Annotated in this window: 211 protein-coding genes, 2 tRNA genes, 1 pseudogene and 1 riboswitch (1 of these 215 only partly in view); of the genes and pseudogenes, 133 read left to right on the forward strand and 81 right to left on the reverse strand. The window is 68.8% G+C overall.

The features are described 5' to 3' along the window. Positions 1-286: 286 nt before the first annotated feature. The 3 genes from DW298_RS15945 to DW298_RS15955 are packed head-to-tail and all read right to left on the reverse strand — an operon-like array spanning position 287 to position 1,743. On the reverse strand, positions 287-691 hold the full coding sequence (locus DW298_RS15945) for a DUF202 domain-containing protein (RefSeq protein WP_136043458.1): 405 nt from the start codon (positions 689-691) through the stop codon (positions 287-289). After that, positions 688-1,044, reverse strand: a complete 357-nt coding sequence (locus DW298_RS15950; RefSeq protein ID WP_136043459.1) for a DUF202 domain-containing protein — start codon at positions 1,042-1,044, stop codon at positions 688-690. Before DW298_RS15950 ends, DW298_RS15945 begins: the two co-directional genes overlap by 4 nt. 48 nt (positions 1,045-1,092) lie before the next feature. Then, positions 1,093-1,743: an HAD-IA family hydrolase gene (locus tag DW298_RS15955; protein ID WP_136043460.1), complete on the reverse strand. Its 651-nt coding sequence runs from the start codon at positions 1,741-1,743 to the stop codon at positions 1,093-1,095. Between the two features lie 69 nt (positions 1,744-1,812). Between DW298_RS15955 and DW298_RS15960 the strand changes: the two genes are divergently transcribed. Next, complete coding sequence (locus DW298_RS15960; protein ID WP_136043644.1) at positions 1,813-2,976, forward strand: DUF998 domain-containing protein; 1,164 nt, start codon at positions 1,813-1,815, stop codon at positions 2,974-2,976. Positions 2,977-3,003: 27 nt separating this feature from the next. Here the strand turns inward: DW298_RS15960 and DW298_RS15965 are convergent, their stop codons facing one another. Next, complete coding sequence (locus DW298_RS15965) at positions 3,004-3,861, reverse strand: MurR/RpiR family transcriptional regulator (RefSeq protein WP_136043461.1); 858 nt, start codon at positions 3,859-3,861, stop codon at positions 3,004-3,006. A gap of 129 nt (positions 3,862-3,990) precedes the next feature. On the opposite strand from DW298_RS15965, the gene DW298_RS15970 reads away from it, so the two are divergent. From DW298_RS15970 to DW298_RS15990, 5 genes are all read left to right on the forward strand, one after another. Next, complete coding sequence (locus DW298_RS15970) at positions 3,991-4,887, forward strand: BadF/BadG/BcrA/BcrD ATPase family protein (RefSeq protein ID WP_136043462.1); 897 nt, start codon at positions 3,991-3,993, stop codon at positions 4,885-4,887. After that, complete coding sequence (gene murQ / locus DW298_RS15975) at positions 4,877-5,809, forward strand: N-acetylmuramic acid 6-phosphate etherase (RefSeq protein WP_136043463.1); 933 nt, start codon at positions 4,877-4,879, stop codon at positions 5,807-5,809. The genes DW298_RS15970 and murQ overlap by 11 nt, the downstream gene beginning before the upstream one ends. 87 nt (positions 5,810-5,896) lie before the next feature. Next, on the forward strand, positions 5,897-6,562 hold the full coding sequence (locus DW298_RS15980; RefSeq protein WP_136043464.1) for an SDR family oxidoreductase: 666 nt from the start codon (positions 5,897-5,899) through the stop codon (positions 6,560-6,562). Between the two features lie 150 nt (positions 6,563-6,712). Then, entirely contained in the window at positions 6,713-8,161 is a 1,449-nt protein-coding gene (locus DW298_RS15985) for a glyceraldehyde-3-phosphate dehydrogenase (protein WP_136043465.1), read from the forward strand. Between the two features lie 41 nt (positions 8,162-8,202). Beyond that, a complete protein-coding gene (locus tag DW298_RS15990; protein WP_136043466.1) occupies positions 8,203-9,249 on the forward strand; it encodes a winged helix DNA-binding domain-containing protein in 1,047 nt (348 codons plus the stop codon). Between the two features lie 33 nt (positions 9,250-9,282). Here DW298_RS15990 and DW298_RS15995 read toward each other — a convergent pair whose 3' ends face one another. Then, the gene (locus DW298_RS15995) at positions 9,283-10,725 is read right to left on the reverse strand and encodes an XRE family transcriptional regulator (protein ID WP_136043467.1); all 1,443 of its coding nucleotides are present in this window, start codon (positions 10,723-10,725) and stop codon (positions 9,283-9,285) included. Between the two features lie 112 nt (positions 10,726-10,837). Between DW298_RS15995 and DW298_RS16000 the strand changes: the two genes are divergently transcribed. Continuing rightward, entirely contained in the window at positions 10,838-12,700 is a 1,863-nt protein-coding gene (locus tag DW298_RS16000; protein ID WP_205820406.1) for a phosphoenolpyruvate carboxykinase (GTP), read from the forward strand. A 241-nt stretch (positions 12,701-12,941) separates the two neighbouring features. Here DW298_RS16000 and DW298_RS16005 read toward each other — a convergent pair whose 3' ends face one another. Then, positions 12,942-14,828, reverse strand: a complete 1,887-nt coding sequence (locus DW298_RS16005) for an ABC transporter ATP-binding protein (RefSeq protein ID WP_136043468.1) — start codon at positions 14,826-14,828, stop codon at positions 12,942-12,944. Positions 14,829-14,924: 96 nt separating this feature from the next. Then, a complete protein-coding gene (locus tag DW298_RS16010; protein WP_136043469.1) occupies positions 14,925-15,131 on the reverse strand; it encodes an AsnC family protein in 207 nt (68 codons plus the stop codon). Between the two features lie 74 nt (positions 15,132-15,205). Between DW298_RS16010 and DW298_RS16015 the strand changes: the two are divergent. The 3 genes and pseudogenes from DW298_RS16015 (at position 15,206) to DW298_RS16025 (ending at position 16,943) form a co-directional block, all read left to right on the forward strand. Beyond that, a pseudogene (locus DW298_RS16015) lies at positions 15,206-16,236 on the forward strand (LD-carboxypeptidase). Positions 16,237-16,386: 150 nt separating this feature from the next. Next, positions 16,387-16,569 carry a hypothetical protein gene (locus DW298_RS16020; protein ID WP_205820407.1) on the forward strand — a complete coding sequence of 61 codons (183 nt, stop codon included), beginning with the start codon at positions 16,387-16,389 and terminating at the stop codon, positions 16,567-16,569. Continuing rightward, the gene (locus DW298_RS16025) at positions 16,566-16,943 is read left to right on the forward strand and encodes a type II toxin-antitoxin system VapC family toxin (protein ID WP_136043471.1); all 378 of its coding nucleotides are present in this window, start codon (positions 16,566-16,568) and stop codon (positions 16,941-16,943) included. Before DW298_RS16020 ends, DW298_RS16025 begins: the two co-directional genes overlap by 4 nt. A gap of 83 nt (positions 16,944-17,026) precedes the next feature. Here the strand turns inward: DW298_RS16025 and DW298_RS16030 are convergent, their stop codons facing one another. After that, the gene (locus tag DW298_RS16030) at positions 17,027-18,487 is read right to left on the reverse strand and encodes an MFS transporter (protein WP_136043472.1); all 1,461 of its coding nucleotides are present in this window, start codon (positions 18,485-18,487) and stop codon (positions 17,027-17,029) included. Between the two features lie 144 nt (positions 18,488-18,631). Here DW298_RS16030 and DW298_RS16035 point away from each other — a divergent pair, with 144 nt between their 5' ends. Both DW298_RS16035 and DW298_RS16040 read left to right on the forward strand, forming a co-directional pair. Continuing rightward, positions 18,632-19,126 carry a metallophosphoesterase gene (locus DW298_RS16035; RefSeq protein ID WP_136043473.1) on the forward strand — a complete coding sequence of 165 codons (495 nt, stop codon included), beginning with the start codon at positions 18,632-18,634 and terminating at the stop codon, positions 19,124-19,126. A gap of 26 nt (positions 19,127-19,152) precedes the next feature. Then, on the forward strand, positions 19,153-19,632 hold the full coding sequence (locus tag DW298_RS16040; protein ID WP_136043474.1) for a GAF domain-containing protein: 480 nt from the start codon (positions 19,153-19,155) through the stop codon (positions 19,630-19,632). Here DW298_RS16040 and DW298_RS16045 read toward each other — a convergent pair. The 4 genes from DW298_RS16045 to DW298_RS16060 form a co-directional block, all read right to left on the reverse strand. Then, positions 19,619-21,367, reverse strand: coding sequence for a beta-galactosidase family protein (locus tag DW298_RS16045; RefSeq protein WP_136043475.1), 1,749 nt, complete (start codon positions 21,365-21,367; stop codon positions 19,619-19,621). The two genes, DW298_RS16040 and DW298_RS16045, sit on opposite strands and share 14 nt — an antisense overlap. Before the next feature lie 65 nt (positions 21,368-21,432). After that, a complete protein-coding gene (locus tag DW298_RS16050; protein ID WP_136043476.1) occupies positions 21,433-22,794 on the reverse strand; it encodes a sugar ABC transporter substrate-binding protein in 1,362 nt (453 codons plus the stop codon). Between the two features lie 66 nt (positions 22,795-22,860). Continuing rightward, on the reverse strand, positions 22,861-23,706 hold the full coding sequence (locus DW298_RS16055; RefSeq protein ID WP_136043646.1) for a carbohydrate ABC transporter permease: 846 nt from the start codon (positions 23,704-23,706) through the stop codon (positions 22,861-22,863). 46 nt (positions 23,707-23,752) lie between these two features. After that, positions 23,753-24,670 carry a sugar ABC transporter permease gene (locus DW298_RS16060; RefSeq protein ID WP_136043477.1) on the reverse strand — a complete coding sequence of 306 codons (918 nt, stop codon included), beginning with the start codon at positions 24,668-24,670 and terminating at the stop codon, positions 23,753-23,755. Between the two features lie 159 nt (positions 24,671-24,829). Here DW298_RS16060 and DW298_RS16065 point away from each other — a divergent pair, with 159 nt between their 5' ends. Next, a complete protein-coding gene (locus DW298_RS16065) occupies positions 24,830-25,816 on the forward strand; it encodes a LacI family DNA-binding transcriptional regulator (protein WP_136043647.1) in 987 nt (328 codons plus the stop codon). 59 nt (positions 25,817-25,875) lie between these two features. Here DW298_RS16065 and DW298_RS16070 read toward each other — a convergent pair whose 3' ends face one another. The 7 genes from DW298_RS16070 to DW298_RS16100 form a co-directional block, all read right to left on the reverse strand. Next, positions 25,876-26,229, reverse strand: coding sequence for a Fe-S protein (locus DW298_RS16070; protein ID WP_136043478.1), 354 nt, complete (start codon positions 26,227-26,229; stop codon positions 25,876-25,878). Between the two features lie 172 nt (positions 26,230-26,401). Further along, the gene (gene ribH / locus DW298_RS16075) at positions 26,402-26,875 is read right to left on the reverse strand and encodes a 6,7-dimethyl-8-ribityllumazine synthase (protein ID WP_136043479.1); all 474 of its coding nucleotides are present in this window, start codon (positions 26,873-26,875) and stop codon (positions 26,402-26,404) included. Beyond that, positions 26,872-28,140: a GTP cyclohydrolase II gene (gene ribA, locus DW298_RS16080; protein WP_136043480.1), complete on the reverse strand. Its 1,269-nt coding sequence runs from the start codon at positions 28,138-28,140 to the stop codon at positions 26,872-26,874. Before ribA ends, ribH begins: the two co-directional genes overlap by 4 nt. Beyond that, positions 28,137-28,766, reverse strand: a complete 630-nt coding sequence (locus DW298_RS16085) for a riboflavin synthase (protein ID WP_136043481.1) — start codon at positions 28,764-28,766, stop codon at positions 28,137-28,139. The genes ribA and DW298_RS16085 overlap by 4 nt, the downstream gene beginning before the upstream one ends. After that, positions 28,766-29,809: a bifunctional diaminohydroxyphosphoribosylaminopyrimidine deaminase/5-amino-6-(5-phosphoribosylamino)uracil reductase RibD gene (gene ribD, locus DW298_RS16090; protein WP_136043482.1), complete on the reverse strand. Its 1,044-nt coding sequence runs from the start codon at positions 29,807-29,809 to the stop codon at positions 28,766-28,768. Before ribD ends, DW298_RS16085 begins: the two co-directional genes overlap by 1 nt. 276 nt (positions 29,810-30,085) lie before the next feature. Next, positions 30,086-30,949 carry a DNA-formamidopyrimidine glycosylase family protein gene (locus DW298_RS16095; RefSeq protein WP_136043483.1) on the reverse strand — a complete coding sequence of 288 codons (864 nt, stop codon included), beginning with the start codon at positions 30,947-30,949 and terminating at the stop codon, positions 30,086-30,088. A 70-nt stretch (positions 30,950-31,019) separates the two neighbouring features. Then, on the reverse strand, positions 31,020-31,583 hold the full coding sequence (locus DW298_RS16100) for a GNAT family N-acetyltransferase (RefSeq protein WP_136043484.1): 564 nt from the start codon (positions 31,581-31,583) through the stop codon (positions 31,020-31,022). Positions 31,584-31,659: 76 nt separating this feature from the next. Here DW298_RS16100 and mfd point away from each other — a divergent pair, with 76 nt between their 5' ends. Together mfd and DW298_RS16110 are read left to right on the forward strand one after the other, a co-directional pair. After that, positions 31,660-35,247, forward strand: coding sequence for a transcription-repair coupling factor (mfd, locus tag DW298_RS16105; RefSeq protein ID WP_136043485.1), 3,588 nt, complete (start codon positions 31,660-31,662; stop codon positions 35,245-35,247). 46 nt (positions 35,248-35,293) lie between these two features. Beyond that, positions 35,294-35,896: a gamma carbonic anhydrase family protein gene (locus DW298_RS16110; protein WP_136043486.1), complete on the forward strand. Its 603-nt coding sequence runs from the start codon at positions 35,294-35,296 to the stop codon at positions 35,894-35,896. A 61-nt stretch (positions 35,897-35,957) separates the two neighbouring features. Here DW298_RS16110 and gdhA read toward each other — a convergent pair whose 3' ends face one another. Together gdhA and DW298_RS16120 are read right to left on the reverse strand one after the other, a co-directional pair. Further along, on the reverse strand, positions 35,958-37,328 hold the full coding sequence (gdhA, locus tag DW298_RS16115) for an NADP-specific glutamate dehydrogenase (RefSeq protein ID WP_136043487.1): 1,371 nt from the start codon (positions 37,326-37,328) through the stop codon (positions 35,958-35,960). A gap of 133 nt (positions 37,329-37,461) precedes the next feature. Beyond that, positions 37,462-40,173 carry a phosphoenolpyruvate carboxylase gene (locus DW298_RS16120; protein WP_136043488.1) on the reverse strand — a complete coding sequence of 904 codons (2,712 nt, stop codon included), beginning with the start codon at positions 40,171-40,173 and terminating at the stop codon, positions 37,462-37,464. A 113-nt stretch (positions 40,174-40,286) separates the two neighbouring features. Between DW298_RS16120 and nhaA the strand changes: the two genes are divergently transcribed. From nhaA to DW298_RS16140, 4 genes are all read left to right on the forward strand, one after another. Beyond that, entirely contained in the window at positions 40,287-41,456 is a 1,170-nt protein-coding gene (nhaA, locus tag DW298_RS16125; protein WP_136043489.1) for a Na+/H+ antiporter NhaA, read from the forward strand. Positions 41,457-41,562: 106 nt separating this feature from the next. Next, a complete protein-coding gene (locus DW298_RS16130) occupies positions 41,563-42,168 on the forward strand; it encodes a MazG family protein (protein ID WP_240745174.1) in 606 nt (201 codons plus the stop codon). Between the two features lie 72 nt (positions 42,169-42,240). Beyond that, positions 42,241-43,491 (forward strand): histidine--tRNA ligase, encoded by a 1,251-nt coding sequence (gene hisS / locus DW298_RS16135; protein ID WP_240745175.1) that lies wholly within the window; start codon positions 42,241-42,243, stop codon positions 43,489-43,491. Between the two features lie 211 nt (positions 43,492-43,702). After that, complete coding sequence (locus DW298_RS16140; protein WP_240745176.1) at positions 43,703-44,491, forward strand: SGNH/GDSL hydrolase family protein; 789 nt, start codon at positions 43,703-43,705, stop codon at positions 44,489-44,491. On the opposite strand, the gene DW298_RS16145 is transcribed toward DW298_RS16140, so the two are convergent. Beyond that, complete coding sequence (locus DW298_RS16145; RefSeq protein WP_205820409.1) at positions 44,460-45,002, reverse strand: VOC family protein; 543 nt, start codon at positions 45,000-45,002, stop codon at positions 44,460-44,462. The two genes, DW298_RS16140 and DW298_RS16145, sit on opposite strands and share 32 nt — an antisense overlap. A gap of 87 nt (positions 45,003-45,089) precedes the next feature. On the opposite strand from DW298_RS16145, the gene DW298_RS16150 reads away from it, so the two are divergent. Then, positions 45,090-45,884, forward strand: a complete 795-nt coding sequence (locus DW298_RS16150; protein WP_136043491.1) for a helix-turn-helix domain-containing protein — start codon at positions 45,090-45,092, stop codon at positions 45,882-45,884. Positions 45,885-45,886: 2 nt separating this feature from the next. Here DW298_RS16150 and DW298_RS16155 read toward each other — a convergent pair whose 3' ends face one another. Further along, the gene (locus tag DW298_RS16155) at positions 45,887-47,116 is read right to left on the reverse strand and encodes an APC family permease (RefSeq protein WP_136043492.1); all 1,230 of its coding nucleotides are present in this window, start codon (positions 47,114-47,116) and stop codon (positions 45,887-45,889) included. Positions 47,117-47,256: 140 nt separating this feature from the next. On the opposite strand from DW298_RS16155, the gene DW298_RS16160 reads away from it, so the two are divergent. From DW298_RS16160 to DW298_RS16175, 4 genes are all read left to right on the forward strand, one after another. Further along, on the forward strand, positions 47,257-47,547 hold the full coding sequence (locus DW298_RS16160) for a hypothetical protein (RefSeq protein WP_136043493.1): 291 nt from the start codon (positions 47,257-47,259) through the stop codon (positions 47,545-47,547). Beyond that, on the forward strand, positions 47,544-49,202 hold the full coding sequence (locus tag DW298_RS16165) for a hypothetical protein (RefSeq protein ID WP_136043494.1): 1,659 nt from the start codon (positions 47,544-47,546) through the stop codon (positions 49,200-49,202). The genes DW298_RS16160 and DW298_RS16165 overlap by 4 nt, the downstream gene beginning before the upstream one ends. A gap of 101 nt (positions 49,203-49,303) precedes the next feature. Then, positions 49,304-49,711, forward strand: a complete 408-nt coding sequence (locus DW298_RS16170; RefSeq protein WP_136043495.1) for a hypothetical protein — start codon at positions 49,304-49,306, stop codon at positions 49,709-49,711. 160 nt (positions 49,712-49,871) lie between these two features. Next, positions 49,872-50,378, forward strand: coding sequence for a hypothetical protein (locus tag DW298_RS16175; protein WP_136043496.1), 507 nt, complete (start codon positions 49,872-49,874; stop codon positions 50,376-50,378). 31 nt (positions 50,379-50,409) lie between these two features. On the opposite strand, the gene DW298_RS16180 is transcribed toward DW298_RS16175, so the two are convergent. Continuing rightward, positions 50,410-50,883, reverse strand: coding sequence for a DUF4442 domain-containing protein (locus DW298_RS16180; protein WP_136043497.1), 474 nt, complete (start codon positions 50,881-50,883; stop codon positions 50,410-50,412). Between the two features lie 108 nt (positions 50,884-50,991). On the opposite strand from DW298_RS16180, the gene DW298_RS16185 reads away from it, so the two are divergent. The 11 genes from DW298_RS16185 to DW298_RS16235 all read left to right on the forward strand — a co-directional run bounded on the left by DW298_RS16185 (position 50,992) and on the right by DW298_RS16235 (position 61,461). Next, on the forward strand, positions 50,992-51,390 hold the full coding sequence (locus DW298_RS16185; protein WP_136043498.1) for a GntR family transcriptional regulator: 399 nt from the start codon (positions 50,992-50,994) through the stop codon (positions 51,388-51,390). After that, complete coding sequence (locus tag DW298_RS16190) at positions 51,387-52,445, forward strand: DUF1648 domain-containing protein (RefSeq protein WP_136043499.1); 1,059 nt, start codon at positions 51,387-51,389, stop codon at positions 52,443-52,445. The genes DW298_RS16185 and DW298_RS16190 overlap by 4 nt, the downstream gene beginning before the upstream one ends. After that, positions 52,442-53,392 (forward strand): type II CAAX endopeptidase family protein, encoded by a 951-nt coding sequence (locus DW298_RS16195; RefSeq protein ID WP_136043500.1) that lies wholly within the window; start codon positions 52,442-52,444, stop codon positions 53,390-53,392. Before DW298_RS16190 ends, DW298_RS16195 begins: the two co-directional genes overlap by 4 nt. A 46-nt stretch (positions 53,393-53,438) precedes the next feature. After that, complete coding sequence (locus DW298_RS16200; RefSeq protein ID WP_136043501.1) at positions 53,439-54,098, forward strand: class I SAM-dependent methyltransferase; 660 nt, start codon at positions 53,439-53,441, stop codon at positions 54,096-54,098. A 118-nt stretch (positions 54,099-54,216) separates the two neighbouring features. Beyond that, a complete protein-coding gene (gene eno / locus DW298_RS16205; RefSeq protein WP_136043502.1) occupies positions 54,217-55,497 on the forward strand; it encodes a phosphopyruvate hydratase in 1,281 nt (426 codons plus the stop codon). A gap of 182 nt (positions 55,498-55,679) precedes the next feature. Beyond that, positions 55,680-56,162: a septum formation initiator family protein gene (locus tag DW298_RS16210; RefSeq protein ID WP_240745166.1), complete on the forward strand. Its 483-nt coding sequence runs from the start codon at positions 55,680-55,682 to the stop codon at positions 56,160-56,162. 47 nt (positions 56,163-56,209) lie between these two features. Further along, complete coding sequence (locus DW298_RS16215; RefSeq protein WP_136043504.1) at positions 56,210-56,752, forward strand: DUF501 domain-containing protein; 543 nt, start codon at positions 56,210-56,212, stop codon at positions 56,750-56,752. After that, positions 56,749-58,056, forward strand: a complete 1,308-nt coding sequence (locus tag DW298_RS16220) for a S8 family serine peptidase (RefSeq protein WP_136043505.1) — start codon at positions 56,749-56,751, stop codon at positions 58,054-58,056. The genes DW298_RS16215 and DW298_RS16220 overlap by 4 nt, the downstream gene beginning before the upstream one ends. A gap of 25 nt (positions 58,057-58,081) precedes the next feature. Beyond that, positions 58,082-59,593, forward strand: a complete 1,512-nt coding sequence (locus DW298_RS16225; RefSeq protein ID WP_136043506.1) for an FAD-dependent oxidoreductase — start codon at positions 58,082-58,084, stop codon at positions 59,591-59,593. Between the two features lie 290 nt (positions 59,594-59,883). Beyond that, positions 59,884-60,789, forward strand: a complete 906-nt coding sequence (locus tag DW298_RS16230; protein ID WP_136043507.1) for a cation-transporting ATPase — start codon at positions 59,884-59,886, stop codon at positions 60,787-60,789. Positions 60,790-60,795: 6 nt separating this feature from the next. Beyond that, positions 60,796-61,461 (forward strand): DedA family protein, encoded by a 666-nt coding sequence (locus tag DW298_RS16235; protein WP_136043508.1) that lies wholly within the window; start codon positions 60,796-60,798, stop codon positions 61,459-61,461. Positions 61,462-61,471: 10 nt separating this feature from the next. Here DW298_RS16235 and DW298_RS16240 read toward each other — a convergent pair. Continuing rightward, positions 61,472-61,544, reverse strand: a tRNA-Leu gene (locus DW298_RS16240). Between the two features lie 87 nt (positions 61,545-61,631). On the opposite strand from DW298_RS16240, the gene DW298_RS16245 reads away from it, so the two are divergent. From DW298_RS16245 to DW298_RS16255, 3 genes are all read left to right on the forward strand, one after another. Continuing rightward, complete coding sequence (locus DW298_RS16245) at positions 61,632-62,879, forward strand: alanine racemase (protein ID WP_136043509.1); 1,248 nt, start codon at positions 61,632-61,634, stop codon at positions 62,877-62,879. Beyond that, positions 62,876-64,189, forward strand: coding sequence for a D-arabinono-1,4-lactone oxidase (locus DW298_RS16250; protein ID WP_136043510.1), 1,314 nt, complete (start codon positions 62,876-62,878; stop codon positions 64,187-64,189). Before DW298_RS16245 ends, DW298_RS16250 begins: the two co-directional genes overlap by 4 nt. A 92-nt stretch (positions 64,190-64,281) precedes the next feature. Then, positions 64,282-64,848: a LemA family protein gene (locus DW298_RS16255; RefSeq protein WP_136043511.1), complete on the forward strand. Its 567-nt coding sequence runs from the start codon at positions 64,282-64,284 to the stop codon at positions 64,846-64,848. 12 nt (positions 64,849-64,860) lie between these two features. On the opposite strand, the gene DW298_RS16260 is transcribed toward DW298_RS16255, so the two are convergent. Then, positions 64,861-65,784, reverse strand: a complete 924-nt coding sequence (locus DW298_RS16260; RefSeq protein WP_136043512.1) for a hypothetical protein — start codon at positions 65,782-65,784, stop codon at positions 64,861-64,863. After that, entirely contained in the window at positions 65,781-67,037 is a 1,257-nt protein-coding gene (locus DW298_RS16265; RefSeq protein WP_136043513.1) for a crosslink repair DNA glycosylase YcaQ family protein, read from the reverse strand. Before DW298_RS16265 ends, DW298_RS16260 begins: the two co-directional genes overlap by 4 nt. 88 nt (positions 67,038-67,125) lie before the next feature. Between DW298_RS16265 and DW298_RS16270 the strand changes: the two genes are divergently transcribed. After that, positions 67,126-68,322 carry an AI-2E family transporter gene (locus DW298_RS16270; RefSeq protein WP_205820410.1) on the forward strand — a complete coding sequence of 399 codons (1,197 nt, stop codon included), beginning with the start codon at positions 67,126-67,128 and terminating at the stop codon, positions 68,320-68,322. Then, complete coding sequence (ilvA, locus tag DW298_RS16275; protein WP_136043514.1) at positions 68,319-69,548, forward strand: threonine ammonia-lyase; 1,230 nt, start codon at positions 68,319-68,321, stop codon at positions 69,546-69,548. The genes DW298_RS16270 and ilvA overlap by 4 nt, the downstream gene beginning before the upstream one ends. Before the next feature lie 63 nt (positions 69,549-69,611). Here ilvA and greA read toward each other — a convergent pair whose 3' ends face one another. Next, positions 69,612-70,100: a transcription elongation factor GreA gene (greA, locus tag DW298_RS16280; protein ID WP_136043515.1), complete on the reverse strand. Its 489-nt coding sequence runs from the start codon at positions 70,098-70,100 to the stop codon at positions 69,612-69,614. Between the two features lie 97 nt (positions 70,101-70,197). Further along, a complete protein-coding gene (locus tag DW298_RS16285; RefSeq protein ID WP_136043516.1) occupies positions 70,198-70,584 on the reverse strand; it encodes a DUF4307 domain-containing protein in 387 nt (128 codons plus the stop codon). 68 nt (positions 70,585-70,652) lie between these two features. Between DW298_RS16285 and DW298_RS16290 the strand changes: the two genes are divergently transcribed. Further along, complete coding sequence (locus DW298_RS16290; RefSeq protein ID WP_136043517.1) at positions 70,653-70,952, forward strand: hypothetical protein; 300 nt, start codon at positions 70,653-70,655, stop codon at positions 70,950-70,952. A 55-nt stretch (positions 70,953-71,007) separates the two neighbouring features. Here the strand turns inward: DW298_RS16290 and DW298_RS16295 are convergent, their stop codons facing one another. Continuing rightward, entirely contained in the window at positions 71,008-71,739 is a 732-nt protein-coding gene (locus tag DW298_RS16295; protein ID WP_136043518.1) for a hemolysin III family protein, read from the reverse strand. 98 nt (positions 71,740-71,837) lie between these two features. Here DW298_RS16295 and DW298_RS16300 point away from each other — a divergent pair, with 98 nt between their 5' ends. The 3 genes from DW298_RS16300 (at position 71,838) to DW298_RS16310 (ending at position 75,327) form a co-directional block, all read left to right on the forward strand. Further along, positions 71,838-72,617 (forward strand): isoprenyl transferase, encoded by a 780-nt coding sequence (locus tag DW298_RS16300; protein ID WP_136043652.1) that lies wholly within the window; start codon positions 71,838-71,840, stop codon positions 72,615-72,617. Between the two features lie 39 nt (positions 72,618-72,656). Beyond that, positions 72,657-73,787 (forward strand): aminotransferase class V-fold PLP-dependent enzyme, encoded by a 1,131-nt coding sequence (locus DW298_RS16305; protein WP_136043519.1) that lies wholly within the window; start codon positions 72,657-72,659, stop codon positions 73,785-73,787. Positions 73,788-74,040: 253 nt separating this feature from the next. After that, positions 74,041-75,327, forward strand: coding sequence for a PhoH family protein (locus tag DW298_RS16310; protein WP_240745177.1), 1,287 nt, complete (start codon positions 74,041-74,043; stop codon positions 75,325-75,327). 69 nt (positions 75,328-75,396) lie between these two features. On the opposite strand, the gene DW298_RS16315 is transcribed toward DW298_RS16310, so the two are convergent. Genes DW298_RS16315 through xseA form a run of 5 tightly spaced genes read right to left on the reverse strand, consistent with a single transcriptional unit; the run spans position 75,397 to position 79,692 of the window. After that, complete coding sequence (locus tag DW298_RS16315) at positions 75,397-76,818, reverse strand: class II fumarate hydratase (protein WP_136043521.1); 1,422 nt, start codon at positions 76,816-76,818, stop codon at positions 75,397-75,399. Next, on the reverse strand, positions 76,815-77,501 hold the full coding sequence (locus DW298_RS16320; protein WP_136043522.1) for a carbonic anhydrase: 687 nt from the start codon (positions 77,499-77,501) through the stop codon (positions 76,815-76,817). The genes DW298_RS16315 and DW298_RS16320 overlap by 4 nt, the downstream gene beginning before the upstream one ends. After that, the gene (locus tag DW298_RS16325; protein ID WP_136043523.1) at positions 77,498-78,142 is read right to left on the reverse strand and encodes a DUF4245 family protein; all 645 of its coding nucleotides are present in this window, start codon (positions 78,140-78,142) and stop codon (positions 77,498-77,500) included. Before DW298_RS16325 ends, DW298_RS16320 begins: the two co-directional genes overlap by 4 nt. Further along, positions 78,139-78,378, reverse strand: a complete 240-nt coding sequence (locus DW298_RS16330) for an exodeoxyribonuclease VII small subunit (RefSeq protein WP_205820411.1) — start codon at positions 78,376-78,378, stop codon at positions 78,139-78,141. Before DW298_RS16330 ends, DW298_RS16325 begins: the two co-directional genes overlap by 4 nt. 36 nt (positions 78,379-78,414) lie before the next feature. After that, a complete protein-coding gene (xseA, locus tag DW298_RS16335) occupies positions 78,415-79,692 on the reverse strand; it encodes an exodeoxyribonuclease VII large subunit (protein WP_136043524.1) in 1,278 nt (425 codons plus the stop codon). A gap of 64 nt (positions 79,693-79,756) precedes the next feature. Between xseA and DW298_RS16340 the strand changes: the two genes are divergently transcribed. The 4 genes from DW298_RS16340 (at position 79,757) to DW298_RS16355 (ending at position 83,703) form a co-directional block, all read left to right on the forward strand. After that, the gene (locus DW298_RS16340; RefSeq protein WP_205820412.1) at positions 79,757-80,836 is read left to right on the forward strand and encodes a 4-hydroxy-3-methylbut-2-enyl diphosphate reductase; all 1,080 of its coding nucleotides are present in this window, start codon (positions 79,757-79,759) and stop codon (positions 80,834-80,836) included. A gap of 2 nt (positions 80,837-80,838) precedes the next feature. Then, the gene (locus DW298_RS16345; RefSeq protein ID WP_136043525.1) at positions 80,839-81,630 is read left to right on the forward strand and encodes an IclR family transcriptional regulator; all 792 of its coding nucleotides are present in this window, start codon (positions 80,839-80,841) and stop codon (positions 81,628-81,630) included. Positions 81,631-81,865: 235 nt separating this feature from the next. Next, positions 81,866-82,399 carry a DUF6264 family protein gene (locus DW298_RS16350; protein WP_136043526.1) on the forward strand — a complete coding sequence of 178 codons (534 nt, stop codon included), beginning with the start codon at positions 81,866-81,868 and terminating at the stop codon, positions 82,397-82,399. Between the two features lie 29 nt (positions 82,400-82,428). Further along, positions 82,429-83,703 carry a hypothetical protein gene (locus tag DW298_RS16355; protein WP_136043527.1) on the forward strand — a complete coding sequence of 425 codons (1,275 nt, stop codon included), beginning with the start codon at positions 82,429-82,431 and terminating at the stop codon, positions 83,701-83,703. 85 nt (positions 83,704-83,788) lie between these two features. Here the strand turns inward: DW298_RS16355 and fbaA are convergent, their stop codons facing one another. Beyond that, positions 83,789-84,817, reverse strand: a complete 1,029-nt coding sequence (gene fbaA / locus DW298_RS16360) for a class II fructose-bisphosphate aldolase (protein ID WP_136043528.1) — start codon at positions 84,815-84,817, stop codon at positions 83,789-83,791. A 184-nt stretch (positions 84,818-85,001) separates the two neighbouring features. Here fbaA and glpX point away from each other — a divergent pair, with 184 nt between their 5' ends. Beyond that, entirely contained in the window at positions 85,002-85,988 is a 987-nt protein-coding gene (glpX, locus tag DW298_RS16365; protein ID WP_136043529.1) for a class II fructose-bisphosphatase, read from the forward strand. Positions 85,989-86,185: 197 nt separating this feature from the next. Then, a complete protein-coding gene (locus DW298_RS16370; protein WP_136043530.1) occupies positions 86,186-86,476 on the forward strand; it encodes a hypothetical protein in 291 nt (96 codons plus the stop codon). A gap of 96 nt (positions 86,477-86,572) precedes the next feature. Here the strand turns inward: DW298_RS16370 and DW298_RS16375 are convergent, their stop codons facing one another. Together DW298_RS16375 and DW298_RS16380 are read right to left on the reverse strand one after the other, a co-directional pair. After that, entirely contained in the window at positions 86,573-87,859 is a 1,287-nt protein-coding gene (locus DW298_RS16375; protein WP_136043531.1) for a DNA recombination protein RmuC, read from the reverse strand. Positions 87,860-87,923: 64 nt separating this feature from the next. Continuing rightward, positions 87,924-88,526 (reverse strand): exonuclease domain-containing protein, encoded by a 603-nt coding sequence (locus DW298_RS16380; RefSeq protein ID WP_136043532.1) that lies wholly within the window; start codon positions 88,524-88,526, stop codon positions 87,924-87,926. Between the two features lie 59 nt (positions 88,527-88,585). On the opposite strand from DW298_RS16380, the gene DW298_RS16385 reads away from it, so the two are divergent. Beyond that, positions 88,586-89,326, forward strand: coding sequence for a class I SAM-dependent methyltransferase (locus DW298_RS16385; protein ID WP_136043533.1), 741 nt, complete (start codon positions 88,586-88,588; stop codon positions 89,324-89,326). Positions 89,327-89,476: 150 nt separating this feature from the next. Next, on the forward strand, positions 89,477-90,550 hold the full coding sequence (gene ychF, locus DW298_RS16390; RefSeq protein WP_136043534.1) for a redox-regulated ATPase YchF: 1,074 nt from the start codon (positions 89,477-89,479) through the stop codon (positions 90,548-90,550). On the opposite strand, the gene DW298_RS16395 is transcribed toward ychF, so the two are convergent. Beyond that, positions 90,547-91,482: an NAD-dependent epimerase/dehydratase family protein gene (locus tag DW298_RS16395; protein ID WP_136043535.1), complete on the reverse strand. Its 936-nt coding sequence runs from the start codon at positions 91,480-91,482 to the stop codon at positions 90,547-90,549. The genes ychF and DW298_RS16395 overlap by 4 nt on opposite strands. 110 nt (positions 91,483-91,592) lie before the next feature. On the opposite strand from DW298_RS16395, the gene DW298_RS16400 reads away from it, so the two are divergent. The 6 genes from DW298_RS16400 (at position 91,593) to DW298_RS16420 (ending at position 95,872) form a co-directional block, all read left to right on the forward strand. Then, positions 91,593-92,210, forward strand: coding sequence for a TetR-like C-terminal domain-containing protein (locus DW298_RS16400; RefSeq protein ID WP_205820427.1), 618 nt, complete (start codon positions 91,593-91,595; stop codon positions 92,208-92,210). After that, positions 92,207-92,890, forward strand: coding sequence for a type 1 glutamine amidotransferase domain-containing protein (locus DW298_RS16405; RefSeq protein ID WP_136043537.1), 684 nt, complete (start codon positions 92,207-92,209; stop codon positions 92,888-92,890). Before DW298_RS16400 ends, DW298_RS16405 begins: the two co-directional genes overlap by 4 nt. A 40-nt stretch (positions 92,891-92,930) precedes the next feature. Next, complete coding sequence (locus tag DW298_RS16410) at positions 92,931-94,592, forward strand: ABC-F family ATP-binding cassette domain-containing protein (RefSeq protein ID WP_136043538.1); 1,662 nt, start codon at positions 92,931-92,933, stop codon at positions 94,590-94,592. Then, positions 94,589-94,717, forward strand: a complete 129-nt coding sequence (locus DW298_RS19760; protein ID WP_275087544.1) for a hypothetical protein — start codon at positions 94,589-94,591, stop codon at positions 94,715-94,717. The genes DW298_RS16410 and DW298_RS19760 overlap by 4 nt, the downstream gene beginning before the upstream one ends. 104 nt (positions 94,718-94,821) lie before the next feature. Further along, positions 94,822-95,142, forward strand: coding sequence for a GNAT family N-acetyltransferase (locus tag DW298_RS19675; protein WP_240745167.1), 321 nt, complete (start codon positions 94,822-94,824; stop codon positions 95,140-95,142). A 154-nt stretch (positions 95,143-95,296) separates the two neighbouring features. After that, positions 95,297-95,872, forward strand: a complete 576-nt coding sequence (locus DW298_RS16420; protein WP_136043539.1) for an alpha/beta hydrolase — start codon at positions 95,297-95,299, stop codon at positions 95,870-95,872. Between the two features lie 5 nt (positions 95,873-95,877). On the opposite strand, the gene DW298_RS16425 is transcribed toward DW298_RS16420, so the two are convergent. The 4 genes from DW298_RS16425 to DW298_RS16440 all read right to left on the reverse strand — a co-directional run bounded on the left by DW298_RS16425 (position 95,878) and on the right by DW298_RS16440 (position 97,975). Continuing rightward, entirely contained in the window at positions 95,878-96,222 is a 345-nt protein-coding gene (locus tag DW298_RS16425; RefSeq protein WP_136043540.1) for a LysR family transcriptional regulator, read from the reverse strand. Positions 96,223-96,287: 65 nt separating this feature from the next. Then, positions 96,288-96,953 carry a hypothetical protein gene (locus tag DW298_RS16430; RefSeq protein ID WP_136043541.1) on the reverse strand — a complete coding sequence of 222 codons (666 nt, stop codon included), beginning with the start codon at positions 96,951-96,953 and terminating at the stop codon, positions 96,288-96,290. Between the two features lie 123 nt (positions 96,954-97,076). Further along, a complete protein-coding gene (locus tag DW298_RS16435) occupies positions 97,077-97,376 on the reverse strand; it encodes a Fe-S cluster assembly protein HesB (RefSeq protein ID WP_029262936.1) in 300 nt (99 codons plus the stop codon). A 107-nt stretch (positions 97,377-97,483) separates the two neighbouring features. Then, positions 97,484-97,975 carry a GNAT family N-acetyltransferase gene (locus tag DW298_RS16440; RefSeq protein ID WP_205820415.1) on the reverse strand — a complete coding sequence of 164 codons (492 nt, stop codon included), beginning with the start codon at positions 97,973-97,975 and terminating at the stop codon, positions 97,484-97,486. Positions 97,976-98,104: 129 nt separating this feature from the next. On the opposite strand from DW298_RS16440, the gene DW298_RS16445 reads away from it, so the two are divergent. Beyond that, positions 98,105-98,647 (forward strand): DNA starvation/stationary phase protection protein, encoded by a 543-nt coding sequence (locus DW298_RS16445; RefSeq protein WP_136043542.1) that lies wholly within the window; start codon positions 98,105-98,107, stop codon positions 98,645-98,647. Between the two features lie 26 nt (positions 98,648-98,673). Here the strand turns inward: DW298_RS16445 and DW298_RS16450 are convergent, their stop codons facing one another. Then, positions 98,674-99,201 carry a DUF6328 family protein gene (locus DW298_RS16450; RefSeq protein ID WP_136043543.1) on the reverse strand — a complete coding sequence of 176 codons (528 nt, stop codon included), beginning with the start codon at positions 99,199-99,201 and terminating at the stop codon, positions 98,674-98,676. Between the two features lie 69 nt (positions 99,202-99,270). Between DW298_RS16450 and DW298_RS16455 the strand changes: the two genes are divergently transcribed. Further along, the gene (locus DW298_RS16455; RefSeq protein ID WP_136043544.1) at positions 99,271-99,477 is read left to right on the forward strand and encodes a hypothetical protein; all 207 of its coding nucleotides are present in this window, start codon (positions 99,271-99,273) and stop codon (positions 99,475-99,477) included. A gap of 45 nt (positions 99,478-99,522) precedes the next feature. Here DW298_RS16455 and DW298_RS16460 read toward each other — a convergent pair whose 3' ends face one another. Then, positions 99,523-100,116, reverse strand: coding sequence for a 1-acyl-sn-glycerol-3-phosphate acyltransferase (locus tag DW298_RS16460; RefSeq protein ID WP_136043545.1), 594 nt, complete (start codon positions 100,114-100,116; stop codon positions 99,523-99,525). Between the two features lie 95 nt (positions 100,117-100,211). Between DW298_RS16460 and DW298_RS19435 the strand changes: the two genes are divergently transcribed. Further along, a complete protein-coding gene (locus DW298_RS19435; RefSeq protein WP_168429550.1) occupies positions 100,212-100,361 on the forward strand; it encodes a hypothetical protein in 150 nt (49 codons plus the stop codon). 33 nt (positions 100,362-100,394) lie between these two features. Here DW298_RS19435 and DW298_RS16465 read toward each other — a convergent pair whose 3' ends face one another. Continuing rightward, the gene (locus tag DW298_RS16465; RefSeq protein WP_136043546.1) at positions 100,395-101,873 is read right to left on the reverse strand and encodes an MDR family MFS transporter; all 1,479 of its coding nucleotides are present in this window, start codon (positions 101,871-101,873) and stop codon (positions 100,395-100,397) included. A 167-nt stretch (positions 101,874-102,040) separates the two neighbouring features. Between DW298_RS16465 and DW298_RS16470 the strand changes: the two genes are divergently transcribed. Further along, complete coding sequence (locus tag DW298_RS16470; RefSeq protein ID WP_136043656.1) at positions 102,041-104,089, forward strand: ABC transporter ATP-binding protein; 2,049 nt, start codon at positions 102,041-102,043, stop codon at positions 104,087-104,089. A gap of 13 nt (positions 104,090-104,102) precedes the next feature. On the opposite strand, the gene DW298_RS16475 is transcribed toward DW298_RS16470, so the two are convergent. The 7 genes from DW298_RS16475 to DW298_RS16505 are packed head-to-tail and all read right to left on the reverse strand — an operon-like array spanning position 104,103 to position 111,464. Next, positions 104,103-104,876: an SDR family oxidoreductase gene (locus tag DW298_RS16475; RefSeq protein ID WP_136043547.1), complete on the reverse strand. Its 774-nt coding sequence runs from the start codon at positions 104,874-104,876 to the stop codon at positions 104,103-104,105. 52 nt (positions 104,877-104,928) lie between these two features. Next, complete coding sequence (locus tag DW298_RS16480; RefSeq protein WP_136043548.1) at positions 104,929-105,876, reverse strand: glycosyltransferase family 2 protein; 948 nt, start codon at positions 105,874-105,876, stop codon at positions 104,929-104,931. Between the two features lie 21 nt (positions 105,877-105,897). Beyond that, positions 105,898-107,034, reverse strand: a complete 1,137-nt coding sequence (locus tag DW298_RS16485) for a cysteine desulfurase family protein (RefSeq protein ID WP_136043549.1) — start codon at positions 107,032-107,034, stop codon at positions 105,898-105,900. Between the two features lie 5 nt (positions 107,035-107,039). Next, a complete protein-coding gene (gene nadC / locus DW298_RS16490; RefSeq protein ID WP_136043550.1) occupies positions 107,040-107,891 on the reverse strand; it encodes a carboxylating nicotinate-nucleotide diphosphorylase in 852 nt (283 codons plus the stop codon). After that, positions 107,891-109,417: an L-aspartate oxidase gene (nadB, locus tag DW298_RS16495; RefSeq protein WP_136043551.1), complete on the reverse strand. Its 1,527-nt coding sequence runs from the start codon at positions 109,415-109,417 to the stop codon at positions 107,891-107,893. The genes nadC and nadB overlap by 1 nt, the downstream gene beginning before the upstream one ends. Continuing rightward, entirely contained in the window at positions 109,414-110,751 is a 1,338-nt protein-coding gene (nadA, locus tag DW298_RS16500; RefSeq protein WP_136043552.1) for a quinolinate synthase NadA, read from the reverse strand. The genes nadB and nadA overlap by 4 nt, the downstream gene beginning before the upstream one ends. Beyond that, positions 110,748-111,464: an NUDIX domain-containing protein gene (locus DW298_RS16505; RefSeq protein WP_136043553.1), complete on the reverse strand. Its 717-nt coding sequence runs from the start codon at positions 111,462-111,464 to the stop codon at positions 110,748-110,750. The genes nadA and DW298_RS16505 overlap by 4 nt, the downstream gene beginning before the upstream one ends. A gap of 271 nt (positions 111,465-111,735) precedes the next feature. On the opposite strand from DW298_RS16505, the gene DW298_RS16510 reads away from it, so the two are divergent. From DW298_RS16510 to DW298_RS16570, 13 genes are all read left to right on the forward strand, one after another. Continuing rightward, complete coding sequence (locus tag DW298_RS16510) at positions 111,736-113,424, forward strand: ABC transporter substrate-binding protein (RefSeq protein ID WP_136043554.1); 1,689 nt, start codon at positions 111,736-111,738, stop codon at positions 113,422-113,424. Positions 113,425-113,464: 40 nt separating this feature from the next. Then, positions 113,465-114,460, forward strand: coding sequence for an ABC transporter permease (locus DW298_RS16515; RefSeq protein ID WP_136043555.1), 996 nt, complete (start codon positions 113,465-113,467; stop codon positions 114,458-114,460). Then, positions 114,453-115,439 carry an ABC transporter permease gene (locus DW298_RS16520; RefSeq protein WP_105709582.1) on the forward strand — a complete coding sequence of 329 codons (987 nt, stop codon included), beginning with the start codon at positions 114,453-114,455 and terminating at the stop codon, positions 115,437-115,439. Before DW298_RS16515 ends, DW298_RS16520 begins: the two co-directional genes overlap by 8 nt. Beyond that, the gene (locus DW298_RS16525; protein ID WP_136043556.1) at positions 115,436-116,287 is read left to right on the forward strand and encodes an ABC transporter ATP-binding protein; all 852 of its coding nucleotides are present in this window, start codon (positions 115,436-115,438) and stop codon (positions 116,285-116,287) included. The genes DW298_RS16520 and DW298_RS16525 overlap by 4 nt, the downstream gene beginning before the upstream one ends. Then, complete coding sequence (locus DW298_RS16530; protein WP_136043557.1) at positions 116,284-117,159, forward strand: ATP-binding cassette domain-containing protein; 876 nt, start codon at positions 116,284-116,286, stop codon at positions 117,157-117,159. Before DW298_RS16525 ends, DW298_RS16530 begins: the two co-directional genes overlap by 4 nt. 137 nt (positions 117,160-117,296) lie before the next feature. Further along, positions 117,297-117,391, forward strand: a riboswitch (glycine riboswitch). 154 nt (positions 117,392-117,545) lie between these two features. Further along, on the forward strand, positions 117,546-118,745 hold the full coding sequence (locus DW298_RS16535; RefSeq protein ID WP_136043558.1) for a glycine cleavage system aminomethyltransferase GcvT: 1,200 nt from the start codon (positions 117,546-117,548) through the stop codon (positions 118,743-118,745). After that, positions 118,742-119,119, forward strand: a complete 378-nt coding sequence (gene gcvH / locus DW298_RS16540) for a glycine cleavage system protein GcvH (protein ID WP_136043559.1) — start codon at positions 118,742-118,744, stop codon at positions 119,117-119,119. Before DW298_RS16535 ends, gcvH begins: the two co-directional genes overlap by 4 nt. 7 nt (positions 119,120-119,126) lie before the next feature. Next, positions 119,127-122,036 carry an aminomethyl-transferring glycine dehydrogenase gene (gcvP, locus tag DW298_RS16545; protein ID WP_136043560.1) on the forward strand — a complete coding sequence of 970 codons (2,910 nt, stop codon included), beginning with the start codon at positions 119,127-119,129 and terminating at the stop codon, positions 122,034-122,036. Between the two features lie 219 nt (positions 122,037-122,255). Then, positions 122,256-123,890 carry an ABC transporter substrate-binding protein gene (locus tag DW298_RS16550; RefSeq protein ID WP_136043561.1) on the forward strand — a complete coding sequence of 545 codons (1,635 nt, stop codon included), beginning with the start codon at positions 122,256-122,258 and terminating at the stop codon, positions 123,888-123,890. Between the two features lie 99 nt (positions 123,891-123,989). Then, positions 123,990-124,916, forward strand: coding sequence for an ABC transporter permease (locus DW298_RS16555; protein WP_136043562.1), 927 nt, complete (start codon positions 123,990-123,992; stop codon positions 124,914-124,916). Continuing rightward, complete coding sequence (locus DW298_RS16560) at positions 124,909-125,853, forward strand: ABC transporter permease (RefSeq protein ID WP_136043563.1); 945 nt, start codon at positions 124,909-124,911, stop codon at positions 125,851-125,853. Before DW298_RS16555 ends, DW298_RS16560 begins: the two co-directional genes overlap by 8 nt. Beyond that, the gene (locus tag DW298_RS16565; protein WP_136043564.1) at positions 125,850-127,523 is read left to right on the forward strand and encodes an ABC transporter ATP-binding protein; all 1,674 of its coding nucleotides are present in this window, start codon (positions 125,850-125,852) and stop codon (positions 127,521-127,523) included. Before DW298_RS16560 ends, DW298_RS16565 begins: the two co-directional genes overlap by 4 nt. 2 nt (positions 127,524-127,525) lie before the next feature. Further along, positions 127,526-128,092, forward strand: coding sequence for a PH domain-containing protein (locus DW298_RS16570; protein ID WP_136043565.1), 567 nt, complete (start codon positions 127,526-127,528; stop codon positions 128,090-128,092). 14 nt (positions 128,093-128,106) lie between these two features. Here DW298_RS16570 and DW298_RS16575 read toward each other — a convergent pair whose 3' ends face one another. After that, complete coding sequence (locus tag DW298_RS16575; RefSeq protein WP_136043566.1) at positions 128,107-128,913, reverse strand: type II CAAX endopeptidase family protein; 807 nt, start codon at positions 128,911-128,913, stop codon at positions 128,107-128,109. 102 nt (positions 128,914-129,015) lie between these two features. Here DW298_RS16575 and typA point away from each other — a divergent pair, with 102 nt between their 5' ends. From typA to DW298_RS16595, 4 genes are all read left to right on the forward strand, one after another. Next, positions 129,016-130,929, forward strand: a complete 1,914-nt coding sequence (gene typA, locus DW298_RS16580; RefSeq protein ID WP_136043567.1) for a translational GTPase TypA — start codon at positions 129,016-129,018, stop codon at positions 130,927-130,929. Positions 130,930-131,112: 183 nt separating this feature from the next. Continuing rightward, on the forward strand, positions 131,113-132,018 hold the full coding sequence (locus DW298_RS16585; protein WP_205820417.1) for a phospholipase: 906 nt from the start codon (positions 131,113-131,115) through the stop codon (positions 132,016-132,018). 97 nt (positions 132,019-132,115) lie between these two features. After that, positions 132,116-133,162 (forward strand): glutaminase A, encoded by a 1,047-nt coding sequence (glsA, locus tag DW298_RS16590; RefSeq protein WP_136043568.1) that lies wholly within the window; start codon positions 132,116-132,118, stop codon positions 133,160-133,162. Further along, positions 133,159-134,784: an MFS transporter gene (locus tag DW298_RS16595; protein ID WP_136043569.1), complete on the forward strand. Its 1,626-nt coding sequence runs from the start codon at positions 133,159-133,161 to the stop codon at positions 134,782-134,784. Before glsA ends, DW298_RS16595 begins: the two co-directional genes overlap by 4 nt. A gap of 3 nt (positions 134,785-134,787) precedes the next feature. On the opposite strand, the gene DW298_RS16600 is transcribed toward DW298_RS16595, so the two are convergent. Further along, a complete protein-coding gene (locus DW298_RS16600) occupies positions 134,788-135,336 on the reverse strand; it encodes a helix-turn-helix domain-containing protein (RefSeq protein ID WP_136043570.1) in 549 nt (182 codons plus the stop codon). 104 nt (positions 135,337-135,440) lie between these two features. Between DW298_RS16600 and DW298_RS16605 the strand changes: the two genes are divergently transcribed. The 6 genes from DW298_RS16605 to DW298_RS16630 all read left to right on the forward strand — a co-directional run bounded on the left by DW298_RS16605 (position 135,441) and on the right by DW298_RS16630 (position 139,857). Then, positions 135,441-136,163, forward strand: a complete 723-nt coding sequence (locus tag DW298_RS16605; protein ID WP_136043571.1) for an AzlC family ABC transporter permease — start codon at positions 135,441-135,443, stop codon at positions 136,161-136,163. Next, on the forward strand, positions 136,160-136,474 hold the full coding sequence (locus tag DW298_RS16610; protein WP_029262903.1) for an AzlD domain-containing protein: 315 nt from the start codon (positions 136,160-136,162) through the stop codon (positions 136,472-136,474). Before DW298_RS16605 ends, DW298_RS16610 begins: the two co-directional genes overlap by 4 nt. A 40-nt stretch (positions 136,475-136,514) precedes the next feature. After that, positions 136,515-136,925, forward strand: a complete 411-nt coding sequence (locus DW298_RS16615; RefSeq protein ID WP_136043572.1) for a histidinol dehydrogenase — start codon at positions 136,515-136,517, stop codon at positions 136,923-136,925. Positions 136,926-136,934: 9 nt separating this feature from the next. Next, a complete protein-coding gene (fdxA, locus tag DW298_RS16620; protein WP_136043573.1) occupies positions 136,935-137,255 on the forward strand; it encodes a ferredoxin in 321 nt (106 codons plus the stop codon). Positions 137,256-137,264: 9 nt separating this feature from the next. Then, on the forward strand, positions 137,265-138,377 hold the full coding sequence (gene dapC, locus DW298_RS16625) for a succinyldiaminopimelate transaminase (RefSeq protein ID WP_136043574.1): 1,113 nt from the start codon (positions 137,265-137,267) through the stop codon (positions 138,375-138,377). Positions 138,378-138,567: 190 nt separating this feature from the next. Continuing rightward, positions 138,568-139,857, forward strand: a complete 1,290-nt coding sequence (locus tag DW298_RS16630) for a citrate synthase (RefSeq protein ID WP_081859847.1) — start codon at positions 138,568-138,570, stop codon at positions 139,855-139,857. Positions 139,858-139,927: 70 nt separating this feature from the next. On the opposite strand, the gene DW298_RS16635 is transcribed toward DW298_RS16630, so the two are convergent. Both DW298_RS16635 and dapD read right to left on the reverse strand, forming a co-directional pair. Beyond that, complete coding sequence (locus tag DW298_RS16635) at positions 139,928-141,331, reverse strand: DEAD/DEAH box helicase (RefSeq protein ID WP_136043575.1); 1,404 nt, start codon at positions 141,329-141,331, stop codon at positions 139,928-139,930. Between the two features lie 273 nt (positions 141,332-141,604). Continuing rightward, on the reverse strand, positions 141,605-142,552 hold the full coding sequence (gene dapD / locus DW298_RS16640) for a 2,3,4,5-tetrahydropyridine-2,6-dicarboxylate N-succinyltransferase (protein WP_136043576.1): 948 nt from the start codon (positions 142,550-142,552) through the stop codon (positions 141,605-141,607). Positions 142,553-142,617: 65 nt separating this feature from the next. Between dapD and dapE the strand changes: the two genes are divergently transcribed. The 3 genes from dapE to DW298_RS16655 all read left to right on the forward strand — a co-directional run bounded on the left by dapE (position 142,618) and on the right by DW298_RS16655 (position 145,158). Continuing rightward, positions 142,618-143,691, forward strand: coding sequence for a succinyl-diaminopimelate desuccinylase (gene dapE / locus DW298_RS16645; RefSeq protein WP_136043577.1), 1,074 nt, complete (start codon positions 142,618-142,620; stop codon positions 143,689-143,691). Continuing rightward, positions 143,673-144,890 carry a hypothetical protein gene (locus DW298_RS16650; RefSeq protein ID WP_136043578.1) on the forward strand — a complete coding sequence of 406 codons (1,218 nt, stop codon included), beginning with the start codon at positions 143,673-143,675 and terminating at the stop codon, positions 144,888-144,890. Before dapE ends, DW298_RS16650 begins: the two co-directional genes overlap by 19 nt. 94 nt (positions 144,891-144,984) lie before the next feature. Then, positions 144,985-145,158: a DUF3117 domain-containing protein gene (locus tag DW298_RS16655; protein ID WP_017203323.1), complete on the forward strand. Its 174-nt coding sequence runs from the start codon at positions 144,985-144,987 to the stop codon at positions 145,156-145,158. A gap of 97 nt (positions 145,159-145,255) precedes the next feature. Here the strand turns inward: DW298_RS16655 and DW298_RS16660 are convergent, their stop codons facing one another. Further along, the gene (locus DW298_RS16660; RefSeq protein ID WP_136043579.1) at positions 145,256-145,894 is read right to left on the reverse strand and encodes a class I SAM-dependent methyltransferase; all 639 of its coding nucleotides are present in this window, start codon (positions 145,892-145,894) and stop codon (positions 145,256-145,258) included. A 90-nt stretch (positions 145,895-145,984) separates the two neighbouring features. Here DW298_RS16660 and DW298_RS16665 point away from each other — a divergent pair, with 90 nt between their 5' ends. Both DW298_RS16665 and DW298_RS16670 read left to right on the forward strand, forming a co-directional pair. Further along, the gene (locus tag DW298_RS16665) at positions 145,985-146,359 is read left to right on the forward strand and encodes a twin-arginine translocase TatA/TatE family subunit (protein WP_136043580.1); all 375 of its coding nucleotides are present in this window, start codon (positions 145,985-145,987) and stop codon (positions 146,357-146,359) included. After that, positions 146,356-146,997: a hypothetical protein gene (locus DW298_RS16670; RefSeq protein ID WP_136043581.1), complete on the forward strand. Its 642-nt coding sequence runs from the start codon at positions 146,356-146,358 to the stop codon at positions 146,995-146,997. The genes DW298_RS16665 and DW298_RS16670 overlap by 4 nt, the downstream gene beginning before the upstream one ends. A gap of 13 nt (positions 146,998-147,010) precedes the next feature. On the opposite strand, the gene DW298_RS16675 is transcribed toward DW298_RS16670, so the two are convergent. The 3 genes from DW298_RS16675 to DW298_RS16685 are packed head-to-tail and all read right to left on the reverse strand — an operon-like array spanning position 147,011 to position 149,909. Beyond that, a complete protein-coding gene (locus DW298_RS16675) occupies positions 147,011-148,132 on the reverse strand; it encodes an Mrp/NBP35 family ATP-binding protein (RefSeq protein ID WP_136043582.1) in 1,122 nt (373 codons plus the stop codon). Further along, the gene (locus DW298_RS16680) at positions 148,129-148,641 is read right to left on the reverse strand and encodes a DUF1003 domain-containing protein (RefSeq protein WP_136043583.1); all 513 of its coding nucleotides are present in this window, start codon (positions 148,639-148,641) and stop codon (positions 148,129-148,131) included. The genes DW298_RS16675 and DW298_RS16680 overlap by 4 nt, the downstream gene beginning before the upstream one ends. Continuing rightward, entirely contained in the window at positions 148,641-149,909 is a 1,269-nt protein-coding gene (locus tag DW298_RS16685) for a CBS domain-containing protein (RefSeq protein ID WP_136043584.1), read from the reverse strand. The genes DW298_RS16680 and DW298_RS16685 overlap by 1 nt, the downstream gene beginning before the upstream one ends. Before the next feature lie 85 nt (positions 149,910-149,994). Between DW298_RS16685 and DW298_RS16690 the strand changes: the two genes are divergently transcribed. After that, a complete protein-coding gene (locus tag DW298_RS16690; RefSeq protein ID WP_205820419.1) occupies positions 149,995-150,708 on the forward strand; it encodes a general stress protein in 714 nt (237 codons plus the stop codon). 25 nt (positions 150,709-150,733) lie between these two features. Further along, positions 150,734-151,384: an alpha/beta family hydrolase gene (locus tag DW298_RS16695; protein WP_136043659.1), complete on the forward strand. Its 651-nt coding sequence runs from the start codon at positions 150,734-150,736 to the stop codon at positions 151,382-151,384. Between the two features lie 27 nt (positions 151,385-151,411). Here DW298_RS16695 and DW298_RS16700 read toward each other — a convergent pair whose 3' ends face one another. Both DW298_RS16700 and DW298_RS16705 read right to left on the reverse strand, forming a co-directional pair. Beyond that, complete coding sequence (locus DW298_RS16700; RefSeq protein WP_136043585.1) at positions 151,412-152,833, reverse strand: aminopeptidase P family protein; 1,422 nt, start codon at positions 152,831-152,833, stop codon at positions 151,412-151,414. A 37-nt stretch (positions 152,834-152,870) separates the two neighbouring features. Next, positions 152,871-153,893, reverse strand: coding sequence for an endonuclease/exonuclease/phosphatase family protein (locus tag DW298_RS16705; protein WP_136043586.1), 1,023 nt, complete (start codon positions 153,891-153,893; stop codon positions 152,871-152,873). A gap of 99 nt (positions 153,894-153,992) precedes the next feature. Between DW298_RS16705 and DW298_RS16710 the strand changes: the two genes are divergently transcribed. After that, entirely contained in the window at positions 153,993-154,865 is an 873-nt protein-coding gene (locus DW298_RS16710) for a PHP domain-containing protein (protein WP_136043587.1), read from the forward strand. Positions 154,866-154,928: 63 nt separating this feature from the next. Then, positions 154,929-155,816 (forward strand): DUF817 domain-containing protein, encoded by an 888-nt coding sequence (locus DW298_RS16715; protein WP_136043588.1) that lies wholly within the window; start codon positions 154,929-154,931, stop codon positions 155,814-155,816. Between the two features lie 77 nt (positions 155,817-155,893). Here the strand turns inward: DW298_RS16715 and DW298_RS16720 are convergent, their stop codons facing one another. After that, positions 155,894-157,414: a DEAD/DEAH box helicase gene (locus DW298_RS16720; protein ID WP_136043589.1), complete on the reverse strand. Its 1,521-nt coding sequence runs from the start codon at positions 157,412-157,414 to the stop codon at positions 155,894-155,896. Between the two features lie 196 nt (positions 157,415-157,610). Between DW298_RS16720 and DW298_RS16725 the strand changes: the two genes are divergently transcribed. Further along, positions 157,611-158,324, forward strand: coding sequence for a ferritin-like fold-containing protein (locus DW298_RS16725; protein ID WP_136043590.1), 714 nt, complete (start codon positions 157,611-157,613; stop codon positions 158,322-158,324). 22 nt (positions 158,325-158,346) lie between these two features. On the opposite strand, the gene DW298_RS16730 is transcribed toward DW298_RS16725, so the two are convergent. Together DW298_RS16730 and DW298_RS16735 are read right to left on the reverse strand one after the other, a co-directional pair. After that, positions 158,347-158,634: a hypothetical protein gene (locus DW298_RS16730; protein ID WP_136043591.1), complete on the reverse strand. Its 288-nt coding sequence runs from the start codon at positions 158,632-158,634 to the stop codon at positions 158,347-158,349. Between the two features lie 7 nt (positions 158,635-158,641). Next, positions 158,642-158,866, reverse strand: coding sequence for a DUF3107 domain-containing protein (locus tag DW298_RS16735; protein ID WP_136043592.1), 225 nt, complete (start codon positions 158,864-158,866; stop codon positions 158,642-158,644). A 139-nt stretch (positions 158,867-159,005) separates the two neighbouring features. Between DW298_RS16735 and DW298_RS16740 the strand changes: the two genes are divergently transcribed. Together DW298_RS16740 and DW298_RS16745 are read left to right on the forward strand one after the other, a co-directional pair. After that, positions 159,006-162,227 (forward strand): ATP-dependent DNA helicase, encoded by a 3,222-nt coding sequence (locus DW298_RS16740; RefSeq protein WP_136043593.1) that lies wholly within the window; start codon positions 159,006-159,008, stop codon positions 162,225-162,227. Continuing rightward, a complete protein-coding gene (locus tag DW298_RS16745; RefSeq protein WP_240745168.1) occupies positions 162,191-165,736 on the forward strand; it encodes an ATP-dependent DNA helicase in 3,546 nt (1,181 codons plus the stop codon). The genes DW298_RS16740 and DW298_RS16745 overlap by 37 nt, the downstream gene beginning before the upstream one ends. Here the strand turns inward: DW298_RS16745 and DW298_RS16750 are convergent. Beyond that, entirely contained in the window at positions 165,682-167,055 is a 1,374-nt protein-coding gene (locus DW298_RS16750; RefSeq protein WP_240745169.1) for a hypothetical protein, read from the reverse strand. The two genes, DW298_RS16745 and DW298_RS16750, sit on opposite strands and share 55 nt — an antisense overlap. Positions 167,056-167,119: 64 nt before the next feature. Between DW298_RS16750 and nudC the strand changes: the two genes are divergently transcribed. Together nudC and DW298_RS16760 are read left to right on the forward strand one after the other, a co-directional pair. After that, positions 167,120-168,001, forward strand: a complete 882-nt coding sequence (gene nudC, locus DW298_RS16755) for an NAD(+) diphosphatase (RefSeq protein WP_136043594.1) — start codon at positions 167,120-167,122, stop codon at positions 167,999-168,001. After that, positions 167,998-169,719, forward strand: coding sequence for an ATP-dependent helicase (locus tag DW298_RS16760; protein WP_136043595.1), 1,722 nt, complete (start codon positions 167,998-168,000; stop codon positions 169,717-169,719). The genes nudC and DW298_RS16760 overlap by 4 nt, the downstream gene beginning before the upstream one ends. A gap of 832 nt (positions 169,720-170,551) precedes the next feature. Here DW298_RS16760 and DW298_RS16765 read toward each other — a convergent pair. Continuing rightward, the gene (locus tag DW298_RS16765) at positions 170,552-171,994 is read right to left on the reverse strand and encodes a zinc-dependent metalloprotease (RefSeq protein ID WP_136043596.1); all 1,443 of its coding nucleotides are present in this window, start codon (positions 171,992-171,994) and stop codon (positions 170,552-170,554) included. A 117-nt stretch (positions 171,995-172,111) separates the two neighbouring features. Between DW298_RS16765 and DW298_RS16770 the strand changes: the two genes are divergently transcribed. Both DW298_RS16770 and DW298_RS16775 read left to right on the forward strand, forming a co-directional pair. Continuing rightward, on the forward strand, positions 172,112-173,203 hold the full coding sequence (locus DW298_RS16770; RefSeq protein WP_136043597.1) for a PDZ domain-containing protein: 1,092 nt from the start codon (positions 172,112-172,114) through the stop codon (positions 173,201-173,203). Positions 173,204-173,278: 75 nt separating this feature from the next. Then, positions 173,279-176,188, forward strand: coding sequence for a UPF0182 family protein (locus DW298_RS16775; RefSeq protein WP_136043598.1), 2,910 nt, complete (start codon positions 173,279-173,281; stop codon positions 176,186-176,188). A 164-nt stretch (positions 176,189-176,352) separates the two neighbouring features. On the opposite strand, the gene DW298_RS16780 is transcribed toward DW298_RS16775, so the two are convergent. Continuing rightward, a tRNA-Met gene (locus tag DW298_RS16780) sits at positions 176,353-176,426 on the reverse strand. Positions 176,427-176,520: 94 nt separating this feature from the next. Here DW298_RS16780 and DW298_RS16785 point away from each other — a divergent pair. Continuing rightward, positions 176,521-177,330 (forward strand): carbon-nitrogen hydrolase family protein, encoded by an 810-nt coding sequence (locus DW298_RS16785; RefSeq protein WP_136043599.1) that lies wholly within the window; start codon positions 176,521-176,523, stop codon positions 177,328-177,330. 28 nt (positions 177,331-177,358) lie between these two features. Here DW298_RS16785 and DW298_RS16790 read toward each other — a convergent pair whose 3' ends face one another. Further along, a complete protein-coding gene (locus DW298_RS16790) occupies positions 177,359-178,561 on the reverse strand; it encodes an aminotransferase class I/II-fold pyridoxal phosphate-dependent enzyme (protein WP_136043600.1) in 1,203 nt (400 codons plus the stop codon). A gap of 96 nt (positions 178,562-178,657) precedes the next feature. Here DW298_RS16790 and DW298_RS16795 point away from each other — a divergent pair, with 96 nt between their 5' ends. Genes DW298_RS16795 through DW298_RS16805 form a run of 3 tightly spaced genes read left to right on the forward strand, consistent with a single transcriptional unit; the run spans position 178,658 to position 182,972 of the window. Beyond that, a complete protein-coding gene (locus tag DW298_RS16795) occupies positions 178,658-180,238 on the forward strand; it encodes a trypsin-like peptidase domain-containing protein (protein ID WP_205820421.1) in 1,581 nt (526 codons plus the stop codon). A 47-nt stretch (positions 180,239-180,285) separates the two neighbouring features. After that, positions 180,286-181,539 (forward strand): CDP-glycerol glycerophosphotransferase family protein, encoded by a 1,254-nt coding sequence (locus DW298_RS16800; protein ID WP_136043602.1) that lies wholly within the window; start codon positions 180,286-180,288, stop codon positions 181,537-181,539. Next, entirely contained in the window at positions 181,536-182,972 is a 1,437-nt protein-coding gene (locus DW298_RS16805) for a CDP-glycerol glycerophosphotransferase family protein (protein ID WP_136043603.1), read from the forward strand. The genes DW298_RS16800 and DW298_RS16805 overlap by 4 nt, the downstream gene beginning before the upstream one ends. A gap of 27 nt (positions 182,973-182,999) precedes the next feature. Here DW298_RS16805 and DW298_RS16810 read toward each other — a convergent pair whose 3' ends face one another. Further along, positions 183,000-184,025 (reverse strand): glycosyltransferase family 2 protein, encoded by a 1,026-nt coding sequence (locus tag DW298_RS16810; protein WP_136043662.1) that lies wholly within the window; start codon positions 184,023-184,025, stop codon positions 183,000-183,002. Between the two features lie 169 nt (positions 184,026-184,194). On the opposite strand from DW298_RS16810, the gene DW298_RS16815 reads away from it, so the two are divergent. The 6 genes from DW298_RS16815 to DW298_RS16840 all read left to right on the forward strand — a co-directional run bounded on the left by DW298_RS16815 (position 184,195) and on the right by DW298_RS16840 (position 190,147). Beyond that, a complete protein-coding gene (locus tag DW298_RS16815; RefSeq protein ID WP_136043604.1) occupies positions 184,195-185,478 on the forward strand; it encodes a CDP-glycerol glycerophosphotransferase family protein in 1,284 nt (427 codons plus the stop codon). Then, positions 185,475-186,251, forward strand: coding sequence for a biotin--[acetyl-CoA-carboxylase] ligase (locus DW298_RS16820; RefSeq protein WP_136043605.1), 777 nt, complete (start codon positions 185,475-185,477; stop codon positions 186,249-186,251). The genes DW298_RS16815 and DW298_RS16820 overlap by 4 nt, the downstream gene beginning before the upstream one ends. 86 nt (positions 186,252-186,337) lie before the next feature. Beyond that, positions 186,338-186,856, forward strand: coding sequence for a PH domain-containing protein (locus tag DW298_RS16825; protein WP_136043663.1), 519 nt, complete (start codon positions 186,338-186,340; stop codon positions 186,854-186,856). A gap of 103 nt (positions 186,857-186,959) precedes the next feature. Then, positions 186,960-188,084 carry a 5-(carboxyamino)imidazole ribonucleotide synthase gene (locus tag DW298_RS16830; protein WP_136043606.1) on the forward strand — a complete coding sequence of 375 codons (1,125 nt, stop codon included), beginning with the start codon at positions 186,960-186,962 and terminating at the stop codon, positions 188,082-188,084. A gap of 144 nt (positions 188,085-188,228) precedes the next feature. Continuing rightward, complete coding sequence (gene purE, locus DW298_RS16835; protein WP_136043664.1) at positions 188,229-188,696, forward strand: 5-(carboxyamino)imidazole ribonucleotide mutase; 468 nt, start codon at positions 188,229-188,231, stop codon at positions 188,694-188,696. Continuing rightward, entirely contained in the window at positions 188,693-190,147 is a 1,455-nt protein-coding gene (locus tag DW298_RS16840; RefSeq protein ID WP_136043607.1) for an LCP family protein, read from the forward strand. Before purE ends, DW298_RS16840 begins: the two co-directional genes overlap by 4 nt. A gap of 202 nt (positions 190,148-190,349) precedes the next feature. Here DW298_RS16840 and DW298_RS16845 read toward each other — a convergent pair whose 3' ends face one another. Together DW298_RS16845 and DW298_RS16850 are read right to left on the reverse strand one after the other, a co-directional pair. Continuing rightward, positions 190,350-190,937 carry a hypothetical protein gene (locus DW298_RS16845; protein ID WP_136043608.1) on the reverse strand — a complete coding sequence of 196 codons (588 nt, stop codon included), beginning with the start codon at positions 190,935-190,937 and terminating at the stop codon, positions 190,350-190,352. Positions 190,938-191,080: 143 nt separating this feature from the next. Beyond that, positions 191,081-192,844 (reverse strand): DUF4012 domain-containing protein, encoded by a 1,764-nt coding sequence (locus DW298_RS16850; protein WP_136043609.1) that lies wholly within the window; start codon positions 192,842-192,844, stop codon positions 191,081-191,083. A gap of 121 nt (positions 192,845-192,965) precedes the next feature. Here DW298_RS16850 and DW298_RS16855 point away from each other — a divergent pair, with 121 nt between their 5' ends. From DW298_RS16855 to DW298_RS16875, 5 genes are all read left to right on the forward strand, one after another. Next, positions 192,966-194,039, forward strand: a complete 1,074-nt coding sequence (locus DW298_RS16855; RefSeq protein ID WP_136043610.1) for a glycosyltransferase — start codon at positions 192,966-192,968, stop codon at positions 194,037-194,039. 100 nt (positions 194,040-194,139) lie between these two features. Beyond that, positions 194,140-196,602, forward strand: coding sequence for an FG-GAP-like repeat-containing protein (locus tag DW298_RS16860; RefSeq protein ID WP_136043611.1), 2,463 nt, complete (start codon positions 194,140-194,142; stop codon positions 196,600-196,602). Positions 196,603-196,685: 83 nt separating this feature from the next. Then, positions 196,686-197,624: an ABC transporter permease gene (locus DW298_RS16865; RefSeq protein WP_240745170.1), complete on the forward strand. Its 939-nt coding sequence runs from the start codon at positions 196,686-196,688 to the stop codon at positions 197,622-197,624. Next, positions 197,621-198,358 carry an ABC transporter ATP-binding protein gene (locus tag DW298_RS16870; protein WP_136043613.1) on the forward strand — a complete coding sequence of 246 codons (738 nt, stop codon included), beginning with the start codon at positions 197,621-197,623 and terminating at the stop codon, positions 198,356-198,358. The genes DW298_RS16865 and DW298_RS16870 overlap by 4 nt, the downstream gene beginning before the upstream one ends. Beyond that, positions 198,358-200,244: a DUF6541 family protein gene (locus tag DW298_RS16875; protein WP_136043614.1), complete on the forward strand. Its 1,887-nt coding sequence runs from the start codon at positions 198,358-198,360 to the stop codon at positions 200,242-200,244. Before DW298_RS16870 ends, DW298_RS16875 begins: the two co-directional genes overlap by 1 nt. Here the strand turns inward: DW298_RS16875 and DW298_RS16880 are convergent. Further along, complete coding sequence (locus DW298_RS16880) at positions 200,228-200,581, reverse strand: DUF2304 domain-containing protein (protein ID WP_136043665.1); 354 nt, start codon at positions 200,579-200,581, stop codon at positions 200,228-200,230. The two genes, DW298_RS16875 and DW298_RS16880, sit on opposite strands and share 17 nt — an antisense overlap. A gap of 2 nt (positions 200,582-200,583) precedes the next feature. Continuing rightward, on the reverse strand, positions 200,584-201,279 hold the full coding sequence (locus DW298_RS16885; protein ID WP_136043615.1) for a glycosyltransferase family 2 protein: 696 nt from the start codon (positions 201,277-201,279) through the stop codon (positions 200,584-200,586). A 117-nt stretch (positions 201,280-201,396) separates the two neighbouring features. Here DW298_RS16885 and DW298_RS16890 point away from each other — a divergent pair, with 117 nt between their 5' ends. The 9 genes from DW298_RS16890 to DW298_RS16930 are packed head-to-tail and all read left to right on the forward strand — an operon-like array spanning position 201,397 to position 212,672. Further along, complete coding sequence (locus DW298_RS16890; protein ID WP_240745171.1) at positions 201,397-202,008, forward strand: acetyltransferase; 612 nt, start codon at positions 201,397-201,399, stop codon at positions 202,006-202,008. Further along, positions 202,005-203,102: a DegT/DnrJ/EryC1/StrS family aminotransferase gene (locus DW298_RS16895; protein WP_136043617.1), complete on the forward strand. Its 1,098-nt coding sequence runs from the start codon at positions 202,005-202,007 to the stop codon at positions 203,100-203,102. The genes DW298_RS16890 and DW298_RS16895 overlap by 4 nt, the downstream gene beginning before the upstream one ends. Further along, entirely contained in the window at positions 203,099-204,085 is a 987-nt protein-coding gene (locus DW298_RS16900; protein ID WP_205820429.1) for a Gfo/Idh/MocA family oxidoreductase, read from the forward strand. Before DW298_RS16895 ends, DW298_RS16900 begins: the two co-directional genes overlap by 4 nt. 3 nt (positions 204,086-204,088) lie before the next feature. Continuing rightward, a complete protein-coding gene (locus tag DW298_RS16905; protein WP_136043619.1) occupies positions 204,089-205,255 on the forward strand; it encodes a glycosyltransferase family 4 protein in 1,167 nt (388 codons plus the stop codon). 48 nt (positions 205,256-205,303) lie between these two features. Next, on the forward strand, positions 205,304-207,085 hold the full coding sequence (locus tag DW298_RS16910; protein ID WP_136043620.1) for an ABC transporter ATP-binding protein: 1,782 nt from the start codon (positions 205,304-205,306) through the stop codon (positions 207,083-207,085). Then, positions 207,082-208,167, forward strand: coding sequence for a glycosyltransferase family 2 protein (locus DW298_RS16915; RefSeq protein WP_168429552.1), 1,086 nt, complete (start codon positions 207,082-207,084; stop codon positions 208,165-208,167). The genes DW298_RS16910 and DW298_RS16915 overlap by 4 nt, the downstream gene beginning before the upstream one ends. Then, positions 208,160-209,317, forward strand: a complete 1,158-nt coding sequence (locus DW298_RS16920) for a glycosyltransferase (protein ID WP_136043622.1) — start codon at positions 208,160-208,162, stop codon at positions 209,315-209,317. Before DW298_RS16915 ends, DW298_RS16920 begins: the two co-directional genes overlap by 8 nt. Continuing rightward, positions 209,314-210,438, forward strand: coding sequence for a glycosyltransferase family 4 protein (locus tag DW298_RS16925; RefSeq protein ID WP_136043623.1), 1,125 nt, complete (start codon positions 209,314-209,316; stop codon positions 210,436-210,438). Before DW298_RS16920 ends, DW298_RS16925 begins: the two co-directional genes overlap by 4 nt. A 53-nt stretch (positions 210,439-210,491) precedes the next feature. Next, positions 210,492-212,672 carry a glycosyltransferase gene (locus DW298_RS16930; protein WP_168429553.1) on the forward strand — a complete coding sequence of 727 codons (2,181 nt, stop codon included), beginning with the start codon at positions 210,492-210,494 and terminating at the stop codon, positions 212,670-212,672. A 19-nt stretch (positions 212,673-212,691) separates the two neighbouring features. On the opposite strand, the gene DW298_RS16935 is transcribed toward DW298_RS16930, so the two are convergent. After that, positions 212,692-214,200, reverse strand: coding sequence for a cell wall-binding repeat-containing protein (locus DW298_RS16935; protein ID WP_168429554.1), 1,509 nt, complete (start codon positions 214,198-214,200; stop codon positions 212,692-212,694). Between the two features lie 126 nt (positions 214,201-214,326). On the opposite strand from DW298_RS16935, the gene DW298_RS16940 reads away from it, so the two are divergent. The 6 genes from DW298_RS16940 to DW298_RS16965 all read left to right on the forward strand — a co-directional run bounded on the left by DW298_RS16940 (position 214,327) and on the right by DW298_RS16965 (position 220,872). After that, entirely contained in the window at positions 214,327-215,553 is a 1,227-nt protein-coding gene (locus tag DW298_RS16940) for a glycosyltransferase (RefSeq protein ID WP_136043626.1), read from the forward strand. Further along, positions 215,550-216,653 carry an acyltransferase family protein gene (locus DW298_RS16945; RefSeq protein ID WP_168429555.1) on the forward strand — a complete coding sequence of 368 codons (1,104 nt, stop codon included), beginning with the start codon at positions 215,550-215,552 and terminating at the stop codon, positions 216,651-216,653. Before DW298_RS16940 ends, DW298_RS16945 begins: the two co-directional genes overlap by 4 nt. Before the next feature lie 37 nt (positions 216,654-216,690). Further along, the gene (locus tag DW298_RS16950) at positions 216,691-217,995 is read left to right on the forward strand and encodes a nucleotide sugar dehydrogenase (RefSeq protein ID WP_136043628.1); all 1,305 of its coding nucleotides are present in this window, start codon (positions 216,691-216,693) and stop codon (positions 217,993-217,995) included. A 177-nt stretch (positions 217,996-218,172) separates the two neighbouring features. Further along, the gene (gene glf / locus DW298_RS16955) at positions 218,173-219,309 is read left to right on the forward strand and encodes a UDP-galactopyranose mutase (RefSeq protein ID WP_136043629.1); all 1,137 of its coding nucleotides are present in this window, start codon (positions 218,173-218,175) and stop codon (positions 219,307-219,309) included. A 10-nt stretch (positions 219,310-219,319) separates the two neighbouring features. After that, entirely contained in the window at positions 219,320-220,138 is an 819-nt protein-coding gene (locus tag DW298_RS16960) for an ABC transporter permease (protein ID WP_136043630.1), read from the forward strand. Continuing rightward, on the forward strand, positions 220,138-220,872 hold the full coding sequence (locus DW298_RS16965; RefSeq protein ID WP_136043631.1) for an ABC transporter ATP-binding protein: 735 nt from the start codon (positions 220,138-220,140) through the stop codon (positions 220,870-220,872). Before DW298_RS16960 ends, DW298_RS16965 begins: the two co-directional genes overlap by 1 nt. 33 nt (positions 220,873-220,905) lie before the next feature. Here DW298_RS16965 and DW298_RS19440 read toward each other — a convergent pair whose 3' ends face one another. From DW298_RS19440 to DW298_RS16980, 3 genes are read right to left on the reverse strand one after another with little or no spacing between them, the layout of a single operon-like run. Next, the gene (locus DW298_RS19440) at positions 220,906-221,511 is read right to left on the reverse strand and encodes a hypothetical protein (protein WP_168443202.1); all 606 of its coding nucleotides are present in this window, start codon (positions 221,509-221,511) and stop codon (positions 220,906-220,908) included. Continuing rightward, the gene (locus tag DW298_RS16975) at positions 221,508-222,470 is read right to left on the reverse strand and encodes a glycosyltransferase (RefSeq protein ID WP_136043633.1); all 963 of its coding nucleotides are present in this window, start codon (positions 222,468-222,470) and stop codon (positions 221,508-221,510) included. Before DW298_RS16975 ends, DW298_RS19440 begins: the two co-directional genes overlap by 4 nt. Next, the gene (locus DW298_RS16980; protein WP_136043634.1) at positions 222,467-224,377 is read right to left on the reverse strand and encodes a glycosyltransferase; all 1,911 of its coding nucleotides are present in this window, start codon (positions 224,375-224,377) and stop codon (positions 222,467-222,469) included. The genes DW298_RS16975 and DW298_RS16980 overlap by 4 nt, the downstream gene beginning before the upstream one ends. Before the next feature lie 148 nt (positions 224,378-224,525). Here DW298_RS16980 and galE point away from each other — a divergent pair, with 148 nt between their 5' ends. Further along, positions 224,526-225,515 (forward strand): UDP-glucose 4-epimerase GalE, encoded by a 990-nt coding sequence (gene galE / locus DW298_RS16985; protein WP_136043635.1) that lies wholly within the window; start codon positions 224,526-224,528, stop codon positions 225,513-225,515. Between the two features lie 21 nt (positions 225,516-225,536). Here galE and DW298_RS16990 read toward each other — a convergent pair whose 3' ends face one another. Continuing rightward, positions 225,537-226,835: an O-antigen ligase family protein gene (locus DW298_RS16990; protein WP_136043636.1), complete on the reverse strand. Its 1,299-nt coding sequence runs from the start codon at positions 226,833-226,835 to the stop codon at positions 225,537-225,539. Further along, positions 226,832-228,247, reverse strand: coding sequence for an O-antigen ligase family protein (locus DW298_RS16995; protein WP_136043637.1), 1,416 nt, complete (start codon positions 228,245-228,247; stop codon positions 226,832-226,834). Before DW298_RS16995 ends, DW298_RS16990 begins: the two co-directional genes overlap by 4 nt. 68 nt (positions 228,248-228,315) lie before the next feature. Here DW298_RS16995 and manA point away from each other — a divergent pair, with 68 nt between their 5' ends. Further along, positions 228,316-228,351 carry the start of a mannose-6-phosphate isomerase, class I gene (gene manA, locus DW298_RS17000; RefSeq protein WP_136043638.1) on the forward strand. Its footprint extends 1,095 nt past the window's final position, so the window shows 36 of its 1,131 coding nt (coding positions 1-36); it begins with the start codon at positions 228,316-228,318; its stop codon lies beyond the right edge, outside the window.

The following is a 228,351-nucleotide window of genomic DNA, read 5'->3' on the forward strand; positions in this document are numbered from 1 at the left end:
CCACACGTCCGCGGACCCGCCTGGTGGGACCCCACCCGACAATGGCGCACACCACGACCCCCGACGCGACGACCCACGGCGCGACGACCTGCGACGCGACCGACGACGACCCCACGACTGACGACGACCTCGTCGCGACACGACGGGCGCTCTTTTCCGTTGCGGGTGTGACGCCTCGGTGCCGGTATGAAGGGGGAGGACGAAGCGTCCTCGGATCGCGGCGAACGCCTAACCCACGGGAGGGTTGAAGTGACGGCCGTCGCCCTCCGACCCTTCGCAACGCGATCTAGGGAACGAGAAGTGACACCGCGACGATGGCGAGGGACACGAGACCGAAGCCAGTGGCGAGCATCGTGAAGGCGAGAAGCATCCCGCCTCCGGGCATCGCCGCGCCCGAGGGACCCGGCGGTGTCGAGCGTTCCGGGGGTGTCGAGGACTGCAGCGCGCCGGTCGTCTGCAGCTGTCGGCGTCGGGCGGCCACCCAGAAGGCGCACGCGGCGCCGATACCGATCACACCCGGCGCGAACCCCCACGCTGCGGCGTCGGCGGGCAACAGGAGGGGGAAGATCCGCAGGGACACGACGGAGCCGATCGCGATCGCGAGCGCAGTCCGCCGCCACGCGAGTTCGGTCCGTTCCGGCTGCAGTCCCGGATCGAACGGCCCCTGGGCGGTCTGCCCCTGATCGGTCACCGCCAGAGCACCCCGGCCAGCACAAGCAGACCCACGATCGTCACGACGACCGCCAGCACGATCGCCGACAACGCTCCGGGCAGCGGGCGCGACTCGCGCAATGCCCGCTCGGCACGCATCCACTCCCACCAGGCGAGTGGAGCGACCGCCGTGCCTGCGAGCATGAGCAGAAGCGAGGCGGCGAGGCGGAACCCGGCATGCAGGTCGAGCCCCAGGACTTCGAGAGCGACGCCACCCGCGATCAGCGCGAGCCCGGTGCGTGTCCAGGCCAGGAACGTCCGCTCGTTCGCCAGGGAGAAACGCGGATCGGGTTCTTCGCCGATGCCGTACACCGAGGCGGGGAAACGTCGCATCGCCTCATCGTAGCGGCCGACGTGCGGCGGTCGAGGGAGGGATTCTCGTCAGGAGATCGTGATCTCGAACCCGTTCGCGGTGGGGGCCACGGCCACCTGGGCGAGGTCCGTCACCAGGACCGTCGGGTTGTGCGCCGCGGCGTGCTTCCCGACCCCGACGACCCGCATGCCGGCTGCGAGACCCGCCTGGATCCCCGCGCCCGAGTCCTCGAACACGATGCAGTCGGCAGGGTCGATCCCCAGCAGACCCGCAGCGCGGACGAACCCCTCCGGATCGGGCTTGGAGGCGGACACGTCTTCCGCGGTCACGCGACGCTCGGGGACGGTGAGCCCAGCCGCCTGCATCCGCGCAGTCATGAGAGCCACGTTGGCGGAGGTGACGATCGCGTGCGGGAACGGCTGCAGCGCCTCGAGCAGCGCTCGCGCACCCGGAATCTCGATCACCCCGTCGACGTCGCTGGCCTCGGTGGCGAGCATGATCTCGTTCTCGTGGAGATTGATGGCGTGGTCGCGGTCGGGCAGCATGATCGCCATGCTCTGGTGGCCCTGTCGGCCGTGCACGACACGGAGCACCGTCTCGGGATCGATGCCGTGCGGCTCCGCCCAGGCGAGCCAGAGCCGCTCCACGACGGCAGTCGAATCGACGAGGGTCCCATCCATGTCGAGAAGGACGGCGCGGGCGGCGAGAGTCTGAGGCACCCATCCAGGCTAGTGCCGGCCGGTTGCGACACCGCCGACTTCTATGATGTGGACCGGGAGGCTCGGATGATGAATGCGCTCGCGACGAGAGTCATGAGGGTGCTGCGGCAGGTGCGGGGTCCAGAGACGGCGGATGCCGTCTTCGAGGCGACCGCATTGATCGTCGGCGCGGGCTTCCTCGTGATCGGCTTCGTCATCGCGCTCCCTGTGTTCTGGGGCCACGAGCTGGCGATCAGCGGCAGCGGTTCGATCGGTGTCTTCGCCGCGTTCGGCGGGGCGATCACCGCGGCCGTCTCCTTCGCGCTCGGGCGCATAGCGGTGCGGCCGGAACAGGTCGATCCGGGCGCCGTCCGCGACGGCTTCAGCGTGCCGGGCGACCGACTGCGTTGGTACGACCTCGCCGCCATCGCCTTCGCGCACGCGGCGATCGCCTACCTCGGCTGGCTCGGCGTCGCTGAGCTGCTCGAGCGGAGTTTCACGGATGCGCCGGTGTTCCCCTTTCCCGGCGCGGTGCTGGTGGCGGTCGCCTCCGCCCTCACCGGCTACGTCTCCTTTCTCAGCGCTGTCGCCCTGACCCCGATGGTCCTCTCTCTGGTGCTCGCGGTCTTCCTGGTGGTCGGTGCATTCGCCAGCATGCTCGCCTCCAGCGACGTGCACTGGTGGCGCGACAATCTGTCGGCGCTCGGGATGAGCAGCAACAGCTCGTCGGTCGCCTTCAACGCGACGCTGATCATCGCCGGTGTCATGGTGACGACCATCGCCCGCTACGCGACAGCCGGACTCCCCGCAACCGACCCCGCCGACCGCCGTGGACGGTTCCTCGTGCGCGGAGGTCTGATCCTCTTGGGGATCTTCCTCGCCTGCGTCGGGCTGTTCCCCGTCGACGAGTTCTTCCTCCTGCACAACACCGTCGCCACGGGCATGACCGTCGTCTTCGGAGTGATCGTGGTGGGGCTGCCGTGGTTCCTGCCCAGCATCCCGCGCGTGTTCGTGGCCTTTGGCTGGATCTTCGTGCTGGTGATCATCCTGCTCGCCGCGTTCTTCGCGGTGGGCTACTACAACCTCACGGCGGTCGAACTCATCGCCGCGGTGCTGATCTTCAGCTGGATCATCGTGTTCCTCCGCACGGCGGGCTCGATCGGAACATCGTCGCCCGAGTCGTCCTCGGCATCCGCGTCGACTCCGTCGGCCGGAGCGGTGTCGGCTGCTGCGCCCGCGTCCGCAGCGGACTGACGTACGCTTCGCAATCGCGCTGAGGCGTCAGTCGCGCAGCTCCTGCATCGCCTCGTGCGTGCGTCGCAGGGCATCGACGGTCTCGTGGAACCGCCGTTTGGCGACCCCGACGAAGAGACAGTCGACGAGCGTGAGCTGTGCGATGCGACTCACCATCGCACCCGCGCGGAACGTCGACTCCCGCACCTCGGTGAACAGGGCGTGATCGGCTGCCCGGGCGAGCGGCGAGTCCTTCGCCGAGGTCACGGCGATCGTCGCCGCGCCGTGCCGGCGAGCGGTCTCGAGGAAGCGCACGGTCTCGATCGTCGCGCCGGAGTGCGAGAAGCCGATCGCGACCGTGGGTGCCGTCTGCAGAACCGTGGCGGCGACGGCCTCGTGGGGATCGGCGAGCACGTGGGCATTACGCCCGACGCGCAGGAGCTTGTGAGCGAGGTCTTCCGCGACGAACTGGCTGGCGCCGATCCCGTAGAGGAGGATGCGGTCGGCGCCGTCGATCGCGGTGATGGCGGCCTTGAGCACGCCGAAGTCGAGCCGGGCGACGGTCTCCTCGATCGCGAGCAGTTCGAGTGCGGCAAGCTTCGACACCGCCTCCTGAAGCGTGTCCTCATCGGAGATCTCGGACCCGAAGGCGCCCCGTGCGGAGAACTGGGCGGCCTCCTTGCCGAGTTCGGTCGCCAGGGCCATCCGCAACGCGGCGTAGCCGGCGAAACCGATCGCCCGGCAGAAGCGGACCACGGATGCCACGGACGTCCGGCACTCCTGGGCCAGCTCGTTGATGGTCATGTCGATCACGATCGACGGGTTCTCGCGGATCGCTGCCGCGATGCGGGAGAGCGAAGGCGGCAGCGTCGAGGCAGCGGCTTCGATGGTCGATTGGATGCTCACACGGCCCTCCGGTCGTACGTTTTCCGAGATGTCTCGAGAGTGCGGCGGGGTGGTAAATTCTTTCCGGTGAGTCTACTTCGTATGTAGTCTCTTTCCATAGCTCTGCGACCGCGTCCGTGAGGAGAACCGATGCCCGTCCATCCGATCGCCTCCGTCGATCTCGGCAAATCCCGCTGCCGCATCACGATCACGGGCGACGGCGGACGGATCGAACGATCAGGCGTCGGATCACCCGGCCTCGCGGCGGCCGGCGGCGTCAGCGCAGCGCTCGGCGCGATCGTGCCGCTGCTCGACGGGTTGTCCGGTCTGGAACAGATCGGCGTCGGTGCCGCCGGGGCCTGGCTCGCGCCCGAAGCCGCCCGTGAGCTGGCCGAACGACTCGCCGTCGCGACCGGCGCCCGCATCGTCGTGGCCTCCGATGTGGTCACCGCCCATGTGGGAGCGCTCGACGGCGGGACGGGTGTGCTGCTCATCGCGGGAACCGGCGCCGCCGCGCTCGGCATCGACGACAACGGTGCACGACTCGTCGACGGCTGGGGACCCGAACTGGGCGACCTCGGCAGCGGTTCCTGGCTCGGACGCGAGGCACTGCGTGCGGTGCTGCGCGCCGCTGACGGGCTCGCGGCGCAGACCGTCCTCACCGACGCGATCAACGGTCCGGTCGGAGCTGTGTCGGACATCCAGGAGTGGATCGCCCGGAGTGAGCCGCTGCCGCGGCGGCTCGCGACGCTGGCCCCTCTCGTGCTCGACGCCGCGGAGGCCGGCGATCCCGTCGCCCATCAGATCGTGGCGGAAGCCGTGCGCCTGCTCACCGCCACGGCCGTCGCGGCCTCCGCACGGACGCGCGACGTGGCGCTGCACGGCGGCCTCACTGACCACGCCTGGTTCCGTGACTCCCTCGTCTCCTCCCTGCACGCTGCCGGCCGCCGGGTCGTCCCCGCCACCGGCGATGCTCTCGACGGTGCGCTGCTGCTTGCCCGCCGCACCGACCTCCCTCACGAAAGGTTCGTCCACCGTGCCGAATGACTCGCGCCTCGCCTCCCTCCTCTCCGTGCTCGAGGGCCTCGGCACCGAGGCATCCACGACGGAGCGCGGAGATCTGGACCTGTTGGACACGGCCGAGCTCGTGCGTCGGATGAACGCCGAGGACCGGCGGGTGCCCGAGGCCGTCGCCGAGCGCACGGACGAGATCGCCGCGGTGGTCGACGCCATCACCGAGCGATTCCGACGTGGCGGTCGACTGATCTATATCGGTGCAGGCACAGCAGGCCGCATCGGCGTGCTGGATGCCAGCGAGTGCCCGCCCACCTTCGGCACGGATCCCTCGATGGTGGTCGGGCTGATCGCGGGCGGCGAGACCGCGATCCGCTCGGCCGTGGAGAACGCGGAGGACGATGAGGCCGCCGCAGGGGAGTCGCTGCGTGAGCTCGGACTCTCCGTCGACGACACGGTGGTCGGCATCTCGGCTTCCGGACGCACTCCGTACGTGGTCGGCGGCCTGAACTACGCCCGTAGCGTCGGCGCGTTCACGGCGGCGATCGCCTCGAACGCGCACTCCGAGATCGGGGCGGTGGCCGACGTCGCCATCGAGGTCGTGACCGGGCCCGAGTTCATCTCCGGGTCCACGCGACTCAAGGCCGGCACCGCGCAGAAGCTCGTCGTGAACATGCTCACGACCCTGTCGATGATCAAGCTCGGCAAGACCTACCGCGGGGTGATGGTGGATCTGCTCGCCACGAACGAGAAGCTCCACGCGCGCTCCATCCGCACCGTGTCGCAGCTCGCGGGTGTCGACATCGACGTCGCGGCCGCCGCGCTGCAGGGGGCCGACGGCTCGGTCAAGCGGGCCCTGCTGATGCTGGCGGTCGACGCCACCCCGCAGGAGGCGGCAGCTGCGCTCGACGAGGCCGACGGCGTGCTGCGCGACGCGATCGCCGCTCTCGCCTGACTCGGTGCGATCGCGGCCGTCGTGGTGTGCCTCGGCACGTGAGCGAGCCCCGCTGACGCGCTGCCGGTGGTCCGATAGCGTGACGGGATGCCCCTCGCTCTGATCACCGGCGCCGCCCGCGCGAACAGCATCGCCGCCGGCATCGTCCCCCGCTTGCGCGCAGCCGGCTGGACCGTCGTGACGAGCGACCTCCGCGACGCCGACCATCCCGCCGACCTGTCCACCCCGGAAGGGCCGGAAGCTCTGGTCGCCGAGGTCGTGGCCGCGCACGGCCCGATCTCCGCGCTCATCCTCAGCCATGCGCACGACGTGCAATCCGGCATCCTCGACACCACGGCCGAGAGCTTCGACCTGCACGTCGCCGTGAACGCACGGGCCAGCCTGCTGCTGATCGCGGCCTTCGCGCGGCAGGTGAGCGAGGACGGGGGAGTGATCCTGGCCCTCACCAGCGATCACGTGACGGGAAACCTCCCGTACGGCGCATCGAAGGGCGCTCTCGACCGTCTGGTTATCTCGGCAGCCCGCGAGCTGGGTCCGCGCGGCATCTCGGCGAACGTGCTGAATCCCGGACCCATCGACACCGGGTGGATGGACGACGAGACGCGCACGAGCCTGGGCGGCATGACGCCGCTCGGACGGCTCGGACAGCCCGCCGACGTAGCCGCGGTGGTGGAGTTCCTCGTGTCGGACGAGGGCCGCTGGATCTCGGGACAGCTGCTGAAATCGGACGGGGCGTTCTCGGCGCAGTACTGACCGAGCGCGCTCGGCACGCCTCGCGTCAACGCGCGCGCCGCCGATTCGGCTCGTCATCTCGCGGCTTGTACGCTGGTGGCATCCCCCGATCCACCCGGCACATTCGCGCGCCGGCGATCTCGGCGCGCGCTCACACATGCAAGGATGCAGATGAACGATTCCGCGGCACACCGCGACGACTGGGCTGAGAGCGAAGAGCTGGCGGAGCGGATGATCCCGCTCATCGGGGCGCTTCGACGCGAACACGATGTGGTCACCTCGCTGCACGGGCACCGACTGCTCGGACTCTCGGCGACGGGATTGGTCGAGGTGCACGAGCGCGTCGCGCAGCTCGGACACGAGCGCCTCCCCATCGAAGACACACTCGCCGTGCTGGAGGCGATCCACGCGCTCGCTCCCGGTGCCTCGTCCCTCGATGTCGCGCGCCTCGTCGCCGGGCACGCCGAGAGCGACCAGCCGCTGGATGCCTACCTCGCCGAGGAGCTCGCACCCGCCATGGGAGCCGTCGCCGCCGAGCCCACCGATGTGGTGCTGTACGGCTTCGGACGCATCGGGCGCCTCCTCGCCCGCATCCTCATCGCCCACACCGGTGGCGGCAGTGGACTGCGGCTGCGCGCCATCGTCGTCCGCCGTGGTGCGGAGAACGACCTCGCGAAGCGCGCCTCGCTGCTGCTGCGCGATTCGGTGCACGGCCGCTTCGCCGGCTCCGTCACCGTCGACGAGGAGGCCGAGCAGATCATCGCGAACGGCACCCGCATCCAGGTGATCTACTCCGACGACCCGGCATCCATCGACTACACCGCCCACGGCATCCAGGATGCGATCGTGGTCGACAACACCGGACGCTGGCGCGACGAAGAGGGCCTCTCGCAGCACCTGCGCTCGAGGGGCGTCGCCCGCGTGCTGCTCACCGCGCCGGGGAAGAGCCCGCTCAAGAACATCGTGCACGGCATCAACGACGAGACGATCGCCGACTCCGACCGCATCCTCTCCGCGGCCTCCTGCACGACGAACGCCATCACCCCAGTGCTCGCCGCGATCGACGAGGCGTACGGCGTGGTCAAGGGGCACGTCGAGACGGTGCACTCGTTCACGAACGACCAGAACCTGATCGACAACTTCCACAAGGGCGACCGCCGCGGCCGCTCGGCGGTGCTCAACATGGTCATCACCGAGACCGGAGCCGCGAAGGCCGTCGCGAAGGCGCTGCCGCAGCTGGAGGGCAAGCTCACCGGCAGCTCGATCCGCGTGCCCACCCCCGACGTGTCGCTCGCAGTGCTGCACCTGACCATCGAGCGCCCGGCGACGAAGGACCAGGTCAACGACTACCTGCGCCGGGTCTCGCTGCACTCGAAGCTGCGCCAGCAGATCGACTACGTCGAGAGCCCCGACGTCGTCTCCACCGACTTCGTCGGCTCGCACCGCGCCGGCATCGTCGACGGCCTCGCCACGATCGCCGACGAGGACACCCTGATCCTCTACGTCTGGTACGACAACGAGTTCGGCTACTCGTGCCAGGTGATCCGCGTGCTCGAGGTCATGGCGGGGTCGCACCCGATCGTGCTGCCGGAGCGTCGTGAGGTGACGCTGCAGGGCTGAGGCTCCTGCGCCGCGTCGGTGGCGCCCGGCATGATGGGGGCATGAAGACCGCGCCCCTGCTCGCCGAGCGCCTCCGATCGCATCGTCTGAGCGCACCCACGCGCACGGTGACGGATGCGGCGCACCACATGCTCGCGGTGCAGAGTCAGGACTTCACCGCGGGCCGCTGGGCGCTCGCCGCGCGCACCCGAGGACAGGTGCGACTCCGGGATGTCGATCGCGCCTTCGATCGCGGCGACCTGGTGCGGGGCTGGACGATGCGCGGAACACTGCACACCGTCCCGGCGCGTGACCTCGGCTGGATGCTCGAAGTCACCGCCGCCCGACAGCGGCAGCAGGCGGTCTCCCGTCACCGCCAGCTGGGCATCGATGACGATATGGTCGCGACGGCGGCGCGCGCGCTGACGCCGCAGCTGCGCGACGGCGGCCGCACGCGCGCCGAAGTGTTCGAGATCCTCGAGGGCGTCGGAATCGACCCCACGGGGCAGCGCGGCATCCACCTGCTCTTCACCCTCACGATCGACGGCCTCATCTGTCAGGGGCCCGTCGCGACGCGGTCGGGCATCACGAGGGACCAGCGGTTCGTGCTGGTCGAAGAGCACATCCGCGAGCACACGCGTCCGGCAGACCCGCTCGCCGAGCTGTTCGTGCGGTACATCGACGGACACGGACCGGCGGGTGTCACCGACTTCGCCTGGTGGTCCGGACTCACTCTCGGTCAGTCACGCGAGGCGGTCGAGCGCGCGGCGGGGCGGGTCGATGAGGTGGACGAGGGGCTGTTCGTGTCGCTCCAGCGCCCGCGGCGCGCGACAGGCGCCGCGACGGTCCACGCCCTCCCCGCGTTCGACGAGTACTACATCTCCTACGCCGACCGCACGACCGTGTGCGCACCCGAGCACCTCGCCATCGTCGGACCGGGCAAGAACGGCATGGTGCGGGCCACGATCGTCGAGAAGGGACGCGTCATCGGATGCTGGACGCACGCGAGCGCGACCCGCGACGCGCCACCGGAGCTGTTCGTGCAACCCGCAGATCCGGCAGCCGTGGAAGCTGCGCTGGCGCGATTCGCCCACTTCACCGGCGACTGAGCGCGCCGCCGGCGACTGAGCGCGAGTCCGCGGCTACTCGCTCGCGTGCCGACCGAGGAAGTTGTAGACCTCGTTGTCGTCGACGCCGGGGAACGCACCGCGGGGGAGCGGCGAGAACATGTGCGTGTGCACGCGAGCGCTCGGCCACGCCTTGCCGTTCCAGCGCTCGGTGAGTTCGGCCGAGGGTCGCCGGCAGCACGACTCGTCGGGGCAGGTCGACACGGCGCGATCGCTGGTCTCGCGGCCGCGCCACCAGCGGGCGTCGTCGAACGGCACGCCGACCGTGATGGAGAACTCCCCCTCACTCGACGAGCCGGTCTGCGTCGAGCACCAGAACGTGCCGGAGGGCGTGTCGGTGTACTGGTGGTGCTCCGTGGTGCGGTTCTGCTGTGTGAACGCGGCACGCGCCTGGAATTTGCGGCACACCCGCTGTCCCTCCACCGCGCCGGTCACGTCCATCGGCAGCGGCAGGCCGTCGTTCTCGTACACGCGGGTGATCGCGCCTGTGGCGTCCACGCGGAGAAAGTGCAGAGACATCCCGAGGTGCTGCGTGAGCAAGTTCGTCATGCGCATGCCCGCACCTTCGTGCGTCACGCCGAATGCGTCGCGGAAATCCTCGACCGCGAGGTTGCGATCCTTCTTTGCCTGCTGCAGGAACGCGACGGCGGCCGTCTCCGGCATCAGGCAGCACGCGGCGAAGTAGTTGATCTCGAGTCGCTGCTGGAGGAAATCGGCGTAGTCGGTCGGCGGTGTGTGCCCGAGGTAGCGGTGCGCCATGGCCTGCAGTGCCATCGAGCGCAGGCCGTGCCCGCCGGGGATAGACGCCGGCGGAAGGTAGATCCGCCCGTTCTCGAGGTCGGTGACCGATCGGGTGGAATGCGGCAGGTCGTTCACATAGATCAGCTCGAAGCCGAGCTTCTCGGCCATGATGCTCACCGTGCGGTGGGTGAGCGCACCCTGCACGTGACCGGCGGCCTTCAGGTGCTTCTCGGCGAGCTTCTCGATCTCGGGGAGGTAGTTGTTCTGCGCGCGCATGCGCAGCCGCATCTCGGTGTTCGCTCGCCGCGCCTCCTCCGGGGTGGCGATGGCTTCGCGCTCGCGGCGCTGCAGTTCGCGGTGCAGTCCGAGGACCGACTCGATCGTCTCGTCGCTCATGCCCTTGGTCACGCGCACCGGCGCGACGCCGAGCTGGCGGAAGACCGGGCTCTCCTGTGCGCGCTCGAGCTCGATCTCGAGGGCGGCGCGACGGTTCGGCGGCTCACCCGAGATGAGGTCGGTCACCTCGGTGCTCGTGGCGTGCGCGATCGCCTGCAGCAGCGACAGCTTGGGTTCGCGCTTGCCGTTCTCGATCAGGCTCAGCTGTGATCCGGCGACGCCGACCAGTGCGCCGAGCTCGTCGAGGGTGAACCCCTTCTCCAGCCGGTGGTGTCGGATGCGGTGGCCGAGAGTCGTGAGGTGAATGCCGGAGGACGCCATTCCTTGAGTGTAGCGAAAGAATCGTGGTTCTTATCGCCCGATTCGTCCGAAAGTCCGGCCGGAAGCGGAAGAAGATAGGTGCAACGCCCCACAGTTCAAAGGAGCACACGTCATGGCCTTCGCCGAAGTCTTCACCCCCCGCACGTCTCCCGTCGCACCGACGCGTACGTTCGGCGCGGCTCCGACGTATGACACCCCCGCCATGGCCGAGCTGGCCGCGTGGGTCGAGGAGATCCGCGCGCTCACCCAGCCCGACTCCGTGCACTGGGTCGACGGCTCCCGCGCCGAGAACGACTGGCTGCTGCGCGGCCTGGTCGACGAGGGCAAGCTCATCAAGCTCAATCCCGAGTGGCGTCCCGGTTCCTACCTCGCCCGTTCGCACCCCAGTGATGTGGCCCGCACCGAGGGGCGCACCTTCATCGCCTCCGAGCGCGAAGAGGATGCCGGCCCCACGAACAACTGGGCGGACCCCGCCGAGATGCACACCAAGATGGACGAGATCTTCGAGGGTTCGATGCGCGGGCGCACGATGTACGTCGTGCCGTTCTCGATGGGACGCGTCGGCGGCCCGCTCTCGCACATCGGCGTGCAGATCACCGACAGCGCCTACGCGGTCGCCTCGATCGGCATCATGACCCGCGTCGGCGACGCCGTCACGCGTCAGATCGCCGAGGGCGCGCCCTGGGTCAAGACGGTGCACACGGTCGGCGCCCCTCTCGGCCCGGGCGAGCAGGATGCCGAGTGGCCCTGCAACGACGACAAGTACATCGTGCACTTCCCCGAGACGCTCGAGGTGTACTCCTACGGTTCGGGCTACGGCGGCAACGCGATCCTCGCCAAGAAGTGCTTCGCCTTGCGCATCGCCTCGGTCATCGCCCGTGACGAGGGCTGGCTCGCCGAGCACATGCTGCTCATCCGCGTGATCGACCCGCAGGGCAAGGCCTACCACGTCGCTGCGGCGTTCCCCTCGGCGTGCGGCAAGACGAACCTCGCCATGCTCAGCCCCACCATCCCCGGGTGGAAGGTCGAGACCCTCGGCGACGACATCGCCTGGATCCGTCCGGGCGAAGACGGTCGCCTGTGGGCGATCAACCCCGAGGCCGGCTTCTTCGGTGTCGCCCCCGGCACCGGCGAGTCGACCAACGTCACCGCGGTCGAGACGCTGTGGGGAAACACGATCTTCACCAACGTCGCGCTCCGCCCCGACGGCGACGTGTGGTGGGAGGGTCTGACCGACGAGGCTCCCGCGAACCTGGTCGACTGGGAGGGCAACGACTGGACGCCCGACTCCGGTCGTCCGGCCGCGCACCCCAACTCCCGCTTCACGGTGTCGGCGGCGCAGTGCCCGCAGATCTCCGACGACTGGGAAGAGGCCGTGCCGCTCGATGTCATCCTCTTCGGCGGGCGCCGCGCCAGCAACGTCCCGCTCGTCGTCGAGGCCACTGACTGGACGCACGGCGTCTTCCTCGGTTCGAACATCTCGTCCGAGCGCACCGCTGCTGCCGAGGGCACGGTCGGTGAGCTCCGCCGCGACCCGTTCGCGATGCTCCCGTTCTGCGGCTACAACATGGCCGACTACTTCGGTCACTGGCTGAAGGTCGGTCGTGGTCTGCGCTTCGACCGGGCGCCGCGCATCTTCCAGGTGAACTGGTTCCGCCGCGGTGACGACGGCCGGTTCCTGTGGCCCGGCTTCGGCGACAACTCGCGCGTCGTCGACTGGATCATCCGCCGCATCGCCGGCGACGTGCCCGCGGTCGACAGCCCGATCGGACGCCTGCCGCGCGTGGAAGACCTCAACCTCGACGGGCTCGACATCCCCGCCGCCGACCTCGACGAGCTGTTCGCCGTCGATGCCGAGGCGTGGCAGACCGAGGCCGACCTGACCGAGGAGTTCTACGACACCTTCGGCGACAAGGTTCCGGCGGCGCTGCGCGCCGAGCTGGCATCGCTGCGCTACCGCCTCGCGAAGGCGTAACCCCCAGACCGGTGCCGGTTCGGGGGAGCCGGCACCTTCAGGGCCTCGTGCCCTGCAAACCCGCGAAGGCGGGACATCAGAGACGAACCCATGGCTGAGTGGTCTCCGACGTCCCGCCTTCGTGTTGCGTGTGCTCCGCCCCATCGCCGAGACCCCGCTCTGTCGCCGAGACCCCGTGTTGCTGCGGTGAGTAGGCCGGGGCGTCGGCGACAAAGCGGGGTCTCGGCGGGAACGGCGTGCGTCAGGTGAGCAACTGGTGCCGGGCGAGGTCGCGATAGAGCGGCGTCGTCTCGACGAGCTCGGCGTGCGTGCCCTGACCGACCACGACGCCGTCCTGCAGCACCACGATCAGATCGCTGTCGACGACGGTCGAAAGACGGTGCGCGATGACGATGAGCGTGCGGTCGGTGGAGACGGCATCGATGGCCTCGCGCATCCGCTGCTCGTTCACGCCGTCGAGCGATGACGTCGATTCGTCGAGCAGCAGGATCGGTGCGTCGGTGAGCAGGGCGCGCGCGATCGCGAGGCGCTGACGCTCACCGCCGGAGAGCATGACGCCGTCCTCGCCGACGGGTGCCTCGATGCCGAGCGGGTTGCGCTCGAGCACGTCGCCGAGGTTCACGGCACGCAGCACGCGCTCGCAGTCGGCGTCGGAGGCTTCGGGTGAGGCGAGACGCAGGTTCTCGGCGAGCGTGCCCGCGAGGGTCGGTGCATCCTGCTCGACGTATCCGAAATTGGCGCGGAGGTCGTCACGCGGGTAGGTGCGCGCATCGTGACCGTGCAGGCGGATCGATCCGCCGGTCGGGTCGTAGAAGCGCTCGATGAGCGAGAGGATCGTGCTCTTGCCGGCGCCGCTGGGGCCGACGAGGGCGACGCGGGAACCGTGCGGAACGGCGAACGAGACTCCGCGGAGCACCTCGTGGTCCTGTACGGTCGGCGCCGCGTCCTCGGCGGATTCCAGATGCGCGTCGGCCAGCAGGTTCCGTGCTTCCTTGGCCGCGGCCTGGCGGGCTGCCACGACGTTCGCGGGGTAGTGGAAGCGCACGTCGCGGAACTCGATGGCGGGCGCGCCGGGGGCTGCGTCTTCGTGAGGGAGTGCGGCGGCGATGGCCTCGTCGTCCTGGGACTCCGTCGGCAGGTCGAGCACCTCCTGGATGCGCCCGAGCGCGCCGAGTGCCTGGTTCACCGAGGTGATGGCGCCGAAGGTCGTGGCGAGCGGCATCACGAGCAGGAACAGGAACATGATGAACGAGATCAGCGAGGCGATGGTGATCGCGCCGGCGGCCACCCGGAACCCGCCGACGCCGAGCACCACCAGCAGCGACAGCTGCAGCGCGATGCCGGAGACGGGCACGACCATCGAGGAGATCTTGGCGATGCGCACGCCGATGCCGTACGCGTCGGAGGCGAGCTCCGACACCGCGGCCGTCTCACGCTCGGTGGCCCCCGAGGCGCGGATAGTGCGGATCGAGCCGACCGCGCGCTCCACACCGGAGGCGAGCTCGCCGACCTTCTCCTGCTGGGCGGTCGAGGCGGTGCGGATGCGGCCGCTGAGCAGCACGACGACCGTGACGGAGATGCCGATCACGACGACGATGAGCAGCAGCAGGATCGGGTCGATCACGAGCATCGCGATCAGCGCGCCGAGGAACAGTACGGCGCTGCCGACGGCATCCGCGAGCCCCTGCGTGAGCACGGCGTAGAGGAGGGTCGTGTCGGTGCCGACGCGCGAGACGAGATCGCCGGTGCGGCGGGCGTCGAACTCGGAGGTCGGGAGGTGCAGGATGCGGGCGATCAGTTTGCGGCGACTCGAGAACACGACCGCGGTGCCGGTGCGCTGGAGCAGATAGTGCTGGAAGCCGGAGATGACGGACGACACGATCACGAAGCCGACCAGCAGCCACACGAGGATTCCGATGCCGGTGTCGGACTGCACCGCCTCGATGACCTGGCCCACGAGCAACGGCTGCACCAGCGAGGTGGCGGCACCGACGACGCTGAGCACGGCGACCACGATGAGGGTGCGCTTGTGTTCGAAGAGGAAGGGGAGGAGCTGGCGGAAGGTGGCGCGCGGGCCTTCGGGCTGTGCGCCACGTCCGCGGCGGCGTGCTGTCGCCGAACCGGACATGCGGGACCTCGATCTGGAGATGGTACTTCGACCGTACTTCGTGCGCGGCCGAATCCTATGGGCGGGCTGTAAGGGGGCGCGGTGCCGGTGCGGGCGTCAGGAGCGCCCGAACCGCCGGTGCGCGGCCTGCTTGCTCACGCCGAGCGCGCTCGCGATCGCCTGCCAGGAGTACCCCTGGTTCCTGGCGCGGCGCACGTTCGCCTCTTCGGCGCGGGCGATCTCCTTGCGCGTCTCTGCGAGCCTGTGCAGTGCGGCCAACGGCTCGCTGCCATCGTCCTGTGCGATCGCGGTCGGTAGCTTCATGATGGACCTCCTGCGTCAATACTTGTTGACTGCTGCAGAAATGTCAATGTCTGTTGACGTGTGAGACTTGAGGGATGCTGACCGCTCCGAAGCTCGTTCCCGGCGATCGCGTCGCCATCCTCTCGCCCGCGTTCGCGGCGCCCGCCGTCGCGCCGGAACTCCACGCACAGGCTCTGCGCCGCCTCGAGAAGCACACCGGGCTGATTCCGGTGGAGTACCCAACCACGCGTGAGCTCGACGCGAGCCCGCAGGCACGCGCCGCCGACGTGAATGCGGCGTTCGCCGACCCGGGCATCCGGGCGATCCTCACCCGATCGGCGGCGATGACCAGATCCTCGTCGTCCCGCACCTCGACCCGACGCTCCCGGTGGTCGATCCGAAGCCCTTCGTGGGCTACAGCGACAACACGAACATCCTCAACTGGCTCTGGGGTCTCGGCGTCCAGGGTTACTACGGCGGATCGACAGCCGTGCACCTCGGGCCCGGACCGCAGGTGGACAGCATCCACCTGCGGTCGCTGCGCGCGCTGCTGCTGGACGGCGGCGCGCTGGAGATCACCGAACCGGGGGAGTCGGAGGATGTCGGTCGGAGGTGGGCGGACCCGCGAGCGCTCGTGGAGTTCGGTGACCGCATCCCGACCGAGTCGTGGACCTGGGCCGGGCCCGCCGTGCGCGTCGAGGGCACGACCTGGGGCGGATGTCTCGAGGTGATCGATGGTCTCGCATTCGTCGACCGGCTTCCGGCGGCGGCGCAGCTCGAAGGGGCGATTCTGCTGCTGGAGACGAGCGAGGAGCGTCCGCCGGCCGGTTGGGTCTCACGGTGGCTGCGTGGTCTCGGGGAGCGGGGGATCCTCAGCGCGGTCTCTGCGGTCGTGGTCGCGCGTCCGCCGGTGAGCGACTTCGAATTCCACCCCGGTCCTGCGGAGGCTGCGGCGCTCCGCGCGGCGCAGCGGGACGCGGTCGTCGACGTCGTGACCCGGTACAACTCCGAGGCGGTCATCTGCGTCGGTCCACCGTTCGGGCACACGCGCCCGCAGTGGGTTCTGCCATATGGCGGCACGATGGTCGTCGACGGCGCCACGCGGACGATCGTCGCCGAGTACTGATCGGAGCTAGACGGCGCGACTTATCCACAGATCCCTCTTTCGCGCATGTGCAGCGCATGCGATCTTGGAACGGTGGGTCGGATGCTGCAGGTACGAAATCTCCCGGACGACGTTCACTCACGCCTAAAAGAACGCGCCGCCGCGGAGCGAATGTCGCTGTCCGACTATGTCGCCCGCGAACTCGCGGACCTCGTGCAATACCGGACGAACGCGGAGATCATGGCGGCTGCGCGCGAGCGGTCGGCGAAGCAGGGAAGCGCGCTCACGCGAGACCAGATCCTCGCGGCGCGTGACGCGGCTCGTGCCGACAGGGACGACGAGATCGCTCCGTGAGCACCGCGGTCGTGCTCGATGCCTCCGCGGCGATCGATGCCCTGTTGGGCGCAAGTGACTGGGTGCACGGTGACGACTTCCACGCGCACGCCGGACTCGACATCGAGGTGCTGTCGGTGCTGCGGCGGCAGACGCTCTACGACGGTCTGCCCGCCCACCGTGCACGGGAGGCGCTCGACCTCTTCGGTGAGCTGCAGATCACGCGGCATCCGCTGCGCTGGCTGATACCGCGGATCTGGATGCTGCGAGACGATCTCACCGCCTACGACGCCGGGTATGTCGCGCTTGCCGAGGCCCTCGGCATTCCGCTGCTCACGCTCGACCGGAAGCTCGCGAAGACGGCGGCGCGCTACTGCGAGGTCATCGTCCTCTGACGGGCGTCACGCCCGCGTGCTGATCTGAGTCCTGCGGGAGCGGCAGCCCCGACGCCGACGCCGGCGGCTGCCGCTCTCCGTGATCAGAGCTCGACGGCGGCGGCGACCCCGAGGTCGTCGTCGTAGTCGTGGTCCTTCGTCTCCGGGGAGAGGAGCAGTGCGATGAAGGTCAGCACACCCATCGCGGATAGGTAGAGGCCCACCAGCCACGGCGCGCCGTCGCCGAGCGCCCACAGCCAGAGCGCGATCAGCGGTGCCACGGCCGCGCCGAGGATCGACGACACGTTGTAGGCGATCGCCGACCCCGTGTACCGCACGTTCGTCGGGAACAGTTCGGGGAGCAGGGCGCCCATCGGTCCGAATGTCGCGCCCATCAGCATGAAACCGAACACGAGGAACGCCTGGGCGAGTGCACCGGTGAACTTCGGGTCGACGGCGGGGAGGAGGAAGGTGTTGAACGTGAAGCCGAACACGATGATGGCGCCGGTGACCCAGAGCAGCAGCTTCCGGCGTCCGACCGCGTCGGCGATCGGGCCGGAGAGCAGCGTGAAGATGCCGAAGAACACCACGCCGATGATCTGCATCAGCACGAAGTCGGTGTAGCCGAAGCCGAGGCCGGGATAGAACTGCGCGGCGAACTTGGTCGGGTCGAACGGGGCACCCGTAGCTTCGGCTGCGGCTTTCGCGGCGGCCGACGCGGTCTCGAGCGACGCGGGCTTGGTGCCGTAGGCGAGCGTGAAGTTCGTCATGAGATAGAACAGCACGTACGTCGCCAGCATGATGAACGTGCCGAGGATGAGCTGCTTCCAGTGGTGACGGAACACGGTCGCGAGCGGGAGCTTGCGGATCACGCCCTTCGTCTCCGCCTTCTTGAACGTGTCGGACTCGACGAGCTTCAGTCGCACCCACAGGCCGATGATCACCATGACGGCCGAGAACAGGAACGGGATGCGCCAGCCCCAGGAGAGGAACGCCTCGGACTTGAGCGCCGGGTTCTCGGAGTGCGGCAGCAGCCAGTTGATCGAGAGGAAGAGGAAGTTGGCGATGATGAAGCCGAGCGGTGCGCCTAGCTGCGGGAAGGTGCCGTACCAGGCGCGCTTGCCCTTCGGGGCGTTCTCGGTGGCCACCAGAGCCGCCCCCGACCACTCGCCACCGAGCGCGAAGCCTTGGGCGAGACGCAGGATCAGCAGCAGGAGCGCCGCCCACCAGCCGATGTCCTGGTAGGTGGGGAGCAGACCGATCACGAAGGTCGCGATACCCATCGTCAGCAGCGATGCCACCAGGGTTGCTTTGCGACCGAACTTGTCGCCGAAGTGACCGAACACGACGGCGCCGATGGGACGAGCGACCATCGCGGCGCCGAAGACCGCGAACGACGAGAGGAGCGAGGTGGTGTCGTCCCCGGTCGGGAAGAACAGCACCGGGAAGACGAGCACGGCTGCTGTCGCATACGCGTAGAAGTCGTAGAACTCGATCGTGGTCCCGACCAGGCTCGCCGTGATGACGCGCGAGCGCGGGTTCGCGGGCGCAGTGGCAGTACTCATGAGGCTCCTCCGTTCAGCCCCTTGGTATACCGGGGACTCGGTGAGTTTACGCCTCCCTGAGTGTTGGCTGTGTACGCGTTTCGCGTGTCATCCGGCGAGCGATGCCGTTGCATAGAGTCGGAGGCGGCGAAAGGCGGGGGAACGATGACGACGAAGATGCTGCTTCTGGCCGACACGCACGTGCCGAAACGGGCCCGGCGTCTGCCCGACGCGGTGCTGCAGGCGGTCGACGAGGCCGACGTGGTCGTGCACGCAGGCGACTGGGCCGACGAGGCCACGCTCGATCTGCTCGAGGCGCGGTCGCGGGTGCTGCACGGCGTGTACGGCAACAATGACGGGCCCGAGCTGCGCGCGCGGCTGCCCGAGGTCGCCCGGTTCATGGTCGAGGGTGTCGACATCGCCGTCGTGCACGAGACGGGGGAGTCCCGCAAGCGCGAGGAGCGGATGGACCAGGCATACTCCGGCGTCGATCTCCTGGTCTTCGGGCACTCGCACATCCCGTGGGACACCGTGTCGCCCTCGGGCATGCGGCTGCTCAACCCCGGGTCGCCCACGGACCGCCGTCGGCAGCCGGCGTGCACCATGATGTGGGTCACGATCGACGGCACCTCCGGGGCCGCGATGCGGGTGGCCTTGTGAATCATCCGCCTGTCTACCGCGCTCCGATGCGCTCGCGGGACGACCGGGTCCCCGACGGGCCCGCCGTGGAGCGCGCGCTCGCGGTCGGCGTCTGCGGCGTGGGCGGTGTGCTGGACGCACCGCCCGCCTCCTTCGCGGACGCACTCGTCTCGGTCGATTCCGCCTACGGCGAGCGGATGGCTCGACGCCTCGAGCGATTCGCGGCGGCACCGGATGGGGCGTTCGTCTGGACACGTGACGACGAGGGGCTCGTGTGGCTGGGCATGCTCGACGGGCCGTGGCGCTACGACACCGCCCCGGCAGCGCGAGACGTCGACCTCGTGCACGTCAGGTCGTGCCGATGGCTCGATGCACCGACGCCACCCGCCGACGTCCCCTCCGCCGTGCGTGCGACCTTTGCCAGGGGAGGGCGCAACTGGCAGCGGATCAACGATGCCGATGTCGGGAGAGAATCGATCGGGCTCTGGTCGCGCACCGGAGGTCGCTCCCGGGTCACTCCTCCGTGACGCCGAGTGCCGGTGCGTCGACGAAATAGGCGGTGGGCGTCAGGATCTGCTCGAGCTCCAGCACCACGAGCCGGTTGCCGCCGGGGCGCGTCGCAGGAGCGGGCACGTAGAGCGTGCGCTGCGGCCCGTTGCGCCAGTAGCGGCCGAGGAAGAAGCCGTTGACGAATGCGTATCCCTTGCTCCATGACGCGGTGTCGAGGAAGAGGTCGCTCGCGGTGTCCAGGTCGAACTCGGCGCTCCAGGCGGTGGGGCCACCGGGCAGCTCGCCGCGCGCGGAATCCGAGGTGAGCAGGTCGGCGATGGCGTCGGCGATGGCGGTGACGTCGAGCGGTGTCGAGCGCCACCCGGTCACGGCAACGCCGTCGAGAGTGATCTCGCCGATCAGTCCCTTCTCCTCGCCGAGCCGGTGGTCGTAATTCACCCGGCCCTGGTCCTCGACCAGGAAGCTGAGGGTGCGGCCGGCAGGAATCCGGAGCGCACGGTCGTTTCGTGTACGGGAGAGCGTGCCGACGGCCACACCGTCGACGCTGACCCAGGCGAGGTCGCGCACCTCGTCGATGAGGAGGAGACCGCCGTTCCTGTCCGGAAGGTCTACGTCGTACCGCACCAGGGCGCTCAGATGTCCGAGGGCGTCGAAGGTCTGCGGCTGGGCCGCGACCGCACCGGATCCGGCGGCATCCGTCCACGCCCCGGCGGGGGAGAGCGGGACGTCGAAGGCGGGTGCGGTGCTCGCGGGTGCCGGCAGGTCGTCCGGCACTGGGGCGTACTTCGCGATCACCTCTCGGAAGGCGAAGAACTTCTCCGTGGGGTTGCCGGCCTCGTCGAGCGGCGCGTCGTAGTCGTAGGACGTCACGAGCGGCAGGTAGCGGCCCTTGTCGTTCGCGCCGTTGCTGAGACCGAAGTTCGTTCCGCCGTGGAACATGTAGATGTTGACCGAGGCTCCGGCCGCGAGGAGGGCATCGAGATCGGCTGCCGCAGCGGCGACATCGGTCGTGTGGTGTACTCCACCCCACCAGTCGAACCAGCCGTCCCAGAACTCCGAGCACATCAGGGGCCCGGTCGGCTGATGGCGGCGCAGGGTGGCGAGTCGTTCCGCGCTGCGGGATCCGAAGGAGCCGGTCTTGTGGAGTTCGGGAAGGCTGCCGTCGCTCAGCATCTGATCGACGGGTTGATCCACGGTCGTCAGAGGCACCGTGATGCCGGCGTCCCGTGTGACGGCGACCAGAGCTTCGAGGTAGGCCCTGTCCGAGCCGTACGCGCCGTACTCGTTCTCGATCTGCACGAGCACGACGGGCCCGCCCCGGTCGATCTGGCGCGGCGCGACGATGTCGTACACGCGGCGCAGGTAGGCGCTCACCTCGACGAGGAAGTCGGGCGCGGACGACCGCAGATCATCCATGCTCCCGGTCAGCCACACCGGCAGCCCGCCGTTGTGCCACTCGGCGCAGATGTAAGGACCGGGGCGCACGATCGCATCCAGGCCTTCGGCATGAACGAGGTCGAGGAAGCGTCCGAGGTCGTTCCATCCGGTCGCGTCCCACTCGCCGCGCCGGGGCTCATGCGCGTTCCAGGCGACATACGTCTCGATCGTGTTCAGGCCCATCAGCCGTGCCTTGCGGATGCGGTCCTGCCACAGGTCCGGGTGCACACGGAAGTAGTGGATGGCGCCGGAGATCACCTGGTGCGGCTGACCGTCGCGGAGGAAGTCGGTGTCGCCGAGAGAGAACGTGGTCACGTGTCGGAGTGCTTTCGATCGAGGGGCTGAGCCGGCCCCGCCCGGAGCCGGCTCAGCCGCGGGTGTTACTTGTTGACGGTGAAGCCCTGCGCGTTGCCGTACTCGACCAGCGCGTCCTGCCAGGCTGTGAGGCCCTCGTTCAGGTCGGTGCCGTTCTGGTACGACTGGCCCACGGTGTCGCCGAAGATGCTGTTCGCGTACACCTGGTAGGGCAGGTAGCTCCAGTCCTCGACCACCTCGTCGGCTGCGGCCGCGAGGACCTCATTGATCTTCTGTCCGCCGAAGTACTCGGGTGCATCGGCGAGGAACTCCTCGCTGGAGAGCTCGGCGGTCGTCGACGGGAAGCCGCCGGACTCGAGGAAGATCGAGATGCTCTCCTCCGAGTTGTTCAGCCACCACAGGAAGCCGGCTGCGAGTTCCGGGTTCTTGCTCTGCGACGTGACGGCCTGACCGCCACCGCCGTTCTCGGCGCTGGCCGGGGTGCCGTCGTAGGTCGGCATCGGCGCGACTCGCCAGTCACCGGCCCCGTCGGGGGCGCCGGTGATGAGGTTGCCGGGCATCCAGGCGCCGATCACGAGGGTCGCGAGGCTGCCGTCACCGAGGCCGCGGAACCACTCGTCGCTCCAGCTGCCGTAGGGCGCGACCAGATCCTCCTCGACGAGGCGGTTCCAGTTCTCCGTCCACTTCTTCGATCCCTCGTCCTGCAGGTCGATCGTGACGTCGGTGCCCGAGGTCTCGAACGGCTTGCCTCCGGCCTGCCAGATCATGGAGGTCGCGAAGCCGGCGTCGCCGGTGTCGTTGGTGATGTAGGCGTCCGGGTTCGCGGCGTGGATCTTCTTCGCCGCCTCGTAGTACTCGTCCCAGGTGGTCGGCACCTCGACGCCCGCGGCGTCGAACACGGTCTTGTTGTAGAACAGCGCCATGGGGCCGGAGTCCTGCGGCAGGCCGTAGATGGCGTCGCCGCTGGTGACCGAGTTCCAGGTGGACGCGGTGTAGTCGTCCTCGAAGTCGGCGAAGCCGTACTTCGACAGGTCGGCGAACGCATCGGTCAGCGCGAACTGCGGGAAGGCGTAGTACTCCACCTGCACGACGTCGGGGGCGCCGGAGCCCGCCTTGATCGCGTTCTGCAGCTTGGTGTACTCCTCGTTGTTGGTCCCGGCGTTCACCAGGTTGACCTTGACGTTCGGGTACTCCTTCTGGAACGCCTCGACCTGGGCCTCGGCAGAGGGGGTCCACGACCAGTACGTGATCTCGCCGCCCTTCTCGAGTGCGGCCTCGACGGAGTCGAAGGAGCCGGAACCGCCGTCGGAGCCGGAGCCGCTGCCGGCGTCGCTGCCGGTGCTGCAGCCGGTCAGCGTCAGTGCTGCCACGGTTCCTGCGGCGAGCACCGCGAGGGCGCGCCGTGTCGGTGAGGGAAGGTGCTTCATTGCTGTGTCCTTTCGGGAGGTGCGATCCAGCATCGGATCGCGAGGGGGTGAGGAAGGAGTGCGGGGCTACTGCTTGACGCTTCCCGCGGTGAGACCTGACTGCCAGAAGCGCTGCAGCAGCAGGAAGGCGATGACGATCGGGATGATCGTGAGGAGCGAGCCCATGATCACGAGGTTGTAGATCGGCTGCGAGCCCGCGCCGATGGCCTGCGCGCTCCACTGGTTCAGGCCGACCGTGAGCGGGTACCACGCCGGATCCGAGAGCATGATCAGGGGCAGGAAGTAGTTGTTCCAGGTCGCCACGACCGTGAACAGCGCGACCGTCACGATGCCTGGTGCGAGCAGACGCATCGAGATCGTGAAGAAGGTGCGGAACTCTCCTGCGCCATCGATGCGCGCGGCCTCCAACAGCTCGGTCGGCACGGACTCGGTGGCGAACACCCAGATCAGGTACAGCCCGAAGGGGCTGATGAGTGAGGGGATGATCACGGCCCAGGGGGTGTTGGTCAGGCCCAGCTCACTGAACAGCAGGAACGTCGGGACGGCGAGTGCCGTGCCGGGCACGGCCACCGCGCCGAGAACGACGGCGAAGACCGCGCGCCTGCCGAGGAAGCGGAACTTCGCGAGACCGTATCCGGCCATGGTGGCGAGCAGCGTCGCACCGCCCGCGCCGACCACGACGTACAGGAGTGTGTTGCCGAGCCAGCGGAGGAAGATGCCGTCGCGGTACGAGAACGTGGCGACGAGATTGTCGAAGAACGCGAAGTCGTCGGCGAACCAGAGGCCGAAGGAGCTGAAGAGCCCGGCCTGGGTCTTGGTGGAGCTGAACAGCAGCCAGACCAGCGGGACGAGCGTGTACAGCGCGTAGACGATCATGACGATCAGCAGCGTGTTGGACTTGCGCGGATTCATCGGATCGTGGCGTCGGCGGGAGGGTCGGGCGAGGGGGAGAGCCATGTCAGCGCACCTCCGACTTCGAGCCGCGCAGCTGCACGACGTAGGCGATGACCGCGGTGATGATGCCCATGATGATGGCGATCGTGGCGGCGTAGTTGAACTGCTGTCCGGCGAACGACAGGTTGTAGGCGTACATGTTCGGCGTGAAGAACGTGGTGATCACGTTCGGAGCCAGGGGACGCAGGATGTTCGGCTCGTTGAAGAGCTGGAAGCTGCCGATGATCGAGAAGATCGTCGCGATCACGAGCGCGCCGCGCACGGAGGGGATCTTGATGGAGAAGATCGTGCGCCATGCCCCCGCGCCGTCGAGGGAGGCGGCCTCGTACATGTCGGTCGGGATGGTCTTGAGTGACGAGTAGAAGATCAGCATGTTGTAGCCGACGAACTCCCACGTGACGATGTTGCCGATCGAGAGCAGCATCCATTCCTTCGCGAACGGCGTGATGGCGTCGACGCCGAGGAAGTCGTTGATGTTGCTCGTGAGGCCGAACTGATCGCCGTAGATGTAGCCCCACATCAGCACCGCCACGACGGCGGGCACGGCGTAGGGCAGGAAGATCAGGATGCGGAAGAACGATGCACCGCGCAGACGGGCGCTGTCGAGGGCGAGTGCGGCGCCGAGCGCGAGGAGCAGCATGATCGGCACCTGCACCACGAGGAAGATCAGCACGCGGCCGAACGCCTCCCAGAACTGCGGGTCGGTGAGCGCACGGACGTAGTTGTCCAGCCCGACGAACGCGTTGCCGCCGATGAGCTTCTCCTGGAAGAAGCTCAGGTACAGCGCGTAGGCGAGCGGTGTCAGGAACACCAGGGCGAAGACGACCATGAACGGGCCGACGAAGGCCCAGCCCTTCCAGTCGCGCTTGTCGCGGCGCCGGACGCCGGGGGCGCCCAGGGCTACGGGGGTTTCAGTCGTCATCGACGATTCCTTCTTACGTTCCGGGCGCAGCGTGCGCCGTGTGTCAACGTCAACATATTCGATGCGCTGCTAGTGTGTCAACGTCAACATATGAGGGGATGGGTGATCGTGATCCCAGCGCAACCGACGGAGACGTCGACACGTCGTCGTGAGCCCTCGATGGAAGACGTCGCCCGTGAGGCAGGTGTCTCCGGCCAGACGGTCTCGCGCGTCGTGAACGCCAGGGGCTACGTCGGTGCCGCCACCCGCGAGCGCGTCGAAGCCGCGATGCACAGCCTCGGCTATCGGCCCAACAGCGCCGCTCGCGCGCTGAGATCAGGGCGGTTCCGCACCATCGGCGTCGTGATGTTCTCGTTCAGCTCCTACGGCAACCAGCGCACGCTCGACGCCATCGCCGTGCGCGCCGCGCAACTCGGCTATGCCCTGACCCTCATCCCCGTGGAGTCGAGTGCCGGCGAGACCGTGGCCGGAGCATTCCGGCGACTGGAGGAGCACGCGGTCGACGGCATCATCATCGTGATCGAGGCGCACCAGCTCGACGAGGCCGACATCGAGATTCCTGAGGCGCTGCCCGTGGTGTTCGTCGACTCGAACCGCGGTGAGACGCATCCGTTCGTCGACACCGACCAGGCTCAGGGGGCGCGACTGGCCACCGAGCATCTGCTCGAACTCGGCCACGACACGGTGTGGCATGTCACCGGCCCCTCGCGGTCGTACTCGGCGGAGCGACGTCGTGAGGCCTGGCAGGAGACCCTCGAGCAGCACGGACGACCCGTGCCCGAGCCGCTGCAGGGCGACTGGTCGGCGGCCTCGGGCTATGCGGCGGGGCTCGCACTCCGGGAGATCGACGGCGTCACTGCGGTGTTCGCGGCGAACGACCAGATGGCGATCGGCGTGCTCCGCGCATTCCGTGAGGCCGGACGCGACGTGCCGGGCGATGTCAGCCTCGTCGGATTCGACGGATTGCCGGACGCGGCGCAGCTGTGGCCGCCCCTCACGACCGTGCAGCAGCACCCGGAACGGGTCGGCGCACTCGCGGTGGACGCGCTGCTCGCCGAGCTCGACGGCACCGGGCGACAGCAGACGCCGCTGGTGAGCACCGAACTCGTCGTCCGGGAGAGCACGGCGGCGCCGCGGAAGCGCTGAGACTCAGCGGACTCGGGAGGCCTCGGCAGAGGCGCGGACGTTCAGCGGAAGCGGGAGGCTCAGCGCCAGATGACGGCGAGGCCCGCGTTCAGGAGCGCCAGGATGCCGATCAGCCAGAACACGGCGGGCGGCACGGTCGCGCCGCGCTTCTGACGTGCGGAGCCGATGCCCAGCAGGGCGCCGATGATGAGCAGCACGACGAGCTTCACGCCGATCTTGACGTAGTTGAGGTCGTACTCGATGCCCCACGGAGCAGCCAGCGCGAGGCCCGCGGCACCGGCGATGGCCAGGCCGTAGTCCATGATCTTGGTGATCTGGCGCTTGCCGCCGAACGCCTGAGCCGCCCACGCTCCGAAGAGCACGGCGAAGCCGATGAGATGGACGAACAGCACGATGTGGCGCAGAGTCTCCATGCCCTCACCGTAGGAGGTGTCGGTCGGTCTGCGCTAGCAAGGTCAGGCTGACCTGCGCCGGTGTGCGGCGGGCTCGCCTGGGTCCACCTGTCGGGAGATTGCACGGATGTCGGACGGAAACGCCGATTTCGCCCCTACGCCCGGTCATTCTCCCGACAGGTGTACGGCCGACTCAGCCGCGCAGCTCCCGGACCACGAGCGCGGTGCGCAGTGCGGCGTCGGCCGCCTCGGCACCCTTGTCTTCCTTGGAACCCTCGAGCCCGGCCCGGTCGAGACCCTGCTGCTCGTCGTCGAGGGTCAGCACGCCGAAACCGACCGGCTTGCCGGCGTCGAGCGCGACACGGGTGAGGCCGTCGGTGGTCGCGGCCGACACGTACTCGAAGTGCGGTGTGCCGCCGCGGATGATGACGCCGAGCGCGACGACCGCATCGGCGCCGCCGGCGAACGCGGCTTGCGCGGCGAGAGCGAGCTCGAAGGACCCGGGCACCCGCACGAGGCGGTGCGTGGCCTGAGCGTCGTTCAGCACGCGCTCCGCACCCGCGATCAGGCCGTTCGAGATCGTCTCATGCCAGGTGCCGGCGACGATCACGACGTTCAGACCGCGTCCATCGATGTTGCCGGTCTCGGGTGCTCCTGCGCCGCTCATTTCTGGTCCTTCCCGTGGGCGAGCGCCTCTGCGAGTTCCGCTTCGCCGATGATGTGACCCATCCGGTCACGCTTGGTCTCCAGGTACTGGTGGTTGTTCGGTCCGACGCCCACGATCAGGGGCACCTGCTCGATGACGTCGAGCCCGAGCTCGCGCAGCTGCTCCACCTTGTCGGTGTTGTTGGTCAGCAGCCGCACCTTCGACACGCCCAGGTCGGCGAGAATGCCCGCCGCCGCGGCGTAGTCGCGCGCATCGGCCGGCAGCCCGAGGGCGAGGTTCGCGTCGACCGTGTCGAGCCCCTCCTCCTGCAGGCTGTACGCCCGCAGCTTGTTGATGAGGCCGATGCCGCGCCCCTCGTGACCGCGCATGTATATGACGACGCCGCCCTGCTTCTCGATCGCATCCAGCGCCGAATCCAGCTGCGGTCCGCACTCGCACTTCAGCGAGCCGAACGCCTCGCCGGTCAGGCACTCCGAGTGCACCCGCACGAGAGCCGTCTCGCCCAGCTCACCCGAGACGACGGCGATGTGGTCGGTGCCCGTGACCCGGTCCTTGTAGGCGAGGAAACGGAAGCTCCCGTGGGTGGTGGGGACCGTGGCGTCGGCGCGCAGACTCACACGGCGCCCGCGGTGCGCCGAGGGGGTGGCGCCTTCGGGGTCGATCTCGTTGAGGTGCGCGATGAGCTGCTCGATCGTGATGACCGGCACCCCGTCGCGAGCGCCCAAGTCGATCAGGCCGGGCAGGCGCATCATGCTGCCGTCTTCGGCGACCACCTCGGCGATCGCGCCGACCGGCCGCAGGCCCGCGAGCTTCATCAGCTCGACGGCGGCCTCGGTGTGCCCGCTGCGCTCCCGCACGCCGCCGTCGACCGCGCGCAGCGGCAGCACATGGCCCGGACGGATGATGCTGGTCGCCGTCGAGCCCGGGTTCGCCAGCACGTTCAGCGTGTGCGCGCGGTCGTGGGCGCTGATGCCGGTCGTGACGCCCTCGGCGGCGTCCACGCTCACGGTGTAGGCGGTGGAGCGGGCGTCTTCGCTGGCGGCCACCATCGGCGGCAGGTTCAGGTGATCGGCGAGATCGGTCGGCATCGGGGCGCAGATGAAGCCGGACGACCAGCGCACCGTCCACGCCACCCACTCGGGCGTGGCGAGTTCGGCCGACAGGATCACGTCGCCCTCGTTCTCGCGGTTCTCGTCGTCGGCGACGAGCACGGGGCGCCCGGCGCGCAGCGCCTCCAGGGCCTCGGCGATGGTGGAAAGGCTCATCGCGAGCCTCCTTCCGGTGCGGCACGGAACGCGAGCAGGCGCTCGACGTGGCGGGCGAGGATGTCGGTCTCGAGGTTGACGCGGTCGCGGACCGCGCGACTGCCCAGAGTGGTCGCGGCGAGGGTTTCCGGGATGAGCGAGACCTCGAACCAGGGGGAGGGGTCGGCGGGCTCGCTGACGGCACTCACGGTCAGCGATGTCCCATCGACCGAGATGGAGCCCTTGTCGACCACGAGCGGGGCGAGGTCGGACGGCAGGCTGATGCGCAGGACGCTCCACTGGGCGCCGGGTCGCACCTCGAGCACCTCGCCGACTCCGTCGACGTGCCCCTGCACGATGTGTCCGCCCAGTCGCGCGCCGACCGGCATGGCCTTCTCGATGTTGACGCGCGTGCCGATCGTCGCCGACCCGATCGCGGCGACGTCGAGCGTCTGCTTCATCACGTCGGTGTCGAAGGTGTCTGCGGTGGAGCCGACGACCGTGAGGCACACGCCCGAGACGGCGATCGACTCACCGTGCACGGCGTCCGCTGCCGCGCGGGGGGCGCGCACGGTCAGGCGCCAGCCGTCGCCGGCGGGCGCGATCGCGGTGATCTCGCCGATCTCCTCGATGATTCCGGTGAACATCAGGCGGCTCCTTCGTTCTGAGGGTCTGTCGGTGCTGCGGGGTGTGCGATCGCGAGCAGATCGGACCCGAGGGGTACCCACTCGTCGATCGTGAGGCGGCGCGCCTGGTCGATCGACGCGACGCCGATGTCGCGAAGGGCGAGCATGTCACCGCCGAGCAGCACCGGCGCGATGTAGGCGAGCACCCGGTCGGCCAGACCCGCCTCGATGAACGCGCTGGCCAGGGTCGGCCCGCCCTCGACGAAGACGCTCTGGATGCCGCGCGCGTGCAGATCGGCGGTCACCGTCTGCAGATCACGGGTCTCGTAGAAGAGGGGGGAGTGCGGATGCCGGTGCACGGCGGCGTCCGTCGGCGTCGGGCGCGCACCGATGACCACCGGGATGGGCTGGTGCGGCAGCAGCTCGTCGCCGTCGCGGGCGGTGAGCGCGGGGTCGTCGGAGAGCACGGTGCCGGTGCCGACGACGATCGCGTCGGCCTCCGCGCGGCGGCGGTGCACGTCGGCGCGGGCGGCCGGCCCGGTGATCCACTGGCTCGAACCGTCGGCAGCAGCAGCGCGGCCGTCGAGGCTCTGCGCCCACTTGACCGTGATGTGCGGGCGTCCCAGCCGCTGCGTCGTGAGCCAGCCGTCGATGAGCGCGTGCGCGGCATCCGCCTGCTCACCCGATTCGACGTCGACGCCGGCGGCGCGCAGGCGTTCCGCCCCGCCTCCCGATTCGGCGCCGGGATCGTCGAGGGCGTACACGACCCTGGTGACCCCCGCCTCGATCAGGGCGACGGCACAGGGACCGGTGCGGCCGGTGTGGTTGCAGGGCTCGAGCGTCACGACGGCCGTGGCGCCGCGGGCATCGCCGGGCGCGAGCTTGGACAGCGCGTCGACCTCGGCGTGCGGGGTGCCGGCTCCGTGATGCCAGCCCTCGGCGAGGACGGTGCCGTCGGGGGAGAGGATGACCGCTCCGACCTGCGGGTTCGCCCCGCGGGGTCCGCGCGTGGCGAGCTGGAGCGCGCGATCCATCGCGCTGCGCTCTGCCGCGTTGACTGCCATCCCTCGTCCTCCTCTGAGGCTTCGGGGTCAGACAGGGATGGCGGAACGGACGCACGGATGCGTCTCGTGCTGCCTCCCTTCCGGACTAGCGAGGTCTCCCTCGCATCACCGTCGGTCCCGGAATTCCACCGGATCGGCATCCCGATCTCTCGAGACGCTCGCGGACTGTCACCGCCGGTTCGGATTCCCACCGACCCCGGAGCACGTTGTTGCTCTGAGTGTACTCAACGCATCTGCGCACATTTCATTCCAAGACATGGACCGGCAGGGGCGCGATCACTTCAGCAGTCGAGAGAGTCGCCGATCGGCGAGCACCTTGCCGCCGGTCTGGCAGGTGGGGCAGTACTCCAGCGAGCGGTCGGCGAAGAACACGCTGCGGACCGTGTCACCGCACACGGGGCAGGGCTCGCCGCGGCGCGCGTGCACCTGCATCCCGCGGCGCTTGGCGTCTTTGAGGTCGGCCGGAGGTTTGCCCGATGCTTCGGCGACCGCCTCGGTGAGCGTCTCGCGCATCGCCCCGTACAGGCGGTCGATCTCCGTATCGTCGAGCTTTCCGGCGATCGCGTACGGCGACATCCGGGCGGCATGCAGGATCTCGTCGGAGTAGGCGTTGCCGATCCCCGCGAGCACCGCCTGGTCACGCAGCAGCCCCTTGATCTGCATCCGCCGATCCTCCAGCAGCGCGGCGAACGCGTCACGGGTGAACGAGTCGTCGAGCGGATCGGGGCCGAGCCGTGCGATGCCGGGAACCTCGTGCGGATCACGGACGACGTACACGGCCAACGACTTCTTCGTTCCGGCCTCGGTCAGATCGAACCCGCTGCCGTCGTCGAGCGCGATCCGCAGGGCGATCGGCGACTTGCCGGGTTTGATGAGCGTTGTCGGGAGTACCTCGTACCAGCGCAGCCACCCGGCCTTCGCGAGGTGGAACACGAGGTGCAGCTCGTCGCCGCAGGACAGCACGACGAACTTGCCGAGCCGAGCGGATGCCGTGATGGTGGCGCCCTGCAACGCGGTGATCGGGGGATCGTACGTCTTCAACGCGGCGATCGCCGACACGGTCGCGCGGGTGATGGTGCGCCCCACGGCACGGTCGGCGAGGAACGTGGTCAGGCCCTGGACTTCCGGCATCTCCGGCATGCGTTCATCCTGTCATCGGCCGCCGACACTGTCACCTGGCGCCGACGCTCCGGGTCGCGGCGATCGCGCCTCAGAGGATCGGCCAGTCCACCGGTGCGCGGTCGTCATCGTGCAGCAGGCCGGCGATCCAGCCGTCGTCGCGACCGCGCGGGCTCGTGAGTGCTTGCCGTTGCAGGCCCTCGTAGCGGAAGCCGAGCGCGCGGGCGGCACGCGCCGAGGGGACGTTCCCGGCGACGGCCCGCCAGCGGATGCGGACCAGCCCGAGGTCGGCGAAGCCCCAGTCGATCACGGCGCCGGCCGCTTCGGAGAGATGACCCTTGCCCCGGGCAGCCGGGGTCACCCAGTACCCGAGCTCGGCGGATGCGCCCGTGAAGTGGGCGGCGATGCCGTGCAGACCGATCATGCCCACGAGCTCGTCGTCAGCGTACATGCCCCAGACGGCCTCTGAGCCGTCGGCCCACGATCCCGCGACGAGACGCACGAAGTGCTCGGCATCCTCGCGGTTGTAGGGGCTCGGAACCGTCGTCCAGCGCGCGATCTCCGGGTCCTGGCACGCCTCCGTGATCGCATCGATGTCCGCCTCCGTCGGTGCATGCAGGACGAGGCGTTCGGTGGTCAGGGTGACGGATTCCATCCCGACAGCCTATTGAGATCGGCGCCTCGGAACGGGGCGCAGCCGGAGTGTCCGTGGGCGCGACTAGTCTTATCCGGTGACTGTTCCGGGGATTCTGCGCGCCTTGGAAGAGGCGTCTCTGTACCGTGACGCCCTGCAGTGGGCGCACACCGATGCCGACCTCGGGCTGGTCGACGGGCTCGATGCACCGGCGCTCGCGGGCCTGCTCGGCAAGCGCGCGGCGGCCGGGCACCCCCCGGCGCTCCTCGCCGTCGTCCCCACGGGGCGCCGTGCCGAGAGCCTGGCGCTGGCGATGCACGCCTACCTGCCCGATGCCGACATCCTGACGTTCCCGGCCTGGGAGACGCTGCCGCACGAGCGCCTGAGCCCCAGCGTCGACACGGTCGGCCAGCGCCTGCAGACGCTGCGCCGCGTCGCCGAGTGGTCGGGCGACCACCCGCTCGTGATCGTCGCCTCGGTGCGCGCGGCGCTGCAGCCGATCGCGGGCAACCTCGGGGAGGTCGCGCCGCTCGAGCTCTCCGTCGGCAGCAGGGGCAACGAGCTCGACCGCGTGGTCGAGCAGCTCGTGGAGCGCGCCTATTCCCGCGTCGACATGGTGTCCCGCCGTGGTGAGTTCGCCGTGCGCGGCGGCATCCTCGACGTCTTCCCTCCCGTCTCGGAGCACCCGTTCCGCGTCGAGTTCTTCGGCGACGAGATCGACCAGATTCGCGCCTTCTCCGTCGCCGACCAGCGCTCGCTCCCGGGCGACGTGCCCGGCGTCGACCTTCCGCCCAGCCGCGAACTGCTGCTGACCGCCGACGTCCGCGACCGAGCACGCGGTCTGATCGAGGGTTTCCCGGCGATCAGGGGCATGCTCGAGAAGATGGCCGAGGGCATCCCGGTCGAGGGCATGGAATCGCTCCTGCCCGCGGTCGCAGGCCCGCTGAAGTCCCTCGCCGAGTACCTGCCGGCAGGTGCGGCGACGGCCGTCGTCGACCCCGACCGTTCCACCGCGCGCGCGATCACTCTGGGTGACACGAACCGCGAGTTCCTCGATGCCGCCTGGAGCGCGGCCACCTCCGGTGCCTCGGCGCCCATCGACCTCGGTGCCGGCGACTTCCTCACGATCGCCGAACTGCGCGAGGTCGTGCGCGACCGGGGTGGTGTCTGGTGGCAGCTGAGCCCCTTCGGCATCAGCGTCGGCGACGGCGATGCGGCCTCCGATGCGGATGCCGCCACCCTCGGCGCCGCCATCATCCCGTCGTTCCACGGCAACGTCGACGGGGCGATCTCGTTCGTCGAGGCCAAGGTCACCGACGGCTGGCGCGTGGTGGTGATCGCCGCCGGCAGCGGCCTTGTCGACCGTGCGCGCGACGTGCTGTCCGACCGCGGCCTCGCGGCCCGCGTCGTCGAGAGCCTCACGGAGGCGCCGGAGGCGGGTGTCGCGACCCTGGTCACGGGGTCCGTCGAGGCCGGATTCCAGGTGCCGGAGGCGAAGCTCGCCGTCCTCACCGACAACGAGTTCTACGGGCGGACGATCGGTGGCGACCAGCGTGTCGTCAAGAAGCTCGCCTCACGGCGGAAGAACGTCGTCGACCCGCTGCAGCTGAAGCAGGGCGACTTCGTGGTGCATGCCACCCACGGCATCGGGCGGTTCGTCGAGATGACGCAGCGCGAGGTGTCCACCGGCGGCCGCAACGCCACCAAGTCCGTGCGCGACTACCTCATCCTCGAATACGCGCCGTCCAAGCGCGGTTACCCGGGCGACAAGCTGTACGTCCCCACGGATCAGCTCGACTCCCTCTCGAAGTACGTCGGCGGTGAGGCCCCGACCCTCTCGAAGATGGGCGGCAGCGACTGGTCACAGGCCAAGGGCAAGGCCCGCAAGGCCGTGCGCGACATCGCCGTCGAGCTCGTCAAGCTGTACTCGGCGCGCATGAGCGCCAAGGGTCACGCATTCGGCCCGGACACGCCCTGGCAGCGCGAGCTCGAAGAGGCGTTCCCGTTCGCCGAGACGCAGGACCAGCTGCAGACGATCGACGAGATCAAGGCCGACATGGAGCGGCCGATCCCGATGGACCGACTGCTCTCCGGCGACGTCGGCTTCGGCAAGACCGAGGTCGCCGTGCGCGCGGCGTTCAAGGCGATCCAGGACGGCAAGCAGGTCGCGATGCTCGTGCCGACCACGCTCCTGGTCAAGCAGCACATGGAGACCTTCACCGAGCGCTTCGCCGGCTTCCCGGTGAAGGTGCGTGCGCTGTCGCGGTTCCAGACCGACAAAGAGGTCCGCCTCACCCTCCAGGGGCTGCTGGAAGGCTCTGTCGACATGATCATCGGCACCCACCGCATCCTGACGGAGGGGGTCATCTTCAAGGACCTCGGGCTGATGATCATCGACGAGGAGCAGCGGTTCGGCGTCGAGCACAAGGACGCGCTGAAGAAGCTGAAGACCAACGTCGACATCCTCGCCATGAGCGCCACCCCGATCCCGCGCACGCTGGAGATGGCGGTCACGGGTATCCGCGAGATGTCCACGCTCGCGACGCCGCCCGAGGACCGGCATCCGATCCTCTCGTTCGTCGGACCCCGCAGCGACAAGCAGATCGCCGCGGCCATCCGGCGGGAGATCCTGCGCGAGGGTCAGGTCTTCTTCGTGCACAACCGCGTGCAGTCGATCCAGCGCGTCGCGGCGCAGCTGGCGGAACTCGTGCCGGAGGCGCGCATCGCCGTCGCGCACGGGCAGCTGGGCGAGCATCAGCTCGAGCAGGTCGTCGACGACTTCTGGGAGCGCAAGTTCGACGTGCTCGTCTCGACCACCATCATCGAGACCGGCCTCGACATCTCGAACGCGAACACCATCATCATCGACCGTGCCGACAAGTACGGGCTCAGCCAGTTGCACCAGCTCCGCGGTCGGGTCGGGCGAGGGCGTGAGCGGGCGTACGCGTACTTCCTGTACGACGAGATGAAGCCGCTCTCCGAGACCGCGGCCGACCGTCTGCAGACCATCGCGGTCAACAACGAGCTCGGTTCGGGCATGCAGGTCGCGCTGAAGGACCTCGAGCTCCGCGGCGCGGGCAACATGCTCGGCGCCGAGCAGGCCGGGCACATCGCCGGCGTCGGCTTCGACCTCTACCTGCGCATGATCGGCGAGGCCGTGGCGACGTTCCGCGGCGACGAGGTCGAGACGGGGCAGGAGCTGCGCCTCGAGCTGCCGCTGGACGCGCGCATCCCCGAGTACTACATCGACAGCGAGCGGCTGCGTCTCGAGGCCTACCAGAAACTGTCGGCGGCCTCGGCGGCCACGGCGAAGGACGGCGCCATCGACCTCGTGATCGAAGAGCTCGTCGACCGCTACGGCACGCCGCCGGAAGAGGTCGAGGGACTGCTGGCGATCTCGCGGTTGCGTCGTCGGGCCGCGCGGGCCGGACTGACGGACGTGGTGGTCATGGGCTCGAACCTGCGCATCGCGCCGGCGCGGCTCGAGGACTCGATCAAGGTGCGACTGCAGCGGCTGTATCCGAAGGCGAAGCTCGTGGCCGGGGGAGAGGCGCTGGTCGTGCCGATGCCGACCGTGCCCGCCGCTGTCGGGGTCGGGCTCGAGCCGCTGCCCGACACGCAGCTCCTCGAATGGGTCGAGCAGCTTTTCACCGCGATCTTCCCGGAGCCGGTCAAAGCCGAGTAGCGTGCGGCGGCTGCTTTCGCGGCTGTGGCGGGACTAGTCTGGCCGCATGTTGTACGAGCACCTCGGGGCTCGCCCCCGCATCCATGACACCGCCGTCATCGCCCCCACCGCCGTCATCTCCGGCGATGTGGAGGTGGGGCCGGGCTGCCAGGTGTTGCACGGCGCCGTGATCACGGCCGAGGGCGGACCGATCACCCTCGGCGAGAACGTGATCGTGATGGAGAACGCGCTGATCCGCGCCACCGCGGCCAATGCGGTCCATATCGGCGCGCACACGCTGATCGGCACGCTGGCGAGCATCGCCGGGGCGACGGTGGGCGAGGAGGTCTTCTTCGCGTCCGGCGCCCGTGTCTTCAACGGCGCCCTCGTGGGGGCCCGCTGCGAGGTGCGGGTCAACGCGATCGTGCATCGTCGCGCCGTGCTCCCCGAGGGAACAGTGGTCCCGATCGGGTGGGTGGCAGTCGGCGACCCCGTGCAGCTGCTCTCGCCCGACCGGGATCAGGAGATCGCGGCGGCGCAGCCCGAGCTCGACTTCCCCGGTCACGTGTTCGGCGTCGACCGCGACACCCCCGACCTGATGGTGCAGCTCACCGAGCGCTACGGGAGTTCCCTCGCCCGGCATGCCCACGACCGCGAGGTCACCGGCTGAGCCACTCCGGATACGACGAGGCCGGGCACCCCTGCGGATGCCCGGCCTCGTGTCGTGCGGATCAGATGACGCCCTGAGCGAGCATCGCGGCGGCGACGCGCTCGAAGCCCGCGATGTTGGCTCCGGCGACGTAGTCGCCGCCGACGTCGTGACGCTCTGCGGCGTCGAAGGCGGCATCGTGGATGTCGGCCATGATCTCGCGCAGCTTGTTCTCGCTGTCGGCGAAGGACCAGCGCTGCCGCGAGGCGTTCTGGCTCATCTCGAGAGCCGAGGTCGCGACACCGCCGGCGTTCGCGGCCTTGCCGGGCGCGAACAGCACCCCCGCCTTCTGGAAGGCCTCGACGGCGTCGGGAACACAGGGCATGTTCGCCCCCTCGGACACGGCACGGACGCCGTTGGCGATCAGCGCCTCGGCATCCGCGAGACTCACCTCGTTCTGCGTGGCGGAGGGGACGGCGATGTCGACCGGGACCTCCCAGACGCTGCCACCCTCGACGAAGCGCGCGCTCGGACGACGGTTGGCGTACTCGACGATGCGGGCGCGCTCGACCTCCTTGAGCTGACGGAGCAGGTCGACGTCGATACCGGCATCGTCGATGACGTAGCCGGACGAGTCGGAGGCCGTGACGGCGGTCGCTCCGAGCTGGGTGGCCTTCTGGATCGCGTAGATGGCGACGTTCCCCGAGCCCGAGATGCCGACGCGCTTGCCGGTGAGGGAGTCGTTGTGCACGGCGAGCATCTCCTGCGCGAAGAACACCGCCCCGTAGCCGGTCGCTTCGGTGCGCACCTCGGCGCCGCCCCAGCCGGTGCCCTTGCCGGTGAACATGCCCGACTCGTGGCGGTTGGTGACCTTGCGGTACTGGCCGAAGAGGTAGCCGATCTCGCGGCCACCGACGCCGATGTCGCCCGCGGGGACGTCGGTGTGCTCGCCGAGGTGGCGGTACAGCTCGTTCATGAACGACTGGCAGAAGCGCATGACCTCGGCGTCGGAGCGGCCGTGCGGATCGAAGTCGGACCCGCCCTTGCCGCCGCCGATGCCCTGACCGGTGAGCGCGTTCTTGAAGATCTGCTCGAAGCCGAGGAACTTGATGATCGAGAGGTTCACCGAGGGGTGGAAGCGCAGTCCGCCCTTATACGGGCCGAGTACCGACGAGAACTGGATGCGGTAGCCGCGGTTGACCTGCAGCTTGCCGGCGTCGTCGATCCACGGCACGCGGAAGAGAATCTGCCGCTCGGGTTCGACGAGGCGCTCGAGGATGCCGCCGTCGACGTATTCCGGGCGTCGCTCCAGAACGGGTGCGATCGAGTGCAGCACCTCGTGGACGGCCTGGTGGAACTCCGGCTCGTACGGGCTGCGGGACAGCACCGTGTCGAACACGGGCTGCACGGAGGCGGCGAGCGGATGGAAGTCGGCGGGAGTCGTAGCGGTCACGCGGAAGGGACTTTCTGATGGGGGATTGTGGTGCAGGCGATCGTGTCGCGTGAGGCGTCGCCGGAGTCGGCGGAGGTTTCACTCTAGCGGCCGGCCGAATGCGGATCGCGCACCCGGCCAGACGGCATATCGGTCACCCGGTGTTCTGCAGGCCGGCGGCGACACCGCTGACCGAGAGCAGAAGCAGGCGCTGCTGTTCGGCATCGGCGCCGGACCCGGTGGGCTCCTCGGCCGAGCGCAGCGCGCGCAGGGCACGCAGCTGCAGCAGCGAGAGAGCGTCGACGTACGGGCTACGCAGCTGCACGGCACGCTGGAGAACCGGCTTGTTCTCCAGCAGGCGCTCGCCGCCGGTGAGACGGATCACCCAGCGTCGCGTGATGGCGAGCTCGTCGAGGACGAGCTGTGCCAGGTCATCGCGGTCGCCCAGTGCCAGGTACTGGCGGGCGATGCGCTCGTCGGTCTTGGCGAGGCTCATCGCGACGTTGTCGATCATGGTGCGAAGCAGCGGCCACTCGCGGTACGCCTCGATGAGCAGCTCCTCATCGCCGACGGCGTCCAGGGCGGTGCCGAGACCGAACCAGCCGGCGAGGTTGATGCGCGCCTGCGTCCACGCGAACACCCACGGGATCGCCCGCAGATCCTCGAGGGACTCGACCGACAGTCCGCGACGAGCGGGACGCGAGCCGAGCGCGAGCAGGCCGATCTCCTCCATCGGGGTGACCGTGGCGAACCAGGGCGCGAACCCCTCGGCCTTCACGAGCGAGAAGAAGCGCTCGCGGGAGGCGGCATCCATGGTCGAGGCGACCTCGGCGTAGCGCTCGGCCGCGCGGCTGGTGCGCTGCTCCTCAGTGGGCGACGACGCGAGCAGAGTCGCGGCGGCGACCTGGTCGATGTGCCGCATCGCGATGGCCGGCTCGCCGTAACGCGCGAAGATAACCTCACCCTGCTCGGTGAGCTTGAACCGGCCGTCGACCGAATGCGGCGGCTGGGCGAGGATCGCGGAGTTGGCGGGGCCGCCGCCGCGTCCGAGGGCGCCGCCGCGACCGTGGAAGAGCGTCAGCTCGATCTCGGACTCCTGCGCCCAACGTGCGATCTTCTCCTGCGCCTCGTACAGCGCGAGGTTCGCGGCGACGGGACCGACATCCTTCGACGAGTCCGAGTACCCGAGCATGACCTCGAGGCGGTTGCCGGTGGCGGCCATGCGCTCGCGGAACTCCGGGAACGTCACGGCCTCAGCCAGGATCCCGGGCGCCGCCTGGAGGTCGGCGAACGTCTCGAACAGCGGCACCACGTCGAGCACCGGCGCATCATCGCCGAGCGCGTACCGGGCGAGACGGTGGACGTTCGCCAGATCCGAGGCGGCCTGGGTGAACGAGACGACGTAGCGTCCGGCCGCCCGCAGGCCGCGGTCGCGCTGGATGTCCGCGATCGCGCGGAAGACCTCCAGCACCTCTTCGGTCTGGGCGCTGATGGCCTCACCCGCGTCGAGCTCGGCCAGGGCCTTCGCGTGCACCTGCGAGTGCTGACGCACCTCGAGCTCGGTGAGGTGGAAGCCGTACGTCTCGACCTGCCAGATCAGATGCTGCACGCCGCCGAACGCATGACGCTTCGCGCCGGCGGCAGCGAGCGAGGACTGCACGGTCCGCAGGTCTTCGAGCAGCTCCTCGGGGCGGGCGTAGCCCTGCGTGGAATCTCCGTGGCGGGTCGCGGCGACGCGGCGGGAGAGGACGAGCAGCACGCGGCGGTGGGGCTCGTCCGGGGAGCGGGTCGCGAGTTCGGCAGCGAGCTCCGGCTCGGCCGACGCGAATCGCTCCCAGAGTGCAGTGACCTCGGCGCTCGGCGGGGTGTCGTCCGCGGAGAGAGTGAGGGTCCGGCCGATGCGGTCGAGCGCACGCTCGAGCCCGCGGAGGACGTGGTCGGCCGCGATCTGCGAGGCCTCGCGTGTGACGGATGCCGTGACGAACGGGTTACCGTCGCGGTCGCCGCCGACCCAGGAGCCGATGCGCACGAAGGCGGGCACCACCGGGGCGCTGGCTCCGGAATCCTCGCCGCGGAGGGCGTCGTCGATGCGGCGGTACACGTGGGGCACCGTCGTGAACAGAGTCTCGTCGAACACGCCCATCACGGTGCGGACCTCGTCCGTCGGGGAGGGCTTCTGCGACCGCAGTGGTGCGGTGCGCCAGAGCGTGTCGATCTCCTCCAGCATCCGGCGGCGGGCGCGGTGCTCCTCGGACCCTCCGGCGCTCGCCGCGTCGTGCTGGGTCAGCAGCTCGGACAGGCGGCGGATGCTCGAGGACACGGCACGGCGGCGGGCCTCGGTCGGGTGCGCGGTGAACACCGGGTGGAAGCGGAGGCCGTCCAGGCGGCGGCGGGCTTCGTCATCACCGACCTCGCTGCGCAGCCGAGCGTAGGCGGTAGCGACGGTGTCGGCCGTCTGACCCTGGGTCCCTGAGCCCGTCGAAGGGACCGGCTGACCGGCGCGCTCGCGCAGCACTCGCACGCGCTGATGCTCCTCGGCCAGGTTCACCAGGTGGAAGTAGCAGGTGAAGGCGCGGGCGACCTCGTCGGCCCTGGCGATCGTGAACGATTCGGCGATCGCCGCGGCGCGCTCGAACGCGTCGGGCGTCTCCTCGTCGTACGCCTGGATCGTCGCGAGTCGCAGACGCTCGACGTCCTCGAAGAGTCCGTCGCCACCGGCTTCGCGCAGGACCTGCCCGAGCAGCTGCCCGAGCATCCTGACGTCGGTGCGCATCGCGTCCGGCGTGCCGCGACCGGCTTCGAATCGGCCGATCACGCGGATCGCCTCGGTGTTCGTGGGCTCGGAGAAAGAGTGTGCGGGGGTCACCCTTCGAGAGTATCCCGGGCGATGGGGGTGTCCTGCACGCATGACGCCCGGCGCGGGCGGGACGCCGCGAGACCGCAAGCGCGGCGATATCGCGGCGACCTACGATGGAGGGGATGCGCATCTCAGCGAACCCCCTCCGCGGTCAGCAGTTCCCCGCCGTCCTCCTTCTCATCGCCGCCGGCCTCGGCCTGCTGCTCGCGAACCTGCCGACGCACGACGCGTTGGCGGCGTTCCTCGACTTCCACATCGCGGTGCCGGGCACCGACCTCGACCTGTCGATCTCGCACTGGGTGTCCGACGGTCTTCTCGCGGTCTTCTTCCTCGTGGTGGCCATCGAGCTGCGTCATGAACTCACGCATGGTGAGCTCGATTCGCCGCGCAAGGCCGTGCAGCCCGCGATCGCCGCGGCCGGCGGAGTGCTCGTGCCGATCGCGGTGTACCTGCTGATCGCGGGTGGCGACAGCTCCACCGCATCCGGGTGGCCGATCCCGACCGCGACCGACATCGCCTTCGCGCTCGGCGTGCTGGCGATGTTCGGCAAGGGGCTGCCCTCTCGGGTGCGCGTCTTCCTCCTGGCCCTGGCGATCCTCGACGACATCATCGGCATCATCTTCATCGCGGTGCTTTTCGCCGACGACGTGCAGTGGCTGCAGCTGGGTCTCGCGGTCGTCGGTGTCGCCGTGTTCTGGGCGCTCAGCCGCCTCCTGCACGCGAAGGGGCACCCGCTGATCGCGGTGGCCATGGTCGTGGTCGGCCTCGTCACTTGGGGCCTCGTGGCGTCCTCCGGCATCCATGCCACGATCGCCGGCGTCCTGCTCGGGCTCGTCATGTCGCCGGTCCCCGCGGGCCGCACCCGCCACGCGCTGGAGCCGACCGTGAACGGCGTGATCCTCCCGGTGTTCGCGTTCGTCGCTGCGTTCGTCGTGATCCCCGCCCTCTCTCTCACGCAGCTGTCGCCGGCGTTCTGGGCGATCGTGGTCGCACTGCCGGTCGGCAAGATCGTCGGCATCTCGCTGTTCGGCTGGATCGCGATGCGCATCCGTCCGAAGGGGGCGGAGCCCGCGCTGCCGTTCGCCGACATCCTCGCGGCCGGAGCGCTCGGCGGCATCGGCTTCACGGTCTCGCTGCTGCTGGCCAACCTCGCCTTCGCGAGCGACGGCGGCATCCGTGATCAGGCGATCCTCGGCGTGCTCGTCGGCTCGCTGATCGCCCTCGTGCTCTCCGCGTTCATCGTGTCGCTGCGGGCACGCTGGTACCGTCGGGTCGCATCCGCCTCGTCGTGAACGCGGCGCGGAGCCCGGACCGATCGAAGGAGGACGCGTGAACGCGCAGCCCGAGCCTGAGTCCCGTGCACAGGGGGCTGACCCGCTCCGCGCGGCCGCCGACACCATGCACGCGGTCCGAGACCGCTGCGTGTGGTCGCAGCAGATCACGCACCGCGACCTCGTGCCGTATCTGATCGAGGAGTCGCACGAGGTGATCGATGCGGTCGAGTCGGGCACCCGCGACGACCTCCGTGAAGAGCTCGGCGACCTGCTCTGGCAGGTGCTGTTCCACGCGGCGATCGCGGCGCAGGACCCGGAAGACCCGTTCGACATCGACGACGTGGCCCGCACCCTGACCGAGAAGATGGTGCGCCGGCATCCGCACGTCTTCGCGGGAGAGGTGGCCGAGACGCCCGAGCAGGTGCTGGTGCACTGGAACGCCGCGAAGGCCGCCGAGAAGCGCACGCGTCGCAGCGTGCTCGACGGGGTGCCGCGGGGGATGCCGGCACTCGCACTCGCGCAGAAGCTCTCCGGGCGCGCGGCCGGTGTCGGTGCGACGGTCGCGCCGGTTCCGACCGCCGTGCCCCCGGCATCCGAAGCCGAGCTCGGCAATGCGCTGCTCGCGCTCGTGGCGACAGCCCGCGCCGAGGGGTGGGACGCGGAACGCGCCCTGCGCGAACGGCTCCGCGTGCTCGAAGACGAGGTGCGGGCGGCCGAAGCCGGCTCCTGAGGCGCGGGCGCACGGACGAGCTGGGCGACCTGGGAAGATGGAGTCGTGGCTACTGTGAACCCGCCGCGCGGCATGCGCGACATCCTCCCCGCCGACAAGGCCCGCCGTGAGCGTGTGCTCTCCGTCATCCGCGACCGCTACCTCGCGCACGGATTCGACGAGATCGAGACGCCCGTCGTCGAGGACTACGACCGCCTGCATGCCGGGATCGGCGGCGACAACGAGAAGCTCTCGTACAACATCCTGCGCCGCGGCCTCGACGCCGACGCGATCCGCGCGGCCGCCGACGACCCGGCTGCACTCTCGGACCTCGGCCTCCGCTACGACCTCACCGTGCCGCTCGCGCGTTTCTACGCGAGCAACCGCGGACAGCTGCCCACCGTCTTCCGCTCGATCCAGATCGGTCCGGTCTGGCGTGCGGAGCGTCCGCAGAAGGGCCGCTACCGGCAGTTCGTCCAGTGCGACATCGACATCATGGGCGACGACTCCGCGCGGGCCGAGGCCGAGCTGATGGTCGCGTCGCTCGACGCGGTGGACGCGCTGGGCCTCGAGGGCGCGACGGTGCGCATCAACGATCGCCGCGTGCTGGACTGGATGCTGGACAGCTTCGGTTTCACGGCAGAGGAGCGCCCGGGGGTGCTCATCACGATCGACAAGCTCGACAAGATCGGCCCCGAGGGCGTGGCGACCGAGCTGCGTGAGCGCAGTGCGTCGACTGCGGCCGCCGACGCGTTCGACGCATTCCTGCGTCGCCCGCAGACGATGGAGTACAACCCGTTCGGCGAGCGCCAGATCCGCAAGGCGCTGCCCGATGGTGCGCCGGCCGAACTCGTCGAGCACCTGGTCGGCATCGGCGAGGCGGTGGCTGCGGGGCGTGGTCAGTCCGACATCCCGCTCGTCTTCGACCCGTTCCTCGTGCGCGGCATGGGCTACTACACGGGCACGATCTTCGAGCTCGCGCACCCCTCCGTCGGGTACTCGCTCGGCGGGGGCGGGCGCTATGACGGCATGATCGGGCGTTTCCTCGGGCAGCAGGTTCCGGCGGTGGGCTTCTCGCTCGGCTTCGAGCGTCTGGTCGACCTGATCGCCGATGTGGACGACGCCGCCGCGCAGGCGGTCGTGCTGATCCACGACGCCGACGTGCCGGTGCACGAGCTCGTCCGCCACAAGGCAGCGCTCATCGCGGGCGGTGCCCGGGTTCGGCTCGAGCGACGCACGAAGAACGTCAAGGCGCTGCTCGAGCGCTCGGCGGCCGACGGGTACACGGCGTTCGCGACCGTGTCCGCGGGCGCCGGCGAGCTGGAGCTCAAGCCGCTCTCCTGACGCGAGCCTGTCGCGCCCGCTCCGGTGCAACCCGGTCCACCCGGTCCACCTGTCGGGAGAATGCACGGTTGTCGGGAGAATCGCCGAGGTTTCGTCCGACATCCGTGCGATCTCCCGACGAATGAACACGGACGGACGGAAAGCCCCCGGACGCGTTCACGGCGCGTTCACTCCGGCGGGGTGGAATCGGGGCGTGAGCCGCATCCGCATCATCGCCCTCGTGACGCTCGTCCTCGCGGCCGTGCTCGGCGGAACTCGTTTCGCCCTGATGCAGCAGGCCGCCATCGCGCGGAAGCGGATCGGGAAGCCGCTGGGGGAGGAGTCGCTCGATGCCGACCGCGTCTGGCGGCGCGCACTCGACGGTGAGCCCCTCGATCTGCTCATGCTCGGCGACTCCATCGCGGCCGGCCTCGGCGCGGAGCACCGCAAAGAGACGCTCGGCGGTCGTCTGGCGAAGGCGACGGGACGTCGGATGCACCGTCCCGTCCGGCTGCGCACCGCCGCGGTCGTGGGGTCGGAGTCGCCCGACCTTCCCGCGCAGCTCGATGCGCTCCCCGCCGACTATCGCCCGCACGTGGCCGTGATCGTCGTGGGTGGGAACGATGTCACGCACCGGCTGCCCGTGGCGCTGTCGGCACAGCATCTGCACGAGGCGATCCGGCGACTGCGGGAGACCGGTACCGAGGTCGTCGTCGGCACCTGCCCCGACCTCGGTGCTCTCCGCGCCGTTCCGCAGCCGCTCCGCCGGATCGCGTCGAGCCTGTCACGCCGTCTCGCCGAGATTCAGGACGAGACGGCGCGACGGGCGGGCGCCGAGCCGGTCGATCTGCGCCGCGCGGTGGGGCCGATGTTCTTCGACGAGCCGGAGGCGATGTTCAGCCTCGACCGCTTCCACCCGAGTGCTCTCGGCTACCGGCGCACCGCCGATGCCCTGCTTCCCGCCGTGTGCCGTGCGGCGGAGGCGTCGCTCAGCTCGCGCCGTCGGCGGGCGGCGCGCTGAACGAGGCGGCCCATTCGGCCACCCGTCGGCTGCTCTCCTCTTCGGAGATGTCCTCGACACGGGTCATCACCGACCAGCGCACGCCGAAGGGGTCGCGGATGCTCGCGAACCGGTCGCCAGAGACGAACGGCGCCGGTGCCTCGCGCACGGTGGCTCCGGCGGCGACGGCCTTCGCCACGACCGCATCGACGTCGGGCACGTACAGGCCCATCGAGTAGCAGTCGTCATCGCCTTCGGGGGAGCGGACGAGGTGGTACTCGGGGTTCGGTTCGCCGAGCTGGAGGATGCCGAGCCCGAAGTCGAGGTCTGCGTGTGCGACCACGCCGCCGAACTCGGTCAGGTCGATGACCCTGGCGCCGAACACGTCGCGGTAGAACTCGATCGCCTGTTTCGCATCGGGGATCGCCAGGAACGGCGTGAGCGAGGTCGCGCTGTTCGGGCGCCCGTCGGTCGTGTACGTCCCGGTCGCGCCGGTCATGGGGGTATCTGTCAGGGGGGTGTCGTTGCTCATGTCGCCACGTTAGGCCGGGGGGAGCACCCGCGACTTGAACATCCGCGACAACCTCTCGACGTCGGTGCCGGAGCCTACGCTGGGCGCATGGTGAACCCGACCCGTGGCGTGCTCTACCCCGCCCGCCTGCCCGAGTTCCACCGCCTTCCGGCACCGGCCGCAGTGGCGGATCTGGTGGCCTGGTTCTGGATCCCGGAGTGGGACATCGAGCCCGGCCGATCGTCGCGCCAAGAGGTCGTCGCCTATCCGGCGCTCAATCTCGTCGTCGACGCCGAGGCCGTGACATTGTCGGGGGCGACGACCCGCCTGTCGCACCGCGACCTGCGCGGAGAAGGTTGGGCCGTGGGGGCCCTGTTGCGCCCCGCCGCTGTCGCTGCCCTGATCGATGACCCCACCGCGCTGGTCGACGGCGGGCGAGCCCTGGAGCCCCGGGCCGGCGATGTCGCCGAACTGCAGGCCGCCGTGGTGGTCGCGATGGGTTCCGGAGACGGGTATCGCGAACGGGCGGTCGAGATCTTCGCCCGGTGGCTCGCGGCGCGGGTCGGTCCGGTCGGGGAGCCGGCCGGCCAGGCCAACGCGCTCATGGAGGTCCTGATGGGGGACGGGGCCGCGCTCACACCGGAGGAGGCGGCCGCGCGCCTCGCGGTGTCGGTTCGCACTCTTCAGCGGATGACCCACCGCCACGTCGGCCTCTCCCCGGGCGCGATGATCCGACGACGGCGACTGCAGGAGGCGGCCGTGCGCGTGCGGGAGCAGCCGGACGTCGACCTCGCGTCGATCGCCGCTGATCTCGGGTACGCGGATCACGCCCATCTCACGCGCGACTTCCAGGCGGTCCTCGGGCTCGCTCCTCGCACGTACCGTTCGGAGTCGAGCCGCTGACCTCAGACGCGCGCGCGTCGCAGCCGCAGCATCCGGTATCCCACGCCGAGCACGACCACCCCTGCTCCGATCGCGGAGGCCAGCACGGGGAGGGTTGCGACCAGCACGAGGCACCCGAGCGCGCCGACGACCTGCAGCGCGCGGGGGTAGCGGCGTGCCGATCCCCGCTGCCGGAAGGCCGACGCGTTGGCGATGAGGTAGTACAGCAGCACTCCGAACGACGAGAAGCCGATCGCGCCGCGAAGGTCGGCGAGCAGCACGATGACGATCACGATGACGGCGATCGCGATCTCGGCGCGCTGCGGCACGTGATGGCGCTCATCGATCTTCGCAAGGAACCTCGGGAGGTCGCCCTCCCTGGCCATCGCCAGCGTCGTGCGCCCGATGCCGGTCAGAAGTGCCAGCAGCGCACCCAGTGAGGCGGCGGCCGCCGCCACGCGGATGACCGGGGCCCACGCCGAGGCGTCGACCGCATCGAGCAGGTCGACCAGCGGCGCCGTCGATCCGATCGCATCGGCGCCGAGGACCAGGACGACCGCGACGCAGACCAGGGTGTAGACGACGACGGCTCCGCCGAGGGCGAGGATGATTGCGCGCGGGATGGTCTTCGCCGGGTCGACCACCTCCTCGCCCATGGTCGCGATGCGCGCATATCCGGCGAATGCGAAGAACAGCAGCCCGGCCCCCTGCAGCACGCCGTAGACGGTGGCGTCGGGCAGCGGGCCGGGAGTGGCTGAGGGTGCGGCGCCGAGCCCGAATCCGACCGCGACGGCGATCCCGAGCAGCGAGCAGACGACCAGGATGCGCGTGAGCAGCGCGGTCCGGGTCACGCCGAAGCAGTTCACGACCGCCAGTGCCGCGACGGCGATGACGGCAACGGGCACCTGCCATCCTTCGGGTGCGGCGTAGGCGGCGAAGGTCATCGCCATGGCGGCGCAGCTCGCGATCTTGCCGATCACGAAGCTCCAGCCGGCGACGAATCCCCACCACGGGCCGATCTCGGCGCGGGCGTACGCATACGTGCCACCCGCGACGGGATGCACCGCGGCGAGCTGCGCCGATGCGGTCGCGTTGCAGTAGGCGACGACGGCGGCGATCGCGAGTGCGATGAGGATGCCGCTGCCGGCGGCCCCGATCGCCGGAGCCCACACGGCGAACACACCGGCGCCGATCATGGATCCGAGGCCGATGGCGACGGCGTCTCCGAGCGTCAGTCGGCGAGCGAGGGGCATCCGTCCATGGTGACAGTCCGCGGTGAACGGCGGGTGACGGACGCACCGCGGCCGGTCGCTTATGCTGGCTTCCACGTCCTCCCTCGGGCGGGGAAGCCATGGGGGAAGGTGATTTTGGATGGATACCGGGGGGTGTCTTCATGTCGGAAGTACAGGTGTTCTATGACGAATTGCGGGCGACGGCTTTCGATCTCGCCGACGCTGTGTTCGTCTTGCAGGCGGACGCTTCGAACCTGGCGGGTGATACCGGCGTCGACGCACCGCTCGGCCGCTATTCGCTGAAGTCTGCGTTCGACAGGCAAGTAGACGCACTCCGTGAGGCGACGCTTGCACATCAAGACGCGAGTGAGGCCCTGAGGACGACTCTTATGAACATCACCGACCGGTACTCCGACCTCGACGTCGAGCTCACCGGTCAGGAACAGCCATGAGTCTTGGTTCGCCGAACCGTGGATACCCGCTCGAGAAGATCGCGGGCGATGTGGGCACGATGTCTCGGTGGGTCGATCAGTTCGAGGTCGTCGCCGAGCACCTCAGCGCCCTTCGCGGGGCGGCGGCGCGGACGACGGGGTGTGCCGGCGTGGGAAAGGCCGTCTCCGGCGCCCGCGAGGACGCTGCGGCGATCCTGTCGGTGATCGGCCCGGACGTCGCGCTCGCTCAGACGCTCGCCGAGGCCCTGACGGCGTATGCGAAGGCGCACGACGCGCACGCCCCGAAGGCGAACGCGCTGATCGAGGAGATCGAGAATGCGCACGCCCAGCATGAAACGCTGGGAAGGGCCGCTGACAGTGCCGGGCGCGGTGCGGTGGCCGCGTCGAGGCTCGACGACCCCGCGGCCCTGGAAAAGGCGGAAGATGAGGCGACGGAGCAGATCGGAGCACGCGATCGAGCCGAGGAGGAGTTGAACGAGCTCTGGGTCGAGTACGAACGACACTTCGGGGCCTGGGAAGAGGCGTACGACGCTGCCGTGCGGGCACTGGTCCCGTCAGAGAGCGTGCCGGTCACCCTCGAGGCGAGGGACTTCCTCGACGCGCTCCTCTCCGCCGACACGCCGGAGGAGGTGCTGCGCCTGTGGCTGTCCCGGCCGGAACTGCAGGACGAGGTGATCAACGCGCATTCGGAGATCGTGGGCGCGATGGACGGGATTCCCGCGCTCGTCCGCGTGGCCGCCAACCGCCTCAACGCGCCCGGCTGGATCGCGGAGGCCGAGGCGGATCTCGCCGTCGAAGGGATCTCGGACGAGCGCGCGGCTTTCCTGCGCAGCGAGATCGCCTATCTGAAACAGGTGATGAGCGATGATGCTCCCGTACAGCTCTACCTCTACGATCGCGATTCCTCGCGGATCGTCGAGATGATCGGAACACCCTCGCCCGAGACGGAGAAGGTGATCACGTACGTGCCGGGAACCTTCACGAGTCTTAGGGATTTCTACCGGGGTGGCGCGCAGCAGATCGCTGGATACCTCGCTGGCCAGGTGCCGGGCACCGTCGCGTTCGTCTATAAGGATGGACCATTCCCGGGGGAGAACACCGACGCCGGCGGCATCGACATGTTCCGCATCAGCGAGGCGAACGATGCGGACCGCGCGCTCGCGGCAGGGCGGCAGCTTGCGCGGTTCGAGGCGGGGATGCGTGCGGATCCGCTCCTGGTGGCGGCGGAGCAGGATGCTCTCGGACACAGCTGGGGGCTGTCGAACGTCACGAGCTCCGAGGTCGCTGGGGCAGACTACGACAAGGTGATCTCGCTCTCCGGGGCCGGGATGCCCGAAGCGTGGAAACCTGGGCAGGACACGACGTACACCGACCTCTCCTACAACGACATCCTGCAATCCGGGCAGGGACTTGGGATCGTGTGGGACGGGAACAATCCACGTGAACACCCGGCTTTCGAGCACGGCGAATACTACGAAGGGCCGCATGATGACGAACTGGCAGAGTCGGCAGCTGTGCCATCCAGCGGATATCCATCGGTGTATGTGCCGCTCGATGACATCGGGGTGCTGATGGACAATCACAACCTGATCGCGACGAACAGTGACGCCAATGATGAGGCCTTGAAGTATCTGAAGAAGCTGGTGGCCAGATGAGAGGCAGCGGGTGGCGGGCTGTTGCCGTCGCGTTGCTTTGCGCGACGGTGCTCTCAGGTTGTGCGCCCGCCGCTCAAACGCCTGCTGACGATGGGAGTCCCGTGACGTTGGAAGAAGCGAAATCTGAGGCGCAGGCGATGGAGCTTGAGATTGCGGCGTTGATTCCTGCGGATGTTGTGGCAAATTTCGTCCAGAAGCCAGAAGGAACGCTGTTCGCTTGCGACGATGCGCAACACCGGTGGAAAGGTCTCACAACGGTTGCTCTGGTGCCAGGCACGGACGTCAAAATGGTCGTCAAGGGCGTTGAGGCTCAAATGGCAGACGACGACCGCTTCGAGATGAGGAGCTGGGTCGACCCTGCCGGCGAGTACACCGTGCAGCTGACGTCCCCCGAGACCGCTGCGAACTTCATCTTCGGTGAAGGTATTGAAGAGGGGACTATCGACATCGATTCAGGTTCCAAGTGCTTCACGCTGCCGGAAGGCGTGTATCCCGGAGGGACGTTCTGATGTCCGTCTCACATCCATGACCTGAGATCGCTCCGAGTCGGCGGCCTTCTCGCGCTGTCCGGGTCGGGGATGCCGAGGCGATGTACGTGCCGCTCGATGACATCGGGATGCTGATGGATAACGACAAAGCCCTGAAGTACATGGAAGAGCTGGTGCGCGGATGAGAGCGTCGTGGTGGCAGGCCATTGGCGTCGTTGCGGTGTGCTCGGCGATCTTGGGTGGATGCGCTTTCCTGGCGGAGCGACCCGGACAGGAGAGCAAAGAGACGGCAGATAAGGCAAAGGCCGACGCGCAGGCGATGGAGTTGGAGATCGCGTCGTTGATTCCTGATGACGTCGTCGCCAGCGTCGATCAGAAGCCGGACGGAACGCTGTTCTCCTGTGACGAAGCGCGGCACCATTGGGCAGGATCTACGACCGTGGTGCTCGTCTCCGAGGCTGATGCGACTGAGGTGGTGAAGCAGTTGGAATCAGATGTGCGAGATGAAGGTCGGTTCTCCGTCGAGTCTTGGGTCGATGTCACTGACACGTACAGCGTGCAACTGACGCTGCCTGGTTCGGTGGAGAACTACATCTTCAGCGAGGGAGAGCCGCACACGATCCGCATCGCTTCGGGTTCGGAGTACTTCACGCTGCCGGAGGGCGTCTACCAGGGCGGCACGTTCTGACGGCCGACCCGCCGGCGCCTCCACGCCCCGGTCAGCCCCGGGACGACGCGGTGACCCGCTTCTTCTCCCGGATGTACACCTCGCGGCGGACCTTCGCGACCACGTCGCCCTCGCGGTCCGTGATCACCGTCTCGAACCACTCGAGCACCTTCGCGCCGCCGCGCGCGCGCTCACGGATCTCCTCGGCCTTCTCCTTCGACACCTCGAACTCGGCCGTGAGCACCCCGCGTCCGGGCTTGATGAACTCGATCTCGCCGCGGGTGTCCCACACCACATGGTCGCGCCCGAGCTGATGCATGACGAGCATGAAGAAGTACGGGTCGGTCATGGCCGACATCGAACCGCCGAACGCGGTCTTGACGTAGTTGCGGGTGAAGACGTTCACATGCAGCTCGACGGTGGCGTGGGTCCAGTCCTCGCTGAAGCGGCGGATGCGGATACCGCTGAAGAGGTTCGGGATCCAGAGGCTCATACCGAGGGCGAGGCGGCGGGGCGTGATGCGCATCCCGCCAGTGTGGGGGAGACAGGGCCGGGGGACGAAGACGTCTGGAGGGTAGCTACAGTTGTTCTAGTTCGTATAGAATAACTAGCGATACCGGAGAAGGAGAGTCGGATGCTGATCCGCGTCGATCCCGACAGCCCCCGCGCGCTGTACGACCAGGTGGCGGCGTCCGTGCGCTCGGACATCCTCGCCGGAGTGCTCGCGCCCGGAGACCGCCTTCCCGCGGCGCGAGATGTCGCCGAGGCGCTGGAGATCAACCAGCACACCGTTCTGCACGCCTATCAAAGGCTGCGCGACGAAGGTCTCGTCGATCTGCGTCGAGGCAGGGGGGCCGTCATCGCGACCTCGGCTGCGCCGCTCGCCGAGCTCGCGCACGACATCGATGAGCTGGTGCGTCGGGCCGCAGCTCTCGGGGTGTCTGCCGACACGCTCGCCGGCATCGTCCAGGCGCATCGCCAAGCCCGCACCGTCATGAACCCGATCGAGAACCCCGAGGAGGATTCGCCATGACCGCCCACGACCTCACCCGCACGCCGCCTCCGCTGCTGCGACGTGCACGGCTGACCTTCTTCGTCGTCGCGGTGATCGCGCCGATCACGATCACTGCGATCGCCGTCGTGGTCATGCTCACGTGGCTGCCCACGATGCCGGAGCAGGTCGCGACTCACTGGGGCGTCGGCGGTGCCGACGGCTTCGGGGCTCCGTCCACCTATCTCTGGCTCCTCGTCGGGATCGGACTCGGGCTGCCGTTGCTGATGGCGATCACCACCCTCGCCTCGGTCGGCGCGCACTGGGGCGGCGCGGGACGCCTGATGGGTGCTCTGGCGGCGGGCATGTCACTCTTCGCCGCGATCATGAGCCTCGGCTCGCTCGCGATCCAGCGTGATCTCACCGATATCGCGGACGCGCCGGGCATCGGCGGGATCATGGCGCTGGCGTTCGGGGGGCTCATCGCGGCTGGGGGCATCGCCTGGGCCGTGCAACCCCGCGTGAGAGCGGAGCAGGGACGCACGCTGGAGCCCCGGCACGCCGTCCGTATCGCGAACGGTGAACGCGTCGTGTGGGTCGCCACGACGACCATGCCCCGCGGAGCGCTGGCCTTCCTCTTCATCGTGCTTCTCGGCCTCGTCGCGCTCGCCGCGTACATGCTGGGCACCGGCGTCGCGGGCGGCTGGATCGTGGCCGTGGTCGTGCTCGTCGTGGGCCTCGCACTGGCAGCGACCGCATCCTTCCGCGTCAAGGTCACTCCGGAGGGCTTCGCCGCGCGGGCTCTGTTGGGCTGGCCGCGCATCCGCATTCCGCTCGACGAGATCGAGTCCGCTCGTGCGGTGGAGATCTCGCCGTTCGGTGAGTTCGGCGGTTGGGGCTGGCGTATCTCGGTCGACGGGCGGACCGGCATCGTCATGCGGCAGGGATCCGCGATCGAGGTCAGCCGTCGGGGTCGGCGGCCCTTCATCGTCACCATCGACGGAGCCGAAGAGGCTGCAGCACTGCTCCAGGCCTATGTGGACCGTACTCGAACGCCGGGCGTGACGCCCGCAGAACCCGGAAAGGCCGACTCATGACCGAATCGACTCCACACCCCCGCGCCGTGCACTGGCCCGCCGTCATCGTCTTCGTGGTCGTCGCCTGCGCGCTGGCGTGGCTGGTGGCGCTGCCCCTCTGGCTGGGGGCCGGTCTCGCCGAGCCGATGTCCGTGTTCCTCCTGCCGATCATGATGTTCACTCCTGCCATCGCGGTGCTGGTCGTGACCTTCGCGATGGGGGTGCCCGCCCGGGGCCAGCGTGCACGCTTCCTCGGACTCTGGCCGCTGCGGCCCGCGAAGCGCGTGGTCTGGCTCATGGTCGCGGCCTGGCTCGTCCCACCGGTGCTGGTCGGGCTCACGATCGTCGTGTCCGCGGCGCTCGGGTTCGTGCAGCTTGATCTGACCTTCGCCGGTTTCGCGGCGGAGCTCGCGAAGGCACTGCCCGCCGGTGCCCCCGTGCCCCCGGCCGAGGTCGTGGTGTTCGCCCAGATCGCGATGGTTCCGCTCGGGGCGCTGTTCAACAGCATCTTCGCTTTCGGGGAGGAGATCGGATGGCGAGGCTGGCTGCTTCCGGCGCTGCGACCGCTCGGCACCTGGCCCGCCCTGATCCTCAGCGGCGCGATCTGGGGCCTGTGGCACAGCCCGATCATCCTGCTCGGCTACAACTTCGGGCGCACCGACATCACGGGCGTCCTGTTCATGGTGGGCGGCTGCGTCGCCTGGGGTGTCCTGCTCGGCTGGCTCCGACTGCGCTCCGCATCCGTCTGGCCGGCGGTGATCGCGCACGGATCGCTGAACGCCGCGGCCGGGCTCATCGTCCTGTTCGCGGCCTCGCAGCCCGATCTCGCTCTCGCCGGGCCGCTCGGCGTAGCGGCGTGGATCGTGGTCGCGGCGGTGGTCCTGGTGCTCGTGCTGACCGGCCAGTTCCGGAAGCAGCCCGAGCTCGCCGACGCCCCCGGTCGTCTGCTCTCGCCGCCGCGGGGCTGATGCCGCGGGGGTTGACGGCGATCCGAGGCGGCGGTTGGCTGAGGTCATGGACTCCACCCCCGCCGCCTGGTCGCAGGCCGATTCGTATCTCGCCGACACGCTCGTCGGGCCCGACGCCGACCTGGAGTCGGCTCTCGTCGCACAGCGCGAGGCGGGGCTGCCCGAGATCGAGGTCGCGCCCGTCGCGGGCAAGCTGCTGAACCTGCTCGTCCGCATCAGCGGCGCGAGGCGGGTGCTCGAGATCGGCACCCTCGGCGGGTATTCGACGATCTGGCTCGCCCGGGCCGTCGGACCGGAGGGCCGCGTCGTGACGATCGAGGCGGAGGCCGAGAACGCCGCCGTCGCCCGGGCCAGCATCGACGCCGCCGGAGTCGGCGACCGCGTCGACATCCGCATCGGCAGGGGTGCCGACGTGCTGCCGACGCTGGTCGGCGGGTTCGATCTGGTGTTCATCGACGCCGACAAGGAGTCCAACACCGTCTATCTCGACTGGGCCGCGAGGCTCGGTCACGCGGGCACGGTCGTCGTGCTGGACAACATCGGGCGCGAAGGCGAGATCGTCCGTGACGACAGCAGCGACCCGAAGGTGATCGGCACCCGCGATGGCCTCCGGATGCTGGGGGAGGATCCGCGCTTCGACGCCACGGCTCTGCAGACGGTCGGGGCGAAGGGTTGGGACGGCTTCGCGATCGCCGTCGTGGTCTGAGCCCGCTCCATGCGGAATGCCCGGACGCGTCCCTGGTCCGGTCGCACGGCCGGGCTAGACTGGGCGCGGATCGACGACGCTCCACACCACGTTTTCCCCCTGAGCAAGGAGCACATCAGTGGCACTGATCGAGGCTGTAGGCGCACGCGAGATTCTCGACTCGCGCGGAAACCCGACCGTCGAGGTGGAGGTCCTCCTCGACGACGGCATCGTGCAGCGGGCGGCCGTTCCGTCCGGTGCATCCACCGGCGCGTTCGAGGCGTACGAGCTCCGCGACGGCGACAAGAGCCGCTACGGCGGCAAGGGCGTGCTCAAGGCCGTCGAGGCCATCATCGACGAGCTCGGCCCGGCCATCGAGGGTGTCGAGGCGAGCGAGCAGCGCATCGTCGACGAGATCCTCATCGAGGTCGACGGCACCGAGAACAAGAAGCGCGTCGGCGCCAACGCCATCCTCGGCGTGAGCCTCGCCGTCGCCAAGGCGGCCGCGGATTCGGCCGACCTCCCGCTGTTCCGCTACCTGGGTGGCCCCAACGCCCACGTGCTGCCCGTTCCGCTGTTCAACGTCATCAACGGCGGCGAGCACGCCGACAACGGCATCGACATGCAGGAATTCTTCCTCGCTCCGATCGGCGCCGAGACCTACTCCGAGGCACTGCGCTGGGGCGTCGAGACCTACCACGTGCTGCGTGCCGAGCTGAAGGCCGCGGGCTACGCGACCGGCCTCGGCGACGAGGGCGGCTTCGCCCCCGACCTGCCCAGCAACCGCGAGGGCCTGGACTTCCTGGTCAAGGCGATCGAGAAGGCCGGCTTCACGCCCGGCACCGACATCGCCCTCGGCCTCGACGTCGCAGCGACCGAGTTCTTCAAGGACGGCGTCTACCGCCTCGACAACAAGGACTGGGACGCCGCCGCGCTCACCGAGTACTACGTGGGCCTCGTCAACGACTTCCCGATCGTCACGATCGAGGACGCGCTGGCCGAGGACGACTGGGACAACTGGAAGCACCTCACCGACGCCCTGGGCTCCAAGGTGCAGCTGGTCGGCGACGACCTGTTCGTCACCAACCCGCAGCGCCTCGCCGACGGCATCAAGCGCGGCGTCGCCAACTCGCTGCTCGTCAAGGTCAACCAGATCGGCACGCTCACCGAGACGTTCGATGCGGTCAGCCTGGCGCAGCGCTCCGGCTACACGGCCATGCTGTCGCACCGCTCCGGCGAGACCGAGGACACGACCATCGCCGACCTCGTCGTCGCGACGAACTCCGGCCAGATCAAGGCGGGCGCACCCGCTCGCAGCGAGCGCGTCGCCAAGTACAACCAGCTGCTGCGCATCGAGGAGGAGCTCGGCGACGCCGCGGTCTTCGCCGGTCGCTCGGCTTTCCCGCGCTCGCAGGCTTGAGCGCGGCTGACACACGAAGAAGCCGCGGAAGCGGCGGCTGAGACGGCCGTCATCCGCGGAGCAGGACGCCGCTGAAGCGGCACGACGAAGGAGGGGCCGTGGCACGACGACCGGCTCCTCCTTCGTCGGTTCCGGCCGCGAAGGCGGCCGGAAAGGGCGCCGGCAGATCGAGGGCGTCATCCGTGACCGCCCCCGCGCCCCGAGCCTCGCGCAGGAACCGCGGTGATGCACCGCGCGTCGATGTCCGCGAGTGGGCCTCCGGCATCCGTCTCTCGGCGTTCTCGGTGATCATGTTGTCGCTGGTGGTGTTGGGTGCCTGGGTCCTCGTGCCCACGCTCGGCACGTTCATCGACCAGCGTCAGAAGATCGCGGCGCTGGAGGCATCGGTCCAGGTGAGCGAAGACGAGATCGACGCGCTGATCGCCGAGCGCGAGCGGTGGAACGACCCCGCATACATCACGACTCAGGCGCGCGAGCGCCTCTACTACGTCAAGCCCGGCGAGGTCGTGTATCTGATCGACAACGACCTCGATCCATCGGCGCTCCCGCGCGAGCAGGCACCGGTGAGCGACACGCTCGAGGAGAAGCCGTCGGACTGGATGCCGCAACTCCTGCGCACCCTGGTCGCGACAGGACTCAGCGACACGGCAGTGACCGCTCCCTGAGCGCTCCCTCCGAGCATCCTCTCGGGCGGCTCCCCTACGCTGGAGGGGTGACCACGCCGCCGTTCCCTGCCCCCACGTCCGCCGAGCTCGCCGTCGTCTCGGCCCAGCTCGGCCGTCCCGCCCGTGGTGTGGTGGGTATCGCGGCTCGCTGCGCGTGCGGCAACCCCACGGTCGTCGCCACGACGCCGCGCCTTCCGGACGGCACGCCGTTCCCCACGTTCTACTACCTGACGCACCCGGCGGCCACGGCGGCGATGTCGACCCTCGAGGCCACGCAGGTGATGCCCGAACTCGCGGCGCTCCTGGCCGATGATGAGGAGACCGCTGCCGCCTACCTCGCCGCGCACGAGGCGTACCTCGCCGACCGGACGCAGTTCGGGGAGGTCCCCGAGATCGACGGGATCTCCGCCGGAGGCATGCCCACGCGCGTGAAGTGCCTGCACGCGCTCGCGGGACACGCCCTCGCTGCCGGTCCCGGCGTGAACCCGATCGGCGATGCCGCGCTGGCGCGGTCGTCCTGGTCGCCCGAGGTGTGCCGGTGCGAAGACCCCGGCGCCGCACTGCGAGAAGCGGCGGCGTCACCCGAATGACAGCCCGCCGGACGCTGCGCAGCGCTGCCGCCATGCTGGTGGTCGCGGCGTCTGTGCTGCTCCTCGGCGCCACGGCGACGCCGCCGCCGATCCCTGACGATCCATCCGATCCGACCCGCGCGTCGGAGTATTGGCTCGACGGCGCGAGGATCCGCGAGGCGTGGCAGACGACCCGCGGCAAGGGCGTGACGATCGCCGTGATCGACACGGGCATCGGCAAGGTGCCCGAGGTGTTCGGCGACGCGGTGGTCGGCGGCACGGATGTGTCCGGTGCCGGCACCCCGGATGGACGGACGCCGCTGGGCGCGATCGACGGGAATCACGGCTCGTGGGTGGCGTCGCTCGCGGCCGGACGCGGTGCCCCCGACGGGACCGGCATGATCGGGGTCGCGCCGGAGGCCAACCTCCTCTCCATCTCGGTCGGCTTCGGCGCAGCCGCCGCCGTGCCGTTCACAGAGCAGGTCGCGAAGGGCATGCGCTGGGCGGTCGACAACGGCGCCGACATCATCAACCTCTCCTTCACCACGAACACGCTCGACTGGGATGAGAGCTGGGACGACGCGTTCCTCTATGCGTTCGAGCACGACGTGGTGGTCGTCGTCGCCGCGGGCAACCGGGGGAGCGGCACGAACATCATCGGTGCTCCTGCGACGATCCCCGGCGTGCTCACCGTGGGTGGCGTGGACCAGACGGGAACCGCGAGCGTCGAGGCTTCCACCCAGGGCATCACGATCGGGATCTCGGCACCCAGCGAGGGACTGATCGGTGTCTCCGCCGACGGCAAGGTCGAGCACTGGCGTGGGACGAGCGGCGCGGCGCCCATCGTCGCGGGAGTCGCCGCACTGATCCGCTCCGCGCATCCCGACATCAAGGCGATCGACGTCATCAACCGCATCATCAAGACGGCGATACCGGTCCCGGACGCCACCAAGCCGCAGGATCCGCTCTACGGCTACGGGCTGGTGGACGCCGCCGCGGCGATCTCCGCAGACATCGCGCCGGTGAGCGCGAACCCCATGGGCGACTTGGCGGAATGGGTGCGCTACTTCCGTCGCGCGGAGTCGGAACCGCAGCCCGTTCCCTCGATGACACCGGTCGCCGTGCCGCCGCTGCCCGCGGCCGATGCGCCGAGCGAGGCCGCTTCACCGTTGCTTCCCAGCGCCGATTCACTGCGCTACGGTACCCTGCCGCTCATTGCGCTCACCGTGCCTGGTATCCTGGTAGCGCTTGGCGTCACCGCAGCTGCCCGGCGCATCCGATCGGCGCGCGTTTCCGTACGCCAAATCCCCGACTCCGAGGAGTAGTTCTTCTGTGCCTCAGAACAGCACTGTGCCCAAGATTCTGATCGTCGGCGGAGGGTACGCAGGTTTCTACACCGCGTGGAAGCTCGAGAAGCACCTCCGCAAGGGTGAGGCCGACGTGACCATGGTCGACCCGCTGCCGTACATGACGTACCAGCCGTTCCTGCCCGAGGTGGCCGCCGGCTCCATCGAGGCGCGCCACTCGGTCGTCGCGCACCGTCGTCACCTCAAGCGCACCCACGTCCTCACCGCCAAGGTGACGAACATCAACCACGCGCAGAAGGTCGCGACGATCACGCCGCCCGTCGGCGAGCCGTACGAGTTCGCGTACGACCAGATCGTCGTCACCGCGGGAGCCGTCTCCCGCACCTTCCCGATCCCCGGCATCGCCGACAACGCGATCGGGCTGAAGACGATCGAGGAAGCCGTCGCTATCCGCGACAAGGTCATGTCCAACTTCGACAAGGCCGCGGCTCTTCCCGCCGGTCCCGAGCGCGACCGTCTGCTGTCGGTCGTCGTCGTCGGTGGCGGTTTCGCGGGTATCGAGGTCTTCGCCGAGCTGCGCTCGCTCGCCTCGTCGCTCGTCGGCAAGTACCCGCAGCTCAGCTTCGAGGACACGCATTTCCACCTCATCGAGGCCATGGGGCGCATCATGCCCGAGGTCTCGCTGAAGACCAGCGAGTGGGTGCTGAAGGATCTCGCTAAGCGCGGTGCCAACGTTCACCTCGACACCCAGGTCACCGGCGCCATCGACGGTAACGTCGAGCTCTCCACGGGCGAGGTCATCCCGACCGATGTCATCGTCTGGACCGCGGGTGTCATGGCGAACCCGACCGTGGTTCGTGGCGGAGACCTCCCGGTCGAGGAGCGCGGTCGCATCCAGACCCGTGCCGACCTGCGCGTCGGCACGCCTGAGGCCTTCGTCGAGGGCGCCTGGGCTGCGGGTGACGTGTCCGCCGTTCCCGACCTTTCGGGCGGCGGCGTCGGCGGCTTCTGCGTGCCGAACGCCCAGCACGCTGTCCGTCAGGCCAAGCTCCTCGCGAAGAACCTGGTCGCCGTGCTCCGTGGGGAGAACCCGAAGGAGTACTTCCACAAGAACCTCGGTGCCGTCGCGGGTCTCGGCCTGTACAACGGCGTCTTCCAGTCCGGCAAGATCGCACTCAAGGGCTTCGTGGCCTGGGTCGCGCACCGCGGCTACCACGGCCTCGCGATGCCCACGTGGGAGCGCAAGTTCCGTGTGATCTGGGGCTGGTGGAACAACCTGTGGCTCGGCCGCGACCTGGTGAACCTCGAGACGGTGCAGAACCCGCGTTACGTCTTCGAGGAGTTCGCCGCCCGTCCGCGTCCGGCAGCTCCCGCGGCGCCTGTCGCGGACGCCGCTCCTGCCGCGAAGGCTGCTCCGGCGGCATCGGCTGAGGCACCGGAGGCGACTGCCGCCGCGAAGAAGCCCGCGGCCAAGAAGCCGGCCGCGAAGAAGCCTGCGGCGAAGAAGCCTGCCGCCGAGAAGGCTCCTGAGCCGGCCGAGGCTGCAGCCAAGTAGCTGACTCTCGAACCGATGGATCGGCCCCGCGCGCTCTGCGCCGGGGCCGATCTTCGTTTCTTCGGGCCGGCTCCGAGGCGAAGCACAGGTGCAGCCGCTAGCGTGGAGGCAGCAAGGGGAGTACTCCCGTCTGCAGCGTCGTCGTCATTACGAGCATGAGATCGTGCTCCGGCCCGCTGGCCCGCGAGGGTGGAGGAGACCTTGGCACCCGCATCGCGGGGTGCCGAGAAACCCCTGCCGTCGCTTCGACCTGGGAATCCCCGGTGGCCCGCACCACGAAAGGGACACCCATGGGAAAGCTCTCCCGCCTGATCGGACTCGCCACGGACGCGCTCGACAAGAGTGCCGGGTCCGGACGCAACGACCATTCGGCGGGCGGATCCCGCTCGACGGACTGGGGCGGCATGCTCCGCGGAGCCGTGGACGCGGTCCGAGGCCCGGCCGACGGCGGCCCGCGAGTCGAGCAGAGCGCACCGCCCGCGGCTGCAGACCCGTATGCACCGCCGGCGTCCGGCGCTCGGAGCGGTGCGGCCGGTTCCCCTCGTCCGAGGGATGCATACGCACCCCCGGCTGCGCCGGCGTCCCGTTCCTCGAACGTGGCGTCCGACGCCGACCGGGCAGCGATCGCCCGGTATGACTATCTGCTGCAGACGGCCGACCCGCAGCGTGTCGAGCAGATCCACCGGGAGGCATTCGCCCGTCTGACGCCCGAGCAGCGCACGCTCGTCGAGGCACGGATGCGGCAGGAGCTCGAGCCGGGGGAGCGTCCGAGGTCTTCGTCGCCGGACGACCTCGCCCGCGCTGCCGGACGCGCCGAGGCCATGAAGCCGGGGCGGATGCGCGGACTCCTGTCGCGGGTGCGTGGTGCCGGCGCCGGTGGTGCTGCGGTCGCCGCAGGCGGCGCGGCGGTGGGACTCCTCGGCGTGGTCGCCGGGGGTGCGGTGCTCAGCACGGTGGCCGGTCCGCTTCTCGAGCAGGCCGCGAACATCGGCGTCGACTTCGGTGCTCTGGCGGAGGGCATCGACGTCGAGTCGCTCGCCGCCGGAATCGACGTCGAGTCGATCGCCGGCGGGGCAGGCGACCTGATGGGTTCCGCGGGGGAGGCGGCGTCCGGACTCGGCGAGGCGGCCACCGGGTGGGGAGAACGACTCGGAGACCTGGGCATCCCGGGCATCGGCGATCTCTTCGGACGCTGAGCGCGGATGTTCTTCGCAACCGACGCTCAGCACGGCTTCAGCGGCCTCACCGGGTTCGCGGCCGATGTGCTCACCTCCCTCGGCGACGTCGGGGTCGGTGTGCTCGTCTTCCTCGAGGTGCTGATCCCGCCGATCCCGAGCGAGGTGATCCTGCCGTTCGCGGGCTACCTCAGCCAGAGCGGAGAGCTGAATCTGGGCTGGCTCATCTTCTGGAGCACCCTTGCCTCCTGGTTGGGAGCACTGTTGCTCTACGGGCTCGGCGCGGCGATCGGCATGCAGCGCGCAGTGCGACTGCTGGCGTCGACCCGACTGGTGAGCCGCTCGGATCTGGAGCGCGGAGCGGACTGGTTCACGCGCAGCGGGGGCTGGACTGTGCTCGTGGGGCGGATGGTCCCGGGCGTGCGCAGCCTCATCTCGATCCCGGCCGGGGCATCGCGCATGAATCTCGTCACCTTCAGCGTCTACACGGTCGTCGGCAGCGGCGCCTGGAACACTCTGCTCCTCGGCGTCGGTGCGGCGCTCGGCACGCAGCACGAGCAGCTGGAGCAGTACCTCGGATACCTCGACTACGCCGTCTACACGGCGATCGCGGTCGCCCTCGTGGTGCTGGTCGCTCGCCGGGTGCGAGAAGCGGCGGGAGAGCGGAGAGCTGTTGCGGACGGCGAGGAGTGAGAAGCCGAAGTGCCCCCGCTGGGACTCGAACCCAGACTGAAGCGATTTTAAGTCGCCTGCCTCTGCCATTGGGCTACGGGGGCCGCGTCGTCAGCCTATCGCCGCGCGGCGGCTGCGACCGGGTGCCGCGGGGGATGATCCGGAGTATGGGGAGGCCTTAGGGTGGGGGAGTGCTCGACCTCATCGACGAACTGAGCCCCGTTCAGGGTGCGCCCGCGATCGCCCCGGAGTGGGAGGATCCGGCCCGTTACTGGCCACGCCTCTCCGCCGCGACCGGACACCTGCCGGCGCCAGTCGGGGTGATCGACCGAGACGCGCTCCGCTACAACGCGATGGACCTGCTGGTGCGCGCAGGCGGACTCCCCATCCGTGTCGCCTCCAAGTCGGTGCGCGTGCGGGCCGTGCTCGACGCAGTGCTGAAACTCCCCGGATTCCGTGGCATCCTCGCGTTCACGCTCGAGGAGGCGCTGTGGCTGGCCGAGACGCACGACGACATCATGCTCGGCTATCCGACGGTGGATCGCGCGGGTCTGGAGCGGCTCTTCGCCGACGAGCAGGCGGCGCAGCGCATCACGCTGATGGTCGACGATCTCGTCCACCTCGACCTGATCGACAGTGTCGCCGGTCCCGCAGCCCGCCCCGAGATCCGGGTCGCGATCGACGTCGACGCGTCCTGGCGATCCTCGATCCTCGGCCACATCGGAGTCCGACGATCGGCGCTCTTCACCGCCGGCGAGGTCGCCGGCTTCGCCCGCAAGGTCGTCGCTCGGCCCGGGTTCCGGCTCGTCGGACTGCAGATGTACGACGCGCAGATCGCGGGTCAGGGCGACGATGCCGGGCCCGACGCGCCACTGATCCGCATGGTGCAGGCGCGCTCGAGGAACGAATTGCGGGAGCGTCGGGCGGCCATCGTCGCCGCCGTGGGGGCGATCGCTCCGCTGGAGATCCTCAACGGCGGCGGCACCGGCTCGCTCGAGTTCACGGGCAGCGACGAATCACTCACCGAGGCGAGCGCGGGGAGCGGGCTGCTCGGCGGCCATCTGTTCGACGGATACCGGTCGTTCCGCCCCGCCCCGGCCTCGGCCTTCGCGTTCGATGTGGTGCGCCGGCCGGCCGACGACATCGCCACGGTGCTGGGCGGAGGGTGGATCGCCTCCGGCCCTGCTCTCGCCTCCCGTCAGCCGCGCCCGGTGTGGCCCGAGGGACTCCGCACGCTCGGGCGTGAGGCCGCCGGCGAGGTGCAGACGCCGCTGCAGGGGCCTGCCGCGACGTCGCTGGGAGTGGGGGATCGCGTCTGGTTCCGGCATGCGAAGAGCGGAGAGCCCGCGGAGCGCATCGAGCGCTATCACCTGGTGTCGGGGGAGCAGGTCATCGACGAGCTTCCCACCTACCGCGGCGAGGGAAAGGCGTTCCTGTGACGAGAATCGGCGGCTCCTGGCAGAACTGGGGCCGGTCGGCCTCGGTGCGTCCCGTGCGCGTGGAGCGTCCGCGCAGTCCCGAGGGTGTGCAGCGCGCGGTGATCGCGGCGGTGAAGCACGGTCTCAGCGTGAAGGCCGTGGGCGCGGGGCACAGCTTCACCGGCATCGCCGTCGCGCCCGGCGTCCTGTTGGAACTCGACGACCTGCAGGGTCTCGTCTCGGCGGATGCGGCCAGCGGACGGGTCACCCTTCTCGCGGGTACGAGGCTGCATCGCATCCCCGGCCTGCTCGCCCCCTACGGGCTGGCCATGGAGAACCTCGGTGACATCGACCGTCAGTCCATCTCCGGGGCGATCTCCACCGGAACCCATGGCACCGGCGCGCAGTTCGGCGGCCTGGCGACACAGGTCGTCGGCATCACCATGGTCACGGCCGAAGGAGAACTCCTCCGCATCGACGACGAGCACGAGAGCGAACTGCTGCCGGCCGTCGCGCTCGGGCTCGGTGCGCTCGGCATCATCGTCGAGGTCACGCTGCAGTGCGTCCCGGCTTTCGTCATGCACGCCATCGATGAGCCCGCCCCTCTCGACGACGTGCTCGCCACGCTCGATGAGCGCGTGGCCGCCTCGGATCACTTCGAGTTCTACTGGTTCCCGCACACCGACGTCGCGCTGACGAAGCGTCAGACACGGCTGCCGGAGTCGACGGTGCGCAAACCGCTCCCCGTGGTCGGCAGATGGATCGACGAGACGCTCCTCTCCAACGGCGTCTACCGGGTTGTGTGCGCCGCGGGGCAGGTCGTTCCGGCGATGACGCCGCCGTTCAGCAGACTGGCCGTGAAGCTCACCGGAGACCGTGAGTACACCGAGCTGTCGCATCGGGTGCTCATCCAGAGCCGGACCGTGCGGTTCCGTGAGATGGAGTATGCGCTGCCGGCCGAGAATGTCGTGCCGGCGTTCCAGGCGGTCCGCGCCCTGATCGCTCAGCGCGGGTGGCGCATCGAGTTCCCGATCGAAGTGCGCTTCGCGGCGGAGGACGACCGGTGGCTGTCGACGGCGCATGGGCGCTCGAGCGCCTACATCGCGGTGCACCGGTATTGGCGCGCCGACCCGTCGGAATACTTCAACGCGGTGGAGGAGATCATGCTCGAGTTCGGTGGCCGCCCGCACTGGGGGAAGCTGCACACTCTGACGGACGAGACGCTCCGCGAGCGCTATCCGCGATTCGACGACTTCGTCGGGCTCCGCGACCGCCTGGATCCGGAGCGGCGCTTCACGAATCGCTATCTCGATCGCGTGCTCGGAGCCTGACACGGTCCGAGACCGCGGCCCCGGCATGCGCCCAGTCCACGTGCAGGGTGCGCGTCTAGGATGAGAGAAACACGAGGAAGGGTGGGCCTCTGATGGAATGGCTCGTGCCGGTACTGATCGTTGTCGGAGTGATCCTGCTCGCCGGCATCTATCTGTGGGCCACGTACAACTCGCTGGTGCAGCTGAAGGTCCGCGTCGACGAGGCGTGGAGCGGCATCACGGTGCAGCTGAAGCGACGAGCCGACCTCATCCCCAACCTCATCGAGACGGTCAAGGGGTACGCCTCCCACGAGAAGGCCGTCTTCGAGAACGTCACCCGTGCGCGCGCCGAGACGCTGTCCGCCGGCGGGCCCGGTGAGGCCGGAATCGCCGAGGGACACCTCCAACAGGCACTTCGCAGTCTTTTCGCGGTCGCCGAGGCGTATCCGCAGCTGCAGGCGAGCACGAACTTCCTCCAGGTACAGCAGGCGTTGGTCGATACGGAAGACAAGATCCAGGCCGCGCGTCGCTTCTACAACGGCGGCGTTCGCGAGCTCAACACCAAGATCAAGGTCTTCCCGAACAACCTGTTCGCCAAGGGACTCGGCTTCACCGAGCGCGAGTTCTTCGAGGTCGCCGACAACAGCGCGATCTCCGAGCCGCCCCGCGTGCAGTTCTGATCCGACGCGCGCTCACCAGGCGGTCAGCACCACGTCGTCCGCGGTGAACGACACGTCGCCGCGCACGGCCCACGTGTCGGTCCGATAGGTGGTCTCGCGCTTCGCGCCGTCTTGACCGGTTCCGGCGACGGTCGCGACGAGCACCCCATCTTCTGCGCTGAACCCGGTAGCCGACAACGTCATGGTCGGCAGCTCCTCCACGCGGTATCGGATGTCGGTGACCGCGCGGAACTCCGTGCCCCAGGGGATGCGGATGCCGCAACCGTCGGGCGGGGCCGCGGCGCCCGGTTCCGTACAGGTCGCGAGGTGCTCGTCGAGCTGCTTCTGAGCCGCGCCCGTCGCCTCGGCGCGGACGGACACGTCGACATCGACGGCTGTCTCGTGGCCGGGGAGCACGGTCACCGACTTCTCGCCGTTGAGCAACGCCACCGGCGCGGCGGTGACGGTGTAGGTCGCCGGCAGCAGCGCCGTCGCCTCGCCGGCGGGCAGGATCTGCTCCCCGACGGCGACGAATGTGCCGACCGATGGAGTGGCGCTCACGCTGCCCCGCCCGGAATCGTCCACGACCCATCGTCCGTCGATGGGGGAGAGCGTCACCTCTGCCGTGTGCTCTTCATCGGCCAGGCGGAAGGAGATCTCGGCCACCGCCGTCGCTCCCCCGATCGGGGCGCTGTCATCGCCCGTGACGGAGGTCACCTCCGCATCCTCGACGAGTGCCGTCGCGCCGGAGAACGCCTCCAGGGTCTCCGGTGAGACCACGGCGCCGGTCTTCTCCACCGCTGCCGGGTCACCGGATTCGAGCGCGCGCAGGTACGCGACAGCGGCCTCCTGCGCAGTGGCAGGACGACTCGTCGCCTGCAAGATCCACACACCGGTGACGACGGCCGCAACGACTCCCGCAACGCTGCCGATCAGCCACCAACGGCGCCGACTCATGGGGCGCTCTCTCTGGCGTGCACGTGGCGATGCACACTGCCACCCGCCCCGGTCAGCGCGCCGTGCAGCGCCGAGGTGGCATCGCCCCAACCCGAGATCGAGACCCGTTCCAGGCCCTGCCAGGCGGCTGCCAGGGCCAGTTCCGCGGCGACGGGCTCGGCATCGCCGGGCCGAGCCTGCGGCTCCCACCACGCGGACTGCACCTGCAGAGTGGAGCTGGCGCGGTCGGCCTTGAGATCGACGCGCGCCACGATGCGGTCGCCGACGAGCACGGGTAGCGAGTAGTAGCCGAACCGACGCTTCTCGGCCGGCACGTAGATCTCGATGCGGTAGTCGAGATCGAAGATGCGGAGCGCCCTGTCGCGGAACCACACCACCGGATCGAACGGCGTCAGAACGGCCGCGGTGTCGACCTTGCGCGGCAACACGGCGTCGCGATGCCGCCACGCGGGCAGCGGACGGCCGCCGCGCTCCCACCCGCGCACCTGGACAGGGAGCAGTTCGCCGGCGTCGACGAGCTCGCTGATCGAGCGTGCGACTGTGGCGCGGTCGCGGATCCGGTAGTAGTCGGCGAGGTCGGACTGCGTCGCGACACCGCTCGAGCGGGCCGCACGTCGCGTCAATTCCAGGATCGCCTCGTCGCGGGAGATCTCCCGCGATCGGATCCCGTCGGGGATCACCTGCTCGGCCAGCGCGTATGTGCGCTCGAAGCCCCTGCGGCCGCTGACGGCGACATCCCCTGTGCGCCAGAGGTGTTCGAGTGCGAGCTTGGCCTCGTCCCAGTCCCACCAGGTGCCGCGCTCTCGAGGCGCGTCGTCACGCAGGTCGGCGGGACGCAGCGGCCCCCTGGCGCGCAGCTCGTCCTGCACCCACTGCACCGTGCGCGCGTTGTTGCTCATCCACGAATCTTCACCCGCCCACTTCCGCCGGAAGTCGTCCATGCGGAATCGCCACAGCGGCCAGTCCGCGACCGGGATGAACGTCGCCTCGTGGGCGAGGTACTCGACGTAGTGGGTGGTGCGGGAGAGGAAGACCCTGTCGAGGAGCGCCGGGTCGTACGAGCCCAGACGTGAGAACAGGGGCAGGTAGTGCGAGCGTGCGAACACGTTCACCGAGTCGATCTGAAGCACGCCCAGGCGGTCCATCACCCGGTGCACGTGGCGCGCGGCGACGGAGGCGGGCCTCGCGCGGGTGAACCCCTGCGCTGCGAGGGCGATTCGCCGGGCCTGCGTCGAACTGAGGGTCTCGGTCACGTCGCCAGCGTATCGCCGGACGCCGACATCGCTCCCGCTCGGCGATGGATGCGTCGAACGGCATACCGCTTGACCGTAGACTTGGGCGATGAGCGAGGACCAGCGCCCCCGGCTGCGAGATCTCTTCCGTCCGCGCCCGGTCTCCACAGACCGCACCGTGACGACCGATGCCGATGAGGCGGTGCCCTTGCCGCTGAGGATCACAGCGAGCTATTCGTGGCGGCTGCTGATCATCGCGGCCGCGATCGGCGTCTTCATCTGGCTGGTGATGCTGCTGAAGCTCCTGGTCATCCCGCTGATGGTCGGCATCCTCATCACGGCGCTCCTGTGGCCGGCCTTCTCGTTCATGCTGCGACACGGACTCCCCCGCTGGCTGGCGATCGCCATCTCGCTCATCGGAACGGCCGCCATCGTGACCGGGCTGATGTGGCTGGTCGTCTGGCAGGTTCGTGCCCAGCTGCCCGACGTGCAGGCTCGCTCGACCGAGGCGTTCGACCAGTTCCAGGTCTGGCTGCATGAAGGCCCCCTGAACCTCTCCGACACCCAGATCGCCGACTACCTGCAGCAGGGCCTCGACTTCCTCAATGAGCAGACGCAGGCCCTCTGGACGGGTGCGCTGGCCATCGGAACGACGGTGGGACACGTCGCCACCGGCGCGCTGCTGTCGCTGTTCATCCTCATCTGCCTGCTCGCCGACGGCGCAGGCATCTGGCGGTGGACCGTCAAGATCTTCCCGCGCAAGGCCCGCCCGGCGGTCGACGGGGCCGCGCGAAACGGCTGGGCGACGATCGTGAATTACGCCCGCACGCAGTTGTTCGTGGCCACCATCGACGCGATCGGCATCGGCCTCGGGGCCTTCCTGCTGCAGGTGCCGCTCGCGCTTCCGGTCGCCGTCCTGGTGTTCCTCGGCTCCTTCATCCCGATCGTGGGTGCGGTCGCGACCGGCGCTGTCGCCGTGTTCCTCGCCCTCGTCTACAACGGACCGTGGATCGCGCTGTGGATGCTCGTGGTCGTGCTGGCGGTGCAGCAGATCGAGGGGCACATCCTGCAGCCGATCATGATGGGCTCTGCGGTGAAGGTCCACCCGCTCGCCGTCGTCCTCGTCGTGGCGGGCGGCGCGATGATCGCCGGCATCCCCGGGGCGCTCTTCGCCGTTCCGTTGGCCGCTTTCGTCAACGTCGCGGCCGTGACCATCAGCTCCGGCTCCTGGCGCACCGGCGTCGGGCCCAGCGGAGACCTTATCTGGAGCACAGTACCGCGCGAGCGGAGACGGAGGAATCGATGAGCGAAGTCCCCAGCCTGACCGAGTTCGAGCTAGCGGCTCAGAGTCTGGCTGAGGTGATCTCGCACACGCCGACGCTGCCGTCGCGAGCCCTCTCCGACATCCACGGAGGCACCGTCCTGCTGAAGATGGAGAATCTTCAGCGCACCGGCTCGTTCAAGATCCGCGGTGCCGCGTATCGCCTGTCGCGGCTGAGCGCCGAGGAGCGCTCGCGGGGCGTCGTCGCCGCATCCGCGGGCAACCACGCCCAGGGCGTCGCACTCGCGGCTCAGGCGCTCGGCATCCCCGCGACGATCTTCATGCCGCTGGGGGTTCCGGTTCCCAAGCTCCTCGCCACCCGCGGGTACGGCGCAGAGGTCGTGCTGGAGGGCGAGACCGTGGCCACCTCGCTGCGGCTCGCAGCGGAGTTCTCCGAGCGCACCGGTGCCGTGCTGATCCACCCGTTCGACCACCGGGACATCGTGATCGGGCAGGGGACCCTCGGGCTCGAACTGCTCGATGATGCGCCGGACGTCGACACCGTGGTCCTCGGCATCGGCGGTGGAGGGCTGATCGCCGGAGTCGCCGCCGCGGTGAAGGCGCGTGCCGCCGAGCTCGGGCGCACCGTGCGCGTCATCGGCGTCCAGGCCGAGAACGCCGCCGCTGTGCCCCCGTCTCTCGCTGCGGGGGAGCCCGTCGACATCGTCACGCGACCGACCATCGCCGACGGCATCCTGGTCGCCCGTCCCGGCGCCATCCCGTTCGACATCATCAAGGACCTCGTCGATGAGGTCGTCACCGTGTCCGACGACGATCTCGCGCGGGCGATCCTGATCCTGCTGGAGCAGGCGAAGGTCGTGGTGGAGCCTGCCGGCGCGGCGGGCGTCGCGGCGATCCTGGCGGGCAAGGTCTCCGGCACCGGCACGACCATGGCGGTGCTCTCGGGCGGCAACATCGATCCGCTGCTGCTGCAGCGCGTGGTCTCGCACGGGCTCGCGGCCTCCGGGCGATACCTCACCATCCGCGTCCCGTTGCCCGACCGCCCCGGCCAGCTGGCCCGGGTGTCCGAGCTCATCGCCGAGGCAGGGGCCAACGTCATCGAGGCGATGCACACCCGTCACGGTCACGGTCTTCAGATCAGCGAGGTCATCCTCGAGCTCAGCGTCGAGACGCGAGGGCCCGAGCACTCGGAGCACACGCTCGACACGTTGCGCCGCGCAGGCTTCGAGCCCATCCTCGTCGCGGACTGACCGTCGAAACCACGCAGAAGCGCCCCGCCTCCGAGAGGATGCGGGGCGCTTCTCCGTGAGGTGTCAGCCCGAGTAGGTCTCGACATTCACGATCTCGACGCTGATGGAACGCCCGTTCGGCGCTTCGTATGCCGACTTCTCGCCGACCTTGAGTCCGAGGATCGCCTGACCGAGCGGGCTGGCCTCGCTGTAGACGTCGAGGTCGCTGCCGACGGCGATCTCGCGGCTGCCGAGGAGGAAGACCTCTTCGCCCCCGGCGACGAGCGCAGTGACGACGGTGCCCGGCTCGACGATCCCGCGGCTGGCGGGAGCCTCTCCGACCTTGGCGGTCTTCAGCAGAGCTTCGAGAGTGCGGATGCGGGCCTCCTGCTTGCCCTGTTCATCCTTCGCGGCGTGATAGCCGCCGTTCTCCTTGAGGTCGCCCTCTTCGCGGGCCGCCTCGATGCGCTTGGCGATCTCATCGCGACCGACGGTGGACAGGTGCTCCAGCTCGGCGACGAGCCGGTCATATGCTTCCTGCGTGAGGAAGGGAACCTGAGCATCGGTGGACATGACGAAGCTCCTTCTTTCGGGATCCCTCCGGCGTGCTGCGGGGGATATGCCAAGACGCCCCGGCACGGTGCCGGGGCGTCGTCTGTCTGGCACGAGTCTAGGCGACCCAGCAGGTGTTCACCAAACCTGTGGTCGCCTCCGCCACGGTGGGAATGGTGACCGATCGGGTCTGCGAGTGGCTGTCTCCGGCGGGGATCTCGACGATCTTCCAGCCGACCACGCCGAACTCCTCATCGAGTGCTTCGAGCGCGCACACGACCTCTCGACCCTGTACGCCGGTCACCTGGAAGCTCACTTCCACCGAGTGCTCGTCGACCAGCGTGAAGCCCAGATCGTCGGCGTCCACGGAGGCCATCGACTGCGCGACCGTCATCCAGCTGAAGGTGCCGACGACGAGCAGCGCGAGGCCGCCGCCGACGATCCACGGCCATCGACGTCGTCGCGTTCGGCCGTAGCGTTCGTCGAGCTGTTGTGCGGTCGTCACAGGTGGGTCTTCCCGGTCGTTAGGCTGGTGATACCAGGTTATGCGACCTGCGTACGAAAGGCCGATTCATGCTCGCTCTGACCGAGACCCCGATGCCGACACCGTCGATGACGGTGGATCCGGAGGCTGTCTCTCCCGGGTTCGTCGGCTTCGCCGTGATCGTGGTGATCGTGCTCGCCGTGATCCTGCTGATCTGGGACATGAATCGGCGCATCCGCCGCGTCCGATACCGCGATGAGGTGCGCGAGGAACTCGACGCCGAGGAAGCCGCCCGTGCCGCCGCCGACGGCGCGTCGGGGTCGCCGGTGTCGCCGGAGGCCGAGGGCTCGAGTCGTCCGGACGCCGGCGACGAACCGCCCACTCGCTGAGCGCATCGCGGCCTCTCTCGTGGGCACTCGCCGGTGAGGTCGCGGTAGGCCCCGACTACGGCGCGCCGAGCGACGGCGACAGCGGCGCGAGGGCGATGAGCAGGCACGCGGTCCAGTGGCACAGGAACGCGAGCACGGTGCACACATGGAAGATCTCGTGGAAGCCGAAATGGCCCGGCCACGGGTTCGGCTTCTTCAGTGCGTAGACCACCGCGCCTCCGGTGTACAGAAGCCCGCCGACGATCACGAGCACCATCATCGCGACGTTGGCAGCGAGAAGATCGCCCATGTACATGACGGCCGCCCAACCGAGCAGCAGATACAGGGCGACGTAGAGCCAGCGCGGTGCGTTGATCCAGAAGACGCGGAAGAGGATTCCGATCACGGTTCCGCCCCAGACGAGGCAGAGCAGCAGCAAGCCCTTCGCCGGCGGCAGCGCGAGAACCGCCAGCGGCGTGTAGGTGCCGGCGATCAGCAGCAGGATGTTCGCGTGATCGATCCGCTTCAGGAGCACCTTCACCTTCGGCTTCCAGTCGAACCGGTGGTAGAGCGCGGAGTTGCCGAACAGCAGCATCGAGGTGAGCATGAACACGGCGGATGCCCATTTCGCTGCGGCGCCGTCGGCCAGGAGGATCAGGACCGTTCCGGCGACCACCGCCACCGGGAAGGTGCCCGCGTGGATCCACCCTCGCCAGCTGGGCCGGATCTCCACCGCGGCATCGACCTCGCCGGCGGCATGCAGCGGGAGCTCGGGGACGTCGGGACCGGAGTGTTCGGGAGTGCTCACGTGCTCACTCTAAGCCGCCGCGCATACCTCGACGAGCACATGATCCTCAGCATCCGCACACGGTGGCGAAAGTCTCGACACGGTAGCGTAGGGAGGTGATATCACGCGAGAATCCGGTGAGAGGGCCGCTGTATCGGCTCTACACCAGTCGACTGCGTCGCCACCTCGATCCCGCCTCCGTCCCGCATCACGTGGCGATGATGATCGACGGCAACAGGCGATGGGCGCGCCAGCTCGGGTTCGACAGCGCAGCCGAGGGCCACCGGGCCGGCGCTGCGAAGATGCACGAGTTCCTCGGTTGGTGCGACGAGCTGGGCGTGCGGGTGGTGTCGCTTTATCTGCTCTCCAGCGACAATCTGCGAAAGCGGGACTCCGCAGAGCTCGCCGACCTCATCGAGATCATCGCCGAACTGGCGGAGGCGTTGTCGCAGGAGGGCAACTGGCGGGTCAAGCACGTCGGGCGCTCCGACATCCTCCCGCCCGAGCTCGCCAGAGTGCTCGCCGATGCCGAGGAGCGCACCAAGGACCACAGCGGCCTGCATGTGAATCTCGCCGTCGGGTACGGCGGCCGCAACGAGATCGTCGACGCCGTTCGCAGCATCATCACCAAGCACGAGGCCTCGGGCGGAACCCTGGAGGACCTCGCCGCCCACCTCACGCCCGAGATGATCGGCGAGCACCTGTACACCGGGGGACAGCCGGATCCGGATCTCGTCATCCGCACGAGTGGCGAGCAGCGACTCAGCGACTTCCTGCTCTGGCAGAGCGCACACAGCGAGTTCTACTTCGTCGAGGCGCTCGGACCCGACCTGCGACAGGTCGACTTCCTCCGCGCGATCCGCGACTACACGGATCGCGAACGTCGGTTCGGCCGCTGACCAGGGGCGGCGCGCGGGGCACCGTGCCACAATGACGCAGTGAGCACTTTCCAGGACTACGTCGACACCTTCGGCAATGAGTCCGGCTACCTGAACTGGGCGGCTTTCGGCCCGTTGTCTCCGTCGGTACGCGAAGAGATCTTCGCCGATGCCGACCTCCTGGGGAGCGGACGCCCGTCCTCCCTGTCCCTGGTCGCCGAGCGCGTCAGACAGGCCCAGGAGCTCGTCGCGGAGCTGCTCGGGGGCGACGCGGACGACGTCACGCTGCAGCCCTCGTCGACGCACGGACTCATGCACGCTCTGTACGGCATCTCCGGGTCGGTGATCGCGAGCACGGCGGAGTTCCCCAGCGTCAGCTTGACGCTCGACCGGGCTGCGACGGCATCGGACCGCGCGGTCACGCCGCGGTGGATCACCCCCGACGACGGGCGGGTGACCCCGGACGCGGTCGCCGAGGCGCTCGACGACGAGGTCGTCGCACTGGCGGTGAGTCACGTCGACTTCCGCACCGGGTACCGTGCCGACCTCGCCGCACTGCGTGAGGTCATCGGCCCCGACCGCCTGCTCGTCGTCGACGCGGTGCAGTCGTTCGGCGTGATCGACACCGACTACACGGCTGCCGACGTCGTGGTCGGGCACGGCTACAAATGGCTGCGCGCGGGACGAGGCAGCGCGTTCGCCTGGTTCGCACCGCGTGCACGAGAGCGGATCGTCCCCGTGCTCTCCGGGATCACCGGAACCACGGCGACCGACCTGGTCGTCGATGAGCTGCCCCCACCGGCCGCATCCGCCAGGGCCTTCACGGTCAGCCAGCCGGACACCCTCGCTGCGGGACGGCTCGCGATCGGCGTGCGCGATGTCCGCGACGCCGGCGTCGCACACATCGAGGAGCAACTCGCCGAGCGCGTCGACACCGTGATCGAGATCGCTGATCGCCACGGCATCGACGTGACCTCGCCACGCGAGCGCTCCCAGCGTGCCGGCATCGTCGCGCTGGCGCCGGAAGAACCCGCACGCCTCGCGGCGGCGCTGGCGAACGCGGGAATCGTCGTGACGGCACGCGGATCCTCGGTGCGCATCGCCCCGCACGCGGGCACGGACGCGGCGACCCTCGAACGACTGGATGAGACGCTGCACGCATTCGGCAACGAGACGTTCATCAGCGTGTAACGAATCCTGGCGTGTCGAATTCGGGTTAATCCACTCAGCGGTCGTACGTTCTAGGCATCGGGCAAGGCGCCCGCTCGAGTCGGCCTCAGGTTCGCGGCTCGTGACCCCCTGGTCGACTCGTTCGAATAGCCGGGATTCCCCGGGTCGGGAGTGGGTCGTGACCACACGTACAGCGCAGCAGGCCAGCAGCACCGCGCAGCAGTCCACCCGTAAGACGTCGAGCCGGGCATCGTCCGCCGATCCGGATCAGGATCTGCGCACGTATGTGCTCGACACCTCCGTTCTGCTGAGCGATCCGCAGGCGTTCTTCCGGTTCGCCGAGCACTCGGTCGTCGTCCCGGTCGTCGTGATCACGGAGCTGGAGGGAAAGCGCCACGACCCCGAGATCGGCTACTTCGCACGACAGGCGCTGCGGCACCTCGACGATCTGCGCATCGAGCACGGACGCCTGGACTTCCCGGTCGAGGTCGGGGAAGGTGGCACGCTCCGTGTCGAACTCGCGAACACCGACTCCTCGGTGCTCCCGGCGGGAATCCGGCTCAGCGACAACGACACCCGCATCCTGTCGGTCGCGATGCACCTCGCACAGGACGGCCAGGACGTCACGATCGTCTCGAAGGACCTGCCGATGCGCGTGAAGGCCGCATCGCTGGGACTCCGCGCCGAGGAGTACCTCGCTGAACAGGCGGTGGACTCCGGATGGACCGGCATCTCGACCCTCGACCTCTCCGGCGACGACATCAGCGACCTCTACGAGAGCGAAGTCGGCATCAGCGAGCAGGCCCGAGGGCTCCCGGTCAATACGGGGCTGATCATCCACTCCGAGCGCGGTTCCGCTCTCGGGAGGGTCACGGGTGACGGCGAGTACCGCCTGGTTCGCGGCGACCGCGACATCTTCGGGATGCACGGACGCTCGGCCGAGCAGCGGATCGCGATCGACCTGCTGCTCGACCCGGAGGTCGGTATCGTCTCGCTCGGCGGTCGCGCGGGAACCGGCAAGTCGGCGCTCGCCCTGTGCGCGGGGCTCGAGGCCGTACTGGAGCGCCAGCAGCAGAAGAAGATCATCGTGTTCCGGCCGCTGTTCGCGGTCGGCGGCCAGGAGCTCGGCTACCTCCCCGGCGACCAGGGCGAGAAGATGGGCCCCTGGGGTCAAGCGGTGTTCGACACGCTCGGCTCGGTCGTCTCCGGCAACGTCATCGAAGAGGTCGTCGAGCGCGGCCTGCTCGAAGTCCTTCCGCTCACGCACATCCGCGGACGCTCTCTGCACGATGCCTTCGTGATCGTCGACGAGGCGCAATCGCTCGAGCGGAACGTGCTGCTCACGGTGCTGAGCCGCATGGGGCAGAACTCGCGCGTCATCCTCACGCACGACGTCGGTCAGCGGGACAACCTCCGCGTCGGCCGGCACGACGGGATCGCCAGTGTGATCGAGACCCTGAAGGGGCACGACCTGTTCGGTCACGTCACCCTGACGCGCTCCGAGCGCTCGGCCATCGCGGCCCTCGTCACCGAGCTCCTGGAGGGCGGAGAGCTCAGCTGACGGCGGAAACACCGGATGCCGCGAGGAACGAGTCCCCGCGGCATCCGGTCGTCGGTCGGCCCGTGTGGGTCAGCCCGGGTGGGTCATCGACAGCAGATCGAGCTTCTCGTCCAGCTGCTCCAGCGTGAGGTCACCGCGCTCGACGTAGCCGAGGTCGATGACGGCGTCGCGTACGGTGATGCCCTTGGCGACCGAGTGCTTGGCGATCTTCGCCGCCGCCTCGTAGCCGATGAGCTTGTTCAGCGGCGTCACGATCGAGGGGCTCATGCCCGCGAAGGCCGCCGCCCGGTCGACGTTGGCCTGGAGGCCATCGATCGTCTTGTCGGCGAGCACGCGCGAGGCGTTCGACAGCAGTCGGATCGACTCGAGCACGGCAGTGCCCATCACCGGGATGGCGACGTTCAGTTCGAAGGAACCGGATGCCCCGGCCCAGGCGACCGTCGCGTCGTTGCCGATCACGCGCGCGCACACCATCAGCACGGCCTCGGGGACGACCGGGTTGACCTTGCCGGGCATGATCGAGGAGCCGGGCTGGAGGTCGGGGATGTGCAGCTCGCCGAGGCCCGTGTTGGGGCCGGAGCCCATCCACCGCAGATCGTTGTTGATCTTGGTGAGCGAGACCGCGATCGTGCGCAGTGCGCCGGACGCCTCGACCAGGCCGTCGCGGTTGGCCTGTGCCTCGAAGTGATCCTTCGCCTCGGTGATGGGCAGCTCGGTCTCGGCCGCGAGGAGCGCGATGACCTTCTGCGGGAAGCCGAGGGGCGTGTTGATTCCGGTGCCGACGGCGGTGCCGCCCAGCGGAACCTCGGCGACGCGGGGGAGGGCCGACTGCACGCGCTCGATGCCCAGGCGCACCTGACGGGCGTAGCCGCCGAACTCCTGGCCGAGGGTCACGGGCGTGGCATCCATGAGGTGCGTGCGGCCGGACTTGACCGCGTCCTTCCACAGCTCGGCCTTCGCCTCGAGGGCGACGGCGAGGTGGTCGAGCGCCGGGATGAGGGTGTCGATGAGGGCCTGCGTCACGGCGATGTGCACCGACGTCGGGAACACGTCGTTCGACGACTGCGACGCGTTCACGTGGTCGTTGGGGTGAACGGTCGAGCCGAGGATGCCGGTCGCGAGCGTCGCGAGCACCTCGTTCATGTTCATGTTCGACGAGGTGCCGGAGCCGGTCTGGTAGGTGTCGACCGGGAACTCGCCGTCGTGCGCACCCGAGGCAACCTGGTCGGCGGCCTGGGCGATCGCGTCGGCGATGGCGCCGTCGAGGGTGCCGAGCTCCTTGTTGGCGAGTGCTGCCGCCTTCTTGATCCGCGCGAGGGCGGCGATCTGCGTCGACTCCAGCCCCTTGCCCGAGATCGGGAAGTTCTCCACGGCGCGCTGCGTCTGCGCTCCGTAGAGCGCGTTCACGGGCACCCGCACCTCACCCATGGTGTCGTGCTCGATCCGGTAGCCCTGCGCATTTTCGCCGCTGCGCTGGTCGGTGTCGGTCATTCAGAACCCTCCTTGGTTTCGGGGTCGATCCCCTTGGTGACGTCCTCGGTGTCGATTCCGACCGTGATGACGGGCACCGCCACGCCCTCGGCCAGACGGTAGTTGGCGCCGACGATGCCGAGACGGCCCTCGGCGACGGCGTTGCTGATGATCTCGGACGACTGCAGCAGGTCGCGCACCGTGTTGCGCAGGTGCTCGATGCCGACCAGCTCGGAGTCGATGTCGGCGACCGTGCCGCCGCCGTTCTCTGCCAGCACCTTCCGGGCGGCGGGGACGATCGGGGCGATCAGCTTCCAGATGTGCGGCGGCAGAGGAGCGGCGTCGATCGCTGTGCCGTCGATCGCCGCGCGGACCGCGCCGCAGGAGTCGTGGGCGAGGACCACGATCAGAGGAACCTCGAGCACCGCCACCGCATACTCGAGGCTCGCGACGATCGACTCGCCCATCACCTGACCGGCGTTGCGGACGACGAACAGGTCACCGAGCCCGAGGTCGAAGATGATCTCCGCGGCGAGGCGCGAGTCCGAGCAGCCGAACAGCGTCGCGACGGGATGCTGCGCCGCGGCCAGGTCCTTGCGTCGGGCCACGTCCTGGTTCGGATGCAGTGGCTCGTCGGCGACGAAACGGCGGTTCCCCTCCTGCATCTGCTGCCAGGCTGCGGAGGGGGACAGGGGGTGCGTCATGAGGCCTCCGAGATGTCGCGGATCTGCGGGATGAGGGATTCGGCGAGCTCCGCGGTGGAGTCCGCCGAGCGTGCGCCGTAGAGCAGGATGTAGTCGTCGCCCGCCTGAGTGCCGATGGCGTAGGTGACGTTCGCGTTCGACTCGGCGCTGGCGGGCTTGTAGACGTCCCACTCGAGTCCGCCGATGCGCACCGTGTCCGTGGGAGCGATGCCGTTCAGGCGCTGCGGAGCCCAGGACGCGTCGGCGTCGAAGGCCTGCGCGACCTTGACGAACCCGCGTTCGGTGTCGGATTTCGGGGCGAGTGTCACTTCCCAGACCACCGTGGCGCCGCCCTGCATCTCTGCGTCGTTCGCGCGCCAGAAGGTGCCGAGCTCGGGGATCAGGACGGGGCGTTCCATCGAGGACTCCACGCCTTCGGCCACGGCCGCGACGTCGAGCGGCTTGCGCTCCACCGGCTCGCCCCGCGGCACGGCGAAGATGATGACGGCGACGACGGCCACCGTGACCAGCAGGGCTGCGATGAGATTGCGGAAGGTCTGACTGGATCGATAGGCCTTGCTGGAGGCCGCCTTGCGGGCGGCGGTCTCTTCGGGCGTCTCCGGGCGACCGAGCTCGGCGATGATCGGAGGCTGCTTGCTCATGCGTCTCCGCCAGGCGTCTCGTCGGATGCGGCGGCACGTGCGGCGTCCAGTCGGCGCTTCGCACCGAGCAGCCACTCCTCGCAGCGGGCGGCCAGCGCCTCGCCACGCTCCCAGAGGGCGAGCGAGTGCTCGAGCGTCGGAGAGCCCTGCTCGAGCTCGGCGACGACCTTCACCAGCTCGTCACGGGCTGCCTCGAACGACAGCGTTTCCACGGGGATGTCGTTCAGCGCGCTCACTCCTCCATCCTACGTCGTGCGTCGCGCCGGCCCGGCTCAGTCGCTCTCAGGGATCTCGCCCTCCGAGCGGGCAGCCACCGAACCGCGATCGACCGTGATCGTGAGGCTGCTGCCGGCCGGGGCATCCGCCGCATCGCGAAGGATCACTCCGCCGTCGAGGTGCGCGATCGCGTAACCGCGAGCCAGGGTCGCCGCGGGGGATAGCGCTCGCAGGGAGGCACGCAGCTCGCTGGTGCGACGGCCTGCGGTGTCGAGCTGTCGAGTGAGGCTGTCGCGGCCACGCGACAGCAGGAGCCACAGCTCCTGGGCGCGCGCGTCGATGATCGGGGCGGGGGAGCGCAGGACCGGGCGGGAGCGGAGCTGGTCGAGCTGGGCGATGTCGTGCGAGAGCCGTTGGGTGAGGCGTGTCGTCGCGCGTGAGCGCAACTGAGCGATGAGCGCCCGCTGCTCCCCGACATCCGGCACGACGCGCTTCGCTGCATCGGTAGGGGTGGAGGCCCGGAGGTCGGCGACGTCGTCGAGCAGGGGATGATCGTTCTCGTGTCCGATCGCGCTGACGACGGGGGTGGACGCCGCGGCCACCGCGCGCACCAGACGCTCGTCGCTGAAGCCGAGGAGCGTCTGCGGGTCGCCGCCGCCGCGGGCGATGATGATGACGTCGACTTCGGGGTCGGCATCCAGCCTCGCGAGAGCGGCCAGGGTGTCCGGCACGCAGCGATCTCCCTGCACGGCGGCGTACTCGGTGCGGAAGCGGACCTGCGGCCAGCGCAGCTCGGCGTTGCGGTGCACGTCCTTCTCGGCGTCGGAGCGCTCGCCGGTGATCAGACCGATCACGTGCGGGAGGAACGGCAGGCGCTTCTTGCGGGCCGGATCGAACAGCCCCTCCTGCCGTAGCTGCACCCGGAGCTTCTCGAGGCGTTCGAGCTGATCGCCCAGCCCCACGTGCTTCATCGCGGAGACGGCGAAGCTGAAATCGCCGGCCTTGACGAAGTAGTCGGCCTTGACCGCGACGACCACGTGATCGCCGATGCCGATGTCGGAGGGGATGCGGCCGCGCACGCTCGACCACACGCGGATCGAGATCTGCGCGTCCGAGCGGGTGTCCTTCAGGCGCGCGAAGACGTTGCCGGCACGCACGTTCCACGAGGTGATCTCGCCCTCGACCCACACGGTGTTCCAGCGGGCGATGAAGTCGCGGATCGTCGCGTTGAGCCGCGTGACCGAGGTCGGGGCATCGGCTGTGGAATCGCGAGGGGCGACCGAATCGGCGGGCGGCGTTTCGCCCTGGCCCGTCGTCGCTTCGAAGACTGTCATCCGCTCCCGTTCCTGCCCCTGCGCTCTCCGGCCTCGCACAGCCGCGCGGCGGTAGAATCCAAGGGTGACTTCGACTGCCGTGCATCTCCCCGTCCCCCGTCTCCCGCGTGTGCGTGCGGCGGCCGGACGGCTTCAGGATAACCCGGTGGCCGGACACAAGCGGGTGCTGCTCGCCGCGCCGCGCGGATACTGCGCCGGCGTCGACCGTGCCGTCGTCGCCGTCGAGAAGGCGCTCGAACGCTACGGCGCCCCGGTCTATGTGCGCAAGCAGATCGTGCACAACATCCATGTCGTGACCGAGCTCGAGGAGAAGGGCGCGATCTTCGTCGAAGAGGTCGACGAGGTTCCCGAGGGCGCACACGTCGTCTTCAGCGCGCACGGCGTCTCGCCCGCGGTCGTGAACGCCGCATCCGATCGCGGACTGCATGCGATCGACGCGACCTGCCCGCTCGTCACCAAGGTGCACCGCGAGGCCGTGCGATTCGCCCGAGACGACTTCGAGATCCTGCTCATCGGTCACGAAGGCCATGAAGAGGTCGAAGGCACTGCGGGCGAGGCCCCGGAGCACGTCACGGTCGTGAACTCGCCGGAAGAGGCCGACACCGTCGTCGTCAAAGACCCGAACAAGGTGGTCTGGCTCTCGCAGACGACGCTCTCGGTCGACGAGACGATGGAGACGGTGAACCGCTTGCGCACGCGCTTCCCCGAACTGCACAATCCGCCGTCCGACGACATCTGCTACGCCACGCAGAACCGTCAGGTCGCGATCAAGAAGGTCGCGGCCGGGGCCGACCTCGTGATCGTCGTGGGCTCCTCCAACTCCTCGAACAGCGTGCGTCTGGTCGAGGTCGCACTCGAGTACGGGGCGAAGGCGGCGTACCGCGTCGACTATGCCGAGGAGATCCAGCAGGAGTGGCTTGACGGCGTCGAGACCGTCGGCGTGACCAGTGGGGCCTCCGTGCCGGAGGTGCTGGTGCGCGAGGTGCTCGAGGCGATCGGCGATGCCGGGTATCGCGATGTCGAAGAGGTCAAGACTGCGGAGGAAGACCTGATGTTCTCCCTGCCCAAGGAGCTTCGACACGATGCCTCCGGTCAGCGCGACGATCGGGCGCTCGGCGGTCGTGCCACTGGAGGAGGCGCGTAGCCTTGAGCGCCGCGGACGCGGAGCCGACCCTCATCGGGTCGGTGCAGCGTGCTCTGCGGCTGGTCGACATCGTCGCCAATTCTCCTCGTCCGCTTCCGGCGAAGATGCTGGCGGCGATCACCGGATTGACTCCGGGCACGACCTATAACCTCGTCCGCACCCTCGTCCATGAGGGGTATCTGAGTTCCGAACCCGACGGGCTGGTGCTCGGCTCGCGATTTCCCTCCTTCCAGCAGCAGATCGACTCGCGCGGGGTCTTCCTCGCCCGGGTTCGGGCCTCGCTCCGGGATGTGACGGAGGACCTGGGTGCGACCGCATACCTCTCCCGCTTCGCAGACGGAGAGATGCATCTGGTCGATATCGTCGACGCGGTCCGCAACCCCCGTGTCGAACTCTGGGTGGGGTTGCAGTCGAGCGCCCACGCGACCGCACTGGGGAAGCAGATCCTCGCGGATCTGCCCGATGACGACCGGCTGGACTACCTCTCCCGGCATCGCCTGGAGGAGCTCACGCCGCGCACGATCAGCGATCGTCGCACACTCCTGACGCAGCTGGAGCAGTCGCCGGGATGGGCCGTGGACCACGAGGAGTACGTGATCGGCGCGACCTGCGTCGCGGTACCCGTCATCGCCCCCGGCGTCACCGCGTCGCTGGCGATCTCGCTGCCGGCTGACCGGGCCGTCGTGGACAACGAGCTCGTCGCGACGCTGCAGCGAGCGGCGAGGCGGCTCTCGCTGCAACTCGGCGCCGACACCCTCGACAGTGGCTCGGAAGGCGCGGAGTTCACTATCTGAAGTCTGACCCCTGGTGCTCGGGCACACGTTTTCCTATGATCGGGGGAGTAGCGGCATGCAACAGCGCTACAGATCACCACAGGCGTCCCCAGCGCCGGTGATCAAAACTGGATGAGAAGCGTCCCCAGCGCTTCACATCCGCGGCCCCGCGAAGTCCCCACTTCTCCGGGGTCGCTATCGTTTTCGCGGTCTCTCGCTGTGAGGCGCGCAGAGCCGGGGCGGTTAGCATGGCGGGATGACCGATCAGCGCCCGCAGTACGGCGAACTCGCCACCCCCGAGGAGCAACGGCGAGCCGCCGGCCTGCCGCCCCTCGACGAGGTCGTCGTCGCGTCGCCGATGCCGGCAACCCCGGGGCCGGCGGCGCCCGGTCCGAGCGCGAGCGCTCCCGCCGCCCGTCCGCACCCGGTCGACCGCTTCGTGACCATCGGGTTGCTGGCCTACGGCCTGGTGAACATCATCATCACCGGTCTCTCGTATCTCGACCTGCCGACCGTGGTGAACGAGACGATGAAGATCCTGGGCATCGAGGGGGAGTTCACCAACTTCGCCCAGGGGCGCACCTGGGGAGTGATCGCCGCCATCACCCTCGCCGTCGGATGGTCGATCACGGCCGCGCTGTCGATCCGGCGGCTGCGGCGTCGACGGATCACCTGGTGGGTGCCGATCGTGGGTGCGCTGGCGACCATGATCGTCGTGACCATCTACATCTCGGTGCCTATGATGAACGACCCGGCATTCGTGGCCTATATGTCGACCGTCGGGCAGTAGCAGCCGAATCGCACGGCTACTGTCGGAGGATGTCCCAGAACAGCTTCGGCGTCCATCTCTCCTACGCTTCGGTCGATCGCGCTGACGGGACCGACCCGCGGCCCTCGGCCCGCGAAATCCTCTCTCTGCTGCGCGTTCCCGCCGGCGTGCGCGATGCGACAACCGAGTGGGATGGCCGTGAGGAGGCCGTGCTCGCCATCCCGGTGACGGACGATGGCCACGTGCTGACGCTCAGCGAAGAGGACACGATCGAATCGACCCTGTCGGCGAGCGAGCTCAAAGCGGCCTTCGAGGAGAAGGGCCTCACGCTCTGGCTCGACGTGGACGTGGATGCGGACGAGGAGGGGGACGACGCGTTCGGCTTCGGTTCGGTGGAGGAATTGGTCGACGAGCTCATCGACGATTCCGTCGAGGCGGGCGCCGACGATTCGGAGGATGCCGTGAGCGATTCCGCGCTGTTCGCGGCTCCGGCGGTGCAGGTCTCGGCGTTCTCCCACCGCGGACCCGCGATAGCCCGCATCCTGGCCGCCGTCCACGCGACCGCGGTCGACCACCGCGAGTCCGGTGACTGGTCGCTCCAGCGGTTCGAGGCCTCAGAGCCGAGCGGTGCCTGGGTGAGCTCGAAGGGCGAGTTGCCCGTGATCGAGCTGAACCGCGCCGACGCCGCCGTGTGGTTCGAGGTGGCCGTGGGCAGCGGAGGCCCGATCCCCTTCTGGACCGAGGCGGAACGCGACACCCGGCCGGTCCTCGATATCGATGCCATCCGCGTTCCGGAGACGGCGGAGATCTACCGGCGGCTCCTCACCGAGGGCGACGGAAGCCGCGATGAGCTCCTCGAGATCGCCGCAGCCGTGGACCTCGACGTCGATGCGGCACACCGCGCGCTGATCCCCGAGGCGCTGGGGGGTGTGGTCGGAGCGGAGGATCGCCAGCGCGTCTTCCTCGCTGCCTTCGGAATCTCGTCCGACCTGATCGACGCCGCATTCGGAAGCGCGACCGCGGGGACGGATCGACGGTTCCTCCCCGTGGGATGGTGGCCCACGCTCAGGGAGACGGCGATCGCCGGACTCGGGGAACTCGCGCCGCTCACCCGCCGGGAACGGCCGCTCGCGCGGCTCGGTGATGCTCTCCGCCGCCGCCCCGCCGCGGGTCTCCTGCTCTCGCTCGGGGAACTCGGGGCCGGCCTGTGGGCCGCATCTCGATCGCGGGGAGCGGGCAGGGCACTCGGAGTGCTTCTCGTCGTCGATGCCGTGGTCGACGGGGCGATCTGGGTCACCCGCATTCGCCGCAGTCGCGGCGAATGACGGCGCCGCGCCCGGGCGCCGCGGCCGAAAATGAGGGATGCCCCAGCCGATCGGCTGGGGCATCCCTCGACGAAGTTCCGACGGATCAGCTCTTCGACTGGCCGTAGGAGCCGAGCTGACGGGTCGACTCGACCACGCGGGCGGCCATCGCCGACTCGGCGATCTTGCCCCAGGCGCGCGGGTCGTACTGCTTCTTGTTGCCGACCTCGCCGTCGACCTTCAGCACGCCGTCGTAGTTCTTGAACATGTAGTCGGCGATCGCACGCGTGTAGGCGTACTGCGTGTCGGTGTCGATGTTCATCTTGATGACACCGTTCGCGACCGCGAGGGCGATCTCCTCGTCGGTCGAGCCGGAGCCGCCGTGGAAGACCAGGTCGAGCGGCTTGGCGCCCGTGTTGTACTTCGCGGCGACCTCGGCCTGGATCTCGCCGAGGAGCTCCGGGCGCAGCTTGACGCCACCGGGCTTGTAGACGCCGTGCACGTTGCCGAACGTGAGGGCGGCGATGTAGCGACCCTGCTCTCCGAGACCCAGCGCCTGCACGGCCTGGTCGACGTCGGCGAAGGTCGTGTAGAGAGCCTCGTTCGAGCCTTCGTGCTGCACGCCGTCCTCTTCGCCGCCGACGACGCCGATCTCGACCTCGAGGATGGCGTTGATGTTCTTCATGCGGGGGAGCAGGTCCTTCGCGATCTCGATGTTCTCCGCGAGGGGAACGGCCGAGCCGTCCCACATGTGGGACTGGAAGATCGGGTTGCGACCGGCCTTGACCTCTTCCTCGGAAGCGGCGATCAGCGGCTCGACGAAGCCGGCGAGGGCGTCCTTCGGGCAGTGGTCCGTGTGCAGCGCGACGGTGATGGGGTAGTTCTTGGCGACTTCGGTGGCGAAGCGTGCGAAGGCGAGTGCGCCCGTGGCGCGTGCCTTCACCGTGTGGCCGGCGAAGTAGTCGGCTCCACCCGTGGTGACCTGGATGATGCCGTCGGAGCCGGCCTCGGTCAGTCCCTGGAGGACGGAGTTGATCGTCTGCGAGCTCGAGACGTTGAATGCGGGGTACGCGAAGCCGCCGGCCTTCGCGCGGTCGAGCATTTCGGCGTACTGATCCGGGGTGGCGACGGGCATGAGAACTCCTGCGATAGGTGAAGCCGGGACAGGTGCCACTCTATCGGGGCGGTCGGAGTGGTACTGCAGGTGGGGGTTCCGCCTGCATCGCGTCTTGTGCACAGGCGTTAAGAATCGCGATTCCTTCGTCGGATGGAGAGCGAAAATCGTGCTGTTCGCTCACGTCGATAGCTAGGCTGACCGCATGGTGAGTCTGACAGCGGATCTGAGCCCTCTTCGTCCCGACCGTAACCTTGCGATGGAGCTGGTGCGAGCGACGGAGGCTGCGGCCATCCGTGCGGTCCCCTTCATCGGGCGCGGCGCGAAGGAGGCGGCGGACGGGGCCGCCGTCGACGCGATGCGCGCATTCCTCGGGACGGTCGATTTCCAGGGCCGCGTCGTGATCGGTGAGGGCGAGAAGGACAACGCGCCGATGCTGTTCAACGGCGAGGTCGTCGGCACCGGGCGCGGACCGCTGTGCGACATCGCGGTCGACCCCATCGACGGAACGTCCCTCACCGCAGCGGGTCGGCAGAACGCGCTGTCCGTGATCGCCGTGTCCGACCGTGGTACGATGCTGGACGCGTCCACCGTCTTCTACATGGACAAGCTCGTCACGGGGCCGGCGGGCGTCGGCGTCGTCGACATCCGGCTCCCCATCGGCGAGAACATCCGCAAGCTCGCTGGAGCGCTCGACAAGCCTGTCGACGAGATCGTCGTGTCCGTGCTGAATCGGCCGCGCCACGAGCAGCTCATCCAGGAGATCCGCGACGCCGGCGCCGGCACCCGGCTGATGAGCGACGGCGACGTCGCGGGCGGGATCAACGCCGCTCGGCACGATGCCCGCACGGACATGTGCGTCGGCGTCGGCGGCAGCCCCGAGGGCATCGTCACGGCATGCGCCATCAAGGCGCTCGGCGGGCACATCCAGGGACGTCTGTGGCCGCGTGACGACGATGAGCGCCAGCGCGGCATCGACGCCGGGCTCGAGATGGACAGGGTCTACGAGGCCGACGACCTCGTGCAGGGCAACAACACGATCTTCGTGGCGACCGGCGTCACCGATGGCCAGCTCGTTGCGGGCGTGCGCCGCGAGCGGGGCTACGTGTACACGGAGAGCGTGGTGCTCCGAGGTGCCTCCGGGACCCTCCGTCGCATCGCCTCGGAGCACCTCGTCTCGAAGTGGCTCTGATCTCGGGGGCTTCTGACGGCTAGTTCCTGCGTCTCTGACCGTTTGTTCCTGCGTCGACGATGACGGCATCGTTATCGAGCCGGTATGGGCTCAGGGCGGGGTGCGCCACGCTTTCCGGAGCGCCGTGTCACAATTGTCACTGGGTTTGTCGCCGTGGACGGAGCCGTCAGGCATCGCAGGCACAGGAGGGCGAACGGATGACAACGCAGCACACGAGTGGCTCGAAGGCCGCCGCGACGAAGATCATCACGACGAACACCGGACGGATTCTCCGGGTGAGCGCCGACGCCGAGTCGGGCGTCGCAGCCACCCCGTCCGTGCCCACTCCGCCAGCGGCCATCGCCGATCCTGCTCGCCGCGCTGACGTGCTGTTCCGCGTCCGCCGCGACGAGGGCCATGAGGTCAGCGCCTGGTGGATGATCGGAGCGTTCCTCGCCACCAGCGGCCTGGTCATCCTGCTGCTCAGCGGCGTACCCGGCATCGCCTGAGGCGCTGCACGCCGCTTCGGCTCATCGCCACGCGGCTCGGCACGATGGTCGGCCGCCCGGCAGTGCGCGACGGTGGTGGCGCGACCGTGGCGGTGCCTAGATCTCGTCGAGGCGCGTCCGCACCTCGCCCACATCCGCACGCACCGATGCGGAGTCGATGCCGTCTGTGGCATCGTCGGCCTCGAACGGCGACTCACTCGCAGCGCCGTCGAGGGTGATCAGCTCAGGAGCGGTGAAACGTCGCCCCGTGGTCGCGGTCGCCGACGGAACGGACGCGAGAGCCGCGGCATCGACGCCGGGGAACTGCCGGGCCGTGACGAGTACGCGCGTTTCGAGCGATCCGGCGAAGCGGTTGTAGCTGTCGACCGTGCGCTCCAGGGCGCGGCGCAGATCGTCGGCATGCCCGGCGAGAGTACCGAGCCGGTCATAGAGCTGCGTGCCGAGGGCCAGCAGTGTGCGTGCCTCGGTCGACACCTCCTGCTGGGTCCATGTGAACGCCACGGTCTTCAGGACGGCCCAGAGGTTCACAGGAGACGCGAGCGCCACTCGACGGCTGAACGCGTAGTCGAGCAACGTGGGGTCTTCGTCGATCGCCGCGGCGAGGAGGGACTCACTCGGCAGGAAGCAGATCACGAACTCCGGACTCGCGTCGAGTCCTGCCCAGTACGCCTTCTTGGCCAGGGCATCGATGTGCGCGCGGACGGCTTTGACGTGCTTCTGCATGAGCGAGCGCCGCTGCGGTTCCTGGGCGTTTCCCGTCGACAGCGCCGAAGCCTCGAGATACGCGTCGAGGGGCACCTTGGCGTCGACCGCGATGGAGCTGCCGCCGGCGAGGCGGATGACCATGTCGGGCCGGCCCTGGCCGCGGTCGGACGAGATCGTCGCCTGCAGGTCGAAGTCGATATGACGCGTGAGCCCCGCCGCTTCCACCACGCGTCGCAGCTGCGTCTCGCCCCACACCCCGCGCGTGGCCGTCGAGCGCAGGGCGCCGGCCAGCGACTCCGTGGTCGCGCGGAGCGCTTCGTCGGATTCCTGAGCGCGTCGCAGCTGCTCCTCCAGCGTGCCGAACTGGGCGTGGCGCTCGCGTTCGATCGCCGTCACCTTCGTCTGCATCTGCTGCAGGCTCTCTCGGACGGGTGCGAGCGCCGTCAGTACCGCGTTCTGCTGCTGCACTCGCTGCGCCTCGGCCCGCTGCTCGTTCCGCGAGTGCTCGACGGCATCCCGGTAGAGGTCGTACTGGCGGTCGCGGTCGTCGCGCGCGGCGGCCAGCTCGGACTGAGCGCGCGCGAGGTCAGCAGCACCGCGCCCTGCGCGCAGGAACCAGCCGACAGCGACGCCCGCCGCGAGGGCGAGGAAGAGGAGAACCACAGCCAGAGCATCCATGTGTTCATGATGCGGCCGGCATCGGACATTCCGAGGTCGCCGCGCACGGGCGCGCTGTGTCGGCTCAGGCGACCGCACGCTCCAGAGCAGGCGCGACGGGTGCGACCGGGGCGGTGACGCGCAGGCTCAGCGCATCGGCGAGGGCGAACACGTCGGCGGCACCCGCCCTGGCGGCCGCATCGATCACGATCTGCGCGCAGGCGCGGGCGTCGGCGAGGGCGTCGTGGTGCGCGAACTCCTCGAATCCGGCGGCGGCCGCAGCGACGGGCAGGCGATAGGAGTCGAGAACGTAGGTCTTCCGTGCGACCTGCAGGCTGCAGAGGGAGCGGTACGGCGGGCAGAGCTGGCCCGTCGCCTCCGAGGCGCGGCGCAGCACGTTGAGATCGAATCCGGCGTTGTGGGCGACGAGCACGTCGGCTCCGGCGAAGGCGCACAGGCGGTCGAACTGGTCGACCCACGTGGCCGCGGACAGCACGTCCTCCGGCTGGATCCCGTGGATGCGCACGTTCCACTCCTGGAACTCGTCGTGGCCGGGCGGCGGCTGGATCAACCATCCGGTGGTCGCGAGGACCTCGCCGCCGCGCACACGGACCAGTCCGACGGAACAGGCGGAGGCGGGGCTGGAGTTCGCGGTCTCGAAGTCGATCGCAGTGAAGTCCAGTGGCACGTCTCCACTCTCACCCCGAGGTCGGCGACCATGCGGGAGACTCGCCGTAGGCTGGCCGCATGGCTGAGGACATGGCGACGTCGTTCGGTGCGCAGGCCGCGGACTACGAGGTCGGACGACCCGAATACCCCTTCGACGCGGTGGCGTGGATGGTGGAGAAGATGCCGCACGGCACCCGCCGTATCGCCGATGTCGGCGCCGGAACGGGCAAGCTCACGCGAGTTTTGGCGGAAGCGCCGGATGCCGAGGTCGTCGCGATCGATCCTGATCCCGAGATGCTCGTGACTCTCCGTGGGGCGGTGCCGGGCGTGCCGACCTTCGTCGGGTCGGCGGAGCGGCTGCCCCTCCCAGACGTGAGCGTCGACGCGGTCGTCCTGGGGCAGGCATGGCACTGGGTGGATCCCGCTGCCGGATCCGCCGAGATCGGTCGGGTCGTGCGCAGCGGGGGAGTCCTCGGTCTCATCTGGAACATCCGCGACGATCGCGTCGACTGGGTGCGCCGGTTGACCGAGATCATGCACGGCAGCCACGCCGAGAACATGCTCGCCGAGGGAGATCCGGTCGTCGCTGCGCCGTTCGGCCCGCTCGAGCAGGAGCGCTGGGAATGGGTCCGCCCCATCACACGAGACCGGCTGCACCGCATGGCCGCGTCCCGCAGCTACATCATCACCGCGTCCGACGATGAGAAAACTCGGATCCGGCGCGACCTCGACGAGTTGTTCGACGAGCTCGATCTGCACGGTGAGACCACCATCGACCTTCCGTACGTGACACGGGCCTACCGCGCCGTCCGCGACTGATCCCCGAATCAGGCGATCAGCCTGTATCAGGCAGAACTCCGCTGCATCCGCCTGATCTCACGCGTTCGCCTGATCTCGCGCTCTGAGTGCGCGACGGAGGAGCAGCCTTCCGCAGGGTGGTGGGGGTGGGGCCAGGTAGACTCGTGCCCCGTGGCTCTCACTATCGGCATCGTCGGCCTGCCCAACGTCGGCAAGTCCACCCTCTTCAACGCACTCACCAAGAACGACGTGCTCGCAGCGAACTACCCGTTCGCGACGATCGAGCCCAACGTCGGCGTGGTGAACCTGCCCGACCCGCGCCTCGACAAGCTCGCGGAGATCTTCGGCAGCGAGCGGATCCTCCCCGCGGCCGTGTCGTTCGTCGACATCGCCGGCATCGTGCGCGGTGCGAGCGAGGGTGAGGGGCTCGGCAACAAGTTCCTCGCGAACATCCGCGAGGCCGACGCCATCGCGCAGGTCGTCCGCGGCTTCGCCGACGATGACGTCGTGCACGTCGACGGCACCGTCAACCCGGCATCCGACATGGAGACGATCAACGCCGAGCTCATGCTCGCCGACCTCGAGACCGTCGACAAGGCGATCGCCCGGTACGAGAAGGAAGTCCGCGGCAAGAAGATCGAGCCCGTCGTTCTCGAGACAGCGAACGCGGCGAAGGATGCCCTGGAGCGCGGCGTCCTGCTGTCGGTCGCCGGCATCGACCTGGCGCCGATCCGCGAACTGGGTCTGCTCACCGCGAAGCCCGTCATCTTCGTCTTCAACGTCGATGAGGCCGTGCTGACGGACGACGCCCGCAAGGCGGAGCTCGCCGCCCTCGTCGCGCCCGCCAAGGCCATCTTCCTCGACGCGAAGATCGAGTCCGAGCTCATCGACCTCGACCCGGAGGACGCCGCCGAGCTTCTCGCGTCGACCGGCCAGGACGAGTCGGGCCTCGATCAGCTCGCCCGCATCGGCTTCGACACCCTCGGCCTGCAGACCTACCTCACGGCCGGTCCGAAGGAGGCTCGCGCCTGGACGATCCCCAAGGGCTCGAAGGCGCCTCAGGCAGCCGGTGTCATCCACACCGACTTCGAGAAGGGCTTCATCAAGGCAGAGATCGTCTCGTTCGAGGATCTGGTCGAGACCGGCTCCGTCGTCGAGGCCCGCGCCAAGGGCAAGGCACGCCTGGAGGGCAAGGACTACGTCATGCAGGACGGCGACGTGGTGGAGTTCCGCTTCAACAACTAGGCCCGTCGGTCGGCTTCCGCGCGGATGACGTCGAGGCCCTCCCGGTACCGTGTCACGGCGAAGTCGGGGAAGCGCTCGTTGAACTTCGTGGAGTCGAAGCGATTGTCGTGCGCGTAACGGGGGAGCAGCTCTCGAAGCTCTCGCACCTGCGGTGAGAAGATGCCGACGGTTTCGAGTATCCATCGGGGGACGACGGAGTACCCGGAGTGGCGGTCGAGTACGTCCTCCGCCATCGCGACGAACTCGCGATAGGTCGGTCGATCATCGTCGACGGGAAGGTGCCACGTCGTGCCGAAGGCATCGGGAGCGTTGCCGAGTGCGGCAAGGGCGCGGCTCGCATCCGGTGTCCAGATGAGGGTGCGCAGTCTGTCGTCTCGGACGGGAACACGCGCTTTCTTCCCGGCCATGAGGTTGTCGATGACCAGGGTGTTGGTGAAGCTCTGTGTCCGGCCGGGGCCGTAGAACTCGGGTGCGCGGCCGATCAGCACGGGGATGTCGCCGCGACGCATCTCCTCCAGCACCATCGTGGCCATCTCCGCACGGAGGGCCCCCTTGCGTCCGACCGGTGCGAACGGCGTCTCCTCGGTCTGCAGTCGGTCGTCCTGCGGATACATGTAGGTGTTGTCGAAGTAGGCGAACTTCGCCCCCGCTGCTCGTGCGGCATCCAGCGCGTTTCTCAGCATCGAGGGGAACTGCTTTTCCCAGAGCGTGGTGTCCGCGGGCAGGCCAGCGGTGAAGTAGACGACCTCGCTGCCCTCGACAGCCCGCTTCGTCTGGAGTGCGTCAAGAAGGTCTGCAGCCACCGTCACGTCGGTGTCGTTGACGGGGCGAGGGTTGCGACTCACGAGTCTGAGATCCGTCGTATGCGCGCGATTCAACTCACGCGCGAGTTCGACGGCGATCTGACCGTTGGCGCCGAGGATCGTCTGCATGTGTGTGCTTTCTCTCTGTGTCGCGCTGTCGAGCCTCCGGCAGCGTTGGTTGAACTGCAATCATCCGTAAGCTATGTTAGCAGTGTTCACATAGGAGACGGAGAGTGCAGATGTCGACGGAGCGCGGCTACCATCACGGCGACCTGCGTGCGGCGCTCATCGCGGCAGCCATCGCAGGGCTCGAAGCCGGGGAGCCGTTCTCGCTACGAGGCGTCGCTCGGCGCGCCGGAGTATCGACGGCTGCGCCGTACCGTCATTTTCCGGACAGGACGGCGCTGGAGTCTGCGATAGCGGTCGAAGGGTTCAGATCGCTCAGCCAGGAGCTGGCGGAAGCTTTGGCGAGAGTGACGGACTCGGACTCGGCGGCGGACACGATCGCGAGCCTGGGCGTCGCCTATGTCGCCTTCGCTCTGCGGAATCGCGCGGTGTTCCGGCTGATGTTCGGCAACGAGTGCGACGACGAGGACAGTGAGCGGGTGCAGGCATCGTCCGAAGTTCGCGTTGCGCTCACGCAGACGATCGCGAGGCTGTTCCCGGATGCCGACGCCGGTGCCCTGGCGATGGCGATGTGGAGCATGGCACACGGTCTGGCAGTCCTGCATCTCGACGGCAAGTTCCGTCCCGAGCCCACCGAGGCGGTCGCTGAGCGCGTCCGGACCTCGGTGGCCGCCGTCTTCGCCATGAACTCCACCGCGCTCCGCGCTGTAGAAAGGACGGAATTCGCATGACCCGCCGCATCCTCCACGTCGTCACCAACGTCGGCCACTATCAGGACCCGTCTCATCGCACCGGACTCTGGTTGTCCGAGCTCGCACATGCCTGGGAGGTGTTCGAAGCGCAGGGGTATCAGCAGGAGATCGTCAGCCCCGCTGGCGGGTCCACTCCGCTGGAGCCCCGATCGCTGAAGTTCCCGAACTACGACAGGACCGCCAAAGCATGGCGGAGCGATCCTCAGCGTATGGCGCTGCTGGAGAACACTGCACGCCCGGATCAGATCGATCCGACCGATCTCGACGCCATCTACTTCACCGGCGGGCACGCCGTCATGTACGACTTCCCCGACAGCGCGGGGCTGCAGGGGATCACGCGGCAGATCTGGGAGCAGGGCGGGATTGTGTCTTCGGTATGCCACGGTTACTGCGGCCTGCTGAACACCCGGCTCTCCGATGGCTCGCTCCTGGTCGCCGGTCGGCGCGTCACTGGCTTCGCCTGGCAGGAGGAAGTGTTCGCACGAGTCGACACGCTCGTCCCGTACAACGCCGAGGAGGAGATGAAGAAGCGGGGTGCTCTTTACGAGAAGGCGAAGCTGCCTTTCGTCTCCTACGCGATCTCCGACGGGAGACTCGTCACCGGGCAGAACCCGGGCTCGGCCAAGGAGACGGCCCAGAAGGTCGTCGCCCTGCTCTGACACGTCCGCACACCGCCCGCACGGGTGACAGGATTGACGGATGACCGCAACACTCGTGGCCCAAGGGCTGGCCGGCGGGTACGGCCACCGCACCCTGTTCGACTCGCTCGACCTCACTGTCACGGCGGGCGATGTGGTGGGCCTGGTCGGAGCCAACGGGGCGGGGAAGTCCACCCTCCTGAAGCTGCTGGCCGGCGTCGATGAACCCCATGCAGGCACGATCAGGCTCGCCCCGGCGGATGCGTTCGTGGGCTGGCTTCCGCAGGAGCACGAGCGCGTCGCGGGGGAGAGCGTGATCGACTACATCGGTCGGCGCACCGGGTGCGCGGCTGCGACCAGGGACATGGATGCCGCGGCGGCAGCTCTCGGAGATCCCTCCCTCGCGGCCCCGGGTACAGGCCCCGCCGACACGTACTCGACGGCGCTGGATCGCTGGCTGGCCAGCGGCGCCGCTGACCTCGACGAGCGACTTCCGGCCGTGCTCGCCGACCTCGGCCTCGACCTGGGCGACGAGCCCGCCGACACCATGATGACCTCGCTGTCGGGAGGTCAGGCCGCCCGCGTCGGGCTCGCTGCGCTGCTGCTTTCGCGCTTCGACATCGCCCTGCTCGATGAGCCGACCAACGATCTCGACCTCGACGGCATCGAGCGGCTCGAGGCCTTTGTGCGCGGCCTCCGCGGCGGTGTCGTGGTGGTCAGCCATGACCGCGAGTTCCTCGCCCGCTGCGTGACCAGAGTCCTGGAGCTCGATCTCGCTCAGAACAGCAACCGGGTGTTCGGCGGCGGTTACGACTCGTACCTGGAGGAGCGGGCGACGGTTCGTCGGCACCAGCGCGAGAAGTACGACGAGTTCGCCGACAAGAAGGCCGACCTCGTCGCCCGCGCCCGCACGCAGCGCGAGTGGTCCAGCCAGGGTGTGCGCAACGCGATGAAGAAGTCGCCCGACAACGACAAGATCAAGCGCAAGGCCTCGGCCGAGTCCAGCGAGAAGCAAGCGCAGAAGGTACGCCAGATGGAGAGCAGGATCGCCCGGCTCGAAGAGGTCGAAGAGCCGCGCAAGGAGTGGCAGCTCGAGTTCACGATCGGCTCGGCCCCGCGTTCCAGCTCGGTCGTCTCGACGCTCAGCTCCGCGGTGTTCCGGCAGGGTACGTTCCAGCTCGGGCCCGTGTCACTGCAGGTGAACGCGGGGGAGCGCATCGGCATCACCGGGCCCAACGGCGCGGGGAAGTCGACCCTGCTGCGCGGACTGCTGGGGCGGCAGCTTCCCGACGAGGGAACGGCGAGCCTGGGTGCGAGCGTGCAGATCGGCGAGATCGACCAGGCCCGCGCACTGCTGGTCGGTACGCAGCCGCTCGCGGTCGCCTTCGAGGAACTCGTGCCCGAGATGGCATCGGGTGAGGTGCGCACGCTCCTGGCGAAGTTCGGGCTCAAGGCCGATCACGTGACGCGCGCCGTCGACGAGCTCTCGCCGGGCGAGCGCACACGTGCCGGTCTGGCGCTGCTGCAGGCGCGCGGCATCAATCTGCTCGTGCTCGACGAGCCGACCAACCACCTCGACCTGCCCGCGATCGAGCAGCTGGAGCAGGCGCTCGAGTCCTACGAAGGGACGCTGCTGCTCGTCACCCACGATCGACGGATGCTCGCGACCGTGCAGACCGACCGACACTGGCGGGTGGAAGCCGGGCAGGTCGTCGAGGTATGACGAGCCTCGTCATCGACAGCGTCCCGCACGACAGCCTGACCTCGAACGACGTGGCGAGCCTGCGAGAGCTGTTCGACGCCGAGTACTTCGCCGAGTTCGGAGCGTGGGATCCCGATCAGCCGTAGGGCTACGCGCCCCATGACGTCCATCTCATCACCCGCGCCGGCGACGCGGTGGTGGCCACGTCGGCTGGGCGCGGCGGACCATCGGCGTCGGTACGGCGGAGGTCGTGGTCGCGGGAGTCGGCGGGGTGCTGGTCTCTCCGCGCGCACGAGGGGAGCGGGCGGGTGTCCGGCTCCTGGCACACGCGGCCGCAGCCATGAGGGACGCCGGTGGGATCGAGTTCGGCTACCTCGGGTGCCGCGAAGCTGTCGTCGCGTTCTACGAGTCCTGCGGATGGCGCCGCATCTCGGCGGTCGAGCGCTCGATCGCCCGCACCGGTCAGCCCGCCATGCAGCCTCCTGGGCCGCCCATCTTGACACTCGCGCTCGACTCTCCACCGCGCCGGTGGCCCGCCGGGGCGATCGATCTTCGGGGGCGGGCCTGGTAGCCGTGTGGTGCTGATCCGGGCGTCTCCGTCTCGCCGACGGCCTGCTCGGGATACGCTGGGACACGGCGGCTCGCGCCGCGGCCCGGTCGCTGGCGTCCGCTGTGGACGTTCCGCCTGAGTTCCTGACACCGACGGCACGAGGAGATTGACGCCGATGACCGACACCCAGATCTTCGAGCCAGACGGCCGCGCGATCCCCTTCGTCGACGAGGGCGACGGCCCCGTCAAGCTCGTCTTGATCCAGGAACGCGACCTTCCGGCCGACATCCTCGGAGTCGTTGCGCACTACCTCGCCGAAGAGGCGGGCTTCCACGTGGTCCGGATCGGCCACCGCGCCGACGTCGAGGGCGAAGCGGTGTCGCTGGACGAGCGCGTCGAGGATGCGCTGGCGGTGATCGACCACGTCGGCCTCGGCGACACCTGGATCGGCGGGCATGGGTTCGGTGGCACCGTCGCGCGAGCTTTCGCCATCGCGCACGCCGACCGCGTGAACGGCCTGGCGCTGCTCGGGGTCGAAGAGCACGACATCCCGCTCGCGCCCGTGATGCCCGTCCTGATCATCCAGGGCACCGAAGACACCACCACCCCGTTCGCGAACGGTGAGCAGCTGCAGTCGACCGCTCCGGAGCGTGCGAGCGTGAAGAGCATCGACGGGGGAGACCACCACTTCCCGATGACGCACCCGATCGAGACAGCGGTCGTGATCGAGGAGTACCTCGACTGGGACTGAACCCCCTAGCGACCCTGCCGCTTCTTGTAGGGCTTGGGCTGACCCTTCACTGCAGGGGTTCGGCCCTTGCCCTTCGAGGCCTTCGCCTTGCCGCCGGCGGGTGCGGGCGGGTTCTTCACCGGCGCAGGAGCTGCGGCGACCGCTTCTTTCGCCTCGACCAGCAAGAGCTCTCCGACGTGCGTCAGTCGTGTCTGCCCTTCGCGGTGGACGATGGGATGGCCGACCTCGGCTTCGAGCTTGTCGATCGACGTGTACAGCGAGGCCAGCGGGATGCCGAGCTTCTCGGCCGCGCGCGGGAAATGAAGCTCCTCCGCGAGGACGACGAAACGGCGGAGCAGAGAGATCTTCACGGTGGCCCTTCGACTGTTCGCACGGGATTGCGAGCCACTCCAGGTTACGCGGTGGAAGCCGCCGGTCAGATGTCGCTGAAGTCGTTCGCAGGAACGTTGATCTGCGTCACTGTGTCACCGTCGAGCCGGAACAGGGTGTAGAGGATGCCAACGGATCCCGGATGGGTCAGCGACTCGGTTCCAGGTACCTCACGCTCGCCCAGCCCGACGTATTCGGCAGTCGCGGGGTCTTCGGTGTCGACGATCCCCCATGCGCCCGCGTCGAGAAGTTCTGCGCGTGTGGACCCGACGGCGAGGCCTTCCTCGGTCTGGATCGGAACTCCGGAAAGCGAAGGGCCTGTGATCGCGACCGATGCCGGGCCCTCGAGAGCGCTGTCGGTGAACACTCGGAGCCCGTCCCACGTGTAGTTCACGAACGCGGAGTCATAGCCGGGGAAGTTCTCGACCTTCTCCGGTTCCGGCAGCTCGCCGGTCGTGTCCTCCAGCAAGTCCAGCAACCCGGTGGGATCCTCGAAGGCGGCGCTCCGAGTGCCGGATTCGTCGGTGATGACGATGCCGTCGAGGGAGACGACGACCTGGGGATCGATCTCGACCGTCGGACTGGGCGTCGGCGATGACGGGGCAGGCGTGGCGCTCGTGCGGGGCTCCGCCGAGGTGGGCGAAGCGCACCCGATGAGAACGAGAGCAGACACGGCGAGAGCGGCCAGTGCGGGGGCGAGGGAACGGCGCATGATCACAGGCTATTGAAGTCCCGGAGCCTGTCTTACGCACGGTAGCTCGAAAGATCCGAAACGTGATGTTCGATACAGACGGATGCCGCGACCGAAGCGGCCGCGGCATCCGGAATCCTTCGGTCAGGCGACCTGAGGGAGCACCGCGAACGACACGGAGCCCTCGTCGTCCACGCCCGCGTCGAGGATCTTGTCATCGAGTGCAGCGACGGCGGACTCATCGAGGAAGAGCCGGGTGCCGGAGACTTCGACCACCTGATCCTGCGGCTCCGGATCCGCGGCGACGAGCACGGCGAGACGCGCGCCGCCCTCCGCATTCTGAGGTTCGGACGAGTGGATGCGCAGTCCGGCATCCGGGGCGTCGGTCTGACGACTCACCAGAGTCGTCACGATGGCGGAGGCGTTGTCGGTGAGGGTGAGCACGAGACTCTCCTTCCGTTCGGGGCATGCCACGGTCGCGACATGTCCGGGCTACGATGCCGAACCCGCACGACGACCTCAACCCCCTTGTGCCGATTCGGAGGAGGCTCTTATCCTCCTCGCAGGTTCTTACGAAGGAAGACCTGTTCCGTGCCGTCGCCGTCCGGTACCCGCTCGTGCTCCACGTATCCGCACCGCTCGTACAGGCGGATGTTCGCCTCGCTGAGGCTGCCGGTGAAGAGCTCGGCGACCTGCGCCGTGGATGCGCTCTCCGCGTGCTCGAGCAGCATCCGCCCGACTCCCTCACCCTGCATGTCGGGGGCGATCGCGATGCGTCCGATCAGAAGCATCCCGTCCTTCTCCACGAATCGGATCGCGCCCACGAGGCGTCCGTCGATACGTGCCGTCAAGCCGGACTCCGAGCGAAGCTCCGCTTCGAGCTCGGCGAGCGTCTGCGTCAGGGGAGGCATGTCGACGCTGCCGTAGATCGCCGCCTCCGACACGAAGGCTGCGCGCTGCACGGTCAGCACCTCGCCGGCGTCCGCCTCGGTGATGGGGGAGATGACGATCTCCCGATCCTTCTCGCCGTTCTGTTCTGTCACGATGCGGGGTCTCTCCTTGAGTCGGGTGTTCAGGTCCGGTCGCCACACTCGGGCTCCGGGCTTCCGGTGTCAACCCCCTCGGACCCGGGCGCAGACCTTCGTTATCCTCGCCGGCAGGAGGTCAACGAAATGGCTGAAAGCAAGACGAAGAAGACCGGCACCTCGACGAAGGGGGCCGTGAAGACCACTCGCCAGCAGAACGCGGAGAAGGGCTTCACCGCCTCGCCCACGCTCGCAGGCAATCTGCAGCGCGTGCTCGTCGACCTGCTCGAACTCGCCATCCAGGGAAAGCAGGCGCACTGGAACGTCGTGGGGCGCAACTTCCGCGACACGCACCGACAGCTCGATGAGATCATCGACGATGCACGGGCGTTCAGCGACACGATCGCGGAGCGGATGCGCGCACTGCATGCCGTGCCCGACGGGCGCAGCGCGACCATCGCCAAGGCGACGTCGTTGCCCGAGTTCCCCGCGGGCGAGGTGTCGACGACCGAGACCATCGATCTGGTGACGGAACGTCTGGAAGCAGCGGTCGGCACAGTGCGAGACGTCCACGACGCCGTCGACGAGGAGGATCCGACCTCGGCGGACCTTCTGCACGCGATCATCGAACGCCTCGAGCAGTTCGCCTGGATGGTCAGCGCCGAGAACCGCAGCCCGGCCGGTCGCTGACGTTCGCCCCTCCTCCGTGAGCCCGGTCAGTTCGGCCCGGCTCCGGGGGTGCGGGGTCGGCCGCGCATGATGCGCGGCAACGCGATCCACAGCGCCACGACCAGCAGGAGCGCCGACACCAGCGCGACGAGGCCGGCCGTGCGATTCACCGTGAAGTCGACGATCAGCATCGTGACCCCGATCGTCAGCGCCCCGATCACGATCAGGTCGAGCCGGACGATACGGGCGGCCATCCGCACGAGGTCGGGCTTGCGACGGTGGCCGAACAGAGCTCGGTGCATCCCCACGGGAGCCAGCGCGAGGATCGTCGCGACCGCGGCCAGAGCGACGAGCACGACGTAGAGATCGCGCTGGAACTCGTCCATGTCCGTGAATCGCGGCTGGAAGGCCACCGCGAGCAGGAAGCCGGTGAGGATCTGGGTCCCGGTCTGCATCACGCGGAGTTCCTGCAGGAGCTCTTCCCAGTTGCGATCCGCGCGTTCGTTCGCCGTCTCGTCTCGTCCGTCCCTGCGGTCATCGAGTTCGTGGTCGCCGCGCGGAGGATCCGATGTCATGATCTCAGTGTCGTGCCGACTCTCGCACGAAGTCCAGACTCTTCTCCCGATGGATCGAAAGAAGGCATCATGACGCTCCCTCCGATCAGCGACTGGTGGTCCGGACTCTCGGAGGAATCACGTCGCTCCGTGCTCGATGGCGACTCGCCCCACCTGGACGAGGACGTCCGGGAGGAGATCCGGGTGATCACCGGAGCGGTCGTGGGGATGGTGGAGAGCCTGACCGATGAAGATCTCGATTACGCCCGCGCGCACGCCGAGAAGACGGCGGACTGACGACACTCCCCGGAGCCTGTGCCGCGGAGCCTATGCCGCGGAGGCTCACTCGGAGGCGTCGGGATTCCGAGGGGCCTGTTCCTCGCGAAGCCGCGGCTCGGTGCGACGCTCGGGTCGCGCCCCCGCCTTGTCGGCATAGAACGCGCGGATCCGGTCCATGTCGGCGGCGATGTCCCCGGTCAGGTCGATGGTGGGACCGAGACCCGTCGTCATCGTCGTGCGATCGACGAAGCCGAGCGTGACCGGCATCCCCGTCTCCCGGGCGATGCGGTAGAAACCCGACTTCCAGTACTCGTTGCCGCCACGAGTCCCGTCCGGGGTGACCACCAGACCGAAAACGGTTCCGGCGTGCACCTGGCCGACGACGTCCTTGACCACGCGGGCCGGATCCGCCCGGTCCACAGGGATCCCGCCGAGTCCGCGCATGAGCGGACCACGCCACCCGCGGAAGAGGCTCTTCTTCCCGAGCCAGTGCACGTCGATGCCGAGGCGCCAGGCGATCGCGAGCATCAGGACGAAGTCCCAGTTGCTGGTGTGCGGGGCGCCGACGAGCACGGTCGGGCGCGTGGGCGCTGCCTCGCTCACGAGCGTCCATCTGCTGAACGCCCAGAACATGCGGGCGAGGAGTCGTTTGAGCATGGATCAACCGTAGGGGAGAAAGGCTGTCGTCCCGCTGTCGGCATCCTGCGCGCGGGTCCGGCGCCACTACCTCGGAGCAGGCGTACGATCGAGGGATGAAGAAATCGCCGGAGGACACCGTGCAGCAGGAGGAGGCCCCCATCGGGCTGCAGCCGCTTCCCGGTGCCCTGGACCTGCTCGAAGGCGACGCCGCCGGCTACTGCAGCAACGGCGTCTGCCACTTCCCCGCCCCGAAGGCCGAGTAAGCAGCAGACGCCGTCGCGCGCGAACGCTGAGGTTCAGTGGCCGCCGTGGAATCCCTCGCCGGCATCGTCGGCGGGCTTGCGGACGAACGGGCTGAGCGCCACCGCTGCGAGCGAGATGATCGCGGCGATCAGGAAGGCCATGCGCGCACCCGGGGCGCCGGCCACTGCCCGTGACAGGCCCTCATCCTCGCCTGCATGCAGGATCGCCGAGTAGGTGACCGTGAGCAGAGCGACACCCGCCGCGCCGCCGACCTGCTGGAGCGTGTTCAGCACAGCGGAACCGTGCGAGTACAGCGACCGCTGCAGCGAGCCGAGCGAGGCGGAGAACAGCGGCGTGAACGACATCGCGAGCCCGACGGACATGGCCGCCTGCACGATGATGAGCACCCACCACACGGTGTGCTCTCCGACCGTCGAGTAGAAGAACAGCGCCGCCGACACGAGGATCGTGCCCGGGATCAGCAGCGGCCGCGTGCCGCGTGCGTCGTACACGCGACCCATGACCGGACCCAGCAGACCCATCAGCACCGAGCCGGGGAGCAGGATCAGACCGGACTCGAGGGCGTTCAGGCCCGCGACGTTCTGCAGGTACTGCGGCAGCAGCGTCAGCGTTCCGAACATCGACAGCGCCAGGATCGTCATGATGATCACGGAGAACGTGAAGTTGCTCGAGCGGAAGACGCGCAGGTCGAGCAGTGCGTCGTCGACACGCTGCAGGATGAGCTGACGCCACACGAACAGCGCCAGCGACACGGCGCCGACGACCAGGGCGATGATGCCGGTCGTCTCGCCCGAGCCGCCTTCGCCGCCGAACTGGCTGAGGCCGAACACGATGCCGCCGAAGCCGAGCGCCGCGAGCGGGATGGAGAGCACATCGAGCGGGACGATGCGGGTCTCACCGAGGTTGGTCATCCACTTCACGCCCATGAAGAGTGCGATGAGCGCGATCGGAAGGATGATCGCGAACAGCGCCCGCCAGTTCAGCGTCTCGAGGACGGCGCCGGCGATGGTGGGGCCGATCGCCGGGGCGAGGGAGATGACCAGGCCGACGCGGCCCATCATGCGACCGCGGGACTGCGGCGGGACGACGTTCATGATCGTCGTCATCAGCAGCGGCATCATGATGCCGGTACCGGCGGCCTGGATGACGCGCCCGACAAGCAGCACCGAGAAGCCGGGGGCGACCAGCGCGACGAGCGTGCCGAGCGAGAAGGCGATCATCGCGGCGATGAAGACCTGACGCGTGGTGAACCGCTGCAGGATGAACCCGGTGGTCGGGATGACCACGGCCATGGTCAGCATGAAGGCACTGGTGAGCCACTGGCCGAGTTCGGGCGGGATGCCGAGATCGGCGTTCAGATGCGGGATCGCGATCCCCATCGTGGTCTCGTTGAGGATGGCGACGAACGCGGCGACGAGCAGCAGCCAGATCACGCGCATGTCCTTGCGCGAGATCTCACCCGCTGCCGGTGCGGGGGTCGTCGAGATGGAGCCGGTATCGACGGCAGACATGGGCGGCCTCCTGGGCGAAGAAGAAACGGAGATATCGCGAGAGTTCGCAAGAGTCCTTCAGCGTAACGGCGGGCGCGGACATTTCATTCCGAACTCACAGAAATCCGCTGTGGGCGGATGCGCCGGCCCTCGACGTCGCCGGGCCTGAGTACGCTGGCGCCATGAGCATGGGCGGTGGACGAGGGGGAGGCGCGAGCTTCCGCGGGGTGGATGAAGACGCTCAGCGGCGCATGAACGCCGAAGCGCCGCGGATCAGCGGCCTCGGAGCGCGGGTGGTCTCCCTGTTCCGCGCCTACCGCGCGCGCATCTTCCTCACCGGGATCCTCGTGATCGTCGGTGCGGCCATCGCCGTCATCCCGCCGCTGATCGTGCAGCGCATCTTCGACGACGCCCTGTTCCCGGTCGCCGGCGGCGGACCGCACCTCGAGCTGCTGGCCTGGCTCGTCGCCGCGATGGTGGGGCTCTTCCTGCTCTCCGCCGTCCTCGGGGTCGCGCAGACGTGGCTCACCTCTACCGTCGGCAACAGTGTCACCGGCGACCTGCGCGTCAAGCTCTTCGAGCACCTCCAGGCCATGGAACTCGGATTCTTCACGCGCACGAAGACGGGAGTGATCCAGTCACGACTGCAGAACGACGTGGGTGGCGTCTCCGGTGTGCTGACCAACACCGTCACCAGCATTTTGGGCAACGTCGTGACGGTGATCGCCTCGCTCGTCGCGATGATCCTCATCGATTGGCGTCTCACCCTCATCGCCGTGATCATGATGCCGTTCCTCATCTTCGTCCAGCGCAAGGTGGGCCAGGTGCGAGCGCGGATCGCGGGGGAGACGCAGGAATCGCTGTCGGAGTTGACCTCGATCACGCAGGAGACGCTGAGCGTCTCGGGCATGCTGCTCTCCAAGGCGTTCAACCGCCAGCGCACGGAGTCGGAGCGCTATCAGGCCGAGAACCGCAATCAGGTCGTCCTGCAGGTGCGCCGAGCTATGAGCGGCCAGGGCTTCTTCGCGGTCGTGCAGGTGCTCATGGCCAGCGTGCCGGCGGTCATCTACCTCGTCTCGGGCTATCTGATCGCCGGCGGCACCGGGGCGATCACGGCGGGGACGGTCGTCGCGTTCACCACGGTGCAGGCACGGCTCCTCATGCCGCTGATGGGCCTCATGCGGGTGTCGCTCGATCTGCAGACGTCGTCGGCGCTGTTCGCGCGCATCTTCGAGTACCTCGACCTCGTGCCCGAGATCGAGGATGCTCCGGATGCGATCGCCGTCGACGAGGCGCCGGGGCCCAAGGGGAGGCTCGAGTTCACCGATGTGGTCTTCCGCTACCCGGACGCCTCCGCTGATGCCCGACCGACGCTGGACGGTGTCTCGTTCGTCGCCGAGCCCGGGCAGCACGTGGCGTTCGTCGGTCCCTCCGGTGCGGGCAAGACGACGATCCTGTACCTCGCACCGCGGCTGTACGAGGCGAAGGGCGGCGCAGTGCTCTTCGCGGGCGCCGACGTGCGCACGCTCACGCAGGAGTCGATCATCGACCACGTGGGCATCGTTTCGCAGGAGACCTACCTGTTCCACGCGACGATCCGCGAGAACCTCCGCTATGCCAAGCCGGATGCGACGGAGCAGGAGCTGATCGCCGCGTGCACCGCGGCCAACATCCACCACATCATCGCCGGGTTCGAGCAGGGGTACGACACCGTCGTCGGCGAGCGCGGGTACCGGCTCTCGGGAGGGGAGAAGCAGCGCATCGCGATCGCGCGCGTGCTGCTGAAGGATCCGCCGGTGCTGCTCCTCGACGAGGCGACCTCTGCGCTCGACACCGTGTCGGAGCGAGTCGTGCAGGAGGCGCTCGACGAGGCGGCGAAGGGGCGCACCACACTGTCGATCGCGCACCGCCTGTCCACGGTGATGGGTGCGGACATGATTCACGTGCTCGAGGCCGGACGCATCGTCGAATCGGGAACCCACTCCGAGCTGCTCGCGCGGGGAGGTCTGTATGCGGAGCTCGCCGCTCAGCAGGTCGCCGCATCGCGCGTGCTCGACACCGAGGCTGCGGTCGAGGAGGCGGTGACCGGGGGAGTAGGTGCTGCGCTCACAGAACGCCGTGCGGACCGGGCACCCGCGGACTCCGCCGGTGCCGATGCCGTCGCGGCGATCACCGCTGCCGTTCCTCTGCTCGCCGAGCCGCGCCCCGATGAACGGGTCTACCCGCCCGAACCCTGAACCGCTCAGGGAGTCAGTGCACGGACAGCCCGCCGTCGACGAACAGGGAATGGCCGGTGACATACCCCGACCCGGCTCCGGCGAGGAAGACGGCCGCGCCCGCGAAGTCGCTCGGGAGTCCGTTGCGGCCGATCATCGTGCGGGCGGCCAGCTCGGCGATCTTCGCCGGGTCCTGCTGCAGACGGGCGTTCAACGGTGTCAGTACGAACCCCGGGACCAGCGTGTTGCTGGTCACGCCCGTTCCTCCCCACGCTTCGGCTTCCGAGCGCATCAGCGACTCCACCGCGCCCTTCGAGGCGCCGTAGACGCCACTGCCGACGAAGGCACGGTGAGCCTGCTGGGAGCTGATGTGGATCAACCTGCCGTAGCCGCGTTCCGCCATGCCCCGCGCATACCGTTGACCGAGGAGGAACGGCGCGAGGGCGTTGACCGTCATCGTCGCGTCCCAGTCGTCCTCGGTGATCTCCGCGAACGGCGGACGGATGTTGATGCCCGCGGAGTTGACGAGGATGTCGGGCTCACCGAACGGCTCGACGGCGGTCTCCGCGAGGGCACGGATGCCCGACCGAGTGCTGAGGTCGCCGACCACTCCGGCGACGCGGCACCCGTGCGCGCGGAGCTCCTTGACGGTCTCCTCGATGCGAGCCTCGCCGCGCGCGACCACGACGGTCGCGGCACCGGCCCGGGCGAGTGCCGTGGCGATGCCGCGGCCGATTCCGGAGCTGCCGCCGGTGACGACCGCGGTGCGGCCTTCGAGCGAGAAGAGGGAGGAGAGGTAGTCGTTCATGCGGTCATCCGTGTCGTTCGTTCAGCGGGGCGGTTGGTCCAGATGTGTGGTGTCACCACGCGAGTGCGGCGGCGAGGGTGGGATCGGGGGTGGCGTCGGCGAACTCGGGCAGTGCCCGCAGCTCTGCGATGAAGGTGTCGACCTCTGCGGCGTACGCGGTGTCGGGGTGATTGCTCGCGATCTCGAGCAGGGACGGCATGTCCATGGCGAGTATGAGTTCGAGTCGGGCGATGACCGAGTCTCGGGCGCCCGCCTCGTGCAGCACCCGGATGCCGCCGCGCAGCGCCGCGAGGTAGTCCCTCAGCACGGGCAGCTGCGCCTTGCCCTGCGTGATCGAGGTGCCGTCGGCGCGGAGCCGCCACTGCACGACGACATCGGGGATCACGTCGAAGGCCCGTGCCCGGGTGTACATGATCTGGGCGACCACCTGGTCCTCGTACGCGACCCCTTCGGGGAAGCGGAGGTCCTGCCAGAACTCGGTGCGACTCACCTTGGACCAGGCGACGATGTTCGACACCGCCCGAGGGTGCGCCGCAAGGGTGGTGCCGAGGCGCTCCGGCGAGGTCGCCGCCGCCACCCAGGGCTGCACGCGCCCGGCGACGTATGCCGCTCCCTGCGCACGGGAGCGCACGTAGGCACCGGCGACGAAGTCGCTTCCGGTCTCCGCGAGAGTGCCCGTCATCCGGGCGAGCGCGTGGGGGAGAAGCTCGTCGTCACCGTCGAGGAAACCCAGGTAAGGGGTGTCGACGAGGTCGAGGCCGATGTTGCGCGCCGCCCCGAGCCCGCGGGATGCCGGGTGACGGATGGTCGTGAACCGGTCGTCGTCGGCGGCCGCCGCGGTGAAGATCGCGCCGGTGTCGTCGGTCGAACCGTCGTCGACGAGGATGGCGCGCCATCGCGACTCGGTCTGTGCGCGCAGCGAGTCGAGTGCGGCGGGAGCGAAGGCAGCGATGTCGCGTCCGGGGACGATCACGGTCACGATCGGGGCGGCGGCGGTCACCTGCCGAGTCTATGGCGGGCATCAGCTCCGCGCCGCGCGCACGGACTCCGCGACGACGGGAGCCAGGCGCTCGGGTGCGTCCTCAGGCAGCTCCCCCCGACCGAAGGTGAACCGGACGGATGTCTGGGCCACCTCGGCAGGAACGCCGCACGCGAGGAGCACATGCGAGGGCTCGTCGCTGCCGGCGGCGCACGCCGAGCCGCTCGACGAGATGACACCTCGACGCTCCAGCTCCAGCAGCACCGCCTCTCCGCTGGTGCCGGCGAACGTGAAGCTCGCCGTCCCCGGCAGACGGCGCTCGGGGTCGCCGGTGAGCGCGGCCTCCGGGACGCTGTTCAGCACGCGGGAGATGAACCGTGCAGTGGCAGAACCGACCCGCGCCGCCACGGTCGCCCGCTCCCGTTCCGCGAGTTCCAGTGCGGTCGCGAGGCCCACGGCCCCGGCGACGTTCTCGGTGCCCGAGCGTCGACCGCGTTCCTGGCCGCCGCCGTGCAGGAGCGGCTCGATGGGAACGCGTCCCCGCACGGCCAGTGCGCCGATCCCCTTGGGTGCGCCGAGTTTGTGCCCGGCGATCGACACGGCGTCGGCGCCGAGCTCGTGCAGGGGAAGCCACCCGGCCGACTGCACGGCGTCGAGGTGCAGAGGCACGCGGGCGGCGCGGGTGACCGCCGACAGCGCCGCCGCATCCTGCACGGTCCCGATCTCATTGTTCGCGTGCCCCACCGAGACCAGCGCGGTGTCGGGGCGGATCGCCGCGGCGACGGCATTCGGCGCGATCCGCCCACCGGCATCCACCGGCAGCAGGGTCACGTCGACGGAGTGGAAGCGCCGGAGGTACTCGGCGGACTCCAGGATCGACTCGTGCTCGATGGGGGAGACCACCAGGTGTCGTCGCCCGGCCTCGAGAGCCGCGAGCACGATGCCCTTGACTGCGAGGTTGTTCGCCTCGGTGCCGCCCGCGGTGAACACGACGTCACCGGCACGCATCCCCAGGAAGCGGGCGACCCGGGCGCGGGCGTCGTCGAGAGCGCTCGCCGCAGCCTCTCCCGCGGTGTGGTGGCTGGACGGGTTGCCGAACACGCCCGTCAGGTACGGGTGCATGGCCTCGAGCACCTCCGGTCGTACCGGGGATGTCGCGGCATGGTCGAGGTAGAGCACGCTGCTCAGTCGATCCGCAGGTCCAGGCCGAGATCGAGCGCGCGTGCCGAGTGGGTCAGCGCGCCGACCGAGATCACGTCCACACCTGTGCGCGCGATGTCGCTGACGGTGTCCAGGTTCACGCCTCCCGAGGCTTCGACCGTGGCCCGGTCGCCGATGAGGGCGACGCCTTCGCGCAGGTCGTCGAGCGAGAAGTTGTCGAGCAGCACGGTGTGCGCGCCACCGTCGAGGACGGCGGCGATCTGGTCGAGACGGTCTACCTCGACGACGACGTGAGTGGTGTGGGGCAGGCGGGACAGCGCCTCTCGCAGCGCCGACGCGAGGTCGAGGCCGGATCGGGTGAGCACGGCGAGATGGTTGTCCTTGGCCATCACGGCATCGGACAGCGAGTATCGGTGGTTGCTGCCCCCGCCGGAGAGGACGGCGTGCCGCTCGAACGCACGCAGGCCCGGCGTCGTCTTGCGGGTGTCGGCGATGCGTGCGCGTGTGCCGTCGACAGCCGCGACATAGGCTGCCGTGAGCGTCGCGATGCCGCTCATCCGCTGGGTGAAGTTGAGCGCGACGCGCTCCGCCGTGAGGATGCTGCGCGCCGACCCGGAGACCGAGGCGAGCACGTCGCCCGCGGTGAACTCATCGCCGTCGCCGACGTGCAGGTCGACGGTCAGAGTCGGATCGGTGAGCGCGAACGCGGCGGTGAAGACTTCGCCGCCGCTGAAGACTCCCGCCTCGCGGGCGACGAGGTCGGCGGTGGCCGTCGCTTCGGCGGGGAGCAGCGTCGTGCTGGTGAGGTCCCCCCACGGGGCGTCCTCCTCGAGGGCTGCTCCGACGACGCGGGTGAGGGTGGAACGGGTGAGCATCAGACGGTCTCCAGAATCGACGAGCGGGTTCGGACCGGGGCGGCATCTGCCGAAGCTCCGGCATCGACCCTGTGGTGGGCGCCGACCGAGACGGTGCGGTCAAGGGCTGCTGCGGCAGTGGCCTCGGCCAGGAGAAGCAGGTTCGCGTCTTCGTGCTCGGCGGTCGTGGTCGGCTTCGATGCGGACGCGGCCCATTTGCGCACGGTGGCCAGTGCGTGTGCGAGGCCGCCGTCGGTACGGAGCAGCCCCACCTGGTCCCACATCAGCTGCTGCAGTGCCGCGCGGCTGAAAGCGGGTGCATCGGATCCACGGTCCTCCGCCCGACGCCGCTCGGTGGCAGCGCGCATGGGGGCGGGCACGAGGTGCCAGGGCATCGTCAGGGCTGCTGCGGCTCTCGCGCCGAAGACGGCTCCTTCGAGCAGCGAGTTGGAAGCCAGTCGGTTCGCCCCGTGCACGCCGGTGCGGGCCACCTCGCCGACCGCGAAGAGACCCGGAATCGTGGTGCGTCCGTCGAGGTCGGTGACGATGCCGCCCATGAGGTAGTGCGCCGCGGGTGTCACCGGGATCGGCTCGCGCGACCAGTCGAATCCACGCTCCCGCGTCACCCGATCGATGGTCGGGAAGCGCTCGGCGAGGGTGTCGGCGCCGAGCATCCTGGCGTCCAATCGCACCGGCCGTCCCTGCGCGGACGCCTGCCGGGCGATGGCCCGGGAGACGACATCCCGAGGGGCGAGTTCGCCGTCGGGATGGCTGTCGAACGTGAAGCGTCGACCGGCGTCATCGACCAGCGTCGCACCCTCACCGCGCACGGCTTCCGAGATAAGGAAGGCCGGACCCGACGCCAGGATCGTCGGATGGAACTGCACGAATTCCAAGTCGGCGACGGCCGCTCCCGCGCGCAGCGCCACGGCGATGCCGTCGCCGGTGGCGCCGGCCGGATTGGTCGTGTGCGCGTAGAGGTGGCCCGCGCCGCCCGTCGCGAGGATCACCGCGTCGGCGTGGAGCTCGTCGTTCTCCGCGCCTCGCAGCAGGCGGATGCCGCGCACCGCGCCCTCGGCCACGACCAGTTCGGTGAGCAGAGCATGCTCGACCACGGTGATCGACGTGCGCCGCACCGCAGCGATCAACGCCGTCGAGATCGCGGCACCGGTGGCGTCCCCGCCCGCGTGCACGATGCGTGCGTGGCGGTGAGCCGCCTCGCGTCCGAGCTGCAGCGCCCCCTCGGTCGTCCGATCGAACCCGACGCCGCGGGCGATCAGCTCCGCGATCCGCTCCGCCCCCTCGGCCACCAGCACGTCCACCGCCGCGGGATCCGAGAGCCCGGCACCGGCGTCCATCGTGTCGGCGGCGTGCTGCTGGGCCGAGTCATCCGGTCCGTAGACACCCGCGACGCCGCCTTGGGCGAGCCCGGTGGACCCGTCGCCGAGCACTCCCTTGGTGACGAGCGTCACCGCGTGCCCGGCCTCGTCCGCATGGAGCGCCGCCGTGAGACCGGCGATGCCCGAACCGACGACCAGGATGTTCATCGTGTGGCCGCACTCACCGGGGGCTTCGCGGCGAGCATCCGCTCCAGTGCCACGCGGGCGGGATCGGCGACATCGCCGGCGACCGTGATCCGGTTCGGCGTACGGCCGGCGACGAGCTCCTCCAGCACCCAGGCCAGGTAGCCCGGGTGGATGCGGTACATCGTGGAGCAGGGGCAGACGACCGGGTCCAGGCAGAAGATCTCGTGCTGCGGGTACTGGGCCGCCAGTCGGCGCACGAGGTTGATCTCGGTGCCGATGGCGAACGTCGTGGGTTCGGTCGCGGAGTCGATCGCGCGACGGATGTATTCGGTCGAGCCGGCTTCGTCCGCCGCGTCGACGACCTCCATAGGGCACTCCGGGTGCACGATGACCCGCACGCCGGGGTGGTCGGCACGGGCCTGGTCGATCTGCCCCACGGTGAAGCGGCGGTGCACGGAGCAGAAGCCGTGCCACAGGATCACCCGGGAATCGACCAGCTCGGCCGCCGAGGAGCCGCCGAGCGCTCGCCGCGGGTTCCACATCGGCATCTGCTCGAGCGGCACGCCCATCGCCTTGGCGGTGTTGCGCCCCAGGTGCTGATCGGGGAAGAACAGCACCCGCCGCCCCCGCTCGAACGCCCACTCGAGCACGGTCTGGGCGTTGGACGAGGTGCACACGATCCCGCCGTGCCGTCCGACGAAGCCCTTGATCGCCGCCGAGGAGTTCATGTACGTGACGGGGATCACGGGCACGCGGCCGTCCGCGTCGGGGGTGTCGAGGTCGCCGAGGACGTCTGCGAGCTGCTCCCAGCACTCCTCGACCTGGTCGATGTCGGCCATGTCCGCCATCGAGCACCCGGCAGCGAGGTTGGGAAGTATCACCGCTTGGTCAGGATGTGAGAGCAGATCGGCGGTCTCGGCCATGAAGTGCACGCCGCAGAACACGATCGCCTCGGCGTCGGCTCGCCCCTTGGCCGCTGTGGCGAGCTGGAAGGAGTCGCCGACGTAGTCCGCATGCCGGACGACCTCTTCGCGCTGATAGAAGTGGCCCAGGATCACGACCCGGTCGCCGAGTGTGGTCTTCGCCGCGCGGATGCGGGCATCGAGCTCGTCCTCCGAAGCCTCCCGATACTTGACAGGGAGCTCGCCCTGTCGAGGGGATCCCGTGGGGATCACATCACCCATCGATGAGCCTGGGCCGTATCCGGGGCGGGAGTCGAAGTCCCACGGTCCCGCGGCCAGGTCGGTCGCGCAGGTGGCGTCGGTGGATGCGCCGCCGACGATGGCTTGGATCGCGTGGTCCACCGAGGCGTCCAGCGGCGGGACGGCGGGAGCGGGGACGAAGGTGATGCTCATCGGGTGCTCGTTTCTTCGGGTCCGAGGGGGCCGCGGTCGGCCAGCTCGACATCGGTGTTGTCGCGGTACAGACGTGCAGGACGGTGGTTCCCCGTGCGGAAGCGGTCGGTGGGGAGCAGATTTCCGGCGGATTCCACCTGGCGGCGGAAGTTGGCGGGGTCGAGGCTCTTGCCGAGGATCGACTCATACGCCTCACGCAGTTCGGCCAGGGTGAACTCGGCGGGCAGGAAGCCTCGCGCGACACGGCTGTAGCCGACCTTGTTGCGCAGGCGCCACAGGGCGTACTCGACGATCTTGGCGTGGTCGAAGGCCAGCTGCGGCAGCTGATCGATGTCGAACCAGCGCACGTTCTCGGGGGCGCGGCCGGATGCGCGATGGGCGGCTATCTGTGCGGTCACGTCATCCTGACGCAGCAGCGCCCAGTAGACGATCGAGACGACCCGGGTGGGGGAGCGGTCGACCGCTCCGAACGCGTAGAGCTGTTCCAGGTAGCTGGGGGCGAGTCCGGTCGTCTCCGCGAGGGTGCGCGCAGCGGCGTCGACGGGGGATTCGGTCGCCGTGAGCCAGCCCCCGGGAAGCGCCCATTGGTCGGCGAAGGGCTCACGGGTGCGCAGGACGAGGGGCAGCGCGAGGACCGCGCGTGCGTCGTCGGTGCGACGCAGCGTGAGGATGACCGTCGAGACGGCCACCCGGATCTCCTCGCTTCGAGTCATAGACACCTTAACCTCCGTGATCGATCTTAGTGTCATGGAGACCCTTAGTGTGCGCATATGACGGATTCCGACGTCGAGGCCGAAACGTTATCTCGCGCGCTCCGGGAGGGTTGTCTACCCGCATGCGGGTTTGTTAGGTTACTGTCCTAACAAACCCCCTCCGGGGAGAGGCCGATCGGTCTCCTCCTGGGCCCACGAACCCCACAGTCGGGGTTCCGCTCCACCTGGAGCGATCCCTCCTGCAGTGCAGCACCGAGAGGAAACAAGAGAAATGATCCGAAACGGAAAGCGCAGAATCGCGCTCACCGCGATCGCCGGAGCATCCGTCCTCGCCATGGGCCTCACCGCCTGCGGCTCCGGCGGCGGCGACGACGGCAACGCCGACAGCGACCGTGCCCTTCGCGTCTGGGCCGGCAGCCAGACCCCGATCACCGCGAACTACAACCCGTTCGCGCCGACCGTGCTCCACGGTGCGCTCGGCCCCATCTACGAGCCGCTGTTCTTCTACAACAAGACGGCCGACACCGAGCCCGTCGGCCTGATCGGCGACACCTTCGAATACAACGAGGACGGCACGGTGATCACGATCGCCATCAAGCCCGACCTCAAGTGGAGTGACGGGGAGCCGCTCACCGCGAAGGACGTCGCGTTCTCGTTCAAGTACGAGGCGAACAACCCTGAGGGCAACGGTCTCGTCTCGGCTGAGGCCACCGACGACACCACCGTCGTGCTGACGTACTCGTCCGCGCAGTACACGACCGAGTTCCAGCGTCTCGGCTCGACCTACATCCTCCCCGAGCACATCTGGGCCGACGTCACAGACTTCGCGAACTTCGCCAACGAGGAACCCGTCGGCTCGGGCGCATACGTCGTCGAGAAGACGACCAGCGAGTCGTACACCATCGTCGCGAACGAGAACTTCCGCGACGCCGACAAGCTCGGGGTCAAGAAGGTCCAGTACATCGCTGTCGACAACAACCAGACCGCGCAGGACCTGCTCGCCGCCGGCGAGCTCGACTGGACCGGCATGTTCATCCCGAACCCCGACGATGTGACGGGCAACGGGAAGATCGACTGGATCAACACGCCGCAGGACCCGACCGTGCTGTACACCTGCTCGAACGCGGAGCTCGGCTGCACCGGTCCGCAGACCGACGTCGCCGTGCGTCAGGCGCTCAACCTGGCGATCGACCGCGCCACCATCAAGGACAAGGCGTTCGTCGGGCTCACCGGTGACATCTCGCCGACGTACGCTCTGCTGCCGCGCGACGAGAAGTGGGTCGCGGACCCCGCCAACGAGGTCAGCCCGCAGGAGGCGAACGTCGCCGAAGCCGACGCGATCCTCGAGGCCGCGGGTTACACGAAGGACGGCGACTTCTACGCGAAGGGCGGCGTGCCGCTCGAGCTCACGCTGACCTCGGTCGACGGCTGGACGGACTACAACGACGCCGCGAAGCTGATCGCCGAGCAGGCGGCCGCAGCCGGCATCAAGATCAACGTCTCGACCGTGCAGTGGCAGGAGTTCTCCGACTCCCGCCAGGGTGGCGACTTCCAGCTCATCGTCGGCGGCATGATCGGCACGTCGGTGGCAGACCCCTTCCAGATCTACCGTGACTGGTTCGGCGGCACCGAGGTGCAGTCGACGAGCCCCGTGGGCACCGAGGTCCCGGCCGGACGCTGGAACTTCAGCCGCTACAACAACCCGACGGTCGATGCTGCCGTGCAGGCCGCGATCAGCACCGATGACGAGGCGGAGAAGAAGGAGCTCTACGGCACGATCCAGACCGAGATCGTCCGTGACCTGCCCTACATCCCGCTCGTGATCAACGCGACCCAGACCTTCTACAACACGAAGGACTTCACGGGTTGGCCGACGGAGGAGGACCTCTACGCCTTCCCGCCGTCCTGGGGTGCGATCGCGGCAGGCTACGTCCTGACGCAGCTGCAGCCAGCCAAGTAGTCGAGAGGAGACGGGAAGCAGGAAGTCAGGAAAGAGTGACATGAAGTTCTATGCACGAAGAATCGGGTTCTACGCGTTCACGCTGTGGGCCGCGATCTCTCTCAACTTCCTGCTTCCCCGTCTCATGCCGGGGAACCCCGCCGACATCATGATCGCCAAGATGCAGCGGGCGGGCGGCGAGATCTCCGAGACGACGATCCGCAACATCAAGCTCCTGCTGGGTGGCGACGACTCCTCGCTCTGGGATCAGTACCTCGCGTACTGGGGCCGCATGTTCCGCGGTGACCTCGGGATCTCGGTCACGAAGTACCCGACGCCGGTGACCGAGCTCATCGCCGGAGCGCTGCCCTGGACACTCGTCCTGGTCGGCACGGCGACGGTCATCTCGTTCGTCCTCGGCGTCGCCCTCGGTGCCTGGGCCGGATGGAAACGGGGCACCTGGGTCGACCACGTCATCCCCGCGACCACCGTGCTGCAGTCCATCCCGTACTTCTGGTTGGCGCTGATCCTGGTCTCGGTCTTCGCGGTCGGCCTCGGCTGGTTCCCGATCTTCGGGGGCTACGACGTGTTCGACTTCCCCGACGGGCCGGAGCCCACGTGGGCCTTCTTCTCCGACGCGCTGGCGCACTCGCTCCTCCCGGCGATCACGATCGTGATCAGCTCCGTGGGCGGCTGGCTGTTCGGCATGCGCAACATGATGGTGGCCACACTCGCCGAGGACTACGTCCTCACCGCCGAGGCCAAGGGCCTTCGCCACCGTCGCATCATGACGACCTACGCCGCACGGAACGCGGCCATCCCGTCGATCGCGGGATTCTCGATCACGCTCGGCTTCGTCGTCTCGGGCTCCATCGTCATGGAGCAGGTGTTCACGTATCCCGGCATCGGCAAGCTGATGTTCCAGGCCGTCACGAACAACGACTACGCACTCATGCAGGGCCTGTTCCTGGTGATCACCATCACGGTGCTCGCCGCCAACTTCTTCATGGACCTCGTCTATGGCTTCATCGACCCGAGGGCGCGCCAGAATGTCTGATCCGCAGAACACCGCCGGTCTCCTGACCGTGGAAGACGCGCCCATGACGGCGCCGGCCAGCACCGTCTCACTCGCCACTCAGAGCCGAGGCCGCAAACGGCGCATCCTGCCGAGCACATCGCCGAAGTTCATCGTCGGCTCGCTCCTCGTGCTCGCGATCGTGCTGTTCGCGATCATCGCGCCGTTCTTCACGCAGAACCCGCGCAGCACGGCCAACCCCGCACTCCAGCCGCCGTCGGCGGAGCACTGGTTGGGCACCACCAAGCTCGGCAACGACATGTTCGCCCAGCTCGCGATCGGTGCTCAGGGGTCGCTCATGGTCGGGTTGATCGCCAGCGTGATCGCGATCGTGCTGTCGCTCGTCTTCGGTGTCCTCGCCGGATACCTCGGCGGCTGGCGCGAAGACGGACTCGCCCTCATCACCAACGTGATGATCGTCATCCCCGCCCTGCCGCTGGTCATGGTGATCGCCTCCTTCGTGCCGCAGCGCACCTGGCAGCTGGTCGCGATCTTCCTCGGCATCACCTCCTGGGCCGGCGCCGCCTACGTCCTGCGCCTGCAGACCCGTTCCCTCCGCACCCGCGACTACGTCTACGCCTCGAAGGTGGCAGGCGAGCGATCGCTGCGTGTGATCCTCGTCGAGATCATGCCCAACCTCCTGCCGCTGCTCACGGCGCAGTTCCTCTTCGCCCTGATCTTCGCGATCCTCGGCGAGGCCGGGCTGTCGTACCTCGGACTCGGGCCGACGGACTCGATCACCTGGGGGACCATCCTCAACGATGCGCAGTCCGGCCAGGCTCTCGGACGCGGAGCGTGGTGGTGGTTCGTCCCGCCGGGAATCATGATCGCCATCCTCGGCGCCGGTCTCGCACTCATCAACTTCGCGATCGACGAGGTCATCAACCCGAAGCTGCGCAACGCGCCCGATGCCGCGCGCCGGGTGCGCAAGGCCGCGAAGACCAAGGGGGTCACCGCATGAGCGAGCCGGTGCTGACGGCGCGGAACGTGTCGATCGAGTACGAGGTCGACCCGCCGGTGAAGGCCGTGCGCGACGTGTCGCTGACGCTGAACCGGGGCGAGATCCTGGGGTTGGCGGGGGAGTCCGGCTGCGGCAAGACGACTCTTGCGTACGGGATGAACCGTCTCCTGAAGGCGCCTGCGCTGATGACGGCGGGGGAGATCGTGTTCCATGACCGCGATGGTCATGACATCGACATCGTCGGTCTCGACGGCGAGGGCCTTCGGGCATTCCGGTGGGACAAGATCTCGATGGTGTTCCAGGGCGCGATGAACTCGCTGAACCCGGTGATCAGTGTCAAGGCGCAGATCTTCGACATCTTCGACACGCACCGTCCCGGCATGAGCAAGAAGGCGAAGACCGCGCGGGCGGAGGAGCTGCTCACCCTGGTCGGTGTCGACCCCAACCGTCTGACGAGCTTCCCGCATGAGCTGTCGGGTGGGATGCGGCAGCGGATGATGATCGCGATGGCACTCGCCGTGGATCCGCAGGTGATGATCATGGACGAGCCCACGACCGCGCTCGACGTGGTCGTGCAGCGAGGGATCATCCGCGAGATCATGCGGCTGCGCGAGAAGCTCGGGTTCGCGGTGATCTTCATCACCCACGACCTGCCCATGCTGATCGAGATCAGTGATCGGATCGCGATCATGCTGCAGGGGCAGATCGTCGAAGAGGGCACGGCGGAGGAGATCTACCGGGCGCCGCAGCACGAATACACGAAGCGACTGCTGTCGAGCTTCCCCTCGCTGAAGGGCGAACGGGGCGACTTCGTCCGTACCGGTGTCAGCCAGGAGGGCGTCCGATGAGCACGAACACCACCACCACCGGGACGGGCGTGTCGGAGCCGGCGCGGTTGGAGGCACGGAACCTGGTGAAGGACTTCCACCTGCGCTCCGGATTCAAATCGAACATCCTGCACGCGGTGAAAGACGTGTCCTTCACGATCGAGGCCGGAAAGACGGTCGCCCTGGTCGGCGAATCGGGGTCGGGGAAGTCGACTATCGCGCGGATGCTTATGAAGCTGGAGACCCCGACATCCGGGGAGATCCTGCTGGACGGGAAGCCGTCCGGAACCCGAGGGCGGGCGCTGGAGCGCTACCGGGCGGATGTGCAGATGGTGTTCCAGGACCCGTTCGCGTCGCTGAACCCCTTCCACACGATCGTGCATCACCTGGAGCGGCCGATCCGCCTGCACCACCCGGAACTGTCTCGGGGCGAGGTGCGAGAGCGCGCAGTGGAGCTGCTGGAGCGCGTTCGCCTCCTCCCGGGGGAGAGTTACGCCGATCGTCGCCCGCACGAGTTGTCGGGTGGGCAGCGTCAGCGGGTCGCGATCGCGCGAGCACTGGCCCCCGGAGCCCGGTTCATCGTCGCCGACGAGCCGGTGTCGATGCTCGACGTGTCGATCCGTCTCGGGGTGCTGAACCTGCTCGCGGATCTGCAGCGCGAAGAGAACCTCGGTGTGCTCTACATCACGCACGACCTGGCCACGGCGAGGCACTTCTCCGATGAGATCATGGTGCTCTACAAGGGCGACGTCGTGGAACGCGGCCCCGCGGACGAGGTCATCCTCAACCCGCAACACGAGTACACCAAGACGCTTCTGGGCGCCGCACCCGAGCCCGACAACCTCGGCCGCCTCCGCGACGAGGTGCGGGCCGAGCTCGGCATCGCGCACTGACGGACCGATCCACCTCACTCTCGTCGCACTTGCTGTCGCTCTGTTCTCCGTAGAGCGACAGCAAGTGCGACGGGAGCGTCGTCTCGGTGCGCACGAGGGGACCGGCTAGACTTGCAGCACAACTGAAGACAGGCCGAATGGACCACGCGGGAGAGCCCCGGCGAACGCAGCCGGGCACCGAAGGAGCAAGCCTCCCCGCCAATCTCTCAGGTACGCGTACCGCGCGGTTCCGGCCACTCTGAAAAGCGATCCAGCGCGACTGCGGATCCGCCGACGGTGAAAACCCCGCCTCCGTGCACGGGTGAAGCTCTCAGGCCTATGACAGAGGGGGAGTTCCGAGGAGCGGCGATGCCGCCGTTCCGCCCGTCACAGCCCGGGAGAACTCCATGTCCGACCCCCGCTACACTCCGCTGCGTGAGCGCCATGAGGCGCTCGGCGCGTCGTTCACCGACTTCGGTGGCTGGCAGATGCCGGTGCGCTACACCTCCGACCTCGCCGAGCACCACGCCGTGCGGCAGGCCGCCGGCCTCTTCGACATCTCGCACATGGCGGAATTCCTCGTCACGGGCGAGAAGGCGCCCGAGTTCCTCGATTTCGCACTCGCCGGCCGCATCTCCGCGATGCCGGTGGGTAAAGCGAAGTACTCGCTGATGCTGGCCGCGAACGGCGGCATCGTCGACGACGTGATCGCGTACCGGCTGGCGGAGGACCGCTACCTCGTGATCGCGAACGCCGGCAACCGGGGCTTCGTGGATTCCGCATTCGCGAAGCGGGTCCGCGACTTCCCCTCGCTCGTCGAGCGCGAGATGCCCCCGCAGGAGCCCGGCGCCGACCGCACCTTCGCCGGTTTCCTCGGTGATCGCGGCGTCGATGTGGAAGATGTATCGGACTCGTACGCGCTGCTCGCCGTGCAGGGTCCCGCTGCGGAGACGATCCTCGAAGCGACCTCCGGCATCACCGAGCTGAGCACGCCCTGGCCCGATCAGAAGTATTACGCCTGGGCCGACGGACGCTTCCTCGGTGAGCCCCTCCTCATCGCCCGCACGGGATACACGGGCGAAGACGGCTTCGAACTGCTCGTCGCGGCGGCTGACGCGCCCGCACTGTGGGATGCGCTGATCGCGGCCGGCGAACCGCACGGCCTAGTGCCCGCCGGCCTCGCGGCGCGCGACACCCTCCGTCTCGAGGCGGGCATGCCGCTGTACGGGCACGAGCTGAGCCTCGACACGCTGCCGGCACAGGCCGGACTCGGACGCGTGGTCGTCACCGCGAAGGACGAGTTCGTCGGCAAGGACGCGCTCGTCGCCGGCGAGCAGGCCGGAGCCTCTGCTGCCCCCGTGCTGGTCGGCCTCGTCGCCGAGGGCAAGCGCGCCGGGCGCGCCGGCTACGCCGTCGTCGACGGCGAGGGGGAGAAGCTCGGCGAGATCACCAGCGGAGCCCTCAGCCCGACTCTCGGCCATCCGATCGCGATGGCCTACGTGCATCCTTCTTCCGCTGAAGAGGGAACCGCAGTATTCCTTGATGTGCGGGGGACGAAGATCCCCGCGACCGTGACCGCCCTGCCTTTCTATCGGAGGACCAAATGACCGACCTCGCCGCCCTCAGCTACACCGAAGAGCACGAGTGGATCGCCGCCGACGGCGACACCGTGACCATCGGCATCACCGACTACGCCGCCGAGAAGCTGGGTGACGTCGTGTTCGTCGAGCTCCCCGCCGTCGGCACCGAGGTCACCGCCGGCTCGGTGGTGGGAGAGATCGAGTCCACGAAGTCGGTGGGCGAGCTCTACGCGCCGGTCACCGGCACGGTCGTCGAGATCAACGACGCGGCCGTCGACGACCCGTCGCTCGTCAACGCGGCACCGTTCGAGGGCGGCTGGCTGCTGAAGGTCTCCGTCGCAGCCGGTGCGCTCGACGGACTGCTGGACCGCGACGCCTATGTCGCGCTGACGGAGGGCTGATTCACCAGTGGTCACTTTCGCCGATCGTCACATCGGACCCACGGATGCCGCGCAGCGCACGATGCTCGACGCCCTCGGTCTCGACACCGCCGGAGCGAAGGACGCGCTGAGCCCGGTCGAGGCGCTGATGCGTCAGGCCGTGCCGGCGTCGATCTACACCGGCCCGTCTCCCGAGGCCGATGAAGGGACGCCGTCGCGCATCCCCGCGGCGGCGAGCGAGACCGAAGCGCTCGCGGAGCTGCGGACCCTCGCGTCGCGCAATGCCGTGAACCGCCCGATGATCGGCCTCGGCTACTACGGGACCATCACGCCGCAGGTGATCCAGCGCAACGTGCTGGAGAACCCGTCCTGGTACACGGCGTACACGCCCTACCAGCCGGAGATCTCGCAGGGCCGCCTCGAGGCGCTCATCAACTTCCAGACCATGGTCGCCGAGCTCACCGGACTCACCACGGCCAATGCGTCGATGCTCGACGAGTCCACCGCGGTCGTCGAGGGCATGCTGCTCGCACGCCGCGCCTCGAAGTCGTCCTCGAACGTGTTCGCCGTCGACGCCGACGCCCTGCCGCAGACGAGGGCGATGCTCGCGACCCGCGCGGAAGCCCTCGGGATCGAGCTCGTGTCCGTCGACTTCGCCGCGGGAGAGGAGCTGCCCGGGGATCTCTTCGGTGTCTTCGTCCAGTACCCGGGCGCATCGGGTCGGGTCTGGGACCCGTCGGCCGTCTTCGACGCCGCGCACCTCGCCGGGGGACTGGCCGTCGCGGCGGCCGACCTGCTCGCGCTCACACTCATCTCCTCGCCCGGCTCGCTCGGCGCCGACGTGGCCGTCGGCACGACGCAGCGTTTCGGGGTGCCGATGGGCTTCGGAGGACCGCACGCCGGCTACATGGCCGTCCGCTCGGGCCTCGAGCGGCAGCTGCCCGGTCGTCTCGTCGGGGTGTCGGTGGATGCCGACGGCAAGCCCGCGTACCGCCTCTCGCTGCAGACGCGCGAACAGCACATCCGCCGTGAGAAGGCGACGTCGAACATCTGCACCGCCCAGGTGCTGCTGGCGGTGATGGCATCGATGTACGCGGTCTATCACGGCCCCGACGGGCTCCGCGAGATCGCGACCCAGACGACCGCGAAGGCCGCGCTGCTGCGCGACTGGCTGACCGAGGCCGGCGTCGAGATCGTGCACGCGAACTTCTTCGACACCCTGCAGGTGCGCGTGCCCGGCCGTGCCGTCGAGTACGCCGCGCAGGCGCACGACGGCTACGGCATCCTGCTGCACGTCGCGGACGCCGACACGGTCGGCATCGCGGTGGACGAGACCACCACGCTCGGCGAGCTGCACCAGGTCGCCATGGTCTTCGGTGGCAAGAACGAGCGGGCGTTCGGCCTCTTCGGCAACGAGAAGCTGCGGGCGCTCCCCGAAGACCTGCGGCGTCAGGACGAGTACCTCACCCACCCCGTGTTCCACGCGCACCGCAGCGAGACCGCCATGATGCGGTACCTGAAGAGCCTCGCCGACCGCGACTACGCGCTCGACCGCGGCATGATCCCGCTGGGTTCCTGCACGATGAAACTCAACGCGGCCACCGAGATGGCGGCGATCACGTGGCCCGAGTTCGCAGGCATCCACCCGTTCGCTCCGGCGGCCGATGTGCAGGGTTACCTCGAGCTCATCGATCAGCTCGAGGGCTGGCTCGCCGAGGTCACCGGGTACGACGCGGTGTCGCTGCAGCCGAACGCCGGCTCACAGGGTGAGCTCGCGGGTCTGCTCGCGATCCGCGGCTACCACCACGCGAACGGCGATCAGCACCGCACGGTCTGCCTGATCCCGTCGTCGGCCCACGGCACGAACGCCGCATCGGCCGTCCTCGCCGGCATGAAGGTCGTGGTCGTCGCGACCGATGAACTCGGCAACGTCGACCTCGACGATCTGCGCGCGAAGATCGCCCAGCATGCCGACGACCTGTCCGCTTTGATGATCACGTACCCCTCCACGCACGGCGTGTACGAGGAGCAGGTGGTCGAGATCACCGCGGCCGTGCACGAGGCGGGCGGGCAGGTCTATGTCGACGGCGCGAACCTCAACGCTCTGCTCGGCTACGCGCGCTTCGGTGACCTGGGCGGCGACGTCTCGCACCTCAACCTGCACAAGACGTTCGCGATCCCGCACGGCGGCGGCGGCCCCGGCATCGGTCCGGTGGCGGCGAAGTCGCACCTCGCCCCGTTCCTGCCCTCGCACCCGCTCGCCCAGAGCACCGAGCACTTCGGCGGGTACACGTTCGAGGGCGGTGTGATCTCCGCTGCTCCCTACGGCTCTGCCGGGATCCTGCCGATCTCATGGGCGTACGTGCGGATGATGGGCGCCGACGGACTCCGCCGGGCCACCGCGGCAGCCGTCCTCTCCGCGAACTACATGGCAGAGCGGCTCGGCTCCCACTTCCCGGTGCTCTACACGGGCGAGAACGGGCGGGTGGCGCACGAGTGCATCCTCGACCTGCGTCCGCTCAAGGAGGCGACCGGCGTCACGGTCGACGACGTGGCCAAGCGCCTCATCGATTACGGCTTCCATGCCCCGACCATGTCGTTCCCGGTCGCGGGCACGCTCATGGTCGAGCCGACCGAGTCGGAGGACCTCGACGAGATCGAGCGCTTCATCGAAGCCATGGTGATGATCAAGGCCGAGGCGGAAGCCGTCGCCGCCGGTCGCTGGCCGGCCGACGACAACCCGCTCGTGCACGCGCCCCACACGGCGGTCTCGCTGATCGCGGGGGAGTGGAACCACGCGTACTCGCGAGAAGAGGCCGCGTACCCGGTGCGCGCCCTCGTCGCGGGCAAGTACTGGCCGCCGGTGCGTCGCATCGACCAGGCGTACGGAGACCGCAACCTGGTCTGCGCGTGCCCTCCGGTGGAGGCATTCGCCTGAGCCTCGTGCTCATGTGAGCAGACGGTGCTGCGCCCCTGTTGAGGGGCGCAGCACCGTCTCGTATTTCCCGGTGTTTCGCCCTTGTTACATATGGTCACCACTCAGTAACAGTTCGTTAGCTGAGGGCGGGCGCGACGCGGGTGCGGGTTACTCTCGACTATCCCTACGCGTTCAACGATGAGCGCGCAGTCTGAGTAATAGTCCACAGGAGGACACAAAGTGAAGCGCAACAAGATCGCCCTTGCGGGCTCCGCGTTGTTCGTGATCGGCGCCCTGACGCTCGCGGGCTGCGCGAGTGGTGGCGGCAACGAGGGCACGGAGGAAACCCCTTCCGGTGACCCGACGGCAGTGATCTCGGTCAACAACACCGAGCCCCAGAACCCGCTGATCCCGACGAACACCAACGAGGTCGGTGGCGGCCTCGTCCTCCAGAGCATCTTCGCCGGTCTCGTGTACTACGACGCCGAGGGCGCCGTGCACAACGACCTCGCCGAGTCGATCGAGACCGACGACGCGCAGACCTACACGATCAAGATCAAGGCCGACCAGAAGTTCGCGAACGGCGACCCGGTCGACGCCGAGTCGTTCGTCAAGGCCTGGAACTACGGTTCGGCGCTCGACAACAAGCAGCTCTCGAGCTACTTCTTCGAGTCCATCGAGGGTTTCTCCTATGACGAGAACGTCCCGGAGCTCTCCGGCCTCGAGGTCGTCGACGACCTGACCTTCACGGTCAAGCTCAAGCAGCCGGAGTCCGACTTCCCGCTGCGTCTCGGCTACACCGCGTTCTTCCCGCTGCCGGCTTCGGCCTGGGAAGATCTCGCAGCCTTCGGTGAGAACCCGGTCGGCAACGGACCGTACGTCTTCGCGGAAGAGGGCGCGTGGAAGCACAACGAGAGCATCGAGCTCGTCAAGAACGAGGACTACACCGGTCCTCGTGAGGCGCAGAACGGTGGCGTCGACATGAAGCTCTACGCCAGCACCGAGGCGGCGTACGCCGACCTCCAGGGTGGCGACCTCGACATCATCCAGGAGATCCCGGACACGGCGCTCCAGACCTTCGAGACCGACTTCCCGGACCGCACGGTGAACCAGCCGGCCGCCGCGAACGCCACGATCACCATCCCGGAGCGCCTCGAGCACTTCAGCGGTGAAGAGGGCCAGCTGCGCCGTGCGGCGATCTCGCACGCGATCAACCGCGAAGAGATCACGGATGTGGTCTTCAGCGGCACGCGCACGCCGATGAAGGACTTCACCTCTCCGGTGATCGACGGCTACTCCGAGGACATCCCCGGATCCGATGTTCTCGACTTCGACGCCGACAAGGCGAAGGAGCTGTGGGCCGAGGCCGACGCCATCGCCCCGTGGACCGGTTCGTTCCAGATCCAGTACAACGCCGACGGCCCCAACCAGGGCTGGGTGGACGCCATCGCCAACCAGCTGAAGAACAACCTCGGCATCGAGGCATCGGGCAACCCGATCCCGACCTTCGCCGAGCACCGGACGCTGATCACCGAGGACCAGACGCAGACCGCCTTCCGCACCGGATGGCAGTTCGACTACCCGTCGATGTTCAACGGTCTCGGCCCGATCTTCGGCACCGGCGCGGGCTCGAACGACGGCGACTACTCAAACCCCGAGTTCGACGCACTCCTCGATGAGGGCGCGGCAGCGGCGGATGTGGAAGAGGGCATCACGAAGTTCCAGGAGGCGCAGGAGATCCTCTTCCAGGACCTGCCCGCCATCCCGCTCTGGTACACCAACGCCATGGGCGCCTGGGGCGAGTCGGTTGAGAACGTCCAGTTCGGATGGGACACCTGGCCGATCCTCTACCAGGTCACGAAGGACGGCGAGTAAGCCTGACGGCACTCACCTGTGAGGCGGTGACGATTCTTCGTCACCGCCTCGCAGGCTGTGTTCGTCACGCTCTACCGCCCTCTCGTTACAGGACTACCGATGTTCGGCTATATCGTCAGACGTCTCCTGCAGGTCATCCCGGTCTTCTTCGGGGCCACCCTGCTCATCTACTTCCTCGTCTTCGCCATGCCAGGCGACCCGATCCTCGCCCTGTTCGGCGACCGCACCCCGAATCCTGCGGTCGTGGAGCAGCTCCGTGAGCAATACCACCTGAACGACCCGTTCCTGGTGCAGTACTGGTACTACATCACGGGCGTGTTCCAGGGCGACCTCGGAAACACTTTCTCCGGCCGCCCGGTCTCGGAGGTGCTCGCAGAGACCCTTCCCGTCACGGGCCGTCTCGCGGTCATGGCGATCGCCATCGAGTTCGTGCTCGCGATCATCATCGGCACGATCTCGGCGCTGCGCAAGGGCAAGATCTTCGACCACACGATGCTCATGGTCGCGCTCATCGCGATCGCGATCCCGATCTTCGTCGTGGCATTCCTCGCGCAGTACTTCCTCGCGATCAAGCTCGGCTGGTTCAAGCCGACCGTGGGTGCCGACAACGACTGGGGCGGATTGTGGCTGCCCGCCCTGGTTCTCGGCTTCAGTCTCTACGCCGTGAGCATGCGACTCATGCGCAGCTCCGTGATCGACACGCTCAATCAGGACTGGGTGCGCACCGCGTACAGCAAGGGCCTCTCGCGCGGCCGGGTGATCCCGGTGCACGTGCTGCGCAACTCGCTGATCCCGGTCATCACGAACTCGGCCACCAACTTCGGTGTGCTGCTCGTGGGCGCGACCGTGACCGAGGGTATCTTCAACGTCCCCGGCGTCGGCAACACCCTCTATCAGGCCGCGATCCGCAACGAGGGCCCCACCGTGGTCTCCTTCGTCACCGTGTTCGTGATCCTGTACGTCCTGGTCAACCTCGTCATCGACCTGCTCTACGGTCTTCTCGACCCAAGGATCCGTTATGCCTGACCCCACTACGCACAATCACTTCGTCGCGCCGGTCGAGACGGAGACCATCGCCGTCGACGCCGTGCGCATCGCCGAGAAGCCGCGCAACCTCTGGCGCGACGCGTGGGCCGACCTGCGGCGTCGTCCGCTGTTCTGGTTCTCCGTCGTGCTCGCACTGGTCTTCATCCTGATGGCCGTGTGGCCCTCGCTGTTCACCTCGACTCCTCCGGACAGCAACTGCCAGCTGTCGAACAGCAACGGTGGTCCCACGGAGGGACACCCGCTGGGGTTCACGTTCCAGGGCTGCGACATCTACTCGCGGATCGTGTGGGGCGCCCAGACCTCGCTCTCCGTCGGTCTGCTGGCCACGGCGATCGGCTCGATCCTGGGGCTCATCATGGGGGCGCTCGCCGGGTTCTACGGCGGCTGGCTCGACTCGCTGCTGTCGCGCATCGGTGACATCTTCTTCGCCATTCCCTACATCCTCGCGGCCGTGGTCGTGATGACGGTCTTCTCGCAGTACCGGTCCGTCCCGGTGCTCGCACTGGCGATCGGAGGGTTCGCGTGGGCATCGACAGCGCGCGTCGTGCGTGCGGAGGTGTTGAGAGTCAGGCAATCCGACTTCGTCGTCGCCTCCAGGGCGCTCGGACGGTCCAAGTTCGGCACGCTCGTCGGACACGTGATCCCCAACGCTCTCGCGCCGCTGCTCGTGGTGTCGACGTTGGCCCTCGCCGCCTCGATCGTCGCCGAGGCGACTCTGTCGTTCCTCGGCGTCGGGCTGGGTGGCACGGTGATGTCCTGGGGCAACGACATCAGTGCGGCGCAGTCGTCGCTCCGGGTGGCGCCCATGGCGCTCATCTATCCGTCGATCGCGCTCACGCTCGCCGTGCTCGCGTTCGTGACCCTCGGCGAGCTCATCCGAGACGCCATCGATCCGAGAGCGAGGGCACGGCGATGAACGAACGTGAAACCGCACGAGTTCCACTCCTGAGCGTGCGCGACCTGAAGGTCGCGTTCCGTACGCAGGAGGGGGACCGCGAAGTCCTCCACGGGGCGAACTTCGATATCTTCCCCGGGGAGACCGTCGCGATCGTGGGCGAGTCGGGGTCCGGTAAGTCCACGACGGCGAGCGCCATCGTGAACCTGCTGCCGGGCACGGGAACCATCACGGGCGGATCGATCACGCTCGACGGACGCGAGCTGACGACGCTCGGACGTCGGGAGATCGAGGCCATCCGTGGCCGCGAGATCGGCTTCGTCCCCCAGGACCCGATGTCGAACCTCAACCCGGTGTGGAGCATCGGCTTCCAGGTGAAGGAGGCGATCCGCGCCAACGGGATCGCGCGCGGCCGGGATGCCGTCAAGAAGCGGACCGTCGAGGTGCTGCAGCAGGCGGGTCTTGCCGACGCCGAGCGGCGCCTGCATCAGTTCCCGCATCAGTTCTCGGGCGGAATGCGTCAGCGCGCGCTGATCGGGATCGGCCTCGCGGCCGACCCGAAGCTCCTCATCGCGGACGAGCCGACCTCGGCACTCGATGTCACGGTGCAGCGCGTCATCCTCGACCACATGGCCACTCTCACGCGGGACAAGGGCACCTCGGTGCTCCTGATCACGCACGACCTCGGTCTCGCGGCCGAACGTGCGGAGAAGATCATCGTGATGAGCAACGGCAACATCGTCGAAGCCGGCCCGAGCAGGCAGATCCTCGAGAACCCGCAGCATCCGTACACCAAGCGCCTGGTGGGAGTGGCTCCCAGTGTGGCGTCGCAGCGCATTCAGGCCGTGGTCGAGGATCGCGGCATCGAGACGCTCGAGGACCTGGCCGACATCCCGCCCACCGTGCGGGTCGCGGGTCTGACGAAGGACTACAAGATCCGCCAGGGGAACTTCCGCAGTGAAGCGTTCCGTGCGGTGGACGATGTGACCTTCGACATCCCTCGCGGCAAGACCCTCGCCCTGGTCGGGGAGTCGGGATCGGGCAAGTCCACCGTCGCGAAGATGCTGCTGAAGCTCGAAGAGCCCACCAGCGGCACGATCGAGATCGACGGTCAGGATGTGTCGAAGCTGTCCAACGCCCAGGCGTTCGGACTGCGTCGCCGCATGCAGCCCGTGTTCCAGGATCCGTATGGGTCGCTCGATCCGCTCCGCAACATCGGGAACACCATCTCGCAGCCCCTGCAGATCCACAGTGTGGGCGATCGCGCCTCGCAGCGCGCCCGCGTCGAGGAGCTGCTCGATCAGGTGGCTCTGCCGAGGGCGCTCGCCACCCGGTACCCGAACGAGCTCTCGGGTGGTCAGCGGCAGCGAGTCGCGATCGCGCGTGCGCTCGCGCTCAAGCCGGACATCGTCGTCCTCGACGAGGCCGTGTCGGCGCTCGACGTGCTGGTGCAGGACCAGATCCTGCAGCTGCTCGCCGACCTGCAGTCGGAGCTGAACCTCACGTATCTGTTCATCACCCACGACCTCGCGGTCGTTCGGGTGTCGAGCGACCTCGTGTGCGTCATGGAGCGCGGAAGGGTCGTCGAGCAGGGCACTGTCGACGAGATCTTCGCCAATCCGCAGCAGGAGTACACCGATCGCCTCCTCAAGGCGATCCCGGGAGCATCGATCCCGCTCGGCGGACGCTGACGGTGTCGAACGACTCAGGGCCGGGAGCCGCACGGACGTTCCGTGCGGCTTCCGGTCCCGTGTTCCTGATCGGCTGCGGGCTGCTGGCGCTGTTCCTGCTCGGCGATGCCGTGCTGCGCGCCGGCTGGGGGCAGACGCTGTTGCTCGCCCCCTGGATCCTTCTCGCGCTCTGGGTCGTCTACGAGGTCGCCTTCGTCTCCTTCGTCCGCATCGACGACGCGGGTGGCACCGTGCAGAACATGCTGCGGCGCACGACCTTCGGGTGGAGCCGCGTGCGGGATGTCGACCTGAAGTGGCAGCTCGTGTTCTCGCTCGATGACGGCTCCGACATCACCTGCTACGGAGGTCCCGCTCGCGCGCGACAACCGCGTGCCCGCGCAGGCAGGGATGAGGAGCCGAAGGCCCCGACGGGTCTGCGGGACATGACCGCGATCCGCGACCGGTGGGAGAGTGCCTCCGCCACGGCGGACGCCCCGATCCGCCGCAGTTGGGACCTTCCTGCCCTCATCGCGCTCGGTGCGATCGTCGTGTGGGCCGTGCTGGCCGTGCTCGTGGCCAACGCGGGCTGACCGCGAACCTCCGCTCAGCCCGGCAGCCCGAACAGGTCGGGCCACATCGCCGCCGCCCACGGGTAGCCCACGAACGCGGCGGCATCGATCAGGAAGTGCGCCACCAGGAACGGCATCAGGCGTCCTGATCGCTGATACAGCCAGCCGAACAGCAGCCCCATGGCGAGATTCCCGAAGAACGCGGGATGGCCCTGGTAGAGGTGGTAGCTGGCGCGCAGAACAGATGTGCCGACGATGATCGACCACGGTCCCCAGCCGAGCTGCTTCAGCCGGGTGAAGAGATAGCCGAGCAGGACGAACTCCTCCTGCAGGGAGGCGCGCGCCGCGGCGAGCAGCAGCACGGGCACCGTCCACCAGTACGCATCGATGCCGGCGGGGTCGATCGCGACGGTCATCCCGAGCGCGCGGCCGGCGAGGTAGAGACCGATTCCGGGCACACCGATCGCCAGGACCAGCAGGATGCCGCGGCCGACATCGCGCCCCGTCCGGGTGCCGTCGAGCCCCAGACGTCCTAGATGTGGACGATGTGACTGCCAGAGCAGGAAGCACACCAGCAGCACGGGGACGAGGGAGAACCCGATCGCGAGCACCTGGTAGATGAGGTCGAAGACCTCCCGGTCGCTGCGGGAGGGATTCAGCTTCGCGACCTGATCGGCGATCGGGATCTCGTCCGTGAGGCGGTAGGCGAGCTGCACGATCGCGTACACGGCGGACTGGCCGAGCCCGAGCGCCAGGACGATCGCGATCTCCCACCACAGCCGTGCGCGGGAGGGCGCGGGGGAGAGGTCGGGAAGTTCTCCGGAGGCCTGCGGTCGGGTCACGATCTCGATGCTACGACCTGTTTTCAGGAACACGCCCTGAGCTTGCGTTATCCTGGAACGTCGGCTTCCCGGCGAAACCCCACACTCTTTTAGGACACCTGCATGGCGCACGCCCTTCGCTCTGACCTCCGCAACGTCGCAATCGTCGCCCACGTCGACCACGGCAAGACGACTCTCGTCGACGCCATGCTGCGTCAGACGGGCTCCTTCGGCGAGCACGCCCACGTCGATGAGCGCGCCATGGACTCCAACGACCTGGAGCGTGAGAAGGGCATCACGATCCTCGCCAAGAACACGGCGATCACGTACAAGGGCAAGCACGCCGGCGGCAAGGAGATCACGATCAACGTGATCGACACCCCCGGCCACGCCGACTTCGGTGGCGAGGTCGAGCGCGGCCTGTCCATGGTCGACGGCGTCGTGCTGCTGGTCGACGCCAGTGAGGGCCCGCTGCCGCAGACCCGCTTCGTGCTGCGCAAGGCGCTCGAGTCGAAGCTGCCGGTCATCCTGCTGGTCAACAAGACCGACCGTCCCGACGCGCGCATCGCCGAGGTCGAGGAGGAGGCGCACGACCTGCTGCTGGGTCTCGCCTCCGACCTGGTCGACGACGTGCCCGACCTCGACGTCGACGCACTTCTCGACGTGCCGGTGGTCTACGCCTCCGGTCGTGCCGGCGCCGCATCGCAGAACCGTCCTGCGGACGGCTCGCTGCCCGACAACGACGACCTCGAGCCGCTGTTCGAGGCGATCCTCGAGCACGTGCCCGCTCCGGCCTACGACGACGAGCACCCGCTGCAGGCCTGGGTCACGAACCTCGACTCCAGCCCGTTCCTCGGCCGTCTCGCACTGCTGCGCGTCTTCAACGGCACGCTCAAGAAGGGTCAGACCGTGGCCTGGGTCCGCGCCGACGGCACGCACCAGAACGCGCGCATCACCGAGCTCCTGAAGACCCGTGCCCTGGAGCGCTACCCGGCCGACTCCGCCGGCCCCGGTGACATCGTCGCCATCGCCGGCTTCGAGAACATCACGATCGGCGAGACCATCGCCGACCCCGAGGACGTGCGTCCGCTGCCGGCCATCACGGTCGACGACCCCGCCATCTCGATGACGATCGGCACCAACACCTCGCCGCTGATGGGCAAGGTCAAGGGCCACAAGCTCACCGCTCGCATGGTGAAGGACCGTCTCGACAAGGAGCTCATCGGCAACGTCTCGCTCAAGGTCGTCGACATCGGACGCCCGGACGCGTGGGAGGTGCAGGGCCGCGGAGAGCTCGCCCTCGCCATCCTCGTCGAGAACATGCGCCGCGAGGGCTTCGAGCTCACCGTCGGCAAGCCGCAGGTGGTCACGAAGAAGATCGACGGCAAGACCTACGAGCCGTTCGAGCACCTCACGATCGACACGCCGGAGGAGCACCTCGGCGCGATCACCCAGCTGCTGGCGAACCGCAAGGGCCGCATGGAGAACATGACGAACCACGGCACCGGCTGGGTGCGCATGGAGTTCATCGTGCCGTCGCGCGGTCTGATCGGCTTCCGCAGCGAGTTCCTCACCACCACCCGCGGCACCGGCATCGCGAACGCCATCTCGCACGGCTACGAGCCGTGGGCCGGCTCCATCACCACGCGACAGAACGGATCGATCGTCGCCGACCGCCAGGGTGTCGTCACCCCGTTCGCGATGATCGCCCTGCAGGAGCGCATGTCGTTCTTCGTGCAGCCGACGCAGGAGGTCTACGAGGGCATGGTCATCGGCGAGAACTCCCGCGCCGACGACATGGACGTGAACATCACCAAGGAGAAGAAGCTCACCAACATGCGTGCGGCGAGCTCCGACACCTTCGAGTCGATGACGCCTCCGCGCCAGCTGACGCTCGAGGAGAGCCTCGAGTTCGCGCGTGACGACGAATGCGTCGAGGTCACGCCCGAGGTCGTCCGCATCCGCAAGGTCAACCTCGACGCGAACACCCGCGCCCGCGAGACCGCGCGGCTGAAGCGCCAGGACGCCAGCGCCTGAGTCTGCTCCGAGAAGAGGGCCTCGTGCCGCCGAAAGGCGTGCACGAGGCCCTCTTCTCATGTAAATCCCAGGTCAGGGATGGTTTTCACTCAGGTTGATGGTGCAGACTCGTTGGCTTGCGCCCGGGACGAGCTCCCGATGAGTCTCCTGCAAGGGCGTACGACAACCCGAAAGTCGAACCCGATGCTTCAGAAAACCCGTGCGCTTCGGCGCGCCTCGGACGCGGCGTCCGCCCGCGCCGCCGTCACCGCCCGCCGCCCGATGACCATCCTCGGAGTGACCGCCGCCACCCTGGTCGGTATCACGCTCAGCGTGGGCCTGGCGTCCACCTCTGCTGCGGCCGCCATGAGTCCGGCCATCGCCGTCGCCGCGCCCGCACTGTCCGGTGCCGAGCCCCTGGCACAGATCACCAGAGATGCCTCGTCCACGCGCGTGGAGGCTCGGAGCGCTGTCGCGGCAGCCGAGGCGGTGACTGCCGACGTCGCGGCATCCGGTCTCGACGTCGGCGCCTCGACGTCGGTGGACACGTCCGAGCTGGAGCGCGGCATCGACAAGCTCGCCGACAGCGAGGTGACGCCATTGCTCCTCGTGGGCGTCGTCACCGACGACGTGGAGACGGAGCTGGCGGAGGTCGTCTCGGACACGGAGGATCTCCGCGCCGCGCTGACCGCCGCACAGGAGAAGCGAGCAGCGGAGGAAGCAGCCGCAGCGGCAGCCAAAGCTGCGGCAGAGCATGCGGCCGCCGAGCGCGCAGCCGCCGCGGCGCTCGCGTCCGCGAACACCGTCGAGGGCGCGAAGGCCTCCGCACAGCAGCAGATGTCGAGCAGGTACGGCTGGGGCGGGGATCAGTTCTCGTGCCTGGACTCGCTGTGGACCAAGGAATCCGGCTGGAACTACCAGGCGTACAACGCCGACGGCGGGGCCACCGGCATTCCGCAGGCTCTTCCCGGCAGCAAGATGGCATCGGCTGGCGCCGACTGGCAGACCAGCGCCGCCACGCAGATCGCCTGGGGACTCGAGTACATCTCGGCGGCCTATGGAACCCCGTGCAGCGCCTGGTCGCACTCGCAGGCGATGAACTGGTACTGACGACGGTCGAGCATCCGAGGATCCTCTAGGCAGCGGTGATGTCGAGCGCTACGGTGACTCTGACGGCTGGGGGCGTCACCGATCCGTGGAGGAAGATGTGCTCGACCCGACCGCATGGCGAGATGTCCCGCAGATCGCCTCGACCGGCACCCTTCCGGCGTGGGATCGCGTGGAGGAGATCGTGCGGGATGCGCACTCCCGTTATGTGCAGGAGCGTGGGGGTCGAGTCGCCGACTACATCCCCGTGCTCGCGGAGGTCGACCCCGAGCTCTTCGGCCTGGCGGTGATCGAAGTCGGCGGCGGGTTGCACGATGCTGGCGACGCCCTGCACCCCTTCTCCATCCAGTCGATCTCGAAGATGTTCGTCTACGCTCTCGCGATCCAGGAACACGGACACGAGCGTGTGCGCGAGATCGTCGGCGTGAACAACACCGGGCTCCCCTTCAACTCCGTGATGGCGTTGGAGCTCAACGACGGCCACCCGATGAACCCGATGGTCAATGCGGGAGCCATCGCCACCACCGCGCTCGTGCCGGGGAGCACTTCGGTCGAGCAGTGGGAACGTGTCCGGGAGGGACTGTCGGCGTTCGCAGGTCGTCCGCTGAGGCTCGACGGCGTCGTGTACGCGTCGGAAGCGGAGACGAACGACCGCAATCGTGCGCTCGGTCGTCTGCTGCGCAGCTACGGGCGGCTGACGGGCGACCCGGACGAGGTGGTCGATGTCTACACCCGCCAATGCGCCCTCAGCGTGACCGCCCATGACCTGGCGGTGATGGGAGCGACGCTCGCCGACGGGGGAGTGAACCCGGTCACCGGGGAGCGCGTGGTCTCGGCGGAGGTGTGCCGCGACACGCTCGCGGTCGTCGCATCGACAGGCCTGTACGAACGCTCCGGCGACTGGCTGTTCGAGATCGGGCTGCCCGCGAAGTCCGGCGTCTCCGGAGGCATCGTCGCCGTCGCCCCGGGCAAGGGCGCTGCGGCTGGATTCTCCCCGCGTCTCGACGAGGCCGGCAACTCCATCCGATCCCAGATGGCCATCGGCTACCTGTCGCGTGTGCTCGGGCTCAACCTGTTCGCCTCCGCACCGGCTCAGAGCAACCCCGCCACGATCGCACCCTCATCCGCAACCCGGGAGCAGCCATGACCCAGACGCAGCAGAGCCCGACCAAGACCTCGTGGTTGCCGATGGTCAGCCTGTTCCTCGCGCAGGTGCTGATGTCGTTCAACGTCGCGGCGCTGCCGATCTCGCTCGGCGGCATGGTGAGCGAGTTCGGCGTGCCGCCGACCGTGGCGAGCACCACCATCGTCATGTACGGTCTCGCCGTCGCCGCGCTCGTGATGACCGGCGCGAAACTCGGACAGCGAATCGGCTGGGTCGTCATCTTCCGGATCGTGATCGCGCTGTTCGCGGCCTCGTCCGTCATGATGATCCTCGCACCCACGGTGTGGTGGGCCATCGCCGGGCAGGCGGTCGCGGGAGCCGCGGCGGCGATCATCGTCCCGTCGATCGTCGCGCTCATCGCCGAGAACTACCGCGGCGCGCAGCAGGCGACGGCCATCGGGGCGATCGGCTCGGCGCGCGCGATCTCCGGTGTCAGCGCCTTCCTGATCGGCGGCACTCTGGGAACGTTGGTGGGCTGGCGGCCGATGTTCTTCATCGTGTTCGGGATCGCCGTCGTCGTGTTCGCACTGAGCTTCACCCTGCGCGGAGACCGTGGCGACGCGTCGATCCGGATCGATCTGGTGGCGTCGCTGCTCATCGGCGCCGGCATCGTCCTGCTGACCCTCGGATTCAACAACCTGAATTCCTGGGGTGCGGTCGCGGCGACCGCCGACGCCCCGTTCTCCGTGCTGGGGCTCTCTCCGGCGCCGATCTTCATCGTGGTGGGACTGGTCCTCGGACAGGCGTTCTTCCTCTGGACCAGGAAGCGGATGGCAGAGGGGAAGGTGCCGCTCATCGACCTGAGCGTCCTCGGCTCCTCGCGGGAACGGGCAGCCGTGTACGCGATGTTCATCGTGGTCGCGCTGGAAGCGTGCGTGAACTTCACGATCCCGCTCTACATCCAGATCGTGCAGGGACGCACTCCGTTCGACACCTCCATCGCGATGATGCCGTTCAATCTCACGGTCTTCGTCACGGCCACGCTCGTGGTGCGGCTGTACAAGCGCTTCCCGCCCCGCACGATCGGCGTCGCCGGCTTCATCCTCACCACGATGGCACTCGTGTGGCTGTCGTTCGTCGTGACCAACAACTGGGAGACGGTCCCCACGATCGCAGGCCTCATCGTCTTCGGCATCGGACAGGGCGCACTCGTCACGCTGGTCTTCAACGTGCTCGTGACCGCAGCGCCCGCCGAACTCGCCGGTGACGTCGGATCGCTGCGCGGCACCACACAGAACCTCGCGTCGGCAGTCGGCACGGCCCTCGCCGGCGCGCTTCTGGTCTCGCTCCTCGGGCTCAGCATCGGCCGGGCCGTGGTGGAGCACCCCGAGCTGCCGCCGTCGCTCGTCGCCCAGGTCGACATGGACAACCTCAACTTCGTCAGCAACGACGACCTCCGCGCCGCCCTCGAGGACACCGATGCGACACCGGCTCAGGTCGACGCGGCCGTCGCCATCAACGAGGAGTCTCGGCTGGGGACGCTCAAGCTCGGCCTGCTCCTCCTCGCCGGGATCAGTGCGCTGGCGATCCTCCCGGCCTCGCGGCTGCCGCAATACCGACCGCACGAGATCCCCGACCCGTCGCCTGCGGCCGGCGGGGAGTGAGACTCAGCGGAGTTCGGAGATGAGCACGGCGCTCGTGCCGGGGGCGGCCGCCTCGAAGATGTGCGGTGCGTCGCCGGCGTACGTCAGGTAGTCGCCGGGGTTGAGGAGTACCGGCTCGTCGACCGGTCCGATCCGGGCCTGGCCGGAGATCAGGATGACGTGCTCGATCGTCCCGGCGTGGTGCGGGTCGGAGCGTCTTGCGTCGCCCGGTTCGGCCCGGATGAGGTAGACGTCGCGGCGGGCGCCGGGAGGGCTGGCCGACAGCAGCGTGGCGCTGTACGCGGCTGCGGAGGAGGGGACGCCGGCGAGGTCGTCGGCGCGGATCAGAGTGGGAGCGTTCGTCTGCTGGTCGACGAGCACCGCGAACGGTACTCCGAGCGCGACGCCGAGCGCCCACAGAGTCTCGACGCTCGGATTGCCTGCGCCGCTCTCGAGCTGCGACACCGTCGCCTTGGATACGTCGGCGCGGCGCGCGAGCTCGGAGATAGACAGGCCGACGGCCTCTCGTTCTCGGCGCAGAGTGCGGGCGATGCGCGTGCGGAGGTCTTCCATGCGTTCATCATGTCAAACGTTCGTTCGCTTGACTATCCGTACCTCGGTGTTCAGAATTATCATCATGTGTTCAGCGAAGCGAACAAGGGCGCGCCGGGTGAGCGATGACCGCCGAGCGTGAGGTCTGGCGCGAGGCGCTCGGCGTGGTGCTCGCGACCAGCGCTTATGGCGTCTCGTTCGGCGCGTTGGCCGTGGCGTCCGGGCTCGATGTCTGGCAGACCTGCGTCCTCAGCCTCTTGATGTTCACCGGGGGATCCCAGTTCGCCTTCGTCGGCGTCTTCACCGCCGGCGGTCTGGCCGCGCTGCCGTCCGCCGTCGCATCCGCCGCCCTGCTCGGGGTGCGCAACGTCGCCTACGGAATGCGCATGTCGCCGATCGTGGGCGGGGGACCGGTGCGCAAGGCCGCCGCTGCGCACTTCACGATCGACGAGTCGACAGCTGTGGCGATCTCGCAAGGGGACCCCCGACTGCGGCAGGTGGGCTTCTGGGTGACCGGCATCGGCATCTTCGTGGGCTGGAACATCACGACGCTCGTCGGCGCGCTCGTCGGTGACGTGCTCGGCGATCCCCGGACCTGGGGATTGGATGCCGCGGCCGCAGCCGCCTTCCTCGCGCTGCTGTGGCCGCGGCTCCGGCAGCGGCAGGCCATCGCGGTGGGGGTGGCGGCCGCCGTGGTCGCCGCGGCGTTCACTCCGTTCCTCATGCCCGGCCTCCCGGTGTTGGTCGCGGCCGTCGTCGCTATCGCCGTCGGCTGGTTCAACTGGCTGGGCGGGCGCGGGACGCCGCCGGATGATCACGCCCGGGTCGGAACGGAGGGGGCACCATGAGCCTGTGGAGTGCGATCCTCCTCGCGGCCCTCATCTGCGTCGCGCTCAAGGCCGCCGGGTACCTGGTGCCGCCCAAGGTCCTCGAAGCACCTCGTACTGCTCGCATCTCCGACCTGCTCACGGTGGCGCTGCTGGCAGCGCTCGTCGCGGTGCAGACTCTCGGCGACGGTCAGGCGATCACGGTGGACGCGCGCGTGCCCGCCCTGCTGGTCGCGGGAGGGCTCCTGTGGCTTCGGCAATCGTTCCTCGTGGTCGTGGCAGCGGCCGCACTGGTCGCGGCGCTTCTGCGGCTCTTCGGCCTCGCCTCGTGACGGACTGCTCCGTCACAGGGGGCGCCGGTAAGATCGACGGGTGCGCGTGAGCTGGGTGTCGAGAGTGTTGTCGTGGGTCGCTGCGGCCCTGGTGGGCGGCGTCTACGGCATCGCCGGCACGATCGCGCACAGCGTGATGTGGGGGCCGATCCCGATCGGTCTCATCGTGGCCGCCATCGCCTGCGCGGCGATCCTCGTCGCGGTGCGCGCTCTCACCCACGACCGGGGAGCCGCGGTGGCAGCCGGCCTCGGCATGATCGGCATGCTGGTGCTGATCTCGGGTGTGGGGCCCGGCGGATCCGTCGTCGTCCCGGACTCGCTCAGCGGACAGATCTGGACCTACCTGGTCGCGGGAATCGTCCTGCTCGTGATCGCCTGGCCCTCCTTCTCGAGGGTTCCCGTACGCACCGTCGCGCCTGCCGCGCAGGAACCCGAGCCGCGCGAGTCGTAGACTGGAGGGGTGACGTATGTGATCGCCCTCCCGTGCGTCGATGTCAAGGATCGCGCCTGCATCGACGAGTGCCCCGTTGACTGCATCTACGAGGGTGAACGCTCGTTGTACATCCACCCCGATGAGTGTGTGGACTGCGGTGCTTGCGAGCCGGTGTGCCCGGTCGAGGCCATCTACTACGAAGACGACCTGCCCGACGAGTGGCAGGACTACTACAAGGCGAACGTCGAGTTCTTCGACGAGATCGGCTCGCCCGGCGGCGCCGCCAAGGTCGGCGTCTACGACTTCGATCACCCGATCATCGCCGCGCTCCCGCCCCAGGGCGAGTAGGCGTCTTCTGTGAGCGTCCGCGACCTCGCCGACTACCCGTGGGATGCCGTCGTCCCGTTCCGTGAGCGTGCCGCGCAGCATCCGGAGGGTCTCGTGGATCTCTCCGTGGGGTCGCCGGTGGATCCGACGCCGGAACTCATCCGCCGGGCTCTGGCCGAGGCCACCGATGCACACGCCTATCCGCAGACGGTCGGCACGCCGACGCTGCGGGAGGCCATCGTCGACTGGTACGCGCGGCGCAGGGGAGTGCCCGATCTCCGGGTCGACAACGTCCTGCCGACGATCGGCTCCAAGGAGCTCGTCGCTCTGCTCCCCACGCTCCTCGGCCTCGGCGAGGGCGACATCGTCGTGCACCCGCGAGTGGCCTACCCGACCTACGAGGTCGGCGCGCGAGTGGTCGGCGCGACGCCCCTGCCGGCCGACGACCCCGCGGAGTGGCCGGAGGGCACCAAGCTCATCTGGATCAACACCCCGGGCAATCCGGACGGCCGCACCTGGACGGTCGATGAGCTCGCTGCAGCCGTGCGCCGAGCGCGTGAGCTGGGAGCCGTGCTCGCGAGCGACGAGTGCTACGCCGAGCTGGGATGGGACGGAATCTGGGCGACCGAGCCGATTCCCTCGATCCTCGACCCTCGGGTGACCGACGGCAGCAGGGCGAACCTGCTCAGCGTGTACTCGCTGAGCAAGCAGTCGAATCTCGCCGGCTATCGCGCCGCGTTCGTCGCGGGCTGCGCGCACGTCGTCGGAGAGCTGCTCACCGCGCGCAAGCACCTCGGGCTCATGCCGCCCGCCCCCGTGCAGCACGCCATGGCGATCGCGCTCGGCGACGACGATCACGTCGCCGCCCAGAAGGATCTGTACCGCACCAGGCGCGAAGCACTGCGCCCGGCGCTCGAGGCCGCCGGCTTCCGCATCGACGGTTCGGAGGCCGGGCTGTATCTCTGGGCGACGGAAGGGCGCGATGCCTGGGAGTCGATGGGCCGCCTCGCCGATCTCGGCATCCTCGCCGGCCCCGGTCCGTTCTACGGTGCGGACTCCTCGCAGCACGTGCGCCTCGCGCTGACCGCTCCCACCGAGCGAGTGCGAGAAGGCGCGCGCCGGCTCACCGCCGCGGCTCTGTAGGTATTCTCCGTGAAGAGGGCATCTGTTTGGCGGATGTCACAGTAGGCCTGTGTGCCTACTAGGCTGTAAAGGCGATTCGGTCGTGTCTCGACCTGGTGCCACAGCGCCGTGAGATCGCCAGTTCCGACTTGATCAAGATCTTGTCCGATACACCGCGACCAGCGGGGTCGGACGCCAGGAGGAGGACCGCGTGAGTGCAGCGGCAGAGCAGACGGCGAAGCTGACGATCGGCGATACGACCGCCGAATTCCCGGTACTGCGCGGCACGGCAGGGCACGACAGCATCGACTTCTCGACGCTGACCCGGCAGACCGGCTACACGGGCCTCGACTACGGCTTCGTCAACACCGCGTCCACGAAGTCAGACATCACCTTCATCGACGGTGACAAGGGGATCCTCCGCTACCGCGGATATCCGATCGAGCAGCTGGCAGGGTCCACGAGCTACCTCGAGGTCGCGTGGCTCCTGATCTACGGCGAACTGCCCTCGGCCTCCGAGCTCGCGGAGTTCGACGAGAAGATCCGTCGTCACACGCTGCTGCACGAAGACCTCAAGCGCTTCTTCTCGGCGCTGCCGCACACCGCGCACCCCATGTCGGTGCTCTCGTCGGCCGTCGCCGCCCTCTCGACGTACTACGAGGGGCAGACCGACCCGCACAACCCCGAGCACGTCGAGCTCAACATGGTGCGCATGCTCGCCAAGCTGCCTGTGATCGCGGCGTACGCGCACAAGAAGAGCGTCGGTCAGGCCTTCCTGTACCCCGACAACTCGCTGAGCTTCGTCGACAACTTCCTCAAGCTCAACTTCGGCGTGCACAGCGAGGAGTACGAGGTCAACCCGGTCATGTCGAAGGCCCTCGAGCTGCTCCTCATCCTCCACGAGGACCACGAGCAGAACGCCTCCACCTCGACCGTCCGCCTCGTGGGCTCCACCGGTGCGAACCAGTTCGCCTCGGTGTCCGCCGGTATCCAGGCGCTCTCGGGTCCGCTGCACGGCGGTGCGAACGAGGCCGTCCTCACGATGCTGGGACAGATCCGCGACTCCGGCCAGAGCGTCTCGCGTTTCGTGGAGCGGGTGAAGAACAAGGAAGAGGGCGTGAAGCTCATGGGCTTCGGGCACCGCGTCTACAAGAACTACGACCCGCGCGCCAAGCTGGTCAAGGACGCAGCCGATGAGGTGCTCTCGTCGCTGGGCGTCACCGACCCGCTGCTCGACCTCGCGAAGGAGCTCGAGGAGCTCGCCCTCGCCGACGACTACTTCCGTGAGCGTCGCCTGTACCCCAACGTCGACTTCTACACGGGCGTCATCTACAAGGCGATGGGGTTCCCGACCCGGATGTTCACGGTGCTGTTCGCCATCGGTCGTCTGCCCGGCTGGCTGGCGCAGTGGCGCGAGCTGCAGCTCGACCCGCAGACCAAGATCGGGCGTCCGCAGCAGCTCTACACGGGCTCTCCCGAGCGGTCGTTCCCGACTCGCTGAGCGCTGAACGAGAAAACGCCCCTTCCGCCGAAGCGGAAGGGGCGCTTTTCTGTCTAGTGGAGTCCGCGGGTCAGCGACCCTGCGAGCTCCGGCCGCCACCCTGTCGGGACTGACCGCTCTGCGTGGAGTAGCCACCGCCCTGGTAGCCGCCGCCCTGGCCGCCGGAGCCACCGGCGCGGGGACGGCGACGACGACGTGCGGGCGGGTTCGCCGCACCGCTCTTCTCGCCGCCGGCGGGACGCTGCTTGGACGACTGGCGCTGCTGCTGCTGCTGCGGAGCCTGCACCGGGGCCGGGCGCACGTGCGGTGCGCGCTCGGGAACCAGTGCGGTGATCGCCGCCGTGGTGACGTCTTCGAGGGGAGCGGTGATCGCGGCCTTGCGGAGCAGGTCCTTCACATCGCGGCGCTGCTCGGGCAGCACGACGGTCACGACGGTGCCGGCCGCACCGGCACGGGCCGTACGTCCGGAACGGTGCAGGTACGCCTTGTGCTCGACGGGCGGGTCGACATGGACGACCAGGTCGACGTTGTCGACGTGCACGCCGCGGGCTGCGACGTCGGTCGCGACGAGGACGCGCACGCCACCGTCTTCCGGGGCGGCCGAGAAGGCGCCGAGGTTGCGCTCACGCGCGTTCTGCGAGAGGTTGCCGTGCAGGTCGACGGCCGGGATCCCGGCTGCCGTGAGCTGCTTCGCGAGCTTCTTCGCCTGGTGCTTGGTGCGGGTGAAGAGGATGCGGCGACCGGTGCCGGAGGCGAGCTCCTTCACGAGAGCGGTCTTGTTGTCGGTGGAGTCGACGACCAGCACGCGGTGGGTCATCTCGCCGACGGGCACGCTCTCCTCGTCGACCTCGTGGCTGACCGCGTTCGAGAGGAAGCGGCGGGCGAGGGTGTCGATGCCGCGGTCCAGCGTCGCGCTGAACAGGAGGCGCTGGCCACCGGCCGGCGTCGCGGTGAGGATGCGGGTGACACCGGGGAGGAAGCCGAGGTCGGCCATGTGGTCGGCCTCGTCGAGCACCGTGACCTCGATCGCGCTGAGGCGCACGACCTGCTGCTTCATGAGGTCTTCGAGTCGACCGGGGCAGGCCACGACGATGTCGACGCCGCCGCGCAGCGCCTGCTCCTGCGGACGCTGGCTGACGCCGCCGAAGACGGTCGTGACGCGCAGGCCGGCGGCCTCGGCGAGCGGGGCGATGGTCGCGGCGATCTGCGTCGCGAGCTCGCGGGTCGGGGCGAGGACGAGTCCGCGCGGGAGACCGGCGCGGCGCTGTCCGCCGGAAGCGGCGAGGCGCGCCACGAGCGGCAGGGCGAAGGCGATGGTCTTGCCGCTGCCCGTGCGTCCGCGACCGAGGAGGTCGCGTCCTGCGAGGGAGTCGGGAAGGGTGTCGCGCTGGATCGCGAAGGCCTCGGTCTTGCCGGAATCGGCGAGAACGGCGGCGAGCTCGGCGGGAACGCCGAGTTCAAGGAAAGTAGACATGCAGAAACTCCGTCAGCGCACGAGTGATCGGCGCGAGATAAGGGGTGAGGTGGGCGACGGCGCAGGAATTGCGCATCGGTTCGCCGTTCGAAATGCCAGCTCATGCTGGTGGTGGGAGCAGCTTCTGCTCGCTTTGGTCCTCGGAGACCCCATGACGACGACGATGTTGCAGCACCGGCGGTGCGGACAACGCTGTCAGTCTACCAGTGCGCGTATGTGATCAGCTGCATGTCGACTGCGGACGCGGGTCGAGCCTGCCGGCTGAGGCGTCTCTCAGGCGTGGAGAGCCTCGTTGAGCGTCACGCCCACGCCGGCGCGGCGCACGGCCTCGACGGCGCCGCTGAGGGAGTTCCGGCGGAAGAGCAACCCGTCCTGGCCGGAGAGATCTCCGCCCTTCACGGTCTTCCGCCCGCCGTCCGGAGTCACCGGGCCGTCGACCAGCACGATCTTCGTCCCGGCGGTCACGTAGAGGCCGGCTTCCACGACGCAGTCGTCGCCGAGCGAGATGCCGATGCCCGCGTTGGCGCCGAGCAGGGTGCGTGCGCCGATCGACACCCGATGGGTGCCTCCGCCCGACAGCGTGCCCATGATCGAGGAACCGCCGCCGATGTCGCTGCCGTCGCCGACGACGACCCCCTGCGAGATGCGGCCCTCGACCATGGAGGAGCCGAGCGTCCCGGCGTTGAAGTTGACGAAGCCCTCGTGCATGACGGTGGTGCCGGGGGAGAGGTGTGCGCCGAGCCGCACTCGCGAGGCGTCGGCGATCCGGACGCCCGCGGGCTGGACGTAGTCGGTCAGGCGGGGGAACTTGTCCAGGCCCTGCACCTGGATGCCTGCGCGCTGGAGGTGCGGTCGCAGACGGGCGGCGTCGGCGGGAAGCACCGGGCCGGCGTTCGTCCAGGCGACGTTCGGCAGGTGGCCGAAGATGCCGTCCAGGTTCAGCTCGTTGGGGCGCACGACGAGGTGCGAGAGAGCGTGCAGGCGCAAGTACGCGTCGGCCGTTGAAGCGGGAGCGTCGTCGAGGTCGATCTGGAGCTGGATGATCTCGACGGTCACGTTCCGTCGCTCATCGGCACCGACGAGGGGCTCGAGGGCGGAGACGGCGGCATCGTCTGCCGTGAGGATTCCCGCGCGCACGTCCGGGAACCACGCATCGAGAACCGTGCCATCGCCGGCGGTCGTGGTCAGGCCGATACCCCATACAGTGCGTGCGTCGCTCATGCCTCCACGCTATCGCGCCGTGGGGTGGGGGACTTCACGCATGACGGGGTAAGTAGGCTTGACCCATGGTGCTCGATCTGACCGTGTCCTCCGTCGACCTCACTCGTGCGATCTGCGACATCCCGAGCGTGTCCGGCGACGAGAAGACGCTCGCCGACGCGATCGAGGCGGCGATCACCCCGCTGTCCCACCTCGAGGTGTTCCGCCACGGGAACACGGTCGTCGCCCGCACCGATCTCGGGCGCGCGCAACGCGTCGCCATCGCCGGACACATCGACACCGTGCCGATCAATGCGAACCTGCCGACCAGGGATATGGAGATCGACGGCGTGCCCTACCTCTGGGGGCGCGGAACCGTCGACATGAAGGCGGGCACGGCCGTGCAGCTCAAGCTCGCGGCAGAGCTCACCGATCCCGCGATCGACATCACCTGGATGTGGTACGACAACGAAGAGATCGAGGCGTCCAAGAACGGTCTCGGCCTGCTCGCCGCCGTACGACCCGACCTGTTCCAGGCGGACTTCGCGATCCTCGGCGAACCGTCCAACGGCGAGGTCGAGGGCGGGTGCAACGGCACGCTGCGCGCGATCGTGCGCACCACCGGCGTTCGCGCGCACAGCGCACGCGCCTGGATCGGCGAGAACGCGATCCACCGTGCAGCGCCGATCCTGACCCGGCTCGCGGAGTACCGCGCCAAAGAGGTGCCGGTCGAGGGGTTGCTGTACCGGGAGAGCCTGAGCGCCGTGCGCATCGCCGGTGGTGTCGCGGGCAATGTCATCCCCGACGCGTGCGAGGTCGAGGTCAACTACCGCTTCGCTCCCAGCAAGTCCGCCGCAGATGCTGAAGCGCACCTCCGCGGGGTTCTCGCCGGCTTCGATGTCGAGATCACCGATGCCGCCGAGGGCGCGCGCCCCGGACTCGACGCCGAGATCGCGAAGCAGTTCGTGGCGGCTGTGGGCGCGGAGCCGCGCCCGAAGTACGGCTGGACCGACGTCGCCCGGTTCTCGGCGCTCGGCATCCCGGCAGTGAACTACGGCCCGGGCGACCCGCACCTCGCGCACCACGATGAGGAGCGGGTGCCGCTCGCGCAGATCGACGCCGTGGAGCGGGGCCTGCGCGCATGGCTCACCTCGCGCTGAGCGCGGTTCGCCGGTGGGCGCAGACGCCTGTCGCGCTGAGGATCGCGGTCATCTACCTCGCCGCGCGGGCGACGACCACGATCTTCCTGCTCATCGCCGCGTCGCTGTCGACGTCGTTCTCGCGCTTCGGCGCCGACGCCGGACTCGCCGACTTCGTCCTCGGGTGGGACGCCCAGTGGTACTGGCTGGTCGCCGAAGCCGGCTATCCCGCCGATCTTCCCCGGACGGAGTCGGGCGAGGTCGCCGAGAATGCCTGGGCTTTCATGCCGGTGTTCGCATATGCGGCGAAGGCGGTGGGCTTCGTCTTCGGATCGTGGGGAGTCGGCGCTCTCCTGATCTCGCTGGCGGCCGGATACTTGGCCTGTCTCGCGCTTCATCGTCTGCTCCGTGACCGTATCGGCGCGTCCGCCGCTCTCTGGGCGGTCGTGTTCTTCGCTGCCGGGCCCATCGCTGCGATGTTCCAGGTCGGCTATGCCGAGACCCTCTTCCTGCTTCTGCTGTTCCTCGCGCTCGACGCGACGATCAGACACGAGTACGGCCGGCTCTACCTCCTGATCCCGGTGATGGCCTTCACGCGCCCGGGGATCCTCGCGTTCGCCCTCTACCTCGGGCTGCACGGCGTCGTGCGCTGGTTCCGTCGCAGAGCGGAACCGCTCTCCGGGCGGGAGGTCGGGCACATCATCGCGCTGGGGGCGCTCGCGACCGCGGCGGGCTTCGCCTGGCAGGTGATCGCCGGCGTCGTCACGGGCGATCCCGGTGCCTACCTCGCGACCGAACTCGCGTGGCGCCGGCACTGGGTCACCGGAGGGGTCGACGGGTTCGTCCCGTTCGAGGGGTGGCTTCAGGCCTCGGAGTTCTGGTTCGCCCTCTGGGGCATGCCGCAGTGGTGGGGGCCGGTGGCGCTCGTGCTGCTGGTCGCGGCCGCCGCAGCTGCACTCCTCCTGTCACCCCAGGTGCGTGCGCTCGGCAGGGACGTGCGTCTGTGGAGCGCGAGTTACCTGCTGTACCTCCTTGCGGTGTTCTTCCCGCAGTCGAGCACCTTCCGCCTGCTGCTACCGCTCAGTCCGCTCTGGGGGGCCGTCGCGGTTCCGCGGTCGCGGTGGTGGCGCGGGGCAGTGGTGGCCCTCTGTCTCCTGGGCCAATGGTTCTGGATCTACCACGTGTATGCGCTCGGGAGCACGTTCTGGCAGGTGCCCTGACGTCGCCGGGCGACCTAATTGTTGCCCGGTGACCTCCAGGTCCCGGTGACACCCGATAAACTCATTCCATACCACCGGAGGAAAGGGAGCCACGATGGCAGCGATGAAGCCGAGGACCGGAGACGGACCTATGGAGGCCGTGAAAGAAGGACGACTCATCATCGTGCGCGTTCCGCTCGAAGGCGGCGGCCGTCTGGTCGTCTCCGTGAACGACGCCGAGGCCAAGGAGCTTCACGACGTGCTTGCCGCCGTCGTGGCACCGGCCTGATCGATCTGGGGTCCGCATCCGCGGATCCGGAAGGGCGGCGGATCTTCGGATCCGCCGCCCTTCGTCGACTCCGGGGCGCACCCGGAGCGAGTTCTCGTCAGTCGCTGTCGGCGAGTCTGATCAGCTGAAGCAGCCCTTCACCCGCGGGTGACACGGTCGCCAGGACGGCCGAGGACTCCTGGGTCTCCTGCACCAGCGAGCGGTAGGCCGACGTGACCTCATCGCGCTGCACGGGGTCGGCGACGCGGCCGCCGCCGAGGATCCGCGGGACCAGGACCATGCCGCCCGTGCGGGCGAGGCGGAGTCCGTGCTCGACGTACTCGATGATGTGGTCGGGGTCCGCGTCGACGAGCACGATGTCGTACGAGGACTCATTCATGCGGGGGAGCACGTCGATCGCGCGACCGGTGATGAACCGCACCTTGGTGGATGGCACCTTCGCGTCGGCGAAAGCCTGTCGTGCTGCCGCGAGGTGCTCGGGCTCGTTGTCGATCGAGGTGAGCACGGCCTGCGGTGCTCCGCGCAGCAGCCAGAGTCCGGAGACTCCCGCACCGGTGCCGATCTCGACGATCGAGCGTGCACCCGTTGCTGCGGCGAGAACGGCGATCTGGGAACCGACGACGGTGCTGATCGGCATCGCGCCGAGTTCGACCGCGTGTGCGCGCGCCCGTGCGATGGAGTCGGGTTCCACGATGGACTCGCGAAGGAATCGCGCGTTCGCGTCGTGCTCGCTCATGGCCTGTCTCTCCCTGCCTGCCCGGTGATTCCCTCCAGAGTATTCGCTCGGTGTACCTGCGGACGGCAGGCGCGACGGTAGCCTGTAGAGATGACGTTCGGGCTCACCTTCGAGAAGCTGTTGCTGATCGGTCTCATCGCGGTCCTCATCATCGGCCCTGAGCGTCTTCCGCGAGCAGCCGAGGGCTTCTCCCGCATGGTCCGCAAGGCCGGCGAGTACCTGCGCTCGACCAAGTCCCGCATGCGCGAGGAGATGGGCCCGGAGCTCGACGATGTGGACTGGCGCAAGCTCGACCCGCGTCAGTACGATCCCCGACGGATCATCCGCGACGCGCTCTTCGAGGAGCCGCAGCCGGCGACTCCCGCCCAGGCGAAGGAGACGATCGCCGAGCCGATCGCTCCCCGTGCGCTCCCGCAGGAGTTCAGCGCGAGCAACCGGCCTCCGTTCGATCCCGAAGCCACGTGACGCGAGGGCGGCTCGCCGATCGCGACGCCGTGGCATTCGGGTTCTCCGCTCTGTGCGCGTGCATCGGCGTCCTGATCTGGACGCTGTGGGTGATGCCTGTCGCAGCATCCGTGGGAGAGGCGGACCCGCTTCCGCTCGGACGAGGGCAGACGGTCGAGCTGAATGCGGGCGAACGCGTCGGCATCTGGGGCAGCGGTGTCTCCGCGATGCTCGGGACGCTGGAGTGCTCGGTGTCGGGTTCGGACGGAGACCTGCTCGCTCAGCGCGGAGGCCCCTCGCTGTCCTGGGATGACACGCTCTGGTGGATGACCCCGAAGCGCGGGTTCGAACAGCACACCCAGTTCACGAGCGTGGATGCGGGTGTTCACACCGTCACCTGCAGTGACTCGCTCGACACGTATGACGGCGAGTTCCTCATCGCCGGTGACACCTTCGGAAGCGGCTCCATCGGGCTCGGCCGCACCGGTGGGAGCGACTTCGCCACGGGGACGCTCCTGGCGTTCGGCGCGGTGTTCTGTCTCCCCGTCGCCGTGCTGCTGCCCGTCGTCATCCTGATCCGACGACTGGTCACCAGACGCAGGAGCGCACGGAATTCGCAGCGCGCCGGCGCATCCTGGACAGCGCCGCCGGGGTCTTAGACCACCTGCACCCTCAGCCGATCGTCATCGGCAGTGAGCGGCCGGAAAGGCCCCGGCCCTGTCGAGCGAGCGAGCGTGCGAGGTCGCGGATCGTCGTGGCTGCGGAATCCGTCGTCTCACCGGCGACGATCGGGAGGCCGGCGTCGCCACCCTCGCGGAGCGCGGGACTCAGCGGGATCGAGGCCAGCAGCGGGACCGTCGCCCCCGGCTCGGAGAGAGCCTCGGCGACCGCCGCCCCTCCGCCCGAGCCGAACAGATCGATGACCGTGCCGTCGGGGAGCGTGTACGCCGCCATGTTCTCGATGACGCCGATCACCCGCTGCCCCGTCTGCCGTGCGACGAGTCCGCTGCGGATGGCCACCTCTGCGGCAGCGGTCTGCGGGGTCGTCACGACCAGCACCTCCGCATGCGGGAGGAGCTGGCCGATCGAGATGGCGATGTCGCCGGTGCCGGGCGGCATGTCGATGAGCAGCACATCGAGGTCGCCGAAGAACACATCGGTGAGGAACTGCTGCACCGTGCGGTGCAGCATCGGTCCCCGCCACGCCACCACGGACTCCCCGTCGCGGAGGAACATGCCGATCGAGATGGTCTTCACGCCGTGCGCGACCTGGGGCAGCATGAGGTCGTCGATACGCGTCGGCTGCGTGCCCGCCGGGATGCCGAGGAGCCCCGGGATCGAGAATCCGTGCACGTCGGCATCGACCAGGCCGACCGACAGCCCCTGGTCGGCGAGAGCCACGGCGAGATTCGCGGTCACGGTCGACTTGCCGACGCCGCCCTTGCCACTGGAGACGAGGATCACGCGGGTGAGCGAGTCCGGGCCGAACGGCATGTGACGGGCCGGCCTGCCGTCGCGGAGCTTCTCGGTGAGGGCCTTGCGCTCTGCCGGAGTCATCACGCCCACCTCGACGTCGACCGACGTGATGCCGGGCACGGAGGCGGCAGCCTCGCGCACGTCGGACTCGATGCGCGTCGCGGCCGGGCAGCCCACGATGGTCAGCACGATGCCGACCTGAGCCCGGTCGCCGTCCACAGCGATCTCGCGGACCATGTCGAGCTCGCCGATCGGGCGGCGCAGCTCCGGATCCGTCACCGCGGAGACGGCGGCGCGGACGAGGTCGGCCTCGGTCACGAGGCGGCGCCTGCGGTCGGTTTGTCCCCGTCGTCCTCGAGCTCGGCGAGGAGGGCCTTCAGCTCCTGCCGCAGCACGTCGCGCGTCACGGCCTGCGCGTTGCGTTCCTCGAGCGCCATGCGCAGCGCCACGATCTCACGGGCGAGGTACTCGGTGTCGGCGAGGTTGCGCTCCGCGCGCTGCCGGTCCTGCTCGATCTGCACCCGGTCGCGGTCGTCCTGGCGGTTCTGCGCGAGGAGGATGAGCGGTGCGGCGTACGAGGCCTGCAGCGAGAGCATGAGCGTCAGCGCGGTGAAGCCGAGGGCCGCATCGTCGAAGCGCAGGTTCTCGGGCATCAGCGTGTTCCAGACGATCCAGACCACGCAGAACAGGCTGAGGATGACCAGGAACGCGGGGGTGCCCATCGCGCGGGCGACCCACTCGGTGAAGCGGCCGAACCGGTCGCGCGAGGTCGCCCGGGGCCGTGTCGTGGTGCGGCCCGGCGCGTCGAGGCGCGGGGAGCGGGGCATCAGCGCGCCTCCTTCGCGGGAGAGGGTGTGTCGTCGCTGTCGTGCGATCGCCAGTCGTCGGGGAGCAGGTAGTCGAGCACGTCGTCGATGCTGATCGCGCCCACCAGGCGGTGGGCTGCGTCGATCACCGGCAGTGAGACGAGGTCGTAGCTCGCCAGCAGCCGCGCCACCTCGGCGGCGGATGCGGTGACGGGAACGGGTTCGAGGCTGTCGTCGAGGATCGCGCCGAGTCGCTCGTGCGGCGGGTAGCGCAGCATCCGCTGGAAGTGCACGAGGCCGAGCAGGCGTCCGGTCGGCGTCTCGAACGGCGGCAGGGTCACGAAGACCGCAGCGGCCAGCGCGGGGTGCAGTTCGTGGCGGCGGATCAGGGCCAGCGCCTCCGCGACGGTCGCGTCGGCGGAGAGGATGATCGGCTCCGGGGTCATCAGACCGCCCGCCGTGTCGGGACCGTAACGCAGCAGCATCCGCACGTCTTCGGCCTCTTCCGGTTCCATCAGCTCGAGCAGCTGCTCGAGCCGGTCCGGTGCCAGTTGGGCGAGCAGATCGGCGGCGTCGTCGGGTTCCATCTGGTCGAGGATGTCGGCTGCGCGCTCGTCACCCAGACGATCGAGGATGTGCACCTGCTCGTCCTCGGGCATCTCCTCGAGGGCGTCGGCGAGACGGTCGTCCGACAACTCTTCGGCCACCTCGATCATGCGCTGCTGCGGAAGATCGAGCAGGGTGTTGGCGAGGTCGGCGGCGTGCAGTTCGGAGTATGAGGCGACGAGCTGCTCGGCGGACTGCGATTCACCCGGTGCGCGCTGCTCGGCCACCTCGCTCCAGGCGGCGAACGTGGTCGGGCCCTTCGCGAACGGCGAGGCACTGGTCTTCGGGCGGCGGAGGAACAGCTGGCTGATCGCCCATTCGCCGAGGCGGTTGGGCTCGATCGCGACGTCTTCGATGACGGCCGTGCCGCTGCCGTCCACGAAGCTCACGCGTCGTCCGAGCATCTCGGCGAGAACACGCACCTCGCCGGCGCGGGGAGAGAAGCGGCGCACGTTGATCAGGCCGGTGGTGATGACCTGTCCGGACCGGATCGAGGTGACCCGGCCGATCGAGAGGAACACATGGCGTCGCCCCGGGATCTCCACGACCAGACCGATCACGCGCGGCGCCGCGGTACTTCGGTACACGACGACGACATCACGGACTTTGCCGAGCCGGTCGCCGAGGGGGTCGAAGACGGCGCACCCGGCGAGGCGCGCGGCGAAAACCCGTTGTGTGCTCACTTCTCCAGAGTAGTCGGCGGGTCCGGTCGGCGGCGGGATGGTCGCGTCTCGGGCTCCCGAGCGGTGCGCATGGAAGAATAGCCGGATGAGCATGCTGAACCGCCCCGCGAGCGGCACCGAGACCGGCGAGATGGTCGCTTCGACGCGCGACTACGAGAGCGCGCAGAAGACGGTGTCGAAGCTGATCGCGGGGGAGGTGCCGGCACGGGACATCGCGATCGTCGGGCAGAGCGTTCGCACGGTCGAGCGCGTGACCGGGAAGCTGGGGTATGCGGCTGCCGCGCGTTCGGGTGCCATCAACGGCGTCCTGATCGGACTGTTCCTCTCGGCCATCCTCGTGATCGGCAACCCCGAGGTGCCGATCCAGCTCTTCGTCGGGTTCGTCTTCATCGGCGTCGCACTCGGCATGCTCCTGAGTCTCGTCACCTATGCGATCGTGCGTCGTCGGCGCGACTTCGCGAGCGTCACGCAGTTCGCTGCCGACCACTACGAGGTCACCGTGCAGGCGGCATCGCTCGCCAAGGCCCGGCAGGTGCTCGGATCGACGAAGGTCGCGCCGGTGCGGCCGCCGGTGAACCTCGACGAGCCGCCGCGCTACGGCGAGCGGATCACCCCCGGAGCGACGGCACCCGCTCCCGCGCCTGAGGAGCCGGTCATCCCGCCGCGTCCCGCCGACCCTCAGCCAGGGGCCGACGCCATGCCGGAGCCCGACGCCACGCCGGGAGAGCCCGTGTCGCCCCCGGCAGCCGAGCCGGAGAGTGCCCCCGGCACGGAAGGCCTCGAGGGCGGACGAGCGTGACGCTCCGGTCGCCGCTCGCCGCCTGATGGTCCAGATCTCGGTCGATCTGCCCACGGGGACCACGACGGTCTCGGCGGATTGGACAGCCGGCGTGAACGGCACGGTCATCGCCATCGCGCACGGTGCGGGCACCGGCAAGGACCATCCGTTCCTCACCGGCTTCGCGGCAGCGCTCGGCGAACTCGGTTTCTCGACGCTGCGCTTCAACTTTCCCTACGTCGAGCAGGGCAGGAAGATGCCGGGCCCCGCGGCACACGCGATCGCGACGTGGAACGCCGTCGTGGAGTTCGCACGGGCGAGTGAGCCGTCCGCGGGCGTCTGGGCGACCGGCAAGTCCTACGGCGGACGGATGGCATCCATGGCCGTCGCAGATGGTCTCGTCGTCGACGGCCTGGCGTACCTCGGCTATCCGCTGCATCCACCGGGGCGGCCGGAGAAGCCACGGGTGGAGCATCTGCCGGCCATCGCGGTTCCGCAGCTGTTCGTCGAGGGGACGCACGACCCCTTCATCCAGCCGATCTCGCAGTTCGAGGAGGCGGTCGCGACCTGCCAGGACGCCCGAGTCGTGTGGGTCGAGGGTGGAGGCCACACGTTCGAGGTGAAGGGACAGAAGCGTCCCGCTTCCGAGATCGGCTCATCCCTCGCGCCGCTCGTCGCCGAGTTCACCCGCCGCTAGTGCGGGCGAACTCGCCGCCGTGCCGTGTCAGCCCTGCAGTCGGGCGATCCAGGCCTCGACCTCGTCGGCCGTGCGCGGGATGTCCGCCGACAGGTTGACCGGGCCGTCCTCCGTCATCAGGATGTCGTCCTCGATGCGCACGCCGATCCCGCGGAGCTCTGCCGGAACCGTCAGATCGTCGATCTGGAAGTACAGACCCGGCTCGATGGTGAACACCATGCCGGGGGCGAGGATGCCGTCGTAGTACATCTCGCGGCGCGCCTGCGCACAGTCGTGCACGTCGATGCCGAGGTGATGCGACGTGCCGTGCACCATGTACCGGCGGTGCTGGCCGCCCTTGTCGGCGTCGAGGGCCTCCTCGGCCGTGACGGGCAGCAGGCCCCACTCCGCCGTGCGTTCGGCGATGACCTTCATGGCGGCACCGTGCACGTCGCGGAACCGCACGCCGATCCGCGCCGCAGCGAAGGCCGCGTCCGCCGCTTCGCGCACCGTCTCGTAGACGCGGCGCTGCACCTCGGTGAACGTGCCCGACACGGGAAGCGTGCGGGTGATGTCGGCCGTGTACAGGCTGTCGGCTTCGACACCGGCATCGACCAGGATCAGGTCGCCGGGAACGACCGTGCCGTCGTTGCGCGTCCAGTGCAGGTAGCAGGCGTGCGGGCCGGAGGCCGCGATCGTGTCGTAGCCCTCGCCGTTGCCGTCTTCGCGTGCCCGGCGGTGGAAGACCCCCTCCACGACGCGCTCGCCGCGGGCGTGGGCGACGGCGGCGGGAAGCTCGCGGATGATGTCGTCGAACCCGTCGGCCGTGATCTCGACCGCACGGCGCATCTCGGCGATCTCGAACTCGTCCTTGATGAGGCGCAGCTCGGAGACGAAGCGGGTCAGCGCGTCGTCGTCGTCGAGCACCAGTTCGCCTTCCACGGCCTCGAGCTCGTCGAGGTGAGCGGTCGCGATGTCGAGGTCGGCAGCGACACCGGCCAGCGACGGACGGGGGCCGATCCAGAACTCCCCGACCGTGGCGTCGGCGTAGAACTCGGTCGTCGTCCGGTCGGCGCGCTCGCGGAAGAAGAGCGTGATGTCATGTCCCGCGTCGGTCGGTGCGAAGACCAGTACCGAATCGGGCTCCGCATCCGACGCCCATCCGGTGAGGTGCGCGAAGGCGGAGTGCGCGCGGAACACGTAGTCGGTGTCGTTGCTGCGCTGCTTGAGGGACCCGGCGGGGATCACCAGGCGCTTGCCGGGGAATGCAGCCGAGACGGCAGCTCGTCGGGCGGCGGCGTAGGCGGCCTGCTCGCGCGGACTCGGCAGAGTCTCCGGACGCTCGGCCCAGCCGGTGGAGATGGTGTCGAGGAAGCCCTGGGGGAACGGCTGCTTGCGGTTCGTGGTGCTGTTCTCGGCCGATGCTTCGACGGTGGGTTCTGCGATCGTGTCGCGCTCTCCGGTGCTCATCCCTCCAGTCTGTCATCTGGAGAGGATGCACGGGAGCTCAGCCGGCCGGCTCGAGCTGCACGACCAGCGCGCGGTGGTCGCTGCCGCCGGCATCGTCGAGCACGACGGAGCCGGTCGGCGTCCAGTTCTGCGATGCCATGACGTGGTCGATCGGTGCGCCCGCGAGCGTCGGGAGCGAGCTCGGCCAGGTGCCGGTGACACCGTTGCCGGTGCGCGCCGCCACGTCACGGCAGTAGCCGATGTCGCCGCCCTCCACGCCGAGACCGGCCATGTGGTCGATCGTCGCGTTGAAATCACCGGCCAGGATGAAGTCGCCCTGCGGGCACTGGTCGGCGATCCACTGCAGGTCGCTCTGCCACTGCTGCATCTCTTCCATACGCGGTGCGACCGCGTGCACGGCCACGATCGTGGGGCCTTCGCCGTCGATCGGCATCAGGACGACGCTGGGCACGGAACCCGTGTTGCTGGTGCCGTCCTTCGCCGACTCGATCACCGAGTACTCGCCGAGGTCGGGGGCGACCAGGACAGTGGTCTGCCAGGACTGGGGCCCGTCCTGCACATCGGGACGGAATTGCACATGGTGCACCCACATCGGGTGGCCCTGCTCCCGCAGCATGATCGCGATGCGCTCGCCGACCTCCTCGGTCGTCTCGGGAAGTGCGACCACGTCGGCGCCCTGGTCGAGGATGCGCTGCGCGATCACGTCGGCCGACACAGCCTCGCCCGCGGTGTTCCAGGTGAGCACCCGCACGCTGCTCTCGGTCTTCTCCGGAAGGGCGGTAGCCCCGAAGCCCCTGCTCGCTCCGATCAGTGCGGTGGCGCCGGCGCCCAGCAGAGCGACGATCAGCACGGAGGCGGCGAAACCCCGCAGCGGCCGCGCGAACAGCAGCAGGAGGGCGAGCACGACGACGATGAGGAACCCGCCGAGGACCAGGCCTCGCACCGAGACGAGCTGCGCGAAGGGATAGGTCTGCTCGAGGTGGAAGAACTGCGGCCACACCACGATCGCCGTCGCGATCGCGAGCAGGACGGTGAAGAGGATCCCCAGTAGTCGAAACATCCCCTCCAGCCTAGAAGCGGCGCCTGTGAAGTCCCTGCCCCGACATCCCGTCCGTGCGCCTCCGCGCCCGGTACGGGTGACGCTCGGTACGCTCGGAGGATGGCCACTCCGTCCGCCGGGTTCGCCGGTCCCGCCGACCTGCACCTGCACTCGAACCAATCCGACGGTACGGAGTCCCCGGCCGAGGTGATGCGGCAGGCCCACGCGCACGGAATTCGCACGGCCGCCCTCACCGACCACGACCGCTCCACCGGGTGGGCCGAGGCGGGCGATGCGGCGGTCGCCCTGGGGATGACCTTCATTCCCGGCATGGAGCTCTCTGCCAAGCACGAATGGCGCAGCGTGCACGTGCTGGGGTACCTCTTCGACCCCGAGAACGAGGCTCTGCGCGCCGAGACGGATCGTATCCGCGGCGACAGGATCGGCCGTGCCGAACGGATCGTTCGGAACATCGGCCGGGACTACGACCTGGAGTGGGAGGACGTCGTCGCGCAGACGACCCTGGATGCCACGGTGGGTCGGCCGCACATCGCCGACGCACTCATCGCCCGCGGCATCGTGCGCGACCGGACAGAGGCGTTCGACGGCATCCTGCACCCGCGCGAGGGGTACTACGAGCCGCATTACGCGCCGGACCCCCTCACTGCCGTGCGATTGATCACCGAGGCCGGGGGAGTGGCCGTCATCGCGCACCCCGTGACATCGGGCCGCGACCGGATGATGCCTCTGCCGTTCATCGAGCGGCTGATCGCCGCCGGCCTCGGCGGCTTCGAGATCGACCATCGCGAGAACACCGAGCCGGGCAAGCGGAGGCTGCGCGAGATCGCCGCCGAGCACGACCTCATCATCACGGGCTCCAGCGACTACCACGGCAGCGGCAAGCCGAACCGTCCGGGCGAGAACACCACGTCCGACGAGATGGTCGCGCGGCTCCTAGCACGCGCCACCGGCAGTTCTCCGCGGTATCCCTGATCCTCGGCATTCTGTCGGTCATCTCCCGGCGGGCTGTCGACGGCGACCGATACCTTCCGAGGCATGCAGCGAGCGACTTCTCTGGAGCAGCGGGTCGATGCGGTCGCGCACCGCGTGCTGTTCGGTGCCCCGGCGAACGGCGTCCGCGCGGGCCTGATCGAGTTCGCGGTGTTCGTGCTCAAACAGGCATGGGCGTGCATCTTCGGAGCGGCGCTGCTCGTCGTGATCGTCGCAGCGCATCTCTGGTATCCCGATGATGCGGCGCTCGCCCGCAACGATGCCCTCACGATCGCCGCGGTGCTCATCCAGCTCGCGATGCTGGCCTTCCGACTGGAGAGCGGTCGTGAGCTCTGGGTCATCGTGCTGTTCCACATCACCGGCACCGTGATGGAGCTGTTCAAGACCGATGTCGGATCGTGGGCCTATGCCGCGGACGGATTCCTGCGCATCGGTGGGGTGCCGCTGTTCAGCGGGTTCATGTACGCGGCCGTCGGGTCATACATGGTGCGCGTCTACCGGCTGTTCGATCTCGGCTTCGAGAGGTATCCGCGACGTTGGTTGACGGCGATCCTCGCGGTGGCGATCTATGCCAACTTCTTCACACACCACTGGTGGTGGGACGCGCGATGGGTGCTGCTGGCCGGCGTCGTGATGCTGTGGCTGCCCACGGTCATGCATGCCCGCATCTGGAGGCGCACGATCAGACTTCCTCTTCTGGCGGTGTTCGTCGGCGTCGCCGTGTTCATCTATCTCGCCGAGAACATCGGCACCTGGGCGGGCGCCTGGGCTTATCCCGACCAGGCCGAGGGCTGGCAGCCGGTGTCGCCGAGCAAGCTGACCTCGTGGTTCCTCTTGATGATCATCTCGGTCGTGCTCGTGGCGTGGGTGTATCCGCCGAAGGTCCCGGCAGCGTTGCTGCAACGGGTGCAAGCCGCTCAGGCGCCGCTCTGACCACGCGTGCGCGACGAAGGGCGCGAGATGCAGACGATCGTCCGCTTCTCGCGCCCTTCGTGAGGTGCTGAGGTCTGTCAGGCCCCGGCGACCGGGGCCGCTCCCGCGCCGGAACCGCCGCGGCGACGCCGGCGACGACGTGCCGGGGCCGGCTTGCCGTCGTGGTGCTCCTTGCCCGCACCGTCGTGCGTGCCGGCGCCCTCGGCGTTGCGGTCGGCTGCCGGAGCAGACTGGCCGTCCGCGGAAGCCGTCTCGGCAGCGCCCTCGGCGAAGGTCGATCCGACCGGGGTCGTGCTGTTGCGGCGACGGCGGCGACGGCGCGTGCCGCCCTCGTCGGTGCCTTCAGCCGCGGCATCCGCCGCACGCTCGGGACGACGGGTGCGCTCGGTCTTGACCGACTCCGTCTTCGGCGCCGACACCAGACGGCCCTTGGTGCCCTGGGGGATGTCGAGGTCCTCGAACAGGTGCGGGCTCGACGAGTAGGTCTCGATCGGCTCCGGCTGACCGAACTCGAGGGCGCGGTTGATGAGGGCCCACTTGTGCAGGTCCTCCCAGTCGACGAAGGTGACCGCGATACCGGTCTTGCCCGCACGGCCGGTGCGGCCCGCGCGGTGCAGGTACGTCTTGTCCTCGTCCGGGATCGTGTGGTTGATCACGTGCGTGACATCGTCGACGTCGATGCCGCGGGCGGCGACGTCGGTCGCGACCAGGACGTCGCGCTTTCCGGCCTTGAACGCCGCCATCGAGCGTTCGCGCTGATCCTGTCCCATGTCGCCGTGCACGCCGCCGACGTTGAAGCCGCGGTCGCTCAGCTCGTCGACGAGGCGCTGGGCTGCACGCTTCGTGCGGGTAAAGATCACGGTCTTGCCGCGGCCCTCGGCCTGCAGGATGCGGGCGATGATCTCGTCCTTGTCCATCGAGTGCGCGCGGTAGACGAGGTGCTTGATGTTCGCCTGCGTGAGGCCCTCATCGGGGTCGTTCGCCCGGATGTGGATCGGGTTGGACATGAAACGACGGGCGAGTGCCACGATCGGGCCGGGCATGGTCGCCGAGAACAGCTGCGTGTGGCGGACGGCCGGGACCTTCTGGAAGATCTTCTCGATGTCGGCGAGGAAGCCGAGGTCGAGCATCTTGTCGGCCTCGTCGAGCACGACCTCGGTCGCGTTCGAGAGGTCGAGCAGCCGCTGGCCCGCGAGGTCGATCAGACGCCCAGGGGTTCCGACGACGATCTGCGCGCCGGCCTTGAGCTGGTCGATCTGCCCCTCGTACGCCTTGCCGCCGTAGATGGCGACGACGCTGGTAGAACGGTTGCTGGTGAGCAGGTCGATGTCTTCGTAGACCTGCACCGCGAGCTCGCGGGTCGGCACCACGATGAGGGCCTTGACGCCGTGCTCCGGGTCTTTGCCGAGGCGCTGGACGACGGGGATGCCGAAGCCGAAGGTCTTGCCGGTTCCCGTCTTGGCCTGACCGATGATGTCCTGGCCGGGAAGGCCGAGGGGAATGGTCTGCTCTTGGATGGGGAACGCGTCGACGATGCCTTTGGCGGCGAGTGCGTCGACGATGTCCTGGTCGATGCCGAGATCGGCGAAAGTTGTCACTTTATTCAGATTGCCTGTCCGGCGAGCCTGGGGGATCGCCACGTTAACGGATCCACGCCGTCTCTTGTGCCACAGGCGCGGGGCCCCGCTCCGACGGCGGGGACACGCCCAGCCTACCCGAGGGGCCGTCGAGACCCGGAAGGAGGTCCGGGCGCGGGTATTGTGAACGACGTGGCGGACTCGGGAGGAAGACCTCGTGGTTAAGTGGTTCTGGCAGCGCGAAGACGCGCCGCGGCGTACCCTCGCCCTGCGCAGTCGAGGGGAACAGGGCGATGCCACGCGCATCGACTTCGCCGAACTCGCCCCCGAACTCGATCGCTTCCTCGGCCAGGCGGCCTACCTGCAGCTGGGGTATTTCGAGACGCTCACCCGACTCATCCGAGCGACGCCGGAGCTGTCCGAGAAGGAGTCGCTGTCGCGCGCGGCGGGTGCTGCACTGACCAAGCACCGCGGCATCGTCGAGGTCATCGCCGAGCGCGGCGGGGATCCGACGCAGGTGATGCTGCCGTTCCGCGAGCACCTTGACGCGTTCCGGCGCAAGACCATCGGCGCGCGTCCGCGAGAGACCCTGCTGGCGGTCTACATCACGGCCGGCATGCTCGACGACTTCTACCTCGCTCTCGCCTCGAGCTACGGGGAGACCGGCCGTCGGGTCGCGCAGATACTGCGGGAGGATGACGCCGGCCATGAGATCGTCGCGATCATCCAGGAGACGATCGAGAGCGACGAGGAGTGGCGTTCGCTGCTGTCGATGTGGGCTCGCCGACTGGTCGGAGACACGATCCTCGTCTGCCGTTCCGCCCTGCGGCCCGAGCTGCTCGACGTCGATGACGCGCGCATCGAGCCGGTGTACACCGAGCTGATGGGCGCGCACGCGCGACGCATGGATGCGATGGGCCTCGCGTCGTAGACGCCGACGCGCATCCTCGCGATCAGATGCCCAGTGCCGCCTTGGCGGCGGTGTCGGAGCGCTTGCGCATCCCCGTGATCGCGAACGTCGCGAGAGCGGCGATCGCGGCGGCGCCGAGGACGCTCGCGAGCCACAGCCAGATGCTGTCCTCGCCGACGCCCAGCCACTGCAGGCCCGTGTAGAGGATCGCCGACACGGCGGTCGCGATGGCAGGTGCGAGGGCGACCCCGCGCAGCTCGCGGTCGGCGATCAGGAAGTGCACCGCGATTCCCAGCGCGCACGCCCCGACGAGTGCGAGGAGGATGTACATCGTCGGATTAGGCGACGAAGCCGACGCGGCGCGATTCCTCGGAGCCCAGCTCGATGTAGGCGAGGTTCGCGGTCGGGACGATGTAGGAGTTGCCCTTCACATCGGCGAAGCTCACGTGCGTCGCGTTCTGCTCCAGCGCCGTGGCGACCTGGGTGCGGACCTCGTCCGCGCTCGCGCCGGTGTCGAAGCTCAGTTCACGGCCGGTGTTGATGATGCCGATGCGGATTTCCACGCGTGCTCCTTGAAGTTCGGGGACTGGCCCAACTCTACCCCGCGCGCCTCGCACCGGATCGGCCGACGGCTGCCGTTTCGCCCTGAGCGCACAGCGGGGACGCACGCCGATGTCCGCGCGTCCGGATAGCGTGGATGACATGACATCGGATGCTGCGCAGCGAGCTGTGATCGCCGCGGAGCCGTCGGCATCCGGCGTCATCATCGGAGCACCGGGAACGGGGAAGACCCGTACCCTCGTCGACCGCGTCGTGCATCTGCTGGACGCGCAGGGGCTGCGACCGGAAGAGGTGCTCGCGCTCACTCCGAGTCGCCAGGCGGCTACGGCGCTGCGAGATCGGATCGGCGTGCGCATCGGTCAGGCCACACCCGGGCCCCTGGCGCGATCCCTCGGGTCCTTCGCCTTCCAGCTCGTGCGCGGCGCGATGGTGCGACAGGGGGCGGAGCCGCCCGCGCTGCTCACCGGTGCGGATCAGGACCGCATCATCGCGGAACTGCTCGCCGGCGACGCGGAAGACGGGCGTATTCCGTGGCCGGACGCTCTCAGCGCTTCCGTTCGCGCCTCGAAGGGATTCCGTTCCGAGCTCCGAGCCTTCCTGGCGGAGTGCACCGAGATCGGCGTCCACCCCGACGAGCTCCGCGCGTCGGGCAACGATGTGTGGGCCGCGACGGCGGAGTTCCTCGTCGAGTATCGAACGGTGCTCGATGCACTGCGATCCGCACACCGGGACGCCGCTGATCTCCTGAGTGAGGCGAGCACGATCCTGCAGGGGGCGGACGCGGCGACGCTCGGCCCGCTGGCGCCCCTGCGGGTGGTGCTGATCGACGATGCGCAAGAGCTCACACGCGGCGGTATCGCGATGGTCCAGGGCCTGCGTGAGCGAGGCATCGCCGTCCTGGCCTTCGGGGACCCCGACATCTCGTCCGGCTCCTTCCGCGGGGCGAGCCCGGAACTGTTCGCCCAGCTCGCAGGCGCGCTCGGGGAGGTGCATGTGCTCGACGGTGCACATCGCCAGCAGCCGGCGCTCACCGCTCTCACCAGGACGGTCACGCAGGCGATCGGCGTCTCCGGGCGGGTGGAGCACCGGCGTGCTCCCGTGCCGGTGGCGTCGGAGGAGATCGAGGCCCGGGTCTCGACATTCGTCGCTCCCTCGCCGTACGAGGAGCTCGATCGCATCGCGGGCGTGATGCGGGAATGGCATCTCTCGGAGGGGATCCGCTGGGATCGGATGGCTGTCGTCGCACACGACACACGACAGGTGACCACGCTGGAGACCGAGCTCGCGGCCCGCGAGATCCCCACGCGGGCCGCCGGAGTGCAGCGCCCGCTCGGCAGCGAGGGCATCGTGCGCGACATCGTCGGCATCGTGCGCCTGGCACTGACCCCGACGGAGGAACGCACATCCGACGCGCTCGAAGAGGCCATGCGCACCCCGTTCGGAGGGATGGACGCGATCGGACTGCGCCGCCTCCGTGCCCGGCTCCGGCACATCGAGCTCGAGCAGGGCGGCGCGACGCCCGCACGAGAGCTGCTGCGACAGGCCATGGCCAACCCTGCGCACCTGACCCTCATCGACGCTCCGGAGTCGCGTACGGCCGAGCGCTTCGCCGAGACGATCGAAGCCACAGCCAGAGCGGCCGCCGAAGGTGAGACGATCCACGATCTGCTGTGGCGGGTGTGGGATCAGGCCCGCGCCGTGGACGGACGCCGGCTGCAGGTCGCCTGGCGCGAGATCTCGCAGCTGCCGACCGGTGCCGAGACGGCCCGCGCACTCGATGCTCTCGTCGCCCTCTTCGACGCCGCGAAGAGGTTCGTCGAGCGCACCCCCAACGAGAAACCGCATACTTTCGTGCGCGACATCCTCGACAGCGAGGTCCCCGAGGACTCGCTTTCGACTCCTGATCGCCCGGGCAAGGTCACGCTCCTGACTCCAGCCACCGCGCTCGGCACGGAGTTCGACGCGGTCGTGGTCGCGGGGGTGCAGGACGGCATCTGGCCGAACGTTCGTCTGCGCGGCGGACTGCTGCAGACCTGGCGGCTGGCAGATGCGATCCACGCGTCACGCACCAGCATCAGCACCGAGCCTCCGGGCGTGCTGGATCGGCGGCGCGCGGCGCTGCACGACGAGCTCCGGCTGTTCGTCCGGGCGGTTTCGCGTGCGCGTGATCGCCTGCTGATCACGGCGGTCGACGACGACGATCTCACGCCGAGTCCCTTCTTCGGGTTCCTGCCCGCCCCGGAACCGCCCGAACGGCACGCGTCCGCCGAGCATCCCCTCACCCTGCGCGGGCTGGTCGCCCGGCATCGTCGCGCCCTCACCGCCGCGCATGCGGAGCCGATCAGACGTGAGGCCGCCGGGCAGCTCGCCGTGCTGGCCGGGGAGGGTGTTCCCGGCGCGGATCCAGCCGAGTGGTACGGCGTGACCCCGACCTCGACCGATGCGCCGCTGCGAGATCTCGCGGTCACCGGCGCACGGGTCTCGCCATCGAAGATGGAGTCCTATGAGGAGTGCGGTCTGAACTGGGTCGTCTCCGCGCTCGGCGGCGACACGGTGATGCCGCCGACCGCCGGCATCGGCACGATCGTGCACGAGGCGATGGAGCGTGTTCCCGACGGCGACCTGGAGCGCATGCGCGCGATCGTCGCCGAGCACTGGCCGGAACTGGACTTCGAGACCGAGTGGATCGGCCGCAAGGAGCGGCGGCGGGCCGACGTGCTGGTGGATCGCCTGCACACCTATCTCGGCGACGTGCGCCGCGAGGGCGGTCGGGTGATCGGCAGCGAGATGGAGTTCCGCTTCGCCGTCGACGTGGCCCCCGACGCGGGAGTCGCGACCGTGCCGACGGTACATCCGGTCGGGGAAGACCGGGCGAACAAGGCGGTCATCCACGGGTACATCGACCGGGTCGAGGCGTATCCGCCCGAGGCCGGCGAGCACTCCCATGCTCGGGGACGCGGTTGGGAGCGGATGGCGGGCGGAACGGAAGGGCCCGTGGTCGTCGTCGACCTGAAGACCGGAAAGAACGATCCGGAATCCGACTCCGGCGTCGCCGAGCACGCGCAGCTGGCCGCCTATCAGGTCGCCGTCCAGGAGGGCCTCGTCGAGGGTGCCCCGCCGACGTCGCTGGCGGGGGCGCGGCTGGTGATCGTCTCGAAGACGCTCGCGAAGAGCGACTATCGCATCGCGCATCAGCACACGCTGAGCGACGAGTCGCGCTCCGCCTTCCTCCGGCGGGTGTCGGATGCGGCGCGCGGCATGTCGGCATCGAGCTTCACCGCGCAGGTGGAGTCGCACTGCGCGGACACGCAGCGCCGCGTGCATCCGTGTCGCATCCACACGGTGCCGGCGGTGAGCTCGTGACGGGGTGGAGCGGCGGCGAGGGTATCTCCGCCACCGACATCGCCGCCGCCCTCGGCCAGCCGTCGCCCACAGCCGCCCAGCAGCGGGTGATCGAGGCCCCACCGGAGCCGGCCCTGGTCGTGGCCGGCGCCGGCAGCGGCAAGACCGAGACGATGTCGGGGCGTGTGGTGTGGCTGGTCGCGAACGGACACGTGCGCAGAGATGAGATCCTCGGCCTGACGTTCACGCGGAAGGCGGCGGGCGAGCTCGCAGAGCGGATCGGTCATCGGCTCGCGGTCATCGACGAGTACGGTCGCCGTGGTCTCCTGCCGCATCTGCCCGAGATCGTGCGGACCGGCGCGCTGCGCCGTGTCGACGAGGCGGCGCAGGGCCGCCAGCGCGAGCTCGTGCGCACCCACGTCCTCGACGAGCTGGCCGCGCGCGTCGGCACCGGGTGGGATCCGGCGACGCCGCGATCGGCGGAAGACCTCATGGTCCGGCCGCGCGTCTCGACGTACAACGCGTTCGCCGACGGCATCGTCCGCGAACACGCGGCGCGGATCGGGCGGGATCCCGACGTCGCGATGCTCAGTCAGGCAGCCTCCTGGATGCTCGCGCGGGAAGTCGTGCTCCGCAGCGATCTGCCGGAGCTCGAGAACATCGACTACGCGCTCGGAACGATCATCGACGCTGTGCAGCGGCTTGCGGGGGACGCCCTCGACCATCGTGTCGACCTCGATTCGGCCGAACGGATCGCGCGGGAGCAGGCGCTCGCCTTCGAGCCGTATCGCAGCAACGCCGATGTGGAGAAGGCGGCGGTCAACCTGCTCAGTCTGCCGACGCTCGCGCGCCTGGTGCGCGACTACATCGACGCGAAGGAACGCCGTGGCGTGCTGGACTTCGCCGATCAGGTCAGCGGGGCCTACGACATCGTCGAGTCCGCGCCCGATGTCCGCGCGGAGCTCCGTGAGCAGCACCGAGTCGTGCTCCTCGACGAGTATCAGGACACCTCGGTGATCCAGACGCGGTTCCTCGCCGAGCTCTTCCGTGATTCCGCAGTGATGGCGGTCGGCGACCCTCATCAGTCCATCTACGGCTGGCGGGGCGCGAGCGCCGACAACCTGTACGCCTTCGCGGAGACGTTCTCGGGCACGGGAACAGCGACGACCTACAGCCTCATGACGAGCTGGCGGAACGATCGGGGCATCCTCGGCATCGCGAACCGTGTGCTCGAACCGTTGCAGCGGCCCGGGCTCGACGTGCCGCCTCTCGAACCTCGCCCCGGAGCGGGCGAAGGCACGGTCGCCGTGCGATTCCCGTTCACGGTCGACGAGGAGGCCGCAGCCGTCGCGGACTGGTTCGCCGACCGGCGGGCGGAGCACGATGCCGGTGCGGCCGGTGCGGCCGGTGCGGCCGGTGCGGGACAGGCGCAGACGCCCCACACCGGAGCGATCCTCTTCCGCTCCAAGCGGCATATGCAGACGTTCGCGGCTGCGCTCGCCGGACGAGGCATCCCGCACCGCATCCTCGGCCTCGGCGGACTCCTGGCGACACCGGAAGTGGTAGACGTCGTCTCGACCCTTCGCGTCGTGCACGACCCCACGGCCGGGTCCGCGCTGATCCGCCTGCTCACCGGTCCCCGGTTCGGCGTCGGTGTCGCCGACATGGCTGCCCTCTACGATCTCGGCCGCACCCTGTCGGAGCGCGACACCGCGATGGCGCCGCTGCCGGAGGAGGTGCGTGCACGGCTGCGCTCTTCCCGCGGCGCGGACGAGGCGGTGTCGATCATCGACGCGGTCGACGTGGTGCGAGCAGTGCGCGACGACTACCGGCTGCTCGAATCGATCACCCCTGACGGCCGTGCGCGGGTCAGAGCAGCGGGGGAGATGCTGGAACGGCTCCGACGCGCCTCGTCCCAGCCGATCCCCGAGCTGATCCGGCTCATCGAGCTCGAACTCCGCCTGGACATCGAGCTCGCCGCGAACGAGACGAGAGGTCCCGCGCGCATCGCGGCCACGCAGCTGCGCGCCTTCGCCGACGAAGTTCGTGCGTTCCTCGCCGCCGACGAGCGGGGGAGCATCGGCAGCCTGCTCGCCTGGCTCGACAAGGCCGAGAGCACGGATGAGCTGATGCCGCGCCCGGAGCCGCCCGAGGCCGGTGTCGTCCAGCTGCTGACCATCCATGGATCGAAGGGTTTGGAGTGGGATGCGGTCGCGGTGGTCCGACTGGTGGCCGATGAGCTCCCGAGCAGGGTCTCCGACACGTCCGGGTGGTTCGGGTTCGGCGTCGTGCCGTTCGCGCTGCGCGGGGATCGGGACGCGTTGCCGCGCTTCGAGTGGGACCCCGTCGAGGCCATGGGGGGCGAGGCCGATCCCGTGAAGCGGCAGAAGCTCGCGCAGGCGTCGCTCTCGGGCGGGGCGACGAAGGCGAATCCACACGGGGGCGCACTCAAGCGGTTCAAAGACGCCTACCGCGCCTACCAGCAGCAGGAGGAGCGACGCCTGGCCTACGTCGCGGTCACCCGTGCGCGGACGGATCTGCTCCTCAGCGGTGCGCACTGGGCCGGGCAGAAGGCTCCGCGCACACCGAGCCCCTTCCTCGTCGAGGCGATCGAGGTGCGCGGCCTCGAGCCGATCGAACCAGTCGACCCGGACGACAACCCGTACGACGGCCCCGGTTCCACCCTTCGATGGCCCCTCGATCCGCTGGGAGCCCGGAGGCACGTCGTCACCGCGGCAGCCGCCGCCGTCGAGGATGCGATCCGTGCCGGGACGTCCCAGCCGACCATCGAGCTCGAACGACTCCTGGCCGAGCGCGCCGCCCGCCAGCGCGGGACGGATGTCGAGGCCCCGACCCGTGTGCCCGCTTCGCGGTTCAAGGACTACGTCACCGATTTCTCGGGAACGCTGTCGTCGATCGTGCGCCCCATGCCGGAGCGACCCTATCGGCAGACGCGCCTCGGCACCCTGTTCCACGCCTGGGTGGAGCAGCGGTCCGAACTCGTCGGAGTCGGTAGCCGGGTCGACGAGGCACTCTGGGAGATCGACGAGGACGAGATCGCGTCAGATCTCGTGCGAGAAGGATCGGGTGCTGCCGCTGACGCCGCCGACCTCGACGCCCTGCAGAAGACGTTCGAGCGCAGCGAATGGGGCGGGTTGAAGCCGATCGCCGTGGAGATCGAGATCGACTTCGCGCTCGGGGCCGGCCTGCCCGGGGCGGACGAGCGCGGAGGGGCTCACATTGTGATCTGCAAGCTCGACGCGGTGTACCGGCGCGCCGACCGCGGCGACCGCATCGAGATCGTGGACTGGAAGACCGGCCGGGCGCCGCGCACAGCGCAGGAGCGCGACGAGCGGATGCTGCAGCTCGCGCTCTACCGCCTGGCCTATCACCGGCGCTTCGAAGTGCCGCTCGACGAGATCGACGTGGCGTTGTACTACGTGGCCGACGATCTGATCATCCGCGGCGACCGCGTCTATTCGGAGGAAGAACTCTTCCATCGCTGGAGTGCTGCTCGCGCGGCGCGCTGAGCCTCGTCGGAATCGTCCCCGTCGTCGTCGTCGGCGTGCGCGCGCGGGGCGAGCGGATGCGAATCCTCGCGCGCTCCGGCGGCTCCGCTGGTGCCGGCGAACAGGCTCGCGACACCGGAGAGGTCTTCGGTCTCGATGTTCAGCATCTGGGCCCGGTGCGCGCTCTCGTTGGTCCGACGGTCGGTTCCGGCTCCCGTTCCGGGCAGGGGGTCGTGGGGCGCGGTCTCGCTCTGCGCGGGGTCCGACTCATCCGGGGTGGTCGCCCACAGCTCTTCCGGGTTGTACGCGTCGGTGTGCATCGACGTGTCGATCTCGGCGGCGGCGTCCTGGGGAACCCGGTCGAGCGCGTCGAGGGCGGAGTCGACAGCGTCCCCGCGGGCATCGACGATGTTCAGGTCGTCGTCGCGGATGCCTTCGGCGAGTGCATCGAGCAGGGCGGCCGCATCGTCGACGATGTCCGGTCGGTGCATCGAATCGCCGTGGACCAGCCACCGGGAGAACTCGAGCTCGGCCAGCAGGCGTGCTCGTACTTCCAGGCCGCCGTCCGGGGCGCGGTCGACCGCGCGTGCGTACGACGCGTGCACATCGCCGGCGGCATCCGGGGCTGCCGAAAGCCACGAGAGGTCGAGAGCCGGATCGCCGACCGAGAGTCCGTGCCATCCGACGAGTCCGACCACTTCGGGGCCGCGCTCGGGGTCGTCCTCGAACAGGAACGAGGTCGCCTGGACGCCGCCCAGGATGACGGTGGATTCGAAACGCCACAGCTCGTCGTCGGCGACGGCATCGCGCCAGCGGACCGTGAGCCGGGCCGGCACGCGACCGGTGGCGGCAGCGGTGTCGATCAGGCGTTCCAACTCCGCACGGCTCTCCTCGGCGCTGCGAGTGGCGAGCCCGGCGCCGCGGACGACCGAGGTCGGAAGGCCGTGCACGGCGGCGATCGACGCCCCCATCGATTCCGCGGCGCCACGCCCGGCCGGCACCAGGGCGGCCTCGATCTGGAATCCGGGAAGGAGCTCGGTGACAAGGGCGCGTGCGTCGCCGAGACGCGTCTCCCCGATGTAGGCGGGTGCGCGGAACGGAAGCATCGCCCGTGCGCCGTCGGTCAGTGCGCGCAGTGCGAGCGCCTCGGCAGCGAGCTCACGCGCGGTCTCGTCGTCGTCTGCGACGCGGATCGCGAGCTCGCGACCGTCGGCGAGCGAGGCCACCGCCGAGTCGAACCGCGCGTCGCCATCCGCGCTCAAGCTGCGGGCGCCCGTGACCTCCGCCCCGGGCAGAGCAGCGGTCACTGCCGCGGCTAGAGTGAAAGGAGAGCGTCCCATGCCCCCAGGGTAGGTCGGCTCAGGGGCGGTCCCGCCTCCGCCACGCCCGTGAAAGAGGGAGTCGATGACCATTCAGCGCCCGTCCCTCGACCGTGCAGCCGAACTCCGCGATGAGTCGGACGTCATCGGCCGCCTCCGTGACGACCCGGCCACCCGGGCGATCGTCGTCCGCGAAGGGCGTGTCAGAGTCGTCGATTCGGCGCTCCTCCGGGTGCCCCCGCAGACTGTGGTCGAGGCGACCTGGGCTCTCCTCGGACGCGACGCCGACGGCACCGTGCTGCTCCTCGCCGCCGCCCCGCCCGAGACCGATGCGCTCGACACCGCGCCCGACGAGGTCTGGCTCGGGCTGCGCGATCTCGGCGGCCGTATCGACGGGCAGGAATCGGAGTTGCTCACCGGTGCCATCGCGCTGGCCGGGTGGCTCCGCGATGCACCGTTCTGCCCCACGTGCGGCGGGGGGACCGAACTGCGCAACGCCGGGTGGTCGCGGCGCTGCCTGGTGTGCGGACGAGAGCACTTCCCGCGCACCGACCCGGCCGTCATCGTCGCTGTCGAGAGCCGTGACGGGGAACGTCTGCTGCTCGGCGCCAACGCGAACTGGGGCGGCCGCATGTACTCGTGCTTCGCCGGCTTCACCGAGGCGGGAGAGTCGCTGGAGTCGACGGTCCACCGCGAGATCGAGGAGGAGTCCGGCGTACGCCTGTCGTCGCTGCGCTACATCTCGTCGCAGGCCTGGCCGTTCCCGAGGTCGCTCATGGTGGGTTTCCGCGCGGTCGTGGACGACGAGACCGCAGCGCTCGCCGACGGCGAGGAGATCGTCGATGTGCGCTGGTTCACCCGCGCGGAGATCGGATCCGCGCTCGCCGGGGACGGTCCGGTCGGGCTTCCGGGGCACGCGTCGATCGCCCGCGCACTGATCGTCGACTGGTACGAGGAGCACGCGTGAGCGCACTCGATGCCCTCGACGAGCGGCAGCGGGCTGCAGCATCCGTCCTTCGTGGTCCCGTCGTCGTGCTGGCCGGAGCCGGTACCGGGAAGACACGTGTCATCACGCATCGCATCGCGCACGGCGTCGACACCGGTGCCTACTCGCCCTCGCGCGTCATGGCGGTCACCTTCACCGCCAAGGCGGCGGGGGAGCTGCGGGGGCGACTGCGGGCGCTCGGGGTCGATGGGGTCGCTGCTCGAACCTTCCACGCGACCGCGCTCGCGCAGCTCAACTTCTTCTGGCCGACGCTCGCCGGCTCGCCGGCACCGTCGATCATCGACAACAAGGTGCGGATGCTCGGTCAGGCCGCTGATGCGATCCGGCTCCGCCCGAGCACGGCCACCCTTCGCGACATCGCATCCGAGATCGAGTGGCGCAAGGTCTCGATGCTGTCGATCGACCAGTACGCCGCGCTCGGGCGACCGATCAGCGGTGTCGACGCCGGTCAACTGGTCGAGCTCATGCGCGGCTACGAAGCACTGAAGGACGACCGTCGGCAGCTCGACTTCGAAGACGTGCTGCTCGCATGCGCGGGCATGCTGGAGGCGGAGCCGCGGGTCGCGGCATCCGTCCACGAGCAGTACCGTCATTTCACGGTCGACGAGTTCCAAGACGTCTCGCCGCTGCAGAACAGGCTCCTGGAGCTGTGGCTCGGCGACCGGCACGACATCTGCGTCGTCGGCGACGCCAGCCAGACCATCTACTCCTTCGCCGGCGCGGAGCAGCGGTTCCTGCTCGAGTTCGAACGCCGTCACCCCGATGCCACCGTCGTACGGCTCGAGACCAACTACCGATCCCAGCCGCCGATCCTCACGGTCGCCAATGCGCTCATGCAGGGCCGTCCCGGAGCGCTGGAGCTCGTGCCGGCGCGCGAGCAGTTCACCGCCGACGCGCCCACCGTCACCGCATACGACACCGAGGGCGAAGAGGCCGCGGGCATCGCTGCCGCCATCTCCGCGCAGATCGCGGGGGGAGCATCGCCCTCGGAGATCGCAGTGCTCTACCGAGCGCACGCGCAGTCGGCGATGCTGCAGCAGGCGCTCGCCGCGGAGGGCATCGCGACGACGGTACTGGGAGGGACTCGCTTCTTCGCGATGCCGGAGGTGCGACAGGCGATCCTGGCCCTGCGTGCGGCGGCGGTCGCACCCACGGAGCAGGGCTTCCTTCCCGGTGTGCAGCGAGTGCTGCGCGAGCTCGGACTCACCGACGAGCCGCCCGCGGCCGGCGGGGCGCAACGCGGCGGGTGGGAGGCCCGACGCGCCATCCTGCGGCTGGCCGAGGAGGCAGGGCCTGACGCGAACCTCCGCAGCTTCAGCGACGCGCTGATGGCGCGAGCGAAGGACCAGCATGAGCCCACGATGCGCACGGTGACTCTCTCGACCCTTCACGCGGCGAAGGGCCTCGAATGGCCCCATGTGCATCTCGCCGGCTGGGCCGAGGGCTCCCTCCCGATCTCCTACGCGACGAGCTTCGAGTCGATCGATGAAGAGCGGCGTCTGGCCTACGTGGGGGTCACGCGGGCCGCGCGAACGCTCTCGCTGTCCTGGTCGCGATCGGCGGGACGGGGCGAGCGTGCTCCGTCGCGATTCCTCGCTGAGATGGGGACCACGGGCCGCGGCACCGGCATTCTTCGTGAAACGTCACCGAACGCCACACGCGGGAACCGTCCGCGCTGACACGCACGACGCGACCCGCAGCGCCGCCGTCGTCGGCGAGGAGCCCGGCGGCGAGCCGGCCGGCCTCGGCGACCTGCGCGGCGCGGATCGGGCCGGGGTCGCGCCCGATCATCTGCGTGTGCAGCAGCGGCCACGCCGGGTCGAGGGCGGTTGCATGCGCATCTCGGCACGCGAGGCAGGCGGTTTCGCCGGGGATCACCAGCGGCCCGACGGTCACTCTGCCCGGCTCGAAGGAGACGGGCAGATGCGGGGTGTCTTCGCGGAGGTGGCGTGCGAACTGCAGTGCCGCCGCCGCACCTCGCACGAGCACGACGCTCACGCCCGGTCGCCGGCCCGGATCGACGAGGGAGACGCCCTCATCGGTGAGCGCCTCGCGGATGCGGTATTCGCTGCGCCCGTCGTCGATGCCGATGCTCTCGACCCACGCCGGGCGGGGCGTGGTGGGCTCGTCGACGAGGACCGGCTCCAGGCGCGCGAGCAGATCTCTGGCCGCCTCGCGCGGTGCTCCGGCCGCGTGTGCGATCACGTCGAACGATCCCCGGCGGAAACCCGTGCGTAGGCGGCTGAGCAGGAGCTCCACCCACGCGGCATCCGCCTCGATGCGCAGTCCGTCGACGTCGCCGAGCTGCAGTGTGCGCTCGTCCCGCCACAGCAGGGGCGTACTCGGATCGAGGCGCGTGAGGATCGGCGGTGTGAGGGGCATCTCTCCGATTCTGGAGGGACGCCGGAGTCTGCGGGGTGCTCTCGAAGCATCCGTGGACAACTGCCGGCCGTGCCCCCGACGGGGGAGGAGAGGTGTGGACCTCCTCCCGCTCCGGCTGACGGCGGATCCTCAGACGGGGCGGTCGCCTTCCGGGGCGCCACCGTCGTCCGCGGTCCCACCGTCGGCTTCGGTCCCATCGTCGGCCCCGCTCCCACCGTCGGCTCCCTCGGCCGGCGTCTCTTCCGAGAAGTCGTCGCCGTCGAGCAACCGGGCGAGCGCCTCGTCGAACTCGTCCGCGACGGGCTGTTCGCCGCGCTCCACGGCCTGCAGGCGGGCGACGAGTGCGCTCGGATCGTCGATGTCCTCGGCCGTCGGCATCAGGTCGGGGTAGTCCCAGAGCGAGTCGCGGGCGCTGATGCCCACGGCATCGGTCACCGCCTGCCACATCGCAGATGCTTCGCGCATTCGCCGCGGCCGCAGCTTGAGCCCGACCAGCGCACCGAGCGCGTCCTCGGCGGGACCGCCGACCGCCCGGCGTCGACGGGCGGCCTCTGCGATCCGCGCGCCGTCGGGGAGGCGCGAGGTCGCCTGTGCGGTCACCACGTCGACCCAGCCGTCGATCGTCGCGATGAGGTTCTCGAGTCGGGTCAGGGCCTCGCGCTGCGCTTCGCTCTGCACGGGTAGGAGCGCGCCCCCCTCGATGGCCGCACGCAGCTCCTCAGGGTTCGAGGGGTCCAGCCGGCTCGCGACGTCTTCGAGCGCGTCCACGTCGACGGTCACACCGCGGGCGAAGTCCGTGATCTGCGCCATCACGTGCAGGTGCAGCCACTTCGCGTGCCGGTAGAGCCGGGCGTAGGCGAGCTCTCGGGTGGCGAGATAGAGCGCGATCTGGTCTTCCGGGATCTCGAGGCCCTCGCCGAACGCCGTGAGGTTCTGCGGGATGACGGCGGCTGTGCCTGCGGGCAGCACGGGGATCCCGACGTCGCCGCCGGAGACCACCTCGAGCGACAGGTTGCCGAGCACCTGGCCGAATTGAGCGGCGAACACCGAGCCGCCGAGGCCGCGCATGAGCTTGCCCGCGCCTTGGACGACATCGCGCATCTCCTCGGGGACCTGCGTATCGAGCGCGGAGGTGAGCGCGTCGGCGATGCTGGTCGACACCGGATCGGCGATCTCCTTCCACACCGGCAGCGTCTTCTCGACCCATTCCCCGCGGGTCATCGCGGTGGGCGTCTCGGCGAGCTCGGAGATCGTGGTGGCCTCGCCGAGCCACAGGTTCGCGAGGGCGAAGGAATCAGCGAGCGAGGTGCGGGAGCCGTCGGTGATGCCCTGGCCGTCGCGGTTGGCGATGAACAGCGCCTGCCGCAGGGCGTTCTCCCACGGGTCGCCGCCGAAGGCGCCCTGGAGCTGCGACATGATCGTCTGCATCATCGCGGGGTCGAGGGTGAAGCCGTCCATGCCTTCGAAGGCGCCTCGAAGCGCCTCGGGGTCGATGTCACCGCCGCCCTGATTCGCGAGCATCCTTCGCAGGAACTCCTGGAAGTCCTCGGGGGTGGGGTCGTTGTCTGCCATGTCGCTCGCCTCTCAGCAGGTCTGAAGCCGTGGCCTCTACGCTAGTCACAGGTTTCTGCGCGCGAACCCGATGCGGGCAGATCGGTGTACGCCGCCCGCGAACGACGGAGGAATGCAGTGGATCGAACGCGGTCTGGAAAGCTCGGACTCGGAGTCTGGGCGCTGATCGTCGCACTCGTCGCCCTGGTCGTGCTGACCTTCCTGCCTTCGCCGTATGTGATCCAGCGGCCGGGTCCGGTCTACGACACCCTCGGCACCGCGACGGACAAGGACGGCGATGAGGTTCCCCTGATCAAGGTCGAAGGCGCTGAGACCTTCGAGACCGCGGGCACGCTCGACCTCACCACCGTGCAGGTCGTCGGCAACCGCGAGCGCACCCCGAGCTGGTTCGAGCTGGCACTGGCCTGGATGGACTCGTCGCGCGCGGTCGTGCCGCTGGACTCGGTGTTCCCTGAGGGCGTCACGACCGAGCAGCGCGATGAGCGCAACGCCACGCTGATGGTCGACTCGCAGCACGAGGCGACGGCGGCCGCCCTGAACGAACTCGGCTACGACACGGGCGCAGAAGTCGTGGTCGTGGAGGCGGTCGCGGACTCACCGGCCGACGGCGCATTGGAAGCCGATGACGTGATCACGGCGATCGACGGCACGGCGGTCGAGTCGGCGACCGAGCTTCGCGCCGCTATCCAGGAGGCCGCGGGCGACCCGGTGACCCTGACGGTGCGCCGCGACGGCGAGGAGCAGACCGTCGAAGTGACGCCCGAAGAGCACACCGAGGGCGGGGTGACGACCTGGCTCATCGGCGTCACGCTCCGCACCGACTACGACTTCGAGATCGATGTGACGATCCAGCTCGACAACGTCGGCGGCCCGAGCGCCGGGATGATGTTCGCGCTCGGCATCATCGACACCCTCACCGAGGGCGAGCTCAACGGAGGGGAGAACGTGGCCGGCACCGGCACGATCGACGCCGCCGGCACGGTCGGGCCGATCGGCGGGATACGACAGAAGCTGTACGGCGCGCGTGACGCCGGAGCCGAGTACTTCCTCGCCCCGGAGGCCAACTGCGACGAGGTCGTCGGGCATGTCCCCGACGGGCTGCAGGTGATCCGCACGGGAACGCTCGACGAGTCGCTCGACGCGCTCGAAGTCATCGCCGACGACGGCGACGTCGCCTCGCTGCCCACCTGCGAATCCGCCGCCCGCTGATCCGCGGAGCGGCCGTGACCTCGCCGTGATCGGGATGACAGCCTGCGCACAGTGAGCGATGCCTAGGATGGAAGGGTGACCTCACCCTCAGCTCCGAATCCGGCCACGCCTCGAACGTCCCGACGTATTCTCGGCATCTCCCTGGTGATCATCGCCGCCCTGATCGCGGTGTTCTTCGTGTTCGCCTCCCTGTACACCGAATTCCTCTGGTTCGACCAGGTGGGCTTCACCGGCGTTCTCACGACGCAGTGGATCGCCACGGCGGTGATGTTCGTCGTCGGTTTCCTCGGGATGGCCGTCCCGCTGTTCGTCGCCATCCAGCTCGCGTACCGGCTGCGCCCGGTATACGTGCGGCTCAGCTCGCAGCTGGATCGGTACCAGGAGGTCATCGAGCCCCTGCGCCGCCTCGCGATGTGGGGAATGCCGATCTTCTTCGGCCTGTTCGCCGGATTCGCCGCCGCGGGGCAGTGGAAGACCGTGTGGCTCTGGGCCAACGGCGTCGCCACCTCGAGTGTCGACCCGCAGTTCGGCATCGACACCGGCTTCTACATGTTCGCGATGCCGTTCTACTCGATCCTGCTCGCGTTCGTGTCGGCCGTCCTCCTGCTGGCGCTGCTGGTCACGGCCCTCGTGTCGTACCTCTACGGCTCGGTGCGCATCGGCCAGGGTGAGCTCCGCATCTCCAAGCCCGCGCGCATCCAGCTCGCGGTCATCGCGGGTCTGTACCTGCTCGTGCAGGCGGCCAGCCTGTGGCTCGACCAGTACAAGACCCTCGTCGAGCCCGACGACCGCATCACCGGTGCCGCGTACACGGGTGTGAACGCGACGATCCCGGGTCTCGCGATCCTCGCGATCATCGCCGCCGTCGTGGCGATCCTCTTCTTCGTCACCGCGGTCATCGGTCGCTGGCGCTTCCCGCTCGCAGCCACGGCGCTGCTGATCGTCGCCGCACTGGTCGTGGGCGTCGGCTACCCCTGGGTGGTCACCACCTTCCAGGTGAAGCCGAACCAGAACGCCTACCAGGCCGAGTACTACCAGCGGAACATCGACGGCACGAAGGAGGCGTACGGGGTCGCGAACCTCGAGACGACGCCGTTCGCCGCGAAGACCGATGCCGAGGCCGGCCAGCTGCGCGCCGACGCGGAGACCACGGCGTCCACTCGCATCATGGACCCGAAGGTCATCCCGCCGACGGTCCGCCAGCTCGAGCAGTACCGCGGGTACTACCAGTTCCAGAAGACGATGGACGTCGACCGGTACGAGATCGACGGGAAGATGCAGGACACCGTGGTGTCCGTGCGCGACCTCGACATGTCGGGCCTCGGCGACGGAGACAACTGGAACAACCGCGTCGCGGTCTACACCCACGGCTACGGCCTCGTGGCGGCCGCGGGCAACCAGCGCACCACCGACGGCGAGCCCGTGTTCCTCGAGCGCGGCATCCCCACCTCCGGGTTCCTCTCCGACCGCGAGAACTTCGAGCCGCGGGTCTACTTCGGTGAGAACTCGCCCGAGTACTCGATCGTGGGTGCTCCCGAGGGCGCCGAGCCGGCGGAGATCGACTACCCGCGTGGCAAGGACGGCTCGAGCGAGACGAAGACCACGTTCGAGGGCAGCGGCGGTCCGAAGATCGGCGACACGTTCACGAAGCTGCTCTACGCGCTGAAGTTCCAGTCGGAGCAGATCCTGTTCTCCAACCTGGTGAACGAGGACTCGCAGATCCTGTACGACCGCGATCCCAAGACGCGCGTGCAGAAGGTCGCTCCGTACCTCGAGCTCGACAGCGACCCGTACCCGAGCGTGGTGGACGGCCGGATCGTGTGGATCGTCGACGGTTACACGACCAGCTCGACCTACCCGTACTCGACAAGCGTCAGCCTGTCCGACGCGATCGCGGACTCCAACGTCCCGTCGCCGACAATCGCCATCGACGACATCAACTACATCCGCAACTCGGTCAAGGCCACGGTCGACGCCTACGACGGCTCCGTGACGCTGTACGCGTGGGACGACGAAGACCCGGTGCTCAAGACCTGGCAGAAGATCTACCCGTCGACCCTGAAGCCGATCAGCGACATGTCGGGCGAGCTCATGAGCCACGTGCGCTACCCGACCGACCTGTTCAAGGTGCAGCGCGATGTGCTCGGCGTCTACCACGTCGACAAGGCAGGCTCCTTCGCTCAGCAGGACAACCGCTGGCAGACGCCGAACGACCCGCGCAGTGAGTCGATGCTGCAGCCGCCGTACTACCTGACCATGCAGATGCCCGGCCAGGATTCGCCACGGTTCTCGATGTTCTCGACGTTCATCCCGAACTCGCAGGGTGCAGGCGGAAGCCGTGACGTGCTGATGGGCTACCTCGCGGTGGATTCGGATGCCGGCTCAGAGAAGGGCAAGAAGGCAGAGGGCTACGGCCAGCTGCGCATGCTCGAGATCGACACCGATACGACGGTGCCCGGACCCGGCCAGGTGCAGAACACCTACAACTCGGATACGGCTGTCGTGCCGCAGCTCAACCTGCTGCAGCAGGGTGAGTCCGAGGTGATCTACGGCAACCTGCTGACGCTACCCGTCGGTGGCGGTCTGCTGTACGTGCAGCCCGTGTACGTGCAGTCGTCCGAGGGCACGCAGCTGCCGCGTCTGCAGAAGGTGCTCGTCGCCTTCGGTGACCGTGTCGCGTTCGAGAACACTCTCACCGAGGCGTTGGACACCCTCTTCGGAGGCGACTCCGGTGCGACCGGTGGTGACGACGAGGTCGAACCCACCGAACCCGGAACTGAGGATCCGGAGACCGGAGAGACGCCGACAGAGCCCACGCAGCCGACGAACGCCGAGGCCGAGGCCCTGGCCTCCGCGCAGGAGGCCCTGATCGACCGTGAAGCGGCACTGAAGGCCGGTGACCTCGCCAAGTTCGCCGAGGCCGACGAACGACTCACCGCGGCGGTCGAGAGGCTACTGCAGTTGGAGTCCGCAGCGGGGGAGTGACCACCCCTTCGCTACGGTGAACAGAATGGGCGCCCCCTCGGGGGCGCCCATTCTCGTCTCCGGCCGACGTGGATCGACGAACTCATCGGGGAAGTCGACCTCGTCAGGGAAAAGCGAAAGGCCCTCTGACCTGGATTTCTCCGAGTCAGAGGGCCTTTCATTTGTTGCGGGGACAGGATTTGAACCTGCGACCTCCGGGTTATGAGCCCGGCGAGCTACCGAACTGCTCCACCCCGCGGCACAAGAAGTAACTTATCACGGATCCCAGGGTCGAGCCAATCGGGGCCGCCCTGCGCGACGCCCCGGGCGTGTCGATGCGCGAGGATGGGGATATGCCTGAAACCCCTGCCATCGCCGTCGCCGTGTGCCAGTTCGCGCCGACGGCGTCCCGTGCCGACAACCTCGCGCAGATCGCGGAGCTGACCGCCGATGCCGCCGCGCGGGGCGCGAAGCTGATCGTCTTCCCCGAGTACTCGAGCTACTTCGTCGACCCGATGGACGACACCCTGGCCGCGAACGCAGAAGACCTCGACGGCGACTTCGTCGAAGCTCTGACCGCGCTGGCCGCCGACCGTGCGTTGGTGATCGTCGCCGGCCTCGTCGAGCGCGCCTCCGACGGGCATCGCGTGCGGAACACGGTGGTGGCGGTGCGGGGCGACGGCATCCTCGCCGTCTATCGCAAACAGCATCTCTACGACGCATTCGGGCAGACCGAGTCCGACTGGATCGAGCCCGGAGAAGTGGGGGAGACGTCGACGTTCGAGCTCGGGGGTCTCCGGTTCGGGCTCATGACCTGCTACGACCTGAGGTTCCCCGAGGTCGCCCGCTCGCTCGTCGATGCGCACGCCGACGCCCTCGTCGTCCCCGCCGAATGGGTGAGGGGTCCGCTCAAGGAGCACCACTGGACGACGCTGCTCGCCGCGCGTGCGATCGAGAACACCGTTTACGTGGTCGCGGCCGATCACCCCACGCCGATCGGCGTCGGCCACTCGCAGATCGTCGATCCGCAGGGTGTGGTCCTGGCAGGGGTCGGGACAGCCCCCGGCATGGCGGTCGCGGTCGTGGAGGCCGCGGCGATCGAGCGGGTGCGACGGAGCAACCCCTCGCTGCGTGCGCGCAGATACGCGGTCGTACCGCGCTGAGGACGGGATCCGGTGCGGGCCGAGCCGGTCAGGCGGGGAACCGCGCCAGGCGCGATGCCGCCTCTTCGAGCACATCGACGCGCTTGCACGCGGCGAAGCGCACCAGGCCCGAGTACTCGTTCCGACGGGCCTCGGAGACGAACGCGCTCAGGGGGATCGCCACGACGCCGGCGCGTTCCGGGAGGGTGCGACAGAATGCCGCGGCATCCGTGCCCCCGAGCGCCGTCGCATCCGCGACCGTGAAGTAGCCACCCTGCGGGGCGAACACCGTGAACCCGGCCGTGCGCAGTCCGTCGCCGAGGATCTCGTGCTTGTGCGCGAGCGTCGCCGCGGCATCGGTGAAGTACGAATCGGGCAGCCGCAGGCCGACGGCGACAGCGGGTTGGAAGGCGGAACCGTTCACGTAGGTGAGGTACTGCTTCACGGTGAGGACAGCCGTGATGAGGGCGGCTGGTCCGTGCACCCAGCCGATCTTCCATCCCGTCGCGGAGAAGGTCTTGCCCGCCGAGGAGATCGTGAGCGTGCGCTCGGCTGCTCCGGGGAGCGTGGCGATCGGCGTATGGGGAGCATGGAAGGCGAGGTGCTCGTACACCTCGTCGGTGACGATGACGGCATCGTGTCGTGCGGCCAGCCGGACGACCTCCTCGAGCACGTCGCGTCCGAAGACCGCGCCGGTCGGATTGTGCGGATCGTTGACCAGGATGATGCGGGTGCGGTCGGTCACGCTCGCGGCGAGCTGATCGAGGTCGGGCTGGAAGTCGGGAGCGCGAAGAGGAACCGTGCGCAGTCGGGCGCCCGCCAGTGCCACCGCCGCGGCGTACGAGTCGTAGTACGGCTCGAAGACGACCACTTCGTCGTCGGGGCCGTCGATCAGCGCGAGCAGTGTCGCCGTCAGAGCCTCGGTGGCGCCCGCCGTCACGATCACTTCGCTGGCCGGGTCCACCTCGAGGCCGTAGAAGCGCCGCTGGTGCTCGCTGATGGCGTCGAGCAGGTCCGGGATGCCGCGCCCCGGCGGATACTGATTGGCGCCGTGCGCGATCGCGCTGCGGGCGGCCTCGAGCACCTCCGACGGTCCGTCCTCGTCGGGGAAGCCCTGTCCGAGATTGATCGCCCCGGTGCGGGCTGCTGCTGCGGACATCTCTGCGAAGATGGTGGGCGCGACGGTTCCGTCTGCGGCGAGCAGGCCTGCACCGGCCGCCGTGCGCCGCCATGCGCCGGGAATGACACTCATGAAGAACAGGCTAAGGCCATAGCGGAAACTCATCTTCGACATAAGGAACACACAGACACAGGCGTCATTCTGAAGTGGTCGTTGAAGGAGCACACCATGAACGAGAACGAACCCCAGGACCACTCGGCATCCGCGTCGAACGACGCCGTGCCGTCCACCGAGGCCGCAGAGGTCGCCGCTCAGCCGGCGACGGCTGCCGCCGCTGACAAGACCGAGTCGGCATCCGCCGGGCCCGTCGCGCCCGCCGCGCCGACGTCCGGTGCGCCGGTGCAGGGCCATGAGGTGCCGTCGACGTTCACGTCGCACGTGCCGCCCGCACCCCAGGTCGCGCCGGTGCCGCATGCATTCGCCGCGCCGGCCGTCGGCACCGCTTCGGGCGCCGCTTTCGGCATCCCGTCGGCGGCGCCGCACGCACAGCCGACCCAGCCGCTCGGCTCTGAGCCGCTCGCGGGTGCCGGCGTCAAGGCCAAGGAGCAGAAGACACGAGGCGGCACGAAGTTCGCGGCCCTCATCGTCGCGGCCGCGCTCGTCGGCGGCGTCGCCGGATTCGGCGGCGGTGCGCTGCTGAACGGACTCCAGGACACCCCGTCATCCGGTACGGCGACCGGACCGCAGACCGTGACGGTCAACAACCCCGGCTCGGTCAACGAGACCACCGCGGTCGCGACCTCCGCCCTGCCGTCCGTCGTCACGATCGAGGTCGCCGGCTCGCAGGAGGCCGGCAGCGGCTCCGGCGTGATCATCAGCGACGACGGCTACGTGCTCACCAACACGCACGTGGTGACCCTCGGCGGCGCCGCGGCCGATCCCACCATCCGCGTGACGGCGTCCGACGGAAAGATCTACGAGGCCACGATCGTCGGCACCGATCCGATCTACGATCTCGCCGTGATCAAGCTGAAGGACGCGGAAGGGCTCACGCCCATCGACTTCGCCGACTCGTCGAAGCTCAACGTCGGGGACACGACCGTTGCGCTCGGCGCCCCGCTGGGCCTGGCGAACTCGGTGACCACCGGCATCGTGAGCGCGCTCAACCGGAGCATCCAGATCGCCTCCTCCGCGCTGCCGGATTCCTCCAGCGAAGACGCTCCGCAGGAGCAGTCTCCCGAGGAGGGTCAGGGCCAGGGGCCGTTCCAGTTCGACATCCCCGGCAGCGGCCAGCAGCAGACCTCGGAATCGATCTCCATCGCCGTCATCCAGACGGATGCCGCGATCAACCACGGCAACTCGGGCGGCGCCCTCGTGAACAGCAAGGGCGAGCTGATCGGCATCAACGTGGCGATCGCGAGCTCGGGCAACTCCGAGGACTCCGGTTCGATCGGAATCGGTTTCGCCATTCCCTCGAACATCGCCAAGCGCGTCTCCGAGGAGATCATCGCCGACGGCGCCGCCACGCACGGTCTGCTGAACGCCTCCGTCCAGGATGCATCGAGCATCGAGGGCGCGACCGTCGCCGGCGCCTACATCGCCAAGGCCAACGAGGGCGGGGCTGCTGCCGCCGCAGGTATCGAGAAGGGCGACATCGTCACCTCCTTCAACGGAGTGCCGATCACCAGCGCCACCGACCTCACCGCGCAGGTGCGCGCGGCGGCGGCCGGTAGCGAGGCCAAGGTCACATACGTCCGCAACGGCAAGGACTACGACGTCGAGGTGACGCTCGGCGAACTGGCCGGCTGACCCCGCGGGTCACAGAGAAGGACGCCACCCCGCGATAGGCTCGCGGGGTGGCGTCCTTCTCTTTCGGCACCGGCAACGCGGCCAAACTGCTCCGGATCCCGCTGTATGCCGTCGGACGCATCGGTACGCTCCTCGTCCCGCGAGGGCGACGCTGGGTGTTCGGCTGCGGTGCGGGGATCGGCGACGGGGCGCTCGCGTTGCGACAGCATGCCGCGGCTGCAGGACACGACACGCTCTGGCTCACGTCCTCCGCACGGGAGGACCGAGAGGCCGCCGCCCGCGGCATCCGATTCGTGCGCAAGAGCGGTCTGCGCGGCTGGTGGGCGACCGCCAGAGCCGGCGCCCTGGTGGTCACTCACGGCCTGGGCGACGTCAACCGCTACGCGAACGGCGGCGCATTCGTCGTCCAGCTCTGGCACGGCATCCCGCTCAAGCGGATCGGACTGGACTCGCCGGCGACGACCGAGGTGCCGAACGTCCCCGGTGCACCGCTGCTGCGTCGTGCGATCGCGGTGCTCTACCGCTCCGCCGCGCAGCGGATCCGGGTGCTGCCCGCCGCCTCCCATCGCGCGCGGGGAAGGCTGGAGTCTGCGTTCGGTCTCGGCGACGAGCGGGTCGTGGTGACCGGCGAGCCGCGCGTCGATGTCCTCTCCGCAGGTTCGCAGGGAGAGCGTCGCAGTGCTGCGTCGGAGCTTCTCCGGGAGGCCATGGGTGACCTCCCGGAGTCAGCACGCACGATCCTTTACGCCCCGACCTGGCGGGACGGGGCTCCCGACCCCGCGGTTCCGACTGCGACGGAGTGGATCCAGATCATCCGCCTCCTCGAAGCACAGGATGCGGTCCTCCTGGTGCGCTCGCACCCGCTGGGGGAAGGCGGCTACGCGCCTCCGCTGCCGAGCAGGCGGGTCCGCGCGCTGGGCTCGTCCGTCATCGCCGACGTCACCCCGGTGCTCGCGGCGGTGGACGTGCTCATCACCGACTACTCCTCCCTTGCATACGATGTCGGGCTCCTGTCGATGCCGGTGCTCTTCCTGGCACCGGATGCGCAGCAGTACGCGCGCACTCGCGGCTTCTACGGCCGGTACGACGAGGTCGCGGGCCCCGATGCGGCCGCTGATTGGGCAGGGCTGCTCGTGCAGCTGGAGCATCTGCTCTCCGACCGCCGCGTGTACGACGCGGCGTCCGAGCGGTCCGCTACGCTCAGCGCGGGGATGCACGCGTATCGGGACGGACGCAACACCGAACGCGTCTATGACGTGATCCGCGCACGGGGGATTCCCGCGCCGAAGGGAGCAGCATGACAACGGCCCGAATCGACGACGCGGCAGAGGCGCTGGTCGTCGCAGGGACCGGAGCGCGACCGGCGGATGCTGCGCTGGTCGGACCGCGCGCACGGGTCGAGGGCCGCATCAGCGGCGGTGGCAAGACGTGGAAGGCCACCTTCCCGCTGCAGGCGTCGCGCTGGGGTGGTCCGTCGCTTCCGCTGCCGACCGGAACGTACGAGCTGCGGATCGCGGATGTCGACCTGCAGGAGGTGAGGATCGATCCTGTCGTCCTCACCGGTGTGCGCATCGCCGTCGACGGCGCCACCGTCCGCATCGCCGCGCCGATCGAGCCGGTGTACGAGACGGCGGAGGGGAGGTCGACGCTCGAGGAGCGCTACGTCGCTCAGAGCGGTGGCACCGAGAACGCGGTCTTCTTCGAGAGCTTCTACGGCCGCACGGTCGGCTGCAATCCTCGTGCGATCGACCGTGAGCTGGCGGCGCGTGCTCCGCAGGTGCGTCGCTATTGGAGCGTCGTCGACCTCTCTGTCGAGGTTCCCGAAGGCGCGATCGCCGTCGTCGAGGGGAGTCCCCAGTGGTGGCACGCACGAGGAGCATCGCGTCTGCTCGTCGTGAACGACTGGCTACGGCGTCGGTTCGCCCGCAAGCCGGGGCAGAAAGTGCTGCAGACGTGGCACGGCACCCCGTTGAAGAGGCTCGCGCTGCACCGTCCCGGTTTCGATCCGCGTCGCATGGCCGCCGTGGTGAAGGAATCCCGCCGTTGGGACGTGCTCCTGGCGCAGAACACCTACTCCGAGCGCATCCTGCGGAAGGCCTACGCCTTCTTCGGGCGGCCGATCTGGGTGGAGGGCTACCCCCGAAATGACACGCTGATCACCGGAGACGCGGCCGCGATCCGTCGCTCTCTGGGCATCGGGGAAGAGGAGCGGGTGCTCCTGTACGCCCCGACGTGGCGCGACGACCGCGCGGAGATGGTCGACTTCGTCGACCCCGAGCTGTTGGCGCGTCAGGCCAACGCCGTGGTGCTCGTGCGCGGTCACTCCCGCACGCTGGAGCAGGGTCGCGACCGCGACGGCGCGCGTGTCATCGATGTGACGGGGTATCCGGAGACCGCGCGGCTGCTGCTCGCCGCCGACGCGCTGATCACGGACTACTCCTCCGTCATGTTCGATTTCAGCGTCACGGGCAAGCCGATGTACTTCCTGGTGCCCGACCTCGACCACTACCGCGGCCAGTTGCGCGGCTTCTATTTCGATCTCGCCGAACGCGCCCCGGGGCCCCTGGTGCGCACGCAGGAGGAGCTCGCCGCCGCCCTCGACGACCGGGGCCACGAGGCTGCCTACGCCGAGCGCTATGAGGCATGGCGCCGGCAGTTCAACTCCCGAGAAGACGGCCATGCTGCTCAGCGCGTGGTCGACCGCATCCTCGATCTCGGCTTCGTCACGCTCTGACGTCGCTGCCCGCGCCGCCGGATCGGTTCAGGGGAGCGGGGTGTTGCGGGTGCCGAGGCGAGACGCGTCGACGGTGTCGCGAGCCCCTCGGAGCACACCGCCGATGAAGCCGATGCCCCAGGAGAGGTGCATCGTCGGCAGGACGAGCATGGTCCACAGCCGCTGGCGCACACCGCCGCCTCCCGGTGCCAGAGCGACTCCCAGCACCAGGAGCACATACAGCGCGAGGGGTCCGTACACGATGATCGAGACGATCAGCGAGACTGCACCGCTGAGCACCCCGGTGAGTTGGAGGATCCCCGCCACGAGGGCGAGCAGGACCAGGACCACGAGCGCAGGCGGCGCGAAGTAGCGGATGCCGTTGCGGCGGCCGAACCGCCGGACGAGCTCACCGCGCCAGGCGCCGGTCGCGCGGAACTGACGCGCCAGCCGAATCCAGCTCTCGCGGGGCCAGTAGGTCACAGCGAGTTCGGGGTCGAACCAGACGCGGTGCCCCGCCTGGCGGATGCGCAGGTTGAGCTCCCAGTCCTCACCTCGCCGGATCGACTCGTCGAAATGTCCGACCTCGTCCAGCACTGCGCGGCGCATCACGCCCAGATAGGCGGACTCGGCCTCACCCTCCTGGGAGCTTCCGTGGTAGGCGCCACCGCCGAGGCCGACCGGGGAGTTGTACAGGCGGGCGACGGCCTTCTGGAACGGCGTGCGCCCCTCGGCATGCATGACGCCGCCGACGTTGGCCGAATCGGTGCGCTCGAGCGTTCGGAGCGCCCGGGCGGCATAACCGGGGGAGAGCTCCGAGTGCGCGTCGACGCGCACGATCGTCGAGTAGCGGCTCGCGCGGATCGCCGCATTGAGCCCGACGGGGATGTGCGCCGCAGGGTTGTCGACCAGTCGGATGCGCTCGTCGTTCTCCGCCAGCCGCCGAGCGAGCTCTGTCGTGCCGTCGTTGGACGGCCCGAGTGCGAGGACGAGCTCGGTGGGGACATCGACGTCCTGGGCGAGGACGGATTCGACCGCGTGCTCGAGGTACGCCCGCTCGTTGAGCACCGGCATCACGAAGGACACCCCGGACAGGGGAGCGGCGGTTTCGTCGGCTGGCACATGACGATCATGTCACGGTGGCTCTCGGTGATCCTGAGCAGGACGCGGACTATCGGCCTTCCGGCGCCGGATCCGGCCGCAGGCGCCGGATGATGCCGCCGCGACGAACTATTCTGGAGGGATGGGTGCACTGTCTGATGCGAAGAAGGCGTACCGACTGCTGAAGCGGGCGCTCGCATCCCGCACGGCCGTGCAGCGCGTGCGGCGACGGCTCTCCGAACGCGAACCGCTCCCGACCGAGCACTTCCAGGTGGCGGTGTATTTCGCCGACGGTGCCGTGAACATGTACCAGATGCGCCAGTGGTACCGCCCGCTCGCCGAGCTCTCGAAGCGGTGGCCCGTCGTCGTGCTCTCGCGACAGGCGACCGGTACAGAGAGGCTGCTGGACGAGGATTCCCCTCCGGTCGCATTCGTGCCGAAGGTCCGCGACCTGGAACGGTTCATCGCGACGCAGGACATCCGCGTGGTGCTGTACGTGAATCAGAACACCCGCAACTTCCAGATGTTCCGCTACGGCCGGCGGTGGCACGTGTTCATCAACCACGGCGAGTCCGACAAGATGTACATGACCACGAATCAGTACAAGGCGTACGACTACGCCTTCGTGGCCGGTCAGGCTGCCCGCGACCGGCTGTCGCGCACGCTGTGGGACTACGACGTTGATCGCCGCACCATCGAGATCGGCCGGCCGCAGGCGGATCACTACTCGGGAACGCTGCCCTTCGTGCCGGATGATCGGACCGTCGTGCTCTACGCGCCCACGTGGGAGGGGGATCGGCCGAGTGCCCACTACGGTTCGATCGCGACCCACGGCGAGGCGCTCGTGACACGGCTGCTGGCGACCGGTGCACATCGGGTGATCTACCGACCGCATCCGCGCAGTGGGGTCGTCGACGAGGCGTACGGCGCCGCCCACCGGCGCATCATCGCGGCGATCAACACCGCGAACGCCGCCGACCCGACCGCCCAGCACGTGTACGACCATGCGCCGGAGCTCGGCTGGCAGCTGACGGCGGCCGACGTCGCCGTCGTCGACATCTCCGCGATGGTCTACGACCGGCTGGCGGCGGGGAAGCCGCTGATGATCACCCGACCGACGGATGAGCGTGCCTCCATCGACACGCAGGGGTACCTCGCTGATTGTGAATGGCTGACGGCCGAGGCCGCGGACGACATCGTCGCAGAGGTCGAACGGGTGCGAGCCGATGAGGCAGCCATCGCTCGTCTGCGGATGTGGGTGCAGCACTACTTCGGCGACACGACGCCGGGCGTGGCCACCGAGAAGTTCCACGCTGCGGTCGACGGACTCATGCAGGAGTGGGAGCGCTGGCAGGCCCACGAGGTGGGGGCGATCCGCGAGGACGAGGACGACGACGACGAGGAAGTCGACGACGAGGAGGCATGACCGTGGAATTCCCGCTGGCGCAGACCACGGTCCCTCGCCTGGAGGCGTTGGCACGGACCGGGTCGACGAACGCTGATCTTCGTGCGCACGCGGGGGACGCTGTCGGCTGGCCGCATCTGTCGACGATCGTGACCCGAGACCAGACCGCAGGTCGCGGCCGTCTCGACCGCAGCTGGGTCGCCCCGGCGGGTAGCGCCTTGGCCGTTTCCGTGCTTCTGCGCACGCTGCCGGTCGATCCGGCAGTCCGAGGCTGGGTTCCGCTCGCCGCAGGTGCGGCGATGACCGAAGCAGTCGCGTCGCAATTGCCCGAGCACGACGTCAGGATGAAATGGCCGAACGACGTGCAGGTCGACGGGCGCAAGATCTGCGGCATCCTCGCTGAGGCGACTGCGGACACCGTGGTCGTCGGCGCCGGCGTGAACACGGCGATGACGACCGAGCAGCTTCCGGTTCCGACGGCCACCTCGTTCGCGGTGCTCGACGCCGACGTCGACGAGGACCGCCTCCTGGCCGACTATCTCTCCGCGCTGGATCGTCTGCTCTCGAGGCTCGTCTCGACGAGTGACGCGGGCAGCAGCGGGCTGCACGCGGCGGTGACCGACCGATGCGCGACGATCGGACAGTCGGTCCGCGTGTCTCTGCCGGCTGGTCGGATGCTGGAGGGCGTGGCCACAGCGCTCGATCCGGAGGGGCGCCTGCTGGTGGCCGTCGACGGTGAACAGCAGACGATCTCGGCGGGCGACGTCGTGCACGTCCGCCCCGCGGGATACTGACACGCCGTCGCCCAGACGACGATGTCGCAGATCACAGGCACAATGGTGGGGTGACCCAGCCTGTGACGCTCGGCGGGCGGCCCCTGATGCCGCCGCCCGGTACACCCTCGGAGGAGTTGCTGATCGCGCGCTTCCGGGGTCACGCGCGTCGGCTGTTCTGGTCGGCTCTCGTCCTCATCGCGACTTTCGGTGCGACCGCGTACTTCTATGGCAACCTGTCCGCCGGTCTCGAGGATTGGATGCTGCTCGCAGCGGCAGCCCTCGTGGTGCTCCTCGCGGTCGTCATCCCGTTCGTGGTCTGGTATTCACGGAGCACCACGGTCACCACCAGGCGCGTCATCGCCCACCACGGCATCGGCGCTCGCGGGCGTCGCGAGATGTCGCACGCGCGCGGCTACACGATCGCGGTTCGCCGTGGTCCGCTGCAGCGGCTGTGGGGTTCGGGGAACATCACTCTCTCGAACGGCGTCGATGCACCGCTCCGACTCGCGAACGTCCCGAACGTGACGCTCGTGCACGAGACGCTCGCCGACCAGATCGAGGTCGGGCAGATCCTGGCGCATCGCGACGCACAGGCCGGCGGAGACGAACAGTCCGCGTCGTGATTTCGTCGCACACTGCGTGCGGGAGCAGCGTCCGCTGACCCGGAGAGTGTCGAATCCGGCTGTCCCGGTGCGCGAGAATGGGACAGACGAATGGAGACGGCACATGGCGTTGCGTGTTGGTGTGATCGGCGGAGGACAGCTGGCCCGGATGATGATCGCGCCCGCGGTGGAGCTCGGTCTCGACCTGCGAGTGCTCGCAGAAGACGAAGGCATGTCCGCCGCGCTCGCGGCGACCGCGATCGGTGACTACCGCGATCTCGACACGGTGCGCGCTTTCGCCGCGGATGTCGATGTCGTCACCTTCGACCACGAGCACGTGCCACAGGAGGTCCTGCGGGCACTCGTCGCCGACGGCGTCGTCGTCCACCCGGGGCCTGACGCCCTGCAGTTCGCCCAGGACAAGCTCGTCATGCGCGCACGTCTCGCCGAACTCGGCGTGCCGCAGCCGGACTGGGCTCCCGTGCGGAGCACCGCCGAGCTGCAGGACTTCCTCGATGCGCATGCCGGCGCGGGCGTCGTGAAGACACCGCGCGGGGGATACGACGGGAAGGGCGTGCGGGTCGTGCGTGCAGCCTCCGAGGCGCAGGACTGGCTCGATGCGCTGGCCGGAGATGACGCGCTCCTCGTCGAAGAGCTCGTTCCCTTCGTGCGCGAACTCGCGCAGCAGGTGGCCCGTCGCCCGAGCGGGCAGATCGTCGCGTACCCCGTGGTGGAGACGGTGCAGCGCGATGGAGTGTGCGCCGAAGTCATCGCCCCTGCCCCCGCCGCCGCCGACCGCCTCGTGGAGGTCGCCGAGGAGATCGGCCGCACGATCGCGGAGGGACTCGGCGTCACGGGCATGCTCGCCGTGGAGCTGTTCGAGACCGACGACGAGCGAATCCTCGTCAACGAACTCGCGATGCGACCGCACAACAGCGGGCACTGGAGCCAGGACGGCGCCGTTACCGGACAGTTCGAGCAGCATCTGCGGGCGGTCGCCGATCTTCCGCTGGGAAGCACCGCGCCCCGCTCTGCCTGGTCCGTCATGGTGAACATCCTCGGCGGTCCCGTGGAGGGCACGCTCGATGAGCGCTTCGCCGCGGCCATGGCCGAGCACCCGCAGGCGAAGATCCACACCTACGGCAAGGCTCCGCGACCCGGCCGGAAGGTCGGTCATGTGAACGTCGTCGACGATGACCTCGACGATGCCGTGTACGTGGCGCGGGCGGCTGCCGCGCACTTCGATTGAGCAGTGCCCGCTGTCGGCGCCATCACACCGGAGACATGCGCACGAAGAGGCGCGGCGTTCGGGGTTTCTCCCAGCGGCAGACCGTAGCCTGATCTGGTGACCGAGCCACTGCACTCCTCCGCCGCTCCTCTCGTCGGCGTCGTCATGGGATCCGACTCCGACTGGCGCGTGATGAGCGATGCGTCCGCCGCTCTGACGGACTTCGGGATCCCGCACGAGGTCGAGGTCGTCTCGGCGCATCGCACTCCCGACAAGCTCATGTCGTACGCTCGTGACGCGCGGTCTCGGGGAGTCCGCGTCATCATCGCGGGCGCCGGGGGAGCTGCGCATCTTCCGGGTATGCTCGCCTCGATGACCCCGCTTCCCGTCGTGGGCGTCCCCGTGCCGCTCGCCTACCTCGACGGCATGGACTCGCTGCTCTCGATCGTGCAGATGCCTGCCGGGATCCCGGTCGCTACGGTGTCCATCGGCGGCGCACGCAACGCGGGTCTCCTCGCCGCGCGGATCCTCGGAACGGCCGACCCCGACCTCGCCGACCGCGTCGAGGCGTACGCGCGCGAACTCGAGGCCCAGGTCGAGCAGAAGAACGAACGGCTGAAGGGATCGCTGTGACCCTTGCGCCTCCGCGCGCATCAGGGCGCCCGCTGATCGAGACCCGGCCGCTGCGGCACCCGGATGTCTCCGATCAGGGCACCATGGCGAAGCGCGGCTGGTGGCTCGTCGCGATGAATGTCCTGCTGCCGGGCTCGGCTCAGGTGCTCGCCGGCAATCGTCGGCTCGGTCGCTTCGGTCTCGGCGCGACCCTCCTCGCCTGGTTCTTGGCCATCATCGCCGCCGGCCTCGCACTGTTCGCACGCCCTGTCCTGCTGTGGCTCACGATCGGCGGCGGGTTCTTCTCGGCCGCGATCCTGACGCTCGTGCAGGTGCTGCTCGTCGGATACGTCGTGCTCTGGATCGTGTTGACGTTCGATGCGCTCCGCCTCGTGCGCCTCGTGAAGGTTCCCGGGTTGTCGCGCTTGGCCATTCCCGTCGTCGCGCTCGTCCTGCTCGGTCTCGTCGGGGGTGGAGCTGCCTATGCGGCGACCGCGGTGGGCTCGGTGCGAAGCACGATCGGCTCGATCTTCGGGCAGAGCGGCCCGAGCGTGGAGCCGAGCGACGGCTATTACAACATCCTCCTGCTCGGCGCCGACAGCGGTGACGGACGCGACTCGATGCGGTTCGACAGCATCTCGGTCGTGTCGGTCAACGCCGACACCGGCGCCGTCACCATCACCGGCATCCCGCGCGAGCTCCCGAACGCGCCGTTCAGCGAGGGCAGCCCGATGCAGGAGCTGTATCCGAACGGCTTCGAAGGGCACAGCTCATCGTCGTGTGGCTGGAACGGCTGGATGAATCACGTGCGCAACGCGGCCGAGGTCTGCCGCGAAGACGGGGGAGCCGGGCTCTATCCCGACGCCGTCGCCCACGGCTCGGAGCCGGGTATCGAGGCGACCAAGGACGCGGCGGAAGGTGTTCTCGGCATCGAGATCCCGTACTACGTGTTCGTGGACATGCACGGTTTCGCCGAGCTCGTCGACGCCTTGGGTGGTGTCGAGATCGACGTGACCGAGCGCCTGCCGAAGGGCGGACCGCCCGAGGGCTGGTCGGGCACCGATGTGAACGAGTGGGCCATCGGCTGGATCGAGCCCGGGAAGCAGCGGATGGACGGGGACACCGCCCAGTGGTACGCCCGGTCCCGCTACACGACCAGCGACTGGGACCGCATGAAGCGTCAGCGCGAGCTCCAGGAGGCGATCCTCGCCCAGTTCACTCCGCAGACCGTGCTCACCCGATTCAACGAGGTGGCAGCGGCGGGCACGGCACTGATCAGTACCGATCTGCCCTCGGACAAGCTGCCGGAGTTCTTCGATCTGATGCTGAAGGCGAAGGAGCAGCCGGTGACGTCGATCGAGCTCACGCCCGACTTCGGTGTGGACGAGCACCAACCGGACTACGGCTTCATCCACGACCTGATCACACAGTCACTGCATCCGCCGACCCAGACCCCGGCACCCACTCCCTGAGCGCGAGTCCGCGTCGACCGGAAGGTCACGGGCGGTGCGACGTTCGTCCTCGCGGGCGCGTCAATGCCCACGGCCGTCCCCTCCCAGAAGGGGGCGTGCCGTGGGCTTCCGGTGGGTGCCACCGGATGCACCAGACGACGGTGATCGGAGGGGGAGGGATCACCGTCGTCCAGTCGACCACCGCGCGAGGCGGCAGCCGGACCTAGGCGCGCTTGCGGCGAGAAGCACCGACCGCGACGAGAGCACCGCCGGCGACGAGCGCCGCAGCGCCGCCTCCGAGGACCCACGGCGAGACGCTTCCGCCGGTGAGGGCGAGTTCGAATCCGTCGCCCGTGAGCGGCATCTCGGCACCCGCCGGTGCGACCGCAGGATCGTGGTCGCACGTCGAAGCCGCATCGTGACCGTGCGCGACGGTGACCGTCGCGGTGTACGACCGCGAGCCGCCGAAGGAGACGGCGTAGGAGCCCTCTCCGTCAGACGGTGGGCGGAAGGTGAGCGTCAGGCCGCCGTCGGTCGCGGCGGTGTTGCCCGAGACGGCAGCGTTCCCCGCGTTGAGGCCGGAGACGGAGACGTTCACGTTCTCGGACGGCAGGAAGTAGCCCGGCCCGAACACGATGGTCGAGACTTCGCAGGTGTCGATGACCGGGTCGCCGACCTTGACGCCGGGAGGCGTCGTGTACGAGTCGGAGGACGCGGTCGGAACAGACGAAGGCGCAGCGGTTGCGACGGCGGGCGCCATGAGTACGAGCGCGCCGGCGGTGAGGCTGATGGCAGCCAGTTTTTTCAGCATGATTTCTCCCCAGAATTTCACGCGGAATCGCCTTCGGACACACCCCTGCGTCCGACTGCGTGGAGTCATCTTGCCCCCACGGCAAGATTGCAGACTCCAGATATTCCCCAGTGAGTCGACACTACCCTATCGAGCCCGGAATGTCACGATGCGCAGTTGAGCGGTTCGCGCGTGATCTCCGGAGCCTCGATGAGCGGCGTGTGTCGCACCTCGGTGAAACGTGCGCCGGCACCGATGCCCTCGAACTCGACCGTGATCGTCGTCGATTCCCCGGGCGCGAGGGACACCTCGTGCTGCACCACGGAACGGTCGCCGAGCATGGCAGTCTGCACGCCCTCTTTCTTGCCGTCCCTGTCGACGTGAGCGGGTGTCGCGCCTTCCGGTCCGTAGACCGCGATCAGCGTGCGCACCGTGCCGGCGGGGACGCCGTAGAAACCGTCGGCCGTGACATAGGCGGGCAGCGACGTGGCCGCGTCCGCCGGGGCCGTGCTCGTCCACGTGATGCGCACCTGCGTGGTCGGGGCACCCTGGCACGTGCCGATCGAGGTCACGATGGATGCGCGGGTGTAGTAGTCCATCTTCCCGCCGGTGGTGTCATTCATCAGCACGCCGACATAGGTCGCGTCGTCGCTGTCCGTGGGGATCGTTCCGCCCAGTTCGGTGGCGGCGAGCACGGCCTCCTCCTCCGGATGTGCGCTCCAGATGCGGATACGACTCTCGTCCGCCGATGTCGCCAGCGCCCCGATGAGAGCCCGGGGATCGCCGCCGGACAGGGCGGCGCTGAACAGGCCGCCCGCCGCCTGGGCGAAGATCGCGTCCTGTGCGGCGGGGTCGGGGACGGCGGCGTAGATCTGCGACAGCAGGATGTCGGTCACGGTGTCCGCTGTGGCCGTGTAGGGGCCGAAGGAGAGATCTCCCGTGGCCTTCATGAGGTGCTCCGCGACGACCGCGTCCACGGCGATGACGCCGTCGACGGTGCCGCCGAACCGACCCGTCCACCGCGCCGCGATGATCTCGCCCGCTTCGGCGAAGTCCGGGATGGCGGTGATGTTCTGGAGGTAGCGCCCTGGGCGGTCCTCGAACAGGGCGATCGTGGACTCGCTGAGCGGCAGCGCGGTGTCCAGCGGCGGGAAGTCCCGCGTCGACGCCTGCCGCTGCAACGTGATCGTGCCGTTCTCGGCGTGGAGGAGAGCGATGGACCCGATGATCCCGCCAGAGGATCGCAACTCGGCGTTGTTCTGCATGGCCAGCACGTAATTGCGCGGGCCTTCGCCGCCGAGCATCGTCGGCAGCAGCACGGAGGCGCCGTGCAGGGCACCGACCGCCGTCGCCGCTCCGGTGACCGCGGATCGCAACTCGCCGACGGCATCGGCGAGGGGCGGGAGCGTCGCGTCCGCGTCGATCCGCTTGGCCTGCAGTTCGGCAGCCGTGAGCGCAGTGCTCGCCGTCTCGAGCGGTTCCTGGATCTCGGCGAAGGGGGCGAGATCGATCGTGCCGCCTGAGACGCCCAGGCCCGCCAGATCGAGTCCGTCGGCCACGTCGAGCAGGGGGGTGAGCGCGTCTGTCGAGACGTCGTGCGCTATCTCCGCCATCTCACTCACCGCGCGGAAGTTGGGTCCCAGCCACGGCGCAGCGCCGAAGGCCTGCCAGACGAAGTCGGAGGTGAGGTCGTCCGCCGATGCCGCGTTGCGCTCGATGCTCCCCGAGATCCGCTCCGCCTCGTCCAGATCCCCCTCGGCGATCGAAGCCTTCAGCTGCGTGGCGCCCGTGGCCACCTGCTGAAGATCGTTGACCGCGCCGATCCCGCGGACCGCCACCCAGCCGATCGCTATGAGCAGGATCGCCAGCAGAACGCCGACGGTCCACCCGATCCATCGGCGCCGGACGGGAAGACGACCATCGCTCACCCGAGCATTCAAGCATGAACCGCTGGGGCGGCGGTGGGGAAAACTGTGGGAACGCTGACATTCGCGCGGCGCGGTCGGTGCGCTCCACGGGGGAGCGGTGCGGCGAGGATAGCCTGATCACATGGGTGCTCGGCTGCGTGTAGTTCTGGATCAGCTCGTGCATGTCGTCGACCCCGACCAGGCCTCCGCGTCCGTCGATCTCGCCCGCGGCCTGATCGCCACGGCGCCCTCGGGGTGCGCGGTGGACGCCATCGTGCCTGCCGGGGCCGAGGTGCCGATCGCCGGCGTCGGCGAGGTGCGGACCCTCGCGCTCGGGCGTCGCGAACTGGCCGCCTCCTGGCAGCTGGGGATCGCCCCGGGCGTCGGCGGGGGACTGATCCACTCGCCGACGCTGATGGCCCCGCTCGTGCGTCATGATCGCGTGCACGACAACGACCAGACCACCGTCACACTGTGGGACCTGCGCGCGTGGGATGCGCCGGAGGAACTGCCCAAGACCGTCGTCGGCTGGCAGCGTGGGATGCTGCGACGTGCGGTGAAGCACGCCGACGCCGTGATCGTTCCCTCGCATGCGGTTGCCGAGAGACTGTCGGAACTCGCGCGCCTCGGCGACCGCGTCCGCGTGGTCGCGGGCGCTCCGCCGCACGGGTTCGCAGCGCCGGCGGATGCCGCCGAGCGCCGCGCGGCATTGTCGTTGCCCGCGCAGTACGTGGTGTTGGCGGGGTGCGTTGCTGATCTGCAGGAGGGTTTCCGTGGCGCCGTCGCAGCGGGGATCGATGCGGTCGTCGTCGGGGTTGCCGAGGGTGGGGAGCCCCGTTACGCCGAGCTCGCCTCGGCCGCAGGGCTCCCCGAGCGGCGCGCACACATCCGGGGTGCGCTGGACGCCGCAGACCGCGCAGCGGTGCTGGCGGGGGCGTCGGTGTTCGCCGCGACGGACAGCTCCGCCGGTTGGCCGTGGCGCGCGGTCGAGGCGATGAACCTCGGGATCCCCGTGGTCGCCGTCGACAGCGGCTCGCACCGCGACGTGATCGCCGACGGGGGGATGCTGGTCGCGGCCGACGAGGTCGCGGACGCCATAGTGGAGGCGACGAGCACCGCCGCGAGCCGGCTGCGCGTCCTGGCCGCGGATCGATCCCGGGCCTTCTCCTGGGCCAGTTCGGCGGAACGGCTCTGGGGTTTGCACGCCGACCTCTGAGGGCTGGGAGCCACCTGCACATCGGCGCGACACGCCGGGTTGCTGTGGCCAAAGGGGTGCAACAGTGGCATCATCTCGCAACTTCCGTCACACTGGTCACATGTCTCGACGTGCCCCACGCTCGCGAAACACCCTGAGGACCGCCCCACTCCTCACCTGTGTCCTCGCTGTCTCCGCCCTCATTCTCGGAACGGTCGTTCCCTCCGCCGCTGCACAGGCGACGGTCGCGTCGCCCGTGGCGACAGCCGCGAACGCCCCCGCCGCGCCCGTCGATGCGGGGGTCGTGAAGACCTCACTCGCGGGCTTCACCCCGGGCAACATCATCAGCGACGCCGTGTTCACGAACAAGAGCACGATGACCGAGGCGCAGATCCAGACGTTCTTCAACGGCAAGGTCGCGCGCTGCCTGGGCGGCCGCGACGAGAACAACGAGCCGATCGTCTGCCTCAAGGACTTCAAGATGACCACGGTCACCCGTCCCGCAGACGCCTATTGCTCCGGCTACAAGGGTGCCGCGAACGAGTCGGCTGCGCGCATCATCTATCGCGTCGCGCAGGCCTGCAACATCAACCCGCAGGTGCTGATCGTGATGCTGCAGAAGGAGCAGGGCCTCATCACGCACACGTGGCCGAGCGCCTGGCGCTATCGGATCGCGCTGGGACAGGGGTGCCCCGACACCGCACCGTGCGATCCGAACTACATCGGCTTCTTCCACCAGATCTACGGCGCCGCCCGCCAGATGCAGATCTACATGGAAGGCAAGTGGTTCCAGTGGTATGCACCGGGGAAGACCTGGAACATCCTGTACAACCCCAAGGCATCCTGCGGTTCCGCACCGGTGTACGTCGCGAACAAGGCGACGTCGGCGCTCTACTACTACACGCCGTACCAGCCCAACGCGGCAGCTCTGCGCGCCGGCTACGGCGAGGGCGACGGATGCTCGGCATACGGCAACCGCAACTTCTACAACTACTTCACCGACTGGTTCGGGTCGACGCAGAAGCCGTCGGTGCCGGCAGGGGCGCCGCCGACACTCGCCTCGGCCAACACCTCCCCGTATGTGCTGGCGACATCCGCCGACGGCACCGTCTGGGGCTACCCCTTCGCTCGTGGGGTCTGGGGCAAGGCGGTCTCGCTCTCCACCGGTCTGACGGACGTTTCATCGGTTCACCTCGTGGGCGACATGAACGGCGACGGCAACCGCGACATTCTCGCTGTCGGCAAAGACAAGCGCGCATGGTCTCTGCTGGGCGCGGGCGACAAAACTTTCTCCGCTCGCACCCAGATCGCCGTCGATTGGTCAGGGAGCGTCATGGTGACGCCCGCGGGAGACTTCGACGGTGACGGTGTTCCCGACATGTTCACCACCGACAAAGCCGGAGCCCTGCTGCTCTGGCGTGGCGACGACCGCGGGGGCTTCCGCGCACCGGTGACCGTCGGCTCGGGTTGGAACGGGATGAACATGCTCGTCGGCGGCTTCGACTTCAACGGAGACGGCCGGCCGGATCTCATCGGACGCGACTCCGGGGGACGACTCACGCTTTACACGGGGGACGGCCGCGGAAAATGGGGGGGATCGGTCCGGATCGGAACCGGCTGGCAGAACATGACCGCGATCATGAGTCCAGGCGATTTCGACGGGGACGGGCGTCCCGATCTGCTCGCACGCGACGCCGCCGGCGCATTGTGGCAGTATGCCGGCGACGGCCGAGGAGCCGTGAAGGCCGGCAAGAAGGTCGGGACCGGATGGCAGTCGATGGTCTCGATTCAGGGGCCGGGCGTTCCCGTGACGAAGGCTCGGCCCATGAAGCCCGGAGTCGGCGACGTCGACAACGACGGGAAGACGGACGTCGTCGCCACGGCAGCCGACGGCTCCGCGATTCTGTACACGGGGAGCGGAGCGGGCGGGTGGCTGAGCTCGCGGACGATCGCGAGCGGCTGGGGCGCGAAGGACAGGGTTCTGCCCCTGGGGGACTTCACCGGCGACGGCAAGCGTGACATCGGGCGCATCGACGAGTCCGGGCGGTTCCTCCTTCACAGCCAGGTGGGGGTCAACGGCGATTCGCAGCAGATCGGCCAGGGGTGGGCGGGTCTCGACCTCCTGATCGGGACGGTTGACTTCGACGGCGATCGGCTCCCCGACGTGCTGGCCCGCGACGCCTCGGGAAATCTCATCCTCTATTCCGGCAACGGCAAGGGGAGCTGGCTGGGTTCCCGCGTCGTCGGCAAGGGGTGGTCGAGCATGGATGCTGCCTTCTACGTCGGTGACTTCGACGGTGACGGCAAAGCGGGAGACATCATCGCGCGTCGGACGGACGGGACCCTGTGGCTGTACTCGCTCGCCGGCGACGGGACGTGGGGGGATTCGCGCCAGATCGGAAAGGGCTGGGGCGCCATGGCACAGATCATCTCTCCCGGCGACTTCGACGGCGACGGAAAGATCGATGTCCTCGCACGCACAGCTACCGGCGAGCTCCTGCTCTACAGCGGCGACGGACGCGGCGGATGGCTGTCTTCGCGGGCCGTGGGCAAGGGCTGGGTATCGGTCGCGCCGATCGGGTGAGCACACAGGACACCGGCGAGGGTGTGGCATAGGATGGGGAAGTTCTGGGCGGCATCCGTCGCCGTCGCTGAATGAGTAGGCCTGTGACCGACACCCGAGATCTTTTCGCCACCGTCCCGCGTTCCGAATTCGACACACCCGGCAAGAGCCGCGGGCTGATCGACGTGGTGCGCTGGCGCTATCTGCTGAACCTGCTCGTGCGCACGGGCGTGACGACGCGCTACCGGAACTCGGTCCTCGGCTGGACATGGTCCTACGTGCGACCGGCGGCGCAGTTCCTCGTGTTCTGGGTCGTCCTGGGGCTGTTCATGAACCTCGACCGCGGCATCCCGAACTACGCGGTCTATCTGTTCTCGGGCATCGTCGTGATCAACCTCTTCTCCGAGGCGTTCAAGAACGCCACGACGTCGATCGTCGGGAACGCCGCCCTGGTGCGGAAGGTCTTCCTCCCGCGTCAACTGTTCGCCGTCTCCGCCGTCATCGTCGCGTTCGTGCATTTCCTTCCTCAGGTCGGTCTCTTGCTCGTGGTGTGCCTGTTCCTGGGCTGGGCTGTGCACATCTCCGTTCTGTCGGTGCTCGCCATCTTCGCCGGCATGATCATCGTGATCGTGTTCGCGCTCGGTCTGGGACTGTTCTTCGGCGCCATCAACGTGCGCTACCGCGACGCGGAGAACATCGTCGAACTGATGCTCCTCCTCGCCACATGGGCATCGCCGGTCCTCTATTCCTGGGTCATGGTGCAAGATGCGGTGGTGAAGACGCTCGGTTGGCCGCAGTGGCTCGTCGAGGTGTATCTCCTGAATCCCATCACGCAAGGCGTCGAGCTCTTCCACTACGCGTTCTGGCGCCCGGCGACCGAGGGAATGATCTCCGCAACCGGTTATGCCGGGCTGCAGATGGATGCGATGCCGCCGGGACTGGCCTGGAACACCCTCTGGACATTTCTCATCGCCGTCGGCACGCTCCTGATCGGTCAGCTGGTGTTCCGCCGCCTCGAAGGAAGATTCGCACAGGACCTATGAGTGCTCCGCAGACGCTCCGACCGAGCATCGTCATCGACGGCGTGAAGAAGCGCTTCACGCTCAACCATGCCTTCTCTCTCAAGGACACCGTCGTGTCCTGGATCAAGCGCCGCAAGCTGACGAGCGAGTTCGAGGCGCTCAAGGGTGTCGACATCGTGATCGGCGAGGGCGAATCGGTCGCCGTCCTCGGACTCAACGGCTCGGGGAAGTCGACTCTCCTCAAGCTCGTCTCCGGTGTGATGGAGCCCGATGAAGGAGAGGTCCTCACCCGAGGGCGGGTGGCCGGTCTGATCGAAGTCGGCGCCGGGTTCCACCCTGAGCTGTCCGGTCGCGAGAACGTGTTCCTCAATGCCGCGATCCTCGGAATGAAGCGGCACGAGATCGAGGCACGTTACGACGAGATCGTGGCCTTCAGTGAGATCGAGCAGTTCATCGACCAGGAGGTCAAGCACTACTCCTCGGGAATGTTCATGCGACTGGCCTTCTCAGTGGCCATCCACGTCGAGCTCGACGTGCTCCTGGTGGATGAGATCCTCTCCGTCGGTGACGCGCCGTTCCGCGAGAAGTGCCGCTTGAAATTCGAGGAGTTGATCGCGCAGGGGAAGACGCTCGTCGTCGTCAGCCACGACATGGAGATGGTGCGCCAGCTCTGCGCCCGAGGAGTGGTCATCAGCAAGGGTGAGGTCATCTACGACGGCGAGGTCGAAGGCGCGATCGCTCTGGTGGACGCGTGATGGCGGGGTGGATCGGGCAGGTGCCTGCCCTGCTCGTCGCGATCGCGATCATCGTGCTCCCCGGCCTTCCCGCTGCCCTCTGTCTCCGTGCGAGCGGACTCCAGCGCCTGGGCGCGGCGATCGCGCTCTCGCTCGCGATCGTCGCCACCGCGAGTGTCGTCGCGCCGGTGCTCGGCCTCGGGTGGTCTCCGCTGCCGGTCGCCATCGTCGCGTCGATCGTCACGGCCGTCGCGGCCGTGTTGCGCTGGACCGGCCGCCGGGTACCGCCGGTCGCACGCTCGCGCCGTCCCCTCGTCTGGGTCGCCCTGGGCGCGGCTTTCCTCGGATGGACCGCCATCCTCACGGTCGGGATCGTCGATCCCTCCCACCCCAGTCAGCTGTATGACGGCCTTTTCCATCTGAACGCCGTCGAGTTCATCATTCAGAACAGCGACGCATCGCCCCTGCACATGACGATGGTGACCCCGGGGGCGAGTACCGCCGTCTACCCCACGCTGTGGCACGCCGTGGTGGCACTCCTGGTCCCGGTTTCAGGCGGCGTCGTGGCGGCGACCAATATCGTCACGGTCGCCGTGATCGCCGTGATCTGGCCGGTCGCACTTGCATGCCTCGCGTCGATCGTGTTCCGGGCGCACCCCGCCGCGGCGTTCTGGGCGCCCCTGGTCGCCTTCGCGTTCAGCGTCTTCCCGCTCGGATTCCTGAACTGGGGCGTGCTGTACCCGAACCTCCTGGGCAACGTGCTGTTGCCCCTCTTCCTCGCTTTCGTGATCCGGGCGTTCTCGTCCGGCGACGGACCCGCGGGACGAACGCTCTGGATACTCACCGCTGCCGCCGCCGCCGGAGCATCCGCCGCTGCGCATCCGTCGTCTCTGCTCGCCGGCGTGGTACTCGTGGTGCCGTTCGTCGTGTGGCAGGCGCTGCGGCCGTGGCCGAACGCGTCACGGACCCGCCGTGTGCTCACCATCTCGGGGCTCCTCGTCGGATTCGCACTCCTCGTGATCATCTGGCTCGCGGCGAACGTCACGACCCACGAGTGGTTGCCCGGAGTGACGATGAGCCAGGCCCTCGGCGAGGTGGCATTCCTCAGCCCGGTCGGCCGCTCCACGGGCCTTCTGATCGGGTTGCTCGCCGCGATCGGAGTATGGCGCGTCGTGAAGGACCGCCAGTGGTGGGTGCTCTTCGCCTATGGCGTGAGCATCGCGTTCTATCTCGCAGCTGCCTGGCTGCCCCTGCTTTCCTTGCGGAGCCTGTTCGTGGGCGTCTGGTACGACGACACCACCCGGGTCGGCGCGCTGCTGGCGATGTGGGGCATCCCTCTCGCCGGACTCGGTGCGGCCGTGGTCGTGGCGTGGCTGCGCGCGCACTGGGCGGCCGGCTCCCGGGCGCTCGTGGTCGTCATCGCGGCGCTCCTCGTGCTCGGCGCGGCGACCCACCTTCGCCCGCTGGCCAATGATGTCTCGTACATGCGGAACTCGAGCTACTTCTTCACGTCGGACTCCCAGGGGCTGTCCTCTGACGAAGCCGCGCTCTTCGAGGACATCGCGGATCGGCTCGACGACGATGACATCGTGCTCGGCGACCCCCTCACCGGGGCGGGGCTGCTGTTCGCCTACACGGGCAACGACGTCGTGTTCCCGCATGTCACAGGTCGATATGGTGCGGATGCGGAACTGCTCGCACGCGACTTCGCAACCGGTGGCGCTGCTGTATGCGACGCGATCACCCGTCTCGGCGTCACGCACGTGCTCGACTTCGGAGACCGTCAGCTCTTCGAGAATCATTGGACGACGTTCGACGGGCTGCACCACCTCGGCGATTCGGACCTGCTGAGCGAAGTCGACCGGGTCGGCGACGCAGTCCTCTACGAAGTCACCGGTTGCGCGTAGGGCGCTGTTCCTCGTTCTCCGCGTCGAGCAGTGCGATCCTCCGTGCCAGCAGCGTGAGCTGGCGCTGGAGGGCCAGGTTCCTGCGGTACTGCGTGTAGACGAATGTCAGGAACATGACGACGAGCGCGTACAGCAGGAGATCCGTGCCGCGTCCCACGCCGATCAGCGAAGCGACCCAGGTGAGCCACTGCGGGAACAGCACGGACAGGATCGCGGCGACGATGAAGAGCATCATCAGAAGACGACGGATCGCGAGGTGGCTGTCCGCACCGGTGCGGCGCATCACGACCAGTCCGAGGACGATGATCGCGGCGATGAGGAGCAGTTGGATCCACATGGTCACCTCACCACCAGATCGACGAGGATGTTGACGGAATTGAGCACGCTCTGCCCCTTGCCCTTGGAATAGTCGGTGTAGAGCAGCTCCACCGGATGCTCGCGCCAGGGGAGACCCGTGCGTCCGAGCTCGAGGACGATCTCGGTGGCGTGCGCCATCCGATCCTGCTTGAGGTCGATCTTCTCCGCGGCATCGCGACGGATCACGCGGAGGCCGTTGTGGGCATCCGTGAGCTTCATGCCCGTGGTGAGATTCGTCACCCGGATCGCGGTCTTCAGCACGACCTTCTTGACCCATCCCGGGTCGGTACGGTCATCGAGGAATCGGGAACCGAAGACGATCGCGACGTCCTCTGAGCGGGCGAGCTCGAGCATCTCCATCGCATCCTCGATACGGTGCTGCCCGTCGGCATCGAACGTGACGATGTACTCGCACGAACTGTGGGCGAGGGCATACTCGATCCCCGTCTGGAGTGCCGCGCCCTGTCCGAGGTTGACGGGATGCTTGACGAGGTGGGCTCCGGCATGCGCGGCGACGTCGGCGGAGCCATCTGTCGAACCGTCGTCGACGCAGACCACGTTGGGGAAGTGCGGCAGCAGGCTCGTGATGACGTCGCCGATGACGCTGGCCTCGTTGTAGAGCGGTATCACGATCCATGCGGTGCTGTCGGCCACGGAGCCGATCGGTATTTCGCTCATACATCCATTCTGACAGGGCCTGTCCGTGCTCTCGGCCATTCATCAGGTGTCGCGTCGTCTGCCGATAGACTCGATCGTGCGACTGCCATGTCACGGCGGCGCAGGAAGCGTGTGAAAGTGACTCAGTCTCCCCGGGTGCGGATCGTCGATTCCGCAGATGTCTCACCTGACGCCACGATCGGCGACGGCTCGTCCATCTGGCATCTTGCGCAGGTCCGCGAGCAGGCGCACCTCGGCGAGAACTGCATCGTCGGACGTGGCGCGTACATCGGAACCGGTGTCGTCATGGGCGACAACTGCAAGGTCCAGAACTACGCGCTCGTCTACGAGCCGGCCCGCCTGGGCGACGGCGTCTTCATCGGCCCGGCGGTCGTGCTCACGAACGACACCTACCCGCGCGCGATCAACGCCGATGGGACCATCAAGAGCGCACACGACTGGGAGCCTGTCGGCGTGACGATCGAGCGCGGAGCGGCCATCGGCGCACGCGCGACGTGCGTGGCCCCCGTGACCATCGGAGCGTGGGCGACGGTCGCTGCCGGCGCGGTGGTCGTCAAGGACGTTCCTGCTTTCGCGCTGGTCGCCGGCGTTCCCGCTCGACGCATCGGATGGGTGGGGGAGTCCGGTGTTCCTCTGGTCGCCGGCACCGACGACAAGACCTGGGTGTGCCCCTCCACGGGTGCCCACTACCTCGAAACCGACGGAACATTGACCAAGGAGATCGTGTGAGCGAATTCATTCCCCCCGCGAAGCCCATCATCGGAGACGAAGAGCGTGAGGCCGTCGACCGAGTCCTGCGCAGCGGCATGGTCGCTCAGGGACCCGAGGTCGCGGCGTTCGAGCAGGAGTTCTCGGCGCACTTCGTCCCCGGGCGTCCATCCGTCGCGGTGAACTCCGGTACTGCGGGCCTGCACCTCGGCCTGCTGGCGGCGGGCGTCGGCGCCGGCGATGAAGTCATCGTGCCGTCGTTCACCTTTGCTGCCACGGGGAACTCGGTCGCTCTCACCGGCGGTACACCGGTATTCGTCGACATCGAGCCCGAGACGTTCTCGCTCGACCCCGAGGCGGTCGCGGCTGCGATCACGCCGAAGACCAAAGGCATCCTGCCCGTGCACCTGTACGGCCACCCCGCGCGCATGCGGGAGCTGGAGGCACTGGCTGCTGAGCGCGGGGTCGCGCTGTACGAAGATGCGGCTCAGGCCCACGGTGCCTCACTCGACGGGCGACCGGTCGGGTCGTTCGGCGAGTTCGCGATGTTCAGTCTCTACCCGACGAAGAACATGACCAGCGGCGAGGGCGGCATGGTCACCACGGCGACCGACGAGATCGCCCGCCGGGTCAAGCTTCTGCGCAACCAGGGCATGGAGCGTCAGTACGAGAACGAGGTCATCGGCTTCAACGCCCGCATGACGGACATCCACGCCGCGATCGGACGTGTGCAGCTCACCAAGGTCGATGCCTGGACGAAGACCCGGCAGTCCAACGCCGCGTTCCTCGACGCCAACCTCGAGGGCGTCGTGGTTCCGCCGGTCGCAGACGGCGCCGTGCACGTCTACCACCAGTACACGATCCGCGTTCCCGAGGACCGCGACGGTTTCGTCGCCGCTCTCAAGAACGAGTACAACGTGGGCGCCGGAGTGTACTACCCGATCCCGAACCACCGTCTGCCATCACTGACGCATTTCGCACCGGGCCTCGATCTTCCCGAGACCGAGCGCGCCGCACGGGAGGTCGCCTCGCTCCCGGTGCACCCGTCGCTGAGCCGGGACGACCTCGAGCGCATCGTCGCTGCGGTGAACGCTGTCGCGAAGGCCGGCGCCTGATGGCGCTGCGTGCCGGCTTGCTCGGCGTTGGCATGATGGGGCGTCATCACGCCCGCGTGCTTCGTGAGATCGACGGCGTCGAACTCGTCGCGATCGCCGATCCGGGCGGAGACCCGCACGGAGTGGCGGGAGATCTCGACATCCTTCCCGACATCGAGGCGCTGATCGGCGTCGGCATCGATCTCGCCGTCGTCGCCGTGCCGACGCGATTCCATGAGGACGCGGCGCTCAAGCTCGCCGCAGCCGGTGTGCACACGCTGGTCGAGAAGCCGATCGCGCACAGCGTCGATGCGGGCCAGCGTATGGTCGAGGCCTTCGACGCGGCAGGGCTCGTCGGGGCCGTCGGTCACATCGAGCGCTTCAACCCGGCCGTGCAGGAGCTGCGTCGTCGCATCGCCGGGGGAGACCTCGGAGCCGTCTACCAGGTGGTCACCCGTCGCCAGGGCCCCTTCCCGTCGCGCATCGCCGACGTCGGGGTCGCGAAGGACCTGGCGTCGCACGACGTCGACCTCACTGCCTGGATCGTGCAGAGCGACTACGAACGCGTGTTCGCGCAGACCGCATTCAAGAGTGGCCGTGAGCACGAGGACATGATCACGATCACGGGTCGCACCGCTTCCGGCGTGATCGTGAACAACATCGTCAACTGGCTCAGCCCGATGAAGGAGCGGCTGACCGTCGTCACCGGAGAGAAGGGCGCCTTCGTCGCCGACACCTCCACCGGCGACCTCACCTTCTATGCCAACGGCACGATCCCCCTCGAATGGGAATCCGTGTCCTCCTTCCGCGGGGTCTCCGAAGGAGACGTCACGCGCTACGCGTTCGCCAAGCGCGAGCCGCTGCGCGTCGAGCATGAGGCCTTCCGCGATGCTGTGCTCGGGCACGAGACCGACGTCGTCACGATGGCCCAGGGCCTGCGCACACTCGCGGTGGTCGAGGGTGCCCTCGAGTCCGCGCGCACTGGCGCGGCGGTCGCGCTCTAGGTGATGCGTCTCACGATCGTCAGCCGGATCTTCGCGCCGGAGCCCAGCGCGGCGTCCTTCCGTCTGCGGGCGATCGCGGATGCCGCCGCCAGGGCGGGACACGGTGTCGACGTGATCACGTCGACACCGCCTGCGTCCCTGGCGGGGGCACCTGACGGGACCGATCCGCGCGTGCGGATCCGACGTGCCAGGGTGCTGCGCGACCGTGCGGGCTATGTGCGGGGGTACCTGCAGTACCTCAGCTTCGACGTCCCGCTGGTCGTCCGGGTGCTGCGGCGTCCGCGTCCGGGAGTGGTGCTGGTCGAACCGCCTCCGACGACCGGTGCGGTGATGCGCGTCATGTCGGCGATACTCCGACGTCCATACGTCTACTACGCCGCGGACATCTGGTCCGATGCGGCCGCCTTGACAGGCGCCTCGGGCGTCGTCGTCTCGGTCGTCCGCATGATGGAGAAGTTCTGCCTGCGTGGGGCCCGGCGGGTGCTCGCAGTGAGCGACGGAGTCGCGGAGCGGTTGCGCGAGCTCGGGGTGGAGCGCATAGAGACGATCGGCAACGGCACGGATCTCGCGGACTTCGCGGTCGACGGACCGGACATGGGGGTGCAGGCGCCCTACTTCGTGTACACGGGCACGGCATCTGAAGTGCACGGAGCCACGGTGTTCGCAGAGGCTTTCGCCGCCGTGCACCCGGAATATCCCGACGCCCAGCTCTTCTTCATCGGTCAGGGGACCGACTGGCCCGCGATCGCCGAGATCGCCGAGCGGCTGCCGACCGGCGCGATGTCGGTACTTCCCCGCACCGAGCCGAGTGAGGTCGCCCGGTGGCTTCGTGGAGCGCGAGCCGCTCTGGCCTCGGTCATCCCTGGCAAGGGCTACGACTTCGCCTTCCCGACCAAGATGTACGCAGCGCTCGCCTGCGGCACCCCGGTCGTGTATGCCGGTGTGGGACCTGGGCGAGGCTTCGTACAGTCGACGGGCGAGGGCATGGCGGTTCCTTACGGGGTGGACGAGGTGGCGGCCGCCCTGCACCGCATCCTGTCCGACGACCACCCGCGCACGCCCGAGGAGCGCCACGCGGCGGCCCGGAAGGCCCGCGATGTCGCGGACATCGACGCGGTGGCGGAGCGCGCGGTCAGAGTGCTCGAATCCGTGGACGCAGGCGAACGTTGAGGTTGATGTGATGAGGTATTCGATGGTTCTGATCTCGGCGGGAGCAGCATGAAGCTCATCTGGAAGACTCTGCGGTCCATCGTTCCCCTGCTTCCGGCGCGGGCACAGCGGTTCCTGTGGATGTACGTGATCTCGACGAGCGCACTCGCGATCCTCGACGTCGCGGCGCTGATGCTGCTCGCGGTATCGGTCACCTCGATGGTGCAGCTGGACGACGTGACGCTCCCGGTGATCGGCACGATCACGAGCGACGGCTACATCTGGATCATCGCGACCGTCGCTATTCTCATCATCACCAAGTCAGCTCTCGCGGTGACGTTGCAGTGGTTCGCCACGCGCCGTTTCGCGACATTCGAGCTCGAAATCGGCGATCGGCTCTTCGACGCGTACATCCGCGCTCCGTGGACCGAGCGCCTCAAGCGCAACACCTCCCAGCTCGTGCGCCTGGCGGACGTCGGCATCGCGAACGTGACGTCGGGCTTCCTGCTCCCGGTGCTGGGGCTCCCGCAACTGCTGTGCACGTCGGCGGCGGTCATCCTCGTGCTCGTGGTGGCGAACCCCGTCACGGCGCTCGTCACGATGGTGTACCTCGGTTTCATCGCCCTCATCCTTTACTTCTGGATGTCGCGAAAGTCCGTCGAGGCCGGCCGTGTGAACCGGGACTACTCGTTCCGCGTGGCATCGCTCATGACCGACATGGTCGCGGCGCTCAAAGAGATCACGCTGCGCAACATGGCACCGGACGTGGCCAAGGTCGTGCACGACAACCGCATCCACACCACCAGGGCGCGCGCGAACCTCGGCTTCCTCGGCGCATTCCCTCGTTTCGTGCTCGACGCGGCCCTCATCGGCGGGTTCCTCCTCGTCGGTGGCGTCGCCTTCGTCATGGGCGGTGCCGCGCAGGCGATCTCCGCCGTCGCGGTCTTCGCCGTCGCGGGCTTCCGGCTCGTGCCTTCGCTCACCGGTTTCCAGGCTGTTCTCACGCAGGCCACCTCGAACGTGCCGCACGTCACGGCCGTGATCAGCGATATCGAGGCGGCAGAGGGCTACCTGGAGCGTGCCGAGCGCATCGGGCACGATCCGCTGTCGTCCGAGCCGCGCAGCCTCGTGCTCACCGATGTCGCCTTCACCTACCCGGGAAGCGAACACCCGGCGCTCAGCGGCGTGAACCTCACGCTCCCCATCGGCAGCACCCTCGCTCTCGTCGGTTCGTCGGGAGCTGGCAAGTCGACGCTCGTCGACCTCATCCTCGGGCTGCTGGAGCCGACCGAAGGCACGGTGCGCCTGGATGACCAGAACCTGCATGACGTCATGGCGGCGTGGCGCTCGAAGGTGGGCTACGTGCCGCAGGATGTCGCGCTGTTCGACGGGACGATCGCTCAGAACGTGGCACTCTCGTGGACGAGCGACTTCGATCGAGACCGTGTCGAGACCGCACTGCGCCGCGCCCAGCTCTGGGACATCATCAGCAAGCGGGCCGGTGGCATGGACGGCAGGGTCGGCGACCGCGGCATGTCCCTCTCCGGCGGGCAGCGTCAGCGTCTCGGCATCGCGCGGGCGCTCTACAGCGACCCGCTGGTGCTGGTTCTCGACGAGGCTACGAGCGCGCTTGACACCAAGACCGAAGCCGACGTGACCTCGGCGATCCAGGAGCTGCGCGGCGATGTGACGCTCATCTCGGTCGCCCACCGCCTCGCGACGATCCGCGACCACGACCAGATCTGCTACATGCGCGACGGCGGGATCGCGGCGACCGGAACTTTCGACGAGGTCATCGAAGCCATGCCCGACTTCGCCGTGCAGGCACGTCTCGCAGGACTCGTGCGGTGACAGCCCCCCTCCTCGACGTCGTGATCGCGGTGCACGCCACCACGCGTCCGATCGGTCGCGCTGTGTCATCGATCCTCAGCGACGGGGTGGACGACGTGCGGGTGACCGTGGTGTGTCACGGCGTCGACGTCGGCGAGATCGCTGCCGCTGCGGGGCGCCCGGAGGGGCCCACGCTCCGGTTCGTCGAGTACCGCGACGGCATTCCGAGCCCGGCGGGACCTTTCAATCACGGCATGCGGCTGGCCGAGGGAGCGTACGTCGCGATCATGGGGTCGGACGATTTCGCCGACCCCGGAGCTGTACGCGCCTGGAGCGACTACGTGCGCACGCAGCGACCCGACGTCGCCCTGATGCGGCTGCGTCGCCAGAACGGTCCCGTGCTGGCGAGCCCGCTGACACGCGTCGGGCGTGCGCGTGCTCTTGATGCCGTTCGCGACCGCCTGTTCTATCGCACGGCACCGCTGGCGCTCATCCGCCGGGACCTGCTGTCGGACCCCGCGCTCCTGCTCACGGAAGGTCTGCGCACCGGCGACGACATGGCGATGTCCGCCCGGTTGTGGGCGGACGGTGCGCGGATCGACGTGATGCACGAGGCCCCCTGTTACGTCATCGGCTCGGATGCGGGCGACCGCATCACCGAATCCAGGATGACCATCGGCGAGCAGCTCCGCGCGGTCGAGCTCCTCATCGAAGGCGATTGGTGGCGGGGTCTCCCTGATCGCGTGCGCACGTCGCTCGCGATCAAGATGCTCCGCGTGCATGTGCTCGACGCCCTCCTCGGACGCGCGACGACCGACGCGTGGACCCCCGAGGGCCGCGCCGACCTCGCGCGGATCGTCGACGCGATCGTCCGCGATGCGCCGCGCGCGCTGGTGCCGCTGTCCCGAGCGGACCACGCCCTGATCGAGGTCGCCCGGCACGCGAGCGCGGACGAACTCGTCGCGGCGATCGCGCGCCGTCGCACGGCGGGGCGACGGGAGACGATCCTGCCGCAACAGTGGTGGAAGGCATTCGACCGGGAGAGCACCCTCGTGCGGTTTCTGCTCTACCGGGTGAGACGAGGAGGAACCGAGCGTGGTTGATTCCACATCAGATGCAGGCGAGACCCCGACGGTCCTCGTGCTGTCGTTCTCGCCCATTCGTCGCGATGCGCGGGTGTTGAAGCAGGTGCGCCTGCTCGAGAACGACTACCGCGTGGTGACGTGCGGCTATGAGGCGGCGCCGAGCGATGACGTCGAGCACATCGAGATCCCCGCTGACGCCCGGGTCGACAACCCCTACGGACGCTTCGTGTCGCTGCGGCAGTATTCACTCGCGTACTGGCGTCTCGCGGGAGTGCAGTGGGTGCGTGAGGCCCTCGCCGGCCGACGGTTCGACGTGATCATCGCGAACGACGTGCAGGCGGTGCCGATCGCCCTGGCCTTGCGCCCGCGCGACGGCGTGCTGGCCGACCTGCACGAGTACTGGCCGCGTCTGCACGAGGAGAATCGGGCGTGGATGCGCTGGATCTCGCCGTACTACCGCTGGATGTGCCGTAAGTACGTGCGGCGGGCCGACGCCGTCACGACGGTGAGCCCCGGTCTGGCGAAGGAGTACGAGCGCGAGTTCGGATTCGCGCCCGAGGTCGTCACGAACGCCACGCCGTTCGCGGATCTGCAGCCCTCATCGGTCGACGCACCGTTGCGCCTCGTTCACAGCGGAGCGGGCCTGCGCAATCGCGACCTCGGGCTGATGGTCGACGCGGTCAACCGTTCGACGGCAGACGTGACGCTCGACCTGTACCTCACGCCCAACCACCCGGACTACCTCGACGAGCTCCGGCGTCAGGCAGAGGAGTCGGGTCGCGCCCGACTCCGCGATGCGGTGCCCTACGACGAGCTGATCACGACGCTCAACGACTACGACGTGGGAGTGTTCGTGCTCCCGCCCGTCAACTTCAGCTACGCGCATGCGCTGCCGAACAAGTTCTTCGATTTCGTGCAGGCGCGTCTCGGTGTGATCGTCGGTCCGTCGCCGGAGCTCGCTCCCACGGTGGATCAGTACGGACTCGGCAGGGTCACCACAGGGTGGGGTGTGGAGGCGCTCGCGGCGACGATCGACGCGCTGACGCCCGAGGACGTGCGGGAGTTCAAGGTCAACGCCGCCCGCGCGGCCCACGAGCTCTCTGCCGAGGAGGCGGTCGGCCCATGGCTGCGCGCCGTGCAGCGTCTCGTCGCGGGTGATACCCGATGACGCAATCGCTCCTCATCCTGTCGTTCTCGGACATCTCTGCCGACGCCCGCGTTCTGAAGCAGGTCGCGGCGTTCCGCGACCGCTACGAGGTCACGACCTGCGGATACGGACCTGCCCCGGAGGGCGTAACCGATCACGTGCAGCTGCCGTCGGACCAGGAGGTCTGGCGATACTCGCGTGCGCTGCTGATCCTGCGGCAGTATGCGCGGGCATACCGGGAGAACGGTGCGGTGCGCGCCGCATCCGCCGCGCTCGACGGCCGTCGATTCGACATCGTGCTCGCGAACGACGTGGACGCCGTCCCGCTCGCCCTGAGCCTGCGTCCGCGCCAGGGGGTGCACGCCGACCTGCATGAGTTCGCTCCCGCGCAGAAGAGCGAGCTGTTGCGCTGGCGGCTTTTCGTGGCGCCGTTCATGTCGTGGATCTGCCGCACGTCCGTGACCCGAGCGACGAGCGTGACCACGGTCGCGCACGGGATCGCGCGCGAGTACCGTCGGCGGTTCGGCATCGCCGCGGGTGTGGTGACGAACGCCACCCCGTTCGCGGATCAGCCGCCGACCGAGGTGCATTCGCCGCTCGCGCTCGTGCACAGCGGCGCGTGCTTTCGCAACCGTCACCTCGACATCATGCTGGACGCCCTGGAGCTGACGCGAACGCCGGCCACTCTCGACCTGTACCTCACTCCCAACGACCCCGCCTACCTCGCGGAGCTGACCGACCGGGCACGGTCGCTGCCGAGCGTGCGAGTGCACGATCCGGTGCCGTACCGGGAACTGGTGCGTACGCTGCACGGGTACGACGTGGGGGTCTTCGTCCTTCCGCCGGTGAACGTCAACTATCGGTGGGCGCTGCCCAACAAGCTGTTCGACTTCGTACAGGCCCGTCTCGGTGTGGTCGTGGGGCCGAGCCCCGAGATGGCCGACCTGGTGCGCGAAGAGGGTTTCGGGCTGGTTGCGGACGACTTCACGGCTGTAGGGCTGGCGCGGGTGCTGGACACGCTGACCCCGGAGTCGGTTGCGGCGCTGAAGCAGCGCTCTGATGAGGTCGCGGTGCCGTTGTCGAGTGAGACCCAGGTGGCCCTCTGGGTCGCCGCGGTCGACCGCATCGCTTCAGGGGGATGAGCTCGAATCAGCGGGGGCCGGGTCCCGCGGGGGAGGATGCTACCGTCGGGGCCATGAAGGTTCTCGTCGTCACGACCTGGTTCCCCAGCGTGGAGGCACCGCAGACCGGAACCTTCGTCGCCGATGACGTGCAGCTCCTCTCCGCGTCACATGAGGTCGTCGTCCTGCACCTCGCGCCACCCGGACAGGTGCGCGACGCGCGCACGGACAGGGTCGACGGCGTCACCATCGTCCGCGTGCCGATGTCGCCGTCGCGCCCGGATCAGCTCCTGCGCGTCGGTCCTGTCATCCGCCGTCATCTCGCCGACGCCGACGTGCTGCACACGATGGCATTGTCGTCGCTGCTGCCGTTCTCGCCGATACGCGTCCGCATCCCCTGGGTGCATACGGAGCACTGGTCCGGACTGATCGCGCCCGAGACCGTCCCCGCCGCGATGCGCGCCACTCTGCCGCTGACCGAGCGTGGGCTCGCGCGTCCTGATGTCGTCGTCGCGGTGAGCGACCTGCTCGCCGCGCGGATCGCCGCGATCCGTCGAGGGCCGGTCGTCGTCATTCCGAACCACGTCGAGTCGCCGGCCGAACCTGCACCTCCGCGGTCGCGAACAGCCGCGGTGCGGCTCATCGCCGTGGGCGGCCTTGTGCCGCACAAGGGCCCGTTGCTCGCGGTCTCCGCCCTGGCCGAGCTGCGACGTCGCGGCGTCGATGCCTCACTCACCTGGCTCGGCGACGGCCCACTGCGCGCCGAGGTTTCGGCGGCGGCAGAGCGTGCAGGCGTCGCGGAGCACCTGCGTCTGGCAGGAGCGGTCGCGAAAGCCGAGGTGACGTCCGCGCTGCAGCAGTCGGATGTCTTCCTGCTGCCGACCGAGTCCGAGACGTTCGGCGTCGCCATCGCGGAGGCCCTCGTCGCGGGTGTCCCTGTCGTGGTCGGCGCCCGCGGCGCGCAGAGTGCGTTCGTCGATGAGCCCGACGGTGCCCTGGTTACGGAACGCACTCCCACTGCCTACGCCGATGCGGTGCAGCGCATCGTGGAGCTCAACAGCGACCGGACGCCGGAGCAGATCGGTGCCGACGCCCGTGAACGGTTCTCGCCGTCCACCCGCGCGGACGCTTATCTCACGGCGTACGCGCAGGCGGGGGTGCCCGTACCTGCGGCGCCTCGCGTCGATGTGGTGATCCCCGTGCACGAGGTCTCCCGCCCGATCGAGCGCGCCGTCGCTTCGGTACTGCGCAATGACGTGCCGCTGCGTGTCACCGTGGTGGCGCATGACCTGGATTCGGACTCGGTGCGCACGCGCCTCGGGGCGCTCGCGGACGACCCGCGCGTGCGATTGACCGAGCATCGGGACGGGCTCCGACGACCGGCCGGCCCGTTCAACCACGGTCTCGACCTTGCCACCGCCGCATTCGTGTCGGTGATGGGCTCGGACGACGAGCTCGAGCCACATGCGATCGACTCCTGGCACCGTCGCGCCGTGCGGGACGGCGCCGAGGCGGTGATCCCGGTGCTGGCGCATGCGGGAGGGCGTCCGGTGCCGACCCCGCCCACGCGGCCTCTGCGGGTGCGCAGACTCGCGCTCACGAAGGATCGTCTGTCCTATCGCAGCGCCCCGCTCGGTCTGGTATCGCGCTCGCGGTTCTCCGATCTGCGTTTCGACACGACCGTCGCGACGGGGGAGGACATCGGCTACGTGACGACCGTGTGGTCGCGTGCGACCGGGGTGAGCTTCGACCGTCGCGGCCCCGCGTACCTGGTGCATTCCGACGCCGAGACCCGCACGTCCACGACCACGCGACCCGTCACCGCCGACCTGGGCTTCATCGACCCGCTGCTCGCGTCCGACGACTTCCGTGCGCTTTCGGCGGCGGCGCGGGCGAGCGTCGTCGTCAAGATCCTGCGAATCAACGTGATCGGCGCCGTGCACAACCGCCGTGCCGCGGCGTGGCCGGGCGCCGATCGCGCCTCGCTCGCTCGGGTGGTCGGCGCCCTCCGCGCGGCAGCCCCTGCGGCGGAGCACCCGTTGTCGCTCGTGGATCGCCGCATCCTCGACCTCGCCGCCGACGAGGGCTCCGCGACCGCGAGCCTGCTCGCTCAGACTTCTCGACGCACGAACCGACTCGCGCCCGCATCACTCGTCGCGCGGACCCTCACCGGAACACTGCACCGGGAGGGGCCGTTGCGGATGGCCGCGGCGTCCGTGTTGGCGCTCGTCCGTGTGCGGGGGTGGCGGGCTTAGACGGGGCCCGCCACCGTGCTCATACCTTCGAGGCGCGGTATCCCGCAGCCCGTGCAGCGGCCTCAGTGCGGAAGCACTCCTCCGGGTCGGTCTTCGCATAATCGCGGCCGGTGGGCACGTGGTAGATCCACTCACCCTTGCTGTTCTGGTTGCCCTTGATCGGTGCCCAGGCCGGGCAGGTCGAGAACGACGCAGGCGGCGTGCGGTCAGGGTAGGCGATCCGCGCGGTGGCGGACGAGACCCGGGCGACGGTCGTGTAGCCGGCCTGGGTGCCGGTCACGCGCACGGAGAGCGTCTTGTTCACATACGCGGTCGTGACGGAGAGGGAGGGACCGGTCGCGCCGCTGATCGCCGTGCCGTTCGCGAGCCACTGGTACGCGAATGCCGTGCCGGTCGTCCATGACCCGGGGTTCACGCTCAGCGTGTTTCCGACGCGCGCCGTGCCCGAGATGCTCGGAGCGGCGGACGTGAGGCAGCCGGTGCCCGCGGCCGCGGCCGCGCTCACGGAGGACGTGCCGCCGAGCACGACGCGCGAGGTGAGCCCCAACGCTGCGGCGCCGCTGCGCACGGGCTCGGGCACGCACGCGGGACTCGTCACGTACAGAGGAGCCCCCAGACGCCCGGCGAGTGCCGCGCCCGAGAGCGCGTCGGGGAATGTGAGACCCGTGGCGAAGAAGCCGGTTGTCGTACCGACCTCGAAGTAGGCGGAGTTGATGCCCGCGGCCACGGCGTAACGGTCCGCGCCGCCGTAGCGCTGGACGGTGTAACCCGCGGAGCGGAGCTGAGCCTCGATTCCGGATGACACGGAGGCGGCGCCGCCCGCGATCGAGATGGTCGTCGCCTCAAGGTCCTTCAGCAGGTCGAGGGTGGCCTCCGGGACGCTGCTGCGCGTGCCGTCGACGAGCACGACCGGTGCTTTCGCCTTTCCGGCCGCTCCGGACGCAGCCAGCGCGTCGGCGAACGTACGACCCGTCGCAAGGAACACCTCGGTCGAGGACTCTTCGGAACTCAGGAACGCGGTGCCCGTGATGTTGCGGCTGGCCTCGTATCGGTCGGCGCCGCCGATGCGCTGGGTGGGCGCGATGCGCTGGAGTTCCGCGAAGACGGATGCGGAGACCGATCCCGTGCCGCCGACGACGACGATCCGCTCCGGCTGCAGGTCGCGCAGCGCAGCAGCGACCGACGTGTGCAGCTGGTTGGTCGGGGTGAGCAGCAGCGGGCCGCCCTCGAGGGCCGCGGCCGCTGCGGCGGACAGTGCGTCGGGGAAGTCGGAGCCCTTCGCCACGTAAGCGACCGGAACGCCCGGGGCGTACTTGCGAGCGATCTGCACGGAGACGGCATACCGGTCGGCACCGCTGAGACGCGTCACCCCGTCGGGGAACGGCTCGATGACAGGTCCGGCGGCAGTAGCCACCGATGAGACCGTGGTGGATGCGGAGGCGCTCGCGGGCGCTGCGATCGCGCCGGGCGCGAGCGCGGAGGCTCCCAGCGCCAGGGCAGTGACGAGGGACGTGAGGGTGAATGTCATGACGCTCCAGTGCGCGACGAAGAGGTGGAGGACGCACGGAGTGCTCTGTCCGGCCGAGGGAGGTCGGTTGCGGCCAGCATACGATGGACACGGTGCCTTGCGCACTGTCGGCGAGGAGAGGCAAGGATGACGCGACTGCTGCTGTTCACGAACGAGTATCCGTACCGTACGGGGGATGTCGTCTTCGTGGAGAAGGAGATCGGCGAGCTCGCTGAGGCCTTCGACGATGTCGTGATCTTCTGCCATGCCCGCGACACGTCTGCCGGACTCGTCGAGATGCCCGACAACGTCACGCTCGGCGCCAACCTCTTCCTCCCCGCGCCGGAAGATAGCCCGCGCGCCATCCTCCGCCCGCACGCTCTGCGGATGCTGATCGCGGCCGGGTGGCGGGAACTCATGGCGGGGAGGCTGATGCGCAACGCCCTCGCGTTCGTGCTCGGCTCCCGTGTCGGGTTGACCCAGGCCGACCGCATCGCCGTGCGCTCCGCGATCGAGGGCGCCGACGACGTCGTGGCATACGCATTCTGGGGGATGGGCGGGGGACAGGCTCTGCCGTGGCTGCGCGGGGTGCGTCGCCGTGTCGCCCGCGTGCACGGCTACGACCTGTACGAGGAGCGCGCGGCGTCGGGCTATCTGCCCGCCCGGCCCTATTACTACGCGAGGGCAGACCGCATCCTGACGATTTCCGAGCACGGACGGGACTACCTCCGCGGGAGGTTTCCGTCGCTCGCCCGCACCGACAAGGTCATGGTCAGTCGACTCGGGGTCGACGGGCCCGATGACCTGCAGCGCGGCGAGCAGGAAGACGCCGTCGCCTTGGTCTCGTGCTCGACCCTGAGTGGACTCAAGCGGGTGCCGCTCATCGCGGACTCGGTCGCCGCCTACGCGCGTGCCGCAGGACGCCCGGTCGAATGGATGCACTTCGGCGACGGCCCCGAGCGCGCGGCCGTGGAAGCCCGCGTCGCCGACGCGCCGGAGAATCTCACCGTCACGCTCGCAGGGAGCACCGCCAACGCGGACGTCCTGCGTTACTACGAGACGCACCGCATCGACGCCTTCGTGAACTTGAGTACGACCGAGGGTGTGCCGGTGAGCATCATGGAGGCGATCGCCAGAGATATCCCGATCGTCGCGACGCGCGTCGGCGGAACCCCCGAGATCGTCGGCGAGGAGCATCGAACGGGCCGGCTCGTGGAGCGCGACACCACCGCGAAAGACGTCGCGGTCGCGCTCGCCGCCGTGATCGATGCGCCCGCCGGCACGTTCGCGCCGCGCGCGCGCTGGGAGACGGAGTTCGACGTCCGCTCCACCGGTGCCAGGGCGGCGCGGCTCGTCGCCGGTGCGGACTCGTGACCCCGTCGACGAACAGCGGGCCGGCCGCGACCGCTCCCGAGCGCCCGGCAGCCCCGCAGCGTCGATGGGCGCTGGACGTGCTCCGCATCGTCTCGGTGATCGGAGTGGTGGCCATCCATGTGTTCGGGAACATGGTCGGCAACGACGCCGTGCACGGCAGCGCCCGTTGGTGGGGTGCCGTCGTCGTGGACCTCGGCTTCGTGTGGGTTGTCCCCGTCTTCGTGATGATCAGCGGCGCCTTGATCCTGGAACCGCGCCAATACGCCAAGGGACCCGCAGACTTCTATCGCCGCCGCCTGCTGCGCCTCGGGCCGGCGTTCGTCTTCTGGCCGCTCTTCTACGTGTTCGTCGTCAGCAGCGTGATGGCGGGGCGGCTCGCGGACTGGCGGGGGTTCCTGCTCGGTGTCGTCGATGGCCGCAGCTACACGCATCTGTACTTCCTCTGGCTGATCGTCGGACTCTACGTCGCGGCACCGGTGTTGGCGGCGTTCCTCCGCGACGGTGGTCGTCGCCGCGCCGCGGTGTTCGCCGGGGTCGTGCTGGCCGTGACCGTCGCGACCCTGGTCTCGGCCACCGTGCTCACGGCTGCCGGGTACGACCGTTCGCTGTCGCAGAGCGCACTCACACAGTGGCTGCCCTATGTCGGTTTCTTCCTGGCGGGATGGGCGCTCCGTGACACCGTTCTGCGGGGATGGAAGCTGATAGGGGTCACCGCGGTGGCGGTCGTCGGGACGGCATCGGTGATCGTGCAGTACGGCCGTCAGGACCACCTGCCGCTGCTCGGAGTGCTCTTCCCGATCAGCTACTACGGCCCGATCGTGGCGATCGTGGCGCTTGCATGGTTCGTCGTGGCGATCAGCGTGCTTCGTGACTGGCAGCCCGGTCGTGCCGCGGGCGTCGTGCGGGTGCTCTCAGACGCCTCATTCGGCGTCTTCCTGGTGCATTTCGCGGTGATCCACCTGGTGCGGACGGTGCCGGCCCTCGCGCCGACCGACGACGACCTGCGCATCACCGTCCTGGTCTGGGTGCTGGTGTGCGTCATCTCGTTCGCGCTCGTCGCCGCGCTACGACGCGTTCCGTGGGTCAACCGTCTCGTGTAGCGGTCGAGGGGTGTGCGGCGGCCATAGACTAGAACCCATGCGCATTGCTGTCGTCGCCCTCGGAAAGATCGGGCTTCCCCTCGCTGTCCAGTTCGCCTCCTCCGGTCATGACGTCATCGGCGTCGACGTCAACCAGCACGCGGTCGACACGATCAACAAGGGGATCGAGCCGTTCCCCGGTGAAGCGGAACTACAGGAGCGCCTCGCCGAGCTGATCCCGTCGGGACGTCTGCGTGCGACCACCGACTACGCCGAGGCGATCCCCGGCGCAGACGCGGTCGTCCTCGTCGCGCCGGTCTTCGTCGACGACGACACCTGGGAGCCCGACTTCCGGTACATGGATGCCGCGACCACCTCGCTCGCCGAGCACCTGACCCCCGGAACCCTCGTCTCGTACGAGACGACGCTGCCCGTCGGCACGACGCGCGAACGCTTCACCCCGATGCTCGAGGCCGGCTCCGGTCTCACCGAGGGCACCGACTTCCACGTCGCCTACTCGCCCGAGCGGGTGCTCACCGGACGCGTGTTCGCCGACCTGCGCAAGTATCCCAAACTCATCGGCGCACTCTCCGATGAGGGCAACCGTCGCGCACGCGAGTTCTACGAGGCCGTGCTGCAGTTCGACGAGCGCCCCGACCTGCCGCGCCCGAACGGCGTGTGGGATCTCGGTTCGACTGAAGCGTCCGAGATGGCCAAGCTCGCCGAGACGACCTACCGTGACGTCAACATCGGTCTCGCGAACCAGTTCGGCCTCTTCGCGGCCGCGAACGGCATCGACGTCTACAAAGTGATCGAGGCCTGCAATTCGCAGCCGTACAGCCACATCCACCGCCCGGGCATCGCCGTCGGCGGACACTGCATCCCGGTCTACCCGCGTCTGTACCTCTCGACCGACCCCGACGCAGACATCGTTCGCGTCGCGCGTCAGTTGAACGCCTCGATGCCGGACCGCTTGGTGGCACAGGCCGAGGGAATTCTCGGTGATCTGAGCGGTCAGCGTGCCGTCGTGCTCGGTGCCGCATACCGAGGAGGCGTCAAGGAGACGGCGTTCTCCGGAGTCTTCCCCACGGTCAAGGCACTGAAAGACCGAGGAGCGGAGGTCGTCGTGCACGACCCGCTGTACACCGACGAGGAGTTGCGCGGTCTCGGGTTCGAGCCGTACGCCATCGGCGGCGAGGTCGACCTGGCGATCCTGCAGACCGATCACGCCGACTACAAGGAGCTGACTCCGGCGCAGCTTCCGGGTATCAAGCTCATCGTCGACGGCCGTGCGGCCACAGATGCCGCGCGCTGGGCCGGTACGCCGCGCATCGTCGTGGGAGCGGCGCAGGCCGGGGTCTGACACCGACTCTCCACACGGTTCGCGCCGACGACGTCGCGAACGGGTCTGCGTCCTGCCATCCAGGCGTTGCCGGGCCGTGGCGATCCTCGCGGTCGTGCTCAATCACCTCCGTCCCACCAGGTCACGGGGATCCGCGCTGGCTGAAGCTCACAGCCGGACGCCGATACGATGGAGTACATGGATCTTCTCGTCGTCGGGTCGGGTTTCTTCGGCCTCACCATCGCTGAGCGTGCCGCCGAAGCCGGCCGCAAGGTAACCGTCATCGACCGCCGCCCTCACATCGGCGGCAACGCCTACAGCGAGGCAGAGCCCGAGACGGGTATCGAGGTCCACCGCTACGGTGCGCACCTCTTCCACACGTCGAACGCGACGGTGTGGGAGTACGTCAACCGCTTCACCAGCTTCACGAACTACGTTCACCGCGTGTACACGACGCACAAGGGCACGGTCTTCCCGATGCCGGTGAACCTCGGCACGATCAACCAGTTCTTCCAGTCGGCCTACACCCCCGACCAGGCACGGGCGCTGGTCAAGGAGCAGGCGGGCGAGTTCGATGCCAAGACGGCCGCGAACTTCGAGGAGAAGGGCATCGCCCTCGTCGGGCGCCCCCTCTTCGAGGCGTTCTTCCGCGACTACACCGCGAAGCAGTGGCAGACAGACCCGCAGAAGCTCTCCGGCGACATCATCAGCCGCCTCCCCGTGCGCTACACGTACGACAACCGCTACTTCAACGACACCTGGGAGGGCCTTCCCACCGACGGCTACACGGCGTGGCTGGAGCGGATGGCGGACCACCCGAACATCGAGGTCAAGCTCGGCGTGGACTACTTCGACGACGCGCAGCCGCTCAGCAAGAAGGCCACCGTCGGTCAACTCCCGGTCGTCTACACCGGACCGGTCGACCGCTACTTCGACTACACCGAGGGCGCGCTCAGCTGGCGCACGCTCGACTTCGAGCAGGAAGTGCTGAACGTGGGCGACTTCCAGGGCACGAGCGTCATGAACTACCCGGACATGGATGTGCCGTACACCCGCATCCACGAGTTCAAGCACTTCCACCCGGAGCGCAAGGACGTCTACGAGCAGGACAAGACGGTGATCATGCGCGAGTTCTCGCGTTTCGCCGAGCGGGAGGACGAGCCGTACTACCCGGTCAACACCCCGGCCGACCGCGAAGGCCTGCTGGCGTACCGCGAGCTCGCCAAGGGGGAGAAGGGCGTCCATTTCGGCGGCCGACTCGGCACGTACCAGTACCTCGACATGCACATGGCCATCGGCTCGGCGCTGTCGCTCTGGAACAACTCTCTCTCCTAGACTCGACATCGTGAGTCACGCTGCTGTCGGGGCGCCCGGGACGCCCCGGCGCTATCTGCATTCGCTGTGGCTGCTGTCGGCCCGCGACCTCAAGGTCCGCTATTCGACCAGCTTCCTCGGCTACCTCTGGTCGGTGCTGGATCCGCTCGTGATGAGCGCGATCTACTGGTTCGTCTTCACGCAGATCTTCCAGCGCGACGTCGGTGAAGAGCCGTACATCATCTTCCTGATCAGTGCGCTGCTCCCATGGGTGTGGTTCAACGCCTCCGTGTCCGACTTCACCCGGGCGTTCAAGAAGGATGCCCGTCTCGTGAGATCGACCTCGATCCCGCGGTCGATCTGGGTGAACCGGATCGTGCTCAGCAAGGGCATCGAGTACCTTTTCTCGTTGCCGGTTCTCGTGCTGTTCATCATCGTGAACCTCGTCGTGGAGCTCGACCCGAATCAGACGGTGCAGGTCGGCTGGGGAATCCTCTGGATGCCGGTGGCCGTGCTCCTGCAGACGATCCTGCTGGTCGGGCTGGGGCTCCTGGTGGCGCCCCTGTGCGTGCTCTTCGTCGACCTGGAGCGCACGACCGCGCTGATCCTGCGAGCGATGTTCTATGCGACGCCGATCATCTACAACGTGACCGATCTCCCCGGCATCTTCCAGACGCTCGGAGCATTCAACCCGCTCGCGGGAATCTTCATGCTCTACCGGATGCCCTTCTTCCCCGACCAGTGGAACCCGTTCACGCTGACGATCAGCGTCCTGATGAGTCTGCTGATCCTGGCGCTCGGCATCTGGACCTTCCGCAGCCTGGAGCGACCAGTGCTGAAGGAGCTGTGATGTCCTCGGCGATCGAAGTGCAGAATCTCGGCGTCCATTTCCGTCGGAACAGGCGGGGCAGCCGCAGCTTCAAGGACCTTTTCGCTGGTGCTTCGCGGCGGTCGCGTCCCGGCGAGTTCTGGGCGCTGCGCAACGTGTCGTTCTCGGTGCAGCCGGGCGAGTCGATCGGGGTCGTCGGACGCAACGGGCAGGGAAAGTCCACGCTTCTCCGGTTGGTCGCCAAGGTGCTGCTCCCCGACGAGGGCACGGTCACGGTGAACGGGGGAGTCGCCCCCCTGATCGAGATCACCGGTGGCTTCGTGGGAGACCTCACGGTGCGGGAGAACGTGCGCCTGACTTCGGGACTCCACGGGATGTCGCGCGAGGAGGTCTCGCGCCGCTACGACGGCATCATCGAGTTCGCCGAGCTCGCCGGGTTCGAGGACACGCCCTACAAGCATCTCTCGAACGGCATGAAGGTCCGCCTCGCGTTCGCCGTCGTGTCCCAGCTCGATGAGCCGATCCTGCTGGTAGACGAGGTCCTCGCCGTGGGCGACAAGGCTTTCCGCGACAAGTGCTACAAGCGGATCGACGAACTGCTCGCCGAGGGGCGGACGTTATTCTTCGTCAGTCACAACGAGCGCGACCTCCGACGGTTCTGCACCCGCGGGCTCTACCTCGACAAGGGCGAGCTCGCGCTCGATGCGCCGATCGCCGAGGTGCTCGACCGCTACAACGCCGACTACGCGGTGTAGCGGTCAGCACTCGAGAGCTGATCGGTGGTCCGCTCAGAGCCCCGCCAGACTCCGCAGCGCGTTGACGGACTGCCGTGCGGCATCGACGGCCCCGGCGACACCGGACTCGTTCGTGATCGCGGTACGGAGTTGCGTGAGACGCTGTGCGTAGTCCGTCACGCCGTCGTACCACTTCGAGGCGATGGAGGAGGGCGCCTGGGCGTCCGACAGCCGCTGCGCATCCTGCTGCAGCGTGTCGACGACGGGGAGCGCGTCCTGCCCGCTCGCGCCCGCGATGATGTCGAGCCCGCGGGGTGCCGAGTTCAGCCAACCGCTCACCTGACCGCGGAACACCTCCATGGTGGGGTCGGTCGCGGGGGGAGGCGTGAGGGCTGGGGTCGGCTCCGGCTCAGGAGCGGTGGTCGCCGTCGGGGTGGGCGTGGGTGTCGGCGTCGACGTGGGAGTCGCGGTCGGCGTCGGTGATGCGGACTCGGATGGGGTGGGAGAGTCGCCCCGCGGCAGGAGGAAGAAGAGCAGCAGGCCCACGGCCACGAGAGCGGCCACCGAGAGACCGACGATGAGCCACACCCGTCCGGTCCGCTTCGGCTGCGGAGGCAGTGGCGCCCAGCGCAGCTCCGGCTGCGATTCGTCCACCGTCATCCCTCCAGAGGCGGCATCGGCTGCCAGCTGCGGTCGCGGCCGGCCTTGCCGCCGTCGCGGATGCCGCGGAAGAGGTTGCTCGTGCCGCGCACGGTCCGCTCGACGAACACGAGCCGGATGAGTTCCTTGAAGAAGGTCGCCGCGGTACCGAGGCCGAAGAGCACCGGGTTGTAGACGCCGTGGACGCGGTAATACTGCTTGATGAATCCGCGGTTGCGCATGATGTAGTAGCGATACGCGTTGCTCGACGCGTTCATGTGGCGGATGCCCATGTCCCACTGCTTGATCTCACGGGTGCGGCGCAGCACGAATTCGTCCACGATCACGGCGGTGGTCAGGCGCGAGGCCAGCCAGCCGTACATCTGGTCGTCCCAGTAGATGAAGAACCGGGGATCGGGCAGGCCGATCTGCTGCACGATCGAGCGATGGATGAACATGCCCTCGAAGCAGCCGCTGTTCATCTCCTTGTAGCCCGTCTCGTCGAAGCCGGACGGAGCGAAGGGGATCGGGATGCCCATGCGCTCGGCGATGCGGTACTGCCAGTAGAACTCGCTGCCGTCGTAGTCGAAGCGGCGGCCCTGGATGCTCTTGAACCTGCTGCTCCAGGCGCCCATCTTCGCGAGCCCCTCGGTGAGGACTTCGACGTCGTCGTCCATCATCCAGATCCACTCGGAGCCGAGCTCGTACGCGGTGCGCATGCCCTCGCTGAAGCCGCCGGAGCCGCCGGTGTTCTTCTCGAGTCGCCGGTACACGATCTCGGTGCCGATGTCCTCGCGGAACGACTCGACGACGTCGGTGGTGTCGTCCGCCGAGGCGTTGTCGATGACCACGACGTGGCCGGGTTTGGGGTCCATCGCGGTGATGCTCGTGAGCAGACCCGAGAGCAGGTGAGAGCGGTTGAAGGTGACGATGACGATCGTCGCGGACGCGGGGTCGAATGCAGCGGGCGCCGCGGTCATGCCTTCTCCTCGAAGATCTGCTGCCAGGATTGGGGTGAGACGAGATCGGGCAGCGCCTCGCGGTACTGCTTCTGCAACTCCGGCCAGCGCCGGCGGAGTTCCGCATGCAGCCGCACCGTGTCTCGCAGCATCCGCCGGTACTTCGCGCGGTCGCGCGTGTAGATGTTCTTCCCGGAGCCGTCGGCGGCGCTCACCAGCGCGCTGTCGAACGCCGGGACACGCCACCAGTGCGCATCCTCCTTGCCGAATTCGACCTCTGGCTGCGCGATGTTCGCCGGGGCCGGGCGGTGGAGGAAGTGCGAGGTCAGGGTGGAGAGGGTGAACAACCGCAGCCGGAGCCCCTTCGGGCTGTCCAGGTCGTTCTTCGGGAGCTGCTTGTACACCTGGCGGCCACGTCGCGAATGCAGCACGGCGGACGGGTCGCGGTGCACGATCGTCTCCGGGAAATCGGCCGCGAGGGAACGCGCGGCGGGCATGGCGGTCGCGAGGTTGCGGCGCATGTGCTCGGGCCCGGACAGGATGTCGCGCAGGGCTTGCGCACGCAGTGCCACGGGGTAGTACTGCATCATCATGAGGTGCTTGAGGTCGACGCGGCGACTGTGGACGAGCAGCCGGCCGCCCCGCGGCGCGTTCGAGTGCAGGAGCCCGGCCACGATGCGGTTTCGGGCATGGAAATACGCCTGCCAGTCGATCGAGTCGTCCTTGTTGACCCACGAGATGTGCCAGAGCGCGACGCCGGGCATCGACACCGTCGGGAAGCCCGCCTCACCCGCACGGAGACAGAATTCGGCATCGTCCCACTTGATGAAAGCGGGAAGCGACAGCCCCACCTTGCGGATCGCGTCGAGAGGGATGAGGCACATCCACCAGCCGTTGTAGTCGGCATCCATGCGCATGTGCAGGAGCGTGGACTGCCGCAGGTTCGAGACGCCGAAGTCGTGCGGCATCTTCTCCTGGTAGAGGTTGCGCCACATGAAGGGGTGATCGTCCACGACCTCGGCCCAGCCGTGGAGCTTCGGGCGGTCGAGCAGGTCGAACATGTGCCCGCCGACCAGCACCGGGGTGGTCGCGTACTGGCCGAAGACGATCGAGCGACGCAGGGACTCCGGTTCGAGGCGCACATCATCGTCGAGCAGCTGCACGAAGTCGCTGTCGGGGCGCTGAAGCGTCTCGTGCATGGCCCGGGCGAATCCTCCGGACCCACCGAGGTTGTCCTGACGGATCACCTGGAGCGTCTCACCGAGGGTCGCGGCGACGTCGTCGTAGCCCTCCTGATCCGCGACGAGCTGGGTCCCCTGATCGATCAGGAAGATACGATCCACGAACTCCAGCGCATCCGGCGACGCCGCCAGTGCGCGAAGAGTCTCCACACAGTAGTCCGGCTTGTTGTAGGTGGTGATGCCGAGCGAGGCCTTGCCGGTGCGCGTCGGTTCCTGCTCTGTCGTCCATTCCGCACCCTCGAGCACGGCCGGCTTCTCATCGGCGACGATGTCGAACCAGATCCAGCCGCCGTCGCTGTACTGCGTGAGCTCGAGATCGAAAGACGTCGTCGCCTCGCCCGTCACCTCACGCGTGGCGACGCGCTGGCGGACGCCAGATCCGTTGGAGCGGTACACCAGGATCGTCGCCGGCCCGGTCGTGCGCACCGTGAGCTGCACCTGTCGGACGCTCGTCCAGTGCTGCCAGTAGGACGCGGGGAAGGCGTTGAAGTACGTCCCCATCGACACGCGCCGCCCGGCCACGATGCGGGCGCGATGCCGACCGAGGATGTTCCCGAGGTGGGCGCGATTCGAGACGCGGACGGGTTCGTCCTCGATCACGGACCAGGTCTCCGGGTCGGCGTAGAGCGGAAGGAGGTCGGGGTCGCGATCAAGTGGGAAGACGACGTTCTGAAGGACGTGGGCCACTGGCAGGTTCTCCGATGTTGGTGCCGCAGACCACTGTCAGAGGACAGTGCGGGACTCGACGAGCAGTGAGTAGCCTACCGTCGATGACCTTCGCATCTGCGGAGAGTCGCCCGGTGACCCCTCGGATGCGCTGGGTAGACTGACCGCGATGAAGGTACTGATCACCGGCGGCGCCGGCTACATTGGCTCAACCGTCGCGACGGCATGCATCGAAGCCGGAATCGAGGTCGTCATCCTCGACGACCTCTCCACGGGGCTTCGATCCTTCGGTGAGGGCCGCAACCTCTACGTCGGCGACATCGCCGACGGAGCCACGGTGGATGCCCTGCTCGCGGATCACCCCGACATCGACGCGGTGATCCACTGCGCTGCCCGCATCGTGGTTCCGGAGTCGGTCGCCGACCCCCTCGGGTATTACGACGCCAACGTGGGCAAGACGATCCTGTTGCTCCAGCGCCTGCGCGACGCCGGGATCCCACGCATCGTGTTCAGCTCTTCGGCATCCGTCTACGCGGGTGAGACGGGCGACGGCGTGGACGAGGGCGGCAGGCTCGCACCGTCGAGTCCGTACGCCAAGACGAAGGCTATGGTCGAGCAGATCCTCGACGACGCCGCGACGGCGGGCGACTTCCGTGCGATCGCGCTCCGCTACTTCAACCCGATCGGCGCTGACCCGCGACTGCGCACCGGTCTGCAGAATCCGACACCCTCGCACGCGCTGGGGAAGATCATGCAGGCGCGCGCGACCGGGGAGCCCTTCACGATCACGGGAACGGACTGGACGACGCGCGACGGCTCCGGTCTCCGCGACTACATCCACGTCTGGGACCTCGCTCTCGCGCATGTCGCAGCCGTGCAGAAGTTCGACGAGGTCGCCACGCCCGACGGCCCGTATCAGGTGATCAACCTCGGTACAGGAGACGGCGTGACCGTGCGCGAGCTCGTCGCGGCGTTCGAGCGGGTGACGGGCGAGCCGCTTCCGGTGACGGAGACCGACCGCCGCCCCGGGGATCAGGCCGGTGCGTTCGCGATCGTGGACCGCGCGGCAGCGGTCCTGCAGTGGCGCGCACAACGCTCGGTCGACGACGGGGTCCGCGACGCGATCGCCTGGGCGGAGAAGCTGCGCGCCACGCTCTGACCGCCGGGGTCCTCCGGCTGGTCACACCTCGGAGCGCAGCGTCGGGATCGTGCCCGTGTGGGCGGCGTCGATGTTCTCCCGCCAGGAGCGCGACTGTCCGGCGCGCAACGCGCACAGCACGAGCATGAACCACCCGGCGCCCACCAGGGTGAAGCTCTCGAACATCGAGTCGACGGCGAGCGTGACCAGGATGATCGGCGTCCACGCATAGACGACCGACCGTCGCACGCTCGCGACCAGCCAGGAGCGGATCAGCGCCACCCCGCCGAGGAGGAGGAGGAGCACGAGCCCCGCAGCCCCGAGTTGGAGCAGCACGTCGAAGAACGCGTTCAACGCGCTCTGGTGATGGTCCTCGAGCTGGAAGTTGATGTACGTGAACGGGTACTCGCCGCGTGCCCAGTCGCCGAACCAGCCCCACCCCTGGATCGGTTTGACGGCGACGAAGTCGAGGATCGTGTTCCAGAGCGACGCGCGCATCGAGAAGTCCGAGCCGGCGTCGAGCAGCGCGATGATCTGATGGCGCAACGCGAACGCGATCGTGAGTGCGAGCGCGACCAGGATGCCGAGCATCCACTGCACCAGATTGCGTCGCGCCGGCGACGTGTGCCGCACGATCGTGAGGGCGAGCGTGACGATTCCGACGGCGACGGCGAGCACGAGCACCGTGGGGGAGGCAGAGAGGAAAGCGAGCGACCCCGCGAGACCGATCGACACCACGGCGAGGGGAGAGTTCACAGACTGCGTCCGCCACTCGATCACGAAAGTGATCAGGGCGATCACGGCGACGAACCCGAGCATGTTGCGGCTGCCGAACAAGCCCTGCACCGGGCCGCCGGCGGCGAGATTGCCCTGGATCGAGAGGAAGGTGAACGGCAGGTCGAGCAGCACCCCGGAGAGGATCTCCACCCCGAGTGAGACGGCCAGGAGCACGCGGAGGGTGTCGCCGATGGCCCGCACGGTCTGCAGCGTGTCGCGGATGTGGCCGATCGTGATCGCGAGGAACGCATAGCCGAACAGCGACATCCACCCGAAGAACGTATCCGAGCGATCCGTGGTCCAGACCATGCTCACCAGCGCCCAACCGAGGAAGGCGAACAGCGACGAGGGAGCGATCCGCAACGGCGAGAGCTCGTCGCGTCGCACCCAGAGGATCGCCGCGCCCAGGACGCACAGCACCGCGATGACGGTGGCCAGAGTGACCGCCGAGGTCATCCGTCCGATCGCGTACGAGCCGAAGATGGCGGTGAGCGCAGCGAGGGCGAAGGCTCGCGCGAGCTCCACCGAACCGAGCAGTCGGACCAGCGGGCGGGCCGACGTCACGGCACCCGCCGTTGCCGCGTGCCGCGTTCGAAGACCAGATCCCGTTCCCCGACGCCCACCAGGGGCACCGACTTCAGCTTGAAGGACAGGAGCACCAGGAGCATCCAGCCCCAGAGCATGATCGGCGTGGACTCCGAGAATCCCTGTACCAGCAGCACCACGGTGAACAGGCTCGGCAGCAGGGTCAGCGGGGAGAACGGCCGCTTGGCGTGGAGATCCCACCGGGGCCGGTCGACGGCGAAGAACCAGGAGCGCCACAGCAGGCTCAGGTACGCGATTCCCATCAGGATCACGCCCAGCACGCCGAGCTGGAACAGCACGTCGAGCCACATGTTGTGCGCGTGGAACACGGTGATGCCGTGGTCGACGATCCAGCGGTCGAACGCCGGGTCCGTCGGGATCCAGGGACTGGAGAACCCGTTGCCGAAGAGGGGGTGCTCTCGCACCCGCTCGAGCACCTTCGCCCAGATCAGGTCGGAGCGCCCGGTGAGGTCGGAGCTGCGCCCGACGAGGCCGAGCAGCGGCTCGCGCAGCAGCCAGACCGCCGCGGCGGCCAGCGCCGTGCCGCCGATCGCCGTCACATAGATGCGCGTGCGTGCCCCCGGAGTGCGGGCACGGCGCATCAGCAGGGCGACCAGGAGCACCAGTGCGGCGGCAGCCGCGCACGCGAGCGCGGTCACCGACGACGTGCGCAGCAGGAAGTACGCCGCGAGCAGCATCCACAGAGCCAGTGTGGTGCGCCAGCGCGCGCGAGCGGCGAACAGCACGCCGAAGGTGATGATCGCGAACAGGGAGATGATCGCCAGGAGGTTGGCGTTGCCGACGATCCCCTGGATCCTCCCGCCGTCGAACAGGTTGTCTCTGACCCAGTACCACTGGGGGTCGATCTCGCCCTCCGGCAGCGTCGCGAAGTTCGGCAGCAGCGGCCCGTGCAGGACGAGGGAGACCCACAGCTCGATCGCCAGCGACAACCCGAGGATCCACTTGAAGGCGGAGGACAGCGCCCGGATGATCTCGTGCCAGGTGAGCACATGGGCGATGAACAGACCGTTCACGGTGACGGCGGCCAGGAGTACCCAGGTGATCAGGGTCGGTCCTCGCCATTGGGACCACGCGACCGAGACGAGGGCCAGGGTGGTGTATCCCATCGCCGTCCACGGCAGGCGGCGCCAGCGGAACGGCTGCGGGCGGTTGCGCGCGAGCATCGGGACGCCGATGCCGAGCGTCGCGAGAGTGAAGAGGACGAGGGTGACCGCGGCGCCCTCCATGCCGACCAGGTTGTACACCGCGGTGTGCGCGAAGGTCACGATGAGAACGAGGATCACGTAGCCGCGCAGCAGAAGGTGCCCCGTCGACTCGCGCTCCGGCGCCGTGGGCGGGGCTGTCACCGGGTGCTTGGTGTACTGGGCCATCGCGTTCAGGCTACCGCGCCGCGCTCGGCACGTGCCTGAACGCCGCAGCGCGGCTCTACGCTGGTGGCATGCTGCTGAGCCTCACGAACGCACCCCGCGACTAC

Source organism: Microbacterium sp. A20 (assembly GCF_004794515.1).
In the GTDB taxonomy this organism is placed as follows: domain Bacteria; phylum Actinomycetota; class Actinomycetes; order Actinomycetales; family Microbacteriaceae; genus Microbacterium.

Excerpts from the sequence above, each read along its gene's own strand:
- DW298_RS16145 (WP_205820409.1), bottom strand. The coding sequence starts at position 45,002 with ATGAGCAACGACACCCCCCTGACAGATACCCCCATGACCGGCGCGACC.
- DW298_RS16355 (WP_136043527.1), top strand. The coding sequence starts at position 82,429 with ATGTCCCAGAACAGCTTCGGCGTCCATCTCTCCTACGCTTCGGTCGAT.
- DW298_RS15985 (WP_136043465.1), top strand. The coding sequence starts at position 6,713 with ATGAACGATTCCGCGGCACACCGCGACGACTGGGCTGAGAGCGAAGAG.
- nadB (WP_136043551.1), bottom strand. The coding sequence starts at position 109,417 with ATGAACATCCTGGTCGTCGGTTCGGGCATCGCCGGTCTCACGGCGGCG.
- DW298_RS16610 (WP_029262903.1), top strand. The coding sequence starts at position 136,160 with ATGAGCCTGTGGAGTGCGATCCTCCTCGCGGCCCTCATCTGCGTCGCG.
- ribH (WP_136043479.1), bottom strand. The coding sequence starts at position 26,875 with ATGAGCGGCGCAGGAGCACCCGAGACCGGCAACATCGATGGACGCGGT.
- DW298_RS15960 (WP_136043644.1), top strand. The coding sequence starts at position 1,813 with ATGAATGCGCTCGCGACGAGAGTCATGAGGGTGCTGCGGCAGGTGCGG.
- DW298_RS16200 (WP_136043501.1), top strand. The coding sequence starts at position 53,439 with ATGGACTCCACCCCCGCCGCCTGGTCGCAGGCCGATTCGTATCTCGCC.
- DW298_RS16100 (WP_136043484.1), bottom strand. The coding sequence starts at position 31,583 with ATGGAATCCGTCACCCTGACCACCGAACGCCTCGTCCTGCATGCACCG.
- DW298_RS16715 (WP_136043588.1), top strand. The coding sequence starts at position 154,929 with ATGCAGCGAGCGACTTCTCTGGAGCAGCGGGTCGATGCGGTCGCGCAC.
- DW298_RS16460 (WP_136043545.1), bottom strand. The coding sequence starts at position 100,116 with ATGCTCAAACGACTCCTCGCCCGCATGTTCTGGGCGTTCAGCAGATGG.
- DW298_RS16940 (WP_136043626.1), top strand. The coding sequence starts at position 214,327 with ATGACGCGACTGCTGCTGTTCACGAACGAGTATCCGTACCGTACGGGG.
- DW298_RS16175 (WP_136043496.1), top strand. The coding sequence starts at position 49,872 with ATGAGAGCGTCGTGGTGGCAGGCCATTGGCGTCGTTGCGGTGTGCTCG.
- DW298_RS16910 (WP_136043620.1), top strand. The coding sequence starts at position 205,304 with ATGAAGCTCATCTGGAAGACTCTGCGGTCCATCGTTCCCCTGCTTCCG.
- DW298_RS16520 (WP_105709582.1), top strand. The coding sequence starts at position 114,453 with ATGTCTGATCCGCAGAACACCGCCGGTCTCCTGACCGTGGAAGACGCG.
- DW298_RS16315 (WP_136043521.1), bottom strand. The coding sequence starts at position 76,818 with ATGACCGACACCGACCAGCGCAGCGGCGAAAATGCGCAGGGCTACCGG.
- DW298_RS16445 (WP_136043542.1), top strand. The coding sequence starts at position 98,105 with ATGGCTGAAAGCAAGACGAAGAAGACCGGCACCTCGACGAAGGGGGCC.
- DW298_RS16925 (WP_136043623.1), top strand. The coding sequence starts at position 209,314 with ATGACGCAATCGCTCCTCATCCTGTCGTTCTCGGACATCTCTGCCGAC.
- DW298_RS16660 (WP_136043579.1), bottom strand. The coding sequence starts at position 145,894 with ATGAGCGAGCACGACGCGAACGCGCGATTCCTTCGCGAGTCCATCGTG.
- DW298_RS16430 (WP_136043541.1), bottom strand. The coding sequence starts at position 96,953 with ATGCGCCGTTCCCTCGCCCCCGCACTGGCCGCTCTCGCCGTGTCTGCT.
- DW298_RS16655 (WP_017203323.1), top strand. The coding sequence starts at position 144,985 with ATGGCAGCGATGAAGCCGAGGACCGGAGACGGACCTATGGAGGCCGTG.
- fbaA (WP_136043528.1), bottom strand. The coding sequence starts at position 84,817 with ATGCCCGTCGCCACCCCGGATCAGTACGCCGAAATGCTCGACCGCGCG.
- galE (WP_136043635.1), top strand. The coding sequence starts at position 224,526 with ATGAAGGTACTGATCACCGGCGGCGCCGGCTACATTGGCTCAACCGTC.
- DW298_RS16085 (WP_136043481.1), bottom strand. The coding sequence starts at position 28,766 with ATGTTCACCGGAATCATCGAGGAGATCGGCGAGATCACCGCGATCGCG.
- DW298_RS16165 (WP_136043494.1), top strand. The coding sequence starts at position 47,544 with ATGAGTCTTGGTTCGCCGAACCGTGGATACCCGCTCGAGAAGATCGCG.
- DW298_RS16930 (WP_168429553.1), top strand. The coding sequence starts at position 210,492 with ATGAAGGTTCTCGTCGTCACGACCTGGTTCCCCAGCGTGGAGGCACCG.
- greA (WP_136043515.1), bottom strand. The coding sequence starts at position 70,100 with ATGTCCACCGATGCTCAGGTTCCCTTCCTCACGCAGGAAGCATATGAC.
- DW298_RS16050 (WP_136043476.1), bottom strand. The coding sequence starts at position 22,794 with ATGAAGCACCTTCCCTCACCGACACGGCGCGCCCTCGCGGTGCTCGCC.
- DW298_RS16455 (WP_136043544.1), top strand. The coding sequence starts at position 99,271 with ATGACGCTCCCTCCGATCAGCGACTGGTGGTCCGGACTCTCGGAGGAA.
- DW298_RS16880 (WP_136043665.1), bottom strand. The coding sequence starts at position 200,581 with ATGTGGATCCAACTGCTCCTCATCGCCGCGATCATCGTCCTCGGACTG.
- DW298_RS16710 (WP_136043587.1), top strand. The coding sequence starts at position 153,993 with ATGGCCACTCCGTCCGCCGGGTTCGCCGGTCCCGCCGACCTGCACCTG.
- DW298_RS16385 (WP_136043533.1), top strand. The coding sequence starts at position 88,586 with ATGGCTGAGGACATGGCGACGTCGTTCGGTGCGCAGGCCGCGGACTAC.
- DW298_RS16525 (WP_136043556.1), top strand. The coding sequence starts at position 115,436 with ATGAGCGAGCCGGTGCTGACGGCGCGGAACGTGTCGATCGAGTACGAG.
- DW298_RS16320 (WP_136043522.1), bottom strand. The coding sequence starts at position 77,501 with ATGACGCACCCCCTGTCCCCCTCCGCAGCCTGGCAGCAGATGCAGGAG.
- DW298_RS16370 (WP_136043530.1), top strand. The coding sequence starts at position 86,186 with ATGACAACGCAGCACACGAGTGGCTCGAAGGCCGCCGCGACGAAGATC.
- DW298_RS16160 (WP_136043493.1), top strand. The coding sequence starts at position 47,257 with ATGTCGGAAGTACAGGTGTTCTATGACGAATTGCGGGCGACGGCTTTC.
- DW298_RS16010 (WP_136043469.1), bottom strand. The coding sequence starts at position 15,131 with ATGAAGCTACCGACCGCGATCGCACAGGACGATGGCAGCGAGCCGTTG.
- DW298_RS16260 (WP_136043512.1), bottom strand. The coding sequence starts at position 65,784 with ATGAGTCGGCGCCGTTGGTGGCTGATCGGCAGCGTTGCGGGAGTCGTT.
- DW298_RS16560 (WP_136043563.1), top strand. The coding sequence starts at position 124,909 with ATGCCTGACCCCACTACGCACAATCACTTCGTCGCGCCGGTCGAGACG.
- DW298_RS16700 (WP_136043585.1), bottom strand. The coding sequence starts at position 152,833 with ATGAGCACCGGAGAGCGCGACACGATCGCAGAACCCACCGTCGAAGCA.
- DW298_RS16030 (WP_136043472.1), bottom strand. The coding sequence starts at position 18,487 with ATGAGTACTGCCACTGCGCCCGCGAACCCGCGCTCGCGCGTCATCACG.
- DW298_RS16680 (WP_136043583.1), bottom strand. The coding sequence starts at position 148,641 with ATGCCCCGCTCCCCGCGCCTCGACGCGCCGGGCCGCACCACGACACGG.
- hisS (WP_240745175.1), top strand. The coding sequence starts at position 42,241 with ATGCGCGACATCCTCCCCGCCGACAAGGCCCGCCGTGAGCGTGTGCTC.
- DW298_RS16825 (WP_136043663.1), top strand. The coding sequence starts at position 186,338 with ATGCCGCCGCCCGGTACACCCTCGGAGGAGTTGCTGATCGCGCGCTTC.
- DW298_RS16860 (WP_136043611.1), top strand. The coding sequence starts at position 194,140 with ATGTCTCGACGTGCCCCACGCTCGCGAAACACCCTGAGGACCGCCCCA.
- glf (WP_136043629.1), top strand. The coding sequence starts at position 218,173 with ATGGATCTTCTCGTCGTCGGGTCGGGTTTCTTCGGCCTCACCATCGCT.
- DW298_RS16395 (WP_136043535.1), bottom strand. The coding sequence starts at position 91,482 with ATGCAGACGATCCTCGGCGCCAACGGTCAGATCGCCGTCGAACTCGCG.
- DW298_RS16195 (WP_136043500.1), top strand. The coding sequence starts at position 52,442 with ATGACCGAATCGACTCCACACCCCCGCGCCGTGCACTGGCCCGCCGTC.
- glpX (WP_136043529.1), top strand. The coding sequence starts at position 85,002 with ATGGTGAGTCTGACAGCGGATCTGAGCCCTCTTCGTCCCGACCGTAAC.
- DW298_RS19440 (WP_168443202.1), bottom strand. The coding sequence starts at position 221,511 with ATGACGGTGGACGAATCGCAGCCGGAGCTGCGCTGGGCGCCACTGCCT.
- dapD (WP_136043576.1), bottom strand. The coding sequence starts at position 142,552 with ATGAGCGACGCACGCACTGTATGGGGTATCGGCCTGACCACGACCGCC.
- DW298_RS16290 (WP_136043517.1), top strand. The coding sequence starts at position 70,653 with ATGCTCGCTCTGACCGAGACCCCGATGCCGACACCGTCGATGACGGTG.
- DW298_RS16505 (WP_136043553.1), bottom strand. The coding sequence starts at position 111,464 with ATGACTCGAAGCGAGGAGATCCGGGTGGCCGTCTCGACGGTCATCCTC.
- DW298_RS16470 (WP_136043656.1), top strand. The coding sequence starts at position 102,041 with ATGGGCGGTGGACGAGGGGGAGGCGCGAGCTTCCGCGGGGTGGATGAA.
- DW298_RS16055 (WP_136043646.1), bottom strand. The coding sequence starts at position 23,706 with ATGAATCCGCGCAAGTCCAACACGCTGCTGATCGTCATGATCGTCTAC.
- DW298_RS16405 (WP_136043537.1), top strand. The coding sequence starts at position 92,207 with ATGACCCGCCGCATCCTCCACGTCGTCACCAACGTCGGCCACTATCAG.
- DW298_RS15995 (WP_136043467.1), bottom strand. The coding sequence starts at position 10,725 with ATGGCGTCCTCCGGCATTCACCTCACGACTCTCGGCCACCGCATCCGA.
- DW298_RS15990 (WP_136043466.1), top strand. The coding sequence starts at position 8,203 with ATGAAGACCGCGCCCCTGCTCGCCGAGCGCCTCCGATCGCATCGTCTG.
- ribA (WP_136043480.1), bottom strand. The coding sequence starts at position 28,140 with ATGAGCCTTTCCACCATCGCCGAGGCCCTGGAGGCGCTGCGCGCCGGG.
- nadA (WP_136043552.1), bottom strand. The coding sequence starts at position 110,751 with ATGAGCATCACCTTCGTCCCCGCTCCCGCCGTCCCGCCGCTGGACGCC.
- nudC (WP_136043594.1), top strand. The coding sequence starts at position 167,120 with ATGACCATTCAGCGCCCGTCCCTCGACCGTGCAGCCGAACTCCGCGAT.
- DW298_RS16665 (WP_136043580.1), top strand. The coding sequence starts at position 145,985 with ATGACGTTCGGGCTCACCTTCGAGAAGCTGTTGCTGATCGGTCTCATC.
- DW298_RS16180 (WP_136043497.1), bottom strand. The coding sequence starts at position 50,883 with ATGCGCATCACGCCCCGCCGCCTCGCCCTCGGTATGAGCCTCTGGATC.
- DW298_RS15950 (WP_136043459.1), bottom strand. The coding sequence starts at position 1,044 with ATGCGACGTTTCCCCGCCTCGGTGTACGGCATCGGCGAAGAACCCGAT.
- DW298_RS16510 (WP_136043554.1), top strand. The coding sequence starts at position 111,736 with ATGATCCGAAACGGAAAGCGCAGAATCGCGCTCACCGCGATCGCCGGA.
- DW298_RS16845 (WP_136043608.1), bottom strand. The coding sequence starts at position 190,937 with ATGCTGAAAAAACTGGCTGCCATCAGCCTCACCGCCGGCGCGCTCGTA.
- DW298_RS16820 (WP_136043605.1), top strand. The coding sequence starts at position 185,475 with ATGACCGTGGAATTCCCGCTGGCGCAGACCACGGTCCCTCGCCTGGAG.
- DW298_RS16605 (WP_136043571.1), top strand. The coding sequence starts at position 135,441 with ATGACCGCCGAGCGTGAGGTCTGGCGCGAGGCGCTCGGCGTGGTGCTC.
- DW298_RS16065 (WP_136043647.1), top strand. The coding sequence starts at position 24,830 with ATGGAAGACGTCGCCCGTGAGGCAGGTGTCTCCGGCCAGACGGTCTCG.
- DW298_RS16765 (WP_136043596.1), bottom strand. The coding sequence starts at position 171,994 with ATGGCAGACAACGACCCCACCCCCGAGGACTTCCAGGAGTTCCTGCGA.
- DW298_RS16585 (WP_205820417.1), top strand. The coding sequence starts at position 131,113 with ATGCTTCAGAAAACCCGTGCGCTTCGGCGCGCCTCGGACGCGGCGTCC.
- DW298_RS16530 (WP_136043557.1), top strand. The coding sequence starts at position 116,284 with ATGAGCACGAACACCACCACCACCGGGACGGGCGTGTCGGAGCCGGCG.
- DW298_RS16595 (WP_136043569.1), top strand. The coding sequence starts at position 133,159 with ATGACCCAGACGCAGCAGAGCCCGACCAAGACCTCGTGGTTGCCGATG.
- DW298_RS16130 (WP_240745174.1), top strand. The coding sequence starts at position 41,563 with ATGCACGCGGTCCGAGACCGCTGCGTGTGGTCGCAGCAGATCACGCAC.
- DW298_RS19760 (WP_275087544.1), top strand. The coding sequence starts at position 94,589 with ATGACGAGCCTCGTCATCGACAGCGTCCCGCACGACAGCCTGACCTCG.
- DW298_RS16740 (WP_136043593.1), top strand. The coding sequence starts at position 159,006 with ATGACATCGGATGCTGCGCAGCGAGCTGTGATCGCCGCGGAGCCGTCG.
- DW298_RS16235 (WP_136043508.1), top strand. The coding sequence starts at position 60,796 with ATGTTCTTCGCAACCGACGCTCAGCACGGCTTCAGCGGCCTCACCGGG.
- DW298_RS16325 (WP_136043523.1), bottom strand. The coding sequence starts at position 78,142 with ATGAGCAAGCAGCCTCCGATCATCGCCGAGCTCGGTCGCCCGGAGACG.
- dapE (WP_136043577.1), top strand. The coding sequence starts at position 142,618 with ATGGTGCTCGATCTGACCGTGTCCTCCGTCGACCTCACTCGTGCGATC.
- DW298_RS16730 (WP_136043591.1), bottom strand. The coding sequence starts at position 158,634 with ATGTACATCCTCCTCGCACTCGTCGGGGCGTGCGCGCTGGGAATCGCG.
- DW298_RS16935 (WP_168429554.1), bottom strand. The coding sequence starts at position 214,200 with ATGACATTCACCCTCACGTCCCTCGTCACTGCCCTGGCGCTGGGAGCC.
- DW298_RS16565 (WP_136043564.1), top strand. The coding sequence starts at position 125,850 with ATGAACGAACGTGAAACCGCACGAGTTCCACTCCTGAGCGTGCGCGAC.
- DW298_RS16005 (WP_136043468.1), bottom strand. The coding sequence starts at position 14,828 with ATGTCCGGTTCGGCGACAGCACGCCGCCGCGGACGTGGCGCACAGCCC.
- DW298_RS16190 (WP_136043499.1), top strand. The coding sequence starts at position 51,387 with ATGACCGCCCACGACCTCACCCGCACGCCGCCTCCGCTGCTGCGACGT.
- DW298_RS16695 (WP_136043659.1), top strand. The coding sequence starts at position 150,734 with ATGGTCCAGATCTCGGTCGATCTGCCCACGGGGACCACGACGGTCTCG.
- DW298_RS16995 (WP_136043637.1), bottom strand. The coding sequence starts at position 228,247 with ATGGCCCAGTACACCAAGCACCCGGTGACAGCCCCGCCCACGGCGCCG.
- DW298_RS16885 (WP_136043615.1), bottom strand. The coding sequence starts at position 201,279 with ATGAGCGAAATACCGATCGGCTCCGTGGCCGACAGCACCGCATGGATC.
- DW298_RS16035 (WP_136043473.1), top strand. The coding sequence starts at position 18,632 with ATGACGACGAAGATGCTGCTTCTGGCCGACACGCACGTGCCGAAACGG.
- DW298_RS16070 (WP_136043478.1), bottom strand. The coding sequence starts at position 26,229 with ATGGAGACTCTGCGCCACATCGTGCTGTTCGTCCATCTCATCGGCTTC.
- DW298_RS16515 (WP_136043555.1), top strand. The coding sequence starts at position 113,465 with ATGAAGTTCTATGCACGAAGAATCGGGTTCTACGCGTTCACGCTGTGG.
- DW298_RS16855 (WP_136043610.1), top strand. The coding sequence starts at position 192,966 with ATGGGTGCTCGGCTGCGTGTAGTTCTGGATCAGCTCGTGCATGTCGTC.
- DW298_RS16475 (WP_136043547.1), bottom strand. The coding sequence starts at position 104,876 with ATGAACGACTACCTCTCCTCCCTCTTCTCGCTCGAAGGCCGCACCGCG.
- DW298_RS16870 (WP_136043613.1), top strand. The coding sequence starts at position 197,621 with ATGAGTGCTCCGCAGACGCTCCGACCGAGCATCGTCATCGACGGCGTG.
- DW298_RS16350 (WP_136043526.1), top strand. The coding sequence starts at position 81,866 with ATGACCGATCAGCGCCCGCAGTACGGCGAACTCGCCACCCCCGAGGAG.
- ribD (WP_136043482.1), bottom strand. The coding sequence starts at position 29,809 with ATGGCAGTCAACGCGGCAGAGCGCAGCGCGATGGATCGCGCGCTCCAG.
- DW298_RS16950 (WP_136043628.1), top strand. The coding sequence starts at position 216,691 with ATGCGCATTGCTGTCGTCGCCCTCGGAAAGATCGGGCTTCCCCTCGCT.
- DW298_RS16815 (WP_136043604.1), top strand. The coding sequence starts at position 184,195 with ATGGGTGCACTGTCTGATGCGAAGAAGGCGTACCGACTGCTGAAGCGG.
- DW298_RS16420 (WP_136043539.1), top strand. The coding sequence starts at position 95,297 with ATGACCGACACCCAGATCTTCGAGCCAGACGGCCGCGCGATCCCCTTC.
- DW298_RS16155 (WP_136043492.1), bottom strand. The coding sequence starts at position 47,116 with ATGCCCCTCGCTCGCCGACTGACGCTCGGAGACGCCGTCGCCATCGGC.
- DW298_RS16450 (WP_136043543.1), bottom strand. The coding sequence starts at position 99,201 with ATGACATCGGATCCTCCGCGCGGCGACCACGAACTCGATGACCGCAGG.
- DW298_RS19435 (WP_168429550.1), top strand. The coding sequence starts at position 100,212 with ATGAAGAAATCGCCGGAGGACACCGTGCAGCAGGAGGAGGCCCCCATC.
- DW298_RS16000 (WP_205820406.1), top strand. The coding sequence starts at position 10,838 with ATGGCCTTCGCCGAAGTCTTCACCCCCCGCACGTCTCCCGTCGCACCG.
- purE (WP_136043664.1), top strand. The coding sequence starts at position 188,229 with ATGGGATCCGACTCCGACTGGCGCGTGATGAGCGATGCGTCCGCCGCT.
- DW298_RS16555 (WP_136043562.1), top strand. The coding sequence starts at position 123,990 with ATGTTCGGCTATATCGTCAGACGTCTCCTGCAGGTCATCCCGGTCTTC.
- DW298_RS16785 (WP_136043599.1), top strand. The coding sequence starts at position 176,521 with ATGCCTGAAACCCCTGCCATCGCCGTCGCCGTGTGCCAGTTCGCGCCG.
- DW298_RS16230 (WP_136043507.1), top strand. The coding sequence starts at position 59,884 with ATGGGAAAGCTCTCCCGCCTGATCGGACTCGCCACGGACGCGCTCGAC.
- DW298_RS16805 (WP_136043603.1), top strand. The coding sequence starts at position 181,536 with ATGACAACGGCCCGAATCGACGACGCGGCAGAGGCGCTGGTCGTCGCA.
- nadC (WP_136043550.1), bottom strand. The coding sequence starts at position 107,891 with ATGCTCACCCGTTCCACCCTCACCCGCGTCGTCGGAGCAGCCCTCGAG.
- DW298_RS16255 (WP_136043511.1), top strand. The coding sequence starts at position 64,282 with ATGGAATGGCTCGTGCCGGTACTGATCGTTGTCGGAGTGATCCTGCTC.
- DW298_RS16465 (WP_136043546.1), bottom strand. The coding sequence starts at position 101,873 with ATGTCTGCCGTCGATACCGGCTCCATCTCGACGACCCCCGCACCGGCA.
- DW298_RS15970 (WP_136043462.1), top strand. The coding sequence starts at position 3,991 with ATGCCCGTCCATCCGATCGCCTCCGTCGATCTCGGCAAATCCCGCTGC.
- DW298_RS16795 (WP_205820421.1), top strand. The coding sequence starts at position 178,658 with ATGAACGAGAACGAACCCCAGGACCACTCGGCATCCGCGTCGAACGAC.
- DW298_RS16790 (WP_136043600.1), bottom strand. The coding sequence starts at position 178,561 with ATGAGTGTCATTCCCGGCGCATGGCGGCGCACGGCGGCCGGTGCAGGC.
- ilvA (WP_136043514.1), top strand. The coding sequence starts at position 68,319 with ATGAGCGAAGTCCCCAGCCTGACCGAGTTCGAGCTAGCGGCTCAGAGT.
- DW298_RS16650 (WP_136043578.1), top strand. The coding sequence starts at position 143,673 with ATGGCTCACCTCGCGCTGAGCGCGGTTCGCCGGTGGGCGCAGACGCCT.
- DW298_RS16410 (WP_136043538.1), top strand. The coding sequence starts at position 92,931 with ATGACCGCAACACTCGTGGCCCAAGGGCTGGCCGGCGGGTACGGCCAC.
- DW298_RS16975 (WP_136043633.1), bottom strand. The coding sequence starts at position 222,470 with ATGACCGCGGCGCCCGCTGCATTCGACCCCGCGTCCGCGACGATCGTC.
- DW298_RS16690 (WP_205820419.1), top strand. The coding sequence starts at position 149,995 with ATGAGCATGCTGAACCGCCCCGCGAGCGGCACCGAGACCGGCGAGATG.
- nhaA (WP_136043489.1), top strand. The coding sequence starts at position 40,287 with ATGCGCATCTCAGCGAACCCCCTCCGCGGTCAGCAGTTCCCCGCCGTC.
- DW298_RS16150 (WP_136043491.1), top strand. The coding sequence starts at position 45,090 with ATGGTGAACCCGACCCGTGGCGTGCTCTACCCCGCCCGCCTGCCCGAG.
- DW298_RS16095 (WP_136043483.1), bottom strand. The coding sequence starts at position 30,949 with ATGCCGGAGATGCCGGAAGTCCAGGGCCTGACCACGTTCCTCGCCGAC.
- DW298_RS16635 (WP_136043575.1), bottom strand. The coding sequence starts at position 141,331 with ATGTCTACTTTCCTTGAACTCGGCGTTCCCGCCGAGCTCGCCGCCGTT.
- DW298_RS16270 (WP_205820410.1), top strand. The coding sequence starts at position 67,126 with ATGAGCGAGGACCAGCGCCCCCGGCTGCGAGATCTCTTCCGTCCGCGC.
- DW298_RS16020 (WP_205820407.1), top strand. The coding sequence starts at position 16,387 with ATGTCGCTGTCCGACTATGTCGCCCGCGAACTCGCGGACCTCGTGCAA.
- gcvH (WP_136043559.1), top strand. The coding sequence starts at position 118,742 with ATGACCGACCTCGCCGCCCTCAGCTACACCGAAGAGCACGAGTGGATC.
- DW298_RS16400 (WP_205820427.1), top strand. The coding sequence starts at position 91,593 with ATGTCGACGGAGCGCGGCTACCATCACGGCGACCTGCGTGCGGCGCTC.
- DW298_RS16830 (WP_136043606.1), top strand. The coding sequence starts at position 186,960 with ATGGCGTTGCGTGTTGGTGTGATCGGCGGAGGACAGCTGGCCCGGATG.
- DW298_RS15980 (WP_136043464.1), top strand. The coding sequence starts at position 5,897 with ATGCCCCTCGCTCTGATCACCGGCGCCGCCCGCGCGAACAGCATCGCC.
- DW298_RS16965 (WP_136043631.1), top strand. The coding sequence starts at position 220,138 with ATGTCCTCGGCGATCGAAGTGCAGAATCTCGGCGTCCATTTCCGTCGG.
- DW298_RS16905 (WP_136043619.1), top strand. The coding sequence starts at position 204,089 with ATGCGTCTCACGATCGTCAGCCGGATCTTCGCGCCGGAGCCCAGCGCG.
- DW298_RS16600 (WP_136043570.1), bottom strand. The coding sequence starts at position 135,336 with ATGGAAGACCTCCGCACGCGCATCGCCCGCACTCTGCGCCGAGAACGA.
- DW298_RS16875 (WP_136043614.1), top strand. The coding sequence starts at position 198,358 with ATGGCGGGGTGGATCGGGCAGGTGCCTGCCCTGCTCGTCGCGATCGCG.
- DW298_RS16060 (WP_136043477.1), bottom strand. The coding sequence starts at position 24,670 with ATGACGACTGAAACCCCCGTAGCCCTGGGCGCCCCCGGCGTCCGGCGC.
- DW298_RS16535 (WP_136043558.1), top strand. The coding sequence starts at position 117,546 with ATGTCCGACCCCCGCTACACTCCGCTGCGTGAGCGCCATGAGGCGCTC.
- xseA (WP_136043524.1), bottom strand. The coding sequence starts at position 79,692 with ATGACAGTCTTCGAAGCGACGACGGGCCAGGGCGAAACGCCGCCCGCC.
- DW298_RS16810 (WP_136043662.1), bottom strand. The coding sequence starts at position 184,025 with ATGCCGGTGCTCAACGAGCGGGCGTACCTCGAGCACGCGGTCGAATCC.
- DW298_RS16375 (WP_136043531.1), bottom strand. The coding sequence starts at position 87,859 with ATGGATGCTCTGGCTGTGGTTCTCCTCTTCCTCGCCCTCGCGGCGGGC.
- typA (WP_136043567.1), top strand. The coding sequence starts at position 129,016 with ATGGCGCACGCCCTTCGCTCTGACCTCCGCAACGTCGCAATCGTCGCC.
- DW298_RS16185 (WP_136043498.1), top strand. The coding sequence starts at position 50,992 with ATGCTGATCCGCGTCGATCCCGACAGCCCCCGCGCGCTGTACGACCAG.
- DW298_RS16705 (WP_136043586.1), bottom strand. The coding sequence starts at position 153,893 with ATGTTTCGACTACTGGGGATCCTCTTCACCGTCCTGCTCGCGATCGCG.
- DW298_RS16220 (WP_136043505.1), top strand. The coding sequence starts at position 56,749 with ATGACAGCCCGCCGGACGCTGCGCAGCGCTGCCGCCATGCTGGTGGTC.
- DW298_RS16750 (WP_240745169.1), bottom strand. The coding sequence starts at position 167,055 with ATGGGACGCTCTCCTTTCACTCTAGCCGCGGCAGTGACCGCTGCTCTG.
- DW298_RS16040 (WP_136043474.1), top strand. The coding sequence starts at position 19,153 with ATGCGCTCGCGGGACGACCGGGTCCCCGACGGGCCCGCCGTGGAGCGC.
- DW298_RS16110 (WP_136043486.1), top strand. The coding sequence starts at position 35,294 with ATGTTGTACGAGCACCTCGGGGCTCGCCCCCGCATCCATGACACCGCC.